Source organism: Flaviramulus aquimarinus, assembly GCF_039543205.1.
Lineage (GTDB): Bacteria > Bacteroidota > Bacteroidia > Flavobacteriales > Flavobacteriaceae > Flaviramulus_B > Flaviramulus_B aquimarinus.
In genome coordinates this window covers 1,499,460-1,730,145 of sequence record NZ_BAABJH010000001.1, presented here as the reverse complement: position 1 = coordinate 1,730,145, position 230,686 = coordinate 1,499,460, and the positions used below count along the sequence as shown (strand labels likewise).

At 32.5% G+C, this 230,686-nt stretch carries 188 protein-coding genes, 2 tRNA genes and 1 pseudogene (2 of these 191 only partly in view); 143 read left to right on the top strand and 48 right to left on the bottom strand.

Features of this window, described 5'->3' with window-relative positions:
- Together ABD941_RS07930 and mce are read right to left on the bottom strand one after the other, a co-directional pair.
- Nucleotides 1–7 (bottom strand) — tRNA-Ile (locus tag ABD941_RS07930); it reaches 67 nt to the left of the window's first position.
- Between the two features lie 60 nt (nucleotides 8–67).
- Nucleotides 68–472 (bottom strand): methylmalonyl-CoA epimerase, encoded by a 405-nt coding sequence (mce, locus tag ABD941_RS07925; protein WP_345273574.1) that lies wholly within the window; start codon nucleotides 470–472, stop codon nucleotides 68–70.
- A gap of 151 nt (nucleotides 473–623) precedes the next feature.
- On the opposite strand from mce, the gene rbfA reads away from it, so the two are divergent.
- Together rbfA and ABD941_RS07915 are read left to right on the top strand one after the other, a co-directional pair.
- Nucleotides 624–1,028: a 30S ribosome-binding factor RbfA gene (gene rbfA, locus ABD941_RS07920; RefSeq protein ID WP_345273573.1), complete on the top strand. Its 405-nt coding sequence runs from the start codon at nucleotides 624–626 to the stop codon at nucleotides 1,026–1,028.
- A gap of 1 nt (nucleotide 1,029) precedes the next feature.
- Nucleotides 1,030–2,235, top strand: coding sequence for an ABC transporter permease (locus tag ABD941_RS07915; RefSeq protein WP_345273572.1), 1,206 nt, complete (start codon nucleotides 1,030–1,032; stop codon nucleotides 2,233–2,235).
- Nucleotide 2,236: 1 nt separating this feature from the next.
- Here the strand turns inward: ABD941_RS07915 and dusB are convergent, their stop codons facing one another.
- Nucleotides 2,237–3,232 carry a tRNA dihydrouridine synthase DusB gene (dusB, locus tag ABD941_RS07910; protein WP_345273571.1) on the bottom strand — a complete coding sequence of 332 codons (996 nt, stop codon included), beginning with the start codon at nucleotides 3,230–3,232 and terminating at the stop codon, nucleotides 2,237–2,239.
- A gap of 150 nt (nucleotides 3,233–3,382) precedes the next feature.
- On the opposite strand from dusB, the gene lepA reads away from it, so the two are divergent.
- From lepA to ABD941_RS07865, 9 genes are all read left to right on the top strand, one after another.
- Nucleotides 3,383–5,179 carry a translation elongation factor 4 gene (lepA, locus tag ABD941_RS07905; protein ID WP_345273570.1) on the top strand — a complete coding sequence of 599 codons (1,797 nt, stop codon included), beginning with the start codon at nucleotides 3,383–3,385 and terminating at the stop codon, nucleotides 5,177–5,179.
- Nucleotides 5,180–5,325: 146 nt separating this feature from the next.
- Nucleotides 5,326–5,961: a response regulator gene (locus ABD941_RS07900; RefSeq protein ID WP_345273569.1), complete on the top strand. Its 636-nt coding sequence runs from the start codon at nucleotides 5,326–5,328 to the stop codon at nucleotides 5,959–5,961.
- Entirely contained in the window at nucleotides 5,939–7,792 is a 1,854-nt protein-coding gene (locus tag ABD941_RS07895; RefSeq protein ID WP_345273568.1) for a sensor histidine kinase, read from the top strand. The genes ABD941_RS07900 and ABD941_RS07895 overlap by 23 nt, the downstream gene beginning before the upstream one ends.
- Nucleotides 7,793–7,871: 79 nt before the next feature.
- Entirely contained in the window at nucleotides 7,872–10,280 is a 2,409-nt protein-coding gene (locus ABD941_RS07890) for a T9SS type A sorting domain-containing protein (RefSeq protein WP_345273567.1), read from the top strand.
- 610 nt (nucleotides 10,281–10,890) lie between these two features.
- A complete protein-coding gene (glgA, locus tag ABD941_RS07885) occupies nucleotides 10,891–12,093 on the top strand; it encodes a glycogen synthase (RefSeq protein ID WP_345273566.1) in 1,203 nt (400 codons plus the stop codon).
- Between the two features lie 24 nt (nucleotides 12,094–12,117).
- Entirely contained in the window at nucleotides 12,118–13,383 is a 1,266-nt protein-coding gene (locus tag ABD941_RS07880; protein WP_345273565.1) for a glucose-1-phosphate adenylyltransferase, read from the top strand.
- A 115-nt stretch (nucleotides 13,384–13,498) separates the two neighbouring features.
- A complete protein-coding gene (locus tag ABD941_RS07875; RefSeq protein ID WP_345273564.1) occupies nucleotides 13,499–15,439 on the top strand; it encodes an alpha-1,4-glucan--maltose-1-phosphate maltosyltransferase in 1,941 nt (646 codons plus the stop codon).
- 39 nt (nucleotides 15,440–15,478) lie between these two features.
- Nucleotides 15,479–17,386, top strand: a complete 1,908-nt coding sequence (gene glgB / locus ABD941_RS07870; RefSeq protein WP_345273563.1) for a 1,4-alpha-glucan branching protein GlgB — start codon at nucleotides 15,479–15,481, stop codon at nucleotides 17,384–17,386.
- A 325-nt stretch (nucleotides 17,387–17,711) separates the two neighbouring features.
- A complete protein-coding gene (locus ABD941_RS07865; RefSeq protein ID WP_345273562.1) occupies nucleotides 17,712–20,114 on the top strand; it encodes a glycoside hydrolase family 31 protein in 2,403 nt (800 codons plus the stop codon).
- Nucleotides 20,115–20,335: 221 nt separating this feature from the next.
- Here ABD941_RS07865 and ABD941_RS07860 read toward each other — a convergent pair whose 3' ends face one another.
- Nucleotides 20,336–22,201, bottom strand: a complete 1,866-nt coding sequence (locus ABD941_RS07860; protein ID WP_345273561.1) for a cation:proton antiporter — start codon at nucleotides 22,199–22,201, stop codon at nucleotides 20,336–20,338.
- A gap of 102 nt (nucleotides 22,202–22,303) precedes the next feature.
- Here ABD941_RS07860 and ABD941_RS07855 point away from each other — a divergent pair, with 102 nt between their 5' ends.
- The 9 genes from ABD941_RS07855 (at nucleotide 22,304) to ABD941_RS07815 (ending at nucleotide 33,677) form a co-directional block, all read left to right on the top strand.
- Nucleotides 22,304–23,152: a universal stress protein gene (locus ABD941_RS07855; RefSeq protein WP_345273560.1), complete on the top strand. Its 849-nt coding sequence runs from the start codon at nucleotides 22,304–22,306 to the stop codon at nucleotides 23,150–23,152.
- Nucleotides 23,149–25,350, top strand: coding sequence for a SulP family inorganic anion transporter (locus ABD941_RS07850; RefSeq protein WP_345273559.1), 2,202 nt, complete (start codon nucleotides 23,149–23,151; stop codon nucleotides 25,348–25,350). Before ABD941_RS07855 ends, ABD941_RS07850 begins: the two co-directional genes overlap by 4 nt.
- A 54-nt stretch (nucleotides 25,351–25,404) precedes the next feature.
- Entirely contained in the window at nucleotides 25,405–26,265 is an 861-nt protein-coding gene (locus ABD941_RS07845; RefSeq protein WP_345273558.1) for an MBL fold metallo-hydrolase, read from the top strand.
- Between the two features lie 13 nt (nucleotides 26,266–26,278).
- Nucleotides 26,279–27,883 carry a S8 family peptidase gene (locus ABD941_RS07840; protein ID WP_345273557.1) on the top strand — a complete coding sequence of 535 codons (1,605 nt, stop codon included), beginning with the start codon at nucleotides 26,279–26,281 and terminating at the stop codon, nucleotides 27,881–27,883.
- A gap of 110 nt (nucleotides 27,884–27,993) precedes the next feature.
- The gene (locus ABD941_RS07835) at nucleotides 27,994–29,853 is read left to right on the top strand and encodes a M1 family metallopeptidase (protein ID WP_345273556.1); all 1,860 of its coding nucleotides are present in this window, start codon (nucleotides 27,994–27,996) and stop codon (nucleotides 29,851–29,853) included.
- Between the two features lie 3 nt (nucleotides 29,854–29,856).
- Nucleotides 29,857–30,414, top strand: coding sequence for a DUF922 domain-containing protein (locus ABD941_RS07830; protein WP_345273555.1), 558 nt, complete (start codon nucleotides 29,857–29,859; stop codon nucleotides 30,412–30,414).
- Between the two features lie 62 nt (nucleotides 30,415–30,476).
- Nucleotides 30,477–31,910: an amidohydrolase family protein gene (locus ABD941_RS07825; protein WP_345273554.1), complete on the top strand. Its 1,434-nt coding sequence runs from the start codon at nucleotides 30,477–30,479 to the stop codon at nucleotides 31,908–31,910.
- 509 nt (nucleotides 31,911–32,419) lie between these two features.
- On the top strand, nucleotides 32,420–33,001 hold the full coding sequence (locus ABD941_RS07820) for a 2Fe-2S iron-sulfur cluster-binding protein (protein WP_345273553.1): 582 nt from the start codon (nucleotides 32,420–32,422) through the stop codon (nucleotides 32,999–33,001).
- A gap of 4 nt (nucleotides 33,002–33,005) precedes the next feature.
- Nucleotides 33,006–33,677: a hypothetical protein gene (locus tag ABD941_RS07815; RefSeq protein WP_345273552.1), complete on the top strand. Its 672-nt coding sequence runs from the start codon at nucleotides 33,006–33,008 to the stop codon at nucleotides 33,675–33,677.
- Between the two features lie 53 nt (nucleotides 33,678–33,730).
- Here the strand turns inward: ABD941_RS07815 and ABD941_RS07810 are convergent, their stop codons facing one another.
- Nucleotides 33,731–34,696, bottom strand: coding sequence for an IS110 family RNA-guided transposase (locus ABD941_RS07810; protein ID WP_345273551.1), 966 nt, complete (start codon nucleotides 34,694–34,696; stop codon nucleotides 33,731–33,733).
- Between the two features lie 370 nt (nucleotides 34,697–35,066).
- On the opposite strand from ABD941_RS07810, the gene ABD941_RS07805 reads away from it, so the two are divergent.
- The 5 genes from ABD941_RS07805 (at nucleotide 35,067) to ABD941_RS07785 (ending at nucleotide 40,581) form a co-directional block, all read left to right on the top strand.
- Nucleotides 35,067–36,461 (top strand): sodium:solute symporter family protein, encoded by a 1,395-nt coding sequence (locus ABD941_RS07805; RefSeq protein ID WP_345273550.1) that lies wholly within the window; start codon nucleotides 35,067–35,069, stop codon nucleotides 36,459–36,461.
- A 42-nt stretch (nucleotides 36,462–36,503) separates the two neighbouring features.
- Nucleotides 36,504–37,424 carry an AraC family transcriptional regulator gene (locus tag ABD941_RS07800; protein ID WP_345273549.1) on the top strand — a complete coding sequence of 307 codons (921 nt, stop codon included), beginning with the start codon at nucleotides 36,504–36,506 and terminating at the stop codon, nucleotides 37,422–37,424.
- A 271-nt stretch (nucleotides 37,425–37,695) separates the two neighbouring features.
- Complete coding sequence (locus tag ABD941_RS07795; protein WP_345273548.1) at nucleotides 37,696–38,376, top strand: DUF4386 domain-containing protein; 681 nt, start codon at nucleotides 37,696–37,698, stop codon at nucleotides 38,374–38,376.
- Between the two features lie 152 nt (nucleotides 38,377–38,528).
- Nucleotides 38,529–39,743, top strand: a complete 1,215-nt coding sequence (locus tag ABD941_RS07790) for a DUF418 domain-containing protein (RefSeq protein ID WP_345273547.1) — start codon at nucleotides 38,529–38,531, stop codon at nucleotides 39,741–39,743.
- Nucleotides 39,744–39,921: 178 nt separating this feature from the next.
- On the top strand, nucleotides 39,922–40,581 hold the full coding sequence (locus ABD941_RS07785) for an SDR family NAD(P)-dependent oxidoreductase (protein WP_345273546.1): 660 nt from the start codon (nucleotides 39,922–39,924) through the stop codon (nucleotides 40,579–40,581).
- A gap of 441 nt (nucleotides 40,582–41,022) precedes the next feature.
- Here the strand turns inward: ABD941_RS07785 and ABD941_RS07780 are convergent.
- Nucleotides 41,023–41,136 (bottom strand): annotated as a pseudogene (locus ABD941_RS07780) (IS110 family transposase); the annotation flags it as partial.
- Between the two features lie 342 nt (nucleotides 41,137–41,478).
- Between ABD941_RS07780 and ABD941_RS07775 the strand changes: the two are divergent.
- The 3 genes from ABD941_RS07775 (at nucleotide 41,479) to ABD941_RS07765 (ending at nucleotide 43,767) form a co-directional block, all read left to right on the top strand.
- Nucleotides 41,479–41,970 carry a hypothetical protein gene (locus tag ABD941_RS07775; RefSeq protein ID WP_345273545.1) on the top strand — a complete coding sequence of 164 codons (492 nt, stop codon included), beginning with the start codon at nucleotides 41,479–41,481 and terminating at the stop codon, nucleotides 41,968–41,970.
- Nucleotides 41,971–42,176: 206 nt separating this feature from the next.
- A complete protein-coding gene (locus tag ABD941_RS07770; protein ID WP_345273544.1) occupies nucleotides 42,177–43,088 on the top strand; it encodes an alpha/beta hydrolase family protein in 912 nt (303 codons plus the stop codon).
- A gap of 202 nt (nucleotides 43,089–43,290) precedes the next feature.
- Nucleotides 43,291–43,767 (top strand): nuclear transport factor 2 family protein, encoded by a 477-nt coding sequence (locus tag ABD941_RS07765; RefSeq protein WP_345273543.1) that lies wholly within the window; start codon nucleotides 43,291–43,293, stop codon nucleotides 43,765–43,767.
- A 78-nt stretch (nucleotides 43,768–43,845) separates the two neighbouring features.
- On the opposite strand, the gene ABD941_RS07760 is transcribed toward ABD941_RS07765, so the two are convergent.
- Together ABD941_RS07760 and ABD941_RS07755 are read right to left on the bottom strand one after the other, a co-directional pair.
- Nucleotides 43,846–45,036 carry a succinylglutamate desuccinylase/aspartoacylase domain-containing protein gene (locus ABD941_RS07760; RefSeq protein WP_345273542.1) on the bottom strand — a complete coding sequence of 397 codons (1,191 nt, stop codon included), beginning with the start codon at nucleotides 45,034–45,036 and terminating at the stop codon, nucleotides 43,846–43,848.
- Nucleotides 45,037–46,890: a glutamate-cysteine ligase family protein gene (locus ABD941_RS07755; RefSeq protein ID WP_345273541.1), complete on the bottom strand. Its 1,854-nt coding sequence runs from the start codon at nucleotides 46,888–46,890 to the stop codon at nucleotides 45,037–45,039.
- Between the two features lie 185 nt (nucleotides 46,891–47,075).
- Between ABD941_RS07755 and rnpA the strand changes: the two genes are divergently transcribed.
- The 4 genes from rnpA to ABD941_RS07735 all read left to right on the top strand — a co-directional run bounded on the left by rnpA (nucleotide 47,076) and on the right by ABD941_RS07735 (nucleotide 51,477).
- Nucleotides 47,076–47,453, top strand: coding sequence for a ribonuclease P protein component (rnpA, locus tag ABD941_RS07750; RefSeq protein ID WP_345273540.1), 378 nt, complete (start codon nucleotides 47,076–47,078; stop codon nucleotides 47,451–47,453).
- A 6-nt stretch (nucleotides 47,454–47,459) separates the two neighbouring features.
- The gene (locus ABD941_RS07745) at nucleotides 47,460–49,094 is read left to right on the top strand and encodes a S41 family peptidase (RefSeq protein WP_345273539.1); all 1,635 of its coding nucleotides are present in this window, start codon (nucleotides 47,460–47,462) and stop codon (nucleotides 49,092–49,094) included.
- Between the two features lie 112 nt (nucleotides 49,095–49,206).
- Nucleotides 49,207–50,064 carry an OmpA family protein gene (locus ABD941_RS07740; RefSeq protein WP_345273538.1) on the top strand — a complete coding sequence of 286 codons (858 nt, stop codon included), beginning with the start codon at nucleotides 49,207–49,209 and terminating at the stop codon, nucleotides 50,062–50,064.
- A gap of 6 nt (nucleotides 50,065–50,070) precedes the next feature.
- Nucleotides 50,071–51,477, top strand: a complete 1,407-nt coding sequence (locus tag ABD941_RS07735) for a T9SS type B sorting domain-containing protein (RefSeq protein ID WP_345273537.1) — start codon at nucleotides 50,071–50,073, stop codon at nucleotides 51,475–51,477.
- Here the strand turns inward: ABD941_RS07735 and ABD941_RS07730 are convergent.
- From ABD941_RS07730 to ABD941_RS07720, 3 genes are read right to left on the bottom strand one after another with little or no spacing between them, the layout of a single operon-like run.
- Nucleotides 51,466–51,921 (bottom strand): GNAT family N-acetyltransferase, encoded by a 456-nt coding sequence (locus ABD941_RS07730; protein ID WP_345273536.1) that lies wholly within the window; start codon nucleotides 51,919–51,921, stop codon nucleotides 51,466–51,468. The genes ABD941_RS07735 and ABD941_RS07730 overlap by 12 nt on opposite strands.
- 20 nt (nucleotides 51,922–51,941) lie before the next feature.
- Nucleotides 51,942–52,859: a cation diffusion facilitator family transporter gene (locus ABD941_RS07725; RefSeq protein WP_345273535.1), complete on the bottom strand. Its 918-nt coding sequence runs from the start codon at nucleotides 52,857–52,859 to the stop codon at nucleotides 51,942–51,944.
- 3 nt (nucleotides 52,860–52,862) lie between these two features.
- Nucleotides 52,863–53,297: an RpiB/LacA/LacB family sugar-phosphate isomerase gene (locus ABD941_RS07720; protein WP_345273534.1), complete on the bottom strand. Its 435-nt coding sequence runs from the start codon at nucleotides 53,295–53,297 to the stop codon at nucleotides 52,863–52,865.
- Nucleotides 53,298–53,934: 637 nt separating this feature from the next.
- Here ABD941_RS07720 and ABD941_RS07715 point away from each other — a divergent pair.
- The 28 genes from ABD941_RS07715 (at nucleotide 53,935) to ABD941_RS07580 (ending at nucleotide 105,077) form a co-directional block, all read left to right on the top strand.
- A complete protein-coding gene (locus tag ABD941_RS07715) occupies nucleotides 53,935–55,461 on the top strand; it encodes a T9SS type A sorting domain-containing protein (protein WP_345273533.1) in 1,527 nt (508 codons plus the stop codon).
- Nucleotides 55,462–55,511: 50 nt separating this feature from the next.
- Nucleotides 55,512–56,666, top strand: coding sequence for a T9SS type A sorting domain-containing protein (locus tag ABD941_RS07710; RefSeq protein ID WP_345273532.1), 1,155 nt, complete (start codon nucleotides 55,512–55,514; stop codon nucleotides 56,664–56,666).
- Between the two features lie 192 nt (nucleotides 56,667–56,858).
- Nucleotides 56,859–59,057 carry a ribonuclease R gene (rnr, locus tag ABD941_RS07705; protein ID WP_345273531.1) on the top strand — a complete coding sequence of 733 codons (2,199 nt, stop codon included), beginning with the start codon at nucleotides 56,859–56,861 and terminating at the stop codon, nucleotides 59,055–59,057.
- A 93-nt stretch (nucleotides 59,058–59,150) separates the two neighbouring features.
- Nucleotides 59,151–59,453: a heavy metal-binding domain-containing protein gene (locus ABD941_RS07700; protein ID WP_345273530.1), complete on the top strand. Its 303-nt coding sequence runs from the start codon at nucleotides 59,151–59,153 to the stop codon at nucleotides 59,451–59,453.
- 105 nt (nucleotides 59,454–59,558) lie between these two features.
- A complete protein-coding gene (locus ABD941_RS07695) occupies nucleotides 59,559–60,230 on the top strand; it encodes a head GIN domain-containing protein (RefSeq protein WP_345273529.1) in 672 nt (223 codons plus the stop codon).
- A 164-nt stretch (nucleotides 60,231–60,394) separates the two neighbouring features.
- A complete protein-coding gene (locus tag ABD941_RS07690) occupies nucleotides 60,395–63,196 on the top strand; it encodes a triple tyrosine motif-containing protein (protein ID WP_345273528.1) in 2,802 nt (933 codons plus the stop codon).
- A 264-nt stretch (nucleotides 63,197–63,460) separates the two neighbouring features.
- Nucleotides 63,461–66,625, top strand: coding sequence for a SusC/RagA family TonB-linked outer membrane protein (locus ABD941_RS07685; RefSeq protein WP_345273527.1), 3,165 nt, complete (start codon nucleotides 63,461–63,463; stop codon nucleotides 66,623–66,625).
- Between the two features lie 11 nt (nucleotides 66,626–66,636).
- Complete coding sequence (locus ABD941_RS07680; protein ID WP_345273526.1) at nucleotides 66,637–68,205, top strand: RagB/SusD family nutrient uptake outer membrane protein; 1,569 nt, start codon at nucleotides 66,637–66,639, stop codon at nucleotides 68,203–68,205.
- Nucleotides 68,206–68,230: 25 nt separating this feature from the next.
- Nucleotides 68,231–69,601: a hypothetical protein gene (locus tag ABD941_RS07675; RefSeq protein WP_345273525.1), complete on the top strand. Its 1,371-nt coding sequence runs from the start codon at nucleotides 68,231–68,233 to the stop codon at nucleotides 69,599–69,601.
- Nucleotides 69,602–70,461: 860 nt separating this feature from the next.
- Nucleotides 70,462–73,638, top strand: a complete 3,177-nt coding sequence (locus tag ABD941_RS07670; RefSeq protein ID WP_345273524.1) for a glycoside hydrolase 5 family protein — start codon at nucleotides 70,462–70,464, stop codon at nucleotides 73,636–73,638.
- Between the two features lie 12 nt (nucleotides 73,639–73,650).
- Entirely contained in the window at nucleotides 73,651–75,060 is a 1,410-nt protein-coding gene (locus ABD941_RS07665) for an Ig-like domain-containing protein (RefSeq protein WP_345273522.1), read from the top strand.
- Between the two features lie 61 nt (nucleotides 75,061–75,121).
- Nucleotides 75,122–75,925 carry a glycoside hydrolase family 16 protein gene (locus ABD941_RS07660; protein WP_345273521.1) on the top strand — a complete coding sequence of 268 codons (804 nt, stop codon included), beginning with the start codon at nucleotides 75,122–75,124 and terminating at the stop codon, nucleotides 75,923–75,925.
- Between the two features lie 128 nt (nucleotides 75,926–76,053).
- The gene (locus tag ABD941_RS07655) at nucleotides 76,054–77,577 is read left to right on the top strand and encodes a glycoside hydrolase family 30 protein (protein WP_345273520.1); all 1,524 of its coding nucleotides are present in this window, start codon (nucleotides 76,054–76,056) and stop codon (nucleotides 77,575–77,577) included.
- An 8-nt stretch (nucleotides 77,578–77,585) separates the two neighbouring features.
- Nucleotides 77,586–79,130 carry a sugar porter family MFS transporter gene (locus ABD941_RS07650; protein ID WP_345273519.1) on the top strand — a complete coding sequence of 515 codons (1,545 nt, stop codon included), beginning with the start codon at nucleotides 77,586–77,588 and terminating at the stop codon, nucleotides 79,128–79,130.
- Nucleotides 79,131–79,141: 11 nt separating this feature from the next.
- Nucleotides 79,142–80,470: a glycoside hydrolase family 2 TIM barrel-domain containing protein gene (locus tag ABD941_RS07645; protein ID WP_345273518.1), complete on the top strand. Its 1,329-nt coding sequence runs from the start codon at nucleotides 79,142–79,144 to the stop codon at nucleotides 80,468–80,470.
- A 74-nt stretch (nucleotides 80,471–80,544) separates the two neighbouring features.
- The gene (locus tag ABD941_RS07640) at nucleotides 80,545–84,006 is read left to right on the top strand and encodes a hypothetical protein (RefSeq protein ID WP_345273517.1); all 3,462 of its coding nucleotides are present in this window, start codon (nucleotides 80,545–80,547) and stop codon (nucleotides 84,004–84,006) included.
- A 31-nt stretch (nucleotides 84,007–84,037) separates the two neighbouring features.
- The gene (locus ABD941_RS07635; protein WP_345273516.1) at nucleotides 84,038–85,840 is read left to right on the top strand and encodes a glycoside hydrolase family 3 protein; all 1,803 of its coding nucleotides are present in this window, start codon (nucleotides 84,038–84,040) and stop codon (nucleotides 85,838–85,840) included.
- Between the two features lie 31 nt (nucleotides 85,841–85,871).
- Complete coding sequence (locus ABD941_RS07630) at nucleotides 85,872–87,050, top strand: glycoside hydrolase family 17 protein (protein ID WP_345273515.1); 1,179 nt, start codon at nucleotides 85,872–85,874, stop codon at nucleotides 87,048–87,050.
- 21 nt (nucleotides 87,051–87,071) lie between these two features.
- Nucleotides 87,072–88,373, top strand: a complete 1,302-nt coding sequence (locus ABD941_RS07625) for a glycosyl hydrolase family 17 protein (protein ID WP_345273514.1) — start codon at nucleotides 87,072–87,074, stop codon at nucleotides 88,371–88,373.
- A gap of 16 nt (nucleotides 88,374–88,389) precedes the next feature.
- Nucleotides 88,390–89,889, top strand: coding sequence for a glycoside hydrolase family 30 protein (locus ABD941_RS07620; protein ID WP_345273513.1), 1,500 nt, complete (start codon nucleotides 88,390–88,392; stop codon nucleotides 89,887–89,889).
- A 30-nt stretch (nucleotides 89,890–89,919) separates the two neighbouring features.
- The gene (locus tag ABD941_RS07615; RefSeq protein ID WP_345273512.1) at nucleotides 89,920–91,350 is read left to right on the top strand and encodes an MFS transporter; all 1,431 of its coding nucleotides are present in this window, start codon (nucleotides 89,920–89,922) and stop codon (nucleotides 91,348–91,350) included.
- A gap of 27 nt (nucleotides 91,351–91,377) precedes the next feature.
- A complete protein-coding gene (locus ABD941_RS07610) occupies nucleotides 91,378–92,265 on the top strand; it encodes a glycoside hydrolase family 17 protein (RefSeq protein WP_345273511.1) in 888 nt (295 codons plus the stop codon).
- A 201-nt stretch (nucleotides 92,266–92,466) separates the two neighbouring features.
- Nucleotides 92,467–93,402, top strand: coding sequence for a glycoside hydrolase family 17 protein (locus ABD941_RS07605; RefSeq protein WP_345273510.1), 936 nt, complete (start codon nucleotides 92,467–92,469; stop codon nucleotides 93,400–93,402).
- 129 nt (nucleotides 93,403–93,531) lie between these two features.
- Nucleotides 93,532–96,783 (top strand): VCBS repeat-containing protein, encoded by a 3,252-nt coding sequence (locus ABD941_RS07600; RefSeq protein WP_345273509.1) that lies wholly within the window; start codon nucleotides 93,532–93,534, stop codon nucleotides 96,781–96,783.
- A gap of 415 nt (nucleotides 96,784–97,198) precedes the next feature.
- Nucleotides 97,199–98,647: a T9SS type A sorting domain-containing protein gene (locus ABD941_RS07595; protein WP_345273508.1), complete on the top strand. Its 1,449-nt coding sequence runs from the start codon at nucleotides 97,199–97,201 to the stop codon at nucleotides 98,645–98,647.
- Nucleotides 98,648–98,852: 205 nt separating this feature from the next.
- The gene (locus ABD941_RS07590; protein ID WP_345273507.1) at nucleotides 98,853–100,286 is read left to right on the top strand and encodes a T9SS type A sorting domain-containing protein; all 1,434 of its coding nucleotides are present in this window, start codon (nucleotides 98,853–98,855) and stop codon (nucleotides 100,284–100,286) included.
- Between the two features lie 215 nt (nucleotides 100,287–100,501).
- A complete protein-coding gene (locus tag ABD941_RS07585) occupies nucleotides 100,502–104,251 on the top strand; it encodes a glycosyl hydrolase (protein ID WP_345273506.1) in 3,750 nt (1,249 codons plus the stop codon).
- Nucleotides 104,252–104,381: 130 nt separating this feature from the next.
- Nucleotides 104,382–105,077 carry a LysE family translocator gene (locus ABD941_RS07580; RefSeq protein ID WP_345273505.1) on the top strand — a complete coding sequence of 232 codons (696 nt, stop codon included), beginning with the start codon at nucleotides 104,382–104,384 and terminating at the stop codon, nucleotides 105,075–105,077.
- Between the two features lie 109 nt (nucleotides 105,078–105,186).
- Here the strand turns inward: ABD941_RS07580 and ABD941_RS07575 are convergent.
- Both ABD941_RS07575 and folB read right to left on the bottom strand, forming a co-directional pair.
- A tRNA-Cys gene (locus ABD941_RS07575) sits at nucleotides 105,187–105,257 on the bottom strand.
- A gap of 73 nt (nucleotides 105,258–105,330) precedes the next feature.
- Entirely contained in the window at nucleotides 105,331–105,702 is a 372-nt protein-coding gene (gene folB / locus ABD941_RS07570; protein WP_345273504.1) for a dihydroneopterin aldolase, read from the bottom strand.
- 88 nt (nucleotides 105,703–105,790) lie between these two features.
- Between folB and ABD941_RS07565 the strand changes: the two genes are divergently transcribed.
- From ABD941_RS07565 to ABD941_RS07550, 4 genes are all read left to right on the top strand, one after another.
- Nucleotides 105,791–107,788, top strand: a complete 1,998-nt coding sequence (locus ABD941_RS07565; RefSeq protein WP_345273503.1) for a glutamine--tRNA ligase/YqeY domain fusion protein — start codon at nucleotides 105,791–105,793, stop codon at nucleotides 107,786–107,788.
- Between the two features lie 144 nt (nucleotides 107,789–107,932).
- Complete coding sequence (locus tag ABD941_RS07560) at nucleotides 107,933–108,418, top strand: DUF1761 domain-containing protein (protein WP_345273501.1); 486 nt, start codon at nucleotides 107,933–107,935, stop codon at nucleotides 108,416–108,418.
- Between the two features lie 149 nt (nucleotides 108,419–108,567).
- A complete protein-coding gene (locus ABD941_RS07555; protein ID WP_345273500.1) occupies nucleotides 108,568–109,647 on the top strand; it encodes a GNAT family N-acetyltransferase in 1,080 nt (359 codons plus the stop codon).
- A gap of 60 nt (nucleotides 109,648–109,707) precedes the next feature.
- Nucleotides 109,708–110,205, top strand: a complete 498-nt coding sequence (locus tag ABD941_RS07550) for a hypothetical protein (RefSeq protein ID WP_345273499.1) — start codon at nucleotides 109,708–109,710, stop codon at nucleotides 110,203–110,205.
- Between the two features lie 71 nt (nucleotides 110,206–110,276).
- Here ABD941_RS07550 and ABD941_RS07545 read toward each other — a convergent pair whose 3' ends face one another.
- Nucleotides 110,277–111,200 carry an SPFH domain-containing protein gene (locus ABD941_RS07545; RefSeq protein ID WP_345273497.1) on the bottom strand — a complete coding sequence of 308 codons (924 nt, stop codon included), beginning with the start codon at nucleotides 111,198–111,200 and terminating at the stop codon, nucleotides 110,277–110,279.
- Between the two features lie 78 nt (nucleotides 111,201–111,278).
- Here ABD941_RS07545 and ABD941_RS07540 point away from each other — a divergent pair, with 78 nt between their 5' ends.
- The gene (locus ABD941_RS07540) at nucleotides 111,279–111,959 is read left to right on the top strand and encodes a hypothetical protein (RefSeq protein ID WP_345273496.1); all 681 of its coding nucleotides are present in this window, start codon (nucleotides 111,279–111,281) and stop codon (nucleotides 111,957–111,959) included.
- 18 nt (nucleotides 111,960–111,977) lie between these two features.
- Here the strand turns inward: ABD941_RS07540 and gltX are convergent, their stop codons facing one another.
- Nucleotides 111,978–113,489, bottom strand: coding sequence for a glutamate--tRNA ligase (gltX, locus tag ABD941_RS07535; RefSeq protein ID WP_345273495.1), 1,512 nt, complete (start codon nucleotides 113,487–113,489; stop codon nucleotides 111,978–111,980).
- A 111-nt stretch (nucleotides 113,490–113,600) separates the two neighbouring features.
- Complete coding sequence (locus ABD941_RS07530) at nucleotides 113,601–114,431, bottom strand: transporter (protein ID WP_345273493.1); 831 nt, start codon at nucleotides 114,429–114,431, stop codon at nucleotides 113,601–113,603.
- Nucleotides 114,432–114,541: 110 nt separating this feature from the next.
- Between ABD941_RS07530 and ABD941_RS07525 the strand changes: the two genes are divergently transcribed.
- The 5 genes from ABD941_RS07525 (at nucleotide 114,542) to ABD941_RS07505 (ending at nucleotide 122,078) form a co-directional block, all read left to right on the top strand.
- Nucleotides 114,542–117,970 carry a DUF4175 family protein gene (locus ABD941_RS07525; RefSeq protein ID WP_345273492.1) on the top strand — a complete coding sequence of 1,143 codons (3,429 nt, stop codon included), beginning with the start codon at nucleotides 114,542–114,544 and terminating at the stop codon, nucleotides 117,968–117,970.
- Nucleotides 117,967–118,377, top strand: coding sequence for an rRNA maturation RNase YbeY (ybeY, locus tag ABD941_RS07520; protein WP_345273490.1), 411 nt, complete (start codon nucleotides 117,967–117,969; stop codon nucleotides 118,375–118,377). The genes ABD941_RS07525 and ybeY overlap by 4 nt, the downstream gene beginning before the upstream one ends.
- Nucleotides 118,378–118,459: 82 nt before the next feature.
- Nucleotides 118,460–120,331: a tRNA uridine-5-carboxymethylaminomethyl(34) synthesis enzyme MnmG gene (gene mnmG, locus ABD941_RS07515; RefSeq protein WP_345273489.1), complete on the top strand. Its 1,872-nt coding sequence runs from the start codon at nucleotides 118,460–118,462 to the stop codon at nucleotides 120,329–120,331.
- Nucleotides 120,332–120,433: 102 nt separating this feature from the next.
- Nucleotides 120,434–121,294, top strand: coding sequence for a class I SAM-dependent methyltransferase (locus ABD941_RS07510; RefSeq protein WP_345273488.1), 861 nt, complete (start codon nucleotides 120,434–120,436; stop codon nucleotides 121,292–121,294).
- Nucleotides 121,295–121,547: 253 nt separating this feature from the next.
- Entirely contained in the window at nucleotides 121,548–122,078 is a 531-nt protein-coding gene (locus ABD941_RS07505) for an OmpH/Skp family outer membrane protein (protein ID WP_345273487.1), read from the top strand.
- Between the two features lie 75 nt (nucleotides 122,079–122,153).
- On the opposite strand, the gene ABD941_RS07500 is transcribed toward ABD941_RS07505, so the two are convergent.
- Complete coding sequence (locus ABD941_RS07500; protein ID WP_345273485.1) at nucleotides 122,154–123,308, bottom strand: DNA polymerase III subunit; 1,155 nt, start codon at nucleotides 123,306–123,308, stop codon at nucleotides 122,154–122,156.
- A 95-nt stretch (nucleotides 123,309–123,403) separates the two neighbouring features.
- On the opposite strand from ABD941_RS07500, the gene ABD941_RS07495 reads away from it, so the two are divergent.
- From ABD941_RS07495 to ABD941_RS07480, 4 genes are all read left to right on the top strand, one after another.
- Entirely contained in the window at nucleotides 123,404–124,474 is a 1,071-nt protein-coding gene (locus ABD941_RS07495) for a DUF2652 domain-containing protein (protein ID WP_345273484.1), read from the top strand.
- Between the two features lie 109 nt (nucleotides 124,475–124,583).
- The gene (locus ABD941_RS07490) at nucleotides 124,584–125,771 is read left to right on the top strand and encodes a phosphoglycerate kinase (protein WP_345273483.1); all 1,188 of its coding nucleotides are present in this window, start codon (nucleotides 124,584–124,586) and stop codon (nucleotides 125,769–125,771) included.
- Nucleotides 125,772–125,850: 79 nt separating this feature from the next.
- On the top strand, nucleotides 125,851–127,407 hold the full coding sequence (locus ABD941_RS07485; RefSeq protein WP_345273482.1) for a LysM peptidoglycan-binding domain-containing protein: 1,557 nt from the start codon (nucleotides 125,851–125,853) through the stop codon (nucleotides 127,405–127,407).
- 25 nt (nucleotides 127,408–127,432) lie between these two features.
- On the top strand, nucleotides 127,433–128,410 hold the full coding sequence (locus tag ABD941_RS07480; RefSeq protein ID WP_345273481.1) for a DUF4837 family protein: 978 nt from the start codon (nucleotides 127,433–127,435) through the stop codon (nucleotides 128,408–128,410).
- A 70-nt stretch (nucleotides 128,411–128,480) separates the two neighbouring features.
- On the opposite strand, the gene tatA is transcribed toward ABD941_RS07480, so the two are convergent.
- Nucleotides 128,481–128,663, bottom strand: a complete 183-nt coding sequence (gene tatA, locus ABD941_RS07475; RefSeq protein ID WP_345273480.1) for a twin-arginine translocase TatA/TatE family subunit — start codon at nucleotides 128,661–128,663, stop codon at nucleotides 128,481–128,483.
- Nucleotides 128,664–128,814: 151 nt separating this feature from the next.
- Here tatA and ABD941_RS07470 point away from each other — a divergent pair, with 151 nt between their 5' ends.
- The 32 genes from ABD941_RS07470 (at nucleotide 128,815) to ABD941_RS07315 (ending at nucleotide 164,299) form a co-directional block, all read left to right on the top strand.
- Nucleotides 128,815–129,684, top strand: a complete 870-nt coding sequence (locus tag ABD941_RS07470; RefSeq protein ID WP_345273479.1) for a M23 family metallopeptidase — start codon at nucleotides 128,815–128,817, stop codon at nucleotides 129,682–129,684.
- Nucleotides 129,685–131,178 carry a GH3 auxin-responsive promoter family protein gene (locus tag ABD941_RS07465; RefSeq protein WP_345273477.1) on the top strand — a complete coding sequence of 498 codons (1,494 nt, stop codon included), beginning with the start codon at nucleotides 129,685–129,687 and terminating at the stop codon, nucleotides 131,176–131,178.
- A gap of 38 nt (nucleotides 131,179–131,216) precedes the next feature.
- Nucleotides 131,217–132,908, top strand: a complete 1,692-nt coding sequence (locus tag ABD941_RS07460) for a DUF6909 family protein (RefSeq protein WP_345273476.1) — start codon at nucleotides 131,217–131,219, stop codon at nucleotides 132,906–132,908.
- Between the two features lie 13 nt (nucleotides 132,909–132,921).
- Nucleotides 132,922–133,992, top strand: coding sequence for a hypothetical protein (locus ABD941_RS07455; protein WP_345273475.1), 1,071 nt, complete (start codon nucleotides 132,922–132,924; stop codon nucleotides 133,990–133,992).
- Between the two features lie 10 nt (nucleotides 133,993–134,002).
- Nucleotides 134,003–135,010, top strand: a complete 1,008-nt coding sequence (gene rfbB / locus ABD941_RS07450; RefSeq protein WP_345273474.1) for a dTDP-glucose 4,6-dehydratase — start codon at nucleotides 134,003–134,005, stop codon at nucleotides 135,008–135,010.
- Nucleotides 135,010–135,867, top strand: coding sequence for a glucose-1-phosphate thymidylyltransferase RfbA (gene rfbA, locus ABD941_RS07445; RefSeq protein WP_345273473.1), 858 nt, complete (start codon nucleotides 135,010–135,012; stop codon nucleotides 135,865–135,867). Before rfbB ends, rfbA begins: the two co-directional genes overlap by 1 nt.
- 3 nt (nucleotides 135,868–135,870) lie before the next feature.
- Complete coding sequence (rfbC, locus tag ABD941_RS07440; RefSeq protein ID WP_345273472.1) at nucleotides 135,871–136,419, top strand: dTDP-4-dehydrorhamnose 3,5-epimerase; 549 nt, start codon at nucleotides 135,871–135,873, stop codon at nucleotides 136,417–136,419.
- On the top strand, nucleotides 136,419–137,204 hold the full coding sequence (gene rfbD, locus ABD941_RS07435) for a dTDP-4-dehydrorhamnose reductase (RefSeq protein ID WP_345273471.1): 786 nt from the start codon (nucleotides 136,419–136,421) through the stop codon (nucleotides 137,202–137,204). Before rfbC ends, rfbD begins: the two co-directional genes overlap by 1 nt.
- A gap of 33 nt (nucleotides 137,205–137,237) precedes the next feature.
- Complete coding sequence (gmd, locus tag ABD941_RS07430) at nucleotides 137,238–138,356, top strand: GDP-mannose 4,6-dehydratase (RefSeq protein ID WP_345273469.1); 1,119 nt, start codon at nucleotides 137,238–137,240, stop codon at nucleotides 138,354–138,356.
- 8 nt (nucleotides 138,357–138,364) lie between these two features.
- Nucleotides 138,365–139,699, top strand: coding sequence for an SGNH/GDSL hydrolase family protein (locus ABD941_RS07425; RefSeq protein WP_345273468.1), 1,335 nt, complete (start codon nucleotides 138,365–138,367; stop codon nucleotides 139,697–139,699).
- Nucleotides 139,692–140,741, top strand: coding sequence for a GDP-L-fucose synthase family protein (locus tag ABD941_RS07420; protein WP_345273467.1), 1,050 nt, complete (start codon nucleotides 139,692–139,694; stop codon nucleotides 140,739–140,741). The genes ABD941_RS07425 and ABD941_RS07420 overlap by 8 nt, the downstream gene beginning before the upstream one ends.
- Complete coding sequence (cysQ, locus tag ABD941_RS07415; RefSeq protein ID WP_345273465.1) at nucleotides 140,725–141,525, top strand: 3'(2'),5'-bisphosphate nucleotidase CysQ; 801 nt, start codon at nucleotides 140,725–140,727, stop codon at nucleotides 141,523–141,525. Before ABD941_RS07420 ends, cysQ begins: the two co-directional genes overlap by 17 nt.
- 9 nt (nucleotides 141,526–141,534) lie before the next feature.
- Complete coding sequence (locus ABD941_RS07410) at nucleotides 141,535–141,996, top strand: DUF2061 domain-containing protein (protein WP_345273464.1); 462 nt, start codon at nucleotides 141,535–141,537, stop codon at nucleotides 141,994–141,996.
- Nucleotides 141,993–142,595 (top strand): adenylyl-sulfate kinase, encoded by a 603-nt coding sequence (gene cysC, locus ABD941_RS07405; RefSeq protein WP_345273463.1) that lies wholly within the window; start codon nucleotides 141,993–141,995, stop codon nucleotides 142,593–142,595. The genes ABD941_RS07410 and cysC overlap by 4 nt, the downstream gene beginning before the upstream one ends.
- On the top strand, nucleotides 142,588–143,493 hold the full coding sequence (gene cysD / locus ABD941_RS07400; protein WP_345273461.1) for a sulfate adenylyltransferase subunit CysD: 906 nt from the start codon (nucleotides 142,588–142,590) through the stop codon (nucleotides 143,491–143,493). The genes cysC and cysD overlap by 8 nt, the downstream gene beginning before the upstream one ends.
- Before the next feature lie 24 nt (nucleotides 143,494–143,517).
- Nucleotides 143,518–144,774, top strand: coding sequence for a sulfate adenylyltransferase subunit CysN (gene cysN, locus ABD941_RS07395; protein ID WP_345273672.1), 1,257 nt, complete (start codon nucleotides 143,518–143,520; stop codon nucleotides 144,772–144,774).
- A gap of 70 nt (nucleotides 144,775–144,844) precedes the next feature.
- Complete coding sequence (locus ABD941_RS07390) at nucleotides 144,845–145,453, top strand: inorganic diphosphatase (protein WP_345273460.1); 609 nt, start codon at nucleotides 144,845–144,847, stop codon at nucleotides 145,451–145,453.
- Nucleotides 145,454–146,992 (top strand): alkaline phosphatase PhoX, encoded by a 1,539-nt coding sequence (locus ABD941_RS07385; protein WP_345273459.1) that lies wholly within the window; start codon nucleotides 145,454–145,456, stop codon nucleotides 146,990–146,992.
- Nucleotides 146,993–147,093: 101 nt separating this feature from the next.
- On the top strand, nucleotides 147,094–149,640 hold the full coding sequence (locus ABD941_RS07380; RefSeq protein WP_345273458.1) for a right-handed parallel beta-helix repeat-containing protein: 2,547 nt from the start codon (nucleotides 147,094–147,096) through the stop codon (nucleotides 149,638–149,640).
- A 2-nt stretch (nucleotides 149,641–149,642) separates the two neighbouring features.
- A complete protein-coding gene (locus ABD941_RS07375) occupies nucleotides 149,643–150,398 on the top strand; it encodes a VTC domain-containing protein (RefSeq protein WP_345273456.1) in 756 nt (251 codons plus the stop codon).
- Nucleotides 150,399–150,423: 25 nt separating this feature from the next.
- Nucleotides 150,424–151,101: a DUF4956 domain-containing protein gene (locus ABD941_RS07370; RefSeq protein ID WP_345273455.1), complete on the top strand. Its 678-nt coding sequence runs from the start codon at nucleotides 150,424–150,426 to the stop codon at nucleotides 151,099–151,101.
- A 5-nt stretch (nucleotides 151,102–151,106) separates the two neighbouring features.
- On the top strand, nucleotides 151,107–152,942 hold the full coding sequence (locus ABD941_RS07365) for a phage head spike fiber domain-containing protein (RefSeq protein ID WP_345273454.1): 1,836 nt from the start codon (nucleotides 151,107–151,109) through the stop codon (nucleotides 152,940–152,942).
- Nucleotides 152,943–152,970: 28 nt separating this feature from the next.
- Nucleotides 152,971–153,870, top strand: coding sequence for a sulfotransferase family protein (locus ABD941_RS07360; RefSeq protein WP_345273452.1), 900 nt, complete (start codon nucleotides 152,971–152,973; stop codon nucleotides 153,868–153,870).
- A 24-nt stretch (nucleotides 153,871–153,894) separates the two neighbouring features.
- Nucleotides 153,895–155,196: an MATE family efflux transporter gene (locus ABD941_RS07355; protein ID WP_345273450.1), complete on the top strand. Its 1,302-nt coding sequence runs from the start codon at nucleotides 153,895–153,897 to the stop codon at nucleotides 155,194–155,196.
- A gap of 366 nt (nucleotides 155,197–155,562) precedes the next feature.
- Nucleotides 155,563–156,813 (top strand): O-antigen polymerase, encoded by a 1,251-nt coding sequence (locus ABD941_RS07350; protein ID WP_425557095.1) that lies wholly within the window; start codon nucleotides 155,563–155,565, stop codon nucleotides 156,811–156,813.
- 248 nt (nucleotides 156,814–157,061) lie between these two features.
- Entirely contained in the window at nucleotides 157,062–158,054 is a 993-nt protein-coding gene (locus ABD941_RS07345) for an O-antigen ligase family protein (RefSeq protein ID WP_345273671.1), read from the top strand.
- 7 nt (nucleotides 158,055–158,061) lie between these two features.
- Nucleotides 158,062–159,141: a glycosyltransferase gene (locus ABD941_RS07340; RefSeq protein WP_345273447.1), complete on the top strand. Its 1,080-nt coding sequence runs from the start codon at nucleotides 158,062–158,064 to the stop codon at nucleotides 159,139–159,141.
- Between the two features lie 82 nt (nucleotides 159,142–159,223).
- The gene (locus ABD941_RS07335) at nucleotides 159,224–160,186 is read left to right on the top strand and encodes an NAD-dependent epimerase/dehydratase family protein (RefSeq protein WP_345273446.1); all 963 of its coding nucleotides are present in this window, start codon (nucleotides 159,224–159,226) and stop codon (nucleotides 160,184–160,186) included.
- On the top strand, nucleotides 160,186–160,725 hold the full coding sequence (locus ABD941_RS07330; RefSeq protein ID WP_345273444.1) for a WcaF family extracellular polysaccharide biosynthesis acetyltransferase: 540 nt from the start codon (nucleotides 160,186–160,188) through the stop codon (nucleotides 160,723–160,725). Before ABD941_RS07335 ends, ABD941_RS07330 begins: the two co-directional genes overlap by 1 nt.
- Nucleotides 160,726–161,937 (top strand): WcaI family glycosyltransferase, encoded by a 1,212-nt coding sequence (locus ABD941_RS07325; protein ID WP_345273442.1) that lies wholly within the window; start codon nucleotides 160,726–160,728, stop codon nucleotides 161,935–161,937.
- Nucleotides 161,938–161,956: 19 nt separating this feature from the next.
- Entirely contained in the window at nucleotides 161,957–162,946 is a 990-nt protein-coding gene (locus tag ABD941_RS07320) for a UDP-glucuronic acid decarboxylase family protein (protein WP_345273441.1), read from the top strand.
- Nucleotides 162,947–164,299 carry an exopolysaccharide biosynthesis polyprenyl glycosylphosphotransferase gene (locus ABD941_RS07315; protein WP_345273440.1) on the top strand — a complete coding sequence of 451 codons (1,353 nt, stop codon included), beginning with the start codon at nucleotides 162,947–162,949 and terminating at the stop codon, nucleotides 164,297–164,299.
- Here ABD941_RS07315 and ABD941_RS07310 read toward each other — a convergent pair.
- The 3 genes from ABD941_RS07310 to ABD941_RS07300 are packed head-to-tail and all read right to left on the bottom strand — an operon-like array spanning nucleotide 164,296 to nucleotide 167,869.
- On the bottom strand, nucleotides 164,296–165,459 hold the full coding sequence (locus ABD941_RS07310) for a glycosyltransferase family 4 protein (RefSeq protein WP_345273438.1): 1,164 nt from the start codon (nucleotides 165,457–165,459) through the stop codon (nucleotides 164,296–164,298). The genes ABD941_RS07315 and ABD941_RS07310 overlap by 4 nt on opposite strands.
- Nucleotides 165,459–166,553, bottom strand: coding sequence for a non-hydrolyzing UDP-N-acetylglucosamine 2-epimerase (gene wecB / locus ABD941_RS07305; RefSeq protein ID WP_345273437.1), 1,095 nt, complete (start codon nucleotides 166,551–166,553; stop codon nucleotides 165,459–165,461). The genes ABD941_RS07310 and wecB overlap by 1 nt, the downstream gene beginning before the upstream one ends.
- Nucleotides 166,550–167,869: a phenylacetate--CoA ligase family protein gene (locus ABD941_RS07300; protein ID WP_345273436.1), complete on the bottom strand. Its 1,320-nt coding sequence runs from the start codon at nucleotides 167,867–167,869 to the stop codon at nucleotides 166,550–166,552. Before ABD941_RS07300 ends, wecB begins: the two co-directional genes overlap by 4 nt.
- A 175-nt stretch (nucleotides 167,870–168,044) precedes the next feature.
- Here ABD941_RS07300 and purD point away from each other — a divergent pair, with 175 nt between their 5' ends.
- Nucleotides 168,045–169,316 (top strand): phosphoribosylamine--glycine ligase, encoded by a 1,272-nt coding sequence (gene purD, locus ABD941_RS07295; protein ID WP_345273435.1) that lies wholly within the window; start codon nucleotides 168,045–168,047, stop codon nucleotides 169,314–169,316.
- On the opposite strand, the gene ABD941_RS07290 is transcribed toward purD, so the two are convergent.
- Nucleotides 169,311–169,538 carry a DUF6341 family protein gene (locus ABD941_RS07290; protein ID WP_345273434.1) on the bottom strand — a complete coding sequence of 76 codons (228 nt, stop codon included), beginning with the start codon at nucleotides 169,536–169,538 and terminating at the stop codon, nucleotides 169,311–169,313. The two genes, purD and ABD941_RS07290, sit on opposite strands and share 6 nt — an antisense overlap.
- Nucleotides 169,539–169,608: 70 nt before the next feature.
- Between ABD941_RS07290 and ABD941_RS07285 the strand changes: the two genes are divergently transcribed.
- Nucleotides 169,609–170,532, top strand: coding sequence for a DUF6427 family protein (locus ABD941_RS07285; protein WP_345273432.1), 924 nt, complete (start codon nucleotides 169,609–169,611; stop codon nucleotides 170,530–170,532).
- On the opposite strand, the gene upp is transcribed toward ABD941_RS07285, so the two are convergent.
- Nucleotides 170,527–171,180: a uracil phosphoribosyltransferase gene (upp, locus tag ABD941_RS07280; RefSeq protein WP_345273431.1), complete on the bottom strand. Its 654-nt coding sequence runs from the start codon at nucleotides 171,178–171,180 to the stop codon at nucleotides 170,527–170,529. The two genes, ABD941_RS07285 and upp, sit on opposite strands and share 6 nt — an antisense overlap.
- Before the next feature lie 73 nt (nucleotides 171,181–171,253).
- Between upp and ABD941_RS07275 the strand changes: the two genes are divergently transcribed.
- Nucleotides 171,254–171,859 (top strand): DUF4254 domain-containing protein, encoded by a 606-nt coding sequence (locus ABD941_RS07275; RefSeq protein WP_345273430.1) that lies wholly within the window; start codon nucleotides 171,254–171,256, stop codon nucleotides 171,857–171,859.
- Between the two features lie 120 nt (nucleotides 171,860–171,979).
- Entirely contained in the window at nucleotides 171,980–172,999 is a 1,020-nt protein-coding gene (locus ABD941_RS07270) for a glycosyltransferase family 9 protein (protein WP_345273429.1), read from the top strand.
- 34 nt (nucleotides 173,000–173,033) lie between these two features.
- Here ABD941_RS07270 and ABD941_RS07265 read toward each other — a convergent pair whose 3' ends face one another.
- The gene (locus ABD941_RS07265) at nucleotides 173,034–174,092 is read right to left on the bottom strand and encodes a 2Fe-2S iron-sulfur cluster-binding protein (protein ID WP_345273428.1); all 1,059 of its coding nucleotides are present in this window, start codon (nucleotides 174,090–174,092) and stop codon (nucleotides 173,034–173,036) included.
- 280 nt (nucleotides 174,093–174,372) lie between these two features.
- On the opposite strand from ABD941_RS07265, the gene ABD941_RS07260 reads away from it, so the two are divergent.
- The 20 genes from ABD941_RS07260 (at nucleotide 174,373) to ABD941_RS07165 (ending at nucleotide 193,389) form a co-directional block, all read left to right on the top strand.
- On the top strand, nucleotides 174,373–174,711 hold the full coding sequence (locus tag ABD941_RS07260; RefSeq protein WP_345273427.1) for a PadR family transcriptional regulator: 339 nt from the start codon (nucleotides 174,373–174,375) through the stop codon (nucleotides 174,709–174,711).
- Nucleotides 174,712–174,832: 121 nt separating this feature from the next.
- Nucleotides 174,833–176,311, top strand: a complete 1,479-nt coding sequence (locus tag ABD941_RS07255) for a DUF5687 family protein (protein ID WP_345273426.1) — start codon at nucleotides 174,833–174,835, stop codon at nucleotides 176,309–176,311.
- 12 nt (nucleotides 176,312–176,323) lie between these two features.
- Nucleotides 176,324–177,031, top strand: a complete 708-nt coding sequence (locus tag ABD941_RS07250; RefSeq protein WP_345273424.1) for an ABC transporter ATP-binding protein — start codon at nucleotides 176,324–176,326, stop codon at nucleotides 177,029–177,031.
- A gap of 310 nt (nucleotides 177,032–177,341) precedes the next feature.
- Nucleotides 177,342–179,900, top strand: coding sequence for a type IX secretion system periplasmic lipoprotein PorW/SprE (gene porW / locus ABD941_RS07245; RefSeq protein ID WP_345273422.1), 2,559 nt, complete (start codon nucleotides 177,342–177,344; stop codon nucleotides 179,898–179,900).
- A gap of 11 nt (nucleotides 179,901–179,911) precedes the next feature.
- Nucleotides 179,912–180,361, top strand: coding sequence for a bactofilin family protein (locus ABD941_RS07240; RefSeq protein ID WP_345273421.1), 450 nt, complete (start codon nucleotides 179,912–179,914; stop codon nucleotides 180,359–180,361).
- On the top strand, nucleotides 180,288–180,551 hold the full coding sequence (locus tag ABD941_RS07235) for an AtpZ/AtpI family protein (protein ID WP_345273419.1): 264 nt from the start codon (nucleotides 180,288–180,290) through the stop codon (nucleotides 180,549–180,551). The genes ABD941_RS07240 and ABD941_RS07235 overlap by 74 nt, the downstream gene beginning before the upstream one ends.
- 510 nt (nucleotides 180,552–181,061) lie before the next feature.
- Nucleotides 181,062–182,150 carry a F0F1 ATP synthase subunit A gene (gene atpB / locus ABD941_RS07230; RefSeq protein WP_345273418.1) on the top strand — a complete coding sequence of 363 codons (1,089 nt, stop codon included), beginning with the start codon at nucleotides 181,062–181,064 and terminating at the stop codon, nucleotides 182,148–182,150.
- A gap of 52 nt (nucleotides 182,151–182,202) precedes the next feature.
- Nucleotides 182,203–182,394 carry an ATP synthase F0 subunit C gene (gene atpE, locus ABD941_RS07225; protein ID WP_102756010.1) on the top strand — a complete coding sequence of 64 codons (192 nt, stop codon included), beginning with the start codon at nucleotides 182,203–182,205 and terminating at the stop codon, nucleotides 182,392–182,394.
- An 80-nt stretch (nucleotides 182,395–182,474) separates the two neighbouring features.
- Nucleotides 182,475–182,975: a F0F1 ATP synthase subunit B gene (locus tag ABD941_RS07220; RefSeq protein ID WP_345273417.1), complete on the top strand. Its 501-nt coding sequence runs from the start codon at nucleotides 182,475–182,477 to the stop codon at nucleotides 182,973–182,975.
- Nucleotides 182,976–182,981: 6 nt separating this feature from the next.
- Entirely contained in the window at nucleotides 182,982–183,518 is a 537-nt protein-coding gene (gene atpH, locus ABD941_RS07215; protein WP_345273416.1) for an ATP synthase F1 subunit delta, read from the top strand.
- A 29-nt stretch (nucleotides 183,519–183,547) separates the two neighbouring features.
- Nucleotides 183,548–185,122: a F0F1 ATP synthase subunit alpha gene (gene atpA / locus ABD941_RS07210; protein ID WP_345273415.1), complete on the top strand. Its 1,575-nt coding sequence runs from the start codon at nucleotides 183,548–183,550 to the stop codon at nucleotides 185,120–185,122.
- Nucleotides 185,123–185,191: 69 nt separating this feature from the next.
- Entirely contained in the window at nucleotides 185,192–186,052 is an 861-nt protein-coding gene (atpG, locus tag ABD941_RS07205) for an ATP synthase F1 subunit gamma (RefSeq protein WP_345273414.1), read from the top strand.
- Nucleotides 186,053–186,189: 137 nt separating this feature from the next.
- Nucleotides 186,190–187,650: an oligosaccharide flippase family protein gene (locus ABD941_RS07200; RefSeq protein ID WP_345273413.1), complete on the top strand. Its 1,461-nt coding sequence runs from the start codon at nucleotides 186,190–186,192 to the stop codon at nucleotides 187,648–187,650.
- Nucleotide 187,651: 1 nt separating this feature from the next.
- The gene (dut, locus tag ABD941_RS07195; protein WP_345273412.1) at nucleotides 187,652–188,086 is read left to right on the top strand and encodes a dUTP diphosphatase; all 435 of its coding nucleotides are present in this window, start codon (nucleotides 187,652–187,654) and stop codon (nucleotides 188,084–188,086) included.
- Nucleotides 188,087–188,174: 88 nt separating this feature from the next.
- On the top strand, nucleotides 188,175–189,194 hold the full coding sequence (locus ABD941_RS07190) for a sugar phosphate nucleotidyltransferase (RefSeq protein WP_345273411.1): 1,020 nt from the start codon (nucleotides 188,175–188,177) through the stop codon (nucleotides 189,192–189,194).
- 20 nt (nucleotides 189,195–189,214) lie between these two features.
- Nucleotides 189,215–189,532, top strand: a complete 318-nt coding sequence (locus ABD941_RS07185) for an antibiotic biosynthesis monooxygenase family protein (RefSeq protein ID WP_345273410.1) — start codon at nucleotides 189,215–189,217, stop codon at nucleotides 189,530–189,532.
- Nucleotides 189,533–189,539: 7 nt separating this feature from the next.
- Nucleotides 189,540–190,907, top strand: coding sequence for a tetratricopeptide repeat protein (locus ABD941_RS07180; protein WP_345273409.1), 1,368 nt, complete (start codon nucleotides 189,540–189,542; stop codon nucleotides 190,905–190,907).
- A complete protein-coding gene (lolB1, locus tag ABD941_RS07175) occupies nucleotides 190,907–191,677 on the top strand; it encodes a lipoprotein insertase outer membrane protein LolB1 (RefSeq protein ID WP_345273408.1) in 771 nt (256 codons plus the stop codon). Before ABD941_RS07180 ends, lolB1 begins: the two co-directional genes overlap by 1 nt.
- On the top strand, nucleotides 191,677–192,906 hold the full coding sequence (locus tag ABD941_RS07170; RefSeq protein WP_345273407.1) for a murein hydrolase activator EnvC family protein: 1,230 nt from the start codon (nucleotides 191,677–191,679) through the stop codon (nucleotides 192,904–192,906). The genes lolB1 and ABD941_RS07170 overlap by 1 nt, the downstream gene beginning before the upstream one ends.
- Nucleotides 192,907–192,969: 63 nt before the next feature.
- Nucleotides 192,970–193,389, top strand: coding sequence for a DUF1801 domain-containing protein (locus ABD941_RS07165; RefSeq protein WP_345273406.1), 420 nt, complete (start codon nucleotides 192,970–192,972; stop codon nucleotides 193,387–193,389).
- Nucleotides 193,390–193,398: 9 nt separating this feature from the next.
- Here ABD941_RS07165 and ABD941_RS07160 read toward each other — a convergent pair whose 3' ends face one another.
- Nucleotides 193,399–193,611, bottom strand: a complete 213-nt coding sequence (locus ABD941_RS07160) for a DUF6515 family protein (protein ID WP_345273405.1) — start codon at nucleotides 193,609–193,611, stop codon at nucleotides 193,399–193,401.
- A 58-nt stretch (nucleotides 193,612–193,669) separates the two neighbouring features.
- Nucleotides 193,670–194,179, bottom strand: a complete 510-nt coding sequence (locus ABD941_RS07155; RefSeq protein WP_345273404.1) for an acyl-CoA thioesterase — start codon at nucleotides 194,177–194,179, stop codon at nucleotides 193,670–193,672.
- A 335-nt stretch (nucleotides 194,180–194,514) separates the two neighbouring features.
- On the opposite strand from ABD941_RS07155, the gene ABD941_RS07150 reads away from it, so the two are divergent.
- The 5 genes from ABD941_RS07150 to ABD941_RS07130 all read left to right on the top strand — a co-directional run bounded on the left by ABD941_RS07150 (nucleotide 194,515) and on the right by ABD941_RS07130 (nucleotide 198,088).
- Nucleotides 194,515–196,158, top strand: a complete 1,644-nt coding sequence (locus ABD941_RS07150; RefSeq protein ID WP_345273403.1) for a hypothetical protein — start codon at nucleotides 194,515–194,517, stop codon at nucleotides 196,156–196,158.
- Nucleotides 196,136–196,630 carry a hypothetical protein gene (locus ABD941_RS07145; RefSeq protein ID WP_345273402.1) on the top strand — a complete coding sequence of 165 codons (495 nt, stop codon included), beginning with the start codon at nucleotides 196,136–196,138 and terminating at the stop codon, nucleotides 196,628–196,630. Before ABD941_RS07150 ends, ABD941_RS07145 begins: the two co-directional genes overlap by 23 nt.
- Entirely contained in the window at nucleotides 196,599–197,210 is a 612-nt protein-coding gene (locus ABD941_RS07140; protein ID WP_345273401.1) for a hypothetical protein, read from the top strand. Before ABD941_RS07145 ends, ABD941_RS07140 begins: the two co-directional genes overlap by 32 nt.
- 96 nt (nucleotides 197,211–197,306) lie before the next feature.
- Entirely contained in the window at nucleotides 197,307–197,507 is a 201-nt protein-coding gene (locus ABD941_RS07135) for a hypothetical protein (protein ID WP_345273400.1), read from the top strand.
- Nucleotides 197,498–198,088, top strand: a complete 591-nt coding sequence (locus ABD941_RS07130; protein WP_345273399.1) for a hypothetical protein — start codon at nucleotides 197,498–197,500, stop codon at nucleotides 198,086–198,088. The genes ABD941_RS07135 and ABD941_RS07130 overlap by 10 nt, the downstream gene beginning before the upstream one ends.
- 85 nt (nucleotides 198,089–198,173) lie before the next feature.
- Here ABD941_RS07130 and ABD941_RS07125 read toward each other — a convergent pair whose 3' ends face one another.
- Complete coding sequence (locus ABD941_RS07125; protein ID WP_345273398.1) at nucleotides 198,174–199,109, bottom strand: HU domain-containing protein; 936 nt, start codon at nucleotides 199,107–199,109, stop codon at nucleotides 198,174–198,176.
- 104 nt (nucleotides 199,110–199,213) lie between these two features.
- Here ABD941_RS07125 and dprA point away from each other — a divergent pair, with 104 nt between their 5' ends.
- Complete coding sequence (gene dprA / locus ABD941_RS07120) at nucleotides 199,214–200,317, top strand: DNA-processing protein DprA (RefSeq protein ID WP_345273397.1); 1,104 nt, start codon at nucleotides 199,214–199,216, stop codon at nucleotides 200,315–200,317.
- On the opposite strand, the gene trpS is transcribed toward dprA, so the two are convergent.
- The gene (gene trpS, locus ABD941_RS07115; RefSeq protein WP_345273396.1) at nucleotides 200,314–201,282 is read right to left on the bottom strand and encodes a tryptophan--tRNA ligase; all 969 of its coding nucleotides are present in this window, start codon (nucleotides 201,280–201,282) and stop codon (nucleotides 200,314–200,316) included. The genes dprA and trpS overlap by 4 nt on opposite strands.
- A 117-nt stretch (nucleotides 201,283–201,399) precedes the next feature.
- Between trpS and ABD941_RS07110 the strand changes: the two genes are divergently transcribed.
- A complete protein-coding gene (locus tag ABD941_RS07110; protein WP_345273395.1) occupies nucleotides 201,400–202,137 on the top strand; it encodes a lysophospholipid acyltransferase family protein in 738 nt (245 codons plus the stop codon).
- Between the two features lie 86 nt (nucleotides 202,138–202,223).
- Here ABD941_RS07110 and ABD941_RS07105 read toward each other — a convergent pair whose 3' ends face one another.
- From ABD941_RS07105 to recA, 4 genes are all read right to left on the bottom strand, one after another.
- Entirely contained in the window at nucleotides 202,224–203,810 is a 1,587-nt protein-coding gene (locus tag ABD941_RS07105; protein WP_345273394.1) for a hypothetical protein, read from the bottom strand.
- Complete coding sequence (locus ABD941_RS07100) at nucleotides 203,810–204,352, bottom strand: RNA polymerase sigma factor (RefSeq protein ID WP_345273393.1); 543 nt, start codon at nucleotides 204,350–204,352, stop codon at nucleotides 203,810–203,812. The genes ABD941_RS07105 and ABD941_RS07100 overlap by 1 nt, the downstream gene beginning before the upstream one ends.
- Before the next feature lie 30 nt (nucleotides 204,353–204,382).
- Entirely contained in the window at nucleotides 204,383–204,796 is a 414-nt protein-coding gene (locus ABD941_RS07095; protein WP_345273392.1) for a hypothetical protein, read from the bottom strand.
- A 133-nt stretch (nucleotides 204,797–204,929) separates the two neighbouring features.
- Nucleotides 204,930–205,931: a recombinase RecA gene (gene recA / locus ABD941_RS07090; RefSeq protein WP_345273391.1), complete on the bottom strand. Its 1,002-nt coding sequence runs from the start codon at nucleotides 205,929–205,931 to the stop codon at nucleotides 204,930–204,932.
- A 353-nt stretch (nucleotides 205,932–206,284) separates the two neighbouring features.
- Between recA and trhO the strand changes: the two genes are divergently transcribed.
- Nucleotides 206,285–207,361: an oxygen-dependent tRNA uridine(34) hydroxylase TrhO gene (gene trhO / locus ABD941_RS07085; protein ID WP_345273390.1), complete on the top strand. Its 1,077-nt coding sequence runs from the start codon at nucleotides 206,285–206,287 to the stop codon at nucleotides 207,359–207,361.
- A 73-nt stretch (nucleotides 207,362–207,434) separates the two neighbouring features.
- Here trhO and ABD941_RS07080 read toward each other — a convergent pair whose 3' ends face one another.
- Nucleotides 207,435–208,829 carry a peptidoglycan DD-metalloendopeptidase family protein gene (locus ABD941_RS07080; protein ID WP_345273388.1) on the bottom strand — a complete coding sequence of 465 codons (1,395 nt, stop codon included), beginning with the start codon at nucleotides 208,827–208,829 and terminating at the stop codon, nucleotides 207,435–207,437.
- A gap of 172 nt (nucleotides 208,830–209,001) precedes the next feature.
- Between ABD941_RS07080 and ABD941_RS07075 the strand changes: the two genes are divergently transcribed.
- From ABD941_RS07075 to ABD941_RS07055, 5 genes are all read left to right on the top strand, one after another.
- Complete coding sequence (locus ABD941_RS07075; RefSeq protein WP_345273387.1) at nucleotides 209,002–210,234, top strand: PSP1 domain-containing protein; 1,233 nt, start codon at nucleotides 209,002–209,004, stop codon at nucleotides 210,232–210,234.
- On the top strand, nucleotides 210,221–210,715 hold the full coding sequence (locus tag ABD941_RS07070; RefSeq protein ID WP_345273386.1) for a gliding motility lipoprotein GldH: 495 nt from the start codon (nucleotides 210,221–210,223) through the stop codon (nucleotides 210,713–210,715). The genes ABD941_RS07075 and ABD941_RS07070 overlap by 14 nt, the downstream gene beginning before the upstream one ends.
- 50 nt (nucleotides 210,716–210,765) lie before the next feature.
- Nucleotides 210,766–213,105 carry a penicillin-binding protein 1A gene (locus ABD941_RS07065; protein WP_345273385.1) on the top strand — a complete coding sequence of 780 codons (2,340 nt, stop codon included), beginning with the start codon at nucleotides 210,766–210,768 and terminating at the stop codon, nucleotides 213,103–213,105.
- A gap of 122 nt (nucleotides 213,106–213,227) precedes the next feature.
- Complete coding sequence (locus ABD941_RS07060) at nucleotides 213,228–213,932, top strand: CoA transferase subunit A (RefSeq protein WP_345273383.1); 705 nt, start codon at nucleotides 213,228–213,230, stop codon at nucleotides 213,930–213,932.
- Nucleotides 213,933–214,071: 139 nt separating this feature from the next.
- Entirely contained in the window at nucleotides 214,072–214,725 is a 654-nt protein-coding gene (locus tag ABD941_RS07055; RefSeq protein ID WP_345273382.1) for a 3-oxoacid CoA-transferase subunit B, read from the top strand.
- Nucleotides 214,726–215,025: 300 nt separating this feature from the next.
- On the opposite strand, the gene ABD941_RS07050 is transcribed toward ABD941_RS07055, so the two are convergent.
- The 15 genes from ABD941_RS07050 to hemA all read right to left on the bottom strand — a co-directional run.
- Nucleotides 215,026–216,705 (bottom strand): ABC transporter ATP-binding protein, encoded by a 1,680-nt coding sequence (locus ABD941_RS07050; RefSeq protein ID WP_345273381.1) that lies wholly within the window; start codon nucleotides 216,703–216,705, stop codon nucleotides 215,026–215,028.
- Nucleotides 216,706–216,714: 9 nt separating this feature from the next.
- Entirely contained in the window at nucleotides 216,715–217,428 is a 714-nt protein-coding gene (locus ABD941_RS07045) for a 3'-5' exonuclease (RefSeq protein ID WP_345273380.1), read from the bottom strand.
- Nucleotides 217,418–218,575 carry a serine hydrolase domain-containing protein gene (locus ABD941_RS07040; protein WP_345273379.1) on the bottom strand — a complete coding sequence of 386 codons (1,158 nt, stop codon included), beginning with the start codon at nucleotides 218,573–218,575 and terminating at the stop codon, nucleotides 217,418–217,420. Before ABD941_RS07040 ends, ABD941_RS07045 begins: the two co-directional genes overlap by 11 nt.
- A gap of 60 nt (nucleotides 218,576–218,635) precedes the next feature.
- The gene (locus ABD941_RS07035; RefSeq protein WP_345273378.1) at nucleotides 218,636–219,163 is read right to left on the bottom strand and encodes a DUF4442 domain-containing protein; all 528 of its coding nucleotides are present in this window, start codon (nucleotides 219,161–219,163) and stop codon (nucleotides 218,636–218,638) included.
- 1 nt (nucleotide 219,164) lies between these two features.
- On the bottom strand, nucleotides 219,165–219,638 hold the full coding sequence (locus tag ABD941_RS07030) for a methylated-DNA--[protein]-cysteine S-methyltransferase (RefSeq protein ID WP_345273376.1): 474 nt from the start codon (nucleotides 219,636–219,638) through the stop codon (nucleotides 219,165–219,167).
- Nucleotides 219,638–220,723: a CNNM domain-containing protein gene (locus ABD941_RS07025; protein WP_345273375.1), complete on the bottom strand. Its 1,086-nt coding sequence runs from the start codon at nucleotides 220,721–220,723 to the stop codon at nucleotides 219,638–219,640. The genes ABD941_RS07030 and ABD941_RS07025 overlap by 1 nt, the downstream gene beginning before the upstream one ends.
- 139 nt (nucleotides 220,724–220,862) lie before the next feature.
- Nucleotides 220,863–223,382: a T9SS type B sorting domain-containing protein gene (locus tag ABD941_RS07020; protein ID WP_345273374.1), complete on the bottom strand. Its 2,520-nt coding sequence runs from the start codon at nucleotides 223,380–223,382 to the stop codon at nucleotides 220,863–220,865.
- A gap of 90 nt (nucleotides 223,383–223,472) precedes the next feature.
- Complete coding sequence (hemB, locus tag ABD941_RS07015; RefSeq protein ID WP_345273373.1) at nucleotides 223,473–224,462, bottom strand: porphobilinogen synthase; 990 nt, start codon at nucleotides 224,460–224,462, stop codon at nucleotides 223,473–223,475.
- A 27-nt stretch (nucleotides 224,463–224,489) separates the two neighbouring features.
- Nucleotides 224,490–225,398: an oxygen-dependent coproporphyrinogen oxidase gene (hemF, locus tag ABD941_RS07010; protein WP_345273372.1), complete on the bottom strand. Its 909-nt coding sequence runs from the start codon at nucleotides 225,396–225,398 to the stop codon at nucleotides 224,490–224,492.
- A gap of 3 nt (nucleotides 225,399–225,401) precedes the next feature.
- A complete protein-coding gene (locus ABD941_RS07005; RefSeq protein ID WP_345273370.1) occupies nucleotides 225,402–225,749 on the bottom strand; it encodes a 5-carboxymethyl-2-hydroxymuconate Delta-isomerase in 348 nt (115 codons plus the stop codon).
- 2 nt (nucleotides 225,750–225,751) lie between these two features.
- Nucleotides 225,752–226,297 carry a GNAT family N-acetyltransferase gene (locus ABD941_RS07000; RefSeq protein ID WP_345273369.1) on the bottom strand — a complete coding sequence of 182 codons (546 nt, stop codon included), beginning with the start codon at nucleotides 226,295–226,297 and terminating at the stop codon, nucleotides 225,752–225,754.
- Nucleotides 226,287–227,045: an EI24 domain-containing protein gene (locus tag ABD941_RS06995; protein WP_345273368.1), complete on the bottom strand. Its 759-nt coding sequence runs from the start codon at nucleotides 227,043–227,045 to the stop codon at nucleotides 226,287–226,289. The genes ABD941_RS07000 and ABD941_RS06995 overlap by 11 nt, the downstream gene beginning before the upstream one ends.
- Nucleotides 227,046–227,197: 152 nt before the next feature.
- Complete coding sequence (gene hemE / locus ABD941_RS06990; RefSeq protein WP_345273366.1) at nucleotides 227,198–228,223, bottom strand: uroporphyrinogen decarboxylase; 1,026 nt, start codon at nucleotides 228,221–228,223, stop codon at nucleotides 227,198–227,200.
- Nucleotides 228,224–228,329: 106 nt separating this feature from the next.
- Entirely contained in the window at nucleotides 228,330–229,904 is a 1,575-nt protein-coding gene (hemC, locus tag ABD941_RS06985) for a hydroxymethylbilane synthase (RefSeq protein WP_345273365.1), read from the bottom strand.
- A protein-coding gene (gene hemA, locus ABD941_RS06980) for a glutamyl-tRNA reductase (RefSeq protein ID WP_345273364.1) crosses the window boundary here: on the bottom strand, nucleotides 229,897–230,686 show its 3' portion. It continues 473 nt past the right edge of the window; 790 of the gene's 1,263 nt are visible here — the last part of the coding sequence; its start codon lies off the right edge, out of view; it ends in the stop codon at nucleotides 229,897–229,899. Before hemA ends, hemC begins: the two co-directional genes overlap by 8 nt.

The following is a 230,686-nucleotide window of genomic DNA, read 5'->3' as shown; positions in this document are numbered from 1 at the left end:
TAGGACCGAAATTGGAGTGCAATATTACTACTATTTTTATTTCTTAGCAAGAAAGACATGTGAAATTTTAATCCTTTATCTCTTGGCACAACTCAATTAAAACACCATTTGAAGATTTAGGATGTAAAAAAGCCACTAACTTATTATCTGCACCTCTTTTTGGGGTTTCATTTAACACTTTAAAACCTTCTTTTTTAAGGCGTTTTATTTCTGCTTCTATATCATCAACATCAAAAGCGATATGATGGATGCCTTCGCCTTTCTTTTCAATGAATTTTGCAATAGGACTATCTACTTTTGTCGCTTCTAAAAGTTCAATTTTATTCTCACCCACTTTAAAAAATGATGTGCTTACGCCTTCACGCTCAACAGCTTCTACTTTATAATGATGTTCTCCAAATAGTTTGGCGAACAATTCATTAGAGTCCTTTAAACTCTTAACCGCAATACCTATGTGTTCAATTTTATTCATTGGAAAGTATATTTTTTATTTCTGTGTAGACAGAAATCTCTAATTTTTAACTCAAATTCCATATCAAGATATGAAAATAGCACCCCAAAAGTAACATAATCTTTAAATATCCGTTATTTTTGCATTCTAAACCTTTAATAGGTATTAACAAATGAGCAGCACAGAGGAAAGTCAAAGACAAAAAAAAATAGGATCCGTTTTACAACACGATTTAGTAGAAGTACTTCAAGGTGCCGCTACACAAGGTGGTATGCGTGGTGTTATAATATCAGTATCTAAAGTAAAGGTTACTGCAGATTTGGGTGTTGCAAAAGTCTATTTAAGTATTTTCCCTAATGAGAAGGGCCTTGAACTTCTTGAAGGCATAAAATCCAACACGCCTTTAATTAGACATGAGTTAGCACAACGCACCAAACATCAATTAAGACGTATGCCTAATTTAGAGTTTTTTATAGACGATTCTTTGGAATATATTGACCAGATAGAAAAATCGCTCAAAGGCAAAGAAAACCCTATTAAAGATCCAAGTATTTTAGATAAAAGAAAAAAATCCTAGATTGAGTTTCCAACTTTATATAGCAAAACGTTATTTACGCTCTAAAAGCACTAACAATGCTATTAATTTTATAACTTATATTGCTGTTATTGGTATTGTTTTAGGGGCTGCTTCATTATTTATTGTACTTTCTGGTTTTGCTGGTTTAAAGGATTTTACACTTCAGTTTTCAAATGAAATAGATCCCGATTTAAAGGCTGAGGCCACTATAGGTAAATCCTTTGTTTTAACTAAAAATGACATTAGTAAACTTAATGGTTTAGAAGATGTAGCAGTCTATTCTAAAGTTATTGAAGAACGTGTTTTTATTTCGTCTCAAGACAAAAATACTCTTGCAACAATAAAAGGTGTCGATGCTCATTTTCAAAATGTAGTGAATATTGATTCTGTTATAGATTATGGAAGTTGGCTTGACCAAAAATCAAATCAGATTGTAGCCGGTTGGGGCATTTCAAATAACTTATCGTTTGGTGTTTTAGATTATACAAAAGCCATAAAAATATATGTTCCAAAACCAGGAAAAGGGCAAATAACATCAACAAAAAATGCATTTAATACGGTTAACGCGGTTAATGTTGGTGTGTTTTATATTAATGAAAGCCTAAACGATACTTATATTTTTGCTCCTATAGATTTAGCAAAAAACCTTTTAAATTATAGTCCTAATCAAGTGTCTTCCGTAGAATTTAAACTTAAAGAAGGTGTTGATGAAGATATAGCAAAATTAAACATTCAAGCTATTTTGGGCGATAAGGTCGTTTTAAAAAACAGAGAGCAATTAAATGACGCCCTCTACAAAATGCTAAACACCGAAAATTTAGCTGTATACTTAATTTTTACGCTTGTTTTAATCATTGCTTTTTTTAATGTAATTGGCTCATTAATCATGATGATACTTGATAAAAAACAAAGTTTAAGCACACTTTTTAACATTGGGGCTACCGTAAAAGACATTCGGAAAATTTTCTTTTACCAAGGTAGCTTAATGAGTATTATTGGCGGTCTTATAGGTTTAGGCGTTGCGCTTATAATTACTGGGCTTCAAAAAGCGTTTCATTTGGTTATGATAACACCATCACTCGCCTACCCTGTAACGATTAAGCTTGAAAACTTATTTATTGTGTTTTTAACTATTTCTGTTTTAGGGATCATTGCTTCAAAAATAGCAGCGGTAAGAATTACAAAAAACTTGGTACAGAATTATTAATTTACTCTGTAAACTGATGCCCTGAAAACTTCTCTAAAACCTCATCAAAAGCAGCAAAAACATCTTCGGAATGATCAGAAGTCACCATTTTCATGCGGTATTCTTTAAAATGTGGAATCCCTTTAAAATAGTTGGTGTAATGGCGACGGGTTTCAAAAACACCTAAAATTTCACCTTTCCAATCAATGGACATTTGTAAGTGACGACGAGCGGCTTCCACACGTTCTTCTAATGAAATTGGTGCTAAATGTTTACCTGTTTCAAAAAAATGTTTTACTTGTTTAAAAAACCAAGGGTTTCCAATACTGGCTCGACCAATCATAGCACCATCTAACCCATAATCATCACGCATTTCCATAGCGCGTTCGGGGCTCGTTATATCGCCATTTCCAAACACAGGAATATGCATTCTAGGATTGTTTTTAACTTGAGCAATGGGTTTCCAATCCGCATCGCCTTTATACATTTGTGCCCGCGTTCTACCATGAATAGCAATAGCTTTGCAGCCTACGTCTTGTAAGCGTTCGGCAACCTCAACAATCCTAATAGAATCGTGGTCCCAACCCAAACGGGTTTTTACGGTAATAGGAATATTGGTGCGTTTTACCATTTCGGCAGTAAGTTGCTCCATAAGGCATATATCCTTTAAAATACCTGCTCCCGCACCTTTACTCACTACTTTTTTTACGGGACAACCAAAGTTAATATCGATAATATCGGGTTTTGATTCCGAAACAATATCAATGGTTTGCAACATACTATCCAAATTGGCACCAAATATTTGAATACCTACAGGTCGTTCCTTTTCATAAATATCTAGCTTCATAACGCTTTTTGCAGCATTACGAATTAAACCTTCGCTAGATACAAACTCGGTATACACCACATCGGCTCCTTGTTCCTTGCATAAGGCACGAAACGGCGGGTCGCTAACATCTTCCATGGGCGCTAAAAGCAATGGAAAATCTGGAAGTTCTATGTTGTCTATTTTTACCAAGTCTATTTATTTTGGCGCAAAATTACACCTTTTTGTTTAATACACCATTTTTGGTTTGCTATGTTGATCTTGTTTAGATGTAAAAACCTAATAGGTCTGAACAAAAATCAACTATATTTGCAAAATCTTTTTTGATGAAGATTGTTGACTATGAAGAATATTAGAAATTTTTGCATTATTGCACATATAGACCACGGTAAAAGCACCCTTGCGGACCGTTTATTGGATTTTACAGGATCTGTAACGGCTAGAGAACAACAGGCCCAACTATTGGATAGTATGGATTTGGAGCGTGAACGTGGTATTACCATCAAATCGCACGCCATACAAATGGACTATGAGCTTAATGGCGAAAAGTATATTCTAAATTTAATTGACACACCAGGTCACGTAGATTTCTCATACGAAGTATCGCGTTCCATTGCTGCTTGCGAAGGTGCTTTACTTATTGTTGATGCGGCACAAAGCATACAGGCACAAACCATTTCTAATTTATATTTGGCTTTAGAAAATGATTTAGAAATTATTCCTGTTCTTAACAAAGTGGATTTACCAAGTGCTAATCCAGAAGAAGTTACTGATGATATTGTTGATTTATTAGGTTGTGATGCAGAAGAAGTGATTCACGCCAGTGGAAAAACAGGTTTTGGGGTCGATAATATTTTAGAAGCTATTATTGATCGTGTTCCTGCACCTAAAGGCGACCCAAATGCACCATTACAAGCCTTAATTTTCGATTCGGTTTACAATACATTTAGAGGTATTGAAACCTATTTTAGAGTCTTTAATGGTGAAATTAAAAAAGGGCAACATATAAAATTTGTTGCTACAGATAAAGACTATTATGCTGATGAAGTTGGAACTTTAAAACTCAATCAAGTAGCAAAGCAAAGTGTAAAAACCGGGGATGTTGGCTACCTAATTACCGGTATAAAAACGGCTAAAGAAGTAAAAGTAGGTGATACTATTACCGATTTTGCAAATCCAACTACTAATATTGTTGAAGGGTTTGAAGACGTAAAACCTATGGTATTTGCTGGTATTTACCCTGTAGATACTGAAGATTACGAAGAACTTCGTAGCTCTATGGAAAAATTACAGCTAAACGATGCATCACTTGTGTTTGTTCCTGAAAGTTCAGCAGCATTAGGTTTTGGTTTCCGTTGCGGATTCTTAGGGATGCTTCATATGGAAATTATTCAAGAACGTCTAGAACGTGAGTTTGATATGACCGTTATTACGACCGTTCCAAACGTATCATATCACGCCTATACCAATAAAAACCCTGAAGAAGCTTTTATCGTAAATAACCCATCGGATTTACCAGAGCCTTCTACCGTAAACCGTGTTGAGGAACCTTATATTAAAGCAACCATTATTACCAAAGCCGATTTTGTTGGAAATGTAATGTCGCTTTGTATAGAAAAGCGAGGGATTATTACCAATCAAACCTATTTAACTACAGAACGTGTAGAATTGACTTTTGAAATGCCTTTGGCAGAAATTGTTTTTGATTTTTATGATCGTTTAAAAACCGTTTCAAAAGGCTATGCGTCTTTCGATTATCACCCGATAGGTATGAAAGTTTCAAAACTGGTGCGTTTAGATATTTTATTAAATGCACAAACTGTTGATGCCCTTTCAGCTTTGATTCATGCCGATAATGCACATCATATTGGTAAAAAAATGTGTGAGAAGTTAAAAGAACTTATTCCGCGTCAACAATTCGATATTCCAGTACAAGCCGCTATTGGGGCTAAAATTGTGTCCAGAGAAACTATAAAAGCTTTACGTAAGGATGTAACAGCCAAATGTTATGGTGGTGATATTTCTCGTAAGCGTAAACTTCTTGAAAAACAGAAAAAAGGTAAAAAACGTATGCGTCAAGTCGGTAATGTAGAAATACCGCAGCAAGCGTTTATGGCGGTATTGAAGCTGAATGATTAATAAATTCTTTTTTAAAAAAACCTTTTGGCTAAATTGAAAAAAAAGAAACTTTAAAATAACATAAAGCTAATTTATTTTATTCCATTTATACGATTCCTGCATTCGCAGGAATTTTTTTAGTATCTTTCTTCATGTAGATTGCTTACATGGAAATCCAGCCAAAAAAAATCCTTATCTGCGAAGACCATCAAATAGTTATTGATGGCTTGCTTTCTATATTCAAAAATCAACCCGATTATAAGATTATTGGTTATGTTGTAAATGGTGATAATGTTTTACCTACTGTTAAACTTAATCGCCCAGATGTCCTCCTCTTAGACTTAAACCTTCCTAATAAAAATGGTGTTGATATACTAAAGGATATAAAACTTTTATTCCCAGAAATAAAGGTTATCATTCTTACCATGTACAATAAAGAAAGTATCATTAAAAAAATAAAGCAGTTTCATGCCAATGGATTTTTGCTTAAAAATTGCTCTTCTGATGATTTACTCAATGCACTCGATGCTGTTTTTAAAAGCAATACATTTTATACTGGCAAAGGTGTAAAAACCAATGTTACTGAAATAGATGGGTTTCTTGAAAAAATAAAAATTACACGTCGGGAAAAAGAAATTATTTTAGAGCTCGTACAAGGGTATAACGTACCGCAAATAGCCAAAAAACTTTTTATTAGCGCTCATACCGTTGAAACCCATAAAAAAAATATTTTTAAAAAACTTGATATTCATAACAGCATAGACCTTGTAAAACTTGTAAATGAAAACAAATTACTCTCATAACTGTTTGATTTTTTTTCTGCTTTTATATTTTGGGTTTATACAAAATGTCAAAGCACAAGTTGATACGCTATTTATAAACGAATCTTTTATTAGTACAGATTTAAACAAGATTTCTAATCGTTTTAGCACCAATAATCCTATTAATATTTCTGAGGCTTATAAAAAAAGTTATTCCAATAAAAACAACAGCAATACGTTTGCTTTTTTTAACATTAATGAAGATTTAGGGTTTTTAACTTTTACAATCCATAACAAAACAGAAAAACCACAAAACTTGGTCATCGAAATTTATAATGCATTAATAAATGAAATTAGTTTATACGAGAAAACAACCAACAGTTTTGAACTTATCAATACTTCAGGAACAGATTTTCCTTTTAGATCGCGCTTAAAAAACGACAGGAATTTTCTATACCCCATAACATTAAGTTCTTTAGTCTCAAAATCTTATATTTTTCAATTTAAAAAAAACAAAATATCTATTGTGGTGCCTGCCAAAATTTGGACAGCACAAGCTTTTCAAAAACAAAATAAACAACAGTATCTGTTTATTGGCATGTATTATGGGCTTTGTCTTATTTCTATCATTATAAGCCTGTATATTTATTATATCCTTCGCAAAAAACTATATATACTTTATGCAACATATATTGTTTTTTTAGGACTCTATTTGTTTTCGTACTTAGGCTTATACTTTCAATTTTTTAGCTCTAATACAGAGCATTACAACAAATATATTCATGTGTTTTTTACCGTAGGTTCTATGGTTTTATTTGTTTTGTTTTCGATAAAAGTTTTAAATGCTAAAACTATAGCACATAACTTAGTCAAGTTTTTATATGTATTTTTAGGTCTTACCATTAGTATTCGATTTGCAGAATTTTACCTCCCTCAATCTATTTTTAGCATTGTAAAACCATTCATTATTAAGTTTTGGTATGTGTCCTTTTTAATAATAAATAGTATATTAATTTTGCTTATTATTAAATCCTATACCTATCAAAAAAAAATAACCTTGCTTTACACTATGGCCTATTCTTTTTTAGGTATTGGTACCATTTTAACAATTATTAATTTAAGTACAGGACATGTTAATGCTTTTGCTTTTGGACTTCCAATAATTTTTTACGCTTCTTTTTTAGAAATTGTATTCTTAACATTTACGATTATTTTGATGGTAAAAGGAATCTATGATGAACGTAATATACTTTCAAAAAAAATAGTCGTTCAAGAAAAGAAAAACTTAACCGCTTTTATAAAAGGAGAAGACCAAGAGCGCAAGCGTATCAGTAAAGAACTGCATGATAATATTGGTAGCCAATTAAGCTATTTAAAACGTTTTGTTTCTGATGCCTTTAATAATGAGGAAGTAACTAAAGCTATTGATACCATTTGTAATGATGTTAGAAACTTATCGCATGAAATATCACCCTCGGACCTTAAAATAGTTGGTTTTGAAAGTGCTGTTGAAGATTTATCGCAAAACATATCTGCCCAAACGACCCTAAATGTAAATTTTAATAGCTATCAATTTCCTGAAAGTTTAGATGATGAGATCGCAACACAACTTTACAGGGTGGTACAAGAAGCCTTTAATAACATTTTAAAACACGCCAAAGCAAAACAAGTTGATGTACAATTAATGGGGCATAATTGCGAAATCACTATTAGTATTGAAGATGATGGCAAAGGTTTTAATACTTCTAATGAAATAGGTGGCCTTGGGTTAAAAAACATGCACTCTAGAATCTATCAAATTGGTGGTACCTTATCAATCGATTCGCAAATTAGTAAAGGGACTTCCGTTCTAATAACACTACCAGTGAGATAAAAATCTACCTGAACTCTGGTATTGCGTCATAGTAAATACATGATGTAGCTTTACTACAATCAATTTAAAACACTATATCATGAAAACAAAACTATTCTATTTAGTTATTGTCATAAGTTCTTTTAAGCTTATAGCACAAAACGATGGCTGGCATCAATACACTAAACCGCTACATGTAAACGAGATGGTAAAAGATGCCAGTGGAAATTACCATTATGCCACCAATATTGGATATCAAAAATTAGACAGTAATTTTAATACCATAGAAACAAAAAATTTAACCTCACAAAGCTCACCTATTGGTAATTGTTTTTCAGTAGCCGTTAACCCCAGCAATGAAAATGAAATTGCATTAGGTGAAAACGAACGGGTATTTATTTTTTCAAACGGGGTAGAAACGCACCAATTTGCAGTTAATGCAACAACACAATTTACTGGCCCAAGCTTATATTATAATGATAATGACGAGCTATATGTTTTTAACAAAAATGATTTTAGCACGCAAAGCTATTCCATTTTTAAAAACGGTGTGCTTACAGAAATGCCTACGCCAGGAATTGTGCCCATAGATATTGTAGAAAATAATACAGGAACAAAAATTTTTATTGCAGGATCTAATAACGGTTTATGGGAATACACAAAAGCTACAGATACTTGGGTAAACTTTACAAAAGAAAACTCAAACATGCTTAATAATTTTATTAATGATTTATTTATGGATGCTAACGATAACTTATTCGCAGGCTCTTTTGAAGGTATTAATAAAATAGAGCCAAATGGCACCATTACATCCTGCCAGCCACCAAGTTTTTCGCCTGTATTTGAGATTGATGTGCATCCATCGTCAGGTCAGATTGTTGCCAGAACCTCACAGCCCAATAGCGCCAATAATTTTGGGTTTAATATCGTTGATTTTGATACGTGTGCATGGACAAGTTTTACCAACGATGGAAACAGTTGTGTGAGTGAAAACATGTTTAAAACCGTACAATTCACTTCTACTCCTACCGATGGTAAAATTGTGGCCAGTGGCGCTATACTATCTGCCGAAAACACTTATACTTTTGACCCCGCAAACCCATCAAATTCATGCGACTATTTAGATTTTAATTATATGGGCGTTCCTTTGCGCATAGATACTAATTACACAACCGATGTTAATGTTAGAAAAACATCCGATGGAAAAATTGATATAGCGGCCTGCAATGGTAGCGAAACCATGTATTATGTTTCAATAAGCCCAGAAACATTTGATGGCACATTCCCAACGGCCGCTTCAGTGCCGCTTCCTTCAGGAAAAAGGGCTTTTTCAATATTAAGAGACAATGGTTACTTTATTCTAGATAACGATGAAGGCTTTTCGTTTATTGATGAGAATGATAATATTTCATCATTCAACCATAACATCCCAAACAACTTAACCATAATTTCAAAAAAAGTATCAGTAGCCAATTCAAATGATGGTATAATAAACATAATGTATAAAGCTTTTGATGCTGTTTTTAATTACATCATTTATAAAGCCCAGTGTAATACAAATACTAGATCTTGCTCGCAACCAGAAGAAACTTTTAAAATTGATAGAGATAAATCAAAAAACATAAGTTTTGATGCGTCAATAGACAAAGTAACCAACGAGGTCGTTGCGGTGGCTGTAAAAACCAATGCTTCTGGAGACATAAGAAAAACACAGGAAAAATGGGACAGGACAACAAATGGCACACCAGTGGTTTCTTGGGACGAAGTGCATCCTATATTCCCTATATTAGATGTGCTATTTGTTGGTGCTACTTTATTGCGCCAGGGCCTATCATTATTTGTATTAAGTGAAACTATTTTAAAAGGAAGAGCAACAAGTAAAAGTACAGGTAACCCCGTTGAACAAGACTCTAGTTTTGATGAAGATAATGATGGAAATCCAGATAAAATAAAAGCCTTATCAAAATCATCAATTACCACAGATGAAGCTAATGAAATAGTTATTGCTTTAGTAGCTGTTGCCAATAATGGTTTTAGTGTGCTTAGCCTGTTTGAAGAATATAATGGGTTAGGCAATAAAAATAGTAGTAAAGCTAAAGTGAACAATACAGTTAACGATGCTGATTTTAATGGAAGTTTACCTAATGATATCTTTATAAAAAAGTTTGAATTATTTCAATACAACACCACAGAAGCTATCATAGTCGTTTTTACAAATTATGGTTTATTAGTAAAAACAGGAATTGATATAACAGGCTTAACACTTGGTACAGATACCAATCAGCTTTCAGGTAACAAGACCTTGCTTTACCCCAATCCAACAAAAGGTATAGTTGCATTTTCAGACCATACCATTAAAAACATAAAGGTTTATGATATGAACGGTAGAAATGTACTAAATGGAGAAGGAAATACGATATCCGTTAAAACCCTATCAAAAGGCATTTATATTATAAAAGGTACAACATCTGAAAATACATTTATTGCAAAAAAATTAATAAAAAATTAAACAATGCTATTAATTAGTACTCTTTTGAGTCAACTATCAAGATATATGTTTTAAATTGATTAAATATTATCTTGAGAATGGAGGTTTCAACCTAGGTTGAAACCTCTTTATTTTTAAAACCTATAAAACAAAGTCAATCTATATTAACTAGATAAAATCCTTAAATTTAATTGCATGATTTAAATTAAAACCAGTGATTTATTGCATTTTTTTATTGATAATTTCCTTTAATTGTAAAAACACCTTTTTTTCCATAAAAATAAAATTAGCTCAAAATTGTTAACAATTATTTTGTATGTTTATAACATAGGAAACATAATTAATAGTTAAACTTGCATCAAACACTTAATAAGGCTGTGTTTAACCTAAAGTATATTTTATTTTTTCAATTTAATTGTTATTAACAATTTTTCAATTTCTAGACATCGTTTTATTTCTTTTACAATAAAGTATATTAGAAAAAACGGTTTTTATAATTTTTAAAATTAAACCCTTAAAAGAAATAATGTTTTTATAAATTGTTTTTCTTTTGATAGGGTTTTAAACACTTTATATTGAAAAACCTATATACGCATTTCGTATGACCACTTAAAAGGAATAAAAATAATAAATGAAAGCACTTTTTTATACTAGAGAATTTCCGCCTTATGTTTATGGCGGTGCAGGCGTACATGTTGAATATTTAGCCGATGAATTGGCCAAATTAATGCATGTAGATGTAAGATGCTTTGGCGATCAAGATGATAACTCTGGAAACTTAACCGTTAAAGGCTTTCCGTTTGATAACCCTGTTTTTGATGGTGCTGACGATAAATTAAAATCAGTATTTAAAACCTTAAGCACCTGTATTCAAATGAATACGGAACCTATCAATGCCGATGTGGTGCATTGCCACACATGGTATGCACAATTTGCAGGTATCGTTACAAAACTATGCTACGGTACGCCTTTGGTTATAACCACACATTCCTTAGAACCATTAAGACCTTGGAAACGTGAACAATTAGGGCGAGGGTATGATGCGTCTTCATGGGTTGAAAAAACAGCAATCGAAATGGCAGATGCTCTTATTGCAGTATCCGAAGAAACCAAAGCAGATGTCCTTAAGCATTTTGATGTTGATGAAAGTAAGGTTCACGTTATTTACAATGGTATCAACCTTCAACAATATGTAACAACTTCAGATACGGCAACTTTAGACGAATATGGTGTAGATAAAACCAAACCCTATGTTCTTTTTGTTGGTAGAATAACGCGCCAAAAAGGGATTATTCACTTAGTAAATGCTATAAAATATATAGACCCAGAAACGCAAATAATACTCTGTGCTGGCGCGCCAGACACAAAAGAGATTGGCAAAGAAATGGAAGACGCTGTTAACGACGTAAAGAAGACCAGAAATAATGTCATTTGGATTGATAAAATGCTTAGCAAAAAAGAAATCATTCAACTTTACTCACATGCCGATGTGTTTTGTTGCCCTTCAATCTATGAACCTTTTGGTATTATAAATATAGAAGCTATGGCTTGCAACACAGCAGTTGTAGCAAGTGCTGTTGGCGGAATAAAAGAAGTTGTTGTACATGGCGAAACAGGTCTTTTAATTCCTTTAGAACAACAAAAAGAAGCGCCTTTTGAACCTGTAGACTCCGATAAATTTGCAAGAGATTTAGCGGATGGCATTAATAAGGTCATTAACGATGACACCCTAAGAAAAACTATGGCAAAAAATGGCAGAAAACGTGTTGAAGATTATTTTGATTGGATTGCCATTGCCAAACAAGTAGAAGCACTATATAAATCATTACAATAAACAAGCATTAATAAAAAAACAACTATGATTAATAACAAGGTTTTATCCATAATTTTAGGAGGTGGCCAAGGTTCTAGACTTTACCCATTAACAGAAGAGCGCTCTAAACCAGCCGTGCCAATTGCGGGAAAATATAGGTTAGTAGATATTCCTATTTCAAACTGTATAAACGCTGACATTAAGCGTATGTATGTATTAACACAGTTTAATTCAGCATCGTTAAACCGTCATATAAAAGACACCTATCATTTTAGTTTTTTTAGTTCTGCTTTTGTTGATGTATTAGCGGCCGAACAAACCATACATAACAAAACATGGTTTCAAGGTACAGCAGATGCCGTGCGTCAGAGCATGCATCATTTTTTAAGACATGATTTTGAATATTTTTTAATCCTTTCTGGAGACCAACTCTATCAAATGGATTATGAATTATTGATAAATGAACACATTAAAAGTAAAGCCAAAATATCTATTGCCACTATTCCTGTCAATGCTAAAGACGCAACCTCTTTTGGGATTTTAAAATCGGATGATAAAAATGTTATTACATCCTTTATTGAAAAACCAGATTCGAGTTTGTTGTCGGAATGGTCATCAGATGTAAGTGATGATATGAAAAATGAAGGCCGACATTATTTAGCCTCCATGGGTATTTATGTGTTCAACAGAGAGCTTTTAACCGAATTAATGAAAAACCCGGATACTAACGATTTTGGAAAAGAAATTATTCCGCAAGCAATAGGGAAACACAAAACAGTAAGCTATCAATATGAAGGCTATTGGACTGATATTGGAAACATAGATTCGTTTTTTGAAGCCAATTTGGGTTTAACGGACGATATTCCGCAATTTGATTTATACGATAAACCAAAACGCATTTATACCAGAGCAAGAATGTTGCCAACCACCAAAGTTTCTGGAACAACGCTTAATAAAACCGTTATTGCAGAAGGTTGTATTGTAGGTGCCGCTAAAATTGAAAAATCAGTTATAGGCATTCGTTCCAGAATCGGAAGTGAATCTACGGTTATAAACACCTACATGATGGGGAGCGACTACTATGAATCCTTAGAAGAAATAGACAGAAATAAAATCCCAATTCTTATGGGTGTTGGCGAACGTTGCTTTATCAAAAATGCGATAATAGATAAAAATTGTCGTATAGGAGACGATGTTCGAATTAATGGTGGCAAACACCTAGAAGATACCGAAACCGACACTTATGTTATTAAAGATGGTATTGTGGTCATTAAAAAAGGATCAACCATTCCTAAAGGCTTTGTAATATAATAACCTTTTTAGGATTACGTTTTAAACAATCTTACGTTTTCGTTTGATTTTAAGCTATGCCTTTATTCATTGTATCACTTAATTTAATACTTTACACTTTTAAATTAAATTATCCATGCAAAATCAAAAAAGAGTCCTTATAGACTATGTCTCACCTCAAATAAACAACGGTGAGTTTTATATAAAGCGTGTTGTAAATGAAATAGTTCATGTTGGCGCACATATTCTAGCCGATGGACACGATGTACTCGGCGCATCCGTTTTGTACAAACATAAAAATGAAAAAAAATGGCAAGAAGTCCGAATGAACCTTGTTGTAAACAACGAATGGGAATCCGCATTTACTGTGGAAAAACAAGGATTTTACACTTATAAAATTGAAGCTTGGGTAGACTACCCTCTTAATTGGCAACATGGTATTGAACGCAAAATTGATGACAATCAACATGTAAAATCTGAGCTATTAGAAGGGGTTGACTTTCTAAAAGCAATAAAAGATAAGACCAATCAAAACGATTCGTTTTACTTAGATCACCTCATTAACATTTTTGGTAATGAAGATCATTATGAAGAGGCAATCACTGAGGCTAGAAGTGAACGGTTACATCATATTTTCACAAATCATCCAGAAAAATTATTTGCAAATACCTCAAAAACCTACCAAGTCTATGTAGATAGAAAGAAAGCACGATTTAGTACATGGTATGAGTTTTTTCCACGTTCTGCATCAGAGCACAAAGGTGTTCATGGTACATTTAAAGATTGTGAACGTTTATTGCCTAGGATATCAAAAATGGGTTTTGATACCTTATACCTCCCTCCCGTCCACCCTATAGGCGAAGTCAATAGAAAAGGAAAAAACAACACGACTGAAGCTAAAGATGGCGATGTAGGATCAACTTGGGGCATAGGCTCTCAATATGGAGGTCATAAAGACATTCATCCTGATTTAGGAACTCTTGCCGATTTTAAAGTCTTAATTCAAAAAGCAAAAGAGCAAAATATTGAAATTGCCATGGATTACGCACTTCAGGCAGCTCCAGACCACCCTTGGGTAAAAGAACACCCGTTATGGTTTAAATGGCGACCAGACGGCACAGTACAATACGCAGAAAATCCACCAAAAAAATACCAAGACATATTACCCATTTATTGGGAAAGTAAAGATTATAAGGCCCTTTGGAATGAATGCTTAGACATCTTGCTCTATTGGATAGATTGTGGCATTAATGTATTTAGAGTAGACAATCCGCATACCAAACCCTTCTATTTTTGGAATTGGATTATTGCAAATGTAAAAGCAAAACACCCCGATGTTATATTTTTAGCCGAAGCATTTACTGCTCCAAAAGTCATGCAACAATTAGCAAAACAAGGCTATACACAATCCTATACTTATTTTACGTGGCGCAATACAAAACATGAGCTTACAGAATATGTAGAAGAATTAACCAAAGGCGAATCAAGGGAATACATGCAACCCAATTTTTGGCCGAATACACCAGATATCAATCCGTTCCACTTACAAGGCGCCAACGAATCTAAACACATACAACGCTATGTTTTAGCGGCAACCTTAAGTTCTAGTATTGGGCTTTATGGCCCCGTTTATGAATATATGTTAAGTGATGCTTTGCTTGGTAAAGAAGAGTATTTGAATTCTGAAAAGTTTCAGTGCACACATTACGATTGGACTATTGAAAACAAACTGATATCCGTTATTTCAAAAATCAATCATATTCGTCATCAAAATGAAGCCCTTCAGCAAACTAATAATATTAAATTCTGCTATGTTGAAAATGATAATTTAATGGTGTTTTACAAATGGAACGATTCTAAAACCAATGAGCTTTTAATTATCATTAGCTTAGATGCTTTTAATGTTCAACAAGGTACCGTTCAACTTCCTCTGCAAGACTTAAACATTTCAGCAGGTCAAAATATCGAGGTTAAGGATTTAATAACCAACAATAGTTATAATTGGGCAAGCGAGTGGAATTTTGTGGAATTGCATCCAACATTACCATTTCATATTTTTAAAATAAATAAAAATTAGCATTTAATTGATAAACAATTATAAACACATTACACCAAAATGGCACAAGTAAAAGTTCACAGTCTATTTACCGAATTCGATATTAACCTTTTTAAGGCAGGAAAACATTTTAGACTTTATGAAAAGTTCGGTTCTCACCTTGTTACGGTTGACGGTATTGACGGCGTATATTTTGCTGTTTGGGCGCCTACAGCAAAACAAGTATCTGTAATTGGCGACTTTAATTATTGGATGGAAGGCGAGCATCAATTAAACGTTCGTTGGGACTCTAGTGGTATTTGGGAAGGCTTTATTCCTCTTATTGAAAAAGGCGCTACATATAAATATAAAATCCAAAGCAATAATAATGATATAAAAACGGAAAAGGCGGACCCTTACGCAAGGCGTTTTGAGCACAATCCTAATACCGCATCAATAGTTTGGGATGACGATTACAAGTGGAAAGATAAAACTTGGATGAAAACCCGTAAAAAAAATAACGCCATTGATGCGCCTTATTCTGTTTACGAAGTACATCTAGGATCTTGGAAAAGACATTTAGAAGAAGACCGCTTTATGTCTTATTATGAATTAGCTGATGATTTAGTAAACTACGTAAAAGACATGAACTTTACGCATGTAGAGCTTATGCCTATTATGGAGTTTCCTTACGACCCGTCTTGGGGCTATCAAATTACAGGATATTTTGCACCAACATCGCGTTTTGGGTACCCAGAAGAATTTAAATATTTAGTCGATAAATTACATCAGGCCGGTGTGGGTATTATTTTAGATTGGGTACCATCACATTTTCCAGAAGATGCACACGGATTAGGATTCTTTGATGGTTCGCATTTATATGAACATCCAGACAAACGTAAAGGCTATCACCAAGATTGGAAAAGCTTAATTTTTAATTATGAGCGTAATGAAGTCCGTTCATTTTTAATAAGTAATGCCGTTTTTTGGATGGATCAATACCATGCAGACGGTTTACGTGTTGATGCTGTAGCATCTATGTTATTCTTAGATTACTCAAGAGAAGATGGCGAATGGGAACCAAATATTTATGGAGGTAGAGAAAATCTAGCCGTTATTAGTTTCTTAAAGGAATTAAATGAAGAAATATATGCATCGTTTCCCGATGTTCAAACTATTGCAGAAGAATCTACAGCATTTCCAATGGTTTCTAAACCGACTTTTGTAGGTGGATTAGGCTTTGGCATGAAATGGATGATGGGTTGGATGCACGATACCCTTGAGTATTTTGCCAAAGACCCTATTTATAGGAAGCACCATCAAAATGATATTACCTTTAGCTTAGCTTACGCATTTACCGAAAACTTTATGTTGCCGCTATCCCACGATGAAGTCGTTTACGGTAAAAACTCCATTTTAGGTAGAATGCCAGGTGATGAATGGCAGCGTTTTGCTAATCTTAGATTACTATACGGTTATATGTTTACGCATCCAGGAACCAAACTCTTGTTTATGGGTGGCGAATTTGGACAATATAACGAATGGGATTTTCAAGAAAGTTTAGATTGGAACTTATTAGAATTTGCTCCACATAAAAACACACAAAATTACTTTAAATCACTTAATGCGATATATAAAAACACACCAGCACTTTATGAAAAAGGGTTTAGTGGCGAAGGTTTTGAATGGATAAGTTACGACGACCATGAAAACTGTGTCATTTCATATATAAGAAAAGGTTATAACCAAGATGAGAATGTTGTTGTAGTTTGTAATTTAACCCCAGCTGTTAGAAAAAAATATAAAATAGGAGTAACAGCTAAAGGAAAACTTATTGAAATATTTAATAGCGATGCTAAGGAATTTGGAGGTAGTGGTATAGCAAACAAAAAAGAAACCACTATAAAAAAAGACCCATGGAATGGTAAAGATTATTCAGCAGAAATTACCTTACCACCTTTAGCGGTAACTATTTTTAAATTTAAATAAATCTTAACATACCATTGTTTACATAATTACACTTTTCAGCTATTAGCTTTAAACTAAAGCCAATAGCTGAAAAGTTCTTTTTTTTATGATATACATTAATAATACAAATGTATTACAATTAAGCCTTTTAAATTTATTTTCTAAAATTTTAAATTTCGATTAAAGTTTAAAAAAACTGTTCATTTACAAGGCATTAAAAATTTAATAATTTTATTTACTAAATACTACATTTTATACAAAGTTTACCTCTTTTTTTTGATAAAAAGAAACATGTGAGATGTTTTAATTTTAGTAAATTCGCTAATCAATATTTACAGCCAAAAATATGATATTAAATACTGAATTAGAGTACAAAGGAAACCTGTTTCCGTCAAAAATAATCTCATACGAAAAGAACCTCAACAAACTCTCATTTAAAACTGAAAACGGTGTTATTTTAGAAGTTACGGTACGTCGAGATAGTATTCTCAGATTTAGATTTACAACCACAGGTATTTTTGAAAACGATTTTTCATACGCTATTACAAAATATGCAAGTAGAGGGTATAACCACCTTGAAGTTACTGAAAATGACGATAACTACATCATAACCACGTCAAAACTAATTTGCCACATTTCAAAATTAGACTTGCGCACATCCATTTACGACGTTAAAGACAACTCTTTAATTTGTGAAGATGAACTAGGGTTTCATTGGGAAGAAAGTTACGAACATGGTGGCGATGTAGTAAAAATGTCCAAAACGGCTCAACCAGGCGAAAGCTATTATGGTTTAGGTGATAAACCCGTAGACAATAATTTAAAAGGTAAACGTTTTGAAAATTGGGTAACCGATTCTTATGCCTATGGTAGAGATACTGATCCTATTTATAAAACCATCCCATTTTATACAGGGTTACATAACAAAAAATCTTACGGAATCTTTTTTGACAATACCTTTAGGTCTTTTTTTGACTTTTGCCATGAGCGTAGAAACATAACAAGTTTCTGGGCACAAGGTGGTGAAATGAATTACTATTTCATCTATGGCCCTGAAATGTCTGATGTTGTTGTTAATTACACAGATCTAACTGGAAAACCCCATGAAATGCCCGCCTTATGGACATTAGGTTACCACCAATGTAAATGGAGTTATTATCCTGAATCGAACGTCAAAGAAATCACTGCTAAATTTAGAGAATTACAAATTCCTTGTGATGCTATCTATTTAGATATTGATTATATGGAAGGCTTTAGGTGCTTTACTTGGAGCAAAGAATATTTTCCAGATCCAAAACGAATGGTGAAAGAACTAGCAGATGATGGCTTTAAAACTATAGTTATTATTGATCCAGGAATTAAAATAGACATGGATTATTCTGTGTTTAAAGAAGGGCTAGATAAAGACTATTTCTGTAAACGAGCTGATGGCCCATATATGAAAGGAAAAGTATGGCCTGGAGAATGTTATTTCCCAGATTTTACAAATCCAGAAGTAAGAGAATGGTGGTCTAACTTATTTAAAGAACTTGTTGAAGATATAGGCGTTAAAGGGGTTTGGAACGATATGAACGAACCAGCAGTAATGGATGTTCCTGGAAAAACCTTTCCAAATGATGTCAGACATGATTATGATGGAAACCAGTGTAGCCACAGAAAAGCGCATAATGTTTATGGTATGCAAATGGCTCGTGCGACCTACCAAGGACTAAAAAAATTCTCATACCCAAAACGCCCTTTTGTAATTACAAGAGCAGCATATTCTGGAACACAACGTTATACATCTAGCTGGACTGGAGATAATGTAGCAACTTGGGACCATTTAAACATTGCCAACCTTCAAGCACAACGTATGTGTATGTCTGGATTCTCATTTGTTGGATCTGATATTGGCGGGTTTGCCGAACAACCAAATGGCGAATTATATGCACGTTGGATTCAATTGGGAATTTTCCACCCGTTCTGTAGAACACACTCGTCTGGAGATCATGGTGATCAAGAACCTTGGGCTTTTGGAAAAACCATTACAGATGTTGTAAGAAAGTTTATTGAATTAAGATACCAATTATTGCCGTATTTATATACGGCGTTTTGGAGGTATGCCGAAGAAGGTGTTCCAATCTTAAAATCATTAGTGTTATACGATCAAGCAGACCCGCAAACACATTATAGAAATGATGAGTTTGTTTTTGGTGAAAAGATATTGGCCTGCCCTATTACTGGACCTAACCAAAAAGGAAGACGCATGTATTTACCTATTGGAAAATGGTATAACTTCTGGAATGACCAAGTTGTAGAAGGTGGATTAGAGCAATGGGTTGATGCCGATTTAGATAGTATGCCAATCTTTGTTAAAGAAGGTGCTATTATACCTAAATATCCAATCCAGCAATATGTAGGCGAAAAAACGATTGATGAATTAACGCTTGATGTTTACTATAAAGAAGGTAAAGAAAACTCTGAAGTATATGAAGATGCTACCGATGGTTACGACTATATAAAAGGTAGATACAGTTTAAGAACCTTTAAGTTATTAGGTAAAAAGAAAGAATTAATCATTCAGCAACATAAATCTGGTAAGTTTGTAACTACTTACAAAACATTTAAGCTTAATTTACATGGCTTACCATTTAAGATTAAAGAAGTTGAAATTGATAACGTTGTTATTCCTTTTAAAGACCTTGAGCTTAATGGCGATAACACTTTAGTACTTACCAAAGAATTTACTGAACTTCATATTATGGCTTAAAAAGCCATACATAAAAATAAACATAACCCCCCCTCTTGTTTAAAAAAAAGAGAGGGGGGTTTTTATGAGTTAAAACCGTTATTAAAATTATTAACTTTAACAAGAAAGCTTATCTAAATTCATTTAAATAACATCAATAACTTTAAAAGCATTATAGAGAAAAGTAACTTTAAAGACATTCTATAAACACAGTATTTAAACCCTTTAAAACTAAAACTTTTTTATTGTTTCAACACTCTAATTTCTTGAGCTAGATCTTTTTCATCATCAAATGGTTTTCCTAAATAAACCAACTGATATCCTGCTTTAATATTTTTGAACTCTAAACTATGAGATGATATAATATGGAGTTCACCTTTGTCATCCTTAACAAATAATGGAATAATATCGTTATCAGCATTAGATTTTTTAATTAGCGTCTCATAATGCGCCATGTTTTTCAAATCAATTTCTTGTATGGAAGGATGCTTTCTTGTTAGGTCTATTAATACATTAAAATCATCTTTATGAGAAAACAAACCTTCCTTTGGATTATTTGTATCATCAAGCATTTCTTCGGTGGTTACTAATCTAAAAGCACCATTTTCACCAAACTGATCACTAAACTTATTAATGGCATACTCGTTAATATCTGGGTTTCCGGTCAATGCCATTAAATAGCCTACATCATTCAGTTCTATATTATCCGTTAAGGTTTCAGAGTAAATATTAGTTGTTATGGCTTCAAGTCCTAAGGCTTTAGCTTTTTCAATATTTTGCTCATTACTATCAATAAGTACAACATGCCTACTATTGCTTTCTAAATAACTCCCCAATAACCTCGATATTTGGGAAGCGCCAACGATTAAAATACCTTCAGACTTTTTAAGAAAAACACCTACAAGTTTAGCAAATAAACGCGCTGTAGTGGCGTTTAACAAAACCGTTCCGAGAACAATCATAAACACGAGTGGTGTTATATATTCCGCACCTTCAACCCCTTGTTTTAAAAGTTTACTTCCAAAAAGCGAAGCAATACCTGCAGCTACAATACCTCTAGGGCCAACCCAACTAATAAATATTTTTTCATTGACCTTTAATTTTGAACCCATAGTACTTAAAAATACTGCTGCGGGTCTAATTACAAACACAACCACAGCAAAAAGTGCTGCTGTTTTCCAGTTATAGAGTAACAACATATCTTCCATATTAATATTAGCTGCTAACAGAATAAATAATATGGATATTAATAAAACGCTAAGCGATTCTTTAAAATAAAGAAGTTCTTTAATATTTTGAAGCTTTCCGTTGCCTAAAACCATCCCCATAACAACAACCGCAAGTAAACCTGACTCATGAGCAAAAATTTCAGACTCTACAAAAACCAATAAAACAGTTGATAAAGACACCACATTCAGCAAATAATGTGGAATTAATTTTTTATTAATGGCAAATGCTAAGGCATGTGCAAACGTAAAGCCAAAAGTTGTTCCAAATAAAATAATTTTACCAAACTCAATTAAAGCTGTTTTAGTAAAACCGCTATCGCCCTCAACACTAATAAACTCAAAAACCAATACGGCTACCAACGCCCCTATAGGGTCTATTAAAATACCTTCCCATTTTAAAACTGTTGAAATATCTTTTTTTAATGGAATGTTTCTAAGAATGGGTGTAATTACCGTTGGCCCAGTAACAATAATAAGTCCAGAAAACAAAAATGAAAGCTCCCAACTTAAACCAAAAATTATATGAGCTAAAATGCCAGCGCCAAAAAATGTAATAGCAGAGCCCAATGTAATAAGCTTTGTAATTACAGGTCCTACAGTTTTAATTTCCGAACGCTTAAGTGTTAAACCACCTTCAAAAAGAATGATACTTATAGCTAAGGACACAAAATAATACAAACCTTCACCAGGAAATAATCCTTTCTCACCATTCCAAATGGGTTCAATCCATTTGGTACCATCTTCACTTAAAAACTCAGCTGCAATTGGTCCCACTAACAAACCAATTAAAATTAAGGGTAAAATTGCTGGAATCTTAAATTTCCATGCAACCCATTGGGCTAATATTCCTAAAATAATAATTCCAGCTAGTTCTAACATAGGCAATATCTTTTTTTAAAAATACTAATTTAGACAAAACTGATGACTTCATGTTTTTAAAAAAATGTTATCTTTCGGGTTTGACTTAAAAATTTTCAGCCTTTGTCAACAAAGCCTTTTAAAAGTATTGGAATTGGTATAGCTTACTCGCCAAATTTAAAAGCAAACCTCTTTGAGGCTGCTAGACTGTCCATATTTTTTGGTGCAAAATTATTTTTAATACATGTTGGGAAATCTTCCGAAGACAAAACAAACATGCTTAGTATTATTCTTAAAAGTTTTGAAAAAGATCATCTAGATTACGAAGTGGTTTTTAAGACTGGAGATCCTGTAAATGTTATTTTATCAACGACTCAAGAAAAAAAAATAGACTTATTGATTTTAGGAGCTGTACAACGAGAACGTATTGTTAAGTATTATGTGGGGTCTATAGCTCGAAAAATTACACGTCAAGCTAAATGTTCTGTGTTATTACTGATTAAACCTTCGGTAGAGCGCGTTCCTTGTCAACATATCGTTGTTAATGGCTTAAAAGACCCTAAGACAGAACAAACCATTACCTCAGCATTTTATGTAGCTAAACAACTAAAAGCTGGGAAAATAACCATTGTTGAAGAAATTAATCAAGACCAAATTTCTATAAAGGTTGACGATGATAAATCGCTTAGGCGGGCTACGATTATGAAAGAACGTATTAAGCTTAGGGAACACACCAGAATAAAGGAAATTATCAGTCATATTCCCGAAGACTGCACAGAACATAAAACAATAAAATTACAGCCTATTTTTGGTAAAAAAGGGTATTCTATTGGCCATTATGCACAAATTATGCGTGCCGATTTATTAGTGATGAATGCGCCAACAAAAATGACCTTTTGGGATCGGTTATTTCCACATGATATTGAACATATTTTAACCGAATTACCAACCGATGTGTTAATCCTACAATGAGTCCCAAAAAAAATAACATAAAAGACTTTTTAAAAGCATTACCAAAAAACATATTTTCAGGTTTTGTGGTTAGCCTTATTGCATTGCCCCTAGGCTTAGGGCTTGCTATGGCAAGTGATGCACCGCCAATTGCAGGTGTTATTGCTGCTATAGTTGGAGGTGTAGTCGTCTCAATTTTAGGAGGAAGCCACGTAACTATTGCAGGACCTGGTAACGGTTTAGTTGGCGTACTATTAGTGGCTATTGCCACTTTAGGCATAGAAAGTGCCTATGTAGCCATAATGTTCTCTGGCCTATTGCTTTTGCTTTTAGGTTTTTTTAGAATGGGTAAACTTGCCGATTTTTTTCCATCGTCAGCAATTCAGGGTATGTTGGCAGCTATAGGTCTTATTATTTTAGGAAAACAGTTTCATATTATGCTAGCGCATAAAATAAAACGAGAAGATACTGTTGATTACCTCTTGGAAATTCCATACACTATAAATGATGCATTACATTACGGAAATAAAGGTTTAATTTTTGCCGCTCTTGCTGGAATTATAAGTTTATCCATCATGCTATTTTATTCCAAAATCAGGAACAAATATTTACAGCTTATTCCAGCACCTATGTGGATTGTTATTTTATCTATTGGCTTTAGTTACTATTTTGAATTAGGGCTTCACGAGCCTAATCCCATAGCAAAAGAATACATGATTTCTGGTATTCCATCTATTAAAGATATTATAGCCGATATACCACGTCCTAATTTTAATAATATTTGGAGTTTCTCGTTCTGGGGAAGCGTATTTGCCTTAACCCTTATTTCAAGTATCGAGTCGCTTTTAAGTATTAAAGCTGTCGATAAATTAGACTCAGAAAAACGCCGTTCAAACGTAAATAGAGACCTTAAAGCTTTAGGTTTTGCTACCATTGGTAGTGGGCTTTTAGGAGGCTTAAATGTAGTAACGGTAATTGCTCGTAGCTCCGTAAACGTAAATAATGGCGCTAGTAATCGCTCTTCTAATTTTTTTCATGCGCTTTTTTTAGTTGTATTTATTGTGTTTTTTAGTACACAATTAACCCGAATTCCACTTCCTGCATTAATGGCTATTTTAGTTTATACAGGTTATAAACTAGCCTCTCCAAAGGTTATTACAAAAATGTTTTCTATTGGAAAAGAGCAACTCATTATCTTTTTTGTAACACTGATTGTAACTTTAAAAATTGGTTTAATAACTGGTATTTTAGCAGGTGTTATAATTACTTTAGTCATTCATATTGTAATAAACAGAAGTTCAGGTTATGGTTTGTTTGTAAGAAACGTAATCAAACCAAACGTTTTAATGTTTAAGGAACATGACAGTAAGCATAGTTATTATGTAAGCGTTAAGCATTTTTGTAGTTTTTTAAATTATTTCAGATTAAAACAAAAATTAGATGCCATTCCAGAAAATGAAGATGTTATTGTAGATTTTTCTATGTGTGAGTTTGTTGATGATACGGTTATGGAAAACATCAATAATTATCAAGAATTATTTGCAAAACGAGGTGGTCATTTTGATGTTGTTGGTTTAGATATGCACGATACCGATTCAAAGCACCCATTTGCATCAAGGCGTTTATTACCTGTGCCTAAAATCATTAAAAACAGTCTTACTAGACGTCAAACCAGTATTGAAAGTTTGGCTGAAGATTACGCTTTAAACTATAGTTCCAAAAAGCAAAGAAACATCTCTTTTTTAAATAATTTTTTGTTTTTCAGAACAAAACATATTAATCATATTTATAACGAATTATCTCATAAAGAACATGCCATTAAATTATTTGATATAGAGTTTTCTGAAGGTGAATTTATAGCAAAAGAAGTTATCCGTTCTACCATGATGCATATTGATTTAAATTATGCCATTCCAGAATTTACACTAGACAAAGAAGGGTTTTTAGAAAAAGTATCCGCTTTTGCAGGATTTAAAGATATTCCTATTGAAAACCATGATGATTTTTCAAAACGCTTTTATCTATTGGGCGATAATGAAGCTGGAATTGCCACGTTTTTTAATGATGATGTTACCCATTTCTTTGAAAGCAATCCTTATTACCATGTAGAATCTAACGGCAATGCCTTATTGATTTTTAGCAAAGAACGACTAGCTAGCACCAAAGAAATAAAAGCCCTGTTTGATTTTGGAAAACGATTAAAACAAGTTATTTCTTAATAAATTCTTAACATTTTTAAGGATTAGCAATAGATTTCGTAATTTTGTGTCCCTATGAACTTATATCCCATTAATGCTGGAAATCTAAAGCTTGACGGAGGCGCTATGTTTGGTGTTGTACCAAAATTATTATGGCAACGCACCAATCCCGCAGACGCTAATAATATGATTGATATTGCTACACGTTGCTTACTTATAGAAGATGGCAACCGACTTATATTGATTGATAACGGTATGGGCAACAAGCAATCTGAAAAGTTTTTTGGTTACTACCACCCTTGGGGCGATTTTAGCTTAGATACATCACTCAAAACATACGGGTTTCATCGTGATGATATTACCGATGTATTTATGACACATTTACATTTTGATCATTGTGGCGGTAGTATTCAATGGAATAAAGACAAAACAGGATACGAACCCGCTTTTAAAAATGCGCATTTTTGGAGTAACAAAGATCATTGGTTATGGGCAACCCAGCCTAATAGACGTGAACGTGCATCCTTCTTAAAGGAAAATATACTCCCCATGGAAGAAAGCGGTCAGTTAAAATTCACCGCAATTCCCAAGGATGATACTCTTATAAACTCTGAGCTTGGGTTTGATATTTTTTTTGCTAACGGGCATACAGATAAGCAAATGATTCCATTAATACATTACAAAGGAAAAACCATTGCTTTTATGGCCGATTTATTACCAACGGTTGGGCACCTGCCGCTTCCATTTGTTATGGGTTACGACACCAGACCGCTTTTAACTTTAGATGAAAAAGAAACCTTTCTTAATAGAGCTGCAGAACATAATATCTACCTGTTTTTAGAACATGATGCTCATAATGAAATCATCACGGTACAAAAAACCGAAAAAGGTGTCCGGTTAAAAAACACATATACAACTCAAGATATATTCAATTAATTCAAATAAAAAAATGAACACAATTAAAACATTAATAATATCTGCTTGTTTAGTCATCTTAATTTCTGGTTGTAGTAGCACAGCAGCTATTATATCAACACCCGTTGAAAATATTGATACATCGCCATTAAAGGTTTCTGAATTAACTGAATTTGAAAAACGCAATTGGGGGCATTTAGATTTGGTTACAGATACCATTCCGGGCATGAGTGTTAATAAGGCTTACTCTGAAATCATTAAAAAAAGAAAAGGAAAAACGGTTATTGTAGCCGTTATAGATTCAGGGATTGATATTGACCATGAAGATTTAAACGATGTCATTTGGACTAACAAAGATGAAATACCTAACAATGGAAAAGATGATGATAAAAACGGTTATGTAGACGATATACATGGCTGGAACTTTGTCGGCGATGGCTATCATGAACAATTGGAATATGTTAGGCTATTGGCAAGCGGAGACACCAGCAATCCTAGATATGCTGAAGCACAGGCTCTGTATGAAAAAGAGCAGCAAAAATATATTGGGCTTAAAAAAAACTATGACGATTTTTTAGTACAACTAACCAGTGCCGACGAAACCATAGCAAAACATTTAGGTAAAAAAAATTACACTAAAGACGAGGTAAGTGCTATTAAAACTGAAGATAAAGGGTTGCAACAGTCTGTTTCTATTATTAAATACACCTATACTTTAGCTCCCAATATAAATGAGTTTAAGCAAACATTAAAGGACGGTTTAAAAGAGTTCAACAGCCGTTTAGATTATATGTTGAACAAAAACCACAAAGGCCGTTTAACAGGTGATAATCCAGACGATTTAAATGATACACCTTATGGTAATGGCAACGTAAAACCACAAATAAAAAGCAATAGCCACGGTACGCATGTTGCCGGTATCATAGCTGCAGAACGCAATAACGGTAAAGGTGTTAATGGAGTTGCAAACCATGTTAAAATAATGGCTATTAGAAGCACACCTCGTGGCGACGAATACGATAAAGATGTAGCTTTAGCCATTCGTTATGCTGTTGATAATGGTGCTAAAGTAATCAATGCTAGTTTTGGTAAAAGCTTCTCACCACATAGCAATTGGGTTCGCGATGCTATTGCTTACGCAGGAAAAAAAGACGTGGTTTTTGTACATGCGGCAGGAAATGACAGTAAAAATGTAGACATAAAACCTAATTTTCCAGATGATAATATAAATGGTCAAGAGGTTACAGACACCTATATTAGAGTAGGCGCTTTAGCTTCTAAATATGGTTCTAATATGGTGGCTGGATTTTCCAACTATGGGAAACAAAATGTAGATGTTTTTGCTCCAGGAGCAGAAGTCTATTCAACAATGCCCGAAAACGAATACGAATTTCAAGGTGGCACATCTATGGCAGCTCCTGCTGTAGCTGGTGTTGCAGCATTAATTCGTTCATATTATCCAAGCTTATCTGCCGCCCAGGTAAAACAAATCATTATGAATTCTGGTTTAGCAGTAAAAACTAAAGTTGTTGTTGGTGGCGATACCAACAATATCAAACCTTTTGCTGATTTAACAAAATCTTCAAAAATGGTAAACGCATATAACGCATTAATTACGGCAGCTAAATTAGCTAAGTAATATATGACTATCTGTCCGGTGCAGTTGAAAACTATTAAGGATCTCCATAAAACTTCTCAACAGAACTCGAACAGATATTTTTTTTAATTCATTAAAAACTTATACCCTTTATGATCCGTTTCTTTATTTCTATATCCGTTGTTTTAATATTATGGTCTTGTAACACTTCTAAAACCACTATTGTTACAAAAAACTCTACGGTAATTGCTCCCCAAACACCAGTAATACCTTCATCTACTAAATCTGCATATTGGCAGCAACATGTAGACTATAAAATGGACATTGATATGGATGTGAACACCTATCAATATAAAGGAAAACAAACGCTCGTTTACACTAACAATTCACCTGATGTTTTAAATAAAGTATTCTATCATTTATACTTTAATGCTTTTCAGCCAGGAAGCGAAATGGACGTTCGCTCCAGAAACATTCCCGATCCGGATGGCAGAGTTGGTGATAGAATTAGTAAATTAAATCCAGATGAAATAGGATATATAAAAGTTAGTTCCTTAAAACAAAATGGTGAAATTTTAAAACACGAAACCGTTGGTACTGTTTTAGAAGTAGATTTAGCGACTCCTATTCAACCCGGAGAACGCGTTACTTTTAATATGGATTTTGAGGCACAAGTGCCTGTTCAAATTCGTCGTTCAGGTCGAAACAACAATGAAGGTGTGGCATTATCTATGGCACAATGGTATCCAAAACTTGCAGAATATGATTTTGAGGGTTGGCATGCCGACCCCTATATTGGACGTGAATTTCATGGTGTTTGGGGTAATTTTGATGTAAAATTAACACTTGATAAAAATTACATAGTTGGTGGCACAGGCTATTTACAAAACCCAAACCAAATAGGTTATGGATATGAAACTGGTACAGTAAGCCGCCCTAATACCGATAAATTAACCTGGCATTATGTAGCACCTAACGTTCACGATTTTACTTGGGCCGCAGACCCCAATTATATTCACGACACAGCGCAAGTCCCGAATGGTCCTTTATTACATTTTTTATACAAAAGTACCATGCCAAGGGAAAAACTAGAAAACTGGAAAAACCTGCAACCTAAAGCTGTAGAATTAATGCAATTTTTTAGCAATAATGTTGGTCAATATCCTTACAAACAATACTCCGTAATTCAAGGTGGCGATGGCGGTATGGAATATGGCATGTGTACACTTATTTTAGGTGAAGGCACATTTGATGGTTTATTTGGTGTTACGGCTCATGAAATGGGGCACTCCTGGTTTCAATTTATATTAGCAAGCAACGAACTTAGGCACTCTTGGATGGACGAAGGTTTTACAGAGTATATTGGTACGCTTGCAGAAAGCCACATTTTTAATAAAGATTTTGAAGACCTTTCAAAACGCGTTTACGGCGCTTATATCTATTTAGCCAAATCAGGGAAAGAGCAACCGCAAACAACACATTCAGATAGATATAACTTCAATCAAGCATATTCAATTTCGGCATATTACAAAGGTTATGTGTTTTTAAAGCAACTCGCTTATGTTATTGGGCAAGAAAACCAAGAAAAAACCATAAAACAATACTTTAATGATTTTTCTTTTAAACACCCAAGACCAATAGATTTTATTAGAACTGCTGAAAAAATTTCTGGCCTAGAGTTAGACTGGTATCTAATAGACTGGACCCAAACCACCAATACTATTGATTATGCTGTTAAATCCATTGAAGGCAACTCGATAACTATGGAACGAATTGGATTAATGCCCATGCCTATAGATGTAACAGTAACTTATGTTGATGGTACTTCCGAAGATTTTTATATCCCATTACAAATAATGCGTGGCGAAAAACCAACGGCGGCAACAATACTAAAAGATTGGGCTTGGGCCCATCCAACATATTCATTTGAAACTCCAAAAACCATAAAATCGGTTGAAATAGACCCAAAAGGTTTGATGGCGGATCTTAATAGGCAAAATAATAAAAAGTAAGGTATGGTAAAATTAATACTGCTTTTGGTTTTTATTATTCTCGGCTATCATTCTTTTTCTCAAGAAGATAATAATACCATGCCTTGGAATGCATCAAACAAGCTTGAATGGAAAGATTATAAAGGAACGCTAAACCCAGAGATTATAGCTTATGCGAGTACAAGTTATAAAATTGATATTATTCCAGAAAATGTTATAGTCGACTTAAACGATTATATTGTCAACTATCAAGATTTAACCGTTGTTGCAAATTTCTATAAAAACCATTCTTGGACAGTTTCTAATGACGTAGAATTACTTAATCATGAACGCCTTCATTTTGATATCGCTGAATTATTTGCAAGAAAAATAAGAAAACGTTTTTCAGAACTAAAAAATTCTGGTGAAAAAAGGTTTGCCAGATATCAAAATGAATACAATGCTTTATGGCAATCATGCAGGGTTTTTCAAAAAAAATATGATTCAGAAACCAATCATGGAGCTAAAAAAAACGAAAGTGGTATTTGGTATAAAAAAGTTGCAGCCCTTTTAGAGAATTTTAAGAACTTTGCTTCCACATAATTTATAAAAATCTATCTTTAGGTTTAACTCAAAAACACATACAATTTTCCAAATATTGCTTTATGAAATATTTAAAAAGAGCTTTAAAAATAATTTTTGGTTTACTATTGGTATTAGCTATTGTTGCTTTAATTTTTATTATTGTTGATAAAAATAACACCTCATATCTCAACATTAACAACATCCCTAATTCTAGTAAAAATTCATATCTGATAACCAACATCAATATAGTACCAATGTCGAATGACACAATATTAAGCAATAAAACACTATTTATAAAAGCTGGTATTATTGAAAAAATCGACGATTCAATTAGTATTGAAGGGGTCGAAATTATTGATGGCCAAAATAAATATTTATCTCCTGGATTAATAGATATGCATACCCATTTATGGGACAAACAAGAGCTAGGTTTATACTTAGCAAATGGTGTTACTACAGTTAGAAATTTATGGGGATATTCCATGCATTTAAGAATTAAAGAAAACTTGGATAATGATAAAATAATTGGCCCTATGTTTTTCTCTTCAAGCCCTAAGCTTACAAGCCCCCATGATCTTGGAGACGATAAAGTACAGGTTAACACTCCAGAAGAAGCTAAAAAATTAGTTATTGAATACAAAAAAAGAGGTTTTGATTTTATAAAAATCTATGCGGGTTTAAAAGACGATTTATATCAAGCCATTTTAAAACAATCTAAAGCCTCAGGTATTTCCATTGTAGCACACCCAAGTCGTGAAATTCCTTACCTAAACCAATTTCATTCTCAAATAGCAAGCATCGAACATTCAGAAGAAATTGTTCAACAAGCACTTGACTACCAACTAGACAGTTTAAAAGTTGAACCTGTAATACAAAAATTTGTTAGTACTAATATGTCATTTTGCCCCACATTAACCGGGTATTATAAAATATTTGAAATGCTTGAAAAAGGTGAAAGTATTTTAAAAACCGAGCCCGTACATTACATAAACCCACTAATTCAAAAAGTAGATAGTAAGGTACAATACAACAGGTGGGCAAATGAAAAAATAAATAATAGTTCGGTTACTAAAAATATTTATCAGCAACATCAATTTCATTTATATGTATTAAAAAAAATGCACGAAGAAGGTGTTAATATTGTATGTGGAACTGACGCCGGTATAGGGATTACCGCACCTGGATATTCTATTCATCAAGAACTTGCGTTTTATAAAGACGCAGGAATGAGTAATTTTGAAGCTCTAAAAACAGCAACCATTAACCCTACTAAAACACATAAAGAATTTGCACAAATGGGTACTATTGAAATTGGCAAATTGGCAAATTTAATAGTAACCCCTAATAACCCTCTTAAAAATTTGAATGTACTAAGTAAACCAGATTGGGTAATGGTTAAAGGGCGAAAAATTAATAAAACAACACTAAATGAATTTGTTGATAACGCTAAAGACCGTAGTAATTTACTTGTAACAGCGTTTAGGTACGCTGAGTACATGTTAGTAGAAAAATAGTGGTTTTATTTTTAATCTCAACACCAAGGCGCCTTCCTCAGCTAGACTAGTTTGCTATTACTGCCTAGAATATTTTTTAACTTTTCAAAACATAAAAACCACTCTAATTTTTATAATAGCTTTTCTTGTTTTTATCCATAGAATGCGTCAAACATACTAGAAAACAGCAGGAAAGCATAGACTATAGCCGTAGGAATCAACAACAAAACCGTCATAAGTCCCTTGGATTATTTGTTGAAAAGTAATACATTGCATATATAAGCGATATAACAGCAACTTTACGAATAGAATGTGCTGTTATACAATTGTTGGCAGAAAATTTATGACTATCGTTGTCTGAAAAAAAATGTATAATTCTTGAAATTTTAAAAAGTACAAATAAGTAAGAAACGGTTATTAATTTAACACAGTCATAGAAAGGTCTAACGAGACGGAACAAACTAACTTTAAATTATGCCTAAGGTTTTCGTCTTTAATGGCAGTAATACTGCAAATGGCTATTAAAAATTATGAAAAATTTCAATTATTTATTTTGTTTAGCAACATTTCTGCTATTATTCGGCTGTGGAGAAGAAACCAACACAAATTTAACTTTTGCGGACATTGAACAGAAATACGCCTTTGCTCAACCCTTAAGTTCTATTTCTAAAGAAAATATTATATTTAGATTTGGAAGTATAGAAAATTATGATTCTTATTTAAAAACCATTCCAAAATTCAATGATGTAAATTTTAAAAAATCATCTATAAGTTCTAAACAATTAGCTACCTTTCTTGTGACTTATGGTTTTTATTATGAAGGAGGTAGTAGTTATAGTCAGTTTGACTGTAAAGATGATACTTATATTTTAGATGCTGCCGAAGAATCTGGCATTGACTTACCTTATTCTTGTAGAGCGGGTGCTTGTTCTACTTGTGTTGCAAGATTAAATGAAGGCGAAGTAGACCAAGCAGACCAATCGTTTTTAAGTGATGATTGTGTTGAATCTGGCTATGTTGCATTATGTGTTGCATACCCTATGTCTGACATTGATATTACTACTCATTATGAAGAAGCCATGAACTGCAACTTCATTAAATTCAAAAACTAAAAAAATGAAAAAATTAATAATAATACTTTTAGTTTTAAACGCGTCGACAATATTAGCCCAGAAAGAATACGTTCCAGAGGAATTTGATTATTTAGATTATAATTATAAGTATCTAGATTCAAATTATAATATCAATATAGATTCTATTCAATTTAACAAGACCGTAATCAAATACAAGTTTATTAAAGAAAGAATTAATAAATATGAAGATTCTTTAAGTGTGATTTTAATGTCTGAATTTGGAGATTGGAAAAAAAGTCGAATAGCAAAACATCGAATAACCTATTCATGGGAAAGAGTTGGTTACCACTTATGGAAAAAAGAAGATGAAGTTAAAAAAATGGGGGAAGAATTTAATTTAAATTACCCATATAAACTTCAGCAACTTTTTTACTATCCAAATGGAAACAAAAAAATAATTAAAATAATTGATACTTTGAGAATACAATTAATGAATCAATTTAAATTAGACACATTAAAGAATATGAATAATCCCAACTTAATGAGATTTGCATTTAATAATAATCCTAATGTTTTAAAATTAAAATCTGAACTTATTCATAAAAAAAATATTGAAACATTTAAAATTAAACACGGTAGACTTCCAAACAGTCAAGAAAAGGAAAAACTTGGTTTGAGTTGCGGAAAAGAAAATTGTTGTCAAATACAGAATTAATCTGAAAACAAAATCATCTGCCAACAAAGAACTGAGTTAAAAAACAAGCAATATTAAGCTAATCTAGAAACAAAGTTTTCATCATAAGGTCTTCCAGATTTTGCAATAGCAAATGCCTGCTTTAATAACTTATTTGCCACTGCAATTAACGCTAGTTTTTTACTCTTTCCTTTAGCGACTAACCGTTCATAAATTTCTCTACAAGCCTTATTGTGTTTACATGCCGAAAAAGCACATAAAAAAAGTAAATTTCTAAGCTTCTTGTTACCAACCTTACTTATCCTGCTCCGCCCTCTTACACTACTGCCTGATTCTCGTATGGTTGGAGTAATACCAACATAACTACATAGTTGTGAAGCCGTTTCAAACTTCTTAAACCCATCTGTTACGACTATTAAAAACAAAGCTGTTTTCACGCCCATTCCTGGAATACTTTTTAATAACGTTAATTGATGTTGCTGGTCTTGTTTCACTAAATCTAATAGACGCCCCTCTATGGCTGTAATTTCTTTTTGTAAATGCTTGACATTACGCTTTAACGAACGATATACAAACTTTGAAGGTATTCCCAAGGTTTCTTCCCCGTGTAATTTATTCTTAGATGCCGTACGCTGTTTTAGGTAACTATCCAGTAATCTAAAGAGTTGCAAGCATTCACTCTGCACTTCATTTAAGGCTGTGTAAAGTGGAACATCATTCATTTGTCCATACTCACAAATAGCTTTAGCATCACTCTTATCTGTCTTTACTTTGGCCAACTTCATCTGGATAAAGCGTTTTACTGATAACGGATTTACTACCGATACTAAAACACTTGATTTAAATAAAAACTGAGCCAAACGATAATGATAATATCCTGTGGCTTCCATGACTACTAAAGCTTCTTTTGGTAAGCTTTTTAAGAAAACATTAAAGCCTTTTTTATCATTTTTAAATTGATTATGTCCAGACTCTGAACCATAAACATCAAAGACATCTTTACTTATGTCTAATCCATAAATTTCACTATATTTATTCATAAGAATTGAATTTTGGAAAGAACGAGCTACTGACGTTTCAACAACTTGAAATCGAGATCTAAAGTCTCACAGAACTGAACGAAATCTTAAGTAGTAAAAGAGAGAGGGTTATCAATGTTGTCGAAGTCTAAAGCTTCACCGTATATACTAATCTTATTTCTCTCTTTTGTTCTTTCTATTAGTTATCTAATTTAATGAAAGACAAACTTAAGGCGTGTATAAGTAATAGCGACTTGAATTAAAACTCAAGTCGCTATTACTTTTTATTTTGTAAATTACTTTCCGAAAAAGTAATGTTTTTAGTTCGATACTACTCATACAAAAATACGTCGTGCTTCATTATAACTAACCAAACATCTTTGACTTTAATATGGGCAATAACCAAATAATTATCATTCTTTTTGGATTACTATACTTTGGCTTCATTCTTTATACAAGAAGGAAAGGAGATTTTGATGAATATTCTGTAGCTGGAAGAGGTTTGGGTAGTTTCGCGATCTTCGCATCAATATGTGCATCTTATTTAGGTCCTGGATGGACTATGGGCTTAACGCGCGAAGGTTTTAATAACGGAATGTTTATGGCTTACATAGCACCAGTGATGGGAATTGCGATGATATTTGTAGCCATATTTCTAACACCAAAAATTCGTAAAAAATTTACCAATAGTTATTCTATAGGAGATATCGTTGGTGGCGAACGTTCACATAATCACCCTGTGGTTATAACAATGTCTGGAATAATGGTATTATTATCACTTTCAGCTTTAGTTGTAGCTATGAGTTATGCGGGAGGAGAACTAATAAATAATGTTTTTGGGTTTTCAAAATTTTGGTCAATAGTAATAATTACACTAATAGTTATGCTGTATTCGCTATTTGGAGGTATAAGAGCAACAATACAGACCGACGTTATCCAATTTCTTCATTTTGCAATTCTCATTCCTGTTTTGGCGCTACTAATAATTTTAAGTGATGGTTTTTCTTGGGAACAATACAACCAATTTGCGGTAGCAAAAACTCAAGTTGCATTTGATGCGAGTAGTATTTCTGCTATTTTAGGGCTTTTATTGGTGTTCTTAACTATTGCAGGATACGACCCTTCAATTGTTAGTAGGTATTTGGCATCAAAAAATGATAAGGTAGCTAAAACATCAACTTTGTGGTCTGGCGTATTTATAGCATTATGGACAGTTTTAATGATTTTTATTGGTACAGCAGGAGCATATATGTATCCTCAATTAGTAGATAATGACCAAGTTTTATTGCACATTGCTGAAATACAATTTCATGGAATATTTTACGGAATATTCATTATTGCAATGATTGGAGTCGTTATGTCGTCGCAGGATACTTTTTTGAATAATGCAGGTGTTAGCTTTGCTCAAGACATTTTACCTCGTTTTAAACCATCTGCCTCTAATAAAAACAAATTACTTTACTCTAAAGCCTATACTATTTTCATAAGTCTAGTTGCCATAGTAGTTGCCAATTATGTAGAATCTGCTTTACAGATTGCATTAATAATCTTAGACTACTACGCAAATGTAATGCTGGCAGCCACTGTTTTTGCAATTATTAAAAAGAATTATTATTGGCAATCTGCAGCTTTATCTATGGCTTCTGGTTTTGTGTCAAAATTAGTTTGGGACTTAATTGGAATTGAGGATATACCTTCCATTTTTATTGGAATTTCCTTCAGTTTCATTGCCTATTTATTAACAGACTTTTATTTCAATTTAACACTAAAAAGGAATAACAAATAATAAAATAACGAAAGCACAACAAAGTACAGCGTTTGACCACAAATGAAAATATTAGATAAAGAAATAGAAACCGATTACAAAAATCGAATTAACCGAGTTTTTGAATTTATTGACAAAAATTTGGAATCGGATTTATCTTTAAATACTGTTTCGGCAATTGCTTTTTTCTCACCATTTCATTTTCATAGAGTTTTCAAATTCGTTACTGGAGAAACTCTAAATGAATATGTCACAAGACGAAAAATTGAAAAATCAGCTTCAGATTTACTTCATAAAAATATCACAACAACAGAAATAGCACACAAATACGGATTTAGTGATAATTCTTCCTATTCAAGAACTTTTAAAAAGTATTATGGAACAAGTCCAACTGGGTTTATAAAAGAAAACCCAAATAAACATAGCAAGATTCGTCAACTTAAAAGCAAGAACGGACAAGAATATCCTAAATACGAAAAATACATTTGCATCATTAATAATCTAAAAAAATGGACAGAAATGAATGCGAAAATTGAAATTCAAGAAACACCTGAATTGAATCTTGCAGGAGTAACTCACGTTGGAATAAATGGCATTGAAAACGCTTTTGGAAAACTTACAAAGTGGGCAATACCGAAAGGCTTACTGAATAATTCAGAAACTAAAATGGGTAGAATTTTCTACGACAGTTTCAAAGTTACTGCGCCTGATAAGGTTCGGATGAGTATCTTTTTGACAACTAATGAACCTTTTGAAACAGAAGGCGAGATTAATAAATTGACTATTAATAAAGGAAAATGTATCGTTGGTCGTTTTGAAATCACACCAAACGAGTTTGAAAAATCTTGGACTAGTCTTTTTATTTGGATGAATGAAAATGGATATAAAAAGAGCCCTGAAAATCCTTTCGAAATTTATCACAATGACTACAGAGAGCATCCTGAAAATAAATTTATAGTTGATTTAAATATCCCCATCGAATAAAAAACGCTGTACAAAAAGGGTGTATAAAACATAGCTAATAACTGCAGACCTTTGGATTTGCAGTTATTTATGAAGACCTCCAAATTTTTAAATTTGGCTTTTAAAATTGATAAATTAAAAACAAAATATAAAAATTCGGTTCTGTATTTAATCATAAAAGTAGTATCTTTTTACACGCTATGTTTTATATACAAGACCGTTAACTCCAATTCTTTTAAACTAAAATTGTAACAATTCATTAATTGAGTCGTGTTCTAAATAAACTATTAAAATGAATTCAAAGAAAAAAACCGCCAGAATTGCAGGAATTTTATATTTACTTATTGCAATAACTGGAGGATTTGGAATAATGTATGCTCCATCAAGTATTATCGTTTCCGATGATGCAACAGTTTCCGCAAACAATTTAATAAATTTTGATTTTATTTATAGCTTAAGCATATTAAGTAATATAATCAGTCAAGTCTTAACAATCTTTTTAGTTTTAACTTTAAGCAGATTATTCAAAGATGTAAATCCAAAATTAACAAAGTACATGGTTACTTTTGTATTAGTTGCGGTACCTATATCTTTTCTAAATGTACTTAATCTTGTTGCGGCTCAAATATTTGTTAGTGGAGCTGAATTTTTAAAAGTTTTCGATTCAAATCAACTGAACTCCTTAGCTTTAGTATTTCTAAAATTATATGAATATGGAATTGCTGTTGTTGGAATCTTTTGGGGGCTTTGGCTATTTCCATTTGGAATGCTTATTATAAAATCTAAACTCATTCCGAAAATTATAGGTATATTTCTAACCATTGGATGTTTTGCTTATCTTATCGATAGTTTTATTGCGATACTATTACCTGAATATAAAGAATCAGTTTCTGCAATTATAATGTTGCCTTTAGCAATAGGAGAGTTTTCAACGATTTTATGGCTTTTAATAAAAGGAGTAAAAGAAAACTAACAGTAGTTAACCCGTGTATAATTAATTGCTTTGGCAAGTGCTTGTTTGGAAAATTCATTCAGAATTTTCTCGCGTTTGTTTTTTGTTTACTAAATTAGTTGCTTGAAACACGCAACAAACCATATACAAGACCGTAACCAACCATTAATTATATGTCAAATTCTAGTTTAGATCGCATCAATGTAGTTGATGCCTTGCGTGGCTTTGCACTTTCTGGGATTGTGCTAATTCATATGGTGGAGATGTATTTGGCAAACAGCATTCCTAAAGAGTTGCTCGCCATGCTTCATCAGCAACCCATAGACACAGTTGCGGATGCATTTGTTTACTGGACAATATCGGGAAAATTCTTCTCTTTATTTTCTCTTCTATTTGGGTTGAGCTTCTTTATACAAATGGATAGGGCAGCGAAAAAAGGAGCAGATTTTAAGCTAAAGTTCCTCTGGAGACTCATTCTTCTGGCTGGTTTTGGGTTCCTGCACAGACTATTCTACCCAGGAGATATACTTATTATTTATGCGCTCATTGGCGTAGTACTTATTTCATTCAATTATCTTAATAACCGGATGGTTTTTAGCATAGGAATATTACTCTTTCTAGGGCTCGGTAGGTATATTGCTTTCGCTATCTGGGGCAGCAACCCTATAGTTTCACCTATGGAAAACGATATGGAACTGGGTTATTTGGCTATGAAAAATGGATCTTTCATGGATGTAGCTCTTGCGTCATGGAATCGATTACCTGGCGACATAAATTGGCAATTGACTCCATTCATGGGTAGAGCCTATTTAACCCTTGGCTATTTCCTAATAGGTATGCTATTGGGAAAATCGAGATGGCTTGAAAACATTGGGAAACATCTGAAGACATTACGTATGATCATGATTACTTCATTGATTTTCTATATAGGTAGTGTTTTTATTCACCTAGAACTTCTGGGTGGAACATGGAGCGTTATAAGCAATGAGTATACCAACTGGCCATCTATGTTTATGCTGACATTCTTCGATCTCCACTGCCTGTTTTTTACCTTGTTTTTAGCTACTGGATTTACACTTCTTTTTGAGAAAAAATGGGCAACAAAAACGCTCAATATCCTGAGCCCTTATGGCCGAATGGCCCTGACGAATTATGTGATGCAGTCCATGCTTGGCAGTTTCATCTTTTTCAACTGGGGCTTAGGACTCTTAGGTAAGTTAAGGGCGGCAGAAATTTTTGGTCTAGCTATTTTTATTTTGATTTTGCAAGTAGCGTTGAGTCATTTATGGCTTAAGCATTTCAAATTCGGTCCACTCGAGTGGTTATGGAGGTCTTTGACCTATTTTAAAATTCAGCCTATTAAAAAAATGATTGATAAAAATTACTGAAGATAACTGTAATAAAAAAAACGTTTTACAACTCCCTATATAATTTATTGCTGGTTTCTTGCCTACTTACGAAAATCTTCGCGGATTTTCTATTCGGTTTTTTATTTGCTAAATTTAGTCCTTAACCACGCTACATTTCATAAACAAACACGTAGCATATTGAAAATCTAACTCAAAAATGAAAACTGGAATAATAACTGGATGTAGTAGAGGAATTGGACTTGCAACAGTTGACCTACTAACAAATAACAATAACATAAAAATTATTGGCACTTCTACTTCTGGAAATTGCTCAATTTCAAAATCAAACTTTGAGTGTTTCCAATTAAATCTTTCCGATAGTAAATCAATAAATGAATTTGTTAATATAATCGGAAATACAAAGATTGACTTTCTTATCAATAATGCTGGAATTTTATTAGAAAAATGGAATGTATCCAAAATAAACCTTGACCATTTAAGACAAACGTTTAATGTGAATTTGTATGGAACGGTTGAATTAACTGAAAAACTAATTTCCAATTTTAATCCTAATGGACAAATAATCAACGTTACTTCCGATTGGGGTTCGTTCAGCGAAAAGAATTTCGATGAATTTCAGCCACATTATAAAATGTCAAAGACTGCATTGAATATGTATACAAAACTGTTAGCTAAAAGACTTGAGAAGCAGAAGATAACTGTTTCGTCTTTTGACCCAGGATGGACACAAACTGATATGGGTGGAAATGATGCCTCAAGAAAACCGATAGAAGTTGCTAATGATTTTAAAAACTTATTAAACAAAATTTCTGAAAACGGAAAATTTTGGCATCGAGGAAAAGTAAGAGAATGGTAAAATACGCTACACCACAAAGAACTGAGTTAAAAAACAAGTTTTTTTAAGCTAATCTTAAAACAAAATTTTCATCATAAGTTCGGCCTGATTTTGCTATTGCAAAGGCTTACTTTAAAAGTTTGTTTGCTACTGCAATTAATGCTAGTTTTTTGTTCTTTCCTTAATTAACTAATCTTCCATAAATTTTTTTATAATTATTCATAAGAACTATAATGCAGAAAGATCATATCTACTGACGTTTAAACAACTTGAAATAAAGGTCTAGGTCTCACAGAACTGAACGAAATCTTATTAGAAAAAGAGAGGAGGTTACGGGTATTGTCGAAGTCTTAGCTTATCCGCGTATATTAACCTTATTTCTCCCTTTTGTTCTTTCTATTTATTAGTTAAATTTAATGAAAGACAAACTTAAGAAGAACTGAGTTAAAAAAACAAGCAATATTAAGCTAATTTTGAAACAAAATTTTCATCATAAGTTCGGCCTGATTTTGCTATTGCAAAGGCTTGCTTTAAAAGTTTGTTTGCAACTGCTATTAATGCTAGTTTTTTGTTCTTTCATTTATTAGTTAAATTTAATAAAAAACAAACTTAAGACATGTATAAAACATATATATTATAAGCTTTCCGTGAGGTTTTGTGAATTTACAAAGTACTCCAAATTTTTAAATTGTTATATTTATAAAAAAATTAATAATTAAATAAAAAGACTTTCTTGTTTGCAAAATAAGTGTTGATTATAAAATACCAAAACTGCCTATAAGTAATTGCTTGTTCTCACTTACTTTTGAAAACCCTCACGGATTTTTAGTTTGGCGTGTACTTGCAAAGTTAAGTGCTAAACCACGCAATTACTCATAACCGAGACTGTTGGCAACAATTTAAACCAAATTTTACGCAATGAAAAAACTGAATTTTATTTTAAGCTTATCATTAATTTTAATTCTATCTGGATGTAATTCTGATGATGAAAATGGAAATGAAAATACTCAAAGAAACGGAACGCTTATTTTTGGCTGGTTTGCTGACTCTAGATGTTCTGGTGATTGTTCTACGATTTATAAAATAGACACTGAAAATGTTTATAAAGACATTGATTATAATTATCCTGAAAACACGTTTTTTGATAGTAATTTCCAACTTATGACTAATAAAAATCATCAGGATTTTAAAACATTAATAACTGAATTACCTAATGAAATATTTAACGAGCCGAATGGATATTTAGATTGTACTGACTGTACAAATGAAAATGGAGGATTTTATTTAGAATATCTAGATGACGATGGATTTCATAAATCTTGGCGTTTTAGAAATGCAATATATCCAGATTACATAGAAAGTTATAGAAGTCTATTGCTCGAAAAATTAGCGGAATTAAATAGTCTTTAGAAGCTATAAATTGAGTAAAAAACCAATGCCAACACTGTAAAAAATAATGCTAAATTAGTGGCTTAACTAAAGCTTAGTGAGATTTTGTTACATCTGATTTTCCTTCGGAAAATCCCCGCACACAAACACGCAACTTTCCATATGCGTAACCGGTAAGCAATGCGACTAAAAATTCTGTTAAAAAATAATTGACAAAAAACTATTTGATGAAATTAAAAAATCGACTTTTATTACTAATACTATTTGTAGCTATGATTAGTTGCAATAAATCCGTTGAACAAAAAACCACAACAACCACTCCAGAAAAAACTGAATTGATTAATTCTATAAAAACCGAAAATGTAACTTTCGAAAGTGAAGGAGTTAAATTGGCAGGGACAATTTATAGTCCTAATCACCCTCACTCAGCAGTTGTTATTGTTCACGGCTCTGACCAAGTACCTCGAATGACAAGATTTGCTGAATTATTAGCCCAAAATAATATTATGGTACTAACTTATGACAAACGTGGAGTTGGAGAATCTGGAGGGGTTTATGCTGGACCAGAAGTAGGAACGAATAATATTAGTATTGAAAATCTAAATCTATTAGCAAAAGACGCAAGTTCTGCTGTTAACAGCATCCATAAAAAACACGAAGATTTACCTATTGGACTTATAGGTGCAAGTCAAGCAGGATGGATAATTCCAATTGTTGCAAATAAAAACCCGCTAGTAGAGTTTATGGTTTTATTCAGCAGTCCTACAATAACTACTCTTGAACAATTAAGATTTCAGTTTTACACGAATGGGAGGACAGATTTTTGGGATAATCATACAGAAGAAAATGCACGTGAACACATCAAAAACGACCCCGACAAATATCAATTTGAAGCTACTGACCCAAAAGACACTCTAAAAAATATTTCAATTCCTGGTCTTTGGCTTTTCGGAGAAAAAGATATTCAGATTCCTGTGAAAATGTGTATTGAACATCTCAATGCTTTAAAATTAGAGAACAAACCTTTTGAATATGTTTTATTTCCGTCATTAGGACATAATACTAATAAAACGGAACCAATAGATATCTCAGTTAATTGGATAAAACAAAAGTCTTTAGAAATTAGTAATACTAAGTAAAAATCGAATAAAAATAAAGCACAGCCTACAAGAATGTATAACCGCAATTACGGCGGGTTTGACTATGTCCGAATCCTCTCGGAATTGTTAAGGTAAGTGCTAAACCGTTACAAAACATTATAACCAGTCCTGAATAAAGGCTACATAATTTTAATAATCATAGCAAATGAGAATACTCATAATAATTAGTACACTATGTGTTTTGAACCAGTCATGTGTTAGATCTGAAAATCAATTGACAGAAGCTCAAATACAAGAAATCACTAATTCTGCCACTGAGGTTGTAAGCAAGGTCTTTGAATACTCCAATAACTTGGACTTTGAAACTGGCTTAAATTATTATTCAGAAACTTCCAATTCATTTTTTATCACAGATGGTATAATGCATTCATTAACTGAACTTAGGAAAGCTTATAAAGACATTGGGCCTTCTGTTGAAGAATTACACAATACAGTTGAAAGCTGGCATGTTAAGGTCCTATCACTGGACATAGTTACATTCACTCTTCCAGTAAAACTAAAGTTGAAACTTAAAAGGATACCCGAATTCAGTGGGCGGCTTATTTGGACAGCAACGCTTCAAAAACAAAAAGATAAATGGATGATTGTTCAAAGCCATGAATCTTGGTTAAACTGTGCCGAGGTTGCAGCTGCAATAACTCCAGCAAATGACTTTTAAAAACAATTGGTATCACATGATAAAAAAGCATGATTTCCTATCGTCGTCACAGCTCTTAACACAACCGTTAAACCAACCTCAATACCAAGGTTGCTTCTTATAAATATTTGTTTTAGCAACCCGTTCTCGATTATTTAGCCTTAAATGTGTACTAGTAATTTGTTTATTTCTATAGCCTAGTAAGTGAAAAAATGCTTTTGCAAAAAACTTAGCCACCGTTAAATTTACTTGCAAAACCCCTTCGTTTTTATTTATCCATGAAATACCTGGTAAAACAGCTAAAAAACGATCCGTTTTAATACGTCTTAAAACCCTAGATAGTTTTAAAAAAAACGGCTTTATAGGCTTTATAATAAAAAAACCTTCTGCGCCTCTTTTTTGATACAAGGGCATAAAAATATTTCCTTTACAAGGCGATGTAATTTGGTCGGCATCACTTATTGCTAAATGTGTTCCCTTTTTTATAGGTTCAAAACTTTCAAAGCCATTCAGCATTTTAAAAGTCTCGTTTTTTTGAATGCTATGAACATGAACCACTTCAAAAACATCAAATGTGTTATTGGCTTGTTGCTTTAATAGTTCATGGTATCTAGAAAAATGAATAACCGCTTCTTCATTTAATACACCAGAATACACTAAAGTTAAATAAACAAAAGCAATACTGTTTGTTATTGCGTTTAAATCGTCATGCTGCCCAGATTCAAAACCCAAGGATACATAGCCCAATTGATTTATATAACTTAGTAAAGGGCCATTTAAATATTCTTCAATGCCTAACACAATAGGCACTGGAAACTGTTTTGAAAACTTTCGGTTTATCAAAGCATCATTAATAGTAATAAAAGGACGTGTTTTACTTGATGTGGTATGTAAATCTATAAAATAAAAAGGCGGCTGATTGGTTTCTAAAATAGTATTTAGAATATCTAATAATTCCAACAGTTCTTCCTCATCAGCATTTAAATCTGTTTTGCTTTTAATGGCTTGAATATGGGCCTTGCTCCAAAGCCTGTTTAAATCTTCTTTTATATAACGTTGATGTTTTTTTAACGCCTTTAAATTTCCTGAAATACCATAAATTGTGCCCTTTACATAAGCTGGGTTTATACCTTTTAAGACATCTGTTAAAGCAAAAACACCAGAGGTTTCGTTACCATGAATACCTCCAAAAAAAACCACCGTAGGACCAGAGCTAACCCCTTCAATCTTACCAAGCATTCTGTTTATGATTATGGAATAATCTAGCGCTTTACTGTAAACATCTATCATCTATAGAAAATCATTTAAGGTAACCAAGCCCACTAACTTTCCGTCTTTAACAACAGGAAGGCTCCCAATAGCATGATCTTTCATTAATTTTTTAGCAGTTTCAACAGAGCTGTACTGGTCAATGGTTATAATATTCGTCTTCATTATTTTTGAAACACTTTGAAGTTTTTGTTTGGGTTGGTTTAAATACACCTCTACATCTTTCCAGCTTATTAAACCTACCAACGCTCTATTTCTATTAATAACAGGCATGTGATGAATACCTTTCCATTTCATGATGCTTAAAACCAAATCAATACTATCTTTTCTATCTACCGAAAAAATATCTGAACTCATAATATGCTTGACCACATGTTTAGCTTTAAAAGACCTATCATCAGAAGGGTTCAGCATACTCCAAACAGAAACCGGATATCCTTTTTCTTGTTTTTCATACATCTTAGCTGTTAACAACTGCACGGCATCGTAACGTTTACGGTGTTTTAATAAATTTCTAAAATTTCTAACCATCCACTCAGAACCATTATTTTCTATCACTCTATCTTTTATAATCTTTAAATAGTATTCTGCATCTTTAGGTGTAACGCCTACACGGTATAGGCCTTTATATGCCATAGGCAGTAATGTGTTTAAAATAAGATCATGACTGGAAACATATGTGCCATCCCAATAAAATTGTGTAGCCATACCGTAACGTGCTGCATTAAAAAAATTTGTTTTTACATCTTTAAAATCCCACTGTTCATGAATTTTATTATACGTTTTGGGCTTCCCTAGCATAACCCCAACCCAAAACATCATATTGGCAATTTCATCAACAATGGTTGGGCCAGATGGTATATATCGGTTTTCGATTCTTAAATTTGGTTTACCATCCATAACGCCATAACAAACCCTGTTCCATGGATATACAGTGCCATTATGCAACTGTAACGCTCTTAATTTTGGGGTTTCATTATTATGTATCATTTCAACACTATCTCGAGTAAAATCTGTTGTTAAAAAACTTCTAAACCTTGAAATATTGTTTTTAAAAATATCGGTAATTGTTCCTGTTTGCCATGCATTTCCAAAACTGACTCTGGATTGTTTTTCATTTAATAAATAGGAATTCGCTCTGGTGTCAATACTCTGTGTAAATAGGGCAATTCTGGTTTCGCTCCAAAGTTCTTTTCCAAATAATAAAGGTGAATTTGTACACACGCTCAAAATAGGTCCAGCAATAGCTTGAGCCCAATTATAATTATCTACAAAGTTTTTAGGCGATAATTGTAAATGCATTTGAAAACTCGTATTACAACCCTCTAACATAACCGAGTCATGCAGTAAATTAAGTTCATCAACACCCTTTATATGAATATCAAAACTTTTGCTTCGTCTGTCTTTAATAGCCTCATTTAAAACCGAATAACGCTCCACATCTGTCATACTGTGCTCATCAACATTATTAACAGATAACGACGGCAAAATACCTGTTAAAATAATTTTGATACCCTTTTTTGAAGCAGCTTTTTTTGCTTTATCCAACAAGGCTTTTAATTGTTTATGTAATTTCGAAAAACAATCGCCACCTAATTCTAAGGTGTCTAGGTTAATTTCAAGATTATAATTTCCTATTTCTGTTGTAAAATGGTCGTCGTCAATATCTTTCAATAATTCTAACGACTTACTTTCTGGTAAAAACGCATTATTAACCATGCAAAACTCTTGTTCTGCACCAATACGCAAAGGCCCTTCTTCAATTAGCCCTTTTTCAATCAGCATATCTAAAGCCTTAATATCGTTTAATAAGTGGTGTATATAATTAGCTCTATCCTTTTTGGTATTAAGCTTTGTAACATTTAAATCGCCCATAACCCATATAATTTAATTAGTTTTAAGAATATTAAAATTACTATGAATCATGCGGTTTAACTATGATTTTTATCATATTACAACATCCAAAACCTGTTGTTACATATTTTTATGGTTTATTTAGATAATTTAAAAGAGGACAAAATATTATTGTTATTGCTACTTTTGTAACCATAAAATTGTTTATGCCAGCAACGTACCCTAAAAAAGAAAAGCTAAAAAGCAAAAAACGCATTGACCTATTATTTTCTGAAGGACAATCCGTTTCTGCTTTTCCACTACGTTTAGTGTATATGCCAACAACTTTTGAAGGCTCAGTTATAGCAAAAACGGGGGTTTCTGTAAGCAAACGGAATTTTAAAACAGCTGTTGATAGAAACCATATAAAGCGTTTGTTGAGAGAGGCTTACCGATTAAATAAAGCCGATTTTTTTAACAATTTAACAACACAACATGCGTTTATGATTTTGTACATTGGTAAAGACAAACCCACATTTGCACAAGTTGAAACTAGAATGAAAAATTTATTTGAAAAGTTTTTAGATAAAATTTCTAAAAAATAACACAGCATGAAAAACTTACTAAAAAAGAAAATCATAATTCCTCTATTAGCTTGCGTTGTATTTTTAAGTACAACTGCCTTTAAAAATGATTTTTTTGAAATAGCAAAACAAATAGAAATCTTTACAACATTATTTAAAGAGCTCAACATGAATTATGTGGATGAGACCAATCCAGGAGATTTAATGGATACTGCCATTAAAAGCATGTTAGCAGATTTGGATCCGTACACCAATTTTATGAACGAGCAAGATGTTGAAGCTGCTAGAATTAATAACACTGGGGATTATACAGGTATAGGCGCAAGAGTAAAAACCCTAAAAGATAAGTTAGTGGTCATTGAACCTTACAAAGATTATCCAGCAGATAAAGCGGGCTTAAAAGCTGGTGATGAAATTGTTAAAGTTGGAAAGGTCTTAGTTGAAAGCTATAAAGAAAATGCCGGCGATTTACTTAAAGGCGCTCCAGACACATCTGTTGAGGTAACTTACAAACGTCAAGGAAAAGTACAAACAGCAATAATAAAAAGAGCTGAAGTAGAAATAAAAGCAGTACCACATTTTTCATTAATAAATGACAGAACAGGATATATTGTTTTAAGTCGATTTAGTCGTAAAGCATCAGTAGAAACTAATTATGCTCTACGCGATTTAAAAGCTCAAGGTGCAAACCGTATTATTTTAGATTTAAGAGGAAACCCAGGGGGATTAGTAAACGAAGCCATTAATATTGTTAATCTTTTTGTACCGAAAGGCCAATTGGTAGTTACTACAAAATCTAAAGTTAAAAAATACAACAGAACCTATTACACAAAAAAAGCCCCTATAGATACTGAAATTCCGTTAGTTATTTTATTGGATGGTAATAGTGCATCGGCAAGCGAAATTGTTTCAGGTGCATTACAAGATTTAGATCGTGCAGTTATTGTTGGTTCTAGAAGTTTTGGAAAAGGCTTAGTACAGCGTCCTAAACCATTAACCTATGGCACTCAGGTTAAGATTACCATTTCTAGATATTACACCCCTTCAGGTAGATGTATTCAGTCTTTAGATTATTGGAATAGGGATGAAAAGGGAGACGCTATTAGGGTAAAACAAGAAAATTACAATGCATTTAAAACTAAAAACGGACGCCAAGTATTTGATGGTGGAGGTGTTTTACCCGACATCACTATGGGTACAAATAAAAACTCACCTATTACAAAAGCGATTGTTAATAACGATTTGGTTTTTAATTATGCTACAGATTACCATTACAAACACAATTTAAAAGACATTAATAGTTTAAAACTCTCTGACAGCGATTTTACAGACTTTAAAAACTATTTAAAAACCAATGGTTTTTCATTCAAAACAGAAACCGAAAAAGCGCTTTATAAAGCCTTTGAAACTTCAAAAAAAGAAGCATTAAATGATAATATTGAAACAGATTTTAACGTTTTAATGTTAAATTTAAATCAATCTAAAACAAGTGTTATAGATGAAAACAAAGACTATCTATTAAAATTATTAACAGAAGATATTGTTAAGCAATATGTATATAGAGAAGGTTTGTACGATTATTATAAGATACACGATTCTGAAATAAAAAAAGCTACAGAAATACTTAGCAATACAACTACTTATCTAGATTACTTAAAATAAGATGTATTTCTTTTTAAGAACAAAAGCTTTAAAGCAAACCCGTACTTGGCGGTAAGTGGCATGGTTTTAGATTAAAAAACAGTATATTTAACACCTATTCTATGATCCTACTATGAATAAATTATTAGTATTAATATTAATAGCGCTTAATAGTGTGTTTGCTTTTTCTCAAAAAGAATTAACACACGAGGTTTATTTTGAAACCGATAAGTACGATGTGCCCAATACTGAAGAAAATAGGCTGCTTTTATTTATTTCTACTTTAACAGATGTGGATATAGAATCCATTTCCATATTTGGTTTTTGTGATGATATTGGTGCTGATACTTATAATTTAAAACTATCGCAACATCGTGCAGATGCCATAAAAGCTATTTTTTCTAATAATGAAATAAGTGAGGGTTTAATATCAAATGTAGATGGTAAAGGTGAAATACTTCTTAAAATCGTTGAGGAAAAAAACCTTTTAAAAATAAGGGGTTTAAACAGAAAAGTTGAAATTATTGTAAAACCCAAGGCACCTGAACCAATAAAAGAAGCTCCTGCTGTTGAGATTCCAGTTACTAAAGAAAAAGGGGTTATAGATTTAATAAAAGAAGGTGCTAAAGGTGATAAAATAGTTTTTAAAGATATTTTATTTAAAACCGGTTACGCCACAGTAACCCCTGAGTCCAAAAAAATACTAACTAATATAGCCAAAGCGCTTGTAGAAAGAAAAGATATTTATTTTACCATACAAGGGCATGTGTGTTGTACGCAAATGACCAGGGATGCGGTAGATAGAAAAACCAAAAAACGTAATTTATCCGAAGCAAGAGCAAAATATGTTTATGACTATTTTGTGAAAAAAGGTGTTAATAAAAAGCGTATGCGTCATTTAGGGTTACGCCGAAAATTTCCTCTTGGTGGCGATCCTAAATTTGATAGACGTGTAGAAATTCTAATTACCTATGTTGGCGGTGCTAATTAAAAACCTATGTTCAACAAAACATGTTTTTTATTAGTTTGTTTGGCTTTAATAAGCACAAAAACACTTTGTCAAAACACCTTTATTCCAGACGATAATTTTGAACAAGCATTAATAAATCTAGGTTTAGATTCTGGACCTTTAGATGATTTTATATTAACCACTAATATAAGCAGCCTTGCAAATCTGGATGTTGCAGGAATGAACATTACTGACCTCACTGGTATTGAAGATTTTAAAGCATTAACAAATCTTGATTGTTCTGATAATCAGTTAACCGCTTTAAATATTTCTCTAAATACCAACCTAATCGAATTGTATTGCAGCAACAATCAATTAATTGATTTAGATGTAACCAATCAATCTAATTTAGTACGATTATGGTGCTTTAGCAATCAATTAACAAACCTTAATATCACTCAAAATACAGGTTTAATTTCTCTGCGATGTGAAAACAATAATTTAGTTGCTTTAGACATTTCAACCAACCAAAACTTAACTGTTTTAATTTGTGAGCAAAACCAATTAACAAGTCTTAATGTTGCTAATAATACGGTATTAAACAGGTTTCAATGCGGTAATAATCTATTATCAAATTTAGATGTAAGCACAAACACAAATTTATCTTATCTATCCTGTGAACAAAACCAATTAACCAGTTTAAACCTTGCTACTAATAATCGTTTAGATGTTTTAATATGTTTTAATAATGCAATAACCGAGTTAGATCTTTCTCAAAACTCTAACCTAACAGACTTAAACTGTAGCAACAACCAATTATGTCGCTTAAATATTAGAAATGGAAACAATAATAATATCCTTTTAATGAATTTTAATTTGAATCCAGACCTAGACTGTGTTGTTGTTGATGACCCCAATGGAAACCACCTAACCTGGCAACCTACTTCGTTTTCCAACTATGTAAATTCTACTGACACCTGTGCTAATGCTGTTCCAGTTGATTCCTTAAATGATTTTATAGGTGTAAGTTATACATTGCCAATACTTAATAATGGTAATTATTTTACACAATCTGGTGGTATAGGGCCATCATTAAATGTTGGAGATGTTATTACAACCTCTCAAACTATTTATATCTATAATGAAGAAAACTGTTATAGCAACGAATCAAATTTCAATATTATAATAAGTAATGGCAATTATTTTATTCCAAAATACTTTACCCCAAATAACGATGGTAAACATGATATTTGGCAAGTTTTAGATAATTCAAACAGTATTAACAATATTACTATTTACAATCGTCATGGAAAGCTTTTAAAATTTTTACCTGCAAATTCTCAAGGTTGGGATGGTACATTTAATGGTGCTTATTTATCTAGCGATAGTTATTGGTATGAAATTGTTTTAAATACAGGAGAAGTTTTAAGAGGTAAATTTGCTTTAATGCGTTAAGTGTTTTCTTATCATAGCTATATGTGGAATGTTGTCTTCTAAATACTCATTACCTACCGATACAAAACCTAAATTAGTATAGAATTTTTTAAGATAGCATTGCGCGGAAATTTTTATTAGTGTTTCGTTATAATGGTTTTTTATAGCTTTAATTGAAGCTTGCATGATATCGTAGCCATATTTAAATTGACGTTCATTTTTAGCCACAACTACCCTGCCAATACTAGAAGCTTCAAAATAATCACCAGGTTTAAAAATACGTGTATAAGCTACTAATTTTTTGTTTTTATAACCTATAATATGTAACGCCTTTTGGTCTTTTCCATCTATATCTTGGTACACACAATCTTGCTCTACTACAAATACTTCACTTCGTAATTGTAATATATCATACAACTCTTGTTTGGTGAGTTCTTCAAAAGATTTAACTTTAATTTCTAACATAATAAATCATTATGAGTTTTTTAATCCTGAACAATAACATCTTTTACATCATCCTTACCAAATTCAGGTTGAATGTTTACGTGATTTATATCATATTTATTAAACACCAAATCTTCTATATCATGTAAAATATCATCAAATTCCGATAGGGTTATATCTTCATTAAAATCAATATGCGCCTCTAAATGAATTTCATCTTCATTTAATTGCCATACATGAACGTGATGTACATTTTTTATACGCTCAAAAGCATTTATTTCGTTTACTATCTTTTTAATAGGAACAGTATCTGGAGTAAACAACATCAATACTTTGGTTGAGTTTTTTAATAAATCGAAACCCATCCAAATTAAATACAATGCAATAATGAATGTTAGTAGACTATCAACCCAATACAATTGATAATATTTCATTAATAAACCACCTATTAAAACCGCTACACTAGCCATCATATCGGTTAACAAATGAAGGTAAGCACTTTTCATATTCATATTAGTCTCAGAATCTTTTTTTAATAAAAGTACACTAAATCCATTTCCTAAAATAGCAACTGCAGAAAGCCAAATCACTAAATTAGATTCTATATCCTGTGGGTTTTGAAAACGTTTAACGGCTTCAATAATCAATAAAATAGCCACTACAATTAAAGTTGCAGCATTAATAAAAGCAGCTAAAATCTCGGCGCGTTTATAACCAAATGTTTTTTGAAAAGAGGCTTTCTTTTTTGATAAATTATTAGCAACATAACTTATAATAAGCGAAATAACATCGCTAAAATTATGCAAGGCATCACTTAATAAAGCTAAACTACCAGATAATAATCCGCCAATAACCTGGGCAACAGTAATTAAAATATTAAGTAAAATAGATATAAAAAGATTCCGCCTTTTTAAATCAGAATGTGTATGCGAGTGATTATGAGAATGATGGTGTCCCATCTTCTAACAAGATAACGGGATTTTATCTATACGGTTTTGATGACGACCTCCTTCAAACTCGGTATTTAAAAATGTTTCTACCATTTTTAATGTTTGTGGAATAGCAGTAAACCTTGCAGGTATACATAAAATATTAGCATTATTATGTTGCCTTATTAACTCAACTATTTCGTTGTTCCAACATAAACCAGCACGTATTTTTTGATGTTTATTAGCTGTCATAGCCACACCATTTGCGCTACCACAAATTAAAATTCCAAAATCAGCTTTATTGGTTTCAACATCTTCAGCAACAGGATGTACAAAATCTGCATAATCTACACTATCATTAGCATCGGTTCCGTAATTGTTAACAATAATTCCTTTAGATTCTAATAGTGCTTTAATAGCAAATTTATACTCTGTTCCAGCGTGATCATTTCCTATTGAAATTGTCATTTTATATATTTATATTTATTTGATTTAACAAAGGTAACAAATTAAGATCTAGATTCCCGTCTTCATAAGAATGACAATTTTAAATGATAACTCTAATTAAAAAACTTATTATTATAAACAACAATATGTATTATCATATTCATTACTTGTTAATAAGTGTTTATTGTTTTTTAAAACTAAAATTAGGATTATCCATTTAATTTTTCAATCCATAACATATATGTAACATGCAAATAAGTTAATGTAAATTTTTGGTTAAGTTATAAGCACTAATATGTATAGTTGTGAGTTAAAATAAACTCAATACTTATTAAAAATTGTTGTTAATAAGGGTTTTTAACAATTGTTAATAGTATTTTAGAATAACTTAAAATTAAATAAGTTAAGGTTTTAAATCTTGTTAATTTCATATCAACAACATTCAATAAAAAACATATCAAAATAAAACTTAAAAAAGTTATACCGCTATTCACAACCTATAATAAGCATCATTTAATTTTTTAAATTTTAAAAAGAAATAGATATTATAATATATAATGTGGATAAGTCTATTTTTTGATTTAAAATATACCCAATATTTGGTATTGTAATGCATATAAAAAATATATAATTTTAAAATCAACTAAATTTTAAAATTATGAAACATCTATTACTTGTTTTAGTATGCCCCATTTTTTTATTTAGCCAAACTCAAATAGGAAATAATATAGTAGGAGAATCAGCTGATGATGCTTTAGGAGAAAGCATAAGTTTATCGGCAGATGGAACTATTTTAGCTATTGGATCTAGCGATTCTGGTTATGTTAAAGTTTTTGAGAATCAATCAGGAATATGGTCACAAATAGGATTAGATATAGAAAACGAAATTGAATCTGACTCATCTGGGAAAAGTGTGAGTTTATCTGAAGATGGAAGTATTATAGCAATCGGAGCTCCAAAAAATTATAGTACAGGAAACAATTCAGGTCATGTTAGAATTTATAAGAATCAATCAGGTGTTTGGACACAAATAGGGAATGATATTATTGGGGAAGCTATTGAAGATGAATCAGGAAGAAGTGTAAGTATATCATCAGATGGTAATATAGTTGCTATAGGAGCACCTTATAATAATGATAATGGCATAGAATCGGGTCATGTACGGGTTTTTGAAAATCAATCAGGCGTTTGGACGCAAATAGGAAATGATATAGATGGTCAAGCAGCAGGCGATTTATCAGGAAATCATATCAGTTTATCAGCCGATGGAACAACGGTTGCTATAGGAGCAACAGGTAATGATTGGAATGGTAATAATTCAGGAGATGTTCGGGTTTTTAAAAATGAATCAGGTGAATGGATTCAAATAGGAAATAGTATATATGGTGAAGTCGAAGGAGATGAGTTTGGAGGGAGTGTAAGCTTATCAGCTGATGGAAAAACAATAGCAATAGGTGCTCCATATAATGATGGTAATGGTAATAATTCTGGTCATGTAAAAGTGTATCAACTAGAGTTTATAGACGATTGGCATTATAACTGTTATGCTGTTTATGATTATTGGGGTTATTATTTATATGATGATTGTTATTGGGAATATTATGCTACGGATACTTGGGTACGATTAGGAAGCGTTATAGATGGTGAAGCTGAAAATGATCAATCAGGAAGAACAGTAAGTTTATCATCAGATGGAACTATTTTAGCAATAGGCGCAACAGGTAATGATGCAAATGGAAATAATTCAGGGCATGTAAGAATATATCAAAACCAATCTGGGGTATGGAACCAGTTAGGAAGTGATATAAATGGAGAAGCAGCAGGCGACTTATTAGCTTATAGTTTATCTATATCAGCTAATAGTAATGTTTTAGCTATAGGAGCAGTTGCTAATAATTCATGGTCAGGTCAAGTTAAAGTTTATAATTTAAGTACTTTATTATCAATAGATGAATTTACAGTATCTCAATTAAGTTTATATCCAAATCCGGCAAATAATCAGTTTACAATACAATTATCTAATAATTTACAATTACAGAATGTTAATATTTACAATAGTTTAGGGCAGTTTTTAATATCAGACAAGAATAGAATATTAAAAATCAATAATTTATCTCCTGGTATGTATTTTGTTGAAATAGAAACAAATAAAGGAAAGGTTTCTAAAAAACTTATGGTAGAATAAATAGTTTAATCTACATAAAAATTAAAATTAACTACATTAATATTTATTTTATGAAAACAAAACTACTCACGTTATTTACATTTTTTTTATTTTTTTTAAGTACCTATGCTCAACCTAATACAGAAGATTATATTTCTGGTTTAGATGATCCAAATGGTGTTTTTGTTAATGGTACAGATTTGTATGTTTATGGATTTAATAACATTTATAGAATAGATACCACAGCTCCTAGCTCAGTAGCAAATATCATATATACTTCCGAAACCGATTTTTTTATAACCAATATAGTTATGAATGGCACTAAGTTATATATAGCACAAGAAAATTATATAGAAGCTACAGATACATGGTTAGGTAGCCGAATAGTATCTTTAGACTTAAATAATCTAGCAGCACCTGTTGAAGTTATTTATAGTATTATGGAATATATTAGCGCATTAACCATAGATGGAAATACGCTTTATTTTTCTTCAGAAACATTAATTAATCCTCCAGCTTTTGAGCCCTTTTTTACTCATATAGATAAACTAGATATTAGCCAATCTAACCCTTCTGCTGTTAATATGGTACCTAATATTAGTAATGATGGTGTTGTTAAAGATATAATACTTCATAATAACAATCTTTTAATATCAATAACCGATGACCAAAAAATATATAGTGTAGATACTACAGTAAATAGTCCAAGTGTTGAAACTGTTGTTGATGGATTGAACTTTAATAGAGGGATTTTTAAAAATGGAAATGAATTATATGTAGCTGATGGTTTTCAAGTAAAAAAAATAGAATTAGATAACGGGTTAGCAAGTTTAGTTACAGTAGCCCAAAATACCACTTATGAGGATATGAATAATGGAATGCCTTTTTTTGCAAATTTTAGAGATGTGGCATTAATCGGTAATAGAATGTATATGCCTTTACAAAGTCAAGGAAGAATTGTAAGTGCAGTGGATGCTACTTTATCTGTAGATAAACTTACAACATCACGGTTTAATTTTTATCCAAATCCGGCAAATAATCAGTTTACAATTCAATTAGATACTTCAGTTCAATTACAAAAAGTAAGTATTTATAATACTTTAGGGCAATATATTTATTCCACTAATAAATTAAAAGTACATACAAGTCATTTAAAAAGTGGCATCTATTTTATAGAAGTAGAAACCAGCCAAGGAAAATCTGCTAAAAAAATAGTTATAGAGTAATTGATTTATATTAAAAAACAAAGGGCTTACATTAATTTGTAAGCCTTTTTTATGATTTAATCTTAACGAAACACAAGTTTAATATTAAAATTGTAGCTTTGCCAAAACAAATAGCGCAACTTCTCCACTTACAACGCTATATAATAACCGAATTTCGATTAACTTTAGAAATTCAATATGATTAAATATTAAATGACAAGAAAAAGAAAAGGGAAGTCCAAAAAGAAAGGCATTTCCAACTTAACAAATACCATCTTAAGTATATTAAAAAAAGAAAGAAACCAAAGTTTTAACTACAAACAAATAGCTGCTAAATTAGGTGTTAACGATGCCAGTAGTAGAAACCAAATCATAAAAAAATTACGCGATTTACAAGGCAAGCAAGAAATTGAAGAAGTAGAGCGTGGTAAATTCAAAGCTATCATAAATACCGAATACCATACCGGTGTATTAGATTTAGCTGCCAAAGGTAATGGTTATATTATCTGTGATGATTTTGATGATGATGTATTTATAGCATCCAATAATATCAATAAAGCATTGAATGGTGATGAAGTAGAATTTTATGTTTATAAACGTAGAAAACGAGGTAAATTAGAAGGTGAAATAACACATATAATTAAGCGAGAAAAAAGTGAATATGTAGGTGTTATTCAAATACAAGAGAAAAAGAATTTTGCTTTTGTAGTGGTGGATAGTAATAAAATGTACAAAGATATTTTTGTACCCATTAATAAAACCCTTAAAGCTGAAGATGGCGATAAAGTATTAGTAAAACTAGAAGATTGGCCAGAAAAAGCCGATTCGCCTTATGGAAAAGTAATTAAAATTCTTGGAAAACCAGGCGACCATAACACAGAAATACATGCTATTCTTGCAGAATATGGCTTACCTATGGAGTTTCCGTATGAAGTTGAAGCCTATGCTAATAATTTAGATACAACCATTACAAAAGAAGAGATTACTAAACGACGCGATATGCGTAAAGACCTAACCTTTACCATAGATCCAAAAGACGCCAAAGATTTTGATGATGCTTTATCTTTTGAAGTTTTAGATAATGGATTATACGAAATAGGCATACATATTGCCGATGTGTCACATTATTTACAAGAAGGCACTGTATTAGATGATGAAGCTTACGAACGCGCCACGTCGGTGTATTTAGTAGACCGTGTTGTACCGATGCTTCCAGAAGTGTTATCAAACAAGGCTTGTTCATTACGTCCACACGAAGAAAAGCTAACATTTTCTGCAGTGTTTCAAATGAATAATAAAGCAGAAATTAAAAACCAATGGTTCGGTAGAACAGTTACCTATAGTGACGCCCGATATGCTTACGAAGAAGCACAAGCCATTATAGAATCTAAAACAAACCATATACCTGCAGAAGTTTCATTAACAGGAAAAGACTATCAAACAGATCAAAAATTAGCTGATGCCATTCTTAAAATGGATGAATTAGCTAAAATTATGCGTGGAAAACGTATGGGTTCAGGCGCTATTTCTTTTGATAAAGTAGAAGTAAAATTTAATTTAGACGAACATGCTAATCCAGTTGGCGTATTCTTTAAAACCAGTAAAGATGCTAATAAGCTTATTGAGGAATTTATGCTTTTAGCTAATCGAAAAGTATCGGAGTTTATAGGAAAAAAAGACCCTAAAAAAACCTTTGTATATCGAGTTCATGATGAACCAGATGATAGCAAACTTGCCAATTTACAAGGCATTGTTTCTAAATTTGGTTACAAACTTAATTTTAAAGACCGTAAAACAACATCAGCCTCATTAAATAATTTATTAAAAGAAGTAAACGGAAAAAAAGAACAAAATTTAGTCGATACTTTGGCTATTCGTAGCATGAGTAAAGCGGAATACACGACGCATAATATCGGACATTACGGTTTAGCATTTGATTATTACAGCCACTTTACATCGCCAATTCGTCGTTATCCCGATGTTATGGCACACCGTTTATTACAACACTATTTAGATGGTGGTAAATCAGCAAATGAAGATGCTTACGAAGATAAGTGCAACCATTCTAGTAATATGGAAGGTTTAGCTACAAGAGCAGAGCGGGATTCTATTAAGTATATGCAAATCAAGTTTATGCAAGATCATAAAGATGAAGAATTTGTAGGCGTTATATCAGGAGTAACCGATTGGGGAATTTATGTTGAGATTATATCAAATAAATGTGAAGGCATGGTAAGTGTTCGCGACATGAAAGACGATCATTACGCTTTTGATCAAGACCAATACGCTATGATAGGTAGAAATAATAAAATCATGTATCAGCTCGGAGATGAGGTTGTTGTAAAAGTTAAGAACACAGATTTAGTTAAAAAACATCTAGATTTTAATTTAATAAGCAAACAAGATTTATAACACCAATCAAAAGAATTATGATGTTTATTGAGTTTATTTTAGGTTGTAACATTTCTACTAAATTCTATACTAATTATCTATAATAATAAAAATATGATTTTAACAACAACAAACACTATAGAAGGGTATAAAATTGTAGACTACTTAGGTATTGTTTCCGGTGTAGGAGCAAATAACAGAAAGGCATCCTTTTCATTTAAAATTGAAAAGTTTTTAGAATCTTTAGAAAATAGTATTAATGAAGTTAAAGAGGATGCGTTTCAAAAGTTAAAACAAAACGCTTTAAAGCTTCAAGCTAATGCTGTGGTGGGAATTGATATAGATTTTGAAACCTTACCAGACACAACATATATTCTTGTTTCAGTTACAGGAACAGCTGTAAAAGTGTCTCAATAATTTAAACACGTTAAAAAACTATTATAAATTTTTCCTAAAACTAATAAACAAAGGAATGATTATTGATAATTTTACGTTTTAATAAAAATTATAAAAATATACCAAATGATACGCTTAACAACAATTCTAATATTACTTATTTCAACAGTGGGGATTTCTCAAAACCCAATAGAAAAAACAGTTGGAGAATTTACCGAATTAAAAATATACGATTTAATAGAAGTTGAACTTATTAAATCCGATGTAAACAAAATTATAATATCAGGTAAGCTAAATGATGAAGTTCTTGTAAATAATAAAAATGGCACATTAAAGATAAAAATGGGCTTCAATGAAATTTTTAACGGTAATAAAACCAAAGTTAAATTATACTATACCAGTGTAGATGTTGTAGATGTTAATGAAGGCGCAAAAGTACATTCAGAAGACACCATTAAACAATTTGAAATTGATTTAAATGCGCAAGAAGGCGGAAAAATTAAATTAGATCTCGATGTTACCTATGCTAATATAAGATCTGTTACAGGTTCAAATATTGTAGCCACAGGTCTATCAAAACACCAAGATATATCTATTTATACAGGTGGCATTTACGAAGGTAAAGACCTTAAAACAGAGTTTACAGATGTATCAATACGAGCAGCAGGAGAAGCGCACGTAAATGCAAAAACATTGGTAAATGCCAAAGTTAGAGCAGGAGGAGATATTTATATTTATGGTAACCCAGAACGTGTTGATGAAAGCAGGGTTTTTGGAGGTAGAGTTAAAAGAATGTAAATAATAATTGAACTTAAACTATATTGTAAAACCCACCTAAAAGGTGGGTTTTCTTTTTTTTAATATATAATTTTTATATTTTTAGCCATACAAATACTATACGGTAGCATTGGTAATACTTATTTTTACTACTTTAGTAACCCTACAACTAAACAACCTGTATCTTGAAATTACTTAAATTCTTTTTTTTCGGTTTATTTTTTTCAGTTATATCCTTGGCTCAAGAGCGTCCACCAATTGATGTTTTCTCTTCAAAAGATTATGGTGCCGAAATACAAAACTGGTCCATTTCACAATCAAAAGAAAAAAATATTTACGTTGCAAACAACAAGGGTTTACTAGAGTACAATGGTGCAAATTGGCAACTGTATTTATCTCCTAACGAAACCATTATGCGTTCCGTTAATGTTATTGATAACCTTATATACACAGGATGTAATAGTGAGTTTGGTTATTGGCAAAGAAATCACCTAGGTTTACTCTATTATACATCATTATCCGAGTCCCTGGAAATTGAGTTTTTAGAAGAAGAAGAATTCTGGAATATTATTAGTATAGATGATTATATATTGTTTCAGTCTTTGAAAAGAATATATATATATGATAAAACAAACAACACCTATAATGTTATAGATTCAGATACCATTATTTATAAAATATTTAAAGTAGATCAAAGTATTTATTTCCAAAAAACCAAAGATGGTATTTTTAAAATTGAAAACGGTAAACCTAAATTAGTATCTAACAATCCTATTTTAAAGAACAATAGATTAGTTAATATTTTTGCTAAAGAAGGTAAGCTTCTAGTAGAAACAGAAAATAACGGATTCTATATTTTAGATGATAACTCATTAACCAAATGGAGTATCTCAGCAAATGAAACACTTTCTAAAGTTAGCGTATTCAGAAGTATACAGTTAAGAGATGGTAGTTTTATTTTAGGAACCAGATCAAACGGTATTTTACACCTCACTCAAAGTGGTAATATAGATTATAATATTGATGTTATTCATGGACTAAGCAATAATACCGTTCATTGGGTTTTTGAAGACGCAGAAAGTAATATTTGGTTAGCCTTAGAAAACGGAATCAACTGTGTTAATATAAAATCACCATTTAGCCTTTATACAGACGAAGAGGGAAAAATTGGCACCGTATACACCTCTTTGGTTTTTAAAGACTATTTATATTTAGGAACCAATCAAGGTTTGTTTTATAGAAGAGTTGATGTTAAAGAGGATTTTCAATTAGTTAAAGGCATACGAGAAGCTGTTTGGAGTTTAACAGAAATAAACAACACCTTATTTTGCGGACACGACACAGGAACATCAACAGTTAATTATAATACAGCCGTAAAGATAAATGGAATACTTCAAGGCACTTGGGGTATTAAACCTATAGCTGGTAGAGATGACTTGTTGTTACAGGGTAATTATGATGGACTGTATATTATCCAAAAGCTTAATAATAAATGGACGTTTAAAAATAAAATTGAAGGCTTTGATCTATCTAGTAAGTATTTTGAATTTTACGACAATCATATCTTTGTAAACCATGAATATAAAGGGGTTTTTAAAATTAAGGTAGATGATGATTTTACAAAAGTTTTAAACATTGATAAGGATTCCGATATTGGCAAAGAATTAAATTCAAGCCTTATAAAGTATAATAATGAATTATTATATTCCCATAAAGAAGGTGTGTTTAAATATGATGAATCTAAAAGCAAGTTTATAAAAGACACTATTTTAAGCACATTGTTTAAAAAGGATGATTATACCTCAGGCAAACTCATGTTTAACGATAAGAGTAATATGCTTTGGGGCTTCTCAAAAAAAGATTTAAACTACCTCTACCTTAGCAAATTAAGCAATATACCAAAAGTAAATAAAGTTTCATTTTCTAAATCATTACCTAGAGGCTTAACAGGTTATGAAAATATTTCACACATAAGAGGTCAAAAATATTTAATAGGAACCTCCAATGGGTTTGTTATAGTAGATTTGGATAAACTAGAGAAGCAATCGTTTCTTGTTTCAATTAACTCTATAACAAAACAAAGTATAGGTTCTAAAGCTGAGTTAGTAAGTAAAAAGGAAAAAGGGGTTTTTAAAAATGAAGAAAACAACATTGAGTTTAACTATAGTGTTGCCGACTTTGAAAAATATCTAAATAAAGAGTATCAGTTTCAATTAGAAGGCATGTACCCTAAATGGAGTAGCTGGTCATCAAATCCATTTATTATATTTAAAAACCTTCCTTACGGTAAATATGTATTTAAAGTCAGGGCTAGGGTTGGTAATACAATTACTAAAAACATAGAGTCATACAGCTTTAGGATTGGTAGGCCTTGGTATTTAACAAATACTATGATAGCCGGATATGTGTTTTTAGCCTTATTGTTCTCTTTCATATTACATAATGTTTATAAACGTTATTATAAACAACAAAGAGAAAAACTATTGCTAAAAACAACTCGTGAGTTGGAGTTGAAAGAATTAGAAAACAAACAACAACTCATGAGGTTTAATAATGAAAAACTGAGACAGGATATTGAAAATAAAAATAGAGAACTGGGTATTTCTACAATGAGCTTAATAAAAAAGAACGGGTTTTTAGACAGCATTAAAAAGGAATTGCTTAACGCGCAAGATGGTAAAAGTATTAAACAAGTTATTAAGATTATTGACAGGAATTTAAATAATTCAGATGATTGGCATGTATTTGAAGAAGCGTTTAACAATGCTGACAAAGATTTCTTAAAGAAGATTAAAAATGTCCATCCCATACTTACTTCAAATGATTTGAGATTATGTGCATATTTAAGGTTAAATCTATCATCAAAAGAAATCGCGCCGTTACTCAATATATCTTCGCGCAGTGTTGAGGTAAAACGCTACAGGTTGCGAAAAAAAATGGATTTACCCCATGAAACGAGCCTTACAGACTATATTTTGGAAATATAATAGCACTACAGTATAGGTTTAAACCTATACATTACCACAACATTTGCTTTAAATGGTGTTTAGGCGGACTATCCGTATTTGTGCTGTATCAAACGCAAACCCTTAACAAATCCTTAACAATACCTTAATATAAACTTATTTGTATTGTAAGCTTGACATTTTTTTAAATATTTTTTTGAGATGTATACTTTTTGTCTAGGTAATAATTAAGGATTCCTCATTTTTTAGAATTAGTTTTACTTAAACTCAAACAACTAAACTAATATGAGACAAACATTCTTAAAAATTCTAGCACTCTTTTTTGTGGCTTTTACCAGCGCGCAAAATGTAGATGTTAGTGGAAATGTACAAGACAACACAGGGTTTCCCATACCAGGTGTAAATGTTATTGTAAAAAACACAAGCAAAGGGGCGGTTACCGATTTTGATGGTAACTTTACCATTGCAGGTGTAGAAATAGGTTCAACCCTTTCTGTGAGTTACATTGGATATGTAACCAAAGAAATAGTTGTAGCCGATGGTTCAAATCTAACAATTCAGTTAGAAGAAGATCTTGCCCAACTAGACGAAGTCGTTGTGGTTGGTTACGGTACCCAGAAGAAAAAGGAAGTTACTGGTGCTGTGGCTGTAGTAGATTCAAAGGCTATTGAAAAGTTAAACCCACAAAGGGTTGAACAAGCTTTACAGGGTCAAATAGCTGGTGTAAACGTATCTTCTAATTCAGGTTCGCCAGGAGCTGGTTCCAACATTCGAATTCGTGGTATTACAACTAACGGAGATAACAAACCATTAATATTAGTAGATGGTAACGTTATAGAAGATTTATCTGTAATTAACCCAAATGATATTAAGAGCATGAATGTTCTAAAAGATGCAACCGCCGGTATTTATGGTGTGCGTGGTGCAAATGGGGTTATTTTAATTACAACTAAAACAGGTAGAAAAAATTCAGAATTAAAATTTCAATTTGATGCTTATACTGGATTTCAAACAACCAGTAAAAAACTTGATTTGTTAGGACCAACAGATTTTGCAATTTATGTTAACGATGCTGCAGACGACACAAGGTTTTTTGTATACCCACAAGAGGGAACAGATTGGCAAGATGAAGTTTTCGGAACTGCGGCTATATCAAATGTGAATTTTAGTGGTAGTGGTGGTACAGAAAAATCAGCTTACACATTTGGTGTTTCACATTTAGATCAAGACGGTATCGTTGGTGCTAGTAAATCTAATTACAGACGTACCACTCTTAGGTTAGGATATCAATATGATATATTAGAAAATCTAAAAATGTCTTCAACACTTTTAATAACTAACTCTAAAAAAAATAACTTAGCAGAAGGCGGAATTGGATCTGTGTTATATAGCACAGTCAATATAAATCCAGACTTACCAGTTAGAGATGAAAACGGCGATTTTTCATTGGCTAATGACATTTCACAAATTGAAATTATTAACCCATTAGCTCAAATAGCAAACACATACAATACAACAAAAGTTGACAAGTATAGTGCAACTATTGGTTTTGATTATACATTTTTAGAACATTTTACAGCAAGTTCTAAATTTCAAATTAACTACTCTAATGTTTTAGATGATGTGTTTAGACCTGTTGTAGATTATGGTAATGGAAAATCATCTAACATAAATGGCGTAACATCTAGTATAGATGAAGAAACAGGTGAGCTTGTATATGCTGGAGGTAACCAAATTGTAGACCATAGTGCCCTATTTACAGATTACACATGGGATAACTACATTAATTATAATAACACTTTTGGAGAAGATCATGATGTTACTGTTTTATTAGGTATGTCTGTTTTTAGAACAAGGGGTCACTTTTATGGCGAACAAGGGTTTGCTTTAAGAGATGGTAGCAACTCATCTTCTGATGCTTTCGATAATGGTTGGATTGGTGATCGAGTTGATCCCGTTCAAGGAAGAATAGAAAATCGATTTACTGAAACAGAAATAGGCTTAGGTAATGATCAATTTGATTCTCGTTTATCTTCAACCTTTGCTAGAGTACAGTATAGCTATAAAGGTAAATATTTATTGTCTGGTGTTATGCGTAGAGATGTATCTTCAAGATTTTCTACTGAAAACAACAATAATATTGGGTATTTCCCTTCAGGATCTATAGGTTGGAATGTATCTGATGAAAATTTTATGCAAGACAGCAAATGGATAAATTCATTAAAATTTAGAGCGAGTTACGGTATTATAGGTAATGATAGAATTGATGATTTTGCCTTTCTTACCCGATTAAATGGAGAAGCTACTATTGATTCTGGTGACCCATCAATTGTTGATGTAAATGATTTACCTAATGGTGTTGGAGCCGGTAAACTAGGTAATTTAAATTTAAAATGGGAAGAGCAAGAAACAGCAAACATTGGTTTTGATGCTAGATTATTTAATAATAAAATAAGCTTAACAGCCGATGCTTTTGAAAAGCAAACAAAAGACCTGTTAATTGCACCTCAATCATCAGGAACTACCGGTGTTGGCGCACCTGGATCATCAGATCCACTTATTAATGCAGGAACTGTTCGAAATAGAGGACTTGAATTTAAGATTGGGTATGATGATAATTTTTCAGAAGATTTCAAATTTAATATAAGCTACAATGTTACTTTTTTAGAAAACGAAGTAACCTCATTAAACGGTGAATTAGCACCGAGAGAAGCAGAGTTTGGTGTAGGGATAAGTCAAACGGGTATAGCACGAATGGTACCTGGTTTACCATTAGGGTACTTTCATGGTTATCAAACCAATGGGATATACCAAACACAAGCAGAAATTGATGCTTTAAACGCTGGCGCTACAGATAACGATGGTGTATACCACTCAGGAGCAGAAGCAGGCGATTTAAAATTTGTTGATACGAATGGTAATGGTTATATTGATGATGGTGATAGAACAAACATAGGAGACCCTATAGCCGATGTAACTATGGGCCTTAACATTGGGTTTTCTTATAAAAACCTAGACTTTAGTGCCAATGCTTTTGCCTCAATAGGCAACGACATGGTAAGAGATTATGAACGAAAAGATTTATTTGCAAACAGAGGTACATATATGTTAGACAGATGGCAAGGTACGGGAACAAGTAATTCGGTTCCACGAGCTGTTGCTGGAGCTAGTATTAATACCGACTTGTTTTCAGATTTTGTTGTAGAAGACGCCTCTTTTGTACGTTTGCAAAACATACAACTTGGTTATACGATTAGTCCAGATGCCCTTGAAAATACAGGGATTAGTAAACTAAGGTTTTACATCTCTGGTAATAATTTATTTACCATTACTGATTATACTGGGTACGACCCCTCTGCTGGCTCTGATGCCCCGCTTGGAAATGGTATAGATAAAGGGTTTTATCCTGTTGCATCAACCTACCTTATAGGTGTTAACTTAAATTTTTAAAAAAAATAGTTATGAAGAAAATTGAAATATTAAAGTACTTACTAATAGTCGTACTTGTTACTTATTCATCTTGCGATGACTTTGTTGAAGTGGATCCCATAGGCCCTGTTGCCGAAGATTTTTTCAATACAGCTGAAGAATATGAATCCGCCTTAATTGGAGCTTATGATTTATTACAAGCAACATATGAGAACGTAACGCTTGCTGTTCCAGCTTCAGATGATTATGGATCTGGAGGAGATGCATTTGCCGAAGATCAACCAGTAATTCAACGTGTAAATTATTTAACAATAAGCCCTTCCGATGAAGAACAATTAAGAGCTATTTGGCAATTAATGTATGCAGGAATTAACCGTGTAAATTATTTACTAGCTAATAAAGATAAGCTAGATTTTACAGGTAAAGAAGCTATTCTAGCACAAGGCTATTTTTTAAGAGCCTATTATACGTTCGAGTTGGCTAAATTTTTTGGTGATGTTCCGTTAAAGATTGAAGAACGAAATGGCGCTAATAGAATTGTAGACGCTCAAATATTGGCAGGAGAGCAACTTAGCTTAGAAAGAGTAGGAAGTATTTCCGCTGTTTATGCTCTTGTACAGGAAGATTTAAAAGAAGCCATACCTAATTTACCAGTAACACAAGATTTACCTTACAAAGTAACTAAAGGTGCTGCTCAGGCTTTATTGGGCAAGGTTTATTTATTTGATGGAAAGCATGCAGATGCCGCTACGGTACTTAATCAAGTTATTTCAAGTAACCAATATAGTTTGACTATGGGAGATGATTATATGAGTATGTTTTTAACCGAAGGTGAAAACGGCCCAGAATCCGTATTTGAAATTCAATACACAAATATCGAAGGCGCGAGCTGGGATTGTATTAAATGTAGTGAAGGGTCATACTTTGTTCAGTTTAACGGACCAAGATCTCCTTTTGATGATCCTGTTTATGCTTCAGGATGGGGCTTTATGTTGCCATCTCAAGCCTTGTATGATATCTTCGATGAAGATGATATGAGAAGGAGCGCTACCATTTTAGATTTAAGAGAGCTTAGAGATTTAGAAGATAATACGAAATACTCTCCACCAAGAGAAGATACGGGGTTCTATAATCATAAATACATGCCAAGAAAGAACGACAAAGCTGGAAATGCAGCAACTCCGGAGCTTACTCACCAAACTAATTATAGAGCCATTCGATATGCCGATGTACTTTTAATGGCTGCAGAAGCAGAAGAAAAAAGTGGAGGCGCTAATGCAGAAACTTACTTAAACTTAGTAAGAGCTAGAGCTTATGGTAACAATAGCAACGATTACGATTCTAGTGAAGGATCTCTTGAAGACGCTATTTTTAACGAACGCCGCAAAGAATTTGCAGGTGAAGGCCTTCGATTCTTTGATTTGGTTAGAACAGGAAGAGCAAAAGCAGCTTTCGATGCGTACAACGCTTCAAAGCCAGAAGGTTTCGAGGATATAATTTTTAAAGAAAATAAAAATGAATTATTCCCTATCCCTTTAGTAGAAATAGAATTAGCTCAAGCTCAAGAAAGGTGGGGACAAAACCCAGGATACAATAACTAATAAACTAAACTTAAACATAAAAAAAATGAACAATATATTTAAAAAAGGATTTTACATTTTAGCAGCGCTTTTTTTAAGCATTGTAATAACATCATGTGAAGACGATGATAACGAAATAATTTCAATACAAGGATTAGATTTTGTAATAGCAACTCTAAACCTTGAAGGTACAGAAATAGGAGTTGTTCCAACAACTGTAAATAGCAACAACAGAATTATATATTCTGTAGATTTTGGAACAACACCAGATATTGATACAGATAATTTAGCGACAAGCGGACCCATGGTAACTTTTGAGTATCCAAATGAAGACGGTACTTATTTTATTACCGTTACAGCATCGCTACAGGGTACAAGCGATGTATCTGTAACTAAAGAGATTACTATAACAGAATACATTCCACCAGTAACTGGACCACCAAGTGATCCAATTGCAGGTACTTGGAAATTAGCACCACAAGCAGGATCTTTAGGTGTCGGACCAGGATTCAACAATCCGGGTTGGTTTTCAATCAGTGCTGATCAGGTTTTAGAACGCGCTTGTTTATATGATGATTTATATATATTTAATGAAGATGGAACATTCCAAAATGTTTTAGGATCAGAAACATGGGTAGAAGCTTGGCAAGGAACTGATCCAGAAACTTGTGGGGCGCCAGTATTTCCACATGATGGTACAGCTTCAGCAACATATACATATGATGCAGTAGGAGGTACAGTTACCATTGATGGTAAAGGAGCATTTTTAGGTTTGGCAAAAGTATTTAACGGAGGTGAATTAGGTAGTCCAGGAGCAGCACCTGAATCAATTACTTATATGGCTGAACTTGTGGGAGATACTTTAGAGTTAGATATTCAAATAGATGCAGCAAATGATGCTTGGTGGACTTTTACATTAGTGCGAGAGGTTGAGACTCTTGTTGGAACATGGAAATTAGCACCTCAAGCAGGATCTTTAGGAGTTGGACCAGGATTTAACAACCCGGGCTGGTTTTCTATCAGTGCTGATCAGGTTTTAGAAAGAGATTGTTTATATGATGACCAATACATATTTAATGAAGATGGAACATTCCAAAATGTTTTAGGATCAGAAACATGGGTAGAGGCTTGGCAAGGAACTGATCCAGAAACATGTGGTGCACCAGTATTTCCACATGATGGTACAGCTTCGGCAACGTATTCTTTTGATGAAACAGCCGGAGAACTTACCCTTGATGGAAAAGGAGCCTTTTTAGGATTAGCAAAAGTATTTAATGGAGGTGAATTAGGTAGTCCAGGAGCAGCACCTGATTCAATAACTTACATGGCTGTGTTAGATGGCAATGTATTAGAGTTAGATATTCAAATAGATGCAGCTAATGACGCTTGGTGGACTTTTACGTTAGTAAAGGAATAATAATAATAGTTTAATATAAAACTGGATTAGGCCGAAGATTTAAATCTTCGGCCTTTTTGTTTTATAAAATTAGTATCTATAATTTGATAACAAAAGCTTTAGATTTTTTTAAAATACTATACTGTTAGTCCTCATGATTTGCATACAAGATTGTTTTATTTGTATAGTAGTTTTTATAAGCCATAGAAGCAATGATGTTTACAGATTACACACAAGCACGATAGCAATTATAAAGTTAAACATCTAATTAAAATACCTTATACAAGGCTTTTTTCTGACCATACTCTGGTATATAAGATAGTACATACTAACCACGAGTTAATACATCTAGGTCCTAAATAGAGTAATTTAAATAATATAACACAAATAACAATTCGGCAATTTTTAAGTTTTAAATTTAGCATATAGATAATATTAACTCCTTAAAAAAAGTAATAGCGCAAAAAATTAACTTGATATTTTTTTATTTAATAAAGAGAAGTTGTTAATTTAATATAGTTCTATAATAGTTTTTAACAATTTTATAAACACAACACTCAGATTTGATACCTATACAAAACCACAACATTATAGAAAATCAGCATAATTTTTTATTGGTTTTAGGAAAAAAAACAGCCCGATAAGACCAGTTACATTGGAATTCTTTAAGGAAACTAGAGGGTTTGTTGTGGTTTGTATGTTTTTTGTTGAGGTAGTTGTCTCGACTTGATGATTATATTTGGCTAAATTTATTAAATATTGATGCCCTGCCCGAAGTATATATTGAAAATTATATAAAACGATTCATTTTTTAGTATATACCCAAATAAATAAAATAGCATAAACTAAACTATTTACATAATTACTAAATTAAACAAACTATGAAAAACAATTTTCTAAGACTACTACTTTTCTTATTCACAGCCTCCTTGTGTGCCCAAGCTAATAAGGTTGAAGTTGTAAATAATGATGAAGGCATGAGATTAGTTGTCGATGGTAAAGATTTTATGATCAACGGTATGAATTGGGATTATTTTCCAATTGGTACGAATTACAATTACAGCTTATGGAATCAATCAGACGACATTATCAAATCAGCTTTAGATGCTGAAATGGGTCTATTACAGAATATGGGCGTTAATGCGGTAAGAATGTACACCGGTGTACAACCAAAATGGATTCAATATATCTATGAAAACTACGGTATATACACCATGCTTAACCATTCATTTGGGCGTTATGGTCTTACAATTAACGGCGCATGGGTTCCAGTAACCGATTATAGAGATGAAGCGACAAAAGAATTGTTAATGGCAGATGCCACAAAATTGGCAGAAGATTATAAAGACACACCTGGACTATTGTTATTCCTTTTAGGTAATGAAAATAATTACGGTTTGTTTTGGGCTGGTGCAGAAACCGAAGATTTTCCAGAGGGCGAAGAGCAACTTAATGCAGTTGGAGAATTACGTGGAAGACCGATGTATAAGCTTATGAACGAGGCTATTTTAAAAATGAAAAGCATCGATTCTTCTCACCCAATGGCTATATGTAATGGAGATGTATTGTTTCTCGATATTGTTGCCGAAGAGTGTAAAGACATCGATATTTATGGTGTAAACATGTATCGTGGTGTAACCTTTACCGACGCATTTGATACAATAAAAGAAAAGTTCAATAAACCCGTAATGTTAACGGAGTTTGGTGCAGATGCTTTTAATGCGCTTGAAAACCAAGAAGACCAAAAATCACAAGCGTTTTATATGGTTAATAACTGGAAAGACATTTATGAAAATGCTGCAGGTATGGGTAGAGCCGAAAATGCTATTGGAGGTTTTACATTTCAATTTAGTGATGGCTGGTGGAAATATGGACAAACTAAAAATTTAGACGTTCATGATAATAATGCATCATGGTCTAATGGCGGGTATTACATTGATACAGAAAACGGAAGTAATAATATGAACGAAGAGTGGTTTGGTATTTGTGCCAAGGGACCAACAAACTCTAGAGGAACATATACCCTGTATCCACGTGCTGCCTATTACGCTTTAAAAGAGGTACATAATCTAGACCCATATGCTACTGGTGTAGACAAAGATTTTATGAAAAGCCATTTCAAAAACGTAAACCTTATGGATGCCGTTTTAAGAGCTAGAGGAGACAAAGCAGCTATGGGCGGTGGTGAAAAAATTAAGCTTAGTAATTTAAGAGCAGAGTTTACAACCTTCAACACTGGCGGGAAGTTCATTTCAACACCAGATGCTATCGACCCAGACGAGGATACTTATCCAAATCAATTAGGTTTTGATCATATGCAGTCCTATTTCATAGGTGTAGAAGGAAACCCTACTGCAAACTTGAGTGCTAACGTTAATTTTAATATTCTTGGTAACGTAGCAGGAAACCCTATTGATGAAATTTTCTATGAAAATAGAGGACGTCCTATTGAAGTAAAGAATGCAGATGGTGATGAAGTTATTACTATTGCTGACCCTAATCGTGTTCAAATTTATAATGCAGAATTTGAATGGAAAGGAAAAGAAGCAGATGTAAGAGGTTTTTACAGAACGGGACATTACCACTGGGGTTCCGAAGGTGATTTCTTTGGCTTATATCGTGAAGCCAATTATGGTCCTAATTTAGACATTTATCAAGGTGAAATACTTGGTTTTGAAATTGACGGCAAGGGCGCTTTTAATGGTTTAAAAGCCGCTTTTGGTCCACAATTATGGTGGGGAGCAAACCCAGCAGTATTATTAAAATATTCAACCAAATTAGGGCATTGGGATGCTACAGCTGTTTTTCATGAAGATATTGATGATATAGGTGAAGCAGTAACATCGGTTGCGTTTCCAGTTCCTAAAACTCGTAGAGCAACACTTCATTTTAAAAGAAAGTATGGACCAGTAGGTTTCGAAGTTGGAGGTATTTGGGGTGGACAACCATTAAACGGAAGAACATTTCAAGTTTCTGAAAACAATCCTGATTATGACCCAATGAATCCTTCAGCTGAATCAAAATACATTATTTCTGATGATATGATTGATTCAGGCGATAACTGGGGAGCAAAAGCCAAAATCACCTTCCAAAAAGGTGCTTTTAACTGGTATGCATTAGGAGCTTCAACAGGCTTGGTTGCTAATGGTGGATCAGATGAAACATTAACGTTTACTGGATGGAAACTAAAAGATAATGGTAGCGGAAACCAAAATAGTTTTTTAACAGGGTTTACTTACTTAATAGGTGATTTTCAAATAGCACCTAACTTCTTATGGCAAGAACCACTTGTTGGTGCCATGCCAAATGATCTTGAACTGAATAGCGTTGGACGCTTAAGAAACATACAAGATGATCCATTTTCAGTAAGAGGAAATAGAAAAACAACAGCTGGAGAATTATTACTGACTTATGATCCTACACCAGGATCATGGTATTACGAATGGGATAACGATAGAGCAGAAGATGCCAAATTCGCAATGAACCTTGGTTTTGTGTTTCGTCACTTACCAACGACAATGGATGCGGCTATCGGATTTTTAGCAAATCGTCAGTCTTTTGCCTTTGGGAAAGCAACACCCGCAGAAGATTTATGGGAAGTACATTCTAGAATTGTGTCTAAAGCATCTCCAGAATTTGGTTTTATTGCCAATCTTTTTGCAGGTAATGCACAAGCAAATGGTAGCGATGACAGATTAATTGAGCGTTATGGAGGTGATATAAGAATGATTTACAATAAAATTAAAATAACAGCACAAGCTAAGTTTAATGATTGGGGGCCTTTTGATTACCATCGTGATTTCAACCAAACGTTCCCAGAACAATTCATGTTAGATATATCTACAAACGTAGGTAAGCCAGATTGGTTTGTATTACCAGATACTAAAATTGGTATACGAGGAACTTGGCGTTCAATTGACCAATATTCAGGACGTTACAATCCAACTCAAACTATTGATGCATCAGGGAATTCAGTACCAGATCCATTAGCTATTGGTTTTGATAATGGTAATGAATGGGAAATTAGAACATATATTCATATTAATATTGGACAATAAAAAAAATAGAAAATGAAAAATATAAAAAACAGTTACACAAAAACGATATGCTTGTTAGCTATGGTTTTTATCACGGCATTAAGCTGTGAAAGAGATATATCAGACGATGCCGTTCCAGCTACTTTTGCTCCAACGGCCGAAGTATTTATTGATGGTTTTAGTGGAGGCATGCAGTTTCAAGCCTTTGGAGACATTTATAATTTTAATGTAGATAATGATGTGGTTTACAAAGGACTAGCTTCTATGAGATTTGCCGTTCCAGCCGAAGGAGAAACAGGTAGTTTTGCAGGGGGCAACTTCTTTACCGGAGGCGCTAATCCAGATGGCACCACTTTTTATGCAGGTGGACGCGATTTATCAGAGTTTGATGCCTTAACATTTTGGGCTAAATCCTCTATGCCAGCTGAAATTGATGAAGTTGGTTTCGGATTAAACCCTGATCAAGGTAGTGTATTCAGAGTGTCGTTAAAAAATGTAGCGGTTAATTCAAATTGGAAAAAATATTATATTCCTATTCCTGATGCTTCAAAGCTAACAGGAGAACAAGGTCTATTCTATTATTTTGAAGGCCCTGAACAAGGTCTTGGTTATACGTTTTGGATAGACGAATTACAGTTTGAGAAGTTAGGAACCTTTGCACATGCCCAACCTTTAATTTTAAATGGAAATGATGAAACCACCACAGGTTTTAATACTGTTGAAATACCACTTACAGGGGTAGGGGCTTCATTTAATTTGCCTAATGGAATTAACCAAACTATTGAATTAACACCAGCTTACTTTACATTCAGTTCATCCGATGAAGCCGTTGCCACAGTTAACGATTTAGGTATTGCTACTGTAAATAGCGAAGGAACAGCAATTATAACAGCGTCTTTAGGAGAGTTTGAAGCTCAAGGTTCATTAACAATAGAATCCGCAGGAGCGTTCTTATTTGCTCCTACTCCAACTCAAGACGAGGCAGATGTTATCTCTCTATTTAGTAATAATTATACTAATGTTTCAGGTTACACTAGCAACTTATTTTGGGAACCGTATCAAACAACGTTAAGTGCAGACTTTAATATAGCTGGCGATGATATTATAAACTATATAGAATTTAATTTCGTAGGAAATCAACTTACGGATGGACTTCTTGATGCTTCTGGAGAAGATACTTTTCACTTTGATGTGTTTATTCCTGGTGACGTTGCTGGAGCTCAATTAAGAGTGGCGTTAAGAGATTTTGGTGATGATGGTGCTGAAGGCGGTGGTGATGATGGCGAAATTGCTATGATAATTTCATCCTTTACAGCTGGGGAATGGAATAGTTTTGATATGCCTTTGGGTGCTACTGGTAGAAGTAACCTAGGATTCATTGTCTGGGAAAACCTAAACAGTACACTTACTAATCTCTATATAGATAATATTTACTTTTATTAATAAAAAAGAAGAAAACATGTTAAATCAATGTATTATAAAATCACAAAAAATAGTTAATAGCATGAGGTTATTAAAAAGTATTCTACTAGCCGTTTTACTAGTTTCATTTTCAAGTTGTGATGAAAATGACGAGGGACCAAAGGGGACAACCTGGCAATTAGTATGGTCGGATGAGTTTAATCCTGATCCTGCTCTAGGACCAGTAGCGCCAGATGAATCTAAATGGACTTATGACATTGGCCCATTTAATGCCAATAATGAGTTACAAAACTATACCAACAATCCTGAAAATGTTATTGTTGAAGATGGGTTGCTTAAAATAACCGCTCTAGAAAACTTCTCATCGGCACGAGTAAAAACCCAAGGGTTGTTTAGTCAAACTTATGGTCGTTTTGAAGCCAGGCTTAAAACACCTTATGGTCCAGGAATATGGCCTGCATTTTGGCTATTAGGAGATAGTGTTGATACTGTTGGATGGCCAGAATGTGGAGAAATTGACATCATGGAAATAAAAGGACAAGAACCAAATATAACATACGGAAGTATACACGGACCTAGTAGTGCTAATCCACAAGAAGATGCTCCCGTTTCTAAAACCTTTGCCTTGATCAATGATAGATTTGATGCTGATTTTCATATTTTCGCTATCGAATGGGGTGTTGATTATATAGATTTTTATATAGATGAGACTTTATATCAACGTATAACACCTGGAGATGTAGAAGAGTGGGTGTTTAATGAGCCTTTTTTCATTATTCTAAATGTTGCCATTGGTGGAGATTTTGTTGGTTTTCCAACATCCAACACACCATTTCCACAAACCATGGAAGTGGATTACATAAGAGTTTATAAAGAATTAAACTAATAATTAATGTGCAGGTATTAGCATAATACCTGCACATTTTTAAAAACTTGAAAATGAGTATTTGTAGAGGTTAAATTTTTCAATTCCTACTGTTGATTATTTAGATTCGCATTAAATAATATATTAAAATGCAATTAATAAAGACACCTAATTTTTTTAAAAATCAAAGCATATTGTTAATTGCTTTGATTTTGTTTTCTGCTTGCAAATCAGATACAAATACAGAAGAGCCTTCCACACTAAAAGAGGCTAAGGAAAACACACCTTTAAATATAAATACTATTAAAAGTCAAGTCTATACTACGGCGCACAATGCCAATTTAAAATTAGCATTAACAGATTCGTTAACATTTAAAGGGTTTAAACAACCTCTTGAAACAGAGTCTGCCATTATTGTTGATGCCTCAAAAGAGTTCCAGACATTCTTAGGTATTGGTGCAGCATTAACAGATGCTGCCGCCGAAACGTTTTATAAACTCACCGAAACCAACCAATCCAAGTTTTTAGAAGCCTATTATAATAAAGAAACAGGAATAGGATATTCTTTAGGTCGCACGATCATTCACAGCTGCGATTTCTCAACAGCTAGCTATACCTATATAGAAGAAGGCGATTCAGAATTAAAAACCTTCAATATAGAACACGATAAAAAATACAGGCTTCCATTTACAAAAAAGGCCATAGAAGCCGCAGGAGGCAAATTAACCATGTACGCTAGTCCTTGGAGTCCCCCAGCATTTATGAAGACCAATAACAACATGCTAAAAGGAGGCAAACTAAAACCAGAATTTTATCAGCCTTGGGCAAATTATTACGCAAAATTCATTAAAGCTTATGAAGCAGAAGGTATTCCTATATGGGGCTTGACCATCCAAAACGAACCTATGGCTGTTCAACGTTGGGAATCTTGTATATATACCGCAGAAGAGGAGCGCGATTTCTTAAAAAATTACCTAGGTCCAACTTTAGAAAAAGAAGGTTTAGGAGATAAAAATATTATAGTTTGGGATCATAATCGGGATTTATTGTTCCAACGGGCAAGTACTATATTAAACGACCCAGAAGCAGCAAAATATGTTTGGGGTACAGGGTTTCATTGGTATGAAGATTGGAAAGACGGTATCCCAATGTTTGATGCCGTAAAAAAAGTAAAGGAAACTTACCCAGACAAAAACTTAATATTTACCGAAGGCTGTAATGAAGCTTATGATATAAAAAGAATTGAAAATGAGGACCCAAAGTTGGCTGAACGTTACGGAAAATCAATGATTAATGATTTTAACAACGGCACAGTGGCTTGGACCGATTGGAACATCCTATTAGACCAAACTGGAGGACCAAATCATGTAGGCAACCTATGCTTTTCTCCAGTTCATGGCAATACAGATACAGGCGAACTAACATTCACCAATACATATTACTATATCGGGCATTTTTCAAAATTTATACGCCCAGGCGCAAAAAGAATAGTAAGCGCATCGAGTGTAAATACATTGCTAACCACAGCGTTTAAGAACGAAGATGGAAGTATTGTAATTGTTGTCATGAATCAAAGTGATAAACCCATTGATTATACAATGACCATGCAATCTAAAACAGCAAACTTAAAAACGTTGCCTCACGCCATCCAAACCATAGTACTAACGAACTAAAATTATAAATGTCTAAAAAACTAATACTTATTGCATTTGTAGTCTCTTTAGGGGGCTTTCTATTTGGCTTTGATGCTGGTATTATTTCGGGCGTTATGAACTATGCAGGACCCGAATTCAATTTAAGCGATATACAATCAGGTTGGGTTGTAAGTTCACCGTCATTTGCAGCTATGATTGCAATGATTTTTTCAGGACGATTAAGTGATGTTGTAGGGCGAAAAAAAATACTTATAGTTGTCGCTTTTTTATATGCCATATCAGCATTATTCTCAGCCTACGCGACATCTTACGAAATGCTTTATATAGCAAGAATGATTGGTGGATTAGCCTTTGGAGCTGCATTAGTATTGGCGCCAACATATATTGCAGAAATCTCTACAGCAGACAATAGAGGTAAACTCGTTTCCATTCAACAATTAAATATAGTACTCGGTTTTTTTGCAGCATTTTTAAGCAACTATTACTTCAATAAATATAACACGTCTGGCGATTCTTTTTTTACAGACGAAAACGTATGGCGTTGGATGCTAGGAGTTGAACTAATTCCTGCTATACTATACTTTATTTTCTTATTCTTCATTCCAAGAAGTCCACGTTGGCTATTTACAAAATTTAGAAATGAAGAAGCTAAACAAGTTTTGGTTAGTGTATATGGCGAGGTAAAAGCTGAGCAAGAAACGAACAGTATTCTAAATAGTTTAGAAGGGACCACAACAAAATCAGAAGATAAAGTCAAACTAAAAGACTTATTCAAACCAGCTTTAAGATTTGTTTTAATAGTAGGTTTAATAGTAGGTGTTTTACAACAAATTACAGGAATAAATGCGGTTTATTTTTATGCAACCTCAATCTTTAAACAGACAGGAATAGGAACAGATGCGGCTTTTGCTTCAGGTATTTTGTTAAGTTCCATTACTGTTATTTTCACATTTGTTGCCATGTATCTAATAGATCGCATGGGTAGACGACCTTTGCTCTTAATTGGCACAGCAGGTATTGCAATAAGCTTATTGCTATGTGCTTACGGCTTTAAACAAGCCACCTATCAATTAACATCACAATCAATTACAGAATTACAATTCGAAGGTGCTGATAAGCTTAGTGCGTTTACCGATAAAGTTTATGAAAATGATGTAGACTTCAAAAACGATATGAAATCTGCCTTAGGAAATCAAATATATAGTAAAAACGATGGTGCCATTTTAGAATCGGCAACAAGTATAAACGCAACCTTAGTGTTAATAGGAGTTTTAGGGTTTATTGCATGTTTTGCATTTTCATTAGGACCAGTAATGTGGGTGTTATTATCCGAATTATTCCCAAATAAATATAGAGGATTTGCTATAGGTGTTATAGCTTTTGTAAACTCATTTATAAGTTGGGTCGTACAACTTATTTTTCCTTGGGAATTATCAAATTTTGGAAATGCATTAACCTTTTTCATTTTTGGAGCAATAGCATGTATTGGCTTTTTTGTAATGTTAAAAATATTACCAGAAACCAAAGGGAAATCATTAGAACAAATAGAAAGAGAACTCGTTACAAATTAAAACAAGTACAGGTGAATACTATTTTTACATTATGCTTTTGTTTCATAACCCTTATGGGGTGTAAAACGGATAAACCTGAACAGAATACAACAAAATTAGAATTAAATAAATTAAGTAGAGTGACTAAAGTAACTGTAAATAATACCAAAGGAAAATCCCAGCTATTAGTAAATAACCAGCCTTTTTATATTAAAGGCGCGGGATTGGAATTTGGTAATATTCCAGCTTTAGCAAAACACAAAGGAAATTCATTCAGAACTTGGCGAACAGAAAATGGAGAACAAAGCGGTAAGGAAGTTTTAGATGAAGCTCATAAGTATGGGCTAATGGTAACCATGGGTATTGAAGTAGCCAGAGAACGCCATGGATTTGATTATAATGATGAAGCTGCGGTAAAAGAACAAAAAGAAAGAATTAGAAAAGAAGTTTTAGAATTTAAAGACCATCCAGCTTTATTAATATGGGCTATAGGTAACGAACTTAATTTAAAATACACCAACTCAAAAGTTTGGGATGCCGTTAACGATATTTCTAAAATGATTCACGAAATAGATCCAAACCATCCAACAACAACAACGCTTGCTGGTTTTTCAGAAGAAGTCGTTAAAGACATCAAAGAACGTTGTGCAGATATCGATATCCTATCCTATCAATTATATGGCAGTATTAATAAATTACCACAAATATTAAAACATTATGGTTTAACAGGACGGCCGTATATGGTAACCGAATGGGGAGCCACAGGACATTGGGAAGTACCAAAAACATCGTGGGATATCCCAATTGAAGAAAATAGTACAGTAAAAGCAGCTAACTATTTAAAAAGATATGAAATAGCTATAGAGCCAGATACAACACAATGCTTAGGGTCTTACGTGTTTTTATGGGGACAAAAACAAGAGCGTACACCAACATGGTACGGTGTGTTTTTGGAAGATGGAAAAGAAACCGAATCAGTAGATGTTATGCATTATATCTGGAACAAAAAATGGCCAAAAAACAGAACACCTCAAGTAGAATCCTTTACTATAAATGATAAAACAGCATACGAAAGTATCATTTTAGAAGCGCAACAAGAACAAGTTGCCTTTATAAAGATTCAGGATTTTGAAAATGATAAAATTAATTATAATTGGGAGCTTTTATTGGAAAGCACAGATTTAAAAGATGGTGGAGACAAAGAAGAACGCCCAGAAAGTATAAATATTAACATAACAAGTAATAAAAACGGAGAATTAAAATTTAAATCCCCTAAAAAAGGGATGTATAGATTGTTTGCTTATGCAGATGATGGTAATAATCATGCTGCAACTGCAAACATTCCATTTAAAGTTGAATAAAACAATAATAACAAATTTAAGCAAATTAGAAACATTAAGGCTTAGTCGAAAACCAAAACCAAAAGTTAAAATTAATGAATAACAATACAATATACATAGGAGATAAAAAAGCGTCTTTTGAAGCAAAAAAAGTTGAGGGCAACATTATAAATTTCGATAACGAGAATTACTATAAAATATCCAATAGCGATGCTATGAGACCATTTTTTATGAGTATCGTTAGCGATTCAAACCATTGGATGTTTATCTCTAGTAATGGCGGATTATCAGCAGGTAGAAAAGATAGCGATTCCTCGCTTTTCCCATATTATACAGATGATAAAATTACTGAGTCAGCTAACCTTACAGGAAGCAAAACGATTGTTCAAGTACACGCAGACGGGAAAACATTTTTATGGGAGCCACTTACAAACACATATGCAGGCGTTTATAAAACAGAAAGAAACTTATATAAAAATAGTTTAGGAGATAAAGTTGTTTTTGAAGAAGTTAACGAGGATCTGGGTCTTACTTTTAGATATGCATGGAATACAAGTGATCAATTTGGTTTTGTTAAAAAATCTACCATAATAAACAATACGAGTAAAAATATTGAAGTTACGATATTAGATGGTATTCAAAACCTGTTACCCTATGGCGTTTCTGAAGATTTACAAAACAAACGAAGTAATTTAGTAGACGCTTATAAGAAATGCGAATTAGATGAAAACACAGGAATAGGGACTTATGCCCTGAGTTCTATGATTGTAGATAAAGCAGAACCAAGTGAAGCCCTTAAAGGAACCATTGCTTGGTCTACAGGAATTACAAATGCAAAATATTTAGTATCATCTTCTCAATTAGATAACTTTAGAAAGGGAATCGAAATAAAACAAGAGGTAGATGTTAAAGCAGAAAAAGGGGCCTATTTTATCTGTGCAGATTTAACTTTAAAATCTGAATCAGAACAAAATTGGATGATTTTAGCCGATGTTAATCAATCTATGGTTACCATAAGCAAAATAGCGCAATTAATTAAAAATGAAGGGGATCTAAGTGACAGTATACAAAGCGATATAGAATTAGGGTCTAAAAAGTTATTAGAACTAAATGCAGCATCAGACGCACTTCAATTAACAGCCGATAAATTAAGAAATACTAGACATTTTTCTAATACGCTTTTCAATATTATGCGTGGAGGTATCTTTGATGATGGCTATCAAATTGAAAAATGGGATTTTGTAAAGTATTTAGAGATTGCAAACAAAAAGGTCTTTAAGAAAAAAGAAGAACTTCTAAATAATCTTCCTGAAAAATTCAGCCTCAATCATTTAAAAGGTTTAGCAGAACAAGATGAAGATAAAAACTTTAAAAGGCTAGCCATAGAATATATGCCACTTAAATTTAGTAGAAGGCATGGCGACCCAAGTAGACCTTGGAACAAATTCTCAATTAACACAACAAGTGAGTTAGATGGTTCAAAAATATTAGATTACGAAGGCAACTGGAGAGACATTTTCCAAAACTGGGAAGCCCTTGCTCACTCCTACCCTGAGTTTATTGAAAGTATGATTCATAAATTCTTGAACGCTACAACTTTTGATGGTTACAACCCTTACCGTGTAACAAAAGATGGCTTTGATTGGGAAACCATTGAACCAGACGATCCATGGTCTTACATTGGATACTGGGGAGACCACCAAATTATTTACTTACTCAAGTTTTTGGAGTTTATTGAAAACCACTACCCTAATAAATTAGCTAAGTATTTTAATCAAGATATTTTTGTTTACGGAAACGTTCCTTACAGAATAAAAAGCTATTCAGATATTCTAATAAACCCAAAAGACACTATAGATTTCGATCAGGAATCCCAAGAAAAAATAGAACAAAAAAGGTTAGAACTAGGAGCAGATGGAGCCTTGTTAAGAGATAAAACATACTTTATTTACAAAGTAAACCTCATAGAAAAATTATTAGCAACCGTCCTTGCTAAGCTTTCTAACTTTATCCCAGAAGGCGGTATTTGGATGAATACCCAACGTCCAGAATGGAACGATGCAAACAACGCCTTAGTAGGTAATGGTGTTTCAATGGTAACATTGTATTATTTACGTCGTTTTTTAAATTTCTTTGAAGACGTTATTAAAAAATCGCCTTTAGAAGAAAACGAAGTGTCTAAAGAACTGGTTGATTTTTTTAATAAAGTATTAAGCACGTTTAACGAAAACACTCATATTCTTTCAGGGAAAGTTTCTAATACAGATAGAAAAACAGTATTAGATGCCCTTGGTATTGCAGGTAGTGACTATAGGTTAAATATTTATGAAAACGGTTTCTCAAGTGATAAAGGCACCATTTCTAAAAAGACCTTATTACAATTTTTAGAAATCTCAAAAAAATACTTGGATCATAGTATAGACGCGAATAAAAGAGATGACAATTTATTCCATGCCTATAATTTAATGACGGTTGATAACGAATCGGAAGTTTCTATTTCATATTTACCAGAAATGCTAGAAGGCCAAGTAGCTGTGCTAAGTTCTGGATATATTTCCGGAGACACCTCATTAGAGGTGCTAGACGCATTAAAAGCCAGTTCATTGTTCAGACCAGATCAATACAGCTACATACTGTATCCAGACAAAGAGCTTCCTAGGTTTGATGTAAAAAACAATATAGCTTCCAGTAAAGTAGAAGCTTCAGCCTTATTAACGCAATTGTTAAAAGATAAAAACAAACAGATCATAGAACAAGATGTTCAAGGTCGTTATCATTTTAATGGAACATTCAATAATGCAGATAATTTAAAAGCAGCATTATCAAATTTATCACAAGATACCTATGGCGATTTAATTGAAAAAGAGTCAAAGCAAATACTGAATATTTTTGAAGATATATTTGATCATAAAGCTTTTACAGGGCGTTCAGGAACCTTCTTTGGTTATGAAGGACTAGGTTCTATTTACTGGCACATGGTTTCAAAATTACTCCTAAGCGCTCAAGAAACCTGTTTATTAGCCATAGAACGAGGTGAAAATGAGGTAACCATAGGAAAACTACTAGACCACTATTATGAAATTAATGAAGGAATAGGAGTTCATAAATCTCCAGAGTTATACGGAGCAGTACCAACAGACCCATATTCGCACACACCAGCAACAAAAGGTGCGCAACAACCTGGAATGACCGGACAAGTAAAAGAAGATATTTTAAGCAGATTTGGTGAGTTGGGCGTATATGTAGTTGGAGGTAAATTGTTATTTAACCCACGTTTGTTAAGAATTGAAGAATTTTTAAGAAAACCAAAAACATTAGAGTATATCGATGTAAATAAGGAATCAAAACGCATCGAGTTAGAAAAAGGCTCACTGTGCTTTACATACTGTCAAGTACCAATTATTTACAAACTGTCTGATGAAGAAAAACTAGAAGTTGTATTCAATGAAAACACGACGTTAGAGTTCGATACTTTAGAGCTGGACTCACAAACAAGCAAAAAAGTTTTTGAGAGAACAGGAGAGATTAGTCAAATAATAGTTTACCTAAAAAAGTAAGCATTTATATATGAAAAATAAGCATACATACATGACGTTAAAACTTGTTTTAGTAGGTCTATGTGTGTATGCTTATAATTCTAGCAAAAATATACCACCAAAAAACGTTCAGCCTAATAGCATTATTGAGAAAAAGGTAGATTCTTTATTATCTCTAATGAGTTTAGAGGAGAAAATTGGACAAATGTCTCAAATTAGACATTTTGATAGTTTAGCAGATCAGGAAATTTTAGCAGGTCGTATAGGGTCTGTTATACATACATTAGGACCTAATCCAGGCGAAGGCGCTATGGGTTGGCAAGCAAAATTCACTGAATTACAAGAAAAGGCGTTATCAACAAGATTAGGCATTCCTTTGTTATTTGGTGTAGATGCAGTTCACGGACAAAACACTTTTGAGGGCGCAACTGTTTTCCCACATAATATTGCATTGGGCGCTACCAGAAATGATAAATTAGTTGAAGAGGCAGCAACCATAACAGCTATTGAAGCGCAAGCAACAGGCTTTAATTGGGTGTTTTCGCCATGCGTAGCAATACCATTTAACGAAAAATGGGGTCGAGTATATGAAGCTTTTTCTGAAAACACGGCATTAACGCAAAAACTTTCAAGAGCATCAATAAAAGGCCATCAAGGAAATTTATCCAAAACCAATACCGTTATGGCAACGGCAAAGCATTATGTAGGAGATGGCGCTACCGATTTTGGAACGGAAGGCGGTAATACAACACTAACTATGCAAGACATAAACGATCACTTACTTCCACCCTATCGTGATGCAGTTAAGCAAGGTGTAGGATCGGTAATGGTATCGTTTAATAAACTATCTGGAATAGATATGCATGCTCACAAAACATTAATAACAGATACTTTAAAAACAAGTATGGGTTTTGATGGCATTGTAGTTACAGACTGGAAAGGTTACACAAAATTTGGAAGAAATAAAATAATTAATGCTGGAGTTGATATGGCAATGGCGGTTGATGGCGATTTATTTGAATTTCAAGAAGGCTTAAAACGCGGAGTTGCTTATGATTCTGTTCCAATAGAAAGAGTTAACGATGCCGTAAAAAGAATTTTGCGTCAGAAATATAGATTAGGATTATTTGAAAACCCATTTCCAGATTCAACTTTAATTTCTAAAATAGGAATTTCAGCCCATAGAGATAAGGCTAGACAAATTGTTCGAGAATCTTTAGTGTTGTTAAAAAATGAAAGCAACCTATTACCAATAGATAAACAAACAGAAAAAATAGTAGTAGTAGGCGAACATGCCAATAATTCCGGACTACAATCTGGAGGGTGGACTATAGAGTGGCAAGGCGTAAATGAGAATTACAAAGGCGCAACAACTATTTTAGAAGGCGTTCAAAAAACAGCAAAAGGAAATGTTGTATATGATGCTGATGGAACAGGAAATCATTTAGATGCCGATGTCGCTATTGTTGTTGTGGGAGAAACACCTTATGCAGAATTTTTTGGAGATATAGGAGGCGAAACGGATACATATCAATTAACCCTAACCAAAGCACATCAAGAATATATAAAAACATATACCGAAAACGATATTAAAACAGTAGTCGTTTTAGTTTCAGGACGGCCATTAGTAGTAACAGAGCAAATAAATCAATCCGATGCTTTTGTTGCTGCTTGGTTACCAGGATCTGAAGGTGACGGAATAGCTCAAGTTCTATTCGGTGAATATAATTTTAACGGAAAATTACCCCATTCATGGCCAAAATCTGTTGAAGATTTCAACCATAAATATGGACCTAATTTTTGGGACAAATCCATAACACCATTATACGAATTCGGTTATGGACTTAAATATTAAATATTAAATATTAAATAATAGAAGAAAACAAGTGACTAAACAAAAACATATAACAGCAGCAGAAATCTTAGGTAATCCAGATTATTTAGCCATATCTTATGGTGGGTATAGGCATAAGTCTAGAGATATACAACCTACAATCCCACAGCTTAAAGAAGACATGAGAATCTTAGCGGCCATGGAGGTTAAAGTTTTAAGAACATATAACGTACAATTACAACAAGCTACTAACCTATTAATAGCTATTAGCGAGTTGAAAAAAGAAGATCCTTCTTTTGAAATGTATGTTATGCTAGGCGCTTGGATTGATTGCCATAATGCATGGACAGGTGAAGTTCCTAACCACGAAGTTGAGAGCGAGCATAATGCCGCAGAGATAGACCGAGCGGTTGCATTAGCAAAAATATATCCAGATATCGTTAAGATTATAGCCGTTGGAAATGAAGCCATGGTACATTGGGCAACCAGTTATTTTGTGCGTCCTAAGGTTATTTTAAAATGGGTAAATCATCTACAAGAATTGAAAAAGAACGGAGAGCTTTCCAAAGATTTATGGATTACGAGCTCAGATGATTTTTCATCGTGGGGCGGCGGAGACCCAATATATCACACAGAAGATTTAATAAATCTTATTAAGGCAGTAGATTATGTGTCAATGCATACATACCCAATGCATAACTCCCACTACAATCCTGCTTTTTGGTTGGTACCAGATAGCGAATTGGATTTTTCAAATAAAGAAAAAATTGAATCAGGAATGCAACGTGCTCTTGATTTTGCAACAAAGCAATACGAAGGCGTTTCAAACTTTGTTAAAAGTTTAGGGGTAAACAAACCTATTCATATTGGAGAAACAGGTTGGGCAACAATTTCTAATGGGCCCTATGGAGCCGATGGATCAAAAGCCGCAGATGAGTTCAAATCAGGAAAGTATTATAAGCTCATTAGAGAATGGAGTAATAAAGAACACGTGTCTTGTTTTTACTTTGAAGCCTTCGATGAACAATGGAAAGATGCTGCAAATGAAGGTGGCTCAGAAAACCATTTTGGGTTAATAAATCTTAAAGGCGAAGCAAAATACGCTTTATGGGATTTAGTTGATAAAGGTGTTTTTGAAGGATTAACTAGAGATGGAAACTCTATATCGAAAACATTTAATGGTAAAAAAGAAGATTTACTAATGGAAGCCCTTGTTCCTCCATTAGCATAAAAACTATTTTAAATTATTATTATGAAAAACTATTTATCAATCATTAGAAACTGTGTGCTGATTTTTTTAATCGGCTTTATATGGTCTTGTGGTAAAGTTAAAAAGAACGAAGTGAAAGAAGACGTTTTAGTAAAAGAGGTTTCTGCTAAGGATATCTTAGGAAATACAGATTATTTAGCCATGTCTTATGGAGGTTATAGGCATGCAGACCATAGTATAGAACCAACTCTGGATGAGCTAAAAGAAGATATGAAACTATTATATGCTTTAGGAGTTAGAGTCGTTAGAACCTATAAAGTACATTTACCACAAGCCGAAAACCTTTTAAAAGCTATTAGCGAGCTAAAACAGAATGACCCTGGTTTTGAAATGTATGTTATGCTTGGTGCTTGGATAGACTGCAAAAATGCTTGGACAGATCAAGCACCTATTCACAATTTAGAAAGTGATGATAACAAACCACAAATGGAAAAAGCTGTGGCATTAGCCAATCAGTATCCAGATATCGTAAAAGTAATAGCAGTTGGTAATGAAGCTATGGTTAAATGGGCAGCAACATATTATGTAGAGCCATGGATAATCTTAAAGTGGGTAAACTACCTTCAAGACTTAAAGAAAGAAGGAAAACTATCCAAAGATTTATGGGTAACAAGTTCAGATAATTTTGCGTCTTGGGGCGGCGGTGGCGAAGAGTACCACGTAGAAGATTTAAACAAACTAATTAAAGCTGTAGATTTTCTTTCCGTTCACACCTACCCGATGCACGATACACATTATCAGCCGGATTTTTGGTTAAAAGCAGAAGGATTAGAAGGGAAAACCGATATGGAAAAAATTGAAATTTCTATGTTAAGAGCAAAGAAATACGCCATCATGCAATATGAAAACGTAAAGAAATACATGGAAAGCCTTGGAGTTAACAAACCAATCCATATTGGAGAAACCGGATGGGCAAGCTTTTCATCAGGACATTATGGTACCACAGGGTCAAAAGCATGTGATGAATATAAAGAAGCACTCTATTATCAGCACATGAGAGACTGGACAAATGAAGCTGGAATGGCATGCTTTTATTTTGAAGGATTTGATGAACCATGGAAAGGTGGCGATAATTCCGGAAATTCAGAAAAGCATTTTGGATTATTCACAGTAGACGGTAAAGCAAAATATACACTTTGGGATGAAGTAGATAAAGGAACATTTAAAGGATTAACAAGAAATGGAAATCCAATAACCAAAACGTATAGCGGTAGTAAAGAAGCACTAATGAAAGATGTTGAAGTGCCTCCTACTTCAGAGGAATGGCTTGCGAACCAAAAATAGATAAATACCAATGGATATGAAGATGTTAAGAAACACAATAGTATTGATAACCACTTTGATTATGATAAGTTGTAATAAGCAAGATAAAACATTAGCGGTTGAAGTATATGAAACGTCAGCTAATGGAAATAAACTTACTAAACTTACCGAATTTCAGAATTCAGAAGCTAAAGCAACAATTCAGCTTGTGCCAGAGGAAACACTTCAGACTATTACTGGTTTTGGTGGCGCTTTTACCGAGTCTTCAGCTTATCTATTAAATAAATTGAGTAAAGAAAATCGCAAAAAGATAATCGATGCATATTTTAGTAAAGATGGCGCACACTATTCTTTAACAAGAACACATATGAACTCTTGCGATTTTTCAGTAAGCAATTATTCGTATACACCCGTTGAAGGTGATAAAAACCTTGAGCACTTTACAATAGAAGAAGATAAAGACGATTTAATCCCGTTTATAAAAGAAGCCATGGCGGCCTCTACAGATGGGTTTAAAATTTTTGGATCACCTTGGACAGCAGCGCCATGGATGAAAGACAATAACCATTGGGTTGGAGGTAAACTACTTCCAGAATATTATGATACATGGGCGTTGTTTTTCTCAAAGTTTGCCGATGCTTACAAAGCAGAAGGTATTGATATTTGGGGATTTACTGTTGAAAACGAACCTTTAGGTAACGGAAATAACTGGGAGAGTATGCACTATTCGCCAGATGAAATGACCAATTTTGTTCAGAATCATTTAGGTCCAAAACTGGAAGCAGACGGAAAGGGTGATTTGAAAATTTTGGGGTATGACCAAAACAGAGAACACCTAAAAGAATGGATCGACTCACAGTATAAAAATGAAGAAACCTCAAAATATTTTGATGGTACAGCCATTCACTGGTACGCAAGCACCTATGAGGTATTTCCAGAAGAACTACAATATGCGCATAACAAGGCGCCAAATAAACTTTTAATTCAATCTGAAGCCTGTGTAGATGCCGAAGTTCCTGTATGGGAAGACGATGCATGGTATTGGAAAAAAGAAGCAACAGACTGGGGTTGGGACTGGGCTCCAAAAAAAGATAAACATTTGCACCCTAAATACTCACCAGTTAACCGTTACGCCAGAGATATTATAGGATGCCTGAATAATTGGGTTGACGGATGGGTAGATTGGAACATGGTACTCGATACAAAAGGAGGCCCAAATTGGTTTAAAAACTGGTGTATTGCCCCAGTAATTGTAGATCCAGACAAGGATGAAGTCTACTTCACCCCTATTTACTACACTATGGCACATTTTAGTAAATACATTAGACCTGAAGCAAAGGTAATTAAGGTAAATAATACAGATGATAGCCTTATGGTTACTGCGGCTAAAAACCCAGACCAAACCATAGCAGTTGTTGTTTTTAATCAAACAGAAGAAACAAAGCGTATAGACCTTGTTTTAAACGAGAAATCTGTACAATTTTCAATCAGCCCCAAAGCAATTCAAACCATTGTATTACCTACACCAATACAATAGAATATTAATAATTAACTAAACTAGAAAAATATGTCAGATTATGTAACACCAAAAAAAGATAGAGTCCCAGTTGGCCAGAAAGCGGCCTTCGGTGCGGGACATTTAGTACTTAACCTATTGCCAGGAGCACTAGGCGTTTTTATGTTCTTTCTGCTAACAGCCTTTGGTATGGATCCACTTAAAGCAGGTATATTGGGAGCATTACCAAGACTTTTTGATGCACTTACCGACCCGATCATGGGCTTTATTTCTGATAACACGAAATCGAAATGGGGACGACGACGACCTTATATTTTTGTTGGAGCTATACTAAGTGGGATACTCTTTGCGGCGTTATGGCAGTTAGATCCAGAAAACTCGCAAAGCTATAATTTTTGGTATTTTCTTATTTTTTCTATGATATTTTTAATTGGAAACACCATGTTTGCAACACCATTAGTGGGCTTAGGTTATGAAATGACTTCAGATTATAATGAGCGCACGCGTTTAATGGCATTTTCGCAAACAGTTGGACAAATAGCATGGATGATTGTGCCATGGTTTTGGGTACTAATAGCCGATCCTGATTTGTTTGCAACACAAGCCATTGGTGTTCGACAGTTATCATTGTATGTTGGCGGGGCTTGTATTATTTTAGGGATTTTACCAGCTCTCTTTTGTAAAGGGATTGATTCAGCTAATATGGAAAACAGGCAAAAAATAACATTTAAATCCATGTTTTCTAATGTAAAAAGTCTTTTTATGGGAATTGTTGAGGTTTTTAAAAACAAACCTTTTGTAAAGTTATGTGGTGCAACATTTTTGGTATTTAATGGTTTTCAAATGGTAGCATCATTTAGTTTTTTTATTATTGTTTACTACATGTTTGATGGGAGTTATTCAGATGCAGGTAACTGGCCAGCATGGTTTTCTACTATTACAGCAGTAGTTACAGCTTTTGCGGTTATACCAATTATATCGTATATCGCTAATAAAAAAGGGAAACGAAATGCCTTTATAATCTCTACAGTTATATCTATTATAGGGTACATACTAAAATGGTGGGGCTTCGATCCAGGAAACCCATGGCTAATGTTCATGCCAATTCCATTTATGGCATTTGGTTTAGGTGGATTATTTACCTTAATGATGAGTATGACGGCAGATGTATGCGATTTAGATGAATTAAAAAATGGTATGCCACGTAAAGAAGGGACTTTTGGAGCCATATATTGGTGGATGGTTAAAATTGGACAATCATTAGCATTATTCTTAGGTGGATTAGTATTAAAAATGGTAGGTTTTGATGGAAATGCAGCAACACAAACTGTAGAAACAATGACAAGCTTACGTATTGCAGATGTTATTATACCGTCAGTTACAGCAGCATTAGCTATTTTAATAATGTGGAAGTATAGCCTTAGTGAAGATAGAGCTCGAGAAATAAAAGAGGTGCTTGTAAAACGTAGAGGAGAGTTATAGAATATTAATACTAAAGATTAAAAGCATATGTCATCATTTAGAAAATATAGAAATAGGTCGTTAGCAGGGTTAAACCTTGATAATAAAACCGCAAAAGGACTACAGAATTTATTTAAAAGAACATTAAAAGGTGGTATGCATGGGTTATGTTTTAGCCCATACGAAGAAGGGCAAGCGCCTGGGGATTTTATGACCGAAAAACAGATTAGAAGACGAATGAAAATCATAAAACCCTATACCAAATGGATTCGTTCTTTTTCATGTACAGATGGTAATGAGGCCATACCTAGAATAGCTAAGGAGTATGGTATTAAAACTTTGGTGGGCGCTTGGCTAGGTGATGATGATGAAATTAATAAAAAGGAAATAGCCGGACTTATAAAATTAGCAAAAGAAGGTTATGTTGATATTGCAGCTGTAGGTAATGAGGTTATGTATCGAGGCGATTTAACTGAAGATGAGCTTTTGGATTTTATGCATCAAGTAAAAACAGCTATCCCAGACATCCCAATGGGATATGTAGATGCCTATTATGAGTTTAGCCATAGACCAAGAATCACAGAAGCTTGCGATGTTATATTAGCAAACTGTTACCCATACTGGGAAGGCTGTAGCTTAGAATATTCTTTACTTTATATGAAGGATATGTATAACCATGCTGTAAATGCAGGCAAAGGAAAAAAAGTTATTATTACAGAAACCGGTTGGCCTTCCTATGGTGAAGGTCTTCAAGGCGCGCATCCATCACATGAAAATGCTATAAAATATTTTATCAATTCACAAGTATGGTCAGATGAAGCTGATATCGAAATGTTCTACTTCTCATCTTTTGATGAATCTTGGAAAATTGGTGCAGAAGGCGTCGTAGGCGCTTTTTGGGGATTATGGGATAAAGAAGAAAAACTAAAATTTTAGATTAAATACAAGACGACAATTCAATATAGTTTTAAGATTATAAAAAACAGTGCCCATTAGTGTCTGTGTCATTTCAACAGGTTAATGTGCACTGTTTTTTCAATTAAAGATAAAAATAGAGATCTTATCGAATAAGTAGGCTTAATTTTTCATTCAAATTGTTTTTATTGTTAATTGCCTAACGAACTTAATCAACAAGAAATGACATATACAAAAGAGCTGGCAATTAAGCCAGGTAAGGCTATTTGCTATTCTGGATTCAGAGAAGGTCAAAGACCTGGAGACGTGTTTCCAAGCTATGAAGAAATAAAGGAAGATCTTTTAATTTTACAAAACGAATGGCAATACCTACGCCTATATGATTGCGATAAACACTCCGAGATTGTACTAGAAGTTATAGAAAAAGAGAATTTAGATTTTAAGGTAATGCTTGGTGCTTATATTGGTGCAGAAGCTAACAATTACGGATGCCCATGGGGAGGTTCGTTTTCTGAAGAACAATTAGAAATTAATAAAGTTTCAAATGAAAATCAGATTAAAAAACTGATTGGTTTAGCTAATCAATATCCAGATATTATTTTTTCTTTATCAGCAGGCAATGAAGCTTGTGTAGATTGGACAGATCATTATGTACCAGTAGAAAGCGTTATTAATTATGTAAGGATGATTAAAAAAGGAGCCAAACAACCTGTAACATTTTGCGAAAACTATCTACCATGGCTAGGTAAACTACAAGATTTAGTTGATGAGGTCGATTTTATTTCCATTCATACCTATCCAGTTTGGGAGTATAAAAATATTCATGAAGCTATGGAATACACCAAGGAAAACTATTTCTCAGTAGCACGTAAATACCCTCATAAATTAGTAGTAATAACAGAAGCAGGTTGGACAACCTTTTCAAACGGAAAAGGTATTTGTTCAAGTAATGTAAGCGAAGAACATCAAGACATTTATTATAACGATTTAACATTTTGGAGCGAAGATGATGAAGTTCTAACCTTTGTATTCGAGGCTTTTGATGAACCTTGGAAAGGCTCACCAGACATGCATGAACCTGAAAAACATTGGGGATTGTTTAAAGTAGATAGATCTCCAAAATTAGTCATGGCTAAAAACTTAGCTAGTTCTTGTTAAAAACATCTTATTTAGGCTTATAAAGTATAACAATACGTATATTTTCAATATATTTATTGTTTACTTTATAGCGCTATGAAAACCCCTTTTTTATATTTAAAAACTAGCCTTTTATTTAGCCTTTTATTAATGGCTTGTAATAAACCACAACGAGATCTTTACCCAGAGACTTTAGTTGAAGGATTCGATTTGCTAAACTCAGAGCAAACAGGTATAGACTTTAGCAATACCATTAGAGAAACAAAATCTTTTAACCATTACTATTTTTTTAATATCTATATGGGCTCAGGAGTTGCTATTGGCGATATTAATAATGATGGCTTATCCGATATTTTTTTTGGAGGTAATCAAGTAGCCGATAGACTGTACTTAAACAAAGGGAATTTTAAGTTTGAAGACATTACAAAAAAATCAAAAGTTGCAAAAAACAATGGTTGGACTTGGGGGGTTACTATGGCAGATGTTAATTCAGATGGTTATCTTGATATCTATGTAAGTCGAGGAGGGATATCCTTAAAACTTGAAGATTGTAGAAATCAATTATATATTAACAATCAAGATGAAACGTTTACAGAGGCTGCAATAGCATACGGATTGGCAGATGTAGGTTATTCAACACAAGCCGTTTTTTTCGATATGGATAACGATGGCGATTTAGATATGTACCAGGTAAATCAAGTTGCAGATAAAAAATTAATGTTAATTAATAAATTTCCTCCAAAACGCTACAAAGATTTTTTAGATCGATTATACAGAAATGATAATGGCAAATTTAAAGATGTTTCAGAAGAGGTAGGCATTTCTAGAGACTTTGCCTATGGATTGAGTGTCAATGCTTCAGATTTTAATAACGATGGCTGGATAGACTTATATGTAGCTAATGATCATGCAGAGCCAGACTTTATGTATTACAATAATGGCGATGGCACATTTAAAAATGTTATTCATGAAAAATTCAAACACATTTCTAATTTTAGTATGGGTTCTGATGCAGGAGATGTTAATAACGATGGTTTAATAGACTTACTAACAACCGATATGAGTCCAGAGGATCATTACCGTTCTAAAACTAATATGCGCTCCATGAGTACAGAATCATTTTACAATATAGTTAATGCAGGAGCGCATTATCAATATATGGCAAATGCTCTACAAATTAATACAGGAGCAGGTAGCTTTTCCGATATAGCTAATTTGGCTGGAACATCTAATACAGACTGGAGCTGGTCAAGTTTATTGGTAGATTTAAATAATGACGGTTTAAAAGATATTATTATATCTAATGGATCAAAAAAAGATGTTGAAAACAGTGATTACTTAAACCTCCTAAATAATATAGATTCGAAAAACATAACAGCCGAGGAACTTTTCCAAATTAGCAAATCAACCCCTTCGCAACCATTAGCAAATTATGCTTTTAAAAATAATGGCAATTTCAAATTTGAAAAAGTTAGTGATACATGGGGTTTTGACACACCTAGCTTTTCTAATGGCATGGCTTATGGCGATTTGGATAATGATGGCGATTTGGATGTTGTTACTAACAATATAGATAAATCCGCATTCGTTTATCGAAATAACACAACAGGTAATTTTTTAAAAATAAAACTTGAAGGGCCAGATAATAACAAATTTGGTATAGGTGCTAAGGCCATTATACACTATGGTAAAAACATACAAGTAGCTGAAAACATGCTTACCAGAGGATTTATTTCTTCAGTAGAACCTGGACTATTTTTTGGATTGGCAAAAGAAACTCGTGTAGATAAAGTTGAGGTTGTTTGGAATGATGGAAAAGTCAATACTTATGAAGATGTAGGTGCAAATAGAACTATTTCTGCTAGATATGATGATGCGATTAATCCACCATCTAAAAAAACTAAAGAGACTAATACATTGCTTACTCAAGTTGACGCTTCAGGTATTGGTTTAGATTTTAAGCATAAGGAAAATGAATTTGATGATTTTGAAATAGAGATATTGTTACCACATAAATTGTCAAATAATGGACCTTTTACAGCTGTAGCTGATGTGAATGGCGACGGCTTAGATGATGCATTTGTTGGAGGTGCATCAGGGCAATCAGGTGCTTTGTACTTGCAAGTTCAAGCAGGTAAATTTGAATTAAGCAAAATGCAACCATGGAAAGAAGATATAATTTCTGAAGATTTAGGCGCCTTATTTTTAGATGTAGATGGCGATAACGACCTTGATCTTTTTGTAGCTAGTGGAGGTAATGAATTTAAACAAGGAAGCATCCATTTGAAAGATAGATTATACATAAATGATGGATCAGGTGTTTTCGTTAAAAGCGCTAAGTCATTACCAAATATATTTGAAAGTTCGCAATGCGTAAAGGCATCAGATATTGATAATGATGGCGATGAAGATTTATTTATAGGGACCCGACTTATTGCAGGTAAATATCCGTTTCCTGCAACAAGTTATATTTTACTTAATGAAAATGGGCAATTTAAAAAGTCAAGCAAAGATATAGCTCCAGATCTTTTAAATATTGGTATGGTAAGCGATGCTGCCTTCACAGATATAGACAATGATGGCGATGAGGATTTAATGATTGTTGGCGAATGGATGAATATTACGCTGTTAACCAATGATAATGGGACGTTTAATAATAGTTCTAAAAAGTTTGGTTTAGAAAATACACGTGGTCTTTGGTGGTCCATTACTGCTGATGATATTGATGGTGATGGAGACCAAGATTTCATAGTGGGTAATTTAGGAAAGAATAATAAGTTTAAAGCAACAAAAGAACACCCCTTTAAAGTATATGCCAACGATTTTGACGAAAATGGCACCAACGATGTTGTTTTAGCTAAGTATTACAAAGATGATTATGTACCAGTAAGAGGACGTGAGTGTACGAGCCAACAAATGCCTTTTGTAGCTGAAAAATTTAAAGATTACCATAGCTTTGCATCATCTAAATTACTTGATATATTACCAGAAGATAAGGTAGAAACTGCCGTGATTTATGAAATCAATAATTTTGAAAGTATTATTTTAATAAATGATGATGGCATCCTAAAAAGAAAACCTCTACCAATACAAGCACAGGTTAGCCCAATTAAATCATCAATTATTGATGATTTTAATAATGATGGTTTTAAAGACATTCTTATTGTCGGGAACCATTATGGAGTTGAAGTCGAAACAGTAAGATATGATGCCGGATATGGTTTGATATTGCTGGGAGATGATAATAAAAATTTCAATCCAATTTCTCCAATAGAAAGCGGTGTACATTTACCATACGATACGCGTTCTATTAATCAAATTAAAATCAACGATAAAAAAGCTTATTTAATTACGAGCAACAATGATATACTTCATGTGCTTATAGATAAAAAAGATATCTAAGTTTAATAGAAAAAAGGGCCTATAATACTTTATTTTCTGTTTTGGCACTTAATTAAGTGCCTTATTTGCTAAGTCAACCTTCATTTAGAAATATTTTGACCACTACACAACATTGTTTTCGCCACAACATTACCACAACACTGCTGCATTATTTTCTTCTTATCAATAAAAAAAGCATCCAATAAGCCCCTTTTTTATTTATAAATTCCGATGAAATGAAATATATTATCGTTTAAATAACAAAAAGTTAAAGTTTTAGGTGTTTTGGCCTTTGTATGTTTTTTGTTGCGGTATTAATTACCCTTTTGATAAATATTTAGAGTTAAATTTATGAAAATGGAAATTTGAAGGTTGGCTTGTTGCTAATTTGTCAATAATTTTTATAAAATATTATTTTAAACCAAATACTTAAATTATGAGAAAAATTACTTTTTTATTATCCTTTCTAACTTTTTCAATTGGCTTCGCGCAAGTTACTTTGGAAGATTTTGAGGGGACCACAGATGTTACTCCCTCTAATGGTCTTGGAAGTGCTAATATTATAGCAAATACTACAGGAAGCGGAACAGCCGGTAACGTTTTAGAAGTTATTTCAGCAGCTTCTGGTCAACCTTGGCAACAAGCCAATGTTATTATGCTGAATAACACTATGGATTTAACAACAGATAAAACTGTTTCTGTTGATGTTTATTCTATGACAGCTATAAATATATTATCTAGAATAGAAGATCAATTGTTTACGCCAGCAGCTGGTTTTGCTACATCAGATGCTCAACATAATGGAACTGGTTGGGAAACCCTTAGTTTCGATTTTACAGAATTGCCTGATGGTGGTACTTCTGCAAATGCAGAATATTCTTTCATAGCATTTTTCCCTAGTTGGGTTGGAGGCGCAGCAGGTAATAATGGAGTTAACAATAACTGGAATGACCCAGTAGATGGTATTACATTTCTTGTGGATAATATTACGGCAGTTGCAGGTACAGCATTACCTATACCAACCTGTTCAGATGGTATCATGAATCAAGATGAAACAGGCGTTGATTGTGGTGGAGTTTGTTCTCCATGTGCAGTACCTCCTACTGTTGCGGCCCCAGCGCCACCTAGCAGAGCTGCAGCCGATGTGGCATCAATTTATACAGCTACTGGCGGTCCTTACGCTAATATTGCTGTAGATACATATGATACAGGTTGGTGTCCTGGAACTACAACCGAAATAATGGTAGCTGGAAATGCAACACAACAAGTTACAGGTCTTGGATGTGAGGGCGTTGAGTTCATATCTGGAAGATTTGATGCTACAACTTTTACACATTTCCATATTGATATCTTCACGACATCAGATACATTTGATGCAAGTTTTAACGTGAAATTCTCCAATTGGAATGGAGGTGGCGGAGAAGCTAATGCTCTTGAATTTTCATTTACTAATGCAAGCTCACCTGCTTTACCAGCAGTTAATCCTGGAACATGGATTTCTTACGATATACCTTTAAGTAGTTTTACTGAAGTAACTAATGGTGATAGAAATGATTTAGTACAGTTCATAATTACATCTAATTTAGGAACTGTGTATTATGATAATTTATATTTACACAAAAACACCACTTTAGGTATCGAGGACGATTTAAAATTAGCTTTCAATGTATTCCCTAACCCATCTTTAAGTAGCTGGACAGTTAGAACAGAAAGCATTAATATGTCTTCTATTAAAGTATTTGACGTATTAGGTAAAAATGTATTATCATTAACGCCTAATAAAACAGAAACTGTAATTGATGGATCTAGCTTAAAATCTGGATTATACTTTGCGCAAATAAAAACAGATTCAGGTATTAGTAGCGTAAAACTTATTAAAAAATAGTTTAATTTATTAAGTTTGTTTTGAAGGAGTGTGGTTAAAATGCCACACTCCTTTTTTATTTAATAATATGTATTGATATTATATAGTCATTAAAGTAAATATAAATATCGTGTATAGATTTTGTAGTGATATAAAATGTCTGAAAATTAGGTATTTGTATTAATTTTATAACAAATAAATATACATTCATATTAAAACAATTATCATGACAAAAAAAATTACATTTTTATTTTTCCTCTTGACAGCGGCTTTAGGATATTCACAAGCTTGTACTGGAACAAGTTCCGATACTGTTCAAGGTTCATTTAATTATAATTATAGTTTTGAAACCATTGGAGGAACCAATGTGAAAATTATTTTTGAGATTTTAGATACTTTTCCAGGATTAGTAGGTCAACTACAACAACCAGGAGGTGTATTTACAAATATGACAGATACAGGAGGTCAAACTTATGAAGTAACCCTTGCTGGTCAAGTTGATGGTACGCCGCTCACCTTTAACTTTTTTGGACCTTTTGCTGGTGGACAAATAGCTCAAACTATAGAATATAATTACACTGTTGGAGATACTTGCACAGCAACACCTTCAGAAGAAGATGTTACTTTAAGCGATTTACAAGTAGATGGCGCAACCATAACAGGTTTTAGCCCTGCTTTAACAAGCTATTCAATTAGTGTAGGTTTAGGAGATCCAATACCACAAATTACTTCTGTAACAACAACTGAAGCATTGGCAACAGTTGGAACTATTACACAAGCTTCTGCCGTTCCAGGTAGTGCTAGCTTTGATGTAACATCAGAAGACACAACCATCACCACAACGTATACCGTTAACTTTATACTTATCGGGCCAGCTATAGCGGCACCAACACCTCCTAATAGAGCGCCAGCTGATGTTATTTCTATTTATAGTGATGCGTATACAGATACAACTATTGATAATTTTGATTTTGGTTTATGCAGTGCATCGCCTTCTGTTGCAGAAGAAATTATTGCGGGGAACCCAACCCAACACTTTTTAGGACAAGGCTGCCAAGGTATAGATTTTCAGAATAATAGAATAGACGCATCAGCATTCACTCATGTTCACTTTGATTTTTATACAGATGAAACTAATATAATAGGAAAAGTTTTTAACATAAAACTAGTGGATTGGGCAGGTAACCCTACTGAAGCAGGATCAACAGGATTAGAAGTTATTTTCAATGATGGTACTAGTCCGGCGTTAGTTGCTGGAACATGGGTTTCAATAGATGTTGATATAAGTTCTCTAGGCGGATTGGTTTTAGGTAACTTAACAAGAAATGATGTTGCTCAATTACACATTACCTCTAATTTGTCTAATGCTTGGTATGACAATTTATATTTACATAAAAACACAACTTTAGGCTTACAAGATGTAGCTGCTCTTAAAGTTAAAGTATTCCCTAATCCAACACAAGCTAGTTGGAATATTAGAACAGAAAATGTTAATATGTCATCTATTAAAGTATTTGATGTATTAGGTAAAAATGTATTATCATTAACACCTAATAAAACGGATACTGTAATTGACGGATCTAGTTTAAGATCTGGATTATATTTTGCGCAAATAAAAACAGATACAGGAATCAGTAGTATAAAATTGATTAAAAACTAGTTTAATTAATTAAGTTTGTTTTAAAGGAGTGAGGTATTTTACCTCACTCCTTTTTTGTTTAGTAATATGTATAGGCATTATATAGGTGTGACACTAAATATAAGTATCGTGTATAGATTTTGTTGTATGGTAAAGTGTCTGAAAATTAGATGTTTATAGCTATTTTTACAGCCACAAAAAAATATAAACACATTTTTAATAGCAACTATACTTATATGAATTTACATCAAAATCACTCTCTTAAAATTATAATATTAGTAGTAACCGTAATTTGTTTCTCTATAAACGCTAGCGCACAAGTTACCAATGTAGGCAGTGGTAGTTATACCAATACCTTTCCTGGAGTTGATAGCGCAGGTAGAAATGGGTTTCCTTCAGGAACACCACAATTATCAGGTTCTGCAATTGGAAAGCCAGTCCCAACAAACGACTGGTGGTCTAAATTAGTTAAAGAAAACCATGCCGACAACCTGTTCAATTACCCCATGACAATGAAAACCGTAAATAGCGGTTTAGTTGTTACCTACATTCCATGGGGCGTTATTGACGATATTCAACCCATAATTGTTGGCGTTTCAGGTCTTAACGAAGGTCTAACAACAGTTTCCGATTATTCAGACTGGACCGTTACCATGAACTGGGGCGATAAATTTAATGCAACCTCTGGTATAGGCATGCCTTTTATTTATTTTCAAAAAGAATCTTCAGAAACCGCTTCCATAACTGTAAATTCTGGATCAGTAAGTGTTTCTGGCGAAATGATTACCGTAACCGATGCCAGAAATGGTGGCGATTTTGCCATTTATGCACCAGTAGGAAGTGTTTGGAACCAAAACGGGAATACATACACCTCAACACTTAATGGCAATAATTACTGGTCAATAGCCATGATACCACTAACTGCTTCTAATGTAACCACAGTTGCCAATGAGTATAAAAAATATGCATACGTTTTTCCAACAAATACAGAAGTAGCTTGGAGTTTTAATGAAAGTACATCCGTTGTAAATACAACGTTTACAGCAACTGTAGATGTTAAGGATGGTTCTGCAACAAATACGAACTTACTTATGGGGCTATTACCTCACCAATGGGATAATTTAACTTCAGGGTCGGCAACACCTAATGAATATAGTTATAGTTCCGCTAGAGGCGAATTAAAAACAATGGATGGGAATAGTTTTTCAGTTGAGAACACCTATAAAGGTATCCTCCCTACCCTACCCTATTTAGCAAATTATAGCACCAGTTTTGATCCTACAGACTTGCATACTAAAGTTACCCAATTAGAAAATGATCAATTAGCGACTTGGACGGATTCCTATAATGAAGGTCAGGTCATGAATCGACTAATCCAAACAGCAAGAATAGCGGATCAAATGGGTAATACCGTTGGTAGAGATAAAATGGTAGCAACCATAAAAGAACGTTTAGAAGATTGGTTAACCTATCAAACAAGTGAGGTTGCCTTTTTATTTTTCTATAACAGTGATTGGTCGGCCATGTTTGGATATCCTGCAGGTCATGGACAAGATACTAATATTAATGACCACCATTTCCATTGGGGTTATTTTATACATGCAGCAGCATTTATGGAACAGTTTGAACCAGGTTGGGCTAATGACTGGGGCGATATCGTTAACTTATTGGTCAGAGATGCAGCGTCTTCAAATAGAAACGATTCACAATTTCCTTTTTTACGAAATTTCAGTCCCTATGCTGGGCATTGTTGGGCTAACGGAACCGCTTCTTTCCCTCAAGGAAATGACCAGGAGTCTACATCAGAAAGCATGCAATTTAATTCATCATTAATCCATTGGGGAACCATTACTGAAAATGATGCCATTAGAGATTTAGGTATTTATTTATACACCACAGAACAAACAGCTGTTGAGGAGTATTGGTTTGATATGAACGAACGTAACTTTCAACCTACACAACAATATAGCTTAGTATCACGTGTTTGGGGGAATTCTTATGACAATGGAACCTTTTGGACTTCAGATATTACAGCATCTTACGGTATAGAGCTATACCCAATGCACGGAGGGTCTCTTTATTTGGGACAAAACACAGCATACGTTCAAAAAATATGGGATGAACTTAAAACCTACACAGGTATTTTAGATGCCAATGATACCAACCCCAACTTATGGCATGACACCTTCTGGAAATATTTATCATTTATAGATCCTCAAGAAGCAATTACACTTTATAATGCCGATCCAGATAGAGTTTTAAAATTTGGAGTTTCAGATGCACAAACGTACCATTGGTTACACGCTATGAATGCCATGGGACAATTAGATGCCACTATAACATCAGATTATCCTATAGCTGCTGTGTTTAATGATGGTGGAGATAAAACGTATGTGGCCCATAATTATTCAGATGCCCCAATTATAGTAACCTTTTCCGATGGCTATATGTTAGATGTTCCCGCAAACACAATGGCTACAAGTAAAGATGTTAATGTGTCAGGTACAATAGCTTCAGATATTTATGAAGCCAATGAAAATGATAGCGTAAACCTTACCGCAACAACGTCTGGAAGTGGAATTACCAAAGTAGAGTTTTACAATGGCAGTACACTTATAGGAGAAGATACTACAGCACCATATGAGTTTAATTCAGGCAATTTAGCGTTAGGTATTTATAACATGTATGCCAAGGTTTATGCAGGAACAAGCTTTAATGTTACCAATATAATTAGCATTCAAGTAGGAGATCAAGTGCCTTATTCTGGAACCGCAATTGAAATTCCTGGGAGTTTTGAAACGGGACATTATGATATATTTGAAGGCGGAAGCGGTCAAAACATTGCCTATTTTGATTCATCAATAGATAACCAAGGCGATTTTAGAACTGGTGAGTATGTTGATTCTGAATCTGATGTATCAGAGGGAGCAACTATAGGTTGGCTTTCAGCTGGTGAATGGGTAGAATATACGGTTAATGTCCAAACAACAGGGTGTTATGACTTAGATATTCGTTTTGCCTCTGGCAATTCCAGTGGAGGAGGCCCAATTCATTTTGAAGTTGATGGGATTAAAGTAAGTCAAGATATTGTTTTTTCTTCTACAGGAGATTGGAGCAACTGGAACACAAAAGCTGTTAGCAATTTAGATTTAATAGCAGGAACACACATTTTAAGATTGGTAGTTACCAATGGAGAAGCTAATATTGGTCGATTAACGTTTACTTACAATGATGCTACTTGTGTGCCTTCTGGCGAAAATACAGGCTTACCTTTTGATTTTGAAACAGCTCCGATTACAGCCGATTTTAATAATTTTGATGGCGGTACAGCTACAGTAGAACCTGTTTCAGGACCACAAAGCACAGGTAATGCTAGTACTAATATGGCAAAAATAGTTAGAGATGGTGGCATGCCTTGGGCTGGAGCTTATCTAAATTTGAATGAAGCGTTAAATTTTACAACCAAAAAACTTATAACCTTAAAGCTTTGGACAGAAGCTCCGGTAGGTACCGAAATACAAATTAAACTTGAGCAGCAAGCAGGTGGTTCAGCTACATTTTTAAAAACACCTACAACCGTTACAGGGCAATGGGAAACATTGAGTTGGGATTTTTCATCTTTAGGAGTAAGCCCTTATGATGTGATCGTATTTATGTTCGATATTGACAATATAGGTGATGGTACAGCCACATCAACCTTTTACTTTGATGATGTACAACAAGTGGCTACCTTAAGCTTAGAAAATGTTGCAAAAACGTCATTTAAAGTGTTCCCTAACCCAACACTAGATAGTTGGACTGTTAGAACTGAAAATATTAATATGTCATCCATTAAAGTATTTGATATTCTAGGGAAAAATGTTTTATCATTATCACCTAATACAAATAGAACAACAATAGATGGCTCTAGTTTAAAATCAGGACTATATTTTGCACAGATTAAGACAGATACAGGGATTAATAGCATCAAACTTGTAAAAAAATAGTTTAGTTAATTAAGTTTGATTTTAATGGAGTGGGGTTATGCCCCACTCTTTTTTTGTAATCACTTTAAATATATAATGAATAAGCCAACAAATAATTTAAATATTTCTTTACTTTGTGTAAAAGCTTTTTATGTTTGATGATATTCTAACAGCCATCCCTTTTGGAATTATCCTAGCCTTTACCATTGGGCCTGTATTTTTTGTGCTTTTAGAAACAAGCGCAACTAAAGGCTTTAGAAGTGCTTTAATATTTGATTTAGGGGTTGTTTTTGCCGATATTATATTTATTGTTATTGCTTTTTACAGTACAAATAATTTACGAGGAAAAATTGGTAATGACCCAAGTTTTTTAATTTTTGGAGGTGTTTTATTAATCGTTTATGGCATTATTTCCTTTATAAAAACCTCAAAATCGTTTCGTTCAATAGTTAAAGAATATCATAAAGTTGAAATTCAAAAAGACTACGGAAAACTATTTATAAAAGGCTTTTTGCTGAATTTTATAAATATTGGTGTCCTATTGGGTTGGTTGGGGTTTATAGTTTTAGGAGATTCCTTAACAACCTCAGAAAATGGTGATATTGTTTTTATTGTTGCCATGGTAGCAGCTTATTTTGTTACTGATTTATTCAAAATTGTAATAGCAAAACGACTTAAAGCAAAGCTAACGCCCCGTCTTATATTTAAAACAAAAAAAGTAATAGCCATTGTTATTTTAGGATTTGGAGTTTTATTATTGGTTCAAGGCTTATTTCCAGAATCTTACGAAAAGAATAAAGACAAGTTAGAAAAAATAAGTCCTATAAAAGAAAAACTTCCAGAATAAACAGAATCCTATTTTAACTTGAGTTGGATTAATTAGGCGCTGTATTATACGTTGATATTAATAAAAATTTTAAATAAAAAAACCCTCAAGAAAACTTGAAGGTTTTTTGAGGCGTCGAGCGGATTCGAACCGCTGTACAAGGTTTTGCAGACCTCTGCCTAGCCACTCGGCCACGACGCCAAAATCCCTTATAAAAAAGGAGTCTCAATATCTGAATTGAGAGAACAAATGTAAAAAAAATAAACTTTTTACACTACTTGTGCTTAGTTTTTCTTTTGTCAGTCATTTTAATAGTAACTTTTGCTACATCGCCACCAATAGGCGGGTTTAATTTGCTAACCCAAACTGTTGCTTTTTTCACTAAAGTATCTTCGTTAAAAATTCTATTTAATATACGCTTGGCTACCGTTTCAAGTAAATGAGAAGCAATGTCCATTTCTTCCTTAATAATACGATTTAAAAACACATAATCAACAGTATCCTTAAGCTTATCTGTTTTTGCAGAAGTTTGTAAATCGGCTTCAACCTTTAAATCCACACGATAATCGCTGCCTATTTTCGTTTCTTCTTTTAAACAACCATGGTATGCAAATACCCGAATGTTTTCAACTTTTATAATTCCCATTATCAGACAATTTAAGTCGTCAAAATTACCTAATTTTGTTCAATATTTTTGTTTAATGGGGCGCTAATCCCAAACAATTAGATGTTTTATGCTTGAAGAAAGAAAATCGCTTAATTTTATTGAGCAAATTATAGAAGAAGATTTGGCTAACGGTATGTCTAAAGAAGATTTGCGTTTTCGTTTTCCACCAGAACCAAATGGATATTTACATATTGGCCATACAAAAGCCATAGGCATTAGTTTTGGCTTGGGCGAATATTATAATGCTCCTGTAAATTTAAGGTTTGATGACACCAATCCAGCAAAGGAAGAACAAGAGTATGTTGATGCTATAAAAGAAGATATTGCTTGGTTAGGCTATAAATGGGATAAAGAATTATTTTCTTCAGATTACTTTCAACAATTATACGAATGGGCTGTTTATTTTATAAAAGAAGGAAAGGCTTATGTGGATTCGCAAACTAGCGAAGCTATGGCAGAACAAAAAGGCACGCCAACACAACCTGGTGTTGATGGACCATACAGAAATAGGAGCATAGCAGAAAACTTGGATTTATTCGAACGTATGAAATCCGGAGAATTTGAAGAAGGCGAACATATTTTACGTGCTAAAATAAACATGCAACACACAAATATGTTGATGCGCGACCCTATAATGTACCGTGTTTTAAAGAAACACCATCACAGAACAGGAAATGATTGGTGCATTTACCCTATGTACGATTGGACACATGGCGAGAGTGATTATATTGAGCAAATATCACATTCCCTATGTTCGCTTGAATTTAAGCCCCATAGAGAACTTTATGATTGGTTTTTAGACCAAGTTGTAGACACGAACAAGCTTAGGCCAAAACAGCGCGAATTTGCCCGATTAAACTTAAGCTATACCATTATGAGTAAGCGTAAGTTACTTCAATTGGTTAACGAAGGTATTGTTACAGGTTGGGATGATCCAAGAATGCCAACCATTTCTGGCTTACGCAGAAGAGGCTATACACCAAATGCCATCCGAAAATTTGTAGAAACCGTTGGTGTAGCCAAACGAGAAAACGTTATTGACGTATCGCTTTTAGAGTTTTGTATTCGTGAAGATTTAAATAAAACAGCACCACGAGTTATGGCGGTTTTAAACCCCGTAAAATTGGTGATTACTAATTACCCAGAAGGAAAAGAGGAATGGTTAGATGCTGAAAACAATCAAGAAGACAAAAGTGCAGGCTTTAGAAAAGTCCCTTTTTCGCGTGAGTTATACATTGAAAAAGAAGATTTTAAAGAAGAAGCTAGCAACAAGTTTTTTAGGTTGAAATTAGGCGGTGAGGTTAGGCTCAAAAATGCTTATATTATAAAAGCTGAACATGTTAAAAAAGATGCCGACGGAAACATTACAGAAATTCATTGTACCTATTCTGAAGATACCACAAGAAGAGTAAAAGGCACATTGCATTGGGTATCTATTAAACACGCTGTAAAAGCAGAAGTTAGAGAATATGATAGGCTATTTATAGATGAAGCACCAGATAGCCATCCCGATAAAGGTTTTATGGAATTTATTAATCCAAATTCTTTAAAAAGCATTGAAGCTTTTGTAGAGCCCAGTTTAGAAAAGGCTAAGGTAGGCGATAGGTTTCAGTTTCAACGTTTGGGTTATTTTAATGTTGATGATGATTCGACTTCAGAGCATTTAGTATTTAATAAAACCGTTGGATTACGAGATACTTGGGCAAAGGTAAAACCAAAAAACAATTCAAATAATAATCAGCAAAAACAACCGCAACAAAATAACAGGCCAGCTATTGAACAAATAAAATCTTATGGTAAAAAGTATGATAGATTACCAGAGGACAAACAAGCAAAAGCAAAATCAGAGATTCAAGAATTAGCAAAAAATGTGAGTTATGAAGAGTTGGAGCCCTTGTTTAATACCTCAGTAAAAAAATCAGGAACGCGTATTATTACGATGATTGCCCTTGGTGTACTTTTAGAAAAAGGTTTAGAAAAAAATGAAACCATTCATGCTTTTATTGCTAAGGCATTAGAAGATAAAAATGCATTGCTTGTTACAGAAGCTCATGCAATTTCTTAAATAATTTTATTAGGGTTTTGTAAAACAATTGGCTGTCAATTTCTTCCTTGTTTAAGGACTATTTGTAACCTGTAAAATGTTAAAAAACAAACACCTATTAGAATTTTAGCTATATTTAACTACTAACTAAAAACATTTTTTAATATGGAATTATTAAACCCAGTTGCAATGTTAGTTGCAGCAGTTTCAGCATTAGTTGTTGGATTTATCTGGTACAATCCCAAAGTATTTGGGAATGCTTGGATGAAAGCGGCAGGAATGACCGACGAGCAAGTTAAGGGCGGTAACATGGCTAAAATTTTTGGCTTAGCACTACTTTTTGCATTTTTATTAGCAACAGCATTGCCGGGCATAGTTATTCATCAAATGGGTGTTTTTAGCTTAATCGGTGGCGATCCTTCGGTAGTGCTTCCATCTTATGAAGCTTTAATGGCAGATTACGGCGATGCTTTCAGAACCTATAAACACGGTGCGCTTCATGGTGTTTTAACAGGCGTTCTTATTGCTTTGCCAATTATAGGTACAAATGCTTTATTTGAGCGTAAAGGTGCTAAATATATTTTTATTAATGCAGGCTATTGGATTGTAACGTTAGGCGTAATGGGTGCAATTATTTGTGGTTGGAAATAAATAATCTTTTTGTAAACTTTTAACATATTTAAAGACTGAGAATCGTAATTTTCGGTCTTTTTATTTTTGTATTGATACACTATACGATTTATAACACATATAAGAACCTTCCAGAAAGCTGGAACACACTTGCAAAACAGGATGTCTTTTTGCAATCACATTACTTACAAGCCTTAGAAGCCGCTGCCCCAGACAATATTCAATTGTTTTATATAAGTGTTTTTAAAGACGATGTTTTAGTGGGTATTGTCGTTACACAGCGTGTACAGTTGTACTTAAAGGATATGTTTAGACAAACCAAGGTGTCTTGTGTCAAAACATTTTCTCAAGATTTGGTTTCAAAGGTTTTAAAAGGCAATATTTTAGTTATTGGGAATTTAACCCATACTGGGCAACACGGGTTGTTTTTTCAAAAAGAACAAATATCACAATCTCAGTTTTTTGAAGCGATATTTTCTGCCTTAAACGAAATAAAAGAGACGGTCAAGTCTAATCAAAACAAAACCATTAGATTGATTTTGTTAAAGGACTATTTTACAGATGACTCGATACATCATGAAAAGGAAAGTTTTAATACAGCCAAACTGCATCAGGTATTTGTTCAGCCCAATATGATATTATCCGTAAAGAAAGAATGGTCCACTATTGAAGATTACACGACAAGTTTAAATAAGAAATATCGAGATCGATACAAGCGCGCTAGAAAGAAATTAAATTCCATTAAATCTGTAGAATTAAACCTTGAAGCCATTAAAAACCATACTTCAGAATTGCACAAGTTCTACATGAATGTATCTAACAATGCTAAGTTTAATACCTTTTTGCTACCAGAAAATCATTTTTATAGCCTTAAACTTCAACTCAAAGAAAACTTTAAGGTATATGGTTATTATTTAAAAGATGAGCTGATTGGTTTTTATACATTAATTCTGAATAATGGTGCTTTAGAAACTTATTTTTTAGGTTACGATAGTGAACATCAATATCCCAATCAGTTGTATTTAAATATGCTTTATGATATGCTAAAGTTTGGTATAGAAAACAAGTTTAAATCTGTGGTGTATGCTAGAACTGCTATGGAAATTAAAAGTTCGGTAGGAGCAAAGACCAAACCCATGACAATTTATTTAAAACATACAAATAGCTTTCTGAATGGCATTCTAAAACAGGTTTTTAAATTGATGAATCCGTCGCAAGACTGGAATGAACGACATCCTTTTAAAAATTAAACAAGAGGGTTTGTTTGGATAAGCCGATTTCTTCGACTGAAAGACAATAAATCAGTTTTTATGAAATCATTAGTAACACTTTTATTACTGCTCCCGTTTTATGTTTTTTCTCAAAACATGGATAACGAAAAACTTGAAACCATTTATGCAACCGTTAGCGATTCTATAAAAGGAAATCCTGGTGCCTGGCAGTTTTTTATAAAGGAACTTCCTATAATGTCCATAACCGATGCGAATCATAATAGAATGCGGATTATGTCGCCAATAGCAGACTCAAACAGTTTAAGTAATGATTTGATTAAATCTGCATTGGTTGCCAATTTTCACACGGCTTTAGATGTTAAATACGCTGTTTCAGATGGCATTTTATGGTCGGTGTTTATCCATCCTTTAAAAGAGCTTTCTGAAGCCCAAGTTAAAGACGCTGTGAGCCAAGTATATTATGCAAATATTAATTTTGGTACTACGTTTGCAAGTACGTCGTTGACATTTCCTAGTAATATTAGTGAAAAGGAAGAAGAGAAAATCGACGAAATTCCTAAATTTAAAAAATTATAACCTTAAATATAAAAGCCTCAATATTAATTATATTGAGGCTTTATCTATGATTTTTAAAGAAGATTATAGAATTATTCTTTATTATTCTTTTTAGAATTCTTCATCGCTTCTCCAATTTGATTACTAGCAGTAAAACTAGCTACCATATCATTTAACATTTGACTTCCCGCTTGTGGTGAATTTGGCAACAATATCAAGTTACTATTAGTTTCTTGCCCAATAGATTGTAGGGTATCATAATGTTGTGTGACTACAATAAGTGCAGAAGCCTCTTGAGAGTTTATACCAACTTTGTTAAGTACCTCGACGGATTCCTCTAAACCACGTGCAATTTCTCGACGTTGGTCTGCAATACCTTGTCCTTGTAAACGCTTACTTTCAGCTTCAGCTTTTGCTTTTTCAACAATTAAAATACGAGCAGCATCACCCTCAAACTGAGCAGCAATTTTTTCACGTTCAGAAGCATTAATTCTATTCATGGCCTCTTTTACTTGAGCGTCTGGATCTATATCTGTTACTAAAGTTTTAATAATATCAAAACCATAATTCTGCATAGCATCATTTAATTCTGCTTTTACAGCAAGTGCGATATCATCTTTCTTAACGAATACGTCATCTAGTTTCATTTTAGGAACTTCAGCACGTACCACATCAAACACATAACTTGTAATTTGATCGTGTGGATAATCTAGCTTATAAAAGGCATCATATACCTTATCACGTATTACTTTGTATTGTACCGACACTTTAAGTCGTACAAATACGTCATCTAAGGTTTTGGTTTCTATAATAACATCTAATTGTTGAATTTTTAAACTCAATCTTCCAGCAATTCTATCAACTAATGGAATTTTTAATTGTAAACCTGATTGACGAATACTATGAAATTTACCAAAGCGTTCTATAATAGCTGCTGTTTGCTGTTTAACAACAAAGAATGACGAGATTAAAATAAATAATCCGAAAATAATAATGGGGATAAAAACAAAATTCATAATATTTTTATTAAAAAATGGTTAGAAAAATTAAGATACAAAAATTATACTATATTTGGCCGCTTATAACCCGAACTTATGAAGTATAACCGACTTTTATTATTAGTAGCATTAGCACTATGTTTTGTTACAAAAAGTTTTTCACAAAGAGGTAACTATCGAATATCAAATGGTATTGGTATCACAGGAGGTGTTACTCAATTTGATATTGTTACTGATAATTTTACCACCAAATCCTCTAATGGTTTTATTGGCGGGCTTAGTGCCGTGGTTGATATTCCCAACCGATGGTACAATATGAGTTTTGGTATGCAACTTTCTGAAAGTACTATAGAAATTTCAGGAAGACCAACTTTAACGAGTACCGAAGAAGCATTTATTGAATACAAAATATTTGCAGCCCAATTGGCTTTGTTAGGGCATATAAAAGTAATTCCTAACCATTTTACCATTGATGTTGGCCCGATGTTGCAATATAACGGGAAGCTAGAATTTAAAGATAAAGACCAAGAAGGTTATTTCGTAAATAATTATACTAATTTATCTACGGAAGACATCACGAATATTTCTCAATTTAATTTGAATGGGGCCATAGGAGCATCGATAGGCTTTAAAAACTTTAAATTGAAAGCCCAATATATTTATGGGTTTACTAATATCTTAAAGAAACTTGAAGGTAAAGTAGATGCTACAGGCGGAAATGCGCGTTTTAAAGGGAATCAAACCATGTTGGTTTTGGGTGCTATTGTTTCGTTTTAGTTATTAACGTTAATATATTTACAATATATTAATCACCCTATCAACACGCTTAACCGTTTCATTCTTCCCAATCATAAACATAATATCAAATACGTCAGGGCCTTGTAGAGTACCAACTAAAGCTAAACGCAGCGGCATCATCACTTTACCAAAACCAATATCCTTACTTGTTATCCAACCTTTAATAATAGTTTGAAGGGTTTCTACTGAAAAATCGTCGATGTTATTTATAATAGAAACAACTTGATTTAAAATATCTTTTGTACCCTCTTTAAACGCTTTTTTAGAAGCTTTTTCATCATAAGATGTTGGTGCAGTAAAAAAGAAATGGCTCAAATCCCAAAAATCTGAAACAAACGTTGCGCGTTCTTTTACTAAACCGATAACCATTGAGATATAGTTAATATCAATTTCAGCTAATTCAGAATGTTGATTTTTAAAAGTTTCAGCCAACACATCATTATCCTGTTCTTGCATATAATGATGATTAAACCACTTGGTCTTATCAGGGTCAAAACGCGCACCAGATTTATTGACTTTGGTTAAATTAAATGCAGTAATAAGCCCATCCATATTAAAAATTTCTTGCTCCGTTCCTGGGTTCCAGCCTAAAAAGGCTAAGAAGTTAACCATGGCTTCAGGGAAATACCCATCTTCTTTATAGCCTCTTGAAACATCGCCAGTTTTTGGGTCGGTCCATTCTAAAGGAAATACCGGAAAGCCTAGTTTATCACCATCACGCTTACTTAATTTTCCTTTTCCGGTAGGTTTTAAAATAAGTGGTAGATGTGCAAATTCAGGAGTTTCCCAACCAAAAGCATTGTACAATTGATAGTGCAAAGCCAAAGACGGTAACCATTCTTCGCCACGAATAACATGCGAGATTTCCATTAAATGGTCATCTACAATATTGGCTAAATGGTAGGTAGGCATACCATCACTTTTAAACAAGACTTTATCATCTAAAATATTGGTATCAATTTTAATATCGCCACGAATAATATCTGTTAGATGCAAAGTTTCATCTTGAGGCGATTTAAAACGAATCACATAATCTTCACCAGCATCCAATTTAGTTTGAACCTCGTTCGCGCTAAGCGATAAAGAATTACTTAATTTTAGTCTGTTATGCCAATTGTAAATAAAAGTTTTCCCTTTAGCTTCGTGGTCTTTTCTATGGAAATCTAAGGTTTCAGAAGTATCAAAAGCATAATACGCATTGCCAGAAGCAATTAAGGTATCCGCATATTGTTTGTATAAATCTCTGCGTTCGCTTTGTCGATATGGGCCATATGTTCCGGAGTTCACAGGGCTCTCATCAGCAGGCATGCCACACCAGTTTAAAGCATCAATAATGTATTGCTCAGCACCTTCAACATAACGATTTTGATCGGTATCTTCAATTCTTAAAATAAAGGTGCCATTATGCTTTTTAGCAAACAAATAGTTGAATAAAGCTGTACGAACTCCGCCTATGTGTAAAGGTCCTGTTGGACTTGGTGCAAAACGCACACGAACGTTTTTGGTCATGTTTTGTAATTTATGACTGCAAAGATAAAACGATATTTAGGAATAGAAATGGTTAAGCAGAAATGATTTTTTATCACGTTTGCTTATTTATGGAGTTTAGCACAAATACGTTTAAAATTTATGATAGACTCCAAAGCTTATGGCTGGGCTTTTTGCAACATTATTTCCAGAAAATGATCCTCCAAAACCAACATTAAGACCAAAACTATCAGTTATTTTACCAATTACTTTTAATCCATACGAGATGTATTCTTGGTCGTTAACATAAAGTGCTGTTAATTGATTTGTTATCGGTAAAACAATGTCTCCGTTTTTAAAAGATTCAACAATATCAATAAATGCAATTAATAGAATGTTTTTAAAAGGCTTTGTTCCAATTTCACCACCAAGTTTTAAATTACTACTGTAGTTGTTTGTTCTTATGTTTGCGCCAGCAAAAGCTTGAACATAAAATGTTTTAAAACTTCTGCTTGCGTTCAGGGTAGGCGTAAACGACCAAGCATCAATTCCTGTTCTAATACCTGTAGCATTATCAAAAGAACCCGTATTGGCTTCTATATTAAGTTGAGCAGCAATAACCCATGTATGGTTATAAACTTGATGTTTTAAACCCATTTCTATATTGCCTAAACTTGTTGAGGAACCAGCTCTTGTAATTTCTGTATTGTTGCTAACCAATTGTCCAGTTTCAATAAATTTTAGAGGCACATTAAGGATGATGGTCGTTTTATCGGAAAGCCCGTATTCACCATAAAACTGTAAGGTGTTATCTGTAATGTCACGTTCTGTGAGGTACTCCGGATTCCCAAAAATGGTATTATAACTGTTTATAGTCGTGAAAGACAGTTGTGTATAAGCTTCACCCTTCTTTTTTGTCCAACCGCTTTGAGCATAGAAAACTTGACTTAAAAGAAAAATAAGAACGGTTAATTTTTTTGACATAAACACTAAATTTAGATATTAGTAGTTTTCCTTTTAAGAACCTTGCACGAGGTTTAACAAAGATTAAAGATTTTGTTTTTATTAAATACACTATTTTTATAAAATCTATAATGAATCATTTTCAAGACATACAAAACAAATTAGAAGCCTTTATAAGGCGCTACTATACCAATGAATTGCTTAAAGGAACCATCCTATTTTTTGCTATTGGTTTGCTCTATTTTTTGTTCACACTCTTTATCGAGCATGTTTTATGGTTGAATACAGGCTCTAGAACGGTTTTGTTTTGGTTATTTATTGCTGTGGAATTAGGCTTACTCATCAAGTTTATATGTATTCCTTTAGCCAAGTTGTTCAAACTTCAAAAAGGGATTGATTATGAAGTTGCTTCAAAGATTATCGGGAAACATTTCCCTGAAGTTGATGATAAATTATTGAATGTATTACAACTTAATGAAAATGATTCAAAATCAGAATTATTGTTAGCAAGCATAGAGCAGAAGTCTCTAGAACTCAAACCCATTCCGTTTAAACTCGCTGTTAATTTTAAAAAGAATCTTGGGTATTTAAAATATGCCGCCATTCCAGTTATCATTTTATTATTAACTTTTTTAACAGATAATTCAGATTGGTTTAGTGATAGTTACAAGCGTGTAGTACATTATAAAACGGCTTATGAACCACCAGCGCCATTTCAGTTTTTTGTTGTCAACGATAATTTAAACGCCATAGAAAACAAAGACTTTAAGCTCATTGTAAAAACAGCAGGTGATGTGACTCCAGAAAGCGCACAAATAACCTATAATGATGAAACATACTTTTTACAACAAAAGGACTTAGGCGAATTTGAATATGTATTTACGCAGCCAAAAGAAATTATTACATTTCAGTTATTTGCTAACAACGTAACGTCAAAACCATATACGATTAATGTTATTGAAACGCCATTGTTATTAAGTTTTGAGATGGTTATGGATTATCCATCATATACCAAAAAAAGAGATGAAACCCTAAAAAGCACAGGTAATGCTTTAGTTCCAGAAGGCACACAAATTAAGTGGCAGCTTAAAACAAAATCAACAGATCAGGTCTTCTTATATTTTAAAGATACGCTTAGTTTTAGTTCTGAGAAAGCAGGCGTTTTTAAAGCTTCTAAACACATTTATAATAGTTTTGACTACACATTAAGCACCAGTAATAAAAACCTAAAGAATTACGAAAATTTAGCATTTAATATTGATGTAGTAAAAGATGAATACCCAGAAATTAACTTAAAAGTAGAGAAAGATAGTTTGGATTTACAAACGCTATATTTCTACGGACAGGTTAGTGATGATTACGGTTTCAGTAAGTTACAACTCGTTTACTATCCTTCTGAAAATGAAAAGGACAAACAGTTTGAAGCCATTCCGATTTCAAATTCAAATATTGCAGAATTCATCAGTGCATTTCCTAATAATTTAAATATAGTAGAAGGTGTTGCATATGATTTGTATTTCCAAGTATTTGATAATGATATAATTAACAGGTTTAAAAGCGTAAAAAGTAATGTGTTTTCATATAGAAAACGTACTAAGGATGAAGAAGCTCAAAAAAAACTGGAAGAACAAAGCAAAACTATTAAAGAACTAAACAAGTCTTTGAAGAAGTTTGATGAGCAAGAAAAAAAATTAGAAGAGTTAACCAAAACTCAGAAGGAAAAATCAAGTTTGAATTTTAATGATAAAAAGAAGTTAGAGTCCTTTTTTAAGCGTCAGAAACAGCAAGACGAGATGATGAAAAACTTCAATAAAAAGTTAAAAGACAATTTAGAAGAATTTCAAAAAGAAAACCCAAAAGAAGACCAATTTAAAGAAGATTTAAAAGAGCGGTTAAAAGACAATGAAGAGAAACTTGAAAAAGACGAAAAGCTATTAAAAGAAATAGAAAAACTTCAAGAGAAAATTAATAAAGAAGATTTAATTCAGAAACTAGATGAGCTTGCAAAACAAAACAAAAATAAAAAGCGAAGTTTAGAACAACTCTTAGAACTAACCAAAAGGTTTTATGTTGAAAAGAAGTTAGAAAAACTGAAAGAAGATTTGATGAAACTGGCTATTGACCAAGAGAAATTATCAAATGAATCAGAAGAAGAAAACACTAAAGAGAAACAAGATGATTTAAATAAAGCTTTTGAAGCCTATAAAAAACAAATAGAAGAACTAGAAAAGGACAGTAAAGCACTAAAAAAACCTATTGAAATCCCTAGGGACAAGTTAGACGAAAAGGAGGTTAAAGATGAACAGAAAAAGGCATCAGAAGAGCTAGAGAAAAAAGAACAAGAAACCCAAGATTCAGATAAAGAAAAACAAGAACAAGAAGCGCAGAAAAATCAGAATTTAAAAAACGCAAAGAAAAGTCAAAAGAAAGCGGCTCAAAAAATGAAACAAATGAGTCAGCAAATGCAAAGTGCCATGCAAGCAGGTGGTGGCGAACAAATGCAAGAAGATATGGATATGCTAAGACAAATTTTAGATAATTTGGTCTTGTTTTCGTTTGATCAAGAAGCCCTAATGGATCAGTTTAAATCCATTGAGGTTAATCATAATAAATATGCAATCTATCTTAAAAAGCAAAACAATATAAGAGAGCATTTTGAGCATATAGACGATAGTTTGTTTGCCTTATCGCTGCGTCAACCCAAACTTTCAGAACAAGTTAATAAAGAAATTACCGAGGTATATTATAATATTGATAAAGCCCTAAGTTTATTGGCTGAAAACCAGTTGTATCAAGGGGTTTCCAATCAACAATTTACTGTAACAGCCGCCAATAATCTAGCAAACTTTTTAAGTGATGTTTTAGATAATATGCAAGAAAGCATGAGCATGTCGCCAGGAAAAGGCGGAGAAGGCGATATGCAATTGCCAGACATTATTATGAGCCAAGAAGAGCTTAATAAAATGATGGAAGAAGGTATGAAAAAGGGAGAAAAAGGAAACCCTAAAGAAGGCGAAGGAAAGCAAGAAGGAAAAGGCGAGAAGGAAGGTGAAAAAGAAAAAGATGGAAAAAAAGGGAATAAAGGCGATAAAGAAGGTAAAGGTAAGGATGGAGAAAAAACAGGTGGAGAAGGCGAGGGCACTAATGAAGACCAAAACGGATTACTTTACGAAATCTATCAGCAACAACAGCAATTACGACAAGCATTACAAGACAAGCTTGCTAAAGAAGGTAAGAGCGGAAATGGTGATGCCTTAGTGAGGCAAATGGAAGATATAGAATTGGATTTATTAAATAAAGGTTTCACGCAACAAACACTTCAAAAAATGATGGCATTAAAGCATCAATTACTGAAATTAGAAAATGCCACATTTCAACAAGGCGAGGACAATAAACGAGAATCTGAAACCAATAAAAACCAATTTGATAACAATACCAATAACCAAATTCCAACAGCAAAACAATATTTTAAAACTACAGAAATATTAAATAGACAAGCTTTACCTTTGCAACACGTTTATAAAAAGAAAGTGCAAGAGTATTTTAAGAAAAGCGAATGATTAATTTCAACTACGAAACCAATTTTAAATTACATTCAGAGAAACAAATCTCAAAATGGATTACAGACACCATTGCTTCTGAAGAATACAAATTGGAAGAAATAAATTATGTGTTTTGCGATGACGATTACCTACATAAATTAAATGTAGAATTTTTAAATCATGATACACTAACAGACATTATTAGTTTTGATTATTCTATAGGAAAAATTATACAAGGCGATATTTTTATTTCAATCGAAAGGGTGGAAGATAATGCTAAAGATTTTGGTGTTTCTTTTGAAAAAGAATTGCAACGTGTTATAATCCATGGTGTCTTGCATTACTGTGGTTATAAAGATAAGTCTGATGAAGATGCCAAGGTCATGCGCGATAAAGAGAATCACTACTTGGCTAATCTAGCCTAAGATTAAAGAATTCAACGTATATTTGCAAACTCAAATTATTGAATTGTTCCACGTGGAACATGTTTTTTGAAAAAGAATAGCTATGTTTAACGAAGTATATGATGTTATAGTTGTTGGAGCAGGTCACGCAGGAAGTGAAGCTGCTGCCGCTGCTGCAAACATGGGAAGCAAAACACTACTTGTTACCATGAACTTACAGAACATTGCACAAATGTCTTGCAACCCTGCTATGGGCGGTATTGCAAAAGGACAAATTGTTCGTGAAATTGACGCCCTTGGTGGGTATAGTGGTATAGTTTCCGATACTTCGGCCATTCAGTTTAAAATGCTCAACAAATCTAAAGGACCCGCTATGTGGAGCCCAAGAGTGCAAAGTGATAGAATGCGTTTTGCAGAAGATTGGAGGTTGCTTTTAGAAGGCACACCTAATCTTGATTTCTACCAAGAAATGGTTTCTGGATTATTGATTGAAAAAGATAAAGTTGTCGGCGTAAAAACCTCTTTAGGAATTCAAATAAAAGCCAAGTCTGTTGTTCTAACAAATGGCACATTTTTAAATGGGTTAATCCATATAGGCGACAAGAATTTTGGAGGCGGTAGAGCGGGAGAGCGTGCAGCAACAGGAATTACAGAACAACTTGTTGATTTAGGTTTTGATTCCGGAAGAATGAAAACTGGAACACCGCCAAGAGTAGATGGACGCTCTTTGGATTATTCTAAAATGATAGTACAACCAGGAGATGATAATCCCGAGAAGTTTTCATATTTAGATACTACAAAACCATTAGAAAATCAACGTGCATGTCATATGACGTATACCAGCCTTGAGGTACATGATTTGCTTCGAGAAGGGTTTGATCGGTCGCCCATGTTTAATGGTAGGATTAAAAGTTTGGGGCCAAGATATTGTCCGTCTATAGAAGATAAAATCAATCGGTTTGCTGATAAAGACCGACATCAATTATTCATAGAGCCAGAAGGCTGGAATACCTGTGAGGTTTATGTCAATGGGTTTTCAACATCACTTCCAGAAGATGTTCAATTTAAAGCATTACGTTCCGTAGTTGGTTTTGAAAACGTTAAGTTTTTTAGACCAGGTTATGCTATTGAGTATGATTATTTTCCGCCAACGCAATTAAAACATACTTTGGAAACCAAGTTAGTTGAAGGCTTGTATTTTGCTGGACAAATTAATGGGACAACTGGATATGAAGAAGCGGCTTCACAAGGTTTAATGGCTGGAATAAACGCGAGCTTAAAAGTTCAAGACAAGGAGGCGTTCACTTTAAAAAGAGACGAAGCATATATAGGAGTTTTAGTAGACGATTTAATCACTAAAGGCACAGAGGAGCCTTATCGTATGTTCACGTCACGAGCAGAATACAGAACCCTATTACGTCAAGACAATGCCGATTTAAGATTAACACCAAAAGGATTTGAACTTGGAATAGCTTCAGAAAAGCGTTTAAAGCGTATGGAAGAGAAACATGATGCTGCTGAAAAGTTTGTGAGCTTTTTTGAAACGCAGAGTGTTAAGCCCGAGGAAATAAATCCTGTTTTAGAAGCTAAAAACTCATCACCAGTAAAACAATCCGGTAAGCTTTTTAAAGTATTTGCTAGGCCAAATATTGAAATGGAAGATGTTAGAAAAGTAGACAGTGTTGAATCCTATATACAAGAAAACAACCTAGATAGAGAAGTCATTGAACAAACAGAAATACAAGTAAAATATGCTGGGTACATAGCCAAGGAAAAGAATAATGCGGATAAGCTGACAAGGTTAGAGTATGTAAAAATACCAGAGAATTTTGACTACTCGCAAATTAAATCCATGAGTTTTGAAGCACGTGAAAAATTAAAAAAAATTCAACCAACTACCGTTTCTCAAGCATCAAGGATTAGCGGAGTTTCTCCAAATGATATTTCTGTTCTATTGGTTTATATGGGACGTTAATTGAACGAGTTTTAAAAACGTTCCACGTGGAACATTTAATTTATGCATTACCTTGGGCATAGTCGAAAGGTCTTTTAAAAAGTAAATTTTTATTTATTATCCGTGGCAAGCAAAAACCTAAATCATATCCGTTTAAAAATAAAAGACCACTCCGTTTCAGAGGAAGTGTTTGAGTTAATTCAGAATTCAGAATACGGTTTTCTGGAAACCACGCCACAACCATCTTCAGATAAATTAGCTGAATATTATAAAAGTGAAGACTACATTTCGCATACAGATTCGAAAAGAAATCTATTTGAAAAAGTCTATCATATAGTTAGAACAATCTCCCTTAAAAAGAAATTAAGCTTAATCAATGCTTTTGCTTCAAATGATAAAAATCTTCTAGATATAGGTTGCGGAACAGGTGATTTTTTACAAATCGCGCAGAAAAATAATTGGACGGTTTCAGGAATTGAGCCAAACGAACAAGCAAGGCGTATTGCCAATAGAAAAACGAATAATTCGATTTTTGAAATAGAACAATTATTAAAGTTTAAATCGAATAGTTTTGATATCATTACGCTTTGGCATGTATTAGAACATTTACCGAATTTAGAAGACCATATGGCTGTTTTTAAAAAGCTGCTTAAACCTAAAGGCACTTTAATTATAGCTGTACCAAATTATAAAAGTTATGATGCAAAACATTATAAACAGTTTTGGGCGGCTTATGATGTACCAAGACATTTATGGCATTTTAATAAAATGTCTATTTCCAAATTAATGGATAAACAATCCTTGGAAGTTATAAAAGTTATGCCCATGTGGTTTGATGCTTTTTATGTTAGTCTGCTTTCAGAAAAATACAAGTCTGGAAAAATGAATCCTGTAAAAGGGTTTTGGATTGGACTCCTTTCAAATATTAAAGCACTTCGTTCAAAAGAGGCTTCATCTTTAATTTACATCATTAAAAACAGTTAAAAACACCTCTTAAGCGCTTGTTTGAATGTTCTCTCTCTATAAATACAAATATGCTAACAATTTTTATAAGTGCTTTAAATCGTCTTAAACGCACTCGTTTTTAATAGAAATTAATTATATGTTCCTGTTTTTGTTATAAGAATTCATTATATGTTAAAATCAGAATAATTTCGCATCATTTTAAAGCTTACTTCATTACATTTGTTCGGATTTAAAAAATCAGGAAAAAAACAATCAACAAATAAAAAATCAGATGAAAAACATAATTTATGTTGCCTTAGCGATGCTTGTATTAGCATCATGTGAAAAACCAAATAAAATTGGTTTTATAGATAACGGAACCGTTATTAACGATTTTCAAGAAAAGAAAGATTTAGAAACTAGATTTCAAGCAAAAGAAGAAGCTTTTAGAAAAAGAGCAGATAGCATAGGGCAAGCATTTCAAGCCGAAGCACAAAAAGGACAAGCCGAAGCACAACGATTAGCAAGAAGTAATAGAAAGAAAGCCGAAGAGCTTATGGGTGGTTTACAACAAAAACAACAGCAATTGCAACAGCAAATGCAATTCGAGCAACAACAATTAACACAAGCTTTTCAATCTGAGATTGACTCGGTTATTGTTAAGGTTAAAGATTTTGTTAGTGACTACGGAAAAGCCAATGGATACAACTATATATTAGGAACCAGTGATGCAGCTGCAACAGTTATGTATGGCGCAGAGCAAAGCGATTTAACACAAACTATTTTGGATGCGTTAAATGCTGAATACAATAAAGAAAAGTAACTAAGTAGTAAGTTATTGATTTACAGAACATTAAGCGCTTGTTTTAAACTTAAAATAAGCGTTTTTTTATTGAAATTATTCTGCCTTTTTATGAAGCAAGCGTGTTAACTTAATGGAAAGGTCCGTTAAGATAATCTTAGAATTTCCATTGCGTTCAATATGATAAATAGCATCTTGCAATTCATTGCTAATATCCATAATATTATTGCCGTGTACAAAAGGCGCAAAATTTTCAAGTTTAAATTTTTCGGTTTTAGGTTCAAAAAAAACTAAATCAGTAGCATTATAATTCAATAGTAACGCTTGACGGAAAAAATCCAAACAAAAGTTTAGAAATTGCTTTTGAGTTTCACGCCCTGTTTTAGCAATATCTTCACTCCAAGAAATTAAGTCGTGAATAGCCGCTTTGTTGCCTTTAGCTTTAAAAGCACTACGTATCCAGAAAATAAACCAAGTTTCAAACTGAATATCTTCAGAGTCTTGATATACCAAATCGCAGGCTTTATTATAATTTCCGTTGGACTGATGCGCAATTTTTGTAGCTACACCAATATCTATATTAAACTGTTTTACTAAAGCTGTTTTTATAACGTCTTCTGCCAATGGCGGAAAATGTAATATTTGGCAGCGCGAACGAATGGTATTAATTAGTTGCTCTTCATCTTCAGCAATTAAGATAAAAACGGTTTTATTTGGAGGTTCTTCAATAAGCTTTAAAAGCTTATTGGCGCAGGCCGTATTCATTTTTTCTGCCATCCAAATTAACATGACTTTATAGCCACCTTCATAAGATTTAAGGGTTAGTGCCTTTACAATATCATGAGCTTCATCAACACCAATTTGGCCTTGCTTATTGTCAACACCAAGGAGTTTGTACCAATCAAATAAATTTCCATAAGGTTGCTCGTTTAACAATTGTCGCCACTCCTCTAAGTAAAAACTCGAAACAGGCTTGCTTTTTACCTTATTACTTGTCGTTACAGGAAAAGCAAAATGTAAATCAGGATGCGAGAAATTTTTAAATTTTAAGTTACAGGCGTCGCTTCCTGAATTATTCTCACCATCAGAATTAGAACATAGAATATATTGGGCATAAGCCAAAGCCATAGGTAATGTGCCAGAACCCTCATTGCCAACAAATAACTGCGCATGCGGAATTCTACCATTATCTACACTTTGCGTTAAATGATTTTTAATATGGTTTTGCCCTAAAATATCTTCAAAAAGCATGAAACAAATATACTTTTTGTTTTTAACATTATCTTGTAACAAATAAAAGATAAATCGACTTATTTTTATAAGCACAAACTAGCTACAAAAACAAAATGATTCAAAAGGCCATTCTTTTTATTCCTGATATTTCAGGTTTTACAGAATTTGTTCATCATACCCATATAAACCATAGTCGGCATATTATTTCTGAGCTATTGGAATTACTAATAGACAGTAACAATATGGGCTTAGAGTTGGCTGAAATTGAAGGCGATGCATTGTTTCTTTATAAAATTGAAGACCAAGTAAATGTTGGTGATATTGAGCAACAAATACAGGCTATGTATGTTGCATTTCATACCCATTTAAAACGTTATGAGTATCAACGTATTTGTTATTGCAGTGCTTGTTCTTCAGCATATAATTTAAAAATAAAGTTTGTCGTGCACTATGGTGATATTGAATTTATTGAAGTAAAGAAAACAAAAAAACCGTATGGGAGCCATGTCATACAAGTCCATCGATTATTAAAAAATGAAGTGCCAGTTGAAGAATATGCACTTTTTACTGAAACTATTTTGCCTCTCGATGAAGAAAATAGCGCCAATACAATGGAAGCTATCTACGATTTTGGAAGCATTGTTTATAGCTATAACGAACTGGATTATTTAAAGCAACAGCTACCTGAAATACATCCAATACCAGATGATGTTCCAAAGCATGTATTGTTTTCTGAAACAGAAACACTTAAGATTGCTGCCATAGATTTATATGAAGTTATTAGTAATTTTGATTACAGGTTGCTTTGGACAAAAGGTGTTGACAGACTAGAATATGAAAAAAATAAAGTAAATCGAGCCGGACAAAAGCATAAATGTTTAGTCAATAAAAATCAGGAAATAGAACAAACCACAGTGGTTAAAGACGTAAAAAGTAACCAGTTGGTTTATGGAGAATCCACTACAAATATACCATTTACAAAACGTGTAAATAGTTATTTTGTTTTAGAGGAAACTATGGATGGATTTACAAAATTAAGTATAGAAGTCTATGCCGATTTTAAACCTTTTGGAATCCTTATGAAATGGCTTTTTAAAAAGAATTTAGCCGCTGCTATTTCGGTAAATATTAAAGAGCTAATTCTTCTTGTCGACTCAGGCTTTCTTCCAGACAGTGATAATTAGCAATGTTTTTTAAAAATCTTTGCCACCTACATCGTTTTCGTTAAAAAACACATTTTAAATAGCTTTTTAATTAGTTACATTTGTGGAACAATCCATTAAATTGATAAGAATGAAGACTCTAAATGATTTTAATTTTGAAAATAAAAAAGCATTAATCCGTGTAGATTTTAATGTGCCTTTAAATGAAAATTTTGAAGTTACCGATGCAACAAGAATTGTATCTGCAAAACCAACCATTATTAAGATTTTAGAAGACGGTGGAAGCTGTATTTTGATGTCGCATTTAGGGCGTCCAAAAGGGTTTCAAGATGAGTTTTCATTAAAACACATTGCATCCAAAGTAGAAGATATTTTAGGCGTAGAAGTAAAAACAGTTGCAGATTGTATTGGCGCAGATGTTGAAGCTGTAGCAGCAAGTTTAGAACCAGGACAAATTTTATTGTTAGAAAATTTAAGGTTTTATAAAGAAGAAACAGCTGGTGATGTTGGGTTTGCTGAAAAATTATCAAAATTAGGTGATATTTATGTAAATGATGCTTTTGGAACAGCTCATAGAGCGCATGCATCTACAACAATAGTGGCTCAGTTTTTTGAAGGCAAAAAATGCTTTGGTAGTTTATTAGCCCAAGAAATTGACAGTATTAAGAAAGTTATGGAAACAGGTGAAAAACCTGTTTTAGCAATTCTTGGTGGTGCAAAAGTATCTTCAAAAATTACCATTATAGAAAATATTCTTGATAAAGTAGATCACTTAATTATTGGAGGCGGAATGGCATTTACCTTTGTAAAAGCACAAGGCGGAAACATTGGAAATTCAATTTGTGAAGATGATAAAATGCCTTTAGCCTTAGATATTTTAAAACAAGCAAAAGCAAAAAACGTTCAAATACATATTCCAGTAGATACTATTGCAGCTGATGATTTTAGTAATGATGCCAATACACAGATTCTTGACATTAATGAAATTCCTGATGGCTGGGAAGGTGTTGATGCTGGACCGAAATCTAGAGCACAATTTCATAATGTTGTCATGGCATCTAAAACCATCCTTTGGAACGGTCCATTAGGCGTTTTTGAAATGGAAAGTTTTGCTGGCGGAACCATTGAATTAGGAAACTCTATTGCTGAAGCTACTAAAAACGGAGCGTTTTCATTAGTTGGTGGTGGCGATTCTGTTGCTGCTGTAAAACAATTTGGTTTTGAAGAAAAAGTAAGCTACGTAAGTACTGGAGGTGGCGCCATGCTTGAAAGTTTAGAAGGAAAAACATTGCCCGGTATTGCTGCTATATTGGAATAATTTGAAATAAGTTTTCAAATTCATTATAAAAATACGAATTTAGCCATAACATCGTTCAATAACCAACTGAATTGATTTTATGGCTTTTCGATTTTTTATAATCTTATTACTTCTAAATATAGGAACTTGTTTTTCGCAAGACCAAGACACTATTTCTATACAATACAAAACCATTAAAGATTCTTTAATTGATGGAGTTTCTCAAACTATAAAATCTATTGAGGTTGAAGTGGATAGCGCTTCAATAAAAAAAAGAATAGAAGGCATTGAATTTGCAAACAAATTAGACGAGCAATGGTATGAGGAATTATATAATAACACACTGTTTGACTCTGTTTATAATTCTGTAACAGAATTAAATTTCGACCCCGTTGATTATCCAGAATTACCAACAGACACACTCAAAGCCAGGCTTAAAGAACTAGATGCAAGAACACCTTTTAATGTCGCATATAATCCATCTTTAGAAAGTGTTATAAAATCGTATTTAAAACATAGAAGAAAATCAATTCAAAAACTAATAACCTTAAGTGCGTTTTACTTTCCCATGTTTGAGCGCGAGTTAGACCTCTACAATATCCCTTTAGAAGTTAAATATTTAGCCATTGTGGAGTCGGCGTTAAAACCTAGAGCAAAATCTAGAGTAGGCGCAACAGGTTTATGGCAATTTATGTTTAGTACGGGAAAAATGTATGGTTTGGATGTGAGCAGTTATGTTGATGAACGTAGTGACCCTATAAAATCTACTGAAGCTGCTGCAAAATACTTAGCCAGATTATATAAGATTTTTGGCGATTGGGATTTGGCTTTAGCAGCTTACAATTCAGGTCCGGGTAACGTTTCAAAAGCCATTCGTCGTTCAGGAGGGTATAAAAATTATTGGAATATCAGGCATTATTTACCACGCGAAACAGCAGGGTATTTACCAGCTTTTTTGGCCAACATGTATATCTTTGAGTATGCAGAAGCCCATGGTTTTAAGAAATACAAACCCGAATCTGCTTATTTTGAAACAGATACTGTTAGAGTCAAACAAATGATAACCCTTGATCAAGTTTCAGAAGCAACAGGAACACCTATTGAGAAACTTCAGTTTTTAAATCCATCTTATAAATTAGATATTATCCCATTTATTAAAGATGAAAATTATACGTTACGATTGCCAATAGATGTTATTGGATATTTTGTAAATAACGAAGAACAAATCTATGCTTTTGCTAAAGCGGAATTTGATAAACGCGAAAAACCCTTGCCTCAGTTTTTTGAAGCCGATGCAAAAGTAATCTACAGGGTAAAATCGGGCGACTATCTTGGTAAAATATCTAGAAAATATGGTGTTAGGGTAAGTCATATAAAAAGGTGGAACGGGTTAAGAAGTAATAATTTAAAAATAGGGCAACGACTGACTATATACCCTAGAAAACCTCAAGTATCAGTTGCAACATCATCAAAAACTGTAAAAAAACCAAAACCCATTTCTGGCGAAATAATTACATACACCGTTAAAAGTGGAGATTCCTTATGGAGCATTTCTCAAAAATTCCCTGGAGTTTCTATTCAAAATATAAAAGATTGGAACGGTATTAGTGGTAGTAAATTAAAACCAGGAATGAAACTTAAAATAGCAAAAGGTTAGATTCCAAAATAAACATAAGCGTATTATGCGATATATTATTTTTTCAGTAGTATCATTAATGATGTTGATGTCTTGTGCGGACAAAAAAAAATCAAACGAAAAATTTCTGCCAGATGCTTCTGGAGCCATTAACAATGTATCAGTTGTAACAGAAAACGAGCTTTGGGACGGGCACGTTGGCCAAGCCATAAGAAACCTGCTTGCAAAACCTATTTATGGTTTACCGCAAGACGAACCTACATTTACTATTAGTCAAATCCCAACCAGTGTTTTTTCAGGTTTTGTAACTAAAAACAGGACTGTTTTAAAGATTGAAACTAATAAAGCAGCAGGTATTGAAATTATAGAAAATGCATATGCAAAACCACAAAAAGTTATTGTAGTATCTGGTAAAACAAAAGAAGATATTATAAATATTCTTAAAGAAAACGAGTCAAAAATAATTGAAACATTTAGAAATGTAGAGCTTGCGGAAAGATTGCGGCAAATGGCTAAATCGCCACATAAGTTCAATTCCATTAAAGAAAAATTTGGATTAACCATTCAATTTCCATCTATCTACGAAGTCATTAAAGAAACTGACAATTTTTCATGGTTTTCAAAAGACATTACAACGGGTTCCATGCACTTAATGTTGTATGAGTTGCCTCACGACGCTATAAAACGTAATGATAGTACAGTAACACAAATTATAAAAATTAGAGATTCAATAGGGGAAATAAATGTCCCCGGACGCATAGAAGGCTCTTATTTAATAACCGAAAAAGCATATACGCCATTTCATAACGAGGTTATTATAGATAACAAACCAACGTTAGAAACTAAGGGGATTTGGGATTTAAAAGGTGCTTTTATGGCCGGACCGTTTATTAACTATGCTATTGAAGATAGAATTAATAAACGATGGGTTGTTGTTGAAGGATTTGCATTTGCACCATCGGTTGAAAAACGAAACTATATGCTAGAGGTCGAAGCGATTATTAAATCGGTTAAAATAGAATGAAACGACAAAAGTTGCCATAAAAAAAGACCAATACATTGTATTGGTCTTTTTTTTATAAATAGAATCAGTTTTATTCTTTTTTATTGTCCGCAGACTCTTCCTCTTTGCTAGCATCTTTAAATTCTTTGATACCACTACCTAATCCACGCATTAATTCGGGTATTTTTTTTCCTCCAAATAATAATAAAACAACCACAACAATTAATGCTATTTGCCAAGGCCCTATTGCTAACGGTAATATGTATAAACTCATAATAATGATTTAAAAAAACAAAGTTAATAATTAAAGTTTAATAAAATGGTTTTAAGAGTAACTTTAGCATATTGAAGGTTTAAAATAATAATGGAATAAAACGTTTATACTTTATCTAAAGACCAACAAATTCTATTATTTTTGTTTTAACATGAAGGACAATAAAAAGAAACCTAAAAAAATAAAAAGGAAGTTACTTGATAAGTACAGATTGGTAATACTTAATGAAAATACTTTTGAAGAACGCTTATCATTTAAGTTGGCACGATTAAATGTTTTTGTGCTGTGTTCGCTATTGGCCATTTTTTTAATAGCACTCACATACCTACTTATTGCCTTTACACCGCTTAAAGAATATATACCAGGATATTCATCAACAGCATTAAAAAAGAAAGCCACAGAGTTAAGTTACAAAACAGATTCTTTACAACAGGTTATCGTTATGAATGATCGCTATTATGAATCTATAAGAAAAGTGTTAACAGGAGATGCGAGTGGTGTAGACTTTAATAAAGATTCTATTGTTCAAGCGGTTAAATTAGAGGCCAGTGAAGTCGATTTAAACCCAATAGCCGAAGACTCGTTATTACGCGAAAAAGTAGATAAAGAAGATAAATATAACTTATTTGAGTCGGCGACCTCAGCTAGCAATTTTGTGTTATTCCCTCCAGTAAGTGGAACAATTAGTGAGCCGTATAATGCCAAAGAAAAGCATTATGCCTTAGATATTGTAGTGGCAAAAGATACGCCTATAAAAGCGACAGCCGACGGGATTGTTATTTTTGCTGAATGGACAGCAAGTACTGGCTATGTTATTATTATAGAACATAGTTATGGCTTAATTTCAGTTTATAAACACAATGCCGCTTTAACAAAAGAACAAGGCGATTTAGTAAAAGCAGGAGAAGTTATTGCTACTTCTGGAAGTACAGGAGAATTATCTACAGGACCACATTTACATTTTGAACTTTGGAATGACGGTTACCCAATTAACCCAACAAACTTTATAGATTTTAAATAAATGCTATCACTAAAATCTGCCTTAGCAAAACCCTTTGCAAAACGTATTTATAAGAAAATCCAGAATTGGGCAAACAAACCTGTTGAAACCCAAGAAAACGTATTTCAAGACTTAATAGCAGAAGCTACCAGTACGGAGTTTGGGAAAGATCATGATTTTATAAGTATAAACAATCATGAAGATTTTGTAAAACGTGTTCCTATAAGAGATTATGAAGCCCTTAAGCCTTATGTGGAAAAAGTTGTAGCTGGTGAAAAAAATATTCTTTGGAAGGGACAGCCCATTTATTTTGCCAAAACTTCGGGAACAACTTCAGGATCCAAATACATACCTATTACCAAAGAAAGTATGCCAAGTCATGTTGAAGCTGCTAGAAATGCCATTCTAATGTATATCCATGAAACGGGAAATGCTAAGTTTGTAGATGGTAAAATGATTTTTTTACAAGGAAGCCCTATTCTTAAAGAACAAAATGGGGTTCAGTTAGGACGACTTTCAGGTATTGTTGCACATTATGTCCCTAAATATCTTCAAAAAAACAGATTGCCATCCTGGAAAACAAATTGTATTGAAGATTGGGAAACCAAAGTAGATGCTATTGTTGAAGAAACATTACCAGAAAATATGACCATTATTTCTGGAATTCCATCATGGGTACAAATGTATTTTGAAAAACTTCAGCAAAAGACAGGAAAAAAAGTCGGTGATGTTTTTAAAAATTTTAATTTATTCATTTTTGGAGGTGTTAATTATGAGCCCTATAGAGCAAAATTTGAAAGTTTAATTGGTAGAAAAGTCGATAGTATAGAATTATATCCTGCTAGTGAAGGCTTTTTTGCTTTTCAAGATAAACAGAATGAAAAAGGAATGCTGCTTCAACTTAATTCAGGTATTTTTTATGAGTTTATTAAAGCAGATGAATTCTTTAATGAAAATCCAAAACGAATTACTATTGCAAATGTTGAGGTTGGTGTAAATTACGTGATGATAATTTCAACAAATGCTGGGCTTTGGGCCTATAACCTTGGAGACACCGTTGAGTTTACATCTACAAACCCTTACCGTGTTATCGTTTCAGGACGTATAAAACACTTTATCTCTGCTTTTGGTGAGCACGTTATAGGTAAAGAAGTAGAACAGGCCATGCAAGAAGCTCTTTTAAATTCTAATATTAGTGTAACAGAGTTTACGGTCGCTCCACAAATAAATCCAAAAGAAGGCTTGCCATATCACGAATGGTTTATTGAATTTGAAAATGAACCAGAAAACCTTTCCGTTTTAGCCAAACAAATTGATGAATCCCTTCAAAAACAAAACACGTATTATTTTGATTTAATTAAAGGCAAAGTTCTACAGCCTTTAAAAATAACTAAAGTTAAAAAAGGCGGATTTCAAGAGTATATGAAATCTGTTGGTAAATTAGGTGGACAGAACAAATTGCCAAGACTATCAAACGATAGAAAAATAGTTACAAATTTTCCGTATGTAGATTAATGCAAATAGTATTATCTTTGGCACGACCAAATTAAACTATGAAAAGTAATAAAAAACATCATGCAAGAACACGTGCTCAAGAAAGCTCAAACGCTATTGAGCGGATGTATATTACTATGCGCCATTTATTCAACAGAGGGTTTTATAAGCCAATGGGTGTTTCAGGTGAAACTTTGCGTCAAGCATTATTGCTTTTACGACCAGAAATCTATGGTTCTGTAGGCGAAGAAAAAGCAGAACTAGAAGGCTTACTGTATGTTATAGATAGACTTCCAATTGGTATTGAAGAATGTTCCTTTATTAATTTAACAAGTGACGAAGGGTATTCCAATTCACATTTTAAACCTATTATTCCAGAAAAGAGACGCAGAAATTGTTACAGAATTGATGCCGAACAAATGAATATTGAGATTACTAGAGGGCGTTCAGAAATCTATGATATATTAACACACCTTACATTTCTATTTATAGAATCTCATAAAATAAGCAGCCGGGTTATAATAAACGACCAAGGCGCAACAACCAGAGATTGGGTAAAGCTTGAAAAAGCGGTTTTATCAAAAAAGAAACTCAATCAAGAACAAAGAGAAGTTGCTATTACACATACCGCCAATATTTTAGGACGAACTTTTAATGAATTAAGTGTTGTTTATAATGAATTTTCAACACCTTCCCAACCTGAAAGATTACTTCATATTGTATACTGGTTAGGTAAATTAGCTATAGAAGAGCTTATACATGATAATAAACGAACCATTACATTTAGTCCTGTTTTACGAGAACGTATAGGCCATCATATACACGGAGAAATATGGGCAGATAACATAAAAGAAACCCTTTATAGCAAAGGTTTACTAGAACGACCAATTCATATCATTAGTGCTAATATGCATAGTGTTATGAATACATTTTTTGCACCCAATTCATTAAAGCCTAAAACATCTAAAAAGGATATTGTAGAAGTATATGAGTCTTTAAGTAAAAAAGAAAATGAGACCCTACGCAATAAAGTATCAAAAGAAGCGCTACAGAATGGCATGACCTATATCAAGGATACATCAGGAACCAATATTGATGTTCAGATTTTTGATACCGCTCAAATAAATGTTTCTAAAATAGATATTAAAGCAAACGAGTCCCTTTTAAAAGAAAACGCTCCAGTTATACTGGTTATGGATTATGCTTTTGGTGAGCAAGCCTATGAAACAATTGACGAACTACTTAAGCCTTATCAAGAAAAAGGAAAGAAAATTCATTTGAATGTTGAGTCTTTGTCAATAATGGGAAAAGCAGGTATTTTAAAAGGAGGAAAAGGCGATATTATGATACCATCAGCACATATTTTTGAAGGAACAGCCGATAACTATCCTTTTAAAAATGAATTAAAAAGAGAAGATTTAGAGGACAAAGGCGTTACGGTTTATGAGGGCTCAATGATTACGGTTTTAGGGACATCATTACAAAACAAGGATATACTAAAGTTTTTTCATAACTCGACCTGGCAAGTGATAGGCTTAGAAATGGAGGGCGCACATTATCAAAAAGCTATACAAGCAGCATCAAAAGTTAGAAGTAGTATAAGTCCAAATGTAAAAGTAAGGTATGCCTATTATGCGAGTGATAATCCATTAGAAACAGGGGCTACTTTAGCTTCAGGAGGCTTAGGGACATCGGGCGTAAGACCAACATATTTAATAACAAGAACGATATTAGAACAAATATTAAACTAATCAAATTATAATTATGAGTAAAGATTTGCCACAACAACCACAGCAATCTGAAGAAGTAGATTTGGGACAATTGTTTAAATTAATAGGAAATGCATTTGATCGCTTTTTTAAATTTATAACTAGTATTTTTATTGGTCTTTATAAAGTGATACTCATGTTTTTAATTCATTTTTATAAAAGAATAATCTGGTATGTTGCAGCAGCTGTAATTGGTGTAGTAGTTGGATTTTTAATTGACGAATATTCAGATGACGAGTATGGAGCCAATATGTTTATTGAAACTAATTTTAATTCTGCTCGACAAGTTTATGAAAATTTAGCAAATTTCCATCAATTAGCAAGTATAGATAAGGACACCACTAAATTATCAGAATTACTAGGCATTTCTACAAAACAAGCATCAAAACTAAAAGGGTTTTACATTCAGCCCGATTTAGATGAAAATGATATAGCAGAAATGTATTCTGATTTTTATTTAAGATTGGATTCACTTTCTCGAACTGAAATGACATATGATAAATACAAAGAGTCTTTAACATCTTACAACTTTAAAATACATCTAATAGGTGTCGCTTCAACTGATAAGAATATTTATAATAAGATAGAAAAAGCATTTGTAAGAGAACTTTCAAAAAATCCTTACTTAAAGGAATTGGCAGACGTGAATCAGCAGAATTTGGATAAGCAAGAAGAAGCACTGTTTAATCAAGTCCAAAAAAACGATTCATTAGTTAATGAATATTTAAAGATTAGAATTAATGAATCTCGGAAAGAACCGATTCCAGGTGCAGGTACAACTTTGTATATGGGAGATGCTGAATCTAGTAATTTAATTGTAGATGAATCTGTTGTTCTTGAAAAAAGATTAATGTTAGAAGCTCAAAGAAGACAAGTAAATGTAGATAAAATAGAACAGAAAGAAGTTATTAATGTCTTGGCGAGTTTCCCTGAATCGGGATATGATATTAGCGATTGGTATGATGAAATGAAACTTTTATTACCTTTAGTTTTGTTCTCATTAACAGTCTTGATTTTTACAATAATAGGTCTTGGAAAATATTTAGATAACCAAAGTAAAGAGTAATAAAAATTAAATGAATATTTTAATAACTGGTGGTGCAGGTTTTATTGGGTCTAATTTTATACTGTATTTTTTAAGACAACATCCACAAGTTCGAATTGTAAATATAGATAAGCTCACCTATGCAGGCGAGCTTTCTAATTTAAAGGAAATTAATAATAGTTCTAATTATATTTTTATTAAAGGCGATATTTGTGATAGAAGCTTAATTGAAAAGTTATTTAAGGAATATGATTTTAGTGGTGTTATTCATTTTGCTGCCGAATCGCATGTAGATAATTCTATTAAAAGCCCTGATGAGTTTATTAATACTAACGTTTTAGGGACGTTTAATTTAATTGATGTCGCTAAGAACCATTGGATGATAGCGCCACACCATATAAAAAAGAATCATACAAAATCGAGGTTTCATCATATTTCCACGGACGAGGTTTATGGGACTTTAGGAGAAAAAGGCTTATTTACAGAACAAACACCTTATGCGCCAAACAGCCCTTATAGTGCCTCAAAAGCATCCTCAGATTTTATTGTTAGAAGTTATTATCACACCTTTGGTATGAACGTTGTTACTACTAATTGTTCTAATAACTATGGGCCAAAACAGCATGACGAAAAATTAATTCCAACTATTATTAGAAAAGCCTTGTCTGGACAAGATATTCCTATTTATGGAGAAGGAACAAATATTAGAGATTGGTTATATGTATTAGACCATTGTATAGGGATTGATTTAGTTTTCAATAAAGGAGTATCTGGCGACACCTATAATATTGGAGGTAAAAACGAGCGAAATAATTTATATATTGCAAATACAATTTGTGATATTTTGGATGAAATATTGCCTAAACAGAGATCATACAAAGAACAAATTACATTTGTAAAGGATAGACCTGGACATGATTATAGATATGCCATTGATGCTTCAAAAATTGAAAATACCTTAGGCTGGAAAGCAGAAGAAAATTTTGAAACAGGAATAAGAAAAACTATAGACTGGTATATTAAAAAATATCAAGAATAATGAAAGGAATTATATTGGCCGGTGGGTCAGGAACAAGATTGTATCCACTTACTAAAGTAGTAAGTAAGCAGCTTATGCCAGTATATGATAAACCCATGATTTATTATCCACTAACAACATTATTGTCTTCTGGGATTAGAGATGTTTTAATTATTTCAACATCAAAAGATTTGCCTAAATTTAAAGAGCTTTTAGGTAATGGAAAAGATTATGGATGTACGTTTGAATACGCAATCCAAGAACAACCCAATGGATTGGCAGAAGCATTTATTATTGGTGAAAAGTTTATAGGTAATGATAGTGTAGCATTAATTTTAGGCGATAACATATTTTATGGCTCTGGTTTAGATAAAACATTACAAGCTAATTTTAACCCCAATGGAGGTGTTATATTTGCATACCACGTCCAAGACCCTCAACGCTATGGTGTTGTAGATTTTGATTCAAATAATAAAGCGATATCTATTGAAGAAAAGCCAAAAAAACCAAAGTCTAATTATGCTGTACCAGGTATATATTTTTATGATAATTCAGTAATAGAAATAGCTAAAAACATAAAACCAAGCCACCGAGGAGAATTGGAAATAACAGATGTTAATAAGGTATATTTAGATAAAGGCCTACTGAATGTTCAGATTTTAGACAAAGGAACAGCTTGGTTAGATACAGGAACATTTACCTCGCTCATGCAAGCTTCACAGTTTGTACAAGTTATTGAAGAGCGGCAAGGACAAAAAATTGGATGTATTGAAGAGGTTGCTTTTAAGATGAGATATATTGATAAAATGCAATTAAATAAATTGGCAGAACCATTACTTAAAAGTGGCTATGGTAAATATCTTCAACAATTAGGATAAGAAATGAAAGTTGAGGAAACATATTTAAAGGGGTGTTATGTAATTACCCCTCGAGTTTTTAAGGATGAAAGAGGCTGGTTTTTTGAGAGCTTTAACAAAAAAGTTTTTGAAAAAGAAACTGGTGTTATTGCCGATTTTGTTCAAGACAATCAATCTAAATCTTCAAAAGGCGTTTTAAGAGGATTACATTTTCAGACAGGTGATTTTGCACAAGCAAAATTAGTACGTGTAATAAAAGGGAAAGTGTTGGATGTATGTGTTGATATTCGAAGAAATTCCGAAACATTTGGCAAACAGTTTTCCTTAATTTTAGATGACCAAGAACATAAACAACTTTATGTTCCTAGAGGTTTTGCTCATGGGTTTTATGTGATGGAAGACAATACTATTTTTTCATATAAATGTGATAATTTTTATAATAAAGCTTCAGAATCTGGAATTTTATACAATGATAAAACTTTAAATATTGATTGGGGAGGACCTGAAGACCAATTTATAATTTCAGAAAAAGACAGAACTTTAGCAACGTTTAATAATTTATTTGGATTATAATGCGTAAAAAAATCTTGGTTACTGGAGCTGATGGACAATTAGGCAAAACAATTAAAGAATTATATTCTAACAATAATTTAGAATTAGATTTTATTTTTGTTGGAAAAACAGAGTTAGACATTACAAATCAGAATAAAGTAGACACTTATTTTCACAACAACAAGTTTGATTATTGCATTAATTGTGCAGCATACACAAATGTCGAACAAGCTGAAAAAACACCAAAAGTTGCATATAAAATAAATGCCGAAGGGGTTATGAATTTAGCTCATAAATGTTTAGAAAACGATATTGTTTTAATTCACATTTCAACAGATTATGTTTTTGATGGTGAAAAAGAAGAACCATATACTATTAATGATATAACAAATCCAATTAATGAATATGGAAAATCTAAATTAGAAGGCGAAAAACATATACAACAGATTTTAGCTAAGTATTTTATTATCAGAACATCATGGCTATATAGTAAGAAATACGGTAATAATTTCTATAAATTTATTGTTAATAAAGCTAATACAGTAAAAGAACTTTCCATAACAACCGAACAAACAGGGTGTCCTACAGATACAGTAAGTTTATCTAGTTATATTATTAATTTAATAGATAAAAACGATAAATCGTTTGGCCTATATCATTTTTGTGATAAAAAAGCTATGACATGGTATGCATTTGCCAAGCAAATATTATTAGAGAATAATTTGAATCATAAGACAAACCTTATTAAAACAGACAATTATCGTACTTTTGCAAGACGGCCAAAAAATTCTGTTTTAGCAAATTAAAAAATAAATTTATTATATATAAATTAATAAAAAATGCAAAAAAAAGTAGCGTTAATTACGGGAGTTACAGGACAAGATGGCGCTTATTTAAGCGAATTCCTGTTAAAGAAAGGATATGAAGTTCATGGAGTAAAAAGACGATCCTCTTTATTTAATACAGATCGGATAGATCATTTATACCAAGACCCACATGTAGAAGACAGGAACTTCTTTTTGCATTATGGAGATTTAACAGATAGTACAAATTTAACTAGGCTAATACAAGAAACTCAGCCAGATGAAATTTACAATCTTGCAGCAATGAGTCATGTACACGTATCTTTTGAGATGCCAGAATATACTGCAAATGCAGATGGTATTGGAACATTACGTCTTTTAGAAGCTATTAGGCTTTTGGGAATGGAAAAAAAGACAAGAATATATCAAGCATCTACATCAGAGTTATATGGTAAAGTTCAGGAAGTACCCCAAACGGAAACAACTCCATTTTACCCAAGAAGCCCTTATGCAGTTGCTAAAATGTATGCCTATTGGATAACAGTAAACTATAGAGAGGCATATGGCATATATGCTTGCAACGGTATTTTATTTAATCATGAGTCCCCAATAAGAGGAGAAACCTTTGTAACTAGAAAAATTACGAGAGCAACATCAAAAATAGCAATGGGTTTACAAGAAAAAATATATTTAGGTAACCTAGATGCGCAAAGAGATTGGGGGCACGCCAAAGATTATATTAGAATGATGTGGATGATTCTTCAGGCAGATGAGCCAGAAGATTGGGTTATTGCAACAAACAAAACCACTACCGTTAGAGACTTTGTAAAAATGTGCTTTACACACGTTGGAGTGGAACTAGAGTTTAAAGGAAACGGTGAGGAAGAAAAAGGATTTATAAAAAGGTGTAGTAACCCTAAGTACCAATTAGAAATTGGAAAAGAAGTTATTGCTGTTGACCCAAAATATTTTAGACCTACTGAGGTTGAATTACTTATAGGTGATGCAACTAAGGCTAAAGAAAAGTTAGGATGGGTTCCTAAATATGACTTAAAAGCTTTAGTTGATGATATGATGATTAGCGATATTAAATTGATGGAAAAAGATAGTTTTCTTAAAAAAGGCGGCTATAAAATTATGAATTACTTCGAATAACTTAATTAATGAAGAACGTATTTATAGTTTGCCTTCTGTCTATTTTCCTTAATTCTTGCAATGCGCAAAAGTCAATTAAGTATGCTGGAATTGATAGAACATTAAGCTTACTACAAAATAGTACTAAAGAATCTCCAAATAATGTTGATATTTTATTTTATGGACAGTCAATTATTGGCGGCATGAAAACTAATATTTTAGTTGATTCTTTAAGAAATCTATATCCAAATACTAATATTACATATAAACATAAGCCTATTGGAGGTTTTACAATCCCTAGATTGATTAAAACTGCAGAGCATGATATTTTTCATGAGAATCCTGATTTAATTGTTTTTCATGCTTATGACGGTATAAAAGATGGGCTATATGATTCTTTAATAAAAAAAATAAGAAGTAAAATGACATCGGACGTATTGCTTTTAAATCATCATTATGTATGGAATGTCCCTGAATCTAAATTAAAGCACATAAACAAATCTCATGATTTTGATTCAAAGGAAATTCAAAAAATATCCAAAAAATATGATTGTGGTTTTGTAGATGTAAGAAAACAATGGGCAGAGTATTTAAATAATAGAAGTATTGGAGCAAATGAACTTATGGGAAACACAATTGACCCAAATGTGCATCCAAATGATAAAGGGAATGCATTGTTAAGGTCTATAGTTCTTAAAGAGTTTAAAAAAAGACCGAATTTTGAATATAATGAGGAAAAAGATGAAATTAGAAATTCTCAAAAAGAAATTAACACTAGCTTTTTTGGCACCCGAGTTGACCTTATAACTATTGAGGAGTTAAATAGTGGGGCTAAAATTAAAGTTTTAGTTGATGGGAAACGACCATCAACTTTTAAATCTAACTATTATATTTCTAGACCATCAAAAGGTTTTAAAAGTTGGATGCCTGCTATGCTAAATGTGTCGCTTGGAGCTACTTTTCCAGTGGAAGAGAAATGGACACTTGAGATTTATGACATAAATCGAGAAGAGGAAAACTTCAAATTCAAACTATATGGAAGTTTAACTGGTTTTGATGGAGACGGGGATTTAACTACTGATTTTATTTCAAACTCAAATAGAATTATAATAAATAGTGAAGATTTTATGCTTTTTCAGATAGAAGAAATAACTAAAAAAAATATTCCTGAAGGTTTTAAAATAGAGTTTTCAGTAATTTCATTAGTGAAAGATATTATAGAATTGAATAACAAAGAATCAAAATATACGCTATTTAGAGGTTTGCAAGCGAAAAACCATGATTTAAGTTTGGAGGTGATTTCTGGGAGCCCTTCAATAAAAGAACTTTTAATTTCACAGCCCTTTTTAGAAGCAAATGAATAAAACCGATAAAATATATATTGCGGGACATAGAGGCCTTGTTGGTAGTGCCATATTGGAAAACCTTCAACAAAAAGGATATTCTAATATTGTTACTAAAACACATAGAGAGTTAGATTTAACAAATCAAATAGCGGTAGCTGACTTTTTTAATAAAGAGCAACCAGAATATGTTATTTTAGCTGCTGCAAAAGTTGGGGGTATTATAGCCAATAATATATATAGAGCAGATTTTATATATGAAAATATGATGATACAAAACAATGTCATTCATCAAAGCTATGTAAGTCAAGTTAAAAAACTACTGTTCTTAGGAAGTACTTGTATTTATCCTAAAAATGCACCTCAACCTATGAAAGAGGGGAGCTTATTAACAGATATTTTAGAGTATACCAATGAACCCTATGCTATAGCTAAAATTGCAGGTATTAAAATGTGCGAGAGTTATAATTTGCAATACGGTACAAACTTTATATCGGTTATGCCTACAAATCTATATGGGCCGAATGATAATTTTGATTTAGAAAAATCGCATGTACTGCCAGCCTTAGTACGAAAAATTCATTTAGCAAAATTGTTGTCAGAATCTAAGTTTGATGAGGTAGTTAAAGATTTAGGGGTTAATAGTATTAGTGAAGCCAAAGCATATTTAGAAACTTTTGGCGTGTCTGAAAACAGTGTTGAAATTTGGGGCTCTGGCAAACCAAAACGAGAATTTCTTTGGAGTAAAGATATGGCAGATGCTTGTGTGTTTATTATGGAGAAAAGAGATTTCTCAGATACGTATAGTGATGAAGAAAAGGAAATCAGAAATACCCATATAAATATAGGTACAGGAATAGACGTATCGATAAAAGAATTGGCAGAAATCATACAAGACATAATTGATTTTAAAGGTCATTTAGTTTTTAATACCGATAAACCTGATGGCACTATGCGAAAACTAACAGATGTTTCTAAATTAAATAGTTTAGGATGGAAGCACACTGTTGAATTGAAAGAAGGAATAATAAAAATATATAAATGGTATGTTAGTAATAAGTAAAAACCTTGAACTCATAATAAAAGCATCACTTCATGCAGGAAAAGTCATTATGGATGTTTATGATGCACCGTTTAATGTAGAAATTAAAGATGATAAATCACCATTAACTGAAGCGGATAAAAAAGCAAATGATGTAATAAATACATACTTAAAACAAACAGATATACCTATTATAAGTGAGGAGAACAAGCAAATTGAGTATTCCGTAAGAAAAGATTGGAACTCTTGTTGGATTGTAGATCCTGTTGATGGCACTAAAGAATTCATAAAACGTAATGGTGAGTTTACTGTTAATATAGCTTTAATTGATAAGGGAAAACCAAAGTTAGGTGTTATTTATGTACCAGCTACAAAAGTTATTTATGTAGCAGATGTAAACACTAAAATAGCGTTTAAAGCTATTTTACAATCCCATAATACTTCAATACAAGAAGTTATTGGATTAGCAAAAAAAATAGAACCTAAAGAACACCATAATAACTCAGTACAAGTCGTAGGTAGCCGTTCGCATATGAGTCAAGAAACACTAGACTTTGTTAATGAGCTAAAAAAAGACGGGAAAGAGGTAGCAGTAGTTTCAAAGGGAAGTTCATTAAAATTTTGTTTAGTAGCAGAAGGACAAGCAGATATTTATCCACGATTTGCACCAACAATGGAGTGGGATACGGCAGCAGGACAAGCCATTTGTAATGCGGTAGGAATAGATGTGATATCCAAAGAAACAAATCAATCTTTACTTTATAACAAAGAAAACCTTTTGAATCCTTGGTTTATTGTATCTTGAAAAGAATATATGGGAAAGTATAAAACATCTTCACATTTTAGGAGTATTTTAAAAGGAATTTCATGGCGAGTTATCGCTACAACAGATACTATTTTTGTTGTCTTACTTGTAACTTGCTTTTTAGGGAATTGTAGTATTGAAAATGCCATTAAAATTGGGCTCTCAGAATTTGTAATTAAGCTTGCTATTTATTATGCTCACGAAAGAGTTTGGCTAAATATATTAAAAAAACAAGCTCAAACAAGTCGTGAAATTTTAAAAAAAACAATTTCATGGCGAGTTATTGCTACAATAACTACTTTTATTATTTCTGGTATTGTTTTAGAATCATTTAATGAGATTGCTTTATATATTGCTGTTTCAGAATTAGTCACTAAATTTGTCCTTTATTATTTACATGAAAAACTATGGTTAAAGTTGCCATTAGGAAGAATAAGAAAATATTTTCTAAAAAAACAGGAGTCTAAATGAAAGAAAACATAACGCCTTATAAGCATTCAGTTACGGTAAAAGAAAGAAGACTTTTAAATAAACATAATTCTTTTTTAGTTTGGTTTACAGGATTATCAGGTTCCGGAAAATCTACAATTTCAAATATAGTTGAACAAGAATTAAGTAAACAAGGTATTAGAACGTATTTACTGGATGGCGATAATGTTAGAAATGGAATAAATTGTAATTTAACATTTTCACATGAAGATAGAACTGAAAATATTCGCAGAGTTTCTGAAATAAGTAAATTGATGATTGATGCAGGTATATTAGTAGTAGGAGCTTTTGTATCGCCTTATGAAGAAGACAGGGAAAATATTAAAAAAATTGTTGGAGAAGATAATTTTATTGAAGTTTTTGTAAATACAAGTTTAGAAGAATGTGAACGAAGAGATGTAAAAGGCTTATATAAAAAAGCAAGAGAGGGAGAAATCAAGAATTTTACAGGAATTTCAGCACCTTATGAAAACCCTATAAATCCAGATATAGAGATTAAAACAGAAAATGAAACCATATACGGTGCAGCAAAAAGAATTATAGAATTTATAAAACCAAAATTAAAGCTTCAAAATGAGTAAATACTATTTAAACTATTTAGACGAGTTAGAAAGCGAAGCTATTTATATTTTACGCGAAGTCTGGGCTCAGTTTCAAAATCCAGTAATTTTATTTTCAGGAGGAAAAGATTCTATACTGGTTACGCATTTAGCAAAAAAAGCATTTTACCCGTCTAAAATCCCATTTCCCTTAATGCATGTCGATACAGGGCATAATTTTCCTGAAACCATTCAATTTAGGGATGATATTATAAAAGAATTAGGCGTAGAGTTAATTGTAGGCTCAGTTCAAGAATCTATAGACGATGGTCGTGTTGCAGAAGAAAAAGGTAAAAATGCAACACGTAACGCATTGCAAATTACAACACTTTTAGATGCGATTGAAACTAACAAAATTGATTGTGCTATAGGTGGAGGACGAAGAGATGAAGAAAAAGCAAGAGCAAAAGAACGTTTTTTTTCTCATAGAGATGATTTTGGACAATGGGATCCAAAAAACCAACGACCAGAGTTGTGGAATATTTTAAACGGAAAACATTTTGAGGGCGAGCATTTTAGAGCCTTTCCAATAAGCAACTGGACAGAAATGGATGTTTGGAATTACATAAAACGAGAAAATATAGCAATACCATCTTTATATTTTGCTCATGAGCGTGAAGTGGTTTGGAGGCAAAACACATGGATTCCTAATTCGGAGTTTTTGGTTTTAGAAGATGATGAAGAGGTGGTAACTAAAAAAATACGTTTTAGAACCTTAGGAGATATTACTATAACAGGAGGTGATGAGTCTGAGGCAGATACATTAGAAAAAATAGCGCTTGAGGTTGCTGGAATGCGAAACACTGAACGCGGTAATAGAAGTGACGATAAACGTTCTGAATCTGCAATGGAAGATAGAAAACGTCAAGGATATTTTTAATTTTTTTCATTCCTATTAAAAACAATTATGATAGATAATAATCAATTATTAAGGTTCACAACAGCAGGTAGTGTAGATGATGGTAAGAGCACATTAATTGGGCGACTGCTTTATGATTCAAAATCTATTTTTGAAGATCAATTACAAGCTATAGAAAATACAAGTAAAAAGAAAGGACATGAAGGTGTCGATTTAGCTCTATTTACAGATGGATTAAGAGATGAGCGCGAACAAGGCATTACTATTGATGTGGCCTATAGATATTTTACAACACCAAAACGAAAATTTATAATAGCAGATACACCAGGTCATATTCAATATACACGAAATATGATTACAGGAGCATCCACTGCAAATGTTGCAACCATTTTAATAGATGCAAGGCATGGTGTAATTGAACAAACTAAAAGACATGCATTTATAGCTTCATTATTGCAAATTCCGCATATTATTGTATGTGTCAATAAAATGGATTTAGTAGATTATTCTGAAGAGGTTTACAACAATATTATTAGACAATTTGAAGACATATCTTCAAAAATGCTAGTAACAGATGTGCGTTTTATCCCAATGAGTGCATTAGATGGAGATAATGTAGTAAACAAATCAGAAAACATGCCTTGGTATCAGGGCGCACCCATGTTGCATACCTTAGAGACTATGCATATTAGTAGTGATATTAATAAAGTAGACGCTCGTTTTCCCGTACAAACTGTTTTAAGACCACAAAGTGAAGGCTTTATAGACTATAGAGGTTATGCTGGACGTGTGGCTAGTGGGATTCTTAGAAAAGGAGATGAGGTAACCGTTATGCCTTCAGGGTTTACCTCCAAAATTAAAAGCATAGACACTCTAGATAAAGAGTTAGAAGAGGCTTATGCACCAATGTCTGTTTCTATAACCCTTGAAGATGATATAGATATTAGTAGAGGCGATATGATTGTACGCTCTAACAACAAACCAGAAGCAATACAAGATATTGAAGTCATGTTATGTTGGTTGCATAATGATGCAGCAAAACCAAGAGCAAAATATACTATAAAGCACACTTCTAACAATCAAAAAGCGATGATAAAAGAAGTCGTTTATAAATATAATATCAATACTCTAGATCGTATAAAGGATGATAAAGAGCTTAAAATGAATGATATTAGTAAAGTTAAAATACGTACTACAAAACCATTAATGGTTGATTCTTATAGAGAAAACAGAACCACAGGAAGTATTATTCTTGTTGATGACGCAACCAATGAAACTGTAGCAGCAGGAATGATTGTTTAAATTGGCAAAAAATATAATTTATAAAGAAAATATTTGTTTTTAAAACAAGAGTTTGTTAATGATTTGCTCAGTGAATAATAATATAAAGAGGTTTAAAAAGTTAGTTTTTATAATTTTAATAGTTTTACAATCTTGTGCCAAAGAAAAAGAAATCTATTATTTGCCAACTCAAGTTTCTGAAAATAGTTTTAATGCAGTAATAGAAATACCAGCTGGAACAAATAAAAAGTACGAGTATGATAAAGAAAGCAAATCCTTTATCATTGATAAAAAAGACGGTAAAGAAAGAATTATTGACTTTTTGCCTTACCCGGGAAATTATGGATTCATTCCTTCTACATATTCAGATCCAAAAACAGGAGGCGATGGAGATGCTCTAGATGTATTGGTCTTATCAGAATATGTGCCTACAGGATCAGTGTTGGAAATTAAACCAATTGCCATATTAAAGTTAATAGACAATGGTGAAATAGATTATAAAATAATTGCAATTCCAAGTAATGTTAAACAGCAAATAATAAATGTTAACAATTACAATGACCTTGCTAATCGTTTTCCAGAAGTAAAAACAATTATAGAGTTGTGGTTTTTAAATTATAATAAGACTGATACCGCAACAATAGAAGGTTGGGGAGATGATAAAATGGCGTTAATTGAAATAAATAAAAGCAAAAGTTAAATGAAATTCAAATACTACATATGTCTGTGCTTCTTCTTAGCAACACATATAGTTTTATTATCTCAAAGTATTAGCGATTTTGTTTCAATAAGCCCAGCGACCCAATCAGAACAATTTGTTATTCCTGTTACACATAGGTTTCAAAAAATAATTGAAGTAGGTGATGACTTAACAATAGGGCAAACCATGCCTATTAGGCCAGATTTCACTGGATATGTTCCAATAGCTAATAGTAGCGTTCAAGGTTTTTTAAGTATAAATTCTGAAGCCAATCCAGGAGGAAATACCATACTTGATATAAATTTCAATAGCACAACTAAATTATGGCAAACAACTAACTCTCAAGCAACAAATTTTTTAACATACACTACAGTTAGAAATTGTTCAGGAACAGTAACGCCATGGGGAACTATAATTTCTTCTGAAGAAGCTAGTGTTTATGAAGACAACAATTTAGATGGGTATAATGATAATGGATGGAATGTAGAGATAGACCCTGTTAATAAAATCATATTATCTAAACTGTGGGCAATGGGTAATTTTGCTCATGAAAATGTAACTATACACCCTAACGAAAGGACAGCATATCAAGGTGCTGATTCTAATCCTGGGTATTTATATAAATTTGTTGCTAATTCCCCTCAAGATTTAAATTCAGGATTATTATACGTTTATTCTGGTTCTAAAGAAGGAACAGGAAACTGGATTTTACTTGATAACACAACGCAATTAGAACGTAATTCCACTTTGGCTCAAAGCTTAAATGTTGGAGCTACCGTATTCAATGGTATTGAGGATGTTGAGATTGGCCCTGATGGAATGGTTTATTTTGCTGTAAAAGGGGAAAATAAAGTCTATCGTTTTCAAGACTCAGATCCGATTACAGGAACGTCTTTGACCATGGAGACTTTTGTTGGAGGCAAGACCTATGATATTCAGCATCTCGATGGCACAACTACTGTATCTTGGGGTGGAGGCAATGATAATTTGGCTTTTGATGGAGAAGGGAATTTGTGGGTCTTACAAGATGGGGTTAATCATTATATTTGGGTTGTAGAAAGTGGGCATACTCAATCAAGTCCTAAAGTAAAACTTTTTGGTATAGCGCCTATTGGCTCAGAACCAACAGGTATAACCTTCACGCCCGATTTTAATTATTTATTCATGTCTATTCAACATCCAAATGTCTTAAATAATGCAAATCAAATTGATGCTGCAGGAAATGTAATTTCCTTTTCAAAAGGAATAACAATGGTTATTGCATTAAAAGGAAATTTAGGAGAAACACTTTCTTTGACTGAAGAAGCTATTAAATCTAATTTTAAAATATATCCAAACCCTGTTCATTTACTTCCTGACCTTTTAATTGAATATCAAGGCATTAAAAATGTGGAAGTGTTTTCAATTAATGGTCAAAAAGTATTCGAAAAACGGCATGATAATATTAATAAAACTTCAATTAATATAAATCATTTAGAATCAGGTATGTATTTTCTTCAAATAAATTATAAAGACAGGATAAAGTTTATTGTTAATTAATCAAATAGGTTTATTCAAATCTTGAAAGAGAAATTTAAATAATTCTCTTACTTTAGTTTATATTTGCGCTTCATCTTTTAAATTAGATATAGTATATTACAATGTCAACAGTATTTTCAAATAAAAAACACTTAAAAATTATTTTTGGAATACCAATATTTTTATTAGTGTTTGCTTATATTTTTCAAGGAAAATTTGAAAATAACACAGTTTTTGAAAACAGTTTTAACCCGTATTTAAAAACATTGCCAAGCAAATATATAAGTGCAATTAGCAATTCTAAAGAAAATTATTCTACTTTTTCTGTAACAACATTTCAGGATGGTGTAATTAGGGAGTTGATTGTCTTTAAAAGAACTCCTAATCAAGATCAAATAACCTCTGATTTTTTAGTAAAAATTATTCCTTCCAAAAACAAAAAGGATTCTTTAAATTTAAGTATCATCAATGATGCTGTGCTTTATAATTTTAGAGATAAAACGTATGCAGTTTTTAGAATACCATTGCCCTTAATTGATATTGAAAAAATTCATATTAACCAAAAACTAAAATATAAAAACCAAAAAGGATGGAGTGCAGTTTTAAGCACCCCTTTTCCTCTAATAGAAAAAATTATCCTCCCACAAAACAAGAGTTATATTAATAAAGACACTCCAAATTTATATAGCGCCCTTTATTTTGAAGAATTGAACAGGTATGATATTAAATCCTTACCTACATCATTAGCAGTTTCAGAAAATAGTCTTTTTCAAGTAAGAGAAAAAGTTAGCGACTATATGCTTTCAGAGAAACTAACATTAGGGAAAATAGTTAAACCAACATTGTTTTGGAATTTAACTAATACTAAAGACCAAAACCTAATTAATTTAATCAGTTTTTCAGGAATTAATAGTAAAGAGGCCATCAAATATTTGCAAAAATTTATAGATGGAAAAATTGATTTCGAATCCACATTTAATATCCAAAAACTGGCGTATTATCATGCATTTAAAAATCTTTATACAAGCGGTTGTAACGATGATTTTTTTCTTTTGTATAACGATATAAATAATAAGTTCGAGCCTTTTTTTGTTGCTTCAAAATGCTTAGGAGAACTAGGGAAATTTATTTCAAAACCTAAGATTCAAAATAATACTTATCTCAACACCTACATTCTTGCACTTAATGAAGTGTCCGAAATGGATTTAATAGAAAACAACATCAAAGGCAATAAAGCTCTTGAAGAGCGAGTAAGGTTAATGAATAAGTTTTTTCCTAAAAAAATATTTGATATTGACATATTGCTTACCAATCAAAAGATTATTAATAAAAGTTTAAGCCCTTCAACGGCAATAAAACCAGAAATAATTACAGTAAACAAAGACAGGATGATAGTGTCTATTTTAAATACAAGTAGTTATCCTGTATATATTACTGAACTTAATCATCAAGCAAAAAAGAACATTGCCTATATAAGCCCTAGGCCTCAAATTTTAAGTGGTCAAAAGGACACGATAGAAATAAGTTTGCCAAGAAGTTTTGAAAACTTGTTTGTTAGTAAGAAAAATAAAGAAATTGGTTTTTCATTACCCAAACATATTTATGAACTTTATATCGGATATTCTATCTTAGGATTAGAAGACATACAGTATTCTAATATTATCCCTTATCAAGCAAAACAAAAAGTAAAAGAAGATTTGTTTCGTGAGCCAATTAACTTAAAAGGGCATGATGGTATAGTGGTCAATAAAGAAAAAAAAGTAGTTACATTTTATAAGGATTCGGTAACAATTTCTTCTGCTTTAATGATTCCAAAAGGCTATCAGTTTAAGTTAAGGCCAGGAGCAAACATTAATATTGTAAAAGGAGGTAAAATAATTTCATATGGTCCTCTAAAATTCAATGGAAATAAGGAAAATCCAATTAATATTTATTCCTCAGACAGAAAAGGGCAAGGCCTTTTGGTACTTAGTGATGGTATGGAGTCTAATTTAAATTATGTAAACTTTAATCATTTAACTTTTCCAAAACATGGAAGTTGGAGTGTTACAGGTGCAGTCACGTTCTATGAGTCGCCCGTAAAGCTAAACCATGTTTCTGTTGAGAATAATAGTTGCGAAGATGCTTTAAATATTGTTCGTACCGAATTCACAATGAAAAATAGTAGAATTGCTAACACCCAATCAGATGCATTTGATGGTGATTTTGTAAAAGGTTTGATTATAAATTGTTCCTTTAATAATTTAGGTAATGATGCTATTGATGTTTCTGGGTCCGAACTTACAATTAAACAAGTTGTTGTTTCTGATGCAGGAGATAAAGGCTTAAGCGCAGGAGAAGATAGTAAAATGATTATTGATGGCGTACATATATCAAATAGTGAAATAGCAGTTGCGGGAAAAGATTTATCTGTTGTAGAAATAAAGAATTTAAAAATCAATAATACCAAATTGGGATTCACAGCATTTCAAAAAAAACCAGAATTTGGGCCATCAAACATTACTGTAAATGGAATTGTGATGCAGGGTGTTGAAACTAAATATTTAATAGAAAGATCTTCTTCTCTTTTTGTCGATGGTGTGAAAATTGAAACGTCTCAAAACGTAATAGATAGAATGTATGGTGCTGAGTTTGGTAGAAGTAGTGCAGAAACAAGAAACAGTCAATAAGTATGATAAAGTCTTTTAATACACACTTAAAAACTATAGCAAATAATGAAGAAATTCATTTTATTGATAAAAAACATAACTATCGTTATGAACGCAAATTTACGGTTCCCAATAACTTTAGGTTAGACCAAGTAGAACAATTTGTAAAAAACAATTCCTTTTTGTTTAGAGAAGTTTTTCATGAAAGACAAGTTAATAATATCTATTTTGATACGGCTGCTTATAATGATTATTTCGACAATGTTTTAGGTGTTTCTGACCGAAAAAAAATAAGAATTCGTTGGTATGGCAACACTTTCGGAGATATTAAAAAGCCTGTTTTAGAAATTAAAATAAAGAAAGGTTTAGTAGGTGATAAGTGGTCGTATAAATTAAAACCATTTAGATTGGACAACAGTTTTACTAATCAAACCATTCAAGATGTTTTTAAGGAATCAAACTTACCATTACCAATTTTAGAATCTACTAAAATGGTAACACCTACATTATTGAATTCATATTCTCGGAAATACTATTTATCCGCAGATAATAGGTTTAGGGTTACTGTAGACTTTAAATTATTGTATCATAAAATTGATAAACAGTTTAATAATTTTAATTTTGCCCCAAAATCAGATGAAAATAAAATTGTAGAATTAAAATATGCATTAAATGATGATTTTGATGCTAACAAAGTTTCAACGCAGTTCCCTTTTAGGCTAAATAAAAATTCAAAATATGTAAATGGTGTGAATACCATAAAACAGTTTCCACAATAACAATTAAATTACTAATTTATACACAATGCAAGAACAATCATTTTTAAACGACATTGCAAACCAATTTGGTTCAGGAGAATCATCAATTGTTGACTTTTTAATTAATATATGTATTACAATAGTACTCTCATATATTATAGGGTTAATATATTCTAAGTATGGAAATTCATTATCAAATAGAAAAAAGTTAATACAAACGTTTGTATTAATTGCTGTTACGGTAATGCTTGTCATTTCTATCGTAAAATCATCTCTAGCCTTATCTTTAGGTTTAGTAGGAGCATTATCTATAGTAAGGTTCAGAACAGCAATTAAAGAGCCTGAAGAGCTCGTTTATTTTTTTGTAGCAATAGCTATAGGCTTAGGCATGGGTGCAAATCAGCGCATAGTCACTTTAACAGGAGCTATCATCATTATTTTATATATAGTCCTTCAAAACAGAAATGCTGTTAAAAGTGCTATACAACAAAATTTAATTGTAACTATTTCTAATACTTCTGAAAAAAGTTTAGATGAAAATAAAATACTTGATTTATTAAGGAAACATTGTTCTCGGATAGACTTAAGACGATTGGATGATGTAAATAATTCCACTGAACTTTCTCTAAGTGTAGAATTCAACGATTTTGATAGTATTATAACGGCCAAGAATGACCTTAAAACCTTAGGCGATATTCAGTTTAGTTTTATTGAAAACTATTAAAGCGTATGAAGCTCAAATCTTCTAATAAAAACATATTTGTTTTTTTAATTGGCTTATCTGTATTGGCGATTTTATTACTGATGCTTAAAAAAGTATATACTAAAACCGATAAATATCCGCAAACACCAGCATTTGAGCAAAAAACTTCTTTAGATTTCATTCAATTAACAGTTAAGGAAAAGAATTATAAAAAACTCAAAAGGAAAAGGGATAAAGCATTAACCGCTGGTATTCTAGAAACAAATGAAAATGATTATGTACCAGCCACAATAACTTTTAATGGCAAAGATTATAAAGCAGAAATCAGATTAAAAGGCGATTGGACCGATCATTTAAAAGATGACAAATGGTCGTTTAGGGTTAAACTTAAAAATGACCAAACTATTTTAGGAATGCGAAAATTCTCCATTCACAACCCAAAAACAAGACTTTTTATTAATGAATGGTTACTGCATAAAGCCATAAAAAAAGAGGATTTAATTGGCTTGAGGTATCATTTTATAGAAGGCTCAATACATATTAAAAAAGAAAACTCCTCACAATATATTAGTAAAAATGTTGGTGTTTATGCATTAGAAGAAACATTTGATAAAAGAACCATAGAGAGTAATAAAAGGAAAGAGAGTATTATACTTAAATTTTCTGAAGATTATTGGTGGCAAGAAGTTAAAAAGAGCATTGAAGTTGGCTCAACAAAAGGAATGAGTTGGAACAAATTTATGGACCAACAACTAGATATAAATAATAACCTGAGAGTTATGACTTTTTCTGAAGATAAGGTTTTAGCAGATTCAACAATGCTTAACTATTTTAAATTAAGCAAAAACCTAATTGAAGATTTAAGAAAAGGAAACTTAACTATAGATAAAGTATTTGATGTTAAAGAACTGGCGTTGCAAAATGCAATTTTAAATTTATTTGGAGCTGCTCATGGAAACTATATAATAAATGTAAGGTTTTATTATAATCCAATAACATCTATGTTAGAACCAATAACATTTGATGGTAACGCAGGTGTCAAGTTAAAAAAATACCAACATTTTTTATTTGCCAATCAACAAAAGGATTCAGTATATTTAAAAGCACTTGCTAACGCATTATATAAGGTCTCTAAGCCCACGTTTTTAAATAGCTTGATAGAAGAAAATAAAGAAGAGATATCGTTTTATTCAGAAATAATAAAAAAAGAATTTAAGGTTAAGGGAATAGCGGTTCAAAACCTTAAATACAATCAAAACATTTTAAAAAAAGAATTAGAAAGACTTATAATTAAGTTTAATATCAAAAACATTCCTATTGAAAAAGATTCAAATCTAGCCGTAAAAAAAATTATTAAACCAAAACTAACCTCATGGATTAATAATGGTTCTCAATTATTAAAAACAGCCGTAAAAAGAAATAATGAAGATGTCTATACTATTACCAGGAAGAGTAACTCTAAACCAGCTTATTCTGTAATAGCAAATAATAACACGGCCTATGGAGAAACTTATAAGGCAAGTATTCTTGTTAAGAAAGGAGATTTGAGCCCATATTTCGGCCTTAGAGTTCAGGGGCAGTTTCCAAATAGGGTAGATGCCATTTTTAATTTAAATAATGGCGTTTTAAAAGAAGTAAAAAGTTTTGGCGATTTTAACCGAGAACAGGCAACAATAAAAGCGTTGGGCAATGGGTGGTATAAATGTGAAGTTAGTGTAAAAGTCAAATCCAATAATGTGAGTATCATTTTAGGACCAACAAGCGGCGAAAAGAAAGTGAATAATTGGGAAGGAATAACAAATACAATTAATAATGTAAATATTATTCCATCAAGTTTAACTTTACAAAAAATGATGAAATAGATATTGTTTTATTGTTAAAAATGATAATATGAAAAAAGACCTTCCAGATTTTTTAATTGTAGGAGCAGCTAAATGTGGTACAACATCTTTAGGTGATTATTTAAATACGCATAAAGATATGTTTATTTGCAACCCAAAGGAGCCTAAGTTTTTAACATATAGTTTTTTAAAAGACTGCTATAGAGGGAAAGGAGATGATTTTACTAAAAAGAAGGCTGTTAAATCTTTAGAAGAATATAAATCACTATTTAAAAAAGCAAAACCAAATCAATTAAAAGGAGAATCTAGTGTGGATTTATTGTATTATCATGATAAATCTATTCCGTTAATTAAAGAAATTATTGGAGATCCCAAAATTATTATTATGCTTAGAAACCCTTCTAAAAGAGCGTTTTCAGCTTATTCTCATTTAGTAAGGGATGGAAGAGAAGACAAATCTTATATAGAAGCGTTAAAACTAGAAGACGAACGACGAAAATTAGATTATGAATTTATTTGGTCTTATAAAAATGCAGGCTATTATTCAGATTCAACAAAAGCATTTTTAGATAATTTCACTAATGTTAAAGTCATTATTTTTGAAGAGTTTGTAAAAAACCAAGAAAATGTAGTCAAGGAGGTTTTAAAATTTTTGGGCACTGACAATCAACCTAGTAATTTTACTGAATTACACAGAAATATTTCTGGAAAATCTAAATCTCAACTTTTAAATAGAATACTTTTAAAGGATAGTTTTGTTAAGACAATTTTTAAAAAAATATTACCCAATAACACACGTTCAAAAATTAAGTTCTTAATTCAAAAAACAAACACAAAACCAATTATAATAGAAGATTATGAACGTGATTATTTAAAGGGCGTTTTTAATGATGATATAAATGAGCTTCAAAATATTTTAGATACGGATTTATCTATTTGGAAGCAATAAAAAATTAACCCCACAAAAGATAAAGTGCTTAAATCATTAAAATCTGCATTATTTAAGAAAAGTATCATTGTTCTTTCCATAAAAGTGTTAGGAGTGATTTTACAATTTGCTGCTATATTTATTATTACAAATAATGCTAGTGAGGCTCTTTTTGGAAAGTTTAGTTTTATGAGCTATGTGTTGATTTTATTTGGCGCAATATGTTTGTTGGGAATGAATAATTCTTTTCTACAATTTACAGGAAAACTTCAAGCTCAAAACAGTTTCGATAAAGTGGTATCGCTATATAAGAGAATGCTAATTATATTATTAGTAAACTTTTTAGCCATAACAGTATTATATTTATTTCTAAGCGAGTGCATTAAGATTCCATATTTTCAAGACTTAGAGATAAAAAATATATTTAATAAGGTAATAATTGTACTTTTTCCATATACAATAAGTATTTTGAATTTTCAGGTTTTAAGAGGCTTAAACCTATTGTATATATCTGAAATATCTTCTAACATATTGCGTTTTGGAAGCTTAATGATTTTAGGGGTAATTTTGTTGTTTATTAAAGATTTTTCATATTTATTAGATGGTTATATTTTTATATTTTATTTGATAAGTTTAATCACTACTATAATAATTATACTTCAATTAAGAATAGTTAAACTAAAAGAAGCCTCAAAAAAAATTCGATATTTAGAGATTATTAAAGTGTCTTTTCCAATGTCATTTAGTTTGATTACACTTCTAATGATGCAAAGTTTCGATATTTTTATTCTAGAAAAATACTGGTCTTTTGAAAAAGTGGCTTATTATGGAGCAGCAGTTAAAATAACTACAGGAATTGGGCTTATATTAACAACAATTAATGCGGTTATTGCTCCAGATATTTCAAAATTATATTTTTTAAAAGAATATGACTCTCTAAAGAAATTGATTGTAAAATCTACAATGTTAAACTTCTATTTAACAGTGCCTGCTATAGTTTTTATATATATATTTTCTGAAAAAATTTTAGCTTTGTTTGGAGGGAGTTATATCCTTGCAAATACTGCTTTAATTGTCATGATTGTTGCGCAAATGTTTAACGCATTTTGTGGATCTGTAGGGGTTTATTTAAACATGACAGGCAGACAAAAGGCTTATCTTTTCATATTAATTATTGCCTTAGGAATAAATATTGTTCTGAATATATTATTTATCCCTAAATATGGAATGGCCGGAGCAGCAATATCAACTGGAATTAGTATGGTTTTTTGGAATTTGACAGGTGTCATTTACATTTACAGAAAAGATAAAGTAGGTGTATTTATTTTCAGTAAGTACTTAAAATAAACACAGCAAATTGATACAATTATAGATTAACCTTGATAAGCTTTTATTTAATAAATAGTTTATAGTTATTAATTTTATGTTTTGTTTATATTTATAGAAATATTAATTTTTAATTAGGTGCAAATTAGAATGTTTTTATTCTTTGTAATAAAAATTACTTTAAGATCTAAAAAATGTGCTCTAAGGAGCGTCAATTGAATGAAAGGCAAGATTCTATTTTTATTACTCTTTTTTATTATTTTTATACCTCTACTCTTTTTTACAGCAGTTCCTTTTTTTATAAAGATTCTTTTTACTTTAAATTTTTTGGTGATTTTGATCATGACTATTTATTACCTATTTAAAGATAAAAAATTTGCCCCTATTATGGCATCGTATATAGTTTTCAATTTCATGTTCTTTATTGTGGCACCCATGTTGCAAATACATAAAGTATTTACATCAGGAGATTTAAAGCTGGTAACAAAGTTGATTTATAGCGACTATTTAATAATTAAAACGAGTGTATTTATATTGATATTTAATATAGTTTTCTATATAGCATATCGTTATTTTAATGCGATGAAATTAAAGGCTAAAATTTACAAGAAAGACATGAATTTATCTTTTCATATTCTTGTTTTTTTTGTAATTAGCATGATTATTTTTTTAATTAATATAGATTATATTAAACAGGAGTATTTATCTCATAATTATTCAGTATTGGATGGAACAACAAAATCTGCATTGCTAATTAAAGAGAAAATCATATTAATGATTCCTTTTCCTGCCTTTGTTTTAGGAGTATATTATTTAAAGAAATATAAAAAGTCAAAAAATTTTTATATCATATTAATTATTACTTTTTTGATGCTTGTATTGATACTAGTGTTAAAGAACCCTTTAACTGAAAAAAGAAATGCGCTAGGGCCTATATACATAACAATAGTATTTCTTTTAATACCTAAATTACTAAACACTAATTTTAAATCTTTAATTTTCTTGTTTTTTTCCATGGTTATTATCTTTCCTACAATATCATTGATTACACATTCAGGGTATACGTTAGATAAGTTGATAAACGAGCCAAAACTTTTATTATATCAGTTACAAAACCATGGTGTAACAAATACGTTTACGACATTAAATTACGATGCTTTTATAAACTTTTCGGCTACAATTGAGCATGTTGAAAAGGATACTTTTTCTTTTGGAGAACAGCTTTCTGGGGCGGTTTTTTTCTTTGTTCCTAGAAAAATATGGGAAAGTAAACCTATATCCAGTGGGGAGTTTATTGGGAATTATTTAAGAGATAATTACGGGGACCCGACCAACCCCTATTATTTTACAAATCTTTCAAACCCTTTTGTTTCTGAAGGTTATATAAACTTTGGGTTATTAGGAGTTATATTATTTGCCATACTTTTAGCTTTTTTTATGACGCGAATGGTTAATTGGATTAACGGAGAGGACCCATTAAAAGTCGCAGCAGGGTTTTATGCCTCAATACATATGATTTTCTTTCTAAGAGGAGATTTTACAAATGGTTATGCATTTTTATTTGCAACCTTTATAGTTATCCTTATAATTCCTAAAATGTATTTTTCTTTCTTTGGAAAGAAGAAAGTTAAAATGTGAAAACGACTGCTAACATAAATTTTTATAATCAGCTATTACGATTTTTAATTTATTTAAATAGTGCGATTATTTTAGTGCCAGACCAATTTAAAGGCGTGCCAATAGCATTACTGTTATTAGTTGTAATTGTTAGATATTTAAAATTAAACCAAAAACCTGTTTTAGAAACTAAGAAGTTTGTAATAAGCATAAGTTTTTTTATCATTTTACTTATAAGTATTGCTTATTCAAGTGATATTAATTTTGCAATGAGGAAGTTAGAAACAGGATTGTCATTAGTTGTGTTTCCTCTAATTTTTTACATAGTAGGAGCAGATAAAGCCCTTTTAACAGAAAAATCTATCCAAACACTTAAACTTACATTTATATTTTCTTTAGTTTTCTTTTTAATTTCAACTTTTTTATTTTTCTATTTTACTGAACCATTTTATACTTTTAAAAGCACTTTAATACATTATACAAATTTAGTTGATATTAGAATTAAGCATTTTGAAATTCATTCAATTTATTTGTCTATTTGTATAGGTGTTGCGATTATTTTTACCCTATCAATAATAGGAAACTGTGGGCCAAGTCTTAAAAAGGCTTTGTTTTTTGTTTTAATACTCCTAATTACATTTATAGCTATTTTGAACAAGAAAGGGCCAATAATTTTTTTAGGAATAGTTGGGCTAATTTTTCTAATAAAAAATAAATCTAATTATAAACATATTTTATATATATCCTCAATTTCAGCAATATTAATTTTGTTTATATTATACGTTCCAAAATACAATAATGTAAATAGATTTAAGGAATTGTTTAATATCGAAAACAATAAAAACTCATCAACTGCAATAAGAATTCAAATTTACGAGTGTGCTTTAAAAAAAATAGCTCAGTCTCCATATTTTGGATATGGCTGGGGAGACACTAAAATGGTTTTAAATGATTGTTATGAGCAAAAAAATGTTGATTTTTTAAATAAAAACTACAACTCACATAATCAATTTCTAAGCATTCTTTTGTCTACGGGTTTATTGGGTTTTTTTACCTTTATATATTACTTTTTTTATCTTTTTAAAATATCCAATAAGAAAGAATCTCAAATTCTTTTTCTTTTAACATTGTATTTTTGTTTAAATATGTTAACCGAAAATATTTTAGAAAGAGAAGATGGTGTAATAATAATTTCCCTATTTATTAATATCCTTCTTTTTAAACCTAATAAAGAAAGGGATGTATTAAGCAATAAGATATAAAAGCATTATGAATATAGTACACATATTAGAAGACTTTTCTTTTTTAAGTGGTGGATTAAGAACCGTAGTTAAAGATTTGCATAATAGACTCATTAATAACGGTATTAGTTCAACTATCATTACAACAAGAAAAGAAAAAGACGATGATGTAATAAAAGTAGAAGGAGGAAATAAACCATGGCGTTTTTCGAAGAATTTAATTAACAAATTAAATTTTTTACACAGTCAAAAAAATATCGATATTATACATATTCATGGTGTTTGGATGTACCCTCAATATGCAGCAGCAAAATTTGCATTTAATAATAGGATACCTTATTTAATTTCATGTCATGGTATGTACGAACCTTGGTTATGGCTTAATGGTAATTTTAAAAAAAAGATGTATTTTAAATATGTGGTTAAGAACATCTTTTCTAAAGCTAAATACCTTCATGCTATTACATTACCAGAAGCTAAAGAGCTAAGAAAATTATTCCCAAAAACTAATGTGGTAGAAATACCTAATCTAATAGATTCAAAATCAGTTAAAATAGATGCTCCAAATTTGAAAGAAAAGTATATTTTATACTTAGGAAGGATTGATAAGAAAAAAGGAATTGATATTTTAATTAATGCATTTGCAAATATTGATAATAAAAATTTTAAATTAAAAATTGCAGGTGGATTTAATGATTATCAAAAGGAATTAGAAGTATTGGTAGAAAAGCTTAATCTAAATGATAAAGTTAGTTTTGTTGGACTTATAACTGGGGTCGAAAAAGAAATATTATTTAAAAATGCCTTTGTCTTTGTTGCACCTTCTCACTCTGAAGTAGTCGGTATGGTAAATCTTGAATCAGCAGTATATGGAACACCTGTAATTACTACAAAACAAACAGGATTAAAAAAAGAATGGTCAGACAATGGCGGGTTTTTAGTAAACCCTAAAGTTAATGAAGTACAAAAGGCTTTACAAGTTTCACTTAATTGGTCCGATGATGAAAGAAATGATAATGGTAAAAAGTTAAATAGTTTTGTTACTAAAGAATATTCATGGGAGTATAGATTTAAAGATTGGTTAAACTTATACAAAAGTATATTGTAAATTTGCAAAATTATAATCGTAGATTTTTAAATCTTGATAGATATAAAAATCATACATTGAATTTTAAAATTTTAAATAGGGAATGAAGAAGAGAATATTAGTTACTGGAGGTTCAGGGTTTATTGGCACGAATATTATTGAATTTTATAAAGATAATTTCGAGGTTGTTAGTATTGACTGCGCAAAGCCTAGAAACAAGAACCATATTGGTTTTTGGAAAAATGTAGATATTCTAGATGAAAAATTAACAATTTCTGTTTTTAAAGATTTTCAGCCACACTATGTGTTTCATATGGCCGCTAGAACAGATTTAGAAGGGAAGACACTAAAAGATTATAGTGCAAATATACAAGGCGTAGAAAACGTAATAAAAGCCTTAAACTATTCTAGTTCTTTAGAAAAAGTTATATTTGCTTCAAGTAGATTAGTTTGCGAAATTGGCTACAATCCAAAAGATGAGTATGATTATAAACCTTCTACAATATATGGCGAAAGTAAAATTATTGGAGAAAAAATTGTAAGAGATTCAAAAGAACTTACTTCTAATTGGGTTATAGTTAGACCAACATCTTTATGGGGTCCTTGGTTTGATATTCCATATAAAAGCTTCTTCGACTCAATAAATAAAAAAGTATACGTTCATCCAAAAGGCTTAGAAATTCATAAAAAATTTGGATATGTTGAAAACTGTGTACATATTATGGATAAATTGATTTATGATAAAGAATTAAATGGACAAACTATTTACTTATCTGATTTTAAGACATTAGAAGTAAAGCAATGGGCAGATATTATTTCACAAAAATTCCACGGAAAAAAGGTTAAGTCTGTACCAATTCAAGTTTTAAAACTATTGGCAAAAGCGGGAGATATATTAAAGGGAATAGGCTATAGCTCTCCTCCTATAACATCATTTAGATTAAACAATATTTTAACAACAATGGATTATGACACAACTAAAGTTGAAAAAGTTGTTGGTGTTTTGCCTTATAATCTAGAAGAAGCCACAACAATTACTTATAATTGGTATAAAGCACATAAATAATGTATCAAAATTTAAAAAATTTTGCCGTACCAAAAGACTTTAGAGGGAAGTCAAAAATTACAGTTCAACTTTGGTGGTTAATTGAAAAAACCCTATTTGCTTGGTCTCCACAATTTTTATATTCCTGGAGAAGATTTCTTTTAAGGTTATTTGGCGCTAAAATTGGAAAAGGAGTGTTATTAAGACCTACAGTTAGGGTGACTTATCCATGGAAGGTAAGTATTGATGATCATACATGGGTAGGGGAAGATTGTGTTTTATATAGTTTAGGGACTATTACAATAGGAAGTCACGTAGCAATTGCTCATGGCGTATATTTTAATACAGGACTTCATGACTATAAAAGTGAAAAATTTGAAATAGGAGCAAAACCAGTGGTAATTGAAGATCAATCATGGATAACAAATGATGTTTACATTGCTCCAGGAGTAACAATAGGAAAAGGATGTGTAATAGGAGCTAGAAGCAGTGTTATGAAAAGTACGCCTGAAGGCTATGTCTGTTACGGAAACCCCGCTATTCCAGTAAAAAAGAGATAATTGAAAAAAATCACCATTATAGGCATTAACTATTATCCTGAAGATAGTGCTATAGGTTTATATACAACCGAGAAAGCTGAATATTTAGTTTCTAAAGGGTTTGATGTTACTGTTATAACAGGTTTTCCATATTATCCGCAATGGCAAATCAGGCAAGATTATAAATTAAAAAGTTATTTAGTAAAGGAAATTATTAATGGCGTAAAAGTTTATAGAAGCAAGCAGTATGTCCCTAAAGATCCAACATTCATTAAAAGAATAATTCATTTAATTAGCTTTACTTTTGGGAATTTTATTAACCTCTTTAAAGTTGGTAAACCAGATATTGTTATATCAATAATTCCATTTACAACATCTTCTTTATTAGGCTGGTTTTTAAAAAAGAGATATAATAACGTTAAGCACTGGGTGCACATCCAAGATTTTGAATTTGATGCAGCAATTGATTCAGGGTTGCTTAATGGTAACAAGAAAAGCGTTATTAAAGGGCTTCAGAGCATTGAAAAGTTTGTATTGAAGAAGGCTGATATGGTTTCTTCCATAAGTTTTGGGATGATTAATAAACTTAAATCAAAAACAGAAACTTCAACGTACTATCTTACAAATTGGATTGATGTAAAGAAGTTTAGTGATGAAACTCTGAAAACACATAAGTATTTAAGTTCAGATAAATTTAAGATTTTATATTCTGGAAATATTGGAGCTAAGCAAGACTGGGTTTTTTTTATTAAGTTTTTAAATTTTTTAAATAAAATTAATGATGTTGAAGTCATTGTTGTTGGTGAAGGTGCTGAAAAAGAAAATCTTCTTTCAAAAATAAATGGTTACGATTTTGTAAAGCATTATAATTTGGTTCCATATGATGATTTACCATCGCTATTATCAAGTGCTGATTTACATATATTGTTTCAAAAAGCAGAGGTTATCGATACGGTAATGCCTTCAAAAATTTTAGGCATGATGGCAAGTTCAAGACCATCAATTGTTACAGGAAATTTAAAAAGTGAAGTTGCAAAAGTTTTTAATAATTCCAATGGAGGATTCTACTTCGATGGTACTGTAATAGATGACATTATAAAGCAAATTGTTATATTGAAAGAAAATAAGAATATGCGCTTAAAATTGGGTGAAAATGCGAAAAATTACGTTGAAGAAAAATACTCTAAAGATAAAGTATTGAATAAATTTATCTGTAAGCTTAAAAATTTTTAATAAACTATAATTCTAGCCTATGAAGAAAAAAATTTTAATAACCGGAGCAGCAGGTTTCTTGGGGTCTCACTTATGTGATAGATTTGTATCAGAAGGTTATTATGTTGTTGGTATGGATAACTTTATTACAGGAGATAAAAAAAACCTTCTACATTTAAAAAGTAGTCCAAACTTTGAATTTATAGAACATGACGTTACAGAATATATAAAAATAGAGCACGATTTAGATTATATTCTACATTTCGCATCTCCTGCAAGTCCAATAGATTATTTAAAAATTCCTATTCAAACCTTAAAAGTTGGATCATTAGGTACACATAATCTCTTAGGGTTAGCAAAAGCAAAAAAAGCAAGACTGTTAATCGCTTCAACTTCTGAAGTATATGGAGACCCATTAGTGCACCCGCAAACAGAAGAGTATTACGGAAATGTCAATACTATAGGCCCAAGAGGTGTTTATGATGAAGCTAAGCGTTTTCAAGAGTCCATAACCATGGCTTACCATAGGTTTCATGGGTTAGAAACACGAATTGTCCGTATATTTAACACATACGGTCCAAGAATGAGGTTAAACGACGGACGAGTCATTCCTGCATTTATGGGTCAAGCTTTACGTGGAGAGGACTTAACAATATTTGGAGATGGTTCTCAAACACGATCATTTTGTTATGTAGATGATCAAGTAGAAGGAATTTATAGACTATTATTAAGCGACTATCCATATCCAGTAAATATTGGTAATCCTCATGAAATAACTATTAAGGATTTTGCTGAAGAAATTATAAAATTAACAGGTACCACCCAAAAGTTAATTTACAAGGACTTACCAGTAAACGATCCTTTGCAAAGGCAACCGGATATAACACTTGCAAAAAAACTTTTAAAATGGGAACCAAAGGTTAGTAGAGCGGAAGGGATGAAAATAACATACGATTATTTTAAAGCATTATCTGAAGCCGAATTGTATAAAAGCGAGCACAAAGATTTCAAAAACCACATAAAGAAATAAGTGAATTACAAAAAAGGAAGATATTCTAGTTTAATAAAACCTTTATTTGGTTTTACAGACTTAGTCATAATTAATATGGCTGTGTTTTATTTTGAAATAAATTTAAAAAACGTTTATGCTTTTTGTTTATATATATCTATTTCTTGGATAATCATTGCTGTTAAAAACCATTTTTATGAAGTAGAAAGGCACACAAGAGTAATTCAGATCATCCCCCTTTTATTAAGGCAAATAACATTTTTTGCTATAGTGCTTTATGCGTTTATTGGGTTCTTTAAACAACCAAATATGAGCAGATTAGCACTAGGAAGCTATTTAGTATCAGTTTTTGGGTTAATCTGTGTCTTTAAGTTTTTAACTATTTTTTTATTAAAAAAATATAGAATTATATTAAGTGGAAATATAAGAAACGTTATCGTAATTGGGAGAAATGATAAAATAAGACAATTAATACATACGTTTAATACCAGACTGGATTTTGGATATAAATTTAAAGCTAAGTTTAGTACTGATGATACAGACTTTTCTTTAGAACAATGTTTTAACTATATTATAGAAAATGATATCGATGAAATTTATTTTTCCGTTGCAGAATTATCAAATAAACAAATTAATAGATTGATTGATTTTGCAGACAATAATTTAAGAGAATTAAAATTCATACCAGATAATAAAGATATTTACTCTAAAAAACTTAAATATCAGTATTATGATTATATTCCAATATTATCATTAAGGGTTATACCTTTACAAGAGCCAGTAAATAAATTTGTTAAACGGTTATTTGATATATTACTTTCTCTATTTATAATTGTTTTTGTCTTATCATGGTTAACGCCAATCTTAGCTATTTTAATTAAAATTGAATCTAAAGGCCCTGTGTTTTTTAAACAATCCAGAAATGGATTTAATTACAAGGAATTTGATTGTTATAAGTTTAGATCCATGACCCCTAGTAAAACGGCTCATTTATTTCAAGCAACAAAAGGAGATTTACGGATTACTAAAGTTGGAGCTTTTATTCGAAAAACCAGTATAGATGAGTTACCACAGTTTTTTAATGTTCTTTTTGGAGATATGTCTGTTGTAGGTCCTAGGCCTCATATGGTTAGTCATACCAATATGTATGCTCAACGAGTAGATAAGTTTATGGTACGTCATTTTGTTAAGCCTGGTATTACGGGTTTAGCACAGGTTAGTGGTTTTAGAGGTGAAATAGAAACTGATAAAGACATTATAAACCGAGTAAAATATGATATTTTTTATATTGAAAACTGGTCCTTATTACTCGATTTAAAAATTAGCATCCAAACATTTGTAAATGCCATAAAAGGCGAAGACAAGGCCTATTAAAGTTTAGGAATAAGTAATTCTAACTGCCTATTGAAATCAAAATTGCCTAAAGCAGTTTTCTGTATCTTTTTTCTATAAACAGATTGTATTTCAGAAGGATTTATTTTAGAAATAACAGTATTTAAGTCTTTATAATCGCCAACATTAGCTACCCAGCCCAAATCATATTTTTTTATAATACTTTCCCCTTCTCCACCTCCAAAATATAGCATAGGTAATCCTAATCGTGCATATTCAAATATTTTTGAAGGCACTGACCCATAAATTCTATTTAACAACGGGATAATAGTTAAATCATATTTTAATAGCACCTTATGCAGTTCTTTCCTTGATAGTTCACCATGATATACTATATCTAAATCAGGATGGTTTTTAATAAAGCTTTCAATAGCGTTTTGCTCAGGACCAGAACCATAAATATGAAGTTGAATAGCTATGTAATCTAGTTCTTGGCATAATTTATAAATGCCTTGAGCAACCCCTAATAAACCCGCATAAACAATTTTTAATTTTCCAGTTGATTTATCTTTTATAGAAATATCTGGAATATTAAAATCAGGAAAATTACGATATAAAAAAGTTGCTTTATTTGGGAAAAGTGATGTTACATGAGTTAATATTTCTTCGCTCTGCCCCAAAACTAAATTAGCATGCTTGTAATTAAAATATTCAATCTTTTCAAGAAAGCCATAACTAAAATTCTTTTTTAAAGCACCTAATTTTAAGCCTGCAATTGGCCATAAATCACTTATATTTAAAATAAGCTTTCGTTTTTTAGAACGTAAACAAAGGATAGATGTAAAAGCCACCAATAAAGGCGGAGATTGGATGATTACTGTTCTAGGAATAGTATTCCACATAAAAAACCAAATCAAACTAAAGCTGTAAGATAACATAGCAATAAGACGTAATAACTTATTCTTTGAGTTACTGGAATAAATCCATAAACGATGAATGGTTATTTTATTTTCTTCAGAAGTATGTTTAAAATGCCCTCTGTAAGGCTCAAAAATTTTACCAGTAGGGTAATTGGGTAAGGGTGTAATAACCGAAACTTTAAAATTATGCTTTTGCAAGCCTTTTGCTAAATGATACATACGATTAGAAGCAGCACCTATTTCTGGAGGAAAATAGCTTGTTATGATCATGATGTCTTTCATTATAACTTATATATATGAGTTATATGATGAATAATTCTTTTAGCAGCTTGACCGTCCCATAGTTCTGGAATATGACCTTGTTTCCAGGCACCAGAAAGCAATACGTTAAAGGCAGATTCAATTTTTTTAGAATCATTTCCAACTAAAATATTAGTGCCTATATTACAAGTTTCAGGTCGTTCCGTACTGTTTCGTAATGTTATGCAAGGTACGTTCATTACTGTTGTTTCTTCAGTAATGCCTCCAGAGTCTGTTATAACGGCCTTGGCATTTTCTACCAAATAATTAAACTCTAAATACCCAAGTGGATTTACATAATGAAGATTTTTAAAATTTAAATTTAGATTGCTCAATAATTTTTGAGTTCTAGGGTGAACAGGAAAAACAATAGGATAGTCTTTTCCCAATTCAACAATTTTAGTAATTAATGCTTTTAGCTGTTCTTCCTCATCAACATTGCTAGGCCTATGGAGTGTCATGACCAGATAATTTTTATTAGATAACATTAAATTGTCCCACAACTTTGGTTTCTTAAATCGATTTTTGTTTTTTAATAAGGTATCAATCATCACATTACCCACAAAAAAAATGTTTGATTTTGATATTCCTAACCGTTCCAAATTTTCATTGGCATACGTTGATGTGGTAAAGAAATAATCTGTTAAGCTATCGGTAACAATTCTATTGATTTCTTCAGGCATGCGCATATCTCCAGAGCGTATTCCAGCTTCAACATGAGTTACTTTTATATGTGCCTTTTTAGCGACAATAGTACAAGCCATTGTTGAGGTAACATCACCAACAACCATAACCAAATCGCATGGATTTAGCCGTAATTCCTTTTCAAAACCAATCATTATAGCTGCCGTTTGTTCAGCTTGAGTGCCACTTTTAACTTCTAAATTTGAATCTGGTAAAGGGATATTTAATTCTTCAAAAAAAGCACCGCTTAAATTTTTGTCGTAGTGTTGCCCAGTATGAACAAGTCTATAATTAATATTAAAGCCTTCACTTCTTTTATGTTGAATAGCTTCAATAATAGGCGCAATTTTCATGAAATTAGGTCTTGCACCTGCAACTATGGTAATATTCATGTATTTTGATTTAAATAGGACGAAAACTGTTTCAATTTACCACTTTTTGAACGAACTAACTTTTCTTGCCTTTCAAAGTTAATATGAAGTCCTTTTTCAAGATATTTTTCCATTTCAATAGTAATACTTTTTATTTTTTCGATAGATAGGTTTTCAGAACTGACATAAATAATTTTGAAAGTATCAAGCTTAGTTTGCTCAATAACAAACTCTTTAACGTTGCCATCATCTTCAATGATACTCTTAGTGATATAATAAAACGTTAAGCCAGCAGCTTTTTTTCCACTAGGTAAAATAGCAATATCATTGGTTCTTCCAATAAGTTTTTCAAGTATAGGTTCTTTAACTGTACTTTCTTTTGAAAGGCTACCAATATCGCCAATATCGTAGCGAATAAACGGCTGTGATTTATTATAAAGTGACGTAATAACCAAACGCCCTTCTTCGCCGTAAGGCAAAATATTGTTGTGCTCGTCAAGAACTTCAACAAACAAAGTTTCACTATTAACCAGCCATTTGCCATTTGGTTTTTGAAAAGCTATTAAGTCTAATTCTGATGCGCCGTATTCATTCACTACAGGAATTCCGAATTGTGTTTCTAAAAGTTTTTTATCGTTTTCAAATAGCATTTCTGAAGTTGTTATACATACGTTTAACGATGGGCATTCCAAACGAAGTACAATATTTTTTCGTTTTAAATATTTTGCAAATTGTACCATAGGACTGGTATAGCCATTCATATATTCAAGTTTATTGGTTTTAAAAACACTTAACCAATTTTCAAAAGCGCTATCACTTAAATCAAAGACATTAAAACGCGTCCTGTTGCTTACAAAATCTTTTGATTTTTCTATATAATACCCTTTTTTATCTAAAGGAATACCATAAAAACGGGCTTGTTTAGTGGTGTTAAAATCAATATTAAACCATCCAAAACGATTTTTTATGATAGCCCAGGTTAACGCATGGCAAAAATTATCTTTTGTAAAAATAAAAGGATGCCCTGATGCACCAGATGTTTTATCAACATACACATTTTGTTTTGTAAAATCATCAGACATAAGGTCTTCTAAAGGCTGTTGTAAATCCTTTTTAGATAGTATAGGAATAGAATTCCAATCTAACATATTTACATCTTTTGTAAAGGTTTTATAAAATGGATTATGTTTTAAATGATAGTTAACAATGGCTTGTTTTCTGTTTTCAACATAAATATTAAAGTCATGGTCACTTTTACTTTGAATACTGTTCAAAACCTGTTCTGCTTTCCGAATAGGAAAGCCCTTAAATTGCAATGAAAGGTTGAAGATATTCAATTGAAAATTATAGTTACAAAACAGACAAAAAACAAATCTAAATATAAATCCTATTTTAAAATAGAATAGTATAAAAAAATAGTTGTGAATTCGTGACAAATCCTAAAAACCGCTTATTTTTGCACTCGAGAAATTGTTATTCTCATACATATGGGAATATAAAACATACTATACAATGAATATCTTAATTCTTGGTTCTGGCGGAAGAGAACATACCTTTGCTTGGAAAATAGCCCAAAGCCCAAAATGCAAAAGCTTATTTGTAGCCCCTGGAAACTCTGGAACAGCACAAATAGCAACTAATATAAATATTGGTGTAGCTAATTTTGAGGCTATTAAAGAACTGGTTTTAGAGAAGCAAATTGATATGGTTGTTGTGGGGCCAGAAGACCCATTGGTTCAAGGTATCCATGATTATTTTTTAAACGATGAAACTGTCAAGCATGTATCTGTTATTGGGCCACAAAAAGCAGCAGCTGAATTAGAAGGAAGTAAAGAATTTGCCAAAGAATTTTTATACAGACATAAAATTCCAACGGCTACTTATGAGAGTTTTACAAAAGAAACGGTTGAAAAAGGATATACATTTTTAGAAACCCTAAAAGCACCTTACGTTTTAAAAGCAGATGGTTTAGCAGCAGGAAAAGGTGTTGTGATTTTAAATGATTTAGATGACGCTAAGGCGGAATTAAAAAGCATGTTAGTAGACGCTAAATTTGGAGAGGCGAGTACAAAAGTGGTTATTGAAGAGTTTTTAGACGGGATTGAATTAAGTTGTTTTGTATTAACTGACGGCGAAAACTATAAAATTTTACCAACTGCAAAAGATTACAAACGTATTGGTGAAGGCGATACAGGTTTAAATACAGGCGGTATGGGAGCAGTATCTCCAGTGCCTTTTGCTACAGATGAATTTCTTAATAAAATTGAAGAACGCATTGTAAAACCGACTATTAAGGGTTTTAAAAAGGATAATTTACCGTATGTTGGTTTTGTGTTTATAGGTCTTATAAAAGTTGGAGATGACCCCAAAGTAATTGAATATAATGTACGAATGGGTGATCCAGAAACCGAAGTAGTTTTACCAAGATTAAAAAATGATTTTGTTGAAATCCTTCAGGCTATGGCTAATGGATGTTTAGATAAAATAAATATTGAAATTGATGAGCGAGCTGCAACAACCATTATGTTAGTATCTGGTGGCTATCCAGAAGCATACGAAAAAGGAAAAGAAATAACTGGAGTTGAAACTGTTCAAGATTCTATTCCATTTCATGCAGGAGCCCAATTAAAAGACGGAAAAATTATAACCTCAGGTGGTCGCGTTATGGCTATAACATCTTATGGAGATACGTATCAAGAGGCCATAAAAAAATCTTATCAAAATATAGAAAAACTACATTTTGATAAGATGAATTATCGTAAAGATATTGGATTTGATTTATAGATAAGAGTGAGAAGAAATACTTTTATCTTCTTCATTATTATCATTAAACATTTTAAGTTGTAGCATCCAGTACACCATAGCAACAAATCCAACAACCATAAAAATCCAAGACACTGTATTTGCTCCGAACCAGTTTTCAAGTTCTAATGCTCTTAAAGCATCAAAAGGAGCAAAAATGATATCAACAAATAAATCTTGTATAGCGTAAAAGAAATCTTTCATGTGTTTTATATTATTTTCTAACTGGTTATATAGTTAGTATATTTACGTAGCAAAAATACAAAAACAGTTAATGATAACAAGTATTTTTAATAAATCTAAGCCAATAAATTTTATCATCGTTTTTTTTATTACGCTTTTAGCTTTTGTAATAGCTAGAAAAGGTTTAATAAACGAACCGTTTACAATGGTGTTTATTGTAAAACAAAATATATTGCTTTTTGTAGCTTATATATCTATTTTACTTTTAGATTTTATAGTTAACAAAAATAATTTAACCTTAAAAAATAATTATGAGGTTTTGTTGTTTAGTTTATTTTTGCTTTTTATTACCCAGACAACTAATCACTCAAACGTTCTTATATCTAATTTTTTTGTATTGCTTGGTTTAAGAAGAATTGTGAGTTTGCGTTCTCAAAAAGATGTAAAAAAGAAACTGTTTGATGCTGCGTTTTGGATTGCTATTGCCGCATTGTTTTACTTTTGGGCCATTTTGTTTTTTGCTTTAATTATACTGTCACTAGTTTTATATACGGATAATAATATACGACATTGGATAATACCATTTTTAGGTGTTTTCACTGTTTTTCTAATGTCTGTAGCTACCTCTTTGTTGCTCTATGACAACTTTTTTGGAATACTTGATATATCCCCTGAAACAAGTTATGATTTTAGTAACTATAATTCGTTATCATACTTAATAGCTATTACGGTGCTTTTATCTTTTGGAGTATGGTCTTCAATTTTTTATTTGCAAAATATCAATAAGAAGAAAAAGGCGTTTAGAGTATCATTTAAACTTATTATTATAGCAGCTATCATTAGTTTTTTAATTGTGCTGCAAGCTCCAGAAAAAAATGGCAGCGAATTTTTATTCTTATTTGCACCATTGGCAATAATTATTACAAATTATATTGAGATTATTCAAGACAAGTGGTTTAAAGAAGTGTTTTTGTCCGTGCTTGTCATTCTACCTTTTGTTTTACTATTATTATAGTTTTTGGCCAAAAGCTAAATCGCCAGCATCGCCAAGACCAGGAACAATATAACCTTTTTCATTTAGGGTTTCATCAATGGCGGCAATCCATAAATGCACATTGCCATAAAAATGGTTTTCAACAAAGTCAATCCCTTCTTGGGCACCAATTACACTCATTAAATGAATTTCTTTAGGGGTGCCAAAAGGTTTTAGAGCTTCAAAAGTAGCGACCATAGATTGCCCTGTGGCTAGCATAGGATCTGCCAAAATAAGTGTTTTATTTTCTAAGCTCGGACAAGCTAAATATTCAACAATAATTTCAAAACTTTCCGGGTCGTGTTTGTGGTGTCTATAGGCTGAAATAAAAGCATTTTCAGCCGTATCAAAATAATTAAGCAATCCATTATGCAGAGGAACACCAGCCCTTAAAATAGAACATAAAACAATATTGTTTTCTAATAAATCAATATTACAATGCCCTAAAGGCGTTGTTATAGATGTGTTTTTATAATTTAGGGATTTACTCATTTCATAACCTAAAATTTCTCCGATACGTTCAATATTTCTTCTAAATCGCATACTATCTTTTTGAAGATCAGTATTTCTAATTTCTGAAATAAAGGTGTTTAGTATTGAGTTTTGTTGAGATATATGGTGAATATGCATAATGAGAATAGGTTTTTCAGTAGTAAAGTTAAGTAAATATGAAGTATATTTACACTTTAAAATTTAACACCATATGTTTACAGAAAAAGCTAACAAAATATTTCAAGACGTTATTGAAAAATACCATATTATAAACACTGTAGATCAGCCTTTTGAAAACGCTTATGATAAAAGTGATTTATTAGAGCATTTGTTATACAGAAAATGTTGGATTGATACCGTACAATGGCATTATGAAGATATTATTCGCGATCCACAAATAGATCCCGTTGCGGCTTTAACTTTAAAACGTCAGATCGATGCATCAAACCAAGATAGAACCGATATGGTTGAATATATTGATAGTTATTTTTTAGAAAAATACAAAGGTACTTCGGTGAAAGATCTCGCAACTATTAATACCGAAAGTCCAGCTTGGGGCGTAGATAGATTATCTATTCTGGCATTAAAAGTGTACCACATGAACGAAGAAGCAACGCGAATAGACGCATCAGATTCCCATAAAGCGGCGTGCCAGAAAAAATTGGACATTTTATTAGAACAACGAGTAGATTTATCAACAGCCATTGATACACTTTTAAGTGATATAGAAAAAGGAGATAAATACATGAAAGTTTACAAGCAAATGAAAATGTATAATGATGATGAGCTTAACCCGGTACTAAGAGGACAGAAATAAATAAGTATCAAAATTCAAATAGAGTTGAGTTGTCAGTCTGAAGTTGTTTGTGTTAAGCCTTGCGACTTCGCTCAAGATAAACTTCGTTGAAGTATTAAAGACTTTTTCAACTGAAAGATCATGCCAAATGTATCTAAACACATTCTAGTAATTCGTCTCTCAGCCATGGGCGATGTGGCTATGACCGTACCTGTTTTACGAGCCCTTCTACAACAATATCCAGAAGTAAGAATAACTGTTTTAACACGTGCTTTTTTTGGCCCTTTTTTTAGAGATTTGCCAAATGTTAAGGTTTTTCCTGCTGAGGTTAAAGGTAAACACAAAGGTGTTTTTGGCTTATACAAACTTTCAAAAGAATTAAAAAACTTAGGAATTGATGCCATTGCCGATTTACATAATGTACTCCGAAGTAATATTCTAAAGGTGCTATTGTCAGCAATACCATGTATTCAGATTTATAAAGGCAGAGCAGAGAAGAAAGCTTTAATAACTGGAAAAAAATTCACAAAACTTAAAACCACACATCAGCGATATGCCGATGTTTTTGAGGCATTGGGTTATAAATTGGATGTATCAAATCCTATATTTCCGGAAAAGAAGGTTTTAAATGAAAAACTTAAAACATTTTTAGGAAAAGGGTCAAAAAAACACATAGGCATTGCGCCTTTTGCAGCACATGAAGGCAAAATGTATCCATTAGATGTCATGAAAACGGTTGTTAAAACACTATCAAAAGCGTATAACATCGTTTTATTTGGAGGAGGAGAAAAGGAAATTCAAATTTTAAATGACTTAGAATACAGCTTTACCAATGTCATTAATATAGCAGGAAAATTAACCTTAGATGAAGAACTAGATGTTATTTCCAATTTGGACGTGATGTTGTCTATGGACTCAGGAAATGCTCATATTGCAGCCATGTTAGGCGTAAAAGTTATTACCATTTGGGGCGTTACCCATCCGTTTGCTGGTTTTGCACCGTTCAACCAACCTGATGATTACATGTTATTGACAGATAGAGAGCAGTTCCCTTTAATACCAACATCAGTGTATGGTAATATATATCCAGAACATTATAAGGAAGCTTCTAGGAGTATTTCTCCAGAAACTATTATTGAAAAAATTAGGTTTTTAGTCTAAAAATCTAGCGTTCTAATTATCTTACACCTCTAATTTAAACATCGTCAAAATCAATAACAATATTCGAGGTGGTTGGATGCGCTTGACAGGTTAAAATCAAACCCTCTGCAACTTCGCTTTCAGTTAAAATATTATTTTGCCTCATCGTAGCCTCACCTTCTTTTATACGAGCTAAACAACTACTGCAAATACCACCTTGACAGGAATAAGGCGCATCTAAGTCTTCATCTAACGCCGCTTCTAGAATTGTTTGCTTTTGAGACATTTCAAACGTTGAGGTATCGTCATCAACCGTTAGTGTTATAATTGTTTTGCCAGTAGCAATATTGTTTTCTTCTTCAACTTCAGCAGGCTTAGCAGCTTTAAAAAGCTCAAAATGAATACGGTTTTCGTCAATATCATGTTCTGTTAAAACATCCTTAACTGTATGAATCATAGCCTCAGGTCCGCAAAGGTAAAAGGCGTCAACTTCAATATGCTTATGCTTGTTTTTCATAACATAATTAACTGTGCTTTTTTCAATTCGACCAAAAATAGCATCATTCTCGTCTTGTTGACTAAAAACAAACTGAACAGAAAAACGATCCTTATATGTATGCTGAAGTTCTAAAAGCTCATTTAAAAACATCGTGTCTTTTGTTGTCTTGTTACCATAAACCAGGATGACCTTGCTATAGACTTCCTCTTCTAAAGCACATTTTATAATACTTAAAACAGGGGTAATGCCACTTCCTGCAGCAAAAGCTGCTATGTTTTTTGTTTTTGAGTCGTTAGGCTCAAAAGTAAAACGTCCTTTAGGCGGAGCGACTTCAAGAGTATCACCTACCTTTAATGTACTATTCGCATAAGCCGAAAATGTACCATCTTTGACCTCTTTTACAGCAACTTTTATTTCGCCACTTTTTGGAGAAACACAAAGTGAATAATCACGACGAATTTCATGGCCATCAATTTCGGTTTTTAAAGTAATATATTGTCCAGCTTTAAAAGCAAATGTGTCTTTTAGGTTTTCAGGAATATTAAAAGAAATACTAATAGCTTTATCGGTTTCTCGTTTAATAGTTTTAATAGATAGTTTGTGAAATGATGACATGTAAAATTGTTTTCAGCAAAAATAGTGAAGCCATTAAATAAATAAGATGAATTTGTATAAAAATATAAAGAACGCCTCTTAACTTTTTGTGTTTCACTGAAAATGAGATAATCCTGAACCGTTAGGGTTCCAGTTGAGGCATATATGCGAGAAAAGAAAAAAAATGCCCCTACCTGTTAATTTCTAGTCAGATAGGTTTCAGAAGATATAAAAAATCAAGATAAATTTAATACATAAATAATCTATACATAATAAATTTATGTATTATATTTGAAGCCTTATGAAGAATTCGGAATTATATAAAGGCAGTTTAATTACAATCATTTTAAAACTTTTAAATGAGCATGATAAAATGTATGGTTATGAGATTACAAAACGCGTAAAAGAGATTACCAAAGGCGAACTTCAAATTACCGAAGGGGCTTTATATCCCTCTTTGCACAAACTACAAGCCCAAGGGTTTTTGGATGTTGAGGTGGTTAATATTGGTAAAAGGCAACGTAAATATTATGAACTTACAGAGGAGGGCACCAGAGAAACAATTAAAAAGCTTGCTGAATTAGAACATTACATAAAAACAATGCGAGCCTTAGTGAATCCAAAGTTTCGTATGGCATAATAGTGTAAAAAAAAGTCAAGATAAGTTCAAGATCAATGTAACATTTTAAAACTTTAGAACACTAACTATTTGGCAACTTTAAAAAGTTTAAACAAGTTCAATAGTCATAACATAATTTAAAATGATAAAACGGTTTTTAAGTTTAGAGTGGAAATCTTTTTTTCGCTCTGCTAGTTTTGGGAAAAGCTTAGGCACAAAAATAGTTATGGGCTTTTTTTCATTATATCTTATAGCCGTCTTTTTAGGAATGGGTTTGCTTTTATATCCGGGACTTCAAAAGTTTTTTCCAGACAAAAATCCATTACTTATTGTAAATAGCTTTCTTTTTTACTGGATTTTAGGCGATTTAGTTCTCCGGTTTTTCTTTCAGAAACTCCCAGTAATGATAGTAAAACCATTACTAACCCTACCTATCAAAAGAGCTAAGATTGTAAATTATATTCTGGGTAAATCAGCGGTATCCTTTTTTAATGTTTTACCGTTATTTGCTTTTATACCTTTTGGGGTTGTATTAATGATTAAGGGCTACCCCATCGATTCGGTTATAATATGGCTGCTAACCTTAGTTATTGTCATACTTATTATCAACTTTTTGAATTTTATTGTTGAAAGCTTTTCGGCAGAAACCGACTTGTCTTTTTTACCACTTATCATATTTGCAGGGGGACTATTAGCACTTAACTATTTTGATATTATTTCTTTTAATGAAATTGTTGGACATGGGTTTAATGCCATTTATGAAACCCCAGTTCTAATTAGTATTCCTATGCTGATTTTAATAGGGCTCTATCTATTCAATTTTAAATTGTTGAGACAAAAACTATTTTTGGATAGTGGCTTAAAAACAAAGATTAAAGCAATAAACACATCCAATTTAGATTGGACAAAATTTTTTGGAGACATGGCACCTTTTATGCAATTAGACTTAAAGCTAATTTGGCGTAACAAGCGCACAAAATCAACACTTTGGATATTGGCCTTAGGTCTTTTTTATGGATTGGTTTTTTATCCCGATCCAGATTATCAAAGTATGCCATGGTTTTATGCTTTTGTGGGCATTTTTGTAACAGGTATATTTTTAATGAACTTTGGACAGTTTATACCTGCTTGGGATAGCGGGTATTATAAATTATTAATGAGCCAGAACATAAAATATGAACAATATTTAAAATCAAAATTCACATTAATGGCATTGAGTGTCATTGTCCTGTTTGTTCTTAGTATACCATATGTTTATTTTGGATGGAAAATTTTATTGGCTCATTTTGCAGCAGCAATATATAATATAGGAGTTAACACGCATGTCATTATGTATGGCGGGTCATTTAATCGAAAAAAAATAAATTTAGATCAAAAAGCTGCTTTTAATTATCAGGGAACAGGGGCTGTGCAATGGCTTATAGGTATTCCTCTAATGGTTTTACCAGCTGGGGTTTTTGGAGTTTTTTATGCCCTATTCAGTTATGAAATAGGGTGCTTGTCCCTTGCTGTTATTGGTGTTTTTGGGATTATTTTCCATCAAAAACTCATGAAAATAATTACAGTAAAATATTTAGAATCTAAATATAAAATGATTGATGCTTTCAATCAAGATAACTAATACGATACAATTATGATAATAACATCAAACTTATCAAAAAAATATGCTGGAAGTCAAGTTTTGAATATTGAATCTTTAGAAATCCCTAAAGGACAAAGCTTTGGTTTAGTGGGTAATAATGGCGCAGGAAAAACAACGTATTTTAGTTTGCTTTTAGATTTAATTCAACCCACAACAGGATCTATTAAAAATAACGAGATTCAAGTAAACCAAAGTGAGGATTGGAAGCCCTTTACAGCTGCTTTTATAGATGAAAGTTTTTTAATAGGCTATTTAACAGCCGAAGAATATTTTTATTTTATTGGTGAATTACGCGGTCAAAATAAAGCTGATGTAGATGCACTTGTAGCGCAATTTGAGGACTTTTTTCACGGAGAAATTTTAGGACAAAAGAAGTATTTACGCGATTTAAGCAAAGGCAATCAGAAAAAAGCAGGTATTGTTGCAACACTAATAGGTAATCCAGAAGTTGTTGTTTTGGACGAACCATTTGCAAATTTAGACCCAACTACTCAAATTCGATTGAAAAGTATTGTTAAGGATTTAGCTGAAAAACAAGGTGTTACCGTTTTAATTTCAAGTCATGATTTAATGCATGTTACAGACGTTTGCGAACGTATAGTAGTCCTGGAAAAAGGAGAAATAGTTAAAGATTTAGTGACTAGCGCAGCAACTTTAAAAGAATTGGAAGCCCATTTTTCGGGGAATGAAGTGGTTTAAAATGATAACATAAAAATTCTCGGAGTTTTCATGGGATACACAGAGCACTTTTTGATTGTTTTCAGAATTTTATGTTGATTTACATTTAGTATTCACAGCTAATGGTTTTTCTCTGAGAGTTTCCGTGAAAACTCCGAGAACCTCTGCAAAACAACCTATAACCTTACAGTATTTACTCTTCGACCGAATGTCTCTATAAGACCAATTTGTCCGACAATCATTAGCTAAATCGAAAAAGATGCTTATTTTTACGTTTACATATAATAATAGCAACAGTTTATAGTTATTATTTAGATTAAAAATACCAGCGTTGAAAACATCGTTTAAAGTCATATCAAGTATTGTACTTTGTGCTTTTTTATTAGGAAGTTGTTCCAGAAAAAAGGATAAGTTTATTAACAGAAACTTTCATGCCATAGCCACCGAGTTTAATACACTTTACAATGGTTACATAGCATTAGAACAAGGAAGAAATAATCTTAACGAGGCCTATTTTGATAACTATTGGGATGTGTTACCCATTGAGCGCATGCAAGTATTTGAAGATATTGTACTGCCAGGGCAATCTAAAAATGAAAACTTTACAAGAGCCGAAGAAAAAGCTGCAAAAGCCATCCAAAAGCATAGTATGAATATTAGCGGGAAAGAAAAAAATCCGCAAATGGATGAAGCTTATTTACTGTTGGGAAAAGCTAGGTACTTCGATCAACGTTTTATCCCATCATTAGAAGCATTTAATTACATACTCTATAAATATCCAGCTAGTGATAAGATTAACCAAGCCAAGGTTTGGCGCGAAAAAACGAATATCCGTTTAGATAATAATGAACTGGCTATTAAAAACTTAAAGCGATTATTATTTCAAGAAGAACTCGAAGGACAAGATTTGGCAGATGCCACATCTATACTGGCCCAAGCGTATTTAAACACGAAATCTGTCGACAGTGCCATTACCCAGTTGGAAATAGCTTCAAATGCTACAAAAAGCAATGATGAACGTGGGCGTTACCGATTTATTCAAGGTCAACTATATAACAAGCTAGGTTATAAGGATAGTGCGAACATAGCCTTTGATAAAGTTATTGAGCTGAATCGTAAAACGCCAAGAATTTATATGATTACCGCACATCTCGAAAAAATTAAAAACTTCGATTATGAAAATGCTAATAAATTAGAAGCTTCTGAACTACTTGCAGAACTTGAAGAGAATAGAGAAAACAGACCTTTTTTAGATAAAATTTACCACCAAATAGGCGAATATCATTTAAACAACAATTCAGATTCTTTGGCTGTAGCCTACTATAACAAATCCTTGCGAACCAATTCCAAAGACAAATTGCTTAAAGCCAGAAATTACGAAATTCTTGGCGACATGAATTTTGATGCTTCCGTATATGCCGATGCAGGCAAATATTATGATAGTACCATGAGTAGTTTGGTCTTAAACTCGAAGCCTTATCGTGTTATAAAACGCAAGCGTGATAATCTGGAAGATGTTATTTATTATGAAGCTATTGCTAAAGTAAATGACAGTATTTTAAAGTTAGTAAATTTACCAGAAATGGAACGTGTTGCTTATTTTGAAAACTTTATAGAAGTATTAAAAATTAAAGCAAAAGAAGAAAAGGAAAAAGCAGAAGCCGCAGAACGTAATAGCGGTTTAGTAACAGTTGATAATAAAATAGATGGCCAGCCTGTGCGGGCAGGAACACCAAATCAGGCCACTTTATTTTATTTTTACAATTCTACAACAGTAGCCTATGGTAAAAATCAATTTGTGAAAATTTGGGGCGATAGGCAATTAGAAGACAATTGGAGATGGTCCAGCAAAGGAATTTCAAGTGGCGTAAGCACATCATCGACAGATGCTATTTTAGCATCAGCTTCAGATGAAGAGAAGTTCGACCCGCAGTACTATATTTCAAAAATACCTTCAGAAGAAAAAGAAATAGATAGTATTTCTAAAGAGCGTAATTACGCGTATTATCAATTAGGCTTAATTTATAAAGAGAAGTTTAAAGAATACGGATTAGCAAAAAATAAATTTCAAAACTTACTGGATAGCAATCCTGAAGAACGATTAATATTACCTTCAAAATACAATCTGTATAAAATTTACCAAGCCCTAGAGGAAAATGATGAAGCTACTATTGCAAAAAACGAGATTACTTCAAAATATCCAGAATCCAGATATGCAACCATTATAAACAATCCAGAATTAGTTTCAGGTAAAGATGAAAATAGTCCTGTGAGTTTATATGAAGCCTTATATTTTCAGTATGAAAGTCAGGAATATACTGATGTTATTTCTAAAAGTGAAGACTATATAAATAGATTTGATGGCGAGCCTATTGTTCCAAAATTCGAATTGTTAAAAGCAACAGCAACAGGCCGTTTAGAGGGTTATAACGCCTATAAGAAGGCTATAAATTATATAGCAATTACCTATGCTAATACATCAGAAGGGAAGCAAGCTCAAAATATAGAAACGAATATTTTACCTAAATTGGCAAATAAAGAATTTGTAGCAGAAAATGACAGTATATCTAATAATTACAAAGTTGTTTATCAATTTAAAAACTCAGAACCAGAAGAGCTTTCCGATTTTCAAAAAACATTAGATGAGGTTTTGGAAAATATAAAATATTACAAATTAAACTCATCAAAAGATGTTTATAGCCCCAATACAACATTTGTAATTGTTCATGGCTTAAAAAATGGAGTTGTAGCCAGAACGTTTGACCAATTATTAACAAAAGAAGATAAACAAAAAATAAAAGCCCCTTATTTTGTAGTAACATCTACAAATTATCAAATCATTCAAATTCATAAAAATTTGGATACTTATATGCATATTGATAATAATTAAACTTACACATTATGTTCTCTGAAAACAAAAAAGAAAAACAAATGACAGAAGGTACATCAAACCAAAATATTATTGCGCAAGGCACTAAGATGGTTGGCGATTTTAACAGTGAAGGCGATTTTAGAATTGACGGTATTATAGATGGAAATATTAAAACCTCAGGAAAAGTGGTCGTAGGTAAAGCGGGATTGATCAAAGGCACGTTACATGGTACAGATGCTTATTTTGAAGGAAAATTTTCTGGTAAATTAGCCTTATCGGGCACACTAACTTTGAAGTCATCTGCACATATTGAAGGTGAGGTTGTTGTCGGTAAATTAGCTGTAGAACCAGGTGCCACATTTAACGTAACCTGTGCAATGAAAGGCACTGTAAAAGAAATGAATAATGGCGGGCAAGCAGCAGTACAACAACAAGAGCAACAACAACAAAGAAAGCCTCAAGGAGGGAAAACAGCTTAAAAACGTTGCCATTCTATCTGGAGTTGCATTTCAAATGGGCATTACCATATATCTGTTTGTTATGCTTGGTAGATGGCTAGATTCTAAATTTAACGATGGCGATAAATTGTTTATCATTATAACAACACTACTAGGAGTCGCTATTTCATTGTATGTAGTTCTTAAACAGGTAAATAGAATTAAATATTAATTCATTGATGAGTAATCCTTTTACAAGCTTTACAATAAAAGCTATTATGCTTTTAGCGCTTGCTTTTATAGTTCATTTAACTATTTTAAGTTTTTTACAGTTTCCTTTATTCGAAAATAGGATCGTACTATCCTATATAGTAAACCTTATTTTAGTTATAATTATTTTTGGAATTCTTTATTTACTAAAAGAAAAATATAAAAGCCAATTAGGGTTCCTGTTTTTGGCAGGGAGTTTTTTGAAATTCGCTATTTTTTTTATACTATTTTATCCGTTTTACAAGCTTGATAGTACAATAACTAAATTAGAGTTTGCGGCTTTTTTTGTTCCCTATGTTATAGGCCTAATACTAGAATCTGTTAGCCTTAGTAAATGGCTGAATAAACTAGATTAGGAACTTAAAACTTGCCCTTACAAATATCATTGCAAATAAAAAGCAAAATTGTTTTGGTTTTTGATATAAAAACATACCTTTGCACCGATTTTTAAGCCACTATTATATAGAGTGATATGCGAAGAAAAATATCTTTAAAACCAATTACATTATTACTGCTTTTATTAACCTTCGTTTCTTACGGAAAAGAACAAGAAGGTCACGGTGAACAAAAAACCGACAGACAAGCATTTGTAAAAGCATATATCCAACACCACTTAAAAGATTCTTACGATTTCGGATTATATTCTTATACATCAGACGAAGGAGAAGATAAACACGTAGGTTTCCCATTGCCAGTTATTTTATGGGATAATGGATTAAAAATATTTTCATCGTCTAAATTTCATCACGGAGAAACTGTTGCAGAAGTTGGTGGAGATTATTACAAAGTACATCACTCAAAAATTTATAAGGTAGATGGTCCTAATGGACAGATTATAGAAGATGACCATCATCACGCTACCAACGAAAAACCATTAGATTTTTCAATCACTAAAAATGTATCGTTGATTATCTTAGTATTTGCAATCATGTTCTTTATGTTTAGCAAAATGGCAAAAGCCTATAAAAAGAACAACGGCATGCCAAAAGGTATTGGGCGTTTCTTAGAACCAATTGTGCTTTATGTTCGTGACGAAATTGCACGACCAAATATTGGAGAAAAGCATTATAAGAGATATATGAGTTATTTATTGACCGTATTTTTCTTTGTATGGATTGTTAACTTGTTTGGTTTAACACCAATAGGAATGAACGTAACTAACAATATAGCGGTAACGTTATGTTTAGCGCTTATAACATACTTAATCACAACGTTTTCTGGAAATAAAAATTACTGGAAACATATTTTTTGGATGCCAGGTGTACCAGTTCCAATGAAAATTATATTAGCACCTATTGAATTATTAGGAACCATAATTAAGCCGTTTGCGTTAATGATTCGTTTGTATGCTAATATTACAGCAGGACACGTGGTATTAATGAGTATAATAGGAATGATATTTTTATTCCAAAACTGGTTAGGGAGTTCATTATCATTTTTACTAGCATTTGTTTTAGCTATACTAGAATTACTAGTAGCAGCTTTACAAGCCTATATTTTTACAGTACTCTCAGCACTATACTTTGGTATGGCAGTTGAAGAACATGATGATCATCACTAATTTGTTGATGATTTTTATAAATTGAATGTTTAATTAATTATATATATATATTATGGAAATTCCAGCTATCGTAGGTGCAGGTTTAGTAGTAATTGGAGCAGGTATTGGTATTGGTAGAATCGGTGGTTCTGCTATGGAAGCAATCGCTCGTCAACCTGAAGCTACAGGAAAAATTCAAACGGCTATGCTTATTGCAGCAGCCTTAATTGAAGGTATTGGATTTGCTGCATTATTTGCAGTATAATACAAACAAGATACAGCTATAACGGTTGGTTATAGCTGTTCTTTTAATTAAACATAAGTTTTTTAGAAATATAAATTATTATGGGAAAATTATTCGAAGACTTTTCATTAGGATTGTTTTTTTGGCAAGCAGTACTATTTATAGCACTTATTTTTTTATTGAAAAAGTTTGCTTGGAAGCCAATATTAGATTCAGTTAATGATAGAGAAGAAGGCATTAAAAATGCATTAGACTCCGCAGAAAAAGCGAAGTTAGAAATGGAAAACCTTCAAGCTGACAATCAAAAATTATTAAAAGAAGCTAGAGCAGAGCGCGAAACCATGTTGAAAGAAGCACGTGATATCAAAAATAAAATGATTGACGATGCCAAAGGAGAAGCTCAAGAGCAAGCAAATAAAATGATTGAGCAAGCACAAGCCGCTATTGAAAGTGAAAAGAAAGCAGCAATGGCTGAACTTCAAAATCACGTAGCAGGTTTATCTTTAGAGATTGCAGAAAAAGTAGTGCGAACTGAATTATCTAACAAAGACAAGCAATTAAAATTGGTTGAAACGATGTTAGGTGAAAAATCATTAAACTAAGTTATAATGGCAGGAGCAAGAGCAGCAATACGTTACGCAAAGGCACTATTAAGTTTAGCATCAGATCAAAAGGCAGCAGGCGCTGTAAATATAGATATGAAGTTAATAGCTAATACCATTGCAGAAAGTAAAGAGCTAAGTGACATGCTTCAAAGTCCTGTAATACCTTCTTCAACTAAAAAGTCAGTTTTGTTAGATATTTTTAAAAAATCAAACAAAACCACACTAAGCTTAATCGATACTTTAATCACGAATAACAGAATTGATGTTTTAGGTCATGTAGCTTCAAAATACAATCAGTTATTTGATGAATCAAAGGGCATTGAGTTAGCAACGGTTACTACGGCAGTAGCTTTAACAGATACTTTAGAGAAGAAAGTTTTAGCAAAAGCTAAAGAACTTACAGGTAAAAATGTTGAAGTAGAAAATATTATAGATGAAAGCATTTTAGGTGGTTTCATTTTACGTATAGGTGATGTGCAATACAACGCAAGTGTTGCAAATCAACTAAACCAATTAAAAAGAGAATTTACATTAAACTAAGATATTTATATATCTAAATAAACAATAAGATGGCAGAAGTAAAACCAGCTGAGATATCAGCAATCTTAAAAAAACAACTTTCAGGTTTTGAAGCTAGTGCTTCATTAGATGAAGTAGGAACTGTATTAACTGTAGGTGATGGTATTGTACGTGCTTACGGATTATCTAACGCGCAATATGGTGAGTTAGTTGAATTCGAAGGCGGATTAGAGGGTATTGTACTTAACCTTGAAGAAGATAACGTTGGTATTGTATTATTAGGAGGGTCTGTAGGCGTGAAAGAAGGATCTACAGTAAAACGTACAGGACGTATTGCTTCTATTAATGTTGGAGAAGGCATTGTTGGTCGTGTTGTTGATACTTTAGGAAACCCTATTGATGGTAAAGGACCAATTTCTGGTAAAACTTACGAAATGCCTTTAGAGCGTAAAGCACCAGGTGTTATTTTCCGTGAGCCAGTTACTGAGCCATTACAAACAGGTATTAAGTCTATTGACGCTATGATTCCTGTAGGTCGTGGACAACGTGAGTTGGTTATTGGTGACCGTCAAACTGGTAAAACTGCAGTTTGTATTGATACCATCTTAAATCAAAAAGAATTTTATGATGCAGGTGAGCCTGTATTCTGTATATATGTTGCCGTTGGTCAAAAAGCATCAACAGTAGCTTTAATTGCTAAAACATTGGAAGAAAAAGGTGCTTTAGCTTATACAACTATTGTTGCGGCAAACGCATCCGACCCTGCTCCAATGCAAGTATATGCCCCAATGGCAGGTGCTGCAATTGGAGAGTATTTTAGAGATACTGGTAGACCAGCTTTAATTGTTTATGATGACTTATCAAAACAAGCCGTTGCTTACCGTGAGGTATCTTTATTATTACGTCGTCCACCAGGACGTGAGGCGTATCCAGGTGACGTTTTCTATTTGCACTCTAGATTATTAGAGCGTTCTGCAAAAGTTATCAATGATGACGATATTGCTAAAGACATGAATGACCTTCCAGATTCATTAAAACCATTAGTGAAAGGAGGAGGTTCTTTAACAGCTTTACCAATTATTGAAACACAAGCGGGTGACGTATCTGCTTATATTCCAACAAACGTAATTTCTATTACAGATGGACAAATCTTTTTAGATGGAGATTTATTTAACTCTGGTGTACGTCCAGCAATTAACGTAGGTATTTCGGTATCTCGTGTTGGTGGTAATGCGCAGATTAAATCCATGAAGAAAGTTGCAGGTACTTTAAAATTAGATCAAGCACAATATCGTGAATTAGAAGCATTTGCTAAGTTTGGTTCAGATTTAGATGCGGTGACTTTAAACGTAATTGAAAAAGGAAAACGTAACGTTGAAATCTTAAAACAAGCACAAAACGATCCATTTACAGTTGAAGATCAAATTGCAATTATTTATGCAGGATCTAAAAACTTATTGAGAAACGTTCCTGTTGAAAAAGTAAAAGAATTTGAAAGAGATTTCATTGAATTCTTAAAAGCTAAACATGCAGATGTGTTAAGTACATTAAAAGCAGGGAAATTAACTGATGAAGTTACAGATACATTAACAGCTGTAGCTAAAGATCTGTCGGGGAAGTATTAATTTAGACCTTAGACGTTAGACTCTAGACAATAGTCTAAAGACTACAGACTAATTACTAAAGACTAAATAATGGCAAATTTAAAAGAAATACGTAATAGAATATCATCAGTATCTTCAACGATGCAGATTACCAGTGCCATGAAAATGGTATCGGCTGCAAAGTTAAAGAAGGCACAAGATGCTATTACAGCAATGCGTCCTTATGCTGATAAGTTAACGGAGCTTTTACAAAGTTTAAGCGCCACTTTAGACGCAGATTCTGGTAGTGCATATTCTGAGCAACGTGAATTAAAGAAAGTGCTTTTAGTACCAATTACTTCTAATAGAGGTCTAGCAGGAGCATTTAATTCAAACATCATTAAGGAAGTTAATAAACTAACAGATGAAACCTATGCAAATCAAGAGGTTTCGTATTTAGCTATTGGAAAAAAAGCAAACGATGCTTTTAAAAAAACCAATAGAGTTATAGCTAATAAAAGTGAAGTTTATGACGATTTAACCTTTGACAATGTTGCTGAAATTGCTGAATTGTTAATGGATAAATTTGTTGCTGGCGAGTTTGATAAAATCGAAATCGTTTATAACAAATTCAAAAACGCAGCAACTCAAATTGTAATGACAGAGCAGTTTTTACCAATTGTCCCTGTTGAAGGTGAAGCTAATGCAAACTCAGATTATATTTTTGAGCCATCAAAACTAGAAATTGTTGAAGAGTTAATACCTAAGTCTTTAAAAACACAATTATATAAAGGTATTAGAGATTCATTTGCATCAGAACACGGTGCCCGTATGACGGCCATGCATAAAGCAACGGATAACGCTACTGAGTTAAGGGATCAATTGAAATTAACTTACAACAAAGCACGTCAAGCAGCAATTACTAATGAAATCCTTGAGATTGTAGGTGGAGCAGAAGCTTTGAATAACTAATTAAGTATTATTATGCTGCCCCGATAACTATCAGGGCTATTTTAGCATCTCATATAAAAATTATAAACCTAACTTTAACGAGTTAGGTTTTTTTGTTATAAAAGCCTTATTTTTAGCATGAAAAACACACAATTTTTTTGAGCGTACTCAAGTCTTTATTTAAACAAACATTTATCTATGGTTTAGCAACTGTACTTCCCAGAATGTTGAGTTTTTTATTAGTGCCACTTTATACCACAGAAGGTGTGCTTTCTTCGGTTGCAGAATATGGAGAGGTTTCTGTTATTTTTTCTTATTTCGTACTATTCAATGTGATTCTAGCTTACGGTATGGAAACCGCTTTTTTCAGGTTTTTCAATAAAGAAGATGATAAAGATAGCGTAACCAGTACAGCCGCAATGTCATTAGTCATTACGTCAATTGGATTTTTTATTCTAGGCTTTTTATTCAAAAACCAAATATCAAGTTTAATCGATATTGATGTAAAATATATCAGGTTAGTTCTATGGATTTTACTATTAGACGCCTTGGTTATTATACCCTTTGCATGGCTAAGAGCTAATGAAAAACCAATGCGCTACGCAATTATTAAAATTTTTAATGTTATCATTAATATAAGTTTAAATGTGTTCTTTTTATTGGCATTACAAGGTTTAGCTTCTAATAATACTATGCTTGAAAGCATATACATTCCAAACTTTGAAATTAATTATATTTTTATAGCAAATTTAATAGCAAGTGGAATCACACTTTTATTAATCTTTCCATTTTACGCTAAAATCAAATATAAATTCGACAATGTTTTATGGAAGAAAATGATAAAATATGCGACTCCAGTATTAATTGCAGGCGTTGCTTTTTCAATCAATGAAACTTTTGATAGAATATTATTGGATTATCTATTACCTGAAAATATTGCCAAAACAGAAATAGGCATGTATTCAGCTTGTTATAAACTAGCATTGTTTATGACACTTTTTGCTACTGCATATCGTTTGGGAATAGAGCCTTTTTTCTTTAGCCATGCAAAAGCTGAAAACCCTCAAAAGAATTATGCTAGAATTTTAGAATTTTTTGTTGCATTTGGTTCAATCATATTACTAGCAGTAGTTGTTTTTGCGGATATGTTGAAATTAATTATTGTGAGAAGTGAAGATTATTGGGAAGCCATGTGGATTGTACCTCTAATTCTTACAGCAAATTTTTGTTTAGGGATTTATCACAATCTTTCAGTTTGGTATAAAATAACAGACAGAACAAAATTTGGTGCGTATATATCAATATTTGGCGCATTATTAACATTAGGATTAAACTTTTGGCTAATTCCTATTATAAGTTATAAAGGCTCTGCCATAGCAACTTTAATTGCTTATGCATCAATGATGTTATTGTCTTATTATTTTGGAAGAAAATATTATCCAATACCATATAACCTTAAAAAAATAATTATGTATTTGTTCCTTTCAGTAACACTTTCAATGCTATCTTTTTATCAATTTAGAGGCGTTTATATTGTTGGAATATCTATGTTAATTGTATTTTTGGGCATCGTATATTATGCTGAACAGAAAGTTATTAAGCAACTTTTAAAAAAATAACATGCAAATAAAAATAATAAACAAATCAAGACACGATTTACCGCATTATGAAACTATGGCTTCCGCAGGCATGGATTTACGAGCAAGTTTAACAGAATCTAGAATTTTAAAACCTTTAGAGCGCACCATAGTTGGTACAGGTTTATTTATAGAGCTACCAGTAGGTATTGAAGCTCAAGTACGTCCTAGAAGCGGATTAGCTGCAAAAAAAGGCATTACAGTACTCAATGCACCTGGAACGATAGATGCTGATTACAGAGGAGAAATAGGAGTAATTTTAATTAATCTTTCAAGCGAAGACTTTACCATTAATAACGGAGAACGTATTGCACAATTGATAATTGCTAAACACGAACGTGCTGAATGGGATCAAGTAGAAGAGTTGTCAAATACTGATAGAGGTTCTGGAGGGTTTGGAAGTACAGGAACAAAATGATTGACGAATTACGATTAACGATTTCAGAATAATAATTCGTGAATTCGTATTAAAACAAATAAAGATATAAACGAATTAACATAAAATAATGAAAATAATAGTACCAATGGCAGGACGGGGTTCTCGTTTGCGCCCACACAGTTTAACCGTACCAAAACCATTAATCCCAGTTGCAGGACAACCTATAGTTCATAGATTGGTAAAAGATATAGCTAAAGTTTTAAAACAACCCATAGAAGAAATAGCCTTTGTTTTAGGTGACCCGGCTTGGTTTGGAGATGATGTAGTAGCAAGTTTAGAAGATTTAGCTAAAGGTTTAGGCGCCAAAGCATCCATTTATCGACAAGATCAACCATTAGGAACAGGCCATGCCATTATGTGTGCAAAACCTTCGCTTTCAGGGCCAGCAGTAATCGCTTATGCCGATACCTTGATAAGGGCAGAATTTGATTTAGATCCAACGGCAGATAGCGTGATTTGGACAAAACAAGTGGACAATCCAGAAGCATACGGCGTGGTTAAATTAAATGCAAACGATGAAATTATAGAACTTGTTGAAAAACCAGAAACCTTTATAAGTGATCAAGCAGTAATAGGCATTTATTATTTTAAGGATGTTGCCACTTTAAAAGGAAAACTACAAGAAATTCTAGATGAAAACATTATGAATGGTGGCGAATACCAAATTAACGATGGAATAAAGCGTATGATGGCAGAAGGCAAAATATTCAAAACAGGAACAGTTGATGAGTGGATGGATTGCGGAAACAAAGCCATTACCATAGAAACTAATCAGCGTATGTTAGGATTTTTGAAAGCCGATGGAGAGGAACAATTAGTGGCAACATCAGCCAAATTGGAAAATTCGAATATTATAGAACCCTGTTTTATAGGTGAAAATGTAGTGCTAAAAAATACAACAATTGGTCCTTTTGTTTCAGTTGGCAATAATAGCATTATAGAAAACACAACTGTTAAAAATAGCTTAATACAAACAAATACAAGGATCAAAAATGCTAATTTAGACAATGCTATGATAGGTAATCATGTTAAGTATGATGGTAATTTCACTAGCATAAGTATTGGTGATTATTCGGTTTTGGAATAACAATTGATAAATATATAAATATGTATATTATACTATATTCCTTTCAAGTAAAACCTGAGAAAGAACAAAATTTTATAAAAGGTTGGAAGGATTTAACAAATTTAATATACAAACATGAAGGAAGTTTAGGTTCTAGATTACATAAACAAAGTGCATATCAATATGTTGCTTATGCACAATGGCCAGATAAAAGTACGTTTAAAGCATCTGGTGAAAAATTGCCAAAACAGGAAGCAGATAAAGCTAGATCTTTAATGAGGTCATCATGTGAAAACATAGAAATTCTAAATGAGTTAGAAGTTGTTGAAGATTTAATAAGGGTAAAACAAAATGACTAAGAAGTATATGAAAAAGCAATTTCATATAGTGTTTTTTTTCATCGGAATATTAATGCTTCCACAAGTAAACCATGCCCAATTAGATTTTACAGTTGAAAACGTTAAGCCTGATGATGACCTAGGCGATAACGATGACCAATTTCAAGAACTTTTTTATGAAGCCTTAAAACAAAAGGGCATTGAGAATTACGACAGAGCAGCAGCAGCCTTTTTAAAATGCATAGCATTAGATAATTCAGTACCCGTTTTATATTTTGAATTAGGTAAAAGTTATAACAAACTAAAAAATTTCGGAGCTGCAGAAGATGCGTTTAAGAAAGCTGTAAATAAAGCTCCAGAAAATGAATGGTTTTTAGACGAACTGTATGGCTTTTATGCAGAACAAAATGATTATGATAAAGCTATAAAAATAGTTAAGCAACTTGTTAAATATCACCCCGATTATAAAGAAGATTTAGCCTCACTTTATGTAAAAACAAAAAAGTATGATGATGCACTGCAAATTTTAGACGAATTGGATGCAACGTTTGGTATTTCCGTTTCGAGAGACCTCATGCGAAATAGAATTTATAATGCCACCGGACGCAAAAAAGATCAGATAAAAAATTTAGAAGAGCGTGTTGAAAGTAATCCAGATAAAGAATCAAATTATTTAGCACTCATTTTTCGCTATAGTGAAAACAACGAAAAAGAAAAGGCTTTTGAAACGGCTAAAGCGTTATTAAAAATTAATCCAAATTCGCAATTAGTACATTTAGCGTTATATAAGTTTTATTTAGATGACAATGATGCTAAAAAGGCTATAGAATCTATGAAAATTGTAGTTAAAAGCACTGAAATAAAACCAGAAGCTAAGCTTAAAGTATTAATGGACTTTGTGCAATTTGTTGGAAACAATCCGCAATATGAAGCAGATTTAGTAGAAGCCACAGCATTAGTTAGCGATACCAATAGTAAAACGCTTTTAGAATTAGGGCAGTATCATTTAACAAAAAACAACAAAGAAAAAGCCTTGGAATATTTTGAATCCGCTTTAAAATTAGAACCAGATAATTTTGGCATATTGCGTAATGTGATGTTATTATATATTGATTTGCAGAAATACGATGTAGCAGAACAAAAGAGTAACGAAGCCCTTGAAAAATATCCATCACAACCTTTATTTTATCTAATAAATGGTGTCGCCTTAAATGCATTAAATCAACCCAAAAAAGCTTTAGATGCTTTAGAATCGGGATTAGATTATATTATTGATGACACCAAAATGGAAGCCGATTTTTATAATCAATTGAGTAAAGCATATACACTATTAAACAATACTGCTAAAGCAAAAACGTTTAGTGATAAGGCAAAACAAATACAATCCTCAAATTAATGAGTAAGCATATACATATTATCTTAAGCTTGGTAGTGTTATTTCTGTTTAATTGTAAATCAGCAAAAACAATTAGTGCTAATAACGAAGCTAATTATAAGCTATCCACTAGGCAGTTAATAAAAGAAAACGCAAAACAAGAAGCCGCTTTTAACACACTTCAGTCCAGATTAAAAATAACATATATCCAAAAAGGAAAGACCCAAACCCATACAGTAAGTTTTAGAGCTAAAAAAGATGAAGCCTTATGGATAAATGCTACATTTTCAGTCATTAGAGCTTTAGTAACTCCCGAAAAAGTAAGTTTTTATAATAAGTTAGATAATACGTATTTTGATGGGAATTATAAATATTTGAGTGATTTACTCGGTACAGAATTAGATTTTGATAAAGTTCAAAACTTATTGATAGGCGAGGCATTATATAATTTAAAAGGTACAGATTACAAGGCTTCGGTTGATCATAAATCATATATACTTCAGCCAAAAAAACAACGTGAGTTATTCGAAATATTCTTTTTGTTAGACCCATCGCATTTTAAGGTTAAGTCACAACAAATATCACAACCCAAATCATTTAGGCATTTACAAATCGATTATGTATCACATCAAGAAGTTGATAAACAAATTCTACCCGAAAACATAAAAGTAATAGCTGTTGAAGCTAATAAAGAAACTATTATAGGCTTAGAATTTAAAAATGTATCATTAAATGAAGACTTGCGTTTTCCGTTTAAAATACCATCAGGGTTTAAAGCTATAGAATTGTAATGATTATTAGTAAACAGGCATATAAAATAATAGTATTGCTTAGTTTTTTGTTATGCGGAAGTTTTGCTTTTTCGCAAAACAACAAGCAAAAGCAATTAGAATCCCGTCGACAAGAATTACGTAGAGAAATTCAGAAAATTAACGAATTACGTGCTGAAAACAAGTCCAAAGAAAAATCGCAACTTTCTTTAATTGAAGATTTTAATTATAAGATAAATGTATTATCAAATTTAATTAAAGTGACTAATCAGCAAGCGAATTTATTAACACGCCAGATTAATTCAAATCAAAAAAAAATATCAAGTTTAAGAAATGAATTAAAACAATTAAAGGAAGATTATGCAGCTATGGTCGTGAAGTCCTATAAAAGTAAAAACCAGCAAAGCAGAATCATGTTTTTGCTGTCATCAAACGACTTTAAACAAGCGTATAAACGTTTGCAGTATATTAAGCAATACTCAGACCACCAAAAACAGCAAGGCGAAACGATAAAGGCAAAAACTGTTGAATTACAGGAAACCAATGCCAATTTATTAAAACAGCAAGAAGATAAGAAAATCCTAATAGCAGAAAATAGAGTTGTTCAAAAAACATTAGAAGCTGAGCGCAAGCAGCATCAAACCTTAATGGTATCTATAAAAAATAATTTGTCATTATATGCGTCGCAAATAAAGCAAAAGCAAAGGGAAGCCAATAGAATTGATAGAGAAATCAATCGCTTGATTAAAGCAGCAATTGCAAAGTCAAATAAAAAGGCAGGCAAAACCACGAGTTCAAAACGTTTTGCCTTAACTGCAGAAGAAAAAGTTTTAGCATCTAATTTTATATCCAATAAAGGGAAGTTGCCTTGGCCTGTAGAAAAAGGCTTTGTAAGATTAGGTTATGGCACGCAACCACACCCTATTGATAGATCGTTAACGATTAAAAGTAATGGGGTGCGTATTGCCACAGAAAAAGGGGCTAAAGTCAGGGCGGTTTTTGATGGTGAAGTGAGCGAAATACTTAAAATGAAAAATGTTAACCCTATAGTAATGATTCGCCATGGAAACTATTTGACCTTGTATAGAAATTTAGCTCAAGTTTATGTAAAAAAAGGCGATAAAGTAAGAACCAAACAAGTTATAGGAGAAGTGTTTACTAATCCATCAAGCGGAGAGACGATTTTAAGCTTTACATTATCTAAAGGTACTAGTACAGAAAACCCCGCTAGTTGGATTTATAAAATGTGACATGACTTATCATGCTGCCCTGAAGTATTGGGAGTTTTAGTATTTTATTTCAAATGGATTAACATGGAATTAGAAAGCAATCCAAAAGTTAAAGACGTATTTGATAACTATCCAGAATTAGTACAAAACCAATTACGTTATATAAGAGCCCTAGTTTTACAAACAGCATCAGAAATTGAAGGGCTCGAAAAATTAGAAGAAATGCTTAAATGGGGAGAGCCTAGTTATCTAACAAAACATGGAAGCACGATACGAATGAACTGGTCAAAGAAAACCCCAGAACAGTATGCCATCTATTTTCAGTGTACATCTAAATTAGTTCCAACGTTTAAAAGAATTTATAAGCACAAATTTAAATTTGAAGGCAATCGAGCTATTGTTTTTAAGCTAGATGATAGTATCCCTAAAATAGAATTAAAACATTGTATTTCAATGGCATTACAATATCATAAAATTAAGCACTTACCGTTATTAGGAGCATGACATAAAGTGTTATACCCTAGTAATAACATATCCATTTCTGGTTTTTCTATAATGTTTCCCATTCCAAAAATAGTAGCGTTTTCCTTTAACGTTTACAATTTTGTAATGTTTAGGGGCTGTTTTTACAACAGTAACATTAGTGGGTTTCGTTACTACACGCGTGGCACAAGACGATAAACTAATCATGCAAAAAGCTGAAATTATAATAACAAAAATTCTCATAACAATATATTTTGGGTTTATATTGCTAATAAGACTATAAAAGATACAAAAGGTTTAATTACTCAAATAAAGCCTTTAGTTCTGTCGCCTGACTAGGTTTTATTTTTCCAGCTAATAACAAACTTAATTGTTTTCGGCGTAAAGCCGCATCAAAACGCTCTTTTTCTAAATCGGTTTCTGGAATAACTTCTGGAACGGCAATAGGTCGTGCCGTTTCATCAACAGCAACAAATGTGTAAATACCTTCATTAGCTTTGGTCCTATCTCCAGACTCGCGGTCTTCAATCCATACATCTATAAACACTTCCATAGAGGTTTTAAAAGCACGAGACACCTTAGCTTCAACGGTTACAACACTTCCTAAAGGGACTGCACGATTAAACGCTACATGGTTTACAGAAGCCGTTACAACAATACGTCTGCTATGGCGCCTTGCCGAAATACTAGCTGCACGATCCATACGTGCTAAAAGTTCGCCACCAAATAAATTATTTAAAGGATTGGTTTCCCCAGGTAAGACCATATCGGTCATTATCGTTCTAGATTGCTCGGGTGTTTTTGCTTTCATCAATATGTTTTTATGATGTGGCAAAGGTAATATGATTTTAGGATTTAGATGATTATAAATCATATAAAATAATGCTTGAAATGGTTCGTAATCCTATTCAAATATGTCGCTTCTGCGGGAAATCCATAGCAATACTTTTATAAAAGTGAGAAAAAGCGTAAAAAAAGACTAAAATGTGTTGTAAAATTCATACTATTTTTTAAAATTTGAAAGGCAATACTATTAAATTAGTAGTAATTACCCTTTGAAAAGCTTATAAAAAGAATATAATAAGTACTTAATTCAATTATTTTGGATTAAACAGATCTATTAACTAAATTTAAATAATGCAACCCATGAAAAAACAAAAATTTAAAAGTTTATTTAAAATTGGAATTCTATGTTTTGGAATAGTAGTGTTTTTACAGAATTGCCAAAAAGAAGATGATAATCAACCTAATTCTGATCTTCAGAATAAAAACAAATCCATAAGTCAAACTTCATTAAGTGACCTTTTAGATAGAAATTCCCTTTCAAAAGAAACATTTGGATTAATGTCTAAAAATCAAAACCTTACTTCAAAAAATAAAACCAATAAACCCTCTTTTAAATTAACAAATACTAAAGGTTTAAAATATATAGAAAACGACAATACTTACCATGTGTTTCCTATGATAAGAACTGATGAAGCAGATAAGTACTTTTACAATTTAGTAGTATATGAACATAGTGGTGTATTAGAAAAATACATTTACAAATACCCTTTAGACAAAACAGAAGATGTTATCGTATCTAAAATAGAAGATGATAATTTTAGTAAAGAAAGTAAGACTGTTTCCGCCAAATCATTTGGTGATTGTACAACCACACATTTCTATAATGTTACCCCTTGCCCTTGTGTAGGGCATATAGATCCTAGAATATGCCAATGTCCAGTACAACCGATATGGACTTTCTCGCATACAACTAAGAGGTGTACAAATACTAATACAAATCCAGATATTGATGTACCTGGCGATACCAGCAATGATGATTTTGATGGTACAGGGCCTGTCCTATTGCCGCTTCCTACAAATCCGGACAAGACTCCTAGTGGTATACCAGCAAACCCAATACCTGTTATTACCCCAGATTTCGATATCTCTAATTTATTAGGTTTAACCAACCTACAAAGAGATTGGCTTGAAAAACTAGAGAACCAAAATTTTAAATCAGATATTGAAGATTATGTTAATCAATATATCGGTACTGTTGAGTTTAATAGTGCTCAAATTTTTGTGCAAAAAGTTATTATAGCTTGGATTTTAAATCGAAATACTGAAGTGGATTTTGATGATCAAATTATTAATGAGCTTACAGGAAAAGCTTTATGTATTTATAACAAGCTTACAAGTTCTAGTATCGATTTTAAAAATGCTGTCAAAAAATTTGATGGAGATTTCCCAGTTAGTCACATTTCCTTCAAAATAAACAATACACTTTCTTCAGGGAATTACGGGATTACTAATCCTCCAAGTAATTTCAATATAACTGTTGAGTTCAGTAATAATCAATTAAGTAATATTTCTGACTTGGGAAGTGCAGTAGCTTTTGCCCACGAGATTATTCATGCTGAGATATTTAGGAAAATGCTTTCAGCTGCCCAAAGGGGAGATTTAGACCCTGTTAATATGACACAAAAGGAACAAATTATTTATGTTAATAGTTTAAGGAACGATTTTCCTGGGATTTATGACTATTATATTCAACGTTATAAGCCCACTTGGAATCATAATCAAATGGCTTCCCACTATCGTGGCACGATTGCTGATATACTTGAAGAGTTTGACAATTCTGATAAATCTAGACAAGTATATGAAGATTTATCTTGGGTTGGGTTACGAATATTGGAAAATGGAGTGACATCAATTGCATGGGATAGCTTAATTAAATCTGAAAAAGATAGAGTTTTAAGTAATTTCAATACTTATTTTTTTAATGGAACATCAAACTGCAAATAATCTTTTAGATATGATAACAAAAATTTTGATTTTCTTAATTTTTTCTTTTAATCTTTCAATTTTCGCTCAAGAAAATAATAATTCAAAATATTATAAACTCTATAAAGATGGAGAAAAGGTACTACGGCCCATCATATATGTGTTCAACAATTCCACAACTAATTTACAAAAATTAGACAATGGTTGCGTTACTTTTAACATTGATGACCAAGTATTTAAATATCAACCTAATATTCATAAGAAAGATAGTTTAACTCTAAATGTAATTAAAAAAATTGAATTTAAAAAAGTTAAAGAATTATTCAATTTGGAACATGAAGAATACTTAAGAACAGTTAAAGAAGTTATGGATGAAAAAGGTTTTAAACCTCTTCCACCTATTAATCATTCAATATTAAAAATTTTAATTATTTCAAAAGAAAAAAACAATTTTATCAGATATGAAACTAATTGGATTTATTCCAAATTTTAAGGTTCTCTATCATTTCTATATGGAAAAATATAAACTTGTTTTAAGAGTTATACTACCTTCAATGCTATGTGCAATTTTAATTCATATTACTAATATATCATTAGAATATTCTACATTGTCTTTTGGTCTTATAATTGGACTAATAAATTGGGGAGGGCATAAATACAAACCTTTATTAGGTGTATTATTAAGTGTATTAGCCTCTTTTGTTTCTTTTATAATAGCATATTTAAGTTTTGCTGTAACAGGGGCTATATTTAGTTTTATGGATGGAGATTCAGGAAGTGTTTTCGGTTTAGCAATTTCAACAAGCATAATTGCTCCATTATTACTGTTTTTTTCTTGTACATTTGTTTTTAAAATTCCAAAAACGAGATTGACAAAACTTGTCATTATATTCTCTTTAATTATACTAGTTTCTCAAAGTTACCTTCATTATTATATTGATTCATTATCAATTGATTTTCCAAATTATAAAATTTTAAAACCTTATACTATTTGGCAAATGGTTATGGCTCTTGCTCTTCAATTACTTTTAAATCAAATCGAAGTTAACAAATTGAGGGCAAAAATTAAATAACAAACAAATCTGTAGATGTATGATAGACCTTAACTATTTGGACTGTATAAGCATTATAAAGAGTTATATGATATAGGAAATATTCAGCATATTTATATGACAGAAAAATATATAAATCCTATATCAAAAGCTTTAAGAGAAGTTGATGATTATAGATATCCTCTAGATTATTATAAATCTTTTGCATGGGATGGTTTAAGGTTTTGGGATGCTAACAATTTACTATCAATGGAAATGGATAGTATATATAATGGGTATAGATCAATTGTGATAGAAAACACTACTTTATGCGATTAAGACTTATTTACTTATTATTGTTTTATTTAACTTTTATTAGTTGTCAAAAACAAAAATTGGATATTAGATATTATCCTTCTAAAGATTTACACAAAAAGTCTAAAATAGTTAATCTAGACCTAGACACGACAAACTTAAATTTTTTAGAAATAACAGGTAAAGTTCGTCAAATTTATAAGGAAAATAAAGTGCCTTTAATTGAGGTTTTCGACAAAGGAACTAATAAACGAATAATTCCTTTAGTATTCGATGAAATAAGAAAGAGGGATGTTTTATCTATAACCACAGATTCAATTTTAATTGATAATGGTTATTCCATTACTGAATTGAAAACCATATTAAAAAGACATTATTCGAATAATGGTAAAGATTATCATTATCCTAGATCGTATAAAAAGGCCATAATAGAGGTCGCGATAGATACAAGTAAGAAAGGGGAGGATTTAAAGAAATCTTTACTTAATTTAACTAGAGTATTTGATGAGATTAATAAAGAAATAAAGGATACTATAGAGCTTAGAATTTTCTTTAATTGTTTTAGACAAATTCCACCACCACCCTTGCCGCTCGAACCCTATTAAAGGTTACTAGTTTGGGTATAATAAATGACGCTAATGCAGGAAGTTTAATATTATTTAAGTAATGACAAATACCGAAAAATATGGTTTAATCTAGTTTTTTAACTAGTAACCAAGCATCTTTATTATGCGTTTTTTTTATAGTTCGCAATGCTTTTAAGGCATCAAGTCTACCCTCATAACTGGCATAAACCACTTGGTGTAAGCCATATTTGTTTGCTCCTATTTTTCTGGCACTAAACCCATCGGTTTTTAGTTGAGCTATTTTTATATCGCAGTTTGTTTCAACTCTAAAAGCTCCAGCAATAATATGATAGTTCCCTGTTTGTTTAGTTACGTTTAAGGTAATAGCAGGAAGCGGGTTTAAGTTAAAAGTAGCTTGCTGTATTTTAGTATCCAGTTGTTTTGTAGCTTCTTCTTGTGCTAATTGGTTATGTTGTTCAATTTGATTTACATAAAAGTTTGAAGCCACTAAACCTCCAATGGCTAACGCTATTAAAGCAACTGCAGCATATTTAAAATAAGGTCTGGTTTTGCGCTTTTCAGGAGTTACAATAATTGGAATAACCTTTTCAATGTCTTCTGCTTGCGCTTTGTAAACCTCGCGAGTTACCGATGGTGATACAAACTCTGATAAACCAAAAGAATCCGTTAAATAATTGAGGTGATATGTAGGTTCGTATAAAATTTTACCTTCATTGTTAAACACAATTTCACCTATGTTTTTAAAAGTAAGCGTTTCACCTTGTGTTAAATAAGACTTTAATAATTTAACACGTTTCGCTATTTTATTATTAGCAATCTCAAAAGGTATTTTTTCAACATCTGCAATATAGTGGGCCAATAACCCATCATTTTTTTGGATTTGTTCATTAAATGACACCATTTTTTTTGGAGCATGAAATGTATTTGAATTACCATCAATTGTGGCAGAGACGCGTTGCGTTAAAAAAGAACCAAATTCAGGAATGGTGACGCATTCGTATCTGTAAAGTAAATCGCTTATGTAGGTTTCTAGTTGCATAAAAACAAAGTTAAAAAATTATGCATATAGATAAAATTCCATTATAATTATTTATTAACACTTTAAAAATTCTTTTATTGCACTTTCAAAATCAAATACTTAAAATGACAGAAAACAATTTGCTTTATACTTTAGCCTTGCAACATGTGCCAAATATTGGCGATATTACTGCAAAACGATTGATTTCTCATTGTGGTTCTGCCGAAGGCGTGTTAAAAGAAAAAAAGCAAAATCTACTTAAAATTAATGGAATTGGAATAGTTACAATCAATGAATTGTTTAAAACCCAACATGTAAAAGAAGCCGAAAAAGAAATTAATTTCATTAAAGAAAATAGAATTAAGGTCTTATATTTTGAAGATAATAACTACCCCGAAAAGCTTAAGCATTGTATTGATAGCCCAATTCTGTTATTTCAGTCAGGACAGATTAATTTAAAACAGCAACATATTATTAGCATAGTTGGGGCTCGGAAAATTACAACCAGTGGTATAGCCTTTTGTGAGGATTTGGTTGAACAATTAGCCGTATACAATCCTATAATTGTTTCTGGATTTGCTTATGGAACAGATATAACGGCACACAAAGCAGCTTTGAAACATAATTTACAGACTATAGGTTGTTTAGCGCATGGACTGAACCAAATTTATCCTAAAGTGCATAAAAAGTATGTGGTGGATGTGGAGAAAAATGGTGGGTTCTTTACCGATTTTTGGAGTAGCGACTCTTTTGATAAAAACAATTTTTTAAAACGAAATAGAGTTATTGCTGGATTGAGCCAGGCTACTATAGTTATAGAGTCTGCTGAAAAAGGGGGGAGTTTAGTAACGGCAGATATTGCCAATTCCTACAACAGAGATGTGTTTGCCGTTCCTGGTCGGACAACAGATAGTCAAAGTGTAGGTTGTAATAATTTGATAAAACATCAAAAAGCACATATGTTAACCACGCCTTTAGATGTCCCTTATATTTTGAATTGGCAGCTAGAAGACCATAAAACGCCAACCATACAAAAACAGTTATTTGTTGAGTTGGATCCTATCGAAAAAGTAATTTACAAGTACCTAAAAGAAAATGAGAAACAGCAATTGGATGTTATTGCCATTAACTGCGAATTACCCATTTTTAAAGTCGCTAGTATTTTATTAACTATGGAATTAAAAGGGGTTATAAGGCCTTTACCAGGGAAATTATTTGAGGTGACTTAATACCCAACTTTTTCTCGAACCCTATCCAAAACAGCATCAGCAACTAACTTTGCTTTTTCGGCACCAATAGTAAGTGCTTTATCAATTTCATTGAAATTACTCATATAATAGTTATAACGCTCCCGTTGCGTCGCAAATGTTAAAATAATCAATTCAAATAAAGCTTGTTTAGCATGCCCGTATCCATAACCACCATTTTCATAGTTGGCTTTCATTTCAGCAATCTGAACATCACTAGCTAATAAACTATAAATGGCAAAACAGTTACAAGTACTCCAATCTTTAGGTTCTTCAAGTGGTGTACTATCGGTTTGAATCCCCATGATTTGCTTGCGTAGTTTTTTATCATCCAAAAATATATTGATGATGTTATTTCTACTCTTACTCATTTTTTCGCCATCCGTACCAGGAATAAGTTTGGTGTCTTTTTGAACTTCAGCTTTAGGCAAAACAAAAGTTTCTCCCACTTTAGCATGAAAACGAGAAGCCACATCGCGTGTCATTTCAATATGTTGTTCTTGATCCTTTCCTACGGGGATGATTTCGGCATCATATAATAAAATATCGGCAGCCATAAGCATGGGATAAGTAAACAAACCCGAGTTTACATCTTCCAATCTATCGGCTTTGTCTTTAAAACTATGTGCTAAGGTTAATCGTTGATACGGAAAAAAACAACTTAAATACCAAGATAATTCGGTGACTTGAGGGACATCGCTTTGTCTGTAAAACACTGTTTTTTGAATATCTAAACCAAAAGCTAACCAAGTAGCAGCAGTAGAATATGTGTTAGTGCGCAACGTTTCAGCATCTTTAATTTGAGTTAAGGTATGTAGGTTTGCTATAAATAAATAGGAATCATTTTCAGGTTTTTCAGCCATTTTAATAGCTGGAATAATGGCGCCTAAAATATTTCCTAAATGTGGTGTTCCTGTACTTTGTATGCCTGTAAGTATTCTTGCCATAATATTTCCCGTGTAGACGGAAATCTCTTTAATTAATATTTAAAAATAAAATAACCGAAAAGCAAAGGTAATTGTTTTAATAAAATACCTCAATACAATTATGTACTTTTGATATCTATGATTGTTTTTAAATACATCTTTTGGGTAGTGTATCGCATTTGGTTTTATATATTAATGGCGATACCAATACTCATTATGTTGCCACTTCTTCTAATTTCTATTGTAAAAGAGTCTTGGTATCCGTTTTTTTTCAAAATGGCAAGGCTTTGGTCCAAATTCATTTTAATAGGGATGGGTTTTGCTTATCGAATTGAACGTGAGCAAACTCCAGAATATCATAAAAGTTATATGTTTATAGCCAATCATACCTCAATGGCAGATATTATGCTTATGTTGGTATCGGTTAAAAACCCGTTTGTATTTGTAGGGAAAGCTGAATTGGCTAAAATTCCACTTTTTGGTTTTTTTTATAAACGGACTTGTATTTTGGTAGATAGAAGTTCTCCAAAAAGTAGACAAGCGGTTTTTATAAGAGCGCAAAAGCGATTAAAAACAGGTGTAAGTATTTGTATTTTTCCTGAAGGCGGTGTGCCCGAAGAGCATATTGAGTTAGATGATTTTAAAGATGGTGCTTTTAGATTAGCCATAAATCATCAAATTCCTGTTGTACCATTAACATTTGCAGATAATAAAAAACGATTCTCGTATACTTTTTTTAGCGGAAGCCCTGGAAAAATGCGTGTTAAAATCCATAAGTTTTTATTTACAGAGGGTCTGACTATTGATGACACCAAAGCTTTGAATGGCCAAGCTAGAGCTATTATATTTAGACAATTACAAACTTTTAATAAATAAAAAACTGCTCGAAGGGTCGAGCAGTTTTTTGATATAGTTTTCAAGCTTAATTGAAAACCTATATCTAGATAGATCTAACCAAAAACCTAAAACTTAATGGCAAACCCAGTATAAACACCTATAAAAAAAGGTGTAAAATTACCAGAAGTATTTTTAAACGTATTAATTTGATATTTAAACATAGGCTCTAAATTCAAATCTATTTTTTTAGAAATTTGATAGTTTAAACCTAAGCCAAAATTAGCACTATAGCTTACTTTGTTTATGTTATTAGCTTCACCTAAAAAGGTTCTGTTACCATTTTCACCTTCAGAAAATATTTCATTATTATTTAAAAAGAATGAACTAAAACCACCAATAATATTAATACCTAATTTTTTATTAGAAAGGGCATATTGAATTTCTAATGGAATTTCTATGTAACCTAAAGCTTGATTAATTGAGGTGTTAGATGATGTAAGTGATTCGGGAGCCTCACTATCTAAACTTTCTGCACTGATAAGCGAAACCGAATCACTAGCCCCATTGCCATTAACATTTCGTAAGGCACTAGTATTCGAACTTAAACCAGAAGACTGAAAAACAATAACATCATTTGTATTATAACCTAAATTCACCTTGTTAATACCAGAACGCACTTTTAGTTTTTTGTTTATAGCGTAACTGGCAGAAATACCATAGCTCATATTAAGTTCGCCACTTTTAGAGTTGTTATTAAACTGTGGGTCTATAGATGACCCTTCACCTAAAGTGTTAAAGTAAACAGGTGCCGCATTTGGAACTACACGCCATCTGTTTTGATTTGTTTCTTCAACAAGAACATCTTTATTTTCATCTATAGCTTCTTCTATAGTTAATGTGTTGTCTGGTGAAGCCTTACTTTCGACAATGGTTTTTTCGGGTGTTTCTTTTTCTGCTTCTGCTATAGTGTTACTCTGTAATGGGTTGTTTATGAGTTCTTTTGCTTTTTTGGTATCAATTAAAGACGCTTTATTTTTGACGCCATTGTTGGTATGGCCATGTGTTTCATCATCAGATACCGCTACAGCTATTTTGTTCTGTAATTTTTTAGGACTGTTTTTAAAATTATTGTTGTTTTTGGGTGTGCTTATAACAGCAACATTCTTAATATTTTTCTGGTTTATTAAGTTGTTGCTATTGGAATTTAGTATGGTATTTGAAGGGAAATTAGCTTTACTTTCATTCTCATTTTTTGAAGAAGCACTTTCTGCAATTGATGATTCCTTTGAAGGTGTTATAATATTTGAAGGCACTTCAAGTTTAGTTTCTGATGCGTTATTTAAATTATTTTGAGTTTTAGGGTTGTCCGTTATAACGTTTTCTGTTTTTTCAGAATCATTCGTAGGGTTTGTTCCATCAAAATTTACTTTTTCATAGGTGGTATTTTCTGTTTCTACAACTTGATTTTGTGGTATGTCATTATTTTGTTGAGTGCTATCAGTCACATTAAAGTAAGTGCCACCAACAGTTAAAAGCAATAATAATAAAGCGGCAACTCCAGCATAACGCCACCAAATTGGGATAACACGACGTTTTTTCTTTTTCTGATTAAGTTTAGCCTCAATATTTTTCCAAACAGCATCAGTAGGAGTCGCTTCAAAATCTTTAAAGCCTTCTTGAAATAACCGGTCTATATGTTTTTTATCACGCATTATAATGATTGTGATTGTTGTGTTTTTTTATAGTCTTCTATAGTTCGTTTCAAAATCTGTCTAGCTCGCGATAGATTCGATTTCGAAGTTCCTAAATTAATGTTTAGCATACTTGCTATATCTTTATGCGAATAACCATCAAGTACATAAAGGTTGAAAACCAATCGGTATCTATCCGGTAATTCTTGAATTATTTGTAAAAGATAATCAATGGAAACTAGGCTTTCATCAACTTCTAATTCAACATCTTCAATAATATTTTCATTTATAATATCAAAAACCTTTTCATTTCGGTAGCGTTGCAATACGGTGTTTATGGTAATGCGCTTCAACCAACCCTCAAAAGAGCCTTTGCCTTTATATTGTTCAATTTTTTTGAAAATTGTTAAAAATGCATCTTGCAGGTTATCTTCTGCTTCTGCATAGTTTCTTGAATACTTTAAGCAGACAGAAAATAATTTACTCGAAAAGAGTTTATATAATTCACCTTGTGCTTTAGTATCATCAATTTTACAATTTTCTATGAGTTGCTTTAAACTCAAAATTAAACATGTATTAATTAATACTTAAAATTATTCGACAACAAAAACTTCAATAGTTAAATATTGAGAGCCTCCATCGTTATCTTCACCTTGCCAAAACTTAAAAATATAAGAACCATTACTGGTTACTTTAAAATTAAAAGAAGCTTCTACCAATTCCTCTTCAAGCGTTTCGCAATCGTTCCTATTAAAAACATAAGTTATAGGAGCAACGGTACGTTCATTATTTTCTTTCAAATAATAAAACTCTTTAAATCCATGACAAGTCGTGGGTCTTAAATAAGACACTGTGATAGGATATGTTTCTCCTAATTTAAATTCATTAGGAATATCTACACCTTCAACAGGTAACACTTCAAAACCAAAAGCTGTACCGTCATCATTACCAAGACTACATGATGAAAATAGTACTAATGTTAAACAAAGTACAACAAATCTTATCATAGCAAATAAATTTAGGGTTAAAATACATGTTTGCTCTATTTAGATGCTAAAAGAGGAAAAGGGTTGCGTTAAAAACCAAAAAAATCCCGAACTAACGGGATTTTCTAAACTTTTTATTTAAATAAAAATAAATCTAATTTTCAGATACTATTTTTCTAACCTTGGCTTCCAATTCGTCCATAAGTTCAGGGTTATCTTTAATTAGTGCTTTTACAGCATCGCGCCCTTGACCCAGTTTAGTATCATCATAACTAAACCAAGAACCGCTCTTTTTAACAATTTCGTGTTCTACAGCTAAATCTAAGATTTCACCAACTTTAGATATACCTTCACCATACATAATATCAAATTCAGTCATTTTAAAAGGTGGTGCAACTTTGTTTTTAACCACTTTTACACGTGTTTTATTACCTGCTACATTACCATCGGTTTGCTTTATTTGTGTAGAACGTCTAATATCTAACCTAACTGAAGCATAGAATTTTAGAGCGTTACCACCAGTTGTGGTTTCTGGATTACCGAACATAACCCCAATTTTTTCACGTAATTGGTTAATAAATATTACGGTACAGTTAGTCTTGCTAATAGACCCAGTTAGTTTTCGTAATGCTTGAGACATTAAACGGGCATGTAACCCCATTTTAGAGTCTCCCATTTCGCCTTCAATTTCACTTTTAGGGGTTAATGCTGCAACAGAATCAATTACAACAATATCAATGGCTCCAGAGCGAATTAAATTATCAGTAATTTCTAAAGCTTGCTCGCCGTTATCGGGTTGCGAGATGATTAAATTATCAATATCCACACCTAGTTTTTCAGCATAAAACCTATCAAAAGCATGTTCTGCATCAATAAAAGCTGCAATACCTCCAGCTTTCTGAGCTTCGGCTATGGCGTGTAACGTTAATGTGGTTTTACCAGAAGATTCCGGGCCATAAATTTCTATAACACGACCTCGTGGATACCCACCAACGCCTAGTGCAATATCTAATCCTAAAGAACCCGATGGAATAGCATCGACATCTTGTATGGCCGCATCGCTCATTTTCATTACTGTTCCTTTTCCGTAGGCTTTATCTAGTTTGTCTAATGTAAGTTTTAATGCTTTTAACTTAGCGTCTTTTTCACTGCTCATTTAATATAAATTTTTCTGAAATTAGGTATGCTAAAATACTACATCTTTTGTGATGGTACAATAATAGTTTTCAACATAAATATTGAAACAAAAATGGTTTTTTTATGAGATTAAAAATAAAACGAATACTACTACGCAACCCTTTTGCTTTTTTTGCATCTATAGAGTGAAAAGGAATTTTTTTGCTGTGAAAATTACCAAATTGAGAATTGAATAACGACTAACTCAAACTCAACTAAAAGCACTTAAATAATTATATTTAGGTGCTTTTTTATGTAATAAATTGCTGTATTCCTTTAAAATTGTACTTTTGTGTTTTAAAATATTTCTTTAATCTTATAAATTAGTATAGCATGCAACTGTACAATAAACTAAGTGCAAAAGAAAGAGCGGAATTAATCGATAAAGCAGGAAAAAATCGACTAACTCTTTCTTTTTATCAGTATGCCAAAATTGGCAACCCCCAACTTTTTAGAGACCATTTATTTATAACATGGGACGCATTTGGCGTTCTAGGTAGAATTTATGTAGCCCATGAAGGGATTAATGGCCAATTATCGCTTCCAGCAGACCGCTTTAATGAGTTTAAAACACATTTAGATTCTATTGATTTTTTAAAAGGCATTCGATTGAATATTGCTGTAGAGCAAGACAATAAATCGTTTTTAAAACTGAAAGTAAAAGTCCGTAAAAAAATTGTTGCCGATGGTTTAAATGACAATACGTTTGATGTTACAAACAAAGGTGTTCATGTTGGTGCAAATAAGTTTAATGAACTTATTGAAGATGAAAATACGGTTTTAGTTGATATGCGTAACCACTACGAAAGCGAAATAGGTCATTTTAAAAATGCCGTAACGCCAGATGTAGATACATTTAGAGAGTCTTTAGATATTATTGAAGATGATTTAAAAGATTATAAAGAAGATAAAAACCTTGTTATGTATTGTACTGGGGGCATCCGATGCGAAAAAGCCAGTGCCTACTTCAAGCATAAAGGCTTTAAAAATGTGTATCAGTTAGAAGGTGGTATTATTGAATATACCAGACAAGTGAATGAAGAAAATCTTGAAAATAAGTTTTTAGGACAAAATTTTGTGTTTGATGACCGACGAGCAGAACGTATTAGTAATGATGTTATTGCTAATTGCCATCAATGTGGAAACCCTTTTGACGTGCATACCAATTGTGCTAATGAAGCCTGTCATTTACTATTCATTCAATGTGATGATTGCAAAGCAGAAATGGATAATTGTTGTTCAACAAACTGTAAAGAAATAAATGCATTGCCCTACGAAGAGCAAAAAGAACTTCGCAAAGGTCAAGGTAATAGTAATGATATTTTCAAAAAAGGACGAGCAGACCATTTACCTTATAAAAAGGATTTAAGAAATATTTTTGAGACTTTAAAAGTTGATAAAAGCCAATGATCTGTTATGCAAAAACATAGAGTTAATGGCATCACTTCAATTTCCAATAACTTAGTTATAAAGTTCGATAAAATTAATTCTTAATTATTTTGATGTTTTTTTCAGTATTATTATTCATTTTAAGGTTTAAAAAATAAAGTCCATTAGCTAAATTAGATGTGTTAATGCTTTCTAATTTGGTGTTAAAATTTTCAATATTAAGAACAGGTTTTCCTAAAGCATTAAATAAGACGCCTTTTTTTATTGAATGATTGGTGCTAATAAGTAGTTCATCAGAAAAAGGGTTGGGGTAAACAGAAACTAAATTTTCCTCAACCTTATTTTTGCTTAATGTCCCCACGTTAAAGCTGTGTGTTTCGGTTTGTCCATTATAAGTCACTTGCCATTTCCATTCTCCTGCAGTATTTATTGGGACATTCCAAAACCAATAGGAAGCACTGAAGTCATTGTTTAAATTATTATCCCAATCATATAATGGTATATTATTAGGTTGAATAATTTTTAAATTCATGGATGTTCCTGAAACCTGATCCCTTAAATAGACGGCAAAGTATATTGTATCACCAATGTTAAAGTAATTGCTAATGTTAGTAGTTTCAGTTGTGGGACAGGTATTAAATCCAGGAACAGCACTATGGGTTAGAACCGCATTAATATTTGTATTTAAATAAGGCTTTTGAGTTTGCCACCAAGAGGTGCCGTTTAAGGCGTTACAAGTACCTGAATAAGGGTCGATTAGCTGAGTATATGTATTATCTTCATAAACTTCAAAATGTAAATGTGGACCAGTAGAGTTTCCAGAACTTCCTATAACACCCAAAAACTCTCCTTGAGTGACAGTTTCTCCAATACCTTTAGGGGTTAAAGAACCGTTTTTCATATGCCCATACCAACCAATACTACCATCGGTATGTTGTAAATATATGGCATTCCACTGATTATTGTTCAGTTCACAACTTCTATCAAAATTACCATCAATTTTTCCAATAATTAGACCGCCTTCTGCTGCGATAATTTCGGCTTGGTTATCATCAACCATTTTCCAGCTAAATGGCCATGTAAAAATATCTATGCCCTGATGGTTGTAGCCTGAATTAGTATCGTACGTACGAGTACCACAATTGTAATCAGTAAGAAGATCGGGATAATTAGAATTATGATCAACATAATTAGAAATAGCCCAAACATCACTATATGCAAAACCATCAGCTTGTTTTACGGGCCAAATAAAATTCGCTGAAGAGGTGCGTTTGGAAATGGTTTTTAATTTGCCCTGCTTTTTTAAAGTGATTACATTGGTTGTTAATAATTGTTTTATTTCGTTACGCTGAAAGTCGTTTAAACAATTAACATTATTAGTATTATGTGGATATTCACCACCATTAGCAATTAAACTTTGACCTGAAGATAATTGAATTCCTATTAGAAATAGTAGCATTAAAACTTGAGGATTTTTTTGTGTTTTCATGTGTAGATGGCTAGTTAAATATTAAATTTCCTGTTAGTATTTAAAAATATTTCTTACAAGTTAATCAAAAATAAAATATCATCTAAATAATGTTATCTTTACCGTTAAATTATTTATAAACTTTCATTCGTAACAACCTTAAAGTTGTTAGCGAATTCAATATATAAAACATATGGCTTGCGCAAGTTGCTCAACAAAAGACGGCTCTCCAAAAGGCTGCAAAAATAATGGTACTTGTGGTACAGATAGTTGTAATAAATTAACCGTTTTTGATTGGTTAGCAAACATGTCGCTACCCAATGGCGAAAAGCCATTTAACTGGGTTGAGGTTCGTTACAAAAATGGAAGAAAAGAATACTACCATAACACAGAAAATCTAACCCTTAGTATTGGCGATATTGTTGCTACACAAGCAAAATCAGGTCACGATATTGGTATGGTAACCCTTACGGGGGAATTAGTGCGCGTACAAATGAAGCGTAAAAATATTTCAGAAACTCCTGAAGAAACCTTAAAAATTTATAGAAAAGCAAGTCAGAAAGATATTGATATTTGGTCTACAGCACGTGATAAAGAAGAACCTATGAAGGTTAAGGCACGCCAGTTTGCTATCGATTTGAGGTTGCAAATGAAGATATCAGATATCGAATTCCAAGGCGATGCTAGTAAAGCCACATTTTATTATACCGCAGAAGAGCGCGTGGATTTCAGAGAACTTATAAAAGTGTTTGCCCGTGAGTTTAGGACACGAATAGAAATGAAACAAGTTGGCTTTCGTCAAGAAGCAGCAAGACTTGGAGGTATTGGTTCCTGCGGACGCGAATTGTGCTGTTCAACTTGGCTAACAGATTTTCGGTCGGTAAGTACATCAGCAGCACGTTATCAACAATTATCATTAAATCCACAAAAACTAGCAGGACAATGTGGGAAACTAAAATGTTGCCTAAATTATGAACTTGACACGTATTTAGATGCTTTAAAAAGTTTTCCAAAAACAGACATAAAGCTTCAAACTGAAAAAGGGACAGCCGTATGCCAAAAAACGGATATTTTTAAAGGCCATATGTGGTATGCCTATGAAGGTGAATGGATGAATTGGCATAAGATAACCACACAACAAGCCAATGAAATTATCGATTTAAATAAGAAAGGCAAAAAAATTGCAAGCCTAGAAGAATATGCTTCGGACCTTGTAGAAGATACTAAAGCAGAGTTTGAAAACGTTGTAGGACAAGATAGTTTAACGCGTTTTGATAGTCCAAAACGTCATAATAAACGTAGAAATAATAAGAGGAAAGGCAAACAGAAACAAGGCAATAAAAATGCTACGCCAAATAAAACCCAAAACAATAGAAACAGAAACAATAGAAGAAAACCCCAAAACAGTAAAAATGCTGCAAAATAGAGTCGTATTATTCTTTGTATTAGTTTCTTTTGTATTTGTCTCTTGCGATTCTAATCGTGTTTTTGATGAATATAAATCAGTTCCGAATAAATGGCATAAAGATTCGGTTATTAGTTTTAAAGTAAGTCCGCCAGACTCAATTAATACCTATAATTTATTTGTTAACTTAAGAAATACCAATGCCTATAAATACAATAATTTGTTCTTAATTATAGAAATGGTTTTTCCGCATGGAAAAACGATAAAAGACACCTTAGAGTATAAAATGACGGAACCAAGCGGAAAACTTTTAGGAACGGGTTATACGGATGTTAAGGAAAATAAACTTTGGTATAAAGACCAAGTTGTTTTTAAAGAAACTGGCGAATATACAGTTAACATTCAGCACGCTATGAGAGAAAACGGAAAGGTTAATGGGGTAAAAGAACTTGAAGGTGTAACAGATATTGGTTTTAGAATAGAAAACCCATCAATTGAATAAACACATAACTTTAAATACTTAAGGCATGTAATGCTTAAGACACTTAAACTATGGCAAAAGCAAAAAAAGAAACAAAAACTATTCACGATTTTTCAAAATACGTTCGTTGGTTTTGGATGGTGTTTTTAGGAGGTATTTTATTTGTATTCCTAATTTTTTTCATGACATCAATTTTTGGAGACTTACCAGACCATACGGTTTTAGAAAACCCTAAAACACATTTAGCTACTGAAATCATTTCATCTGATGGACAAACCTTGGGAAAATTTTATTTAAATGATAACAGAACACCCGTAGGTTATGATGAACTACCAAAACACTTAATAGATGCATTAATAGCCACTGAAGATGCTCGTTTTCATGAACATTCTGGAATAGATGCTCGTGGAACATTACGCGCCATGTTGGCATTAGGAAGAGATGGTGGAGCAAGTACTATATCTCAACAGTTAGCAAAACAATTGTTTACAGGTGTGGCTTCTAGAAGTACAATAGGGAGAATTACCCAAAAAGTTAAAGAATGGATTATAGCAATTCGTTTAGAACGCCAATACACCAAAGAAGAAATAATAGCCCAATATTTTAATATTTACGATTTTGGTAATAATGCCGATGGCATTAGAAGTGCAGGTAGAATATATTTCGGAAAAGAACCTAAAGATTTAGATCTTAAAGAATCTGCCATGTTGGTCGGGATGTTTAAAAACTCATCACTTTATAACCCAAGGCCACATAGAAACCCAGTAGGGGTTAGAAATAGGCGCAATGTTGTATTATCTCAAATGGAGAAATATGATTACATAACAGAAACAGTTAAAGATTCACTCCAAAAAACAGAACTGGATTTAGATTATTCACCAGAATCACACCGTGAAGGTATCGCCACCTATTTTAGAGGGTATTTAGATGGTTTTATGAAAGATTGGATTAAAAACAATCCAAAGCCAGATGGCACAAAATACAACCTATACAATGATGGATTAAAAATTTATACCACAATCGATTCGCGTATGCAAAAATATGCTGAAGACGCCGTGCAACAGCACATGCCAAGGTTGCAGGCAGAATTTTTTAATCAAAACACCCCAAAAAGGAATCCTACAGCTCCTTTTTTAGAATTAACACGCGGTGCTATTGATACATTAATGCGACGTTCCATGAAGCAATCAGAACGCTGGCGGCATATGAAATATGATTTAAAAAAGGCAGATAAGGAAATTAAAGCATCATTTCAAAAACCAGTAAAAATGTCTGTTTTTGCATGGAAAGATGGTAAAGCTTCTGAGATAGATACCATTATGAAACCTATAGATTCCATGCGGTATTATAAATCGTTTTTAAGAACAGGCATGATGTCTATGAATCCACAAACAGGTCATGTAAAAGCCTGGGTTGGTGGAATGAATTACAGACATTTTCAATACGATATGGTAAAACAAGGCAAGCGCCAAATAGGATCTACATTTAAACCTTTTGTTTATACAGCAGCTATAGATCAATTGCACTACTCTCCTTGTGATGAATTTCCAGATACCCCATTTTGTATTGAAGCCAACAAGTTTGGAAATCCAGAAGAATGGTGTCCAAAAAATTCTAGTAACGATTATGGAGGCAACAGAACTTTAAAAAATGCTTTAGCAAATTCAGTAAATACAATTACCGCAAGATTAATTGATAAAGTTGGTCCACAAACCGTAGCAGATTTAGTAAAAAAACTGGGCGTTGAGTCAGATATACTTCCTGTACCGTCCATAGCATTAGGAACACCAGACATAAGTGTATACGAAATGGTTGGCGCATACGCAACATTTGCTAATCAAGGGGTTTACACTAAACCTGTTATGGTAACTAGCATTGAAGATAAAAATGGAACGATTTTATATCAATTTAAACCCGAAACCAGAGATGTGTTAAGTGATGAAACAGCTTATGTAACAGTCAAGCTAATGGAGGGCGTTACACAAGGTGGTTCAGGCACAAGGTTAAGACACAGTTGGGCTAAAAATAAGCCAGATTACAAAGAGGTTATTACTGGATATCCATATGAATTCACAAACCCTATAGCAGGTAAAACAGGAACAACGCAAAACCAAAGTGATGGATGGTTTATGGGTATGGTGCCCAATTTAGTAACAGGTGTTTGGGTAGGTGCTGAAGACCGAGCGGCTCATTTTAAAACAATTACTTACGGACAAGGCGCTGCCATGGCATTACCAATTTGGGGTTTATATATGAAAAGTTGTTATGCAGATGAAGCATTAAGCATTTCTAAAGAAGATTTTGAAGAACCAAAAAACCTTTCTATAAATGTGGATTGTTCTAAACACACCAGTACAACTACAGACGATGATTCTGACGAGGATACACCAGAAGATTTAGATTTTGGATAAGAGTTTATTCTGAATAAAATGAAATAAAAAACCATTCTAATTTAGAATGGTTTTTTATTTGTTAATATTTTCGGCATATCATTCAATTATTCGTAAATTTATACTGCAAAAACTGAATAAAAATGATTAATAAAAAAGTATCAAATGTCCAAAAGGCTTTAGAAGGCGTTTCAAGCAATATGACTTTTATGCTTGGTGGTTTCGGACTTAGTGGTATTCCTGAAAATGCTATAGCAGAATTAGTAAAATTGGGTGTCAATGGGCTAACATGCATTTCTAACAATGCCGGTGTTGATGATTTTGGACTGGGCTTACTGCTTCAACAAAAACAAATAAAAAAAATGGTATCGTCTTATGTTGGCGAGAATGATGAATTTGAGCGTCAGATGCTTTCGGGCGAACTGGATGTAGAATTGATTCCACAAGGAACTTTAGCAGAACGTTGTCGAGCGGCACAAGCGGGTTTCCCTGCAATATACACACCGGCAGGATATGGAACCGAAGTAGCAGAAGGTAAAGAAACCAGAGAGTTTGATGGCAAAATGTATGTTTTAGAACATGCGTTTAAAGCTGATTTTGCTTTTGTAAAAGCATGGAAAGGCGATGCAGCAGGAAACTTGGTTTTTAAAGGTACAGCTAGAAATTTTAACCCGAACATGTGTGGTGCAGCTAAAATAACGGTCGCTGAGGTTGAGGAATTAGTGCCACTTGGTGAGTTGGACCCTAATCAAATTCATATTCCAGGAATATTTGTACAACGCATTTTTCAAGGTGAACATTATGAAAAACGTATTGAGCAACGAACAGTAAGAGCAAAAAGTACTTAAAGTTGAAGAGTATTAAAGTGTCTAAAGTTAGCTTACTCAAATGCACCATACTCATAAACTTAGCTCTTAAGCAATAGAAAATTCAAATGTGTCTAAAACTATAAGTACTTAAGGCACTTATAACTTTTAACTAAAAAGAATGTTAGATAAAACAGGTATAGCAAAACGTATTGCCAAAGAGGTTAAAGATGGTTATTATGTAAACTTAGGAATTGGTATTCCAACTTTGGTAGCAAATTATGTGCGTCATGATATTGAAGTAGAATTTCAAAGTGAAAACGGTGTATTGGGCATGGGGCCTTTTCCGTTTGAAGGCGAAGAAGATGCTGATGTTATTAACGCAGGAAAACAAACGATTACCACCTTACCAGGTGCAAGTTTTTTCGACTCTGCTTTAAGTTTCTCGATGATTAGAGGACAACATGTAGATTTAACCATTTTAGGGGCTATGGAAGTTGCAGAAAATGGCGATATAGCGAATTGGAAAATACCAGGGCGTATGGTAAAAGGTATGGGAGGTGCCATGGATTTAGTAGCCAGCGCAGATAATATAATAGTAGCTATGATGCATACTAACAAAAGAGGCGAATCAAAATTATTAAAGAAATGTTCATTACCGCTTACAGGCGTTGGTTGTGTTAAAAAAATTGTAACCAATATGGCCGTTCTTGAGGTAACCGATAAAGGTTTTAAATTATTGGAACGTGCTCCAGGAGTTTCTGTTGATGATATAAAAAATGCTACAGAAGGGACCTTAATTGTTGAGGGCAATATTCCAGAAATGGCAATATAATAATAAATTGGAATTTTAAATTTGTAGAAAAATTCGATAAAATGTTAAAAAACAATGCATTTCATCGAGTTTTTATGTTTTTAAACTGATATATTGAAAATATGTTACATATTAGCAGTCCCCAAAGAAACCAAATTATTATAGATTTCCCCAAATCTACCATAAACTTTAAAACCTATGAATATTGCAACAAATCTACCTGAACTCCCTACAAATAATGAAAGCAAATTTAAACAAACTATAAAAGAGAATTTACAGTTTGTAAAAAGCTTACTCTATTTAACAAAAAAAATATTTATGCTATAAGCCTTTAGGAATAGCATGAATTAATTTTTTTGTATAATGCTTTTTTGGGTTATTGTAAATAGCATCCGCATCATCCAACTCTTCAATTTTACCTTGATTCATAACCAGTAATTGGTCAGACATATATTTTACCACAGCCAAGTCGTGGGAAATAAATATATAGGTAAACCCAAAACCTTCTTTAAGTTCGTTAAGCAGGTTTAAAACTTGCGCTTGAACGGATATATCCAATGCTGAAACGGATTCATCACAAACAATGAGTTTAGGCTGTAATGCAATAGTTCTTGCAATACCTATACGTTGCCTTTGGCCTCCAGAAAATTCATGAGGATAACGATTAAAAAAGGCCTCAGATAATCCAACTCGATTTAAAATATCAATGACTTTTTCTTTTCTTTCAGTATCAGAATTATAAAGCTTATGAACTTTCATGGGTTCCATAATAGCTTCGCCCACAGGAATTCTTGGATTTAATGATGAATACGGATCTTGAAATATAATTTGAATGTCTTTTCTAAGTTTCCTGGTATCGCTTTTTGATAATTTAGTAATATCAACGCCATGATATAAAATTAAACCAGAAGTAGCTTTATCTAATTGAAGAATAGCATTTCCTAGCGTAGATTTGCCACAGCCAGATTCTCCTACCAAGCCTAAAGTTTCACCTTCATATAACTTAAAACTCACATCGTTAACCGCCTTAAAAGATTGGGTTTTTGTAAATAATCCTGATTTAGAAATATATTCTTTTTCAACATTAATAACCTCTAACAACGGAGGCTTACTATAAAGTATCTCATGATTTTTTTGGCGTTGCTCGGTTGATACGAGTTCATTTGAAATGCTATCATTTAAAAAATCTTGAATAGTAGGTAATGTTTTTAGTCGCGTACTTAATGATGGGCGGGAGTTTATTAAAGCTTTTGTGTAATTGTGTTTTGGGTTTTTGAATATGTCTGCCACTAAACCCTGTTCAACAATATTTCCTTTATACATAACAAGTACGTTGTCTGCTATTTCAGAAATTAAAGCCAGATCATGAGTAATAAAAATGATACTCATTTTAGTTTCAACTTGTAATTCTTTTAATAAACTGATAATATCTTTTTGTACCGTAACATCTAGAGCAGTTGTGGGTTCATCGGCAATTAAAATATCAGGTTTACAAGCAATAGCCATGGCTATCATAACGCGTTGTTTTTGTCCTCCAGAAATTTCATGAGGATATGATTTAAAAACACGATTAGCATCAGGGAGTTTTACTTTTTCGAAGAGTGATAGCGTTTCTTCTTTAGTTTCGTACTTGGATAATGTTGTGTGTTGCAATAATATTTCTTGAACCTGCTTACCACAAGTCATAGATGGATTTAAAGAACTCATCGGTTCTTGAAAAATCATGGCTATTTTACGCCCTCTTATTTTTTGAAATAATTTTGGAGAAAGAACCGTTAAATCTTGGTTTTTATAAGTAATGCTCCCAGAATTTATTGTTGAAATATTTTTAGGAAGAAGCCCTAAAATGGCTAAGGATGATACTGATTTTCCTGAGCCTGATTCGCCAACAATACCTAAAATTTCATTCTTATTTAGTTGATATGATATACTGTGAATGACTTCATTATTTCCAAATGAAATTGTGAGGTTTTCAATTTTTAAAATGGGGTTGTCTTTCATTTATACCAATTAAATATGAATAATTTCGTCATCATTTAAAATGTCATCACCACGTAACCTTAAAAATATTTGTGCCACAGCAATCGTATCTTTTTCACAATAAATAACAATTCTATCAATTTCATTTTCTTCATAATACACTCTGTAAACCTCACTGCCATCTATATCATCTTTGGGAGAAGGTATACCTAGAACATTGGTCAATAATTTTAAAGAAGTATACGATTTATAATCGCCAAATTTCCATAATTCCAAAGTGTCTAAATGAGGGACTTCCCATGGTTTTTTGCCGAATAAATTAAGCTTATATGGGAGTTCAATATTATGGATTATCATACGTCTGGCAATATAAGGAAAGTCAAATTCCTTTCCATTGTGCGCGCAAAGCAAATGTTTGGTTTGACTAAAATGTGAAAGCAATAAGTTTTTAAAGTCCTTTAATATTTTGATTTCATCACCAAAAAAAGAAGTGACTCTAAACATTCTATTTTCTCCCTGAAATGTAAAATATCCAACGGATATACAAACTATTTTGCCAAACTCAGCCCAAATCCCAGCACGTTCGTAAAATTCTTCTGCAGTAAAATCATCTTTACGTTGGTATTGTGATTTGTGCTCCCAAAGCGTTTGTTTAGCGGTATCTAAATCAGAAAAGTGCTGTGTTTCCGGAACGGTTTCAATATCAAGAAATAATATGTTTTCAAGATTTAATTTACTTATCATTGTTTAACATTTTATAAGCTTCTTCAATATAGGTATTAATATCTATCGTGAATTTACCAACTTCTTTATTAGAACCTTTTGAGTGTCCTAAGCGAACAATAATTATATTATCATTAGGTTCAACAATGACGTATTGCCCTAAGTGACCACGCATCATAAAAAAGTTTTTGGTGCCCATAGTTTTTAACCACCAGCCATAACCATACATAGATCCATCTAGATGCACGGGCTTAATAGATTTTGCAACAAACGTAGAATCTAGAATTTGTTTTCCATTCCATTTGCCATGGTCTTTATAGAGTTTGCCAAAGCGTGCAAAATCTTTGGCATTACTTGCAATGCAACAGTAAGCTTTTACTAAATCGGACGATTTGCTATCGACTTGCCAAAGTGTTGGGTTTTCAGAACCTAAAGGTTTCCAGAAGCTTTCGGTTAAATAATTATATAATTTTTTACCTGTAGCTTTTTCAATAACCATGGCGAGCATTTGTGTATCGCCACTGGAATACTTAAATGACTTTCCAGGTTCATCCGCAACTTTTAAACTTAACATAACTTTTTCTAAATCGTCATCAAAATAAGCGCGTGTGACTATCGAAAATGGTGAGTAATATTTTTCATCCCATGTGGTTCCAGATGCCATACTTGATAGATCTCCTACGGTCATTTTTGCTGCTAATCCTTTATTAAATGAGGGAATAAAATCACTAACCGGTTGGTCTAAACTTTTAATATGACCTTCAATAAGTGCTTTCCCTAAAAGACCACTCACATAACTTTTCGCCATAGAGAACGAGTTAGATTGAGCATTTTCATTAAAACCATCATAGTAGTTCTCAAACCAAATACTGTCGTTTTTTATAATCACATAAGCTATAGTGCCATTGGCTTTGTTTATCGAATCTAAACCTTTAGTTTCTTTAACCGAGTTGTAGTTTTTATGATTTGGCCAAGGTTGAGGTGTTCCGTTTTCAATTGCTCGGTTGTCAAATTTCTTGTAGTCTTCAAGATAAGCTGTAGTATAACCTTGCATATATATGGTTCTTACTGCTTTAATTAAGTAATCTGTATCCGTTATGTATAAAGCTATTATTAGTAATCCGAATAGAATAACTAACCATTTTAAGACCTTTTTTATGAATTTCATGAGTTTAATGTAATGTAGAAACTAAAGATATGAAAATTCTTTCTATTTAAAATGGACAATTCAATTATGAGGCTTAGTAGCTTTTTGTTTGTGTTTTTCTTTATAGAATGTTTTGTCTGCTACATAAATAGTTTTACTAAGCTCTGCTATAACAATACCGTCTTTAGTTAGAATGTTTGGTGTTTTAACGAGGTTGAATTCACCTTTTTTAGAAACTTCATTTTTAATGTTTTCAATGTCGTTTTCTGTAAAAATAAATTCTGAAAAAACTGTTTCTTTGGCCGGACGTTTATACTTTATTGTCGCTTCTTTATCCCAAACAACATAATCATCTTTTAAAATATTTAGAAGCTGAATCATATAAATGGGGTCTGTTGCTGAAAATAAACTGCCTCCAAATATAGAGCCTACATAATTTTTATTTTTCCAACTTACAGAAATTTTTATTTTTACATATAGTAAATCTTCCGATACTTGAATAACTTTTCCTGTTGAACGCCTGTACATAGGCGACCAGTTAAATCCATATTTATAGATTTGCGCATCTGTAAAAAAAGTTTTAGCTATTTTGTTTAGCGTTTTGTACATATTAAAAAAGCGATTGTTGCTTGTATGGACTTTCATGTTCCAGCAGCCATTGCTTACGATGCAAGCCTCCTGCATAACCTGTTAAACTACCATCGCTACCTATAACCCGATGGCAGGGGACGATAATCCAAAGCGGATTTTTGCCATTGGCATTAGCAACTGCGCGAATAGCTTTTACATCGCCTATTTGTTTTGATAACTCAAGATAGGATATTGTTTTTCCGTATGGAATTTGCTCCAATTGTTTCCAAACTTTCTTTTGGAATTCGGTACCGTTAGCATTTAATTTAAGGCTGAATGTTTTACGAGTTCCTTCAAAATATTCATTGAGTTGAATCACACAATCTTCCAATTCAATAGGAATAATATCTGTAATTTTTTCTTCTGAATTTAAAACAGTCACTGATGATATACCATCTGCATTACCAATAATTTTGGTAAATCCTAAAGGCGAATTGAAGATACAAGTTTCCATTATTCCTTAGGTTTATTGTCTTCTAGAATACCTAGCTTTTTTGCTCTAGCTTCCCAACTTTTTCTTGCCAAATGTTGCAGGTCAGACACATTATCACTCTCATCCATTATTTCCATACCAAGTAAGGTTTCAATAACATCTTCCATGGTTACCAATCCACTAACGGATCCATATTCATCCACTACTAAGGCCATATGATTACGACTTTCAACTAATTTTTCAAATAAGGTAGGAATGGGCAAATTTCTGTTTACAACAATAATATCTCGTTTTATATCAGATAGTTTTTTGGTGTTGTTATCCAATGCCATTTCCTTAAAGATTTCATCTTTAAGGACAAGTCCTGTAATATTATCGGCATTATCAGTATAGACAGGGATTCTGGAAAAACGAAGGTTTAAATTGCGTTTAAAAAAGTCTTCAACAGTAGTGGTTTCATCTTCTGTTTTCATAACCGTTCTGGGTGTCATGACATCTTTTGCAAAAACCTCTTTAAAGGTGAGCAAGTTCTTAATGATTTTACTTTCATTTTCTTGGAATACGCCTTCTTCATGAGCTATATCTGTCATTGCCATAAACCCTTCTCTGCTTAATATACTTCCATGACTTTTACCTCCAATCAATTTTGTAGTAAGTTGAAGTAGCCATAAAATACCTGTCCACTTCAATGGAAAGATTAATATGACTAATGTTTTTGAAGCAAAATTAGCTAATCCTTTCCAGTAGGTAGCACCAATGGTTTTAGGAATGATTTCGGAAGCTACTAAAATTAAAAACGTCATAATTGCTGAAACAACACCAACGGTGTTTATTCCCCAAAGTTCAATTTTATATGGTAAACTTTCTGCTTCAATACCTACCATCATGGCGCCTAAAGTATGTGCAATTGTGTTGAGTGTAAGTATTGCGATTAGGGGTTTATCAACGTCTTTTTTTAATTCCTCTAAAGTTAAAGCATAGTCTTTGCCTTCTTGCTTTTTAACATTTATAAATGTTGGTGTTACACTGAGTAAGACAGCCTCAAGAATAGAACATAAAAAAGAAAAGAAAATAGAAATGGTTGCCCAAAAAAATAATGCGCTCATTAAATAGGTTTTAGATGATGGCTAATTTACGAAATCAATTTAACTACATCCTAGTTGCAATAAAAATGCAATGTTTTTTTATGCTTAAAAACATGCTTTCTTGTTAGTTTATGCTTAAAATATTATTTTGAGAAATAATTTAACGTTTTAAAGTGAAGTGCTCTTTAAACTCACGGCTAATATTATTATCATCTTTAAAAAAAACTTTAAACCAATAATCTGACTGTGGTAAAGTTTCACCATTAAATGTTCCATCCCAACCTTTATCATTTGGATTTAAATGCTTTAACATTTTTCCATACCTATCAAAAATATAAATCTCTGGATCAATTAAAGCTTCTATTCCTATAATTTGCCAGTAGTCTTTAAAATTATCATTATTTGGTGTAAAAACTTTCATGTAGTCAATAATTATCTTTTCGATATTAACTATGCCACAACCAGAATTATCAATAATTTGAAATGTATGGTATCCAGGGTTAAGGTTCATAAATACATTGGATTGTTGTGTTGGGCCATTATTAACTGAAAAAATATAATCACCATAACCGCTTGCGGTTATCTCCACAGTATGATTTCTCGAAAAAGGTAAGGATGTAACTGTTACATCTAAAAATTGTGGAGGGCCAGATGGAAAAACGGTCATATTTTTAGAGTAATGACATCCAGTTTCTGTAATTGTTGCTTTTACTGAATAATCACCAGCTTTAGTTGCTGTTAAGGTGCTTAACGTTTCTCCAGGAATTGTTATGTCTTCAAAGAACCATTCAAAATCATGTAAGGCATCTGATAAACCTGTATCAAGAATAGGTAAATCGTAATTAAAATTAACAGTATCATCACTGTTTAAACATATTAAATTGCCATTTACACTAAAATCAGGTGGTAAGTTTATTGTTATTGTAAATGGTAAATAAGAGCTACATCCGGAGGCTTTATGAGTTTTTTTAGCATAAAGATTATATGTTGCCTCACCAATTGTAGCATAGTTTGATGCTGTAAGATTAATTCCGTTAATAGCATCATTAGCCGTTGCATGGTAAGTTATTGTAAATGATGTGTCTAAATCAGTTCCGAGAACGAGAGGATTCAAAAGCGATAAATCAATCGTGGTTAGGTAATCATAATCGTCATCACAATAAAACTGTTCCGGAATTTGATAAGGTGTAGGTAAAGGAGGTCCAATTATTTCAATAACTTCATTACTTAATGTGGTACATTCATATTGTTCAAAAATAAAATTAGTATATAAGCCTCTTGTTAGATTATTAAAAGAGATAACACCAATATTATTGGCCATTATGTCTTGTGGTCCTACTGGAGTGCTGTTATGAGTAAATTGAATAGAATAATTTGTTAAAGGCGTTAAACCTGTAAATGTAAGTACACCTTCAGGGTTTGAGCAACTTGTATAATCTTCTTTACTGATAGTGAAACTTGGTGGTTCGGGATCTGCTAATTTAAATATTGTATTAATAGTTGTATCACAACCAGAAAAATTTAATGCAACATTTGAGTATGAGCCAGAATCTAAATCGGTTATTTCAACAAGACCTTCACTATTGGCAATATAATTTTCTTCAGGAACTAAAATACCATCATCTACATAACTAATACCATATGAAACGCCTTCGGTTAAACCCGAAAATATGAGCTTCCCATCTTGCCCATTACACGTACTAGGATTTTCTTGAATTGCATTAACAATAAAAGGCACAAATGATTCATCAACTTCTTCAAGGATATAATAATATGTAAATCGTATGGATTCATTAGCATTAATGTTACCTAAATTAAAGGCAATGGAAATGGCTTCATCTACATTTAATCTGGTCTCACCTTCAGTATTAATTAAAAAATCGGTACCATTCCATACATTACTTGCTGATCTATTGTTAAAACCACCAAAAGTAACTCTAGCTTTGTCATTATTAGCATAAAAGCTAACGTTTGAACCATCCATGTCTTCTGGAATTAGAAGAGGGTTTTGTGACGCAGTTACGAGGCAGGTTTGGTCAGTAGGAGAACTTGCTTGAGAAATAATTTCTAAGTCTGTTTCATAAATATCACTTAATGTCACATTATTATCAGGATCTACGTTGTGCATAAAGAAAACATCGGTTTTTGTAACATCAGATAAATTTTTTATAAATGTTGTCATTTGAATAAAAAGACCATCTTGAGTAATACTATAGTACCTTTTTATGTTAAGTTCATTTACATTTCCTTCCCATGATATTTGTGCAATATCTTCAAAACAATCTGAAGATATTACGTTAACACCACTGATTTTTCCAGGAATTTGCGATGTGCTAATATCGTTGTTGTTGCTATAATTAATACCGTTTATTTCAATAGAGAAACCTTCTTCTGGGGATCCAGGAGAAAAAAAATCACCATCATAATCTATCCAGCCATCATTTAAAGGGTTTGCTATAAATCCAAAAAGGTAATTTCCGACCTCTCTATTATTGTGGAAAGAAGGAGGCCTTTTTGAAGTTGTTGCACCATAAACACCTTTTGAGTTTATACCAATTTCTACTAAATTACCTTTAGCCCAACCTTCTCCATCAATTTCATAGGCTTCAAGTTGTGCAGAAGTAATATTTACACTTAATATAAAAAATAGAAGACAAAATCCGTATAGATATTTAAACATATAATTGTAGGTTATTGATTACAATTATAAGAATAAATATCTGAAATTCATATAAAATTTTGTGTTAATAGATTAAAGGAAAATAAATGGCTATGAAATCAATTTAACAACATCCTTTGCAAAGTAAGATGCAATTATATCTGCGCCAGAACGTTTAAAAGCTGTAGTGGTTTCCATCATAATTTGGTCGTGATTTAGCCAGCCTTTTTCGGCGGCGGCTTTAATCATGGCATATTCGCCTGAGACTTGATATACAGCAACCGGTATATCAACTTCGTTTTTAATGTCTCTTAGAATATCGAGATATGAAATACCTGGTTTTACCATTACAATATCAGCGCCTTCATCAATATCCATTTCGGTTTCCTTTAGGGCTTCAAAGCGGTTGCCATAATCCATCTGGTAGGTTTTCTTGTCTTTTGGAATAGCTGCAATATCTACTGGAGCAGAATCTAATGCATCTCTAAAAGGACCGTAAAACGCTGAGGCATATTTTGCAGAATAACTCATAATACCTGTATTAATAAATCCTTCATCTTCTAAAGCTTCACGAATGGTTAAAATACGACCGTCCATCATATCGCTTGGTGCTACAAAGTTAGCACCAGCTTGGGCATGCGAAATACTCATTTCTGCCAAAACTTCGGTGGTTTCATCGTTTAGAATTTGACCATTTTCAATAATACCATCGTGCCCGTAAGCTGAGTATGGGTCAAGTGCCACATCAGTCATGACTAACATATCTGGGCATACGTTTTTAACTGTTTTAATGGCACGCTGCATCAATCCGTTTGGGTTTAATGCTTCGGCACCTTTGTTGTCTTTTAAATTATCGGGCACTTTTACAAAAAGTAAAACGGATTTTAAACCGAGCTTCCATAGTGTTTTAACTTCGTCTTCTAATAAATCTAAACTGTAACGAAAGTAGTTGGGCATGGATGGGATTTCATCTTTTATGCCTTTGCCTTCCACCACAAAAAGTGGTACTAAAAAATCATTAGGTGTTATGATGGTTTCACGAACTAAAGACCGGATGGATTCGTTGGTTCTTAGTCTTCTATTTCTTCTAAGTGGATACATAATTAAACTTTTTATTCGTTGATGTGTTTATTTGTTTATCCAGTCTATTGGATTTTTCAATACTTCAATTAATTTTTCTTCGTCACTTCCGGCTTCGGGATGATGGTCATAAACCCATTGTACATGAGGTGGTAAGCTCATTAGTATACTTTCAATACGTCCGTTGGTTTTTAACCCGAACAGGGTGCCTTTATCGTGTACTAAATTAAATTCTACATAACGTCCACGACGGATTTCTTGCCAATTACGTTGTGCGTCGGTATAAGATAAATCTTTTCGATTTTCAACTATTGGAACATAAGCATTAAGGAAACTATCACCAACTTCGGTAACAAAGTTATACCAATTTTCCATAGTCATACTTTCTGAAGTCTTGCAGTAATCAAAAAATAAACCACCAATACCTCTGCCTTCGTTTCTATGGGTATTATAAAAGTACTCATCACAACGGGCTTTATATTTTGGGTAAAACTCAGGATTGTGTTTATCACAGGCTATTTTACAGGTTTGGTGAAAATGTTTGGCATCTTCTTTAAAAAGATAATATGGTGTTAGGTCTTGCCCACCACCAAACCAACTATCAATTATTTTACCATTAGTATCATACATTTCAAAATAGCGCCAATTGGCATGTACCGTGGGAACCATTGGGTTTTTGGGATGGAGAACCAAACTTAAACCGCAGGCAAAGAAATCAACATCGTCCACCTTAAAATAACTTTGCATGGACTTTGGTAATTTTCCATGAACTCCAGAGATATTTACACCACCTTTTTCAAAAACGTTGCCGTTTTCAATGACACGAGTACGCCCACCGCCACCTTCTGGTCGTTTCCAAATATCTTGTTGGAATTTGGCTTTCCCATCAATGGTTTCAAGTTTTGATGTTATTCTATCTTGTAAATCTTGTATGTATTGGTAGAATTTGTTTTTCATGATTTATACCATTGCTTTATTACAATAAGTTGCTTTTTCGAAATCATTAATATTGATAGCTATAAATTTGACTAATGGAAACATCTCTTTTAATTTACTTATAATATTTTTAGAAAGACCTGCTTTTTGATTTATTGATCGACCTTCCATAATATTTCCAAACACATGAATAAAATCGCCCTGTTTACCGCCAACCAAATAATGTTCTTTAAAAGGGTTTAGGCGTACTTTAATATCTGACTCATCAAATAATCCAGTGTTGACAGCTGTTTGATGTACTTCAAGAATAATTTTTTCTGGTTGTTGTATTGTTAAAATGTTTTCTGAGCAATCGATTACAAAATGTGGCATATTTAAGATTTTATTTCGTTGTATAATTCGTATAATTCCATGTTTAATGGATTTTCTCCAGTTGGCGTAAATTCATTTTTCAAAGTTTTAATCCAAATAAAATTACAGTTTTTGGCAATGTGTAAACTTGGTAAATTGTCTTTATGAACTATGATTTGAAGTGTTTCTAGACCCAAAGTTTCAAAAGCATAATCGGATAAAACACTAATTGTTTTTGTTGTAATGCCTTTACCTTCAAATTGGTAGTCAATACAATAAGCAAATTCACCTTGTTTTTTAGTCCAATCGAGTGTTTTCAAATAGACTAAACCTGCAATTTGATTGGTTTTTTTTGATTTAATGGTAAACAAAAATTCTTCCTTTAAATTGAATTTCTTCACCTTTTTTTTAACAAAATACTTTGACAAATCGGGTGTTAGGTTTTGCGCTAATGTTTTAGGAAAATAACGTTTTAAACGGTCTTCGTTAGCGGCAATAAAATTACAAATAGGCCATGCATCGGTAAGTTTAATAGGTTCTATATTAAAAGTATCAAAACTAAGCTGCATATGTTATGTTGTTTTTTAATTGTAAAGCATTGATTGTTTTTAACGATGCTGCAGTTACCGATAATGGTAATACTAAAATAACACCAATAATTGGGATTAATAAAAATAGGATAAAAACAATGCCATTCCCAATTGCTAAACCACGATGTTCCTTTACAAATTGAACACTTTCTTTATACTTAAAATGGCGCTCTAAAGTATAATCCATATTACCAAAACCTGCATAATAGGCCTGAACCATAAACAATAGCATGGTTGAAAATATATTAACTACAGGAATAAATTTTAAAAGTAAAATGGGAAGCGTTAATAGCAGTTCCATTAGTAAGTTTCTGCCGTTTATGCGAATGCCTCGCCAGAGTTGTTGTATAAAGGATGTGTTTCTATGTGAAAAAGGAGCGTTGCCTGTTATGTGTGCTTCAATTTTTTCGGAAACAGGACTCATAAATGGTGCTGATAATGCCATTATGATGTGTTTGAAAAGGATAAGTCCAATAACTAATACGATTAATCCACCAATAAAATTACTGATTGAAGAAAATGTATCATGTCCCCAATCCCAAATCCAAATTTTTGAAATGAAGGCTCCGATATTATCTGATAGTCCATAGGCTGAACCAAAAACAGCTATTGCGGTTATTAAGCTTATGAGCATAGGAATAGTAAAATATTTCCAAAGTTTTAGTTTTGAAATTAAGTTAAAAGCACCAAAGTATGCTTTAATTCCTGAAATGATGTTTTTAATCATAACGTTGTTCTTGCGTTAGGGATTGAGGCATTTGTTGAAGCTCCCCGACGAAGGAGGGAGCGACTGCCGAAAGCCCGACCTACTTTTTATAGCAATAAGTTGATTTTTAAAACCAAATGTTACATTAAAAAGTGGGTAACGCCCAAAATATTTTAATTTCCGTATTCCTTAACAGCATCAATAAACGCCTTGGCATTATCTAACGGGATGTTTGGTAAAATACCATGACCAAGGTTTACGATGTATTTGTCTTTGCCAAATTCGTTAATCATTTGGTGTACCATTTTCTTGATTTCTGCAGGTGGAGAAAACAGGCGGGTTGGGTCAAAATTACCTTGAAGGGTAATGTTTCCTCCTGTTAAGTAACGCGCATTTCTAGCAGAACACGTCCAATCCACACCTAAAGCGGAAGCACCAGATTTTGCCATTTCGCCAAGAGCAAACCAGCACCCTTTTCCAAAAGCGATAACAGGCGCATCATCTTTTAAAGCGTCAATGATTTGCTGAATATATTGCCAAGAGAATTCTTGATAATCGACTGGTGAAAGCATACCACCCCAAGAATCGAATACTTGAACAGCATTACAACCCGCTTTTACTTTTTCCTTAAGGTAAGCAATGGTTGTGTCTGTGATTTTTTGTAATAATTGGTGCGCTGCAATAGGGTTGGTAAAGCAAAATTCTTTAGCTTTATCGAAATTTTTACTGCCTTGTCCTTGTACGCAATAGCATAGAATGGTCCATGGTGACCCTGCAAAACCTATTAACGGAATCTCATCGTTTAGCTTTTCTTTGGTAGCTTTTATAGCTTTGTAAACGTAATTCAGACTTTCTTTGACATCTGGAACAATAACATTATCAACATCTTTTTGCGAGCGAACAGGGTTTGGTAAGTACGGACCAAAGTTTGGTTTCATTTGTACCTCAATATTCATGGCTTGAGGAATAACCAAAATATCACAGAATAAAATAGCGGCGTCCATGCCATAACGACGGATAGGTTGCACCGTAATTTCACTGGCTAATTCTGGTGTTTGACAACGGGTAAAGAAATCATACTTAGCCTTAATTTCCATGAATTCAGGAAGATAACGCCCTGCTTGACGCATCATCCATACAGGTGGACGTTCTACAGTTTCTCCTTTTAATGCTCTTAAAAATAAATCGTTCTTTATCATATCTTTTGTCATTTCCGTAATCCCGATAGCTATCGGGAGGGAATCTTTTTAATTGGAACTTAAACTTTTTTATAATGGATTCCTGCCTACGCAGGAATGACAACAGCTATATATAATGCTCATTGATCAACTCAATAACACTTTCCACAGTTGGAACTTTTGCTACACGAACATCACTAAAATGTTTTTTTGCTTCATTAGCAGTGGTTTCACCGATGCAAAAAGCAATCACTTCATTTTTATTACTACGAACAAAACTTTCTACTGTGGATGGACTGTAAAACATAACCGCTTCAACAGAATCATCTACTTTTATACCATCATATTTGGTTTGATAGGCCTCAATTTCATTAACTTTTATATGGTTTTCAGCCAAAATTGTCGGTAATGCATCTAATCTAATATCGCTACAAAAATAAGTAACTTCAGTACCTTCTATATAATCCACCAAGTACTCAGCAAGTTTTTTTGCATTCTTTTCGGAATGTGTAACCTTGCCAATTTTATTTTCTATTAAGCGTTTGGTTCGACGACCCACGCAGTATATGTTTTTGAATTGTAATTCTAAAGCGGAATAGTTTGTTGTTAAGGATTCAACAGCGTTTTTGCTGGTAATTACAACATTACTGATTTCATTTTTCAAGAAACGCGGATGAATACGATTTAAACTTATTTTAATAAAATCTGAACTCTCGGCGACTACATTTTCATGAAATAACAAGCGTTGGTCTTCAGTAAACGATTTTGTTGAATACACATTTGTTTTTTTATTGGAATGTTTAATCTTATCCATGAGGCGTTTACCACCACGTTCGATAACAAAATCGGCACAAAATTGGGCCATATCTGTATGCTCGCCCAGTTTTTTAACTCGCGTAACATCAATTCTTTTTGTGCCATCTGGACTTAGCAATACGCCTTTAAAATTGATTTCTTCATCCTTAATATAAGCTAAAGCGCCAATTGGGGCGGTGCACCCGCCTTCTAATTTATTTAAAAATTCACGCTCAATAGTGGTGCAAATTTCAGTCTCTTCGTGGTTTAGTTCAGCGCAAACTTCTTTTGTAAACTCATCTTCATCTAAAGCCGTAATCATAATAGCACCTTGAGCGGGCGCGGGAATCATCCAATCTAAATTTATAGCTTCTTCTGGTCTAATACCTATTCTGCCAATACCTGCTGCTGCAAAAATGGCCCCATTCCAATCGTTATCCTTCAGTTTTTGTAAACGTGAATTCACATTACCACGTAAATCTGTAATGGTATGTGTTGGAAATCGATTGAGCCATTGTGCTCGTCTGCGTAAGCTACCAGTGGCTATAACAGCATTTTTTGCACCTAGAAATTCTTCATTATCTTTAAAAACCAAAGTATCATTAACATTACCACGTTTTAAAACTGCAGCTTGAACAATCCCTTTTGGTAAAACCGTTGGAACATCTTTTAAGGAATGCACCGCAATATCGATGTCATGATTTAACATGGCAATGTCTAGAGTTCGGGTAAAAATACCTGTAATACCGAGTTCATAAAGCGGTTTATCTAAAACTAAATCGCCTGTAGATTTTACGGGAACGAGTTCTGTTTTATGACCTGCTTTTTCAAGTAAACTTTGCACTATTTTGGCTTGCCAAAGCGCTAATTCGCTATCGCGTGTGCCAATTCTTATGGTTTTAGACATTTTTTGTTGAAGGTTCTAACTGGAACACTTTTTTAATAAGTTCGAGACTATCGTCTGTAGAAACATCATCATCTTTTAAATGATGTGCAAAGTGATTGGTTATTTTTTGAATAATATTATTACTGATTAATTCAGCTTGAGCTTCATTGAAATCGGCATTCTTTTTGCGTTGTGTTTCTAATTCAGAAGCTGCAAAATCAGAAAGTTTATGTTTTAAAGCTTTAATAGTTGGTGCAAATTTTCGAGTTTCTAACCAACTGTTAAACTCCGCTTTCACATCTTCTATAATCGCTTCTGCAAGAGGAATATGTGCTTTACGCGTTTCTAATGTTTGATCAGTAATTTGAGATAAATGGTCTAGATGCACTAAGGTTACATTATTAAGTTCATCAACATTAGCATCCACATTTTTAGGAATAGATAAATCTAAAATTAAAAGTGGTTTGTTGGATTGAATAATATGTTTATCTATAGTAGGACGTTGTGCGCCGGTTGCTACAATTAAAATATCAGATTCGCTAACTTCTTCTTGTAGATTAGCATAATCTTTTACAACCAAATTAAACTTTCCGGCAATTTGTTCAGCTTTGTTTTTGGTTCTATTAATTAAGGTAATATGCTCATTCTTGGTGTGTTTTACCAAATTCTCACAAGTGTTTCTACCTATTTTTCCTGTTCCGAATAATAAAATATTCTTATCAGAAACATTTTCAACATTTTTGAAAATATACTGAACTGAGGCAAAAGATACAGATGTTGCGCCCGAAGAAATATCGGTTTCG

Bases quoted from the DNA above. Each gene is read 5' to 3' on its own strand.
- ABD941_RS07800 (WP_345273549.1), top strand. From the start codon at position 36,504: ATGAAAATATTAGATAAAGAAATAGAAACCGATTACAAAAATCGAATT.
- ABD941_RS07860 (WP_345273561.1), bottom strand. From the start codon at position 22,201: ATGTTAGAACTAGCTGGAATTATTATTTTAGGAATATTAGCCCAATGG.
- ABD941_RS07685 (WP_345273527.1), top strand. From the start codon at position 63,461: ATGAGACAAACATTCTTAAAAATTCTAGCACTCTTTTTTGTGGCTTTT.
- ABD941_RS07835 (WP_345273556.1), top strand. From the start codon at position 27,994: ATGATCCGTTTCTTTATTTCTATATCCGTTGTTTTAATATTATGGTCT.
- ABD941_RS07880 (WP_345273565.1), top strand. From the start codon at position 12,118: ATGATTAATAACAAGGTTTTATCCATAATTTTAGGAGGTGGCCAAGGT.
- lepA (WP_345273570.1), top strand. From the start codon at position 3,383: ATGAAGAATATTAGAAATTTTTGCATTATTGCACATATAGACCACGGT.
- ABD941_RS07320 (WP_345273441.1), top strand. From the start codon at position 161,957: ATGAAGAAAAAAATTTTAATAACCGGAGCAGCAGGTTTCTTGGGGTCT.
- rfbB (WP_345273474.1), top strand. From the start codon at position 134,003: ATGAATATTTTAATAACTGGTGGTGCAGGTTTTATTGGGTCTAATTTT.
- ABD941_RS07110 (WP_345273395.1), top strand. From the start codon at position 201,400: ATGATTGTTTTTAAATACATCTTTTGGGTAGTGTATCGCATTTGGTTT.
- ABD941_RS07585 (WP_345273506.1), top strand. From the start codon at position 100,502: ATGAATTTACATCAAAATCACTCTCTTAAAATTATAATATTAGTAGTA.
- ABD941_RS07735 (WP_345273537.1), top strand. From the start codon at position 50,071: ATGTTCAACAAAACATGTTTTTTATTAGTTTGTTTGGCTTTAATAAGC.
- ABD941_RS07700 (WP_345273530.1), top strand. From the start codon at position 59,151: ATGATTTTAACAACAACAAACACTATAGAAGGGTATAAAATTGTAGAC.
- ABD941_RS07290 (WP_345273434.1), bottom strand. From the start codon at position 169,538: ATGAAAGATTTCTTTTACGCTATACAAGATTTATTTGTTGATATCATT.
- ABD941_RS07640 (WP_345273517.1), top strand. From the start codon at position 80,545: ATGAATAACAATACAATATACATAGGAGATAAAAAAGCGTCTTTTGAA.
- ABD941_RS07420 (WP_345273467.1), top strand. From the start codon at position 139,692: ATGAATAAAACCGATAAAATATATATTGCGGGACATAGAGGCCTTGTT.
- ABD941_RS07145 (WP_345273402.1), top strand. From the start codon at position 196,136: ATGGAACATCAAACTGCAAATAATCTTTTAGATATGATAACAAAAATT.
- ABD941_RS07000 (WP_345273369.1), bottom strand. From the start codon at position 226,297: ATGCAGCTTAGTTTTGATACTTTTAATATAGAACCTATTAAACTTACC.
- recA (WP_345273391.1), bottom strand. From the start codon at position 205,931: ATGAGCAGTGAAAAAGACGCTAAGTTAAAAGCATTAAAACTTACATTA.
- glgB (WP_345273563.1), top strand. From the start codon at position 15,479: ATGGCACAAGTAAAAGTTCACAGTCTATTTACCGAATTCGATATTAAC.
- ABD941_RS07425 (WP_345273468.1), top strand. From the start codon at position 138,365: ATGAAGAACGTATTTATAGTTTGCCTTCTGTCTATTTTCCTTAATTCT.
- ABD941_RS07180 (WP_345273409.1), top strand. From the start codon at position 189,540: ATGAAAAAGCAATTTCATATAGTGTTTTTTTTCATCGGAATATTAATG.
- ABD941_RS07490 (WP_345273483.1), top strand. From the start codon at position 124,584: ATGAAGACTCTAAATGATTTTAATTTTGAAAATAAAAAAGCATTAATC.
- ABD941_RS07335 (WP_345273446.1), top strand. From the start codon at position 159,224: ATGAAGAAGAGAATATTAGTTACTGGAGGTTCAGGGTTTATTGGCACG.
- ABD941_RS07830 (WP_345273555.1), top strand. From the start codon at position 29,857: ATGGTAAAATTAATACTGCTTTTGGTTTTTATTATTCTCGGCTATCAT.
- ABD941_RS07130 (WP_345273399.1), top strand. From the start codon at position 197,498: ATGCGATTAAGACTTATTTACTTATTATTGTTTTATTTAACTTTTATT.
- ABD941_RS07695 (WP_345273529.1), top strand. From the start codon at position 59,559: ATGATACGCTTAACAACAATTCTAATATTACTTATTTCAACAGTGGGG.
- ABD941_RS07655 (WP_345273520.1), top strand. From the start codon at position 76,054: ATGCAATTAATAAAGACACCTAATTTTTTTAAAAATCAAAGCATATTG.
- ABD941_RS07465 (WP_345273477.1), top strand. From the start codon at position 129,685: ATGCTATCACTAAAATCTGCCTTAGCAAAACCCTTTGCAAAACGTATT.
- ABD941_RS07105 (WP_345273394.1), bottom strand. From the start codon at position 203,810: ATGCGTGATAAAAAACATATAGACCGGTTATTTCAAGAAGGCTTTAAA.
- ABD941_RS07030 (WP_345273376.1), bottom strand. From the start codon at position 219,638: ATGGAAACTTGTATCTTCAATTCGCCTTTAGGATTTACCAAAATTATT.
- dprA (WP_345273397.1), top strand. From the start codon at position 199,214: ATGACAGAAAACAATTTGCTTTATACTTTAGCCTTGCAACATGTGCCA.
- ABD941_RS07795 (WP_345273548.1), top strand. From the start codon at position 37,696: ATGAATTCAAAGAAAAAAACCGCCAGAATTGCAGGAATTTTATATTTA.
- ABD941_RS07740 (WP_345273538.1), top strand. From the start codon at position 49,207: ATGAATAAATTATTAGTATTAATATTAATAGCGCTTAATAGTGTGTTT.
- ABD941_RS07460 (WP_345273476.1), top strand. From the start codon at position 131,217: ATGAAAAGTAATAAAAAACATCATGCAAGAACACGTGCTCAAGAAAGC.
- ABD941_RS07150 (WP_345273403.1), top strand. From the start codon at position 194,515: ATGAAAAAACAAAAATTTAAAAGTTTATTTAAAATTGGAATTCTATGT.
- atpG (WP_345273414.1), top strand. From the start codon at position 185,192: ATGGCAAATTTAAAAGAAATACGTAATAGAATATCATCAGTATCTTCA.
- ABD941_RS07720 (WP_345273534.1), bottom strand. From the start codon at position 53,297: ATGACAATTTCAATAGGAAATGATCACGCTGGAACAGAGTATAAATTT.
- ABD941_RS07050 (WP_345273381.1), bottom strand. From the start codon at position 216,705: ATGAAAGACAACCCCATTTTAAAAATTGAAAACCTCACAATTTCATTT.
- cysD (WP_345273461.1), top strand. From the start codon at position 142,588: ATGAGTAAATACTATTTAAACTATTTAGACGAGTTAGAAAGCGAAGCT.
- ABD941_RS07035 (WP_345273378.1), bottom strand. From the start codon at position 219,163: ATGTACAAAACGCTAAACAAAATAGCTAAAACTTTTTTTACAGATGCG.
- rfbD (WP_345273471.1), top strand. From the start codon at position 136,419: ATGCGTAAAAAAATCTTGGTTACTGGAGCTGATGGACAATTAGGCAAA.
- ABD941_RS07505 (WP_345273487.1), top strand. From the start codon at position 121,548: ATGAAAAACATAATTTATGTTGCCTTAGCGATGCTTGTATTAGCATCA.
- ABD941_RS07025 (WP_345273375.1), bottom strand. From the start codon at position 220,723: ATGAGCGCATTATTTTTTTGGGCAACCATTTCTATTTTCTTTTCTTTT.
- hemC (WP_345273365.1), bottom strand. From the start codon at position 229,904: ATGTCTAAAACCATAAGAATTGGCACACGCGATAGCGAATTAGCGCTT.
- cysC (WP_345273463.1), top strand. From the start codon at position 141,993: ATGAAAGAAAACATAACGCCTTATAAGCATTCAGTTACGGTAAAAGAA.
- upp (WP_345273431.1), bottom strand. From the start codon at position 171,180: ATGCATATTCACCATATATCTCAACAAAACTCAATACTAAACACCTTT.
- ABD941_RS07190 (WP_345273411.1), top strand. From the start codon at position 188,175: ATGAAAATAATAGTACCAATGGCAGGACGGGGTTCTCGTTTGCGCCCA.
- ABD941_RS07650 (WP_345273519.1), top strand. From the start codon at position 77,586: ATGTCTAAAAAACTAATACTTATTGCATTTGTAGTCTCTTTAGGGGGC.
- dut (WP_345273412.1), top strand. From the start codon at position 187,652: ATGCAAATAAAAATAATAAACAAATCAAGACACGATTTACCGCATTAT.
- ABD941_RS07310 (WP_345273438.1), bottom strand. From the start codon at position 165,459: ATGAAAGACATCATGATCATAACAAGCTATTTTCCTCCAGAAATAGGT.
- ABD941_RS07680 (WP_345273526.1), top strand. From the start codon at position 66,637: ATGAAGAAAATTGAAATATTAAAGTACTTACTAATAGTCGTACTTGTT.
- atpB (WP_345273418.1), top strand. From the start codon at position 181,062: ATGCGAAGAAAAATATCTTTAAAACCAATTACATTATTACTGCTTTTA.
- ABD941_RS07540 (WP_345273496.1), top strand. From the start codon at position 111,279: ATGAAGTATAACCGACTTTTATTATTAGTAGCATTAGCACTATGTTTT.
- ABD941_RS07495 (WP_345273484.1), top strand. From the start codon at position 123,404: ATGATTCAAAAGGCCATTCTTTTTATTCCTGATATTTCAGGTTTTACA.
- ABD941_RS07135 (WP_345273400.1), top strand. From the start codon at position 197,307: ATGACAGAAAAATATATAAATCCTATATCAAAAGCTTTAAGAGAAGTT.
- ABD941_RS07375 (WP_345273456.1), top strand. From the start codon at position 149,643: ATGATAAAGTCTTTTAATACACACTTAAAAACTATAGCAAATAATGAA.
- ABD941_RS07560 (WP_345273501.1), top strand. From the start codon at position 107,933: ATGGAATTATTAAACCCAGTTGCAATGTTAGTTGCAGCAGTTTCAGCA.
- ABD941_RS07605 (WP_345273510.1), top strand. From the start codon at position 92,467: ATGACATATACAAAAGAGCTGGCAATTAAGCCAGGTAAGGCTATTTGC.
- ABD941_RS07900 (WP_345273569.1), top strand. From the start codon at position 5,326: ATGGAAATCCAGCCAAAAAAAATCCTTATCTGCGAAGACCATCAAATA.
- ABD941_RS07850 (WP_345273559.1), top strand. From the start codon at position 23,149: ATGAGTCCCAAAAAAAATAACATAAAAGACTTTTTAAAAGCATTACCA.
- ABD941_RS07745 (WP_345273539.1), top strand. From the start codon at position 47,460: ATGAAAAACTTACTAAAAAAGAAAATCATAATTCCTCTATTAGCTTGC.
- hemF (WP_345273372.1), bottom strand. From the start codon at position 225,398: ATGAAAAACAAATTCTACCAATACATACAAGATTTACAAGATAGAATA.
- ABD941_RS07595 (WP_345273508.1), top strand. From the start codon at position 97,199: ATGAGAAAAATTACTTTTTTATTATCCTTTCTAACTTTTTCAATTGGC.
- ABD941_RS07385 (WP_345273459.1), top strand. From the start codon at position 145,454: ATGAAATTCAAATACTACATATGTCTGTGCTTCTTCTTAGCAACACAT.
- ABD941_RS07715 (WP_345273533.1), top strand. From the start codon at position 53,935: ATGAAACATCTATTACTTGTTTTAGTATGCCCCATTTTTTTATTTAGC.
- ABD941_RS07275 (WP_345273430.1), top strand. From the start codon at position 171,254: ATGTTTACAGAAAAAGCTAACAAAATATTTCAAGACGTTATTGAAAAA.
- ABD941_RS07725 (WP_345273535.1), bottom strand. From the start codon at position 52,859: ATGGGACACCATCATTCTCATAATCACTCGCATACACATTCTGATTTA.
- ABD941_RS07530 (WP_345273493.1), bottom strand. From the start codon at position 114,431: ATGTCAAAAAAATTAACCGTTCTTATTTTTCTTTTAAGTCAAGTTTTC.
- ABD941_RS07330 (WP_345273444.1), top strand. From the start codon at position 160,186: ATGTATCAAAATTTAAAAAATTTTGCCGTACCAAAAGACTTTAGAGGG.
- mce (WP_345273574.1), bottom strand. From the start codon at position 472: ATGAATAAAATTGAACACATAGGTATTGCGGTTAAGAGTTTAAAGGAC.
- ABD941_RS07785 (WP_345273546.1), top strand. From the start codon at position 39,922: ATGAAAACTGGAATAATAACTGGATGTAGTAGAGGAATTGGACTTGCA.
- ABD941_RS07670 (WP_345273524.1), top strand. From the start codon at position 70,462: ATGAAAAACAATTTTCTAAGACTACTACTTTTCTTATTCACAGCCTCC.
- ABD941_RS07285 (WP_345273432.1), top strand. From the start codon at position 169,609: ATGATAACAAGTATTTTTAATAAATCTAAGCCAATAAATTTTATCATC.
- rnr (WP_345273531.1), top strand. From the start codon at position 56,859: ATGACAAGAAAAAGAAAAGGGAAGTCCAAAAAGAAAGGCATTTCCAAC.
- folB (WP_345273504.1), bottom strand. From the start codon at position 105,702: ATGGGAATTATAAAAGTTGAAAACATTCGGGTATTTGCATACCATGGT.
- ABD941_RS07635 (WP_345273516.1), top strand. From the start codon at position 84,038: ATGACGTTAAAACTTGTTTTAGTAGGTCTATGTGTGTATGCTTATAAT.
- ABD941_RS07470 (WP_345273479.1), top strand. From the start codon at position 128,815: ATGAAGGACAATAAAAAGAAACCTAAAAAAATAAAAAGGAAGTTACTT.
- ABD941_RS07600 (WP_345273509.1), top strand. From the start codon at position 93,532: ATGGCTTGTAATAAACCACAACGAGATCTTTACCCAGAGACTTTAGTT.
- ABD941_RS07525 (WP_345273492.1), top strand. From the start codon at position 114,542: ATGAATCATTTTCAAGACATACAAAACAAATTAGAAGCCTTTATAAGG.
- ABD941_RS07250 (WP_345273424.1), top strand. From the start codon at position 176,324: ATGATAATAACATCAAACTTATCAAAAAAATATGCTGGAAGTCAAGTT.
- ABD941_RS07665 (WP_345273522.1), top strand. From the start codon at position 73,651: ATGAAAAATATAAAAAACAGTTACACAAAAACGATATGCTTGTTAGCT.
- cysQ (WP_345273465.1), top strand. From the start codon at position 140,725: ATGTTAGTAATAAGTAAAAACCTTGAACTCATAATAAAAGCATCACTT.
- ABD941_RS07055 (WP_345273382.1), top strand. From the start codon at position 214,072: ATGTTAGATAAAACAGGTATAGCAAAACGTATTGCCAAAGAGGTTAAA.
- ABD941_RS07350 (WP_425557095.1), top strand. From the start codon at position 155,563: ATGGCATCGTATATAGTTTTCAATTTCATGTTCTTTATTGTGGCACCC.
- gltX (WP_345273495.1), bottom strand. From the start codon at position 113,489: ATGACCAAAAACGTTCGTGTGCGTTTTGCACCAAGTCCAACAGGACCT.
- ABD941_RS07710 (WP_345273532.1), top strand. From the start codon at position 55,512: ATGAAAACAAAACTACTCACGTTATTTACATTTTTTTTATTTTTTTTA.
- ABD941_RS07730 (WP_345273536.1), bottom strand. From the start codon at position 51,921: ATGTTAGAAATTAAAGTTAAATCTTTTGAAGAACTCACCAAACAAGAG.
- ABD941_RS07365 (WP_345273454.1), top strand. From the start codon at position 151,107: ATGAAGCTCAAATCTTCTAATAAAAACATATTTGTTTTTTTAATTGGC.
- ABD941_RS07410 (WP_345273464.1), top strand. From the start codon at position 141,535: ATGGGAAAGTATAAAACATCTTCACATTTTAGGAGTATTTTAAAAGGA.
- rnpA (WP_345273540.1), top strand. From the start codon at position 47,076: ATGCCAGCAACGTACCCTAAAAAAGAAAAGCTAAAAAGCAAAAAACGC.
- ABD941_RS07270 (WP_345273429.1), top strand. From the start codon at position 171,980: ATGCCAAATGTATCTAAACACATTCTAGTAATTCGTCTCTCAGCCATG.
- ABD941_RS07045 (WP_345273380.1), bottom strand. From the start codon at position 217,428: ATGATAAGTAAATTAAATCTTGAAAACATATTATTTCTTGATATTGAA.
- ABD941_RS07140 (WP_345273401.1), top strand. From the start codon at position 196,599: ATGAAACTAATTGGATTTATTCCAAATTTTAAGGTTCTCTATCATTTC.
- hemE (WP_345273366.1), bottom strand. From the start codon at position 228,223: ATGATAAAGAACGATTTATTTTTAAGAGCATTAAAAGGAGAAACTGTA.
- ABD941_RS07660 (WP_345273521.1), top strand. From the start codon at position 75,122: ATGAGGTTATTAAAAAGTATTCTACTAGCCGTTTTACTAGTTTCATTT.
- ABD941_RS07235 (WP_345273419.1), top strand. From the start codon at position 180,288: ATGGCGGGCAAGCAGCAGTACAACAACAAGAGCAACAACAACAAAGAA.
- ABD941_RS07020 (WP_345273374.1), bottom strand. From the start codon at position 223,382: ATGTTTAAATATCTATACGGATTTTGTCTTCTATTTTTTATATTAAGT.
- ABD941_RS07550 (WP_345273499.1), top strand. From the start codon at position 109,708: ATGAAATCATTAGTAACACTTTTATTACTGCTCCCGTTTTATGTTTTT.
- ABD941_RS07580 (WP_345273505.1), top strand. From the start codon at position 104,382: ATGTTTGATGATATTCTAACAGCCATCCCTTTTGGAATTATCCTAGCC.
- ABD941_RS07005 (WP_345273370.1), bottom strand. From the start codon at position 225,749: ATGCCACATTTTGTAATCGATTGCTCAGAAAACATTTTAACAATACAA.
- ABD941_RS07075 (WP_345273387.1), top strand. From the start codon at position 209,002: ATGGCTTGCGCAAGTTGCTCAACAAAAGACGGCTCTCCAAAAGGCTGC.
- ABD941_RS07070 (WP_345273386.1), top strand. From the start codon at position 210,221: ATGCTGCAAAATAGAGTCGTATTATTCTTTGTATTAGTTTCTTTTGTA.
- ABD941_RS07500 (WP_345273485.1), bottom strand. From the start codon at position 123,308: ATGCTTTTTGAAGATATTTTAGGGCAAAACCATATTAAAAATCATTTA.
- ABD941_RS07625 (WP_345273514.1), top strand. From the start codon at position 87,072: ATGAAAAACTATTTATCAATCATTAGAAACTGTGTGCTGATTTTTTTA.
- glgA (WP_345273566.1), top strand. From the start codon at position 10,891: ATGAAAGCACTTTTTTATACTAGAGAATTTCCGCCTTATGTTTATGGC.
- ABD941_RS07770 (WP_345273544.1), top strand. From the start codon at position 42,177: ATGAAATTAAAAAATCGACTTTTATTACTAATACTATTTGTAGCTATG.
- ABD941_RS07185 (WP_345273410.1), top strand. From the start codon at position 189,215: ATGTATATTATACTATATTCCTTTCAAGTAAAACCTGAGAAAGAACAA.
- ABD941_RS07095 (WP_345273392.1), bottom strand. From the start codon at position 204,796: ATGATAAGATTTGTTGTACTTTGTTTAACATTAGTACTATTTTCATCA.
- ABD941_RS07370 (WP_345273455.1), top strand. From the start codon at position 150,424: ATGCAAGAACAATCATTTTTAAACGACATTGCAAACCAATTTGGTTCA.
- ABD941_RS07810 (WP_345273551.1), bottom strand. From the start codon at position 34,696: ATGAATAAATATAGTGAAATTTATGGATTAGACATAAGTAAAGATGTC.
- ABD941_RS07820 (WP_345273553.1), top strand. From the start codon at position 32,420: ATGAAAAATTTCAATTATTTATTTTGTTTAGCAACATTTCTGCTATTA.
- ABD941_RS07255 (WP_345273426.1), top strand. From the start codon at position 174,833: ATGATAAAACGGTTTTTAAGTTTAGAGTGGAAATCTTTTTTTCGCTCT.
- trpS (WP_345273396.1), bottom strand. From the start codon at position 201,282: ATGGCAAGAATACTTACAGGCATACAAAGTACAGGAACACCACATTTA.
- lolB1 (WP_345273408.1), top strand. From the start codon at position 190,907: ATGAGTAAGCATATACATATTATCTTAAGCTTGGTAGTGTTATTTCTG.
- ybeY (WP_345273490.1), top strand. From the start codon at position 117,967: ATGATTAATTTCAACTACGAAACCAATTTTAAATTACATTCAGAGAAA.
- hemB (WP_345273373.1), bottom strand. From the start codon at position 224,462: ATGTATCCACTTAGAAGAAATAGAAGACTAAGAACCAACGAATCCATC.
- ABD941_RS07220 (WP_345273417.1), top strand. From the start codon at position 182,475: ATGGGAAAATTATTCGAAGACTTTTCATTAGGATTGTTTTTTTGGCAA.
- ABD941_RS07155 (WP_345273404.1), bottom strand. From the start codon at position 194,179: ATGAAAGCAAAAACACCCGAGCAATCTAGAACGATAATGACCGATATG.
- ABD941_RS07060 (WP_345273383.1), top strand. From the start codon at position 213,228: ATGATTAATAAAAAAGTATCAAATGTCCAAAAGGCTTTAGAAGGCGTT.
- ABD941_RS07455 (WP_345273475.1), top strand. From the start codon at position 132,922: ATGAGTAAAGATTTGCCACAACAACCACAGCAATCTGAAGAAGTAGAT.
- ABD941_RS07760 (WP_345273542.1), bottom strand. From the start codon at position 45,036: ATGATAGATGTTTACAGTAAAGCGCTAGATTATTCCATAATCATAAAC.
- atpA (WP_345273415.1), top strand. From the start codon at position 183,548: ATGGCAGAAGTAAAACCAGCTGAGATATCAGCAATCTTAAAAAAACAA.
- ABD941_RS07485 (WP_345273482.1), top strand. From the start codon at position 125,851: ATGGCTTTTCGATTTTTTATAATCTTATTACTTCTAAATATAGGAACT.
- ABD941_RS07775 (WP_345273545.1), top strand. From the start codon at position 41,479: ATGAAAAAACTGAATTTTATTTTAAGCTTATCATTAATTTTAATTCTA.
- ABD941_RS07755 (WP_345273541.1), bottom strand. From the start codon at position 46,890: ATGGGCGATTTAAATGTTACAAAGCTTAATACCAAAAAGGATAGAGCT.
- ABD941_RS07080 (WP_345273388.1), bottom strand. From the start codon at position 208,829: ATGAAAACACAAAAAAATCCTCAAGTTTTAATGCTACTATTTCTAATA.
- rfbC (WP_345273472.1), top strand. From the start codon at position 135,871: ATGAAAGTTGAGGAAACATATTTAAAGGGGTGTTATGTAATTACCCCT.
- ABD941_RS07380 (WP_345273458.1), top strand. From the start codon at position 147,094: ATGTCAACAGTATTTTCAAATAAAAAACACTTAAAAATTATTTTTGGA.
- rfbA (WP_345273473.1), top strand. From the start codon at position 135,010: ATGAAAGGAATTATATTGGCCGGTGGGTCAGGAACAAGATTGTATCCA.
- ABD941_RS07480 (WP_345273481.1), top strand. From the start codon at position 127,433: ATGCGATATATTATTTTTTCAGTAGTATCATTAATGATGTTGATGTCT.
- tatA (WP_345273480.1), bottom strand. From the start codon at position 128,663: ATGAGTTTATACATATTACCGTTAGCAATAGGGCCTTGGCAAATAGCA.
- ABD941_RS07620 (WP_345273513.1), top strand. From the start codon at position 88,390: ATGAAGATGTTAAGAAACACAATAGTATTGATAACCACTTTGATTATG.
- ABD941_RS07260 (WP_345273427.1), top strand. From the start codon at position 174,373: ATGAAGAATTCGGAATTATATAAAGGCAGTTTAATTACAATCATTTTA.
- ABD941_RS07840 (WP_345273557.1), top strand. From the start codon at position 26,279: ATGAACACAATTAAAACATTAATAATATCTGCTTGTTTAGTCATCTTA.
- atpH (WP_345273416.1), top strand. From the start codon at position 182,982: ATGGCAGGAGCAAGAGCAGCAATACGTTACGCAAAGGCACTATTAAGT.
- ABD941_RS07610 (WP_345273511.1), top strand. From the start codon at position 91,378: ATGTCATCATTTAGAAAATATAGAAATAGGTCGTTAGCAGGGTTAAAC.
- ABD941_RS07845 (WP_345273558.1), top strand. From the start codon at position 25,405: ATGAACTTATATCCCATTAATGCTGGAAATCTAAAGCTTGACGGAGGC.
- ABD941_RS07805 (WP_345273550.1), top strand. From the start codon at position 35,067: ATGGGCAATAACCAAATAATTATCATTCTTTTTGGATTACTATACTTT.
- ABD941_RS07065 (WP_345273385.1), top strand. From the start codon at position 210,766: ATGGCAAAAGCAAAAAAAGAAACAAAAACTATTCACGATTTTTCAAAA.
- ABD941_RS07875 (WP_345273564.1), top strand. From the start codon at position 13,499: ATGCAAAATCAAAAAAGAGTCCTTATAGACTATGTCTCACCTCAAATA.
- ABD941_RS07565 (WP_345273503.1), top strand. From the start codon at position 105,791: ATGCTTGAAGAAAGAAAATCGCTTAATTTTATTGAGCAAATTATAGAA.
- ABD941_RS07615 (WP_345273512.1), top strand. From the start codon at position 89,920: ATGTCAGATTATGTAACACCAAAAAAAGATAGAGTCCCAGTTGGCCAG.
- gmd (WP_345273469.1), top strand. From the start codon at position 137,238: ATGCAAAAAAAAGTAGCGTTAATTACGGGAGTTACAGGACAAGATGGC.
- ABD941_RS07240 (WP_345273421.1), top strand. From the start codon at position 179,912: ATGTTCTCTGAAAACAAAAAAGAAAAACAAATGACAGAAGGTACATCA.
- ABD941_RS07895 (WP_345273568.1), top strand. From the start codon at position 5,939: ATGAAAACAAATTACTCTCATAACTGTTTGATTTTTTTTCTGCTTTTA.
- ABD941_RS07170 (WP_345273407.1), top strand. From the start codon at position 191,677: ATGATTATTAGTAAACAGGCATATAAAATAATAGTATTGCTTAGTTTT.
- ABD941_RS07165 (WP_345273406.1), top strand. From the start codon at position 192,970: ATGGAATTAGAAAGCAATCCAAAAGTTAAAGACGTATTTGATAACTAT.
- ABD941_RS07040 (WP_345273379.1), bottom strand. From the start codon at position 218,575: ATGAAATTCATAAAAAAGGTCTTAAAATGGTTAGTTATTCTATTCGGA.
- ABD941_RS07815 (WP_345273552.1), top strand. From the start codon at position 33,006: ATGAAAAAATTAATAATAATACTTTTAGTTTTAAACGCGTCGACAATA.
- ABD941_RS07865 (WP_345273562.1), top strand. From the start codon at position 17,712: ATGATATTAAATACTGAATTAGAGTACAAAGGAAACCTGTTTCCGTCA.
- ABD941_RS07345 (WP_345273671.1), top strand. From the start codon at position 157,062: ATGAGGAAGTTAGAAACAGGATTGTCATTAGTTGTGTTTCCTCTAATT.
- ABD941_RS07360 (WP_345273452.1), top strand. From the start codon at position 152,971: ATGAAAAAAGACCTTCCAGATTTTTTAATTGTAGGAGCAGCTAAATGT.
- ABD941_RS07590 (WP_345273507.1), top strand. From the start codon at position 98,853: ATGACAAAAAAAATTACATTTTTATTTTTCCTCTTGACAGCGGCTTTA.
- ABD941_RS07545 (WP_345273497.1), bottom strand. From the start codon at position 111,200: ATGAATTTTGTTTTTATCCCCATTATTATTTTCGGATTATTTATTTTA.
- wecB (WP_345273437.1), bottom strand. From the start codon at position 166,553: ATGAATATTACCATAGTTGCAGGTGCAAGACCTAATTTCATGAAAATT.
- purD (WP_345273435.1), top strand. From the start codon at position 168,045: ATGAATATCTTAATTCTTGGTTCTGGCGGAAGAGAACATACCTTTGCT.
- ABD941_RS07160 (WP_345273405.1), bottom strand. From the start codon at position 193,611: ATGAGAATTTTTGTTATTATAATTTCAGCTTTTTGCATGATTAGTTTA.
- mnmG (WP_345273489.1), top strand. From the start codon at position 118,460: ATGTTTAACGAAGTATATGATGTTATAGTTGTTGGAGCAGGTCACGCA.
- ABD941_RS07890 (WP_345273567.1), top strand. From the start codon at position 7,872: ATGAAAACAAAACTATTCTATTTAGTTATTGTCATAAGTTCTTTTAAG.
- ABD941_RS07675 (WP_345273525.1), top strand. From the start codon at position 68,231: ATGAACAATATATTTAAAAAAGGATTTTACATTTTAGCAGCGCTTTTT.
- trhO (WP_345273390.1), top strand. From the start codon at position 206,285: ATGCAACTGTACAATAAACTAAGTGCAAAAGAAAGAGCGGAATTAATC.
- ABD941_RS07825 (WP_345273554.1), top strand. From the start codon at position 30,477: ATGAAATATTTAAAAAGAGCTTTAAAAATAATTTTTGGTTTACTATTG.
- ABD941_RS07125 (WP_345273398.1), bottom strand. From the start codon at position 199,109: ATGCAACTAGAAACCTACATAAGCGATTTACTTTACAGATACGAATGC.
- rbfA (WP_345273573.1), top strand. From the start codon at position 624: ATGAGCAGCACAGAGGAAAGTCAAAGACAAAAAAAAATAGGATCCGTT.
- ABD941_RS06995 (WP_345273368.1), bottom strand. From the start codon at position 227,045: ATGATTAAAAACATCATTTCAGGAATTAAAGCATACTTTGGTGCTTTT.
- ABD941_RS07790 (WP_345273547.1), top strand. From the start codon at position 38,529: ATGTCAAATTCTAGTTTAGATCGCATCAATGTAGTTGATGCCTTGCGT.
- atpE (WP_102756010.1), top strand. From the start codon at position 182,203: ATGGAAATTCCAGCTATCGTAGGTGCAGGTTTAGTAGTAATTGGAGCA.
- ABD941_RS07265 (WP_345273428.1), bottom strand. From the start codon at position 174,092: ATGTCATCATTTCACAAACTATCTATTAAAACTATTAAACGAGAAACC.
- ABD941_RS07340 (WP_345273447.1), top strand. From the start codon at position 158,062: ATGAATATAGTACACATATTAGAAGACTTTTCTTTTTTAAGTGGTGGA.